Here is a 222,143-nt window from a genome sequence, read left to right as displayed (position 1 = left end):
GATCCTGCTGCGCCAGTTGCTGCATGGCCGCCTTGACGGCCGACGAGCCGTAGACGTTGCCGGCGGCCGCGCTCACGCTGTTGATGCGCACCGCGCCACCCGTGCCGACCTGGTACTGCTGCGCGGTATCGCCCGACAGGAACACGGCGTTGCCCGACACCGAGATGCAGGTGAAGAGCGAGCCCGTCGCCTGGCCCGACAGCACCGTGTCGCCGAGGTTGCCGCCCCAGCCGATGGTCGAGCCTTCGGGCGAGGAAGACTGCCACACCGACTGCTGGTCGTTGTGCGAGAACAGCTTCGGCGGAACCGGAAAGTCCTTGCGGTTGCCCCCGTTGTACTGCGCGCGCGTGAGCGGCTTGACCAGCGGGCCGACGTTGAGCTGCACCGCCATCTTGCCGTCGTCGAACAGGGCGGCCAGCTTGGTCATCTTGGGGTTCAGCGCGTACTTGCGGCCGTCGGGCAGCGCCGCGGTGGGCCGAAGCTCGGTGAGCGCGAGCGCCGCGTCCGAAGGCAGCGCGATGGCGCCGCGGATGGTGCTGTACTTGGCGTAGCTGGCAGTATCGAAGTTGACGAGCGTGTTGGCGTAGTCGTTGCCGCCGAACAGGAACACGCACACCAGCGCCTTGTAGTCGCCGCTGGGCGCACCCAGCGCGGCGGCGTCGCCGATGGCGGCGAGGTTGAGCGCGAACGGCATCGCGGTGCCGGCAATGGCAAGGTGGCCCGCGCGGCGCAGGAAGGCGCGGCGGGTGTGCTCGGCGGGGTTGATGAGGTACATGTGCGTTTTCGCTCCGGCGTCCTGTCGACTTATTTCTGCACGAGGTATTCGGGCGAGCCCATCACCAGCAGCACGCCGGCGCAGACCATGCTGAGCCGGGCCGCGTCGGTGCCCGGGTTCGCCAGCGGCGCCTTCGAGAGCGCATCGGTGATCAACGCCACCGTGGCGCCCGACAGCTGGTTGCCGGCCAGCAGCAGGTTGAGCCGGCGCACCAGCGCGCCCGGGTCGGCGGTGAGCGCCTTCTCGTTCGTGTAGGCGGCGCTCACGTCCTTGGTGTCGAAGCCGATCGGCAGGATGCGCTGCAGGAAGTTGAGGTAGCCGCCCACGCTGGTCTCGTTGACCAGCTGGAACTCGGGCGCCACCAGCTTGTTGGCGGCAATGGCGGTGGCGGGCGGCACGTAGCCCGGCCGGAAGAAGTTGAAGACCGAGGGCGAGCGCAGCGGGCTCTGGCCCAGGGTCTGGCTCGGGTCCGACGTATTGCCGATCTTCCAGGTGTCCCTGACCGAGCTGACGCCGAAGGTGCGGCCCCACTGCACCAGCCGCAGCATCGGCTCGCGCAGGCGGCCGAAGTTGGCATCGGCCAGGCCCGCGGGTCCTCGTGCCTCGTCGTCGAGCAGCACGGCCGCGAACACGCTCTTCATGTCGCCGCGCACGCCCGCGCCGTTGTTGGCGAAGACGTCGGACACGCGCTGCATGTAGGCCGCGCTCGGGTTGCTGGTGACCAGCCGCTGGATCAGCTGCCGGCCGATGAAGGGGCCGACGTTCGGGTGGTTGAAGAGCGTGTCGAGCGCCGTCTTCAGCGCCGCCGGGCCCGGCGTGCCGGCCGCCACGGTGGTGCCGAGGAAGGCGGCTTCGCGCGTGGAGTGGTTGTTCGGCGTGAAGGCCATGGGCCGGGTGGTCCACTGGTTGGTCTCGACGCTGCCGCCGCCCGGAAGCGGGAAGGCATTGCGCTCCGAGGCGCGGATGTCGAGGTCGTAGCCGGTGAACACGCGCGCCAGGTTCGACACGTCGCTCTGCACGTAGGTCTCGATGGGCTGGCCGTCGGCGCCGGTCTTGAGCGTGCCGTCCGCGTTGAGCTGGTACAGGCCGATGCTCATGAGCTGCATGACCTCGCGCGCGTAGTTCTCGTCAGGCTGGCGGCCCGAGACGTCTTCCTTGCGGTTGCCGCGGGTGTTCAGGTAGAAGCCCATCGCGGGGTTGAGCGTGACGTCTTCCAGCAGCTGGCGGAAGTTGCCGGTGGTGCCGGCAACCAGCGTGTCCCAGTACTGCGCCATCATGGCGGTCGGCCAGCTCGAGCCGATCTCGGTGGACGACACCACGAAGATCTCGCTGAGCGCCAGCGCCATGCGCTTGCGCACGGGGTCGGCCGAGGTCATGAGCTGGCGCCAGATCATGGCGTCGGCGTCGACGGCTTCGCGGGCCTTGCCGTTCACCCAATCCCAGGCGGTGCCGTCGCGCGGCGCGCCGAGCTGTTCGACCAGCCAGGGCATGTAGCCCTTAGCGCGCACGTCGGCGATGTCCTTGTCGGAAGAGGAAAGCTGGGCCTGCAGCAGGAAGCGCGCGGCTTCGTCGTCGGTCTTGGCCTGGGGGTAGTGATAGGGGCCGGTGTCGGCCGCGGGGTCGGAGCCCGGCGCGCCGGCGCCGCCGCCGGGCAGGAACATGCCGCCCGAGCCGCCTCCTCCTCCGCCGCCTCCGCCGCAGGCGGCCAGCGCCGCCGCGATGGAAAACACCGCCGCGGCCTTCGCGGGCCTCGAAAGATCCGGTCCCGCCTCATCGGCCAGGCTTGTGGCGCCTGCTTCGAACTGTTCCACCATGTTCCTCGCTCCTGGGCGCTCCAACGCCGGTTGGAGCAGCCAAGGCAAGCTGCATGCCCTGTGCGAAACGGGAGGGAAACAGCAGAGAAAGGATGTAGCCCGGGCGCCAAAATTGGACGCCTGACCACAAAAATGTGAATCAATGTGACTTTTTCGTCACCTCTTGAAACAAAAATGGCATGCCAGCCTGCATGCCATCTTTCAGCAAACCTTCAGCCGCGCAGGCGGCCGGGGTGCTTCAGTCGCGTTCGTCGTCCCACTCGTTCGGCGGACGGTACGGGTAACCGGGGCCGTAGTAGACGCGGCCGGCTGGCGGCACATAGACCGGCGCCGGGCGGTAGTAGACGGGAGGCGGCGGACGGTAATACACCGGCGGCGGCGGTTCGTAATAGATGGGCGCGGGATACGGGTACACGGGCGGCGGTGCGTAGTAAGGCGCCGGGTAGGCGCCGACGGCCAGGCCGGGCGTGCCGATCTGCACCGACCAGCTGCCGCGCGCGCTGGCGGCACCGGCGGCGAGCAGCGCGCCGGCGGCCATGGCACCGATGGCCATCCATTTGAATACCGAAGATTGATTTTTGGGGGTCACAGAGGCTCCAGGGCCGATGACGGACGGTGTCCGGGTGCCCATGCAACGCCGCAGCGAACGTGGCGGTGCACCCGATGGTGTGGAAGGTGGTTGCCAAACGTGAGTGGTTCGGTGAGCGGCCCGGTGCGCGGTCCGTACAGACCCTTCACGCCTCGCGCCCTCACCTCGCAACTTCGCGCCGCGACAGCATCACGTCGCCACCGGTCGTGTTGAACGCGATGGTCGGCGCGCTGAAGTCGCTCAGCGGCGCGCCCAGCCCGATTTCGCCGCGCCCGTGCAGCACGCACTCCTCGCGGCGCAGGGCAATCTCGGTGCTCGTGCCGCCGTTGCCATGAAAGCGCACCCACGTGCCGTAGGTGCTGACGTCTATCAGCACGCAGCTGCCCTGGCGCAGCTCGATGCGCGCATGCAGCCGCGACACGCGCGGGTCGTTCACCACGAACTGCGCCTCGTCGACGCGGCCCAGGTGGATCGGCAGCTCCTCGGTGCGGAACATCGAGCGCACGTCGAGCCATGCCAGCTCGATCTGGCCGAACGACGAATCGGGCATGCGCAACGGCGCGAGCGCGGCCGGCACGGTGAGGAAGGAGGTGACATCCTCCTGCCAGTCGATGCGGTGCACGACCGACATCTCGCTGCGCCCGCGGATGTTGATGAGGCCCAGGTCGCGGTGCTGCACCGAGCTTTCGCGCAGTTGCGAGATGACCGCATCGGTCACCCAGATCTGCCCGGGGCCGGCCAGGTCGCTCAGGCGCGAGGCCAGGTTGACGGCGTCGCCGTAGCAGTCGCCCTCGACCTCGACCACCTCGCCGCTGGCCACGCCGATCTGCAGCGCCATGCGCAGCGGCGCCGGCCATGCGAGCAGGCGCTTCTGGTGGTAACGCTGGAGTTCGATCACCGCGTGCGTGGCGGCGGCGCCGCTCGTGAAGATGGCGAACACGCCATCGCCGAGCGATTTGACGACACGGCCGCCGTGTGCCTGGCACACGCCGCCGATCCATTGCGTCAGTCGCGTCACGGTCTCCGTGGCCCGTGCATTCCCCATGGCCTCGAAGACCCTGGTGCTCCCCGTCAAGTCCGCGAAAACGACTGTGGAATTGACACCCATATTGTTGTGATTCTCGATTTTTCAGACCGCTGAGCCTGAATGTTCAGCGGCCCTGCCGTGACCTGCAAGCAATTTCCGCCGCATGTGTCCCGCGCTGTACAAATGAAACGTATTGCACGCCTTTTTTGTTGACGTTACGTGTATACGCTGCTCTCGACGGCGCCGATGCAACAAGGTCATTTCCCGATATGTAGTACTTTGGAAAACAAAAATCTGCGACAGCGTCATGACACTAAGTAAAGCGTGTTGTTTACAAACAAGAAACACTGTTCCGGATCTTGTGCAATGGTGAACTGGGGCTTAAGGTATGGCTCGTCTTGGCTTTCCCGCAATACGCTTTTCGTCTCATGTTCTTCCGCCGCATTCTTCGTCTGCTGAACGTGCCCGGGTTCGGATCCCGCCGCGCCGCAGAGAGCCAATTGGGGCGCATCCGTACCGCAATGCTGTCGGTGCTTCAGGCCCATGCCGGTCATTCGGTGCAGCGTGTCAGCCAGCGCGTGCGCTTCGCCGCCGATGTCGAAGCCCTCTGGTACCTGCGACAGGATGTGATGATGGCGCTGAGCGCCATCGACGGCGAAACCGCCGCACGCCGCCAGATGAAAGACATCAACAGCATGTTCAAGGGCGGCTTGCCCGGCTCGATGAGCCCGCGGGCCCATCAGCGCTTCACGCACGACGCCTGACACGCCATGTCCCCAGCAGCAGCGGCCTTCAATGGCCGCTTTGCTTTTGTGCTTCTTCTTTTTCGCCGCGCGCAAATCAGTGGTCGTGGCCGTGATGAGGGTCATGACCATGGTGGTCATGATGGCCGTGCGCATGGTCATGGCCGCCTTCGTGCCGGTGGCCCCAGACGAGGAAGACATCGCGCCCCTCGGCCGCCATCGCCACCTTGGCGCCCACCGGAAGCAGCACCTTCGTCGGCACATGGCCGAACGGCAGGCCGGCCAGCACGGGCACCTTGAGCGTCGCGCGCAGCCGGTCGATCACCGTGTTCATGCCGAAGCCGCGGTCGTAACCGGCCACGGCGCGCACGCCCGTGAACTGCCCGAACACGACGGCCCGCTGGCGCGCGAGCACGCCGGCCAGCTTGAGCTGGTCGAGCATGCGCTCGACGCGGTACGGATGCTCGTTGGTGTCCTCGATGAACAGCACGCCCTTGTCGACCGCCGGAAAGTACGGCGTGCCGAGCAGGCTGGTCAGCACGCAGAGGTTGCCGCCCCACAGCACCGCGTCCTGCACGGGCTTGAATTTCAGCTCGGCGTCGCGTGCCGGCATGCGCCAGCCGGTGCCTTCGCCCTGCCCCGTCACGAGGTCGTCGAAGCAGGCTTCCATGATGTCGTCGGGGCCGGCCTCGGCACCGAAGTCTTCGCCGACTGCGGGGCCCGACCAGGTGACCGCGCCGGTCTTGGCGAGCAGCGCGTTCTGCAGCGCGGTGAAGTCGCTGCAGCCGACGAACTCGGTGCCCTTGCCGATCGCCTTGGCGAGCGCCTTGTACGGCAGCGCGTCGAGGATGCGCGTGAGGCCGTAGCCGCCGCGCGCAATGAGCGCCACGTCGGCGCCGCTGGCCGCTGCACGTGAAATCGCGGCGAGCCGCGTGGCGTCGTCGCCCGCAAAACGCTGGTGCACCGACAGGGCTGCGTCGTCGACTTCGACTTCATGGCCCAGTGCCTTGAGCCGCTTCACGCCGCGGCGAAAAGCCGCCTTGTCGCGAATGGCACTGGAGGGAGAGTAGATGTAGATGTGTTTGGTCACGTGGTCGAGTATCCCATTGCATGTCTCGCCTGCTGCGCGAGCACGAGGGCCTGCGCGGGCGCCGGTCCTGAAACGAATTCGGATGCGGATGCGGATGCGCATGCGGCGGGGCCCAGCGCGCGCAGTGCGGCTTCGTAGCCCCGGTCGGGAAACGGCGCGCGCCACGCGTCCTCGACGCGTTCCGTGCCGTTCGGCGCTTCGAGCAGTGCAGCGAAGCGGCCGGGCGCGGCGGCGTGCAGCAGCGCGGCCAGCTCCGCGGCAGCCGCGCTGTGCACGAGCACCATCGGGCCGGGCTGCACCTGCGCGAGCCATTCGAGCAGCACGTCGCGGTGCCATGCAAGCGTGTGCGGGGTTTCGCGCTTGGGCTTGTCGCTCTTGCCGAAGCCGACCAGGTCGGGCACGAGCGTGCGCAGGCCCGGCAAGCCGACGAGGTGACGGAAGAAGTAGCCCCATTCGCCGGGGCCGTGCAGGCAGAGGCAGCAGGCCGCATGGCCGTCGCTGCCCTTGCCTGCATCGCCCTCGCCTGCACCGCCCTCGTCGACGTACTGCATCCGCCAGCCTCGAAGGCTCTGCAGGTCCTGCACGTGATGCGGCGCGAAGTCATAGCCGGCCAGGCCTGCGAAGCGCTCCGCCGGCGTGCGCAGCGCGTCGTCGCGCAAGGGCTCGGCCTGCGCGCGCGCGACGCTGCGGCGTTGCTGGAAGAAGGCCTGCAGCACCGCGGCGCACTCGTGCGCGAGCACGCCGCCCTGCACCTGCGTGCGGTGGTTCAGCCGCGGCTCGGCGAAAAGGTCGAGCACCGAGCCGGCCGCACCGGTCTTCGGGTCGGTCGCGCCGAACACCACGCGCGACAGCCGCGAGTGCAGCATCGCGCCCGAACACATCGCACACGGCTCGAGCGTCACGAACAGTTCGCAGCCGTCGAGCCGGTAGTTGCCGAGCGCGGCGGCACCGGCGCGCAGCGCGTTGATCTCGGCATGCGCACTCGGGTCATGCTGCGCGACGGGCGTGTTGCGGCCGGTGGCGATGAGCTGCCCGTCCTTGACCAGCACCGCGCCGACCGGCACCTCGCCCGCCTCGGAGGCGAGCCGCGCCTCTGCAAGCGCGAGCGCCATCCAGTGCGCGTCGCTCGCGCCCGGCACCGGCAACGGCGATGGCATGGCCTCAGTTGTCATCCGGCATCTGGCGCGTCTTGGCCGCCGCGTCGAGCGCGTCCTTGACCTGTTGTTGTACCTGTTGCGCCTGCTGCACGTGGTCGGGCGAGTTCACGGGCACGTTCGCAGGCGCTTCGCCGCTGGCGGACACCGCCGGCCGCGCCGAAGCACCCGCGCCGGTCATCTGCTTCTTCGCCACCAGCCCCACGATCACCAGCGCCAGCACGAGGCCGATCAGTCCGAGTCCACGCATCTCAGTGGCCCTCCGTCACCGGTGCCGGGGCGGGCATGCCGAGGCGGTCCATCCACGCGGCCAGCGCCTGCTCGTCGGGCGTGCCCGCGCTGTAGACCGCGTGCATGGCCGCATGCGACTCGCGGCGGTGCTGGTTGAGCTTGACCTTGCACTGCAGCGCCGTCACGCGCAGCTCGAAGCCGACGATGCCGGCCAGCATCTTGAGCTGGAACTCCTCGCCCAGGTCGCGCCACTGTTGCGCATACGCGGGCTCGTGGTCGCCGATGAGCTTCTTGAGCAGTTCGTCCTTGGCGGCCGGTTCCTCGACCAGGCGGGCCTCGACCGTGCAGTGCACGGCCAGGTAGTTCCAGGTGGGCACGCGCGCCAGGTCGGGATAGACCGAGGGCGACAGGTAGGAATGCGGGCCGAGGAAAGTGACGACCGCCCTTGGCCGCGCCTGCAGGTAGCGCCAGTGCGGGTTGGGCCTGGCGCAATGGCCCCACAACACCAGTTCGTCGCCGTCCCGCGGTTGCGCGACCAGCGGCAGGTGCGTGACGTACGGCAGGCCGTCATCGTCGTTGGAGACGAGGCTCGCGAATGGGTGCGAGCGCATCAGCTCCAGCGCGATGGCCGGGTCCTTGGCATTGAACTGCGGGGGCATGTACATGGGGCGTGTTCCTCGTGGGGAGCCCCGATTGTCCCCGAGCCGCCCTATCTTGCGCGCGGCGTCTCCAGCAGCTTCACCATGGCCGTGTAGCCGCGCGCCTTCGCGAGCTGCAGCGGCGTGTTGCCCTGCCGGTCGGCCAGCTTCAGGCTGGCGCCCGCGTCGATCAGCGCGGCCAGCGTGCGCTGGTGGCGTGGCCCGCCGTCGCCGAGCACGATCGACTCGATCACCGCGGTCCAGTGCAGGTTGTTGACGTGGTCCAGCGGCGCGCCGGCCGCAATCAGGCGGCGCACCACTTCGTCGTGCCCGAGGTGCGCGGCGGCAATGAGCGCGGTGCCGTCGTAGCGGCTCGTGGTCTGCCCGGCATTGGCGCCGAGCGACAGGAGAACAGAGAGCGTGGCGGCGTCGTCGGCCACCGACGCGATGGTGACGGCGTCGTAGCGGTCGTCTTCCAGCAGGTCGAGGTTGGCGCCGGCCTTGGCCAGCAGCTTGATCGCCTCGCGCTGGCGCGCATGCGTGGCGACCTGCAGCGGCGTGCGGCCGCGCGTGTCGCGCGCATCGAGGTTCGCGCCCGAGGCCACCAGCGCCCTCAGCTTCGGCAGGTCGCCCTGCCACGCGGCCTGGTGCAGCCCTTCGTAGGCCAGCACCTCGGCCGCGAGCGGCGGCACCTGGGCCCACGCACCGGCCGACGCGCCCAACCCGAGCGCCGCCGCCAACACGCCCTGCCAGATACCGCGCGCGAACATCAGAGCAGGCCCTTGACCTTGTCGATGGCCGCGTTGGCGCACTGCTCGTCGAGGTGGCCGCCGGGCGCGCCGCCCACGCCGACCGCGCCGATCACTTCATTGCCCGACTTCACCGGCACGCCGCCGCCCAGCAACAGCATGCCCGGCAGGTACACCAGGTTCGCGCCGGCGGGGTTCTTCTGCGAACCTTCCATCATGGCTTGCGTGGGGCTCTTGGCCGATGCCGAGGTCCAGGCCTTGCGCTCGCTCGAGGCCAGCGTGTGCGGGCCCGCGTTGTCGGCGCGCTGCACGGCACGCACGGTGCCGGCGCGGTCGACCACGGTGGCGGCCACGTTGTAGCCGTTGGCGGCGCAGGCGGCCACGGCTTCGGCGGCGAGCTGGTTGGCCAGCGCGAGCGACATGTTCTTTTCGGTACGGACAGCCGAGGCCGCCGGTGCGGCGGTCTGCGCTTGAGCGACGGATGCGGCGAGCAGGACGGCGAGGCTGCCGAGGCGAAGAGCGGTGTGCATTGTTCGTTTTCTCCAGTGATTCGGGTGGTTGCGCCGGCCGTTGCCGACAGCTACGTCACTGTAGAAAACTCGGCGCGCGGCAGCCATTCGTACGGCTACGCGCGGCACTCCGTAGAACTACGCAGTGCCGTCCACCAGCACCGCGTAGCGCCGGATCAGCTGGGCGAGCGAATCGCACCCGAGCTTGGCGAACAGGTTGGCGCGGTGGGTTTCCACCGTGCGCGGCGACAGCGCCAGCGTGCGCGCAATTTCCTTGTTGGTGAGCCCCTGCACGATGAAGGCCAGCACCTCGCGCTCGCGCTCCGACAGCTGCGCCACCTGCTCTCGCGCGGCGTTGTCGGCCTGCGAGCGCTCGCGCGAACGCACATGCTGGCGCACCGCGTGCTGCAGCGCCTCGAGCAGTTGCTCGTCGTCCACCGGCTTTTCGAGGAACTCGGCCGCGCCGGCCTTGAAGGCGCGGCGGCACATCTCGACCGTGCCGTGCCCGGTCAGCATGATCACGGGCTGGTCGACGCCCTGCGCCACCAGCCGGTCGAGCACCGTCAGGCCACTGATGCCGGGCATGCGCACGTCGAGCACGATGGCGCCCACGCTCGCGCGGTCGAAGCCGTCGATGAAGGCCTGCGGGTCGGCCCAGGCCTGCACGCGCAGGCCGACCGTGCCGATCAGCAGCGAGAGGCTGTCGCGCACGGCCTGGTCGTCGTCGATCAGGTGGACCAGAGGGGACAGCGGCGGATGGGGTGCGGGCGCGTTCATGGCGGACTCAGTTCGTTGCCGCTACCGCAACCAGCGGCAGCAGCAGCGTGAAGCGCGCGCCGCGCGGCTGGGCATTGGCCGCGCTCAAGCTGCCGCCCATGCCGCTGGCGAGCGTTTCGCTCAGGCTCAGGCCGAGGCCCAGCCCGCCTTCGCGCGTGCTGAAGAAGGGTTCGAAGAGGCGGGGCAAGGCCTCGGGCGCGATGCCGCGGCCGTTGTCGGTCACGGTCAGCACGCCCTCCTGGCCGTTGCGCCCGACCGAGACGACCAGGCGGCGCTCGGCGGCGGGCACCAGCTCGAGCGCCTGCACGGCGTTCATCAGCAGGTTGTGAACGATCTGCTCGAGCGCCACCGCCTCGGCCTGCACGCGCACGGGCGCCTGCGCCGTGGCGTCGAACTGGGTGGCGACCGTGTGTTTCGCGAACTCGGGCGCCAGCAGGTGCATGGCGCTGCGCACCACCTCCTGCAGCACCAGCGGCTTCATGTCGCCGCCGGCCTCGGGCCGCTCGATGACGCGGCGCAGCCGGCCCACCACGCCCGCCGCGCGGCGGGCTTGCTCGACGGCCTGCCCCATCGCCTCGCGTGCCGTGGCCAGGTCCGGCGGTTCGTCGTCGAGCAGGCGGCGTGCGGCCTGCGCGTTGGCCAGCACCGCGGTGAGCGGCTGGTTGAGCTCGTGCGCCAGCCCGGCCGACAGCTCGCCCAGCGCGTTGAGCCGCGCGACCTGCCCCAGCCGCAACAGCTCTTCGGCGCGCCGCCGCGCCACGCGCTGGCGCTGCGCGGCCCACAGCCCCGCGAGCAGCGCGGCCATGGCAACCGCCCAGCCCGCGATGCCGCGCCACGGCAGCTCGCCCCAGCCCACCTGCCGCTCGGCCACCAGGTCGAAGGGCTGGCTCGGCGACGCCAGCGCCTTGGTCAGGTCGAAGCGCCAACCTTTGCGCGCCGGCACGCCGGGCTGCAGCACCAGTTGCTGGCCGTCGCGCCGCAGGCTCAGCCGCACCGGGCTGCGCTGCGGGTTCATCGGCCAGTCGCGCCACGGCACGGAACCGGCCAGGTCGATGTCCAGGGCATAGCTGAACGGCGTGGCGCCGATCACCAGCACATAGCGGCCGTGCGCCAGGTCGAGCATGGCGAGGTCGGCGCGCTGCTGGCCGCGCGAGCGCGCCTCCGCGGCGGCCAGCACCGCGGCCTGCGCGCCGTCGGGCCAGGGCTCGTCGCGGTCGCGCCGCTGCACGCGCAGGATCGACGAGTACACGGAAGGCAGCCGCTGCTCCGGATGGTCGGCGCCGGTGCTGGGCTCCAGCAGCGCGAGCGTGGCCAGCACGGCGTCGTACTGCACCATCTGCTGGCTCATGAGGCGGTGCGCAATGCGCACGTCGGTCTCGAAGTCCTGGTGCATCTGCGCGAGCTCGGCGCGCGCGATCCACACCGCGCCCACGGCCGTCAGCGCCAGCCATGCCAGCCACCAACCACCCTGCGTACGCAACCACTGTTTCATGGCGCGGATTGTGCCCGGCGCGGCAAGTGCGTTCGATGTTGGCCGAGAATGCGGCCCCAGACATGGCCGAAGTACAGGACTCTCTTTTTCCCGATCTGCCGCCGCCCGAAGAGGCGTCCGCCGCCGTTGCGCCCGCCAAGGCGCAGGCCGACGAGCTGCCCGCAAGGAAGAAATCGCGCACGGGCACCGTCGAGCCCGCGCCCACCGACCCGGCACTGGCCGAACTCGCCGCCGCCCTGCCGCCCCACCTGCGGCTGGGCACCTCGTCGTGGAGCTATCCGGGCTGGGCCGACCTGGTGTGGGACGGCGAATACGCCGAGAGCGTGCTGTCGAAGAACGGGCTTTCGGCGCTCGCGAAGCACCCGCTGTTTCGCACCGTGAGCCTGGACCGCAACTTCTACCGCGCCCTTACCGCGAGCCAGTACGCGCGCTACGCGGCCATGGTGCCCGGCGACTTCCGCTTCGTGGTGAAGGCCCCGAGCCTCGTGACCGACGCCACCGTGCGCGACGAGAGCGGCCGCGGCATGCAGGCCAACCCCGTGTTCCTGAGCCCCGAGATCGCGCGGCAGGAGTTCGTGTTGCCGGCGCTCGAAGGCCTGGGCGATCGCATCGGCGTGCTGGTGTTCCAGCTGAGCCCGATTCCGGGCCACATCCTGGCCGACCAGCCCGCGCTGCTCGCGCGCATCGCCGACATGATCGAGGCGCTGCCCGACCTGAAGCACGCTGCGCCCGATGCCGTCGTCGCCGTCGAGGTGCGCGACCCGCAGTTGCTCAACCCCGCCTTCGCCGAGATGCTGCGCAGCGTGGGCGCCACTTTCTGCATGGGCCTGCACGCCAAGATGCCGCCCATCGAAGCGCAGTTGCCGATGCTGCGCGCGCTGTGGCCCGGGCCGCTGGTGTGCCGCTGGAACCTGCACCGGCGCCACGGCCGCTTCGGCTACGAGGATGCGGAAAAGCTCTACGGCCCGTTCGACAAGATCGTCGACCCCGATCCTGAAACGCGTGCCGCGCTGGCCAAGGTGATCGCGGGCACCACGCGCGCGGGCCAGAACGCCTTCGTCACCGTGAGCAACAACGCCGAAGGCTGCGCGCCGCTGACGATCGCGCAGCTTGCGCGCGATCTCACCAGCCAGGCCGGCCTGTCCGGCCTGACGGCTGCTTAGGCGATGTTCTGCTTGGCGGCCACGGTCATCTCGACCTCGACTGTCGCGTTCTTCGGCAACTGATACACGCCCACCGCCGTGCGCACGTGCACGCCGGCCTCGCCGAACACGCGGTGCAGCAGGTCGGAGGCCGCGTCGGCCACTTCGCTTTGCTGCGTGAAGTCGGCCGTGCACTGCACGAACACGCCCACACGCAACACCTTCTCGACCGCGTCGAGCGAGCCGAGCGCGCGGCGCAGCAGCGTGAGGCTGCGCAAGGTGCAGATCTGCGCGCCTTCGCGTGCCTTGTCGAGCGAGACCGCATCGCCCACGCGCCCGGTAACGACCACCGTGGTACCCACGCGCGGCACCTGGCCGCTGAGGTAGACCGTGCGGCCGTCGCGCACGAGCGGCACGTAGTGGCCGCCGGCAATGATCTCGCCGTCGAAGCTGTGGCCGAGCTCGGCGGCAATCTGGTCGGCGATCTGGTCTCGGGTCTTTTCTGTCATGGCTGTTCCGTCAAACGAGGGCTGGTGAACACGCATTGTCGCCAGCCCGTCCAAGGCAGAACAGATACAGACCACCCCGATCGGAGCCGGAACAGATCAGCCCTCGAACGCCAGGAACACCCGCCCGCCCTCGATCTTCACCGGGTAGCTGCGCAGGTCTTCCGTGAGCGGCGCGCACATGGCCTTGCCCGTGCGCACGTCGAAGCGGCCCTGGTGCAGCGGGCATTCGATTTCATGGCCCTCGAGAAAACCGTCGCACAGCCGCGCATGGCCGTGCGTGCAGATGTTGTCGGTGGCGTGAATGCCATCGTCGGTGCCGTACAGCGCAATGTCGCGCCCCTGCACCTCGATGCCCACCACGTCGTCGGAGGGAACGTCGTCGACCGCCGCGGCGTCGACCCAGGTCATCGTGCTCATTCTTGTGTCCTTGCTCGTGGGGTTCAGTTGTCGGGCTTGATGCCGGCGCGCTCGATCACGGGTTTCCAGCGGCGCAGTTCCTCGCCCATGAACTTGCTCAGCGCCTCGGGCGTGCTGCCCACGGGGTCGAAGTACGCGGTCTGCAGGCGTTTGAGCGTCTCGGGCTCCTTCAGCGCCGCGGCAATCTCGCGGCTCATGCGCTGCACGATCTCGGGCGGCGTGCCCTTGGGCGCCATGTAGGCGAACCACGGCACGGCCTGGATGTCGGGCAGGCCCGACTCGCGCAGCGTCGGCAGGTCGGGCAGCAGCGCCGAGCGTTCGGCCGAGGTCACGGCCAGCGCCTTCAGCCGGCCCGCCTTGGCCTGCGGCATCACCGTGACCGGCGGCAGGCAGGCGTACTGCACGTCGCCCTGGATGATGGCCGTGACCGCCTGGCCCGACGACGCATACGGAATGTGCACCGCGAAGGAATTGGTCTTGAGCTTGACCAGCTCCACGCCCAGGTGCGAGATCGAGCCATTGCCGGTCGAGGCAAAGTTGAACTTGCCCGGGTTGCGCTTCATGGCGTCGAGCCAGCCCTTCACCGAGTCGACGTTCATCGAATTCGACACCGCACACACGTTGGGCGTGGTGGCCGCGAGCGACACCGGCACGAGGTCCTTGAACGGGTCGTACGGCAGGTTCTTGTAGAGGATGGTGTTGTAGACCAGCGGCGCGTTCACCGACAGCAGGAAGGTGTAACCGTCGGGCTGCGCCTTGGAGACCTGGTCGGTGCCGGTGTTGCCGCCCGCGCCGGGCTTGTTGTCGACGATCAGCGGCTGGCCGATGCGCGCGGCGAGCTTGTCGTTGACGATGCGCGCGAGGATGTCGGGCGACGAGCCGGCCGCGAACGGCACCACGATGCGGATCGGGCGTTGCGGCCATTCCTGCGCCTGGGCGGCAACCGCCATGGCGGTTGCGGTGAGGGCCAATGCGTGGCTTGCGAGGCTTGCGAGGCGAGCGAACGTCATGGCTTCACCTCCACATCGGCCATGCCCTGGTGGTCCTGCTGCTCGCGCGCGATGAAGCCCGCGATGAGCGCGCGGTAGGCGGCCTCGACCACCTCGGGGTAGGCGCCCTCCTTCCGGGCCAGCGCCTTCACCTTGTCGATCACTTCCTGCTGGCGCTGCGGCGCCGACACCTGGAAGGCGTCGCGCTTGAAACGCGCCGCGTCCTTCACGTAGCGGCCGCGCTCGGCCAGCAGCGCGACGATCTGGCGGTCGAGCCTGTCGATGTTCTCGCGCACCCCGGCGAGGTTGGCGCACAGCGGCACGTAGGCCGGGTCGGTGAAGCGGCGCAGCGGCGCGCCGTGTGTCTCTGGTTCTTTTTCTTGCATGGCTCTGGTCGGATGTCAGATGGGGTAAATGATGGAGTTCGGGATCATCTCGCTGTCGAACACGCACAGGCGCGTGGCGAACTTCAGGCCTTCGGGCGTCGGCACCACGGTGTCGATGTAGCGGCCCACGTTGAACACGGTCGAAGGCCCGTCTAGCTTGGTGCGGAACACCGCGTAGTTGGCCTCGCTGTGAACCGCGCCGTCGTCGTCGACCTGGTGCACCAGCGGCAGGCCGACCACGTGGCGCTGGTAGTACGGGTCGTGGAACAGCGTCTCCTTGATGCCGTAGACCCGGTCTTCCAGCATGCCCCGGCTCTCGAACGAGAGCGTGGCCAGCGGCAGGTTGCGCTCGTGGTTCTCGCGCGGCTGCAGCCGGTAGCTGCATTGCTCGATGAAGAACGTGGGCCACAGCTCCCAGTTGCCCGAATCGACCGCGTGCGCATAGGCCGCGTAAAGGCGCGACAGTTCGAGGTAGGCGTTGGCGTCGAGGGTCTTCATGCTTCCATCACCTCGCGCCAGTAGCGGTACATGCCGCGAATGAGCGTCTCGGTCACCATGTGGTCGGTGTTCTCGACCTCGCGCCCGCCCAGCTCAGCCAGCGTGCGGTGGAAGGGCTTCTGCTCGAAGCCCTGTTGCGAGAACTCGATGACCTCGCCGTCGTCGGCCGACACGAAGCCCGCCGGCCCGAACAGGTTGGCCTGGCGCAGGCGGCGCTGGGTCATTTCCTCCGTGTCTTCCTCGAAGCCGAAATGCGTCCACACGAAATCGAAGGCGTCGTGGCCCACCGGCTGGATGTGCCGGGTCGACACGCTGTTGACCTGCTGCTGCAGGATCAGGCTCGGGAACAGCGTCATCAGCACGGCTGTCGGGCCCTTCCACCATTCCTCGGGCACGATGTCGAGGAAGCGCGGGTCCTTCAGCTGCATGCTCTCCTTGAAGCTCGACACTTGCGTGACCTGAGCGACTTGTGCGGCCTTGCCGCCGGTGCCGCGCGTGGAGATCATCGCGGCGTGGCGCCCGTGCGCGTCCATCTTCAGCTCCGACTTGTTGTCGGCGCGCCAGAGCCCGAAGGTGACGAACCAGGTGTGCAGCAGGCCCGGGTGGTACGGGTCCTTGATGTTCTCCTGCATGAGCTTCCAGTTGCCAGGAATGCGCTGGCGGCTGTAGCCCAGGATGGTGAGCTTGCGGCCGTCGAACAGGCGGTCGAAGTAATGCAGGATGTCCGGCCCGAGGAAGTCTTCGAGCGACTCGATCTCATGGTCGAACGACGCGAACACCACGCCGCCGCGCGACGCCACCTTGAGCTTGGTGAGGCCGTGGTCCTCGGTCTTGAAGTCGGCCGGCATGCCGCCGTTGACCTTGCCGTCCTGCTTCACGCCGCGGCGAAACGGCACGCCCTGCAAGTCGCCCTTGAGCGTGTAGTTCCACTGGTGGTAAGGGCACACGAACTCCTTGCGGTTGCCGTGCCGCTCGCGGCAGAACTGCATGCCACGGTGCGCGCAGACGTTCTCGAAGACGTGGATCACGCCGTCCTGGTCGCGCGACATGACGACCGAGCGCTCGCCGATGGCGGTGCGCTTGAAGTCGCCCGGGTTGGGAATCTCGGCTTCCAGGCCGACGTAGCACCAGTGCTTTTCGTAGAAGAAGCGCTGCAGCTCCTTCTTGTGCAGCGTCTCGTCGGTGTAGGCCATGAAGGGAATGCGGCTGCTCTTGTCGCTCTCCCATTTCAGCTCGATGGGGAACACGGCTTGCGTGGTCATCGCGGGTCTCCTTTTTTCTGTCGTTCTGTCGTTCTGTCGTCGAATCTCTTGGCCTCAGGTGCCTTGCAGGTAGAAGGCGTCGGCATGCGTCTGTTCGGGTGCAAGGCCCCTGCCCCGCACCAGCTGCGTGACGGCCTCCACCATCGGCGGCGAGCCGCACAGGTAGGCGCGCCAGCCGTCGAGGTTGCCCGGCCAGTCGGCGCGGATGGCGTCGGTGATGAGGCCCACGCGCTGCTTGTCGCGCGCCGGGCCGGTGACGACCACCACGTGCACGTTCAGGCCCGGGTGCAGCGCCTGCAGTTCGCGCAGTTCGGCCAGGCCGTAGACGTCGGCGTCCGAGCGCACGCCCAGGTAGAGGTGGATGGGTTGCGTGAGCCCGGCCGCGATGGCACCGCGCACGATCGACAGGATCGGGGCGAGCCCCGTGCCACCGGCCGCGCACAGCATCGGCCCGCGGTGCTTCGTGCGCAGGTAGGCGGTGCCCAGCGGGCCGCTCACGCGCACCGAATCGCCGATGCGAAGCTGCTCGAAGATGTGCGCGGTCACGCGCCCGCCAGGCACCCGGCGCACATGGAATTCGAGCTCCGCGTCGCGGCTCAGGCCCGCCATCGAGTAAGGCCGCGCCAGGTCGGGCGCGAACTGCAGCTGCGCGTACTGGCCCGGCGAAAACTCCAGCGGCTTGTTGGGCTTGAGGCGCAGGCGGCGGATGTCGTGGGTCAGCTCGTCGATGCCGGTCACGCTCGCCTTGAGAATGCGCGCCGGATGCACCACGACCTCGTCGGGCTCGGGGATCTCGATGGCGCAACTTTCGGTCAGCGTGGCCTGGCAGGCCAGCACATAGCGCTCGCCCTGCCCGTCGGGGCGGATCGCGTCCTGCCCGGCATCGAGCACCTGGCCCGACACCACCTTGCAACGGCAGGTGCCGCAGCGGCCCGACATGCAGCTGTACGACACGGGCACGTGATGCTCGCGCAGCACCTCGAGCAGGTTCGCGCCGGGGCGGACCTCGAGGGTGCGGGAAAGGGGGTGTATGTGCAGGTCCATCGGGGGGCTCTCTTGCGCCGGTGTCATGACCGGCTTGTCTCTTGGGGGCGATGATGCGCGGCGCGTGCCGATTGACCAATAGAATTTGGTGAATCCTCTTCATCACTGCCGTGAATAAAGGTACAAGGGCAAGCCATGCAACTCAAGGACATCGACCTCAACCTGCTGCTGGTGTTCGACCGCATGCTGGCCGAGAAGCGCGTGTCGGCCGTGGCCGAATCGCTGGGCCTGTCGCAGCCCGCCATCAGCAACGCGCTGGCGCGGCTGCGCAAGCTGCTGGGCGACGAGCTGTTCCTGCGCACCGCGCGCGGCATGGAGCCCACGCCCTTCGCGCTGCAGCTGGCCGAGCCGGTGGCCTATGCCATGGGCGCGCTGCACACCGCCCTCAACCAGCAGGTGGTGTTCGACCCCGCCACGAGCACGCGCAGCTTCACGCTGGCCATGACCGACATCGGCGAGATCTACTTCACGCCGCGGCTCATGGAGGCGCTGTCCGTCGCGGCGCCTGGCGTGACCATCAGCACGCTGCGCAACAACACCGCCACCCACCTGCGCGACGAGCTGGAAGCCGGCCATGTCGACATCGCCATCGGCCTGCTGCCGCAACTGAAGGCGGGCGTGTTCCAGCGCCGGCTGTTCCTGCAGCGCTATGTGTGCCTTTTCTCGAAGGAGCACCCGCTGGCGCGCAAGCGCAGCGTGTCGCTCAAGGACTTCGGCGCGGCCGACCACGTGCAGGTGCAGGCGGCCGGCACGGGCCACGGCAAGGCCGACGACGTGATGGCGGCGCAGGGCATCCAGCGGCGCATCCGGCTCAAGGTGCCGCACTTCGTGGCCATCGGCCACATCCTGCGATCGAGCGGCATGATCGCGACCGTGCCCGAGCGGCTGGCGCAGAGCATCGCCGAGCCCTTCGGGCTGGTGTGGCGCCCTCACCCGGTCGCGCTGCCGCAGATTGCCATCAACCTGTTCTGGCATGCGAAGGCGCACCGAGATCCGGGCAACCAGTGGCTGCGCGGATTGCTGTTCGACAACTTCGCGGATGGGGACTAGATGGCCGGCCTGACCTGATCCGGCATTGCCGCGTGGCGCGCAAGCTGGTCGACCGCGCGCAGCAAGGTCGGCACGCGGTACGTGCCGTGCATGCGCTGCACTTCTTGCGCGGCCAGCGCCACATCGATGCCGATGGCCGTCACGAACAGCGGTGAGCCGCTCTGCCCGCGCCGCACTTCGACGGCGTCGGTCGCGCTGCGGTAGGCCGTCTTGGCGACGCCGACCACGGGCACCTTGCGTTCGAGCGCCTCGTGCAGGTGCGCACCCAGGCCCGGATGGCCCTGCCCCAGCGACACATAGCCGTCGACGATGACGATGTCCGCCTGCGGACCGTCGCGCAGCACGCCGCGCAGGCACGGCAACTCGCGGCGATAGAACTCGCCGGGCTCGTACGCGGCCACGCCGCTGAAGCCGGCGACGGCCTGCGTTTCTTCGATTTCCGCGGTCCAACCGCGAAACCAGATGCCCGCCGCCACGGCCACGTCGGCGCGGTAATCCACGTCGAGGCAGACCAGCAGCGGCGCGTCCATGTCAGGCCCCTGCCGTGCCGAGACGCGCGGGGGACAAGTCTGGCAAGTCGTGCGGCAAGTTGGGCGCATTGGGCCAGCGGCCCAGCACCTCGTGCACGCCCTCGCCGACATGGCTGTCGATGAGCACGAGCGAGCCCGCGGTCCACCGCACCGGCGCTTCGAGCGCATGCTTCTCGAGCTTGCGCCGCGCATAGGCCACGGTCATGTGCGGCGTGAACGAACGCGGGGGCTTCAGGCCGGCGTCGGCCAGCGCCTCGCCCAGTCGTTGCCTGAACGACCTGAGCGCGGAAACATTCTGCTCGTCTTCGGCGCACAGAACCAGCGCACCCTTCGCGAAGCTCATGGCTTTCTCGAAGACGATGTCGAAGGCGGGCACGGGCACCGAGGCGGCGGCGGTCGAAGCCTGCGCCACCAGGCTGGCCGGCACCTGCGCGTGGCCGCCGAGGTCGAACAACGTGACGTGCAGTCGATGGGCCTCGACCAGCGTGCCTTTCAGTGCGTGTTGCGAGTTCATGCGCTCGCCGAGCGCGGCGATCGCGGTGGCGTCCGGGGTGTGAGGAACCAGCGCGAGAAAGAGTGTGTGCGGCGGTGGTTCCTTGCGAAGCACCTTGCTGCGGGAGCGCGGCAGTGGCCGCGGCGGGGGATCGATTCCGGGAAGAAAAAGCTGTTCTGGCATTGCCCCGATCATCGCCCATCGAAGGCGCGCTTCATGCGCTCTTCAGCAAGCGCCAAGTTCTTCTTCAGATTGGATTTCGAGAATCGTCGCACGGCGGTGGCCGGCCAGACAGCCGGTTGCCGGTCGCAACGATCTCAACAGCTCCAACCAGGAAATTCACCTTGACGCATTCGCATGCCCTTTCCGTTTTCGCGGCCCTGCTGCTCGGCACCGCCGCCGTCGGCGCGCACGCCGCCGGCCCCAACGCCGACACCGGCATCTACGTGGGCGGCGCCATCGGCAGCTCGAGCTTCAGTCTCTCGTCGTCCAACAGCGCTCCCGTGCCGTGGGGCGGCGAAAAAAGCAGCAAGGCCGGCACGGCCTACAAGCTGTACGGCGGCTACCGGCTGACGGAAAACTTCGGCGTGGAAGCCGGCTACGCGCGCCTGGGCCGCGTGAGCCAGTGGTCGTCCGTCGGCGGGTACGCGCGGCTGCAAGGCGGCTCGGGCCAGGCCCTCTATGCCGCGGCCACCGCGCGGCTGCCGCTGGGCGACGCGTTCGCGATCAACGGCCGCCTCGGCGTGTCGCGCGGGCGCATTTCGGGCGGCGACAACTGGGTGCCGGGCAACCAGCGCATCTCGGGCAGTTCGACGGGCGTCATGGCGGGCTTTGGCGCGGAGTACCGCGTGACGCAGAACCTGGCGATCACCGCGGACTACGACTACTTCGGCAAGCTGTCGAAGCAGGCCAAGGGCGGGATGCTGACGGTGGGCCTGAAGGCGAGCTTCTAGGCCGCACCGCGCCAGCGCTAGCGCCGGCCTGACGCGCCTATCGCGCGGCTGCCGTTTCCGCGACGTTGTGCGCGGCCGATTCGCCGGTCCACTCGCGCACGAAGGCCGGCGGCGCGTGGCGCTCGGGCGCGCGCGTCGCCTCCTTCGGCGTGCCGGCGTAGAGAAAGCCCAGCAGACGGTCCGCGTCCTGCAGTCCCAGCGCCTTTTGCACATGGCGGTCGTAGCTGTTGAGCCCCGTGGCCCAGAAGCCGCCGTAGCCCAGCAGGTGCAGCGCGTTGAGCATGTTCATGGCGGCGGCGCCGACGGCCAGCACCTGTTCCGACTCGGGCACCTTGTGCGGCGCCTGCACGCGCGCGCAGATGGCGATGAGCACGGGCGCGGCCATCGCCTTGCCGCGAAAGCGCTCGCCGTCGTCCAGCGGATCGCGCAGCTGCGCGGCCTGCGCAAAGACATTGCCCAAGGCCAGGCGCGCGTCGCCGCGGATGACGACGAAGCGCCACGGCTGCAGTTGCCCGTGGTCGGGCGCGCGCAGTGCGGCCTGGAACACGAGGTCGAGTTCTTGCGCGGACGGCGCGGGCTCGGTCAGCGGCCACGGCGAATGGCGCTCCAGCAAGAGGCCCAGGGCCTGGCGCTGTTGGGAACGAAGCGTAGAAATATCCGGGTGCATGTCAGCGTCCTTCGAAATGAGAAGGCCGCCCCACGACAGATGGCAGGCGCTGCGAAGGTTTCAGTGGCGGGCTGGCTCGCTGATGCGAGGTGGCTGGCATCCGGCATATGCGCTGAGCGAGGCCGGTGCACCATCGTTCGACAGGGCGACGAACAGCGGTCATCGTATGCGATGGGGCATTGCCCACGCGCGCGGTGCGTGTAAGTCGGCCGTGTTCAGCCGGCGTTCTACTGGCTTCTGGCGTGCGTTGTGCCTGCGTTGTGCGGCCGCGTTTTCAGCAACGCCCGGTGCGCATCGAAATGATCCTGCGCCCAGGGCACGGCGGCGTGCCGTGCCCGTGCTTCAACTCACTCCCACTCGATGGTTTCCGAGGGCCGGAGACCCCCATGGATGCTTGCTTTGAGGGGTTGGGGCATCGTACTTTACCGTCACTTCTACCGTCAAAAACCGAGCGCTTTTTCTGAACTCCGTTCACGGCCGGGTCCGTGGCCACAGGCGAGCGGTATGCACCAAGGTCAGGATCCAGACGGTATCCGCCTGCACCTCATAGACCAGCCGATAACTCTCGTGCGGGATCAGCTCGCGGGTGCCAGGAATCTGTCCAGGCCGTCCCATCAGCGGGTGATCGGCCAGTCGCCCGACAGCTGCCGAGAAAGTCTCATCCATGCGAATGGCGGCGAGCGGGTTGTCCTGCGCGATGAAGTCGACGATGTCGGCGCGGTCTTGCTCTGCGGACAGGGTCCACAGGATCCTCATGCGTCAGTGCCGACAGCCTTGGCCCGCAGTGCAGTGCGACGGGCAGCAACGCGGGCCTCGACATCGGCGTCACTGGTGTATTGGCCGGACACGATTTGCGCGCGCGCCGTGTCGACCTTGGCGCGTAAGAACGCGTCGTATTCACGGGCCTGCCGTTGACGCTCGACGAACTCGCGCATGAGCTCGCGCACCACCTGCGACGCCGGGCGGTGGCTGGCCTCGGCCTCGGCCATGAACGCGTCGCGTAACTCCGGCTCCAGCTTCATGGTGAACATTGCTTCTTTGGACATGACCGGCTCCGGAAACGCTGATACTGACGAAGTATATACAACGTCTATATTTAGGGCCATGCTGCGCCGCCTATATTGGCCTGCCCGCCCCCTGCAGTTCAAGCGCACCTGAATCTGCATCAGCGCATCAAAGCAGGCTTTCGTTCGGCACGGTGCCGGCCTCAATCCGATATCCCATCGCTCGGTAGCCGCGCTGACGCTTGTCCCACATACGCAGCAACGCCGGGTGGCCGGTGTCCACGAAATCGATGATCTTCACGTCGGTCTTGCTGGCGTGCACCCGGTGCAGGCGCCCGGCGTACTGCTGCAGTGTGCCTTTCCAGGACACGGGCATGGCGAGAACCAGCGTGTCCAACGGAGGGTGATCAAAGCCCTCGCCGACCAACTTGCCGGTCGCTAGGAGGGCGCGCGGCGCGCCGGGCGCCAGGGCTTCAACGCTTGCCACCAGCGCCGCACGCTGCTTTCTGGACATCCGGCCGTGCAGTACGAATAGTGCCGACCCAAGGCCGCCGAGGACTGCCTCGATGGCGTCTAGGTGCTCCGTACGCTCGGTCAGAACCAGCACCTTGCGGCCCTGCGCGAAGGCGTCGCGCACCTCGGCGGCGATGGCCTCGGTCCTGGCCTGATCATTGGCAAGATGCCGAAAGACGTCCTGGATGCCGGCACCTTGCGGCAGATCGATCCGGACATGGCGGGACCGCGGCACTACCTCCAGGTCGTGCGGCGCTCTGGCCGGCGTGGCCGCCGTGTGGCGGATCGGCCCGCACTGCATGAAGATGATCGGCTGCTGGCCGTCACGACGGATCGGGGTCGCCGTCAGGCCAAGCACATATTTGGCCTTGGTCCGCTTGAGGATTGCGTCGAAGGAGACTGCGCCGACATGGTGGCATTCGTCGACGATCACCTGACCGTAGTCCTCGACAAGCGGCATCACCTCCCCCCGGCGGGATAGGGACTGCATCACGGCAATGTCGATCCTGCCGGTCGGCTTGGCCTTGCCGCCGCCGATGGTGCCAACCACGCCCTTACCGACACCCAGAAAGGTCTGCAGCCGCTCTTTCCACTGCTTCGCCAGCTCGGTGCGGTGCACCAGCACCAGGGTGTTGACGCCCCGGCGCGCGATCATCGCGGCGGCAGTGACCGTCTTGCCGAAGGCTGTTGGGGCGCACAGTACGCCAGAATCAAAGGGTAGCATCGTGGCGACAGCAGCCTCCTGATCTGGACGCAGATTGCCGACGAACGACACGTCCAACGACTGGCCGCTGAAGCGCTCGTCTCGCAGGTCGCAGGCGATGCCGTTCCCCCGCAGCAGCGACAGCGCAGCGTCCAGACATCCGCGGGGCAACGCGATGTGCTGCGGGAAGTTCTCGGCGCAGCCGATGACACGCGGCTTGTCCCATACTGACATCCGCATCGCCTGCGCCTTGTAGAACTCGGGGTTTTGGAACGCCGCCAAGCGGATCAGGCGATTGGCCAGGGGCTGAGAAAGCTGCGCCTTTTCGAAGTAGATCAGGTTGGCCAGGGTCAGTGTCAGCGAGTGGGGCATCGACCCCGTCAGCTTCTTCGACGCGGTGCTCTGGCGTATCCACGGCGTAGCCAAGTCCTCGTCATCAATGAAGGTAACGTCCAGCGGATGGGCGCCACCCGTGGCACGCAGGATGGTCGGCTCGATGTCGTGCGCGTCCATGAGCTGGATCGAGGCCAGCAACGCCCACTGGTCCGGGTACGCACGCAGCTCGGCATCGACGAACACGCTGAAGCCTTTGTCCCTCGGGCCTTTCTGCAGCGGCAGCGCGATCAGGTTGCCAAACCCGCCCTTGGGCATCGTGTCCTGGTTCGGGAACAGCCGGTCGTAGGACGCGAGCTGGAGCTGCCGCTTGCGCGCGCAGGTGTGGCTGATGATGGCCGTGCCCAGACGGCGGGCATCACGAGCCGACACGCGGCCGACAAAAAACACCCAGGCATGGGCGCCTTGGCCGGATCGCGAAACCTCCAGCGCTGCCGGTACGCCCAGCTCCGCGCAAGACAACATGAACGCCTGCGCATCGTCCTGCCATTCGGCCTCGTCGAAGTCGACGGCCAGGAAATGGCAGCTATCGTCCTCCAACAGCGGATACACCCCGACCGTGTGCTTGCCGGCCAGGTGGTTGTAGATCACCATGTCCGACAGCGGGACTAGCAGACGATTGCCGCAGTCTCCGCACTTGATGCGCGGCTTCTCGCACACGCCGGCGCGCCACTCGTTCGCGCACGCCGGCGCGTAGCCCGACTTTCCCGTGGTCTTGCTTTCCCATCGGACGGGGAACACATCGGTGCGGCCACGGAAGAGCCGTCGAAAGATGGCGACCTTCTCGTCGGTGGAAAGCCTTGATGGATCAGCGGGTGTTGGCGACGGCTGCGGATTTGCGCGCCATTCGATGCCCTGCGATTCGAGCAGCGCAATCAGTCGGCTGTTCTCCGCGCGCAGCGCGGTGAGCTCATCGCGGTCCGCCATCGAATCCATGTTCGACCAGCAGTTCGTCCATCTCGTCACCGACGCCGTAGCCCAGGTTGTGGCCGAGGTGTCGGACAGCATCCAGGCGCCCTAGCAGTCCGGACCGACGATCCTCGGGCAACGTACCAATGATCTTCAAAGCCTGTGCGAACATCCGCACCAGCGCGTCGAAGTAACCCTCGTCCTGCAAACCGACGTCGCTACTGAAGCCCGCCGCGCGCTCGCAGAAGAACACCATCAATTCGGCTAGGCCCTCTGGCTGGCCGGCGGCCTTCTTGTAATCCGCAATGGCCTTCTTGGCCTTGGCGACCGAGGTGTCCTGATTCTTGAACACGTCTGGCCACAACCAGCGGTCGATGGTCGTCGTGTAAGGCTTTAGCAGATCGCCGCCGAGACCGAACCGGGAATGCAAAAAGGCCTGGTTTTCCTTGTTGGCGGCGTAGAGGTCTTGCACCAGGCCGAGCAATCCCGTGCGGTCGAAGTCGGCGAGCTTGTCCTTGACGTCGCTCCAACTCGGCGCTTTCCTCGTGGCCATGCTCACGTGTTCTCCGGCTTCAGCAGTTCCTTGGGAGCATCCTCCAGCGCCAGTACGGGGTCTCGTTCTGAACGAGCGAATGGCGGTAAAAGATCGGCGTCAATCCAGCAACGCCGGGATGCCGTCAAAAATACCGTCAGAAAGTAGCGCTGCATGCTTCGCTGATTCCTTCAGGAAGGGGCCTTTGCTGCAACAAAAAACCCAAATCATTCAACAGCTTAGAGCTCTCGAGAGGCACCATCGATGTCGTGTTCACGGACATCATAATTTGATCTAAGTTGTTGATTTATATAGATATTATCCGCACCCCTCACTCCCACTCGATCGTCGCCGGTGGCTTGCTCGAGACGTCGTAGGTCACGCGGTTGATGCCGCGCACTTCATTGATGATCCGGCCCGACACCTTCTTGAGCAGCGCGTACGGCAGCTCGGCCCAGTCGGCGGTCATGAAGTCGCTGGTCTGCACGGCGCGCAGTGCCACCACGTAGTCGTAGGTGCGGCCGTCGCCCATCACGCCCACGCTCTTCACGGGCAGGAACACGGTGAAGGCCTGGCTCGTGAGGTCGTACCAGGTCTTGCCGGTCTCGTCCTTGAAGTTGCGCAGCTCCTCGATGAAGATCGCGTCGGCGCGGCGCAGCAGGTCGGCGTATTCCTTCTTCACTTCACCCAGGATGCGCACGCCCAGGCCCGGGCCGGGGAACGGGTGGCGGTACACCATCTCGGGCGGCAGGCCGAGCGCCACGCCGAGTTCGCGCACTTCGTCCTTGAACAGGTCGCGCAGCGGTTCGAGCAGCTTCAGGCCGAGCTGCTCGGGCAGGCCGCCCACGTTGTGGTGGCTCTTGATGGTGACGGCCTTCTTGCTCTTGGCACCGCCGGACTCGATGACGTCGGGGTAGATGGTGCCTTGCGCCAGGAAGGTCGCGCCCTTGTGGCCGCCGTCGCCGGCCTTGAGCTTCGCTGCTTCCTGCTTGAACACGGTGACGAATTCGCCGCCGATGATCTTGCGCTTGGCTTCGGGGTCGCTCACGCCGGCGAGCTTGCCGAGGAACAGGTCGCTGGCGTCGACGCGAATCACCTTCGCATTGAGCTTGCCCTCGAACATCTCCATGACCAGGTCGCCCTCGTTCAGGCGCAGCAGGCCGTGGTCGACGAACACGCAGGTCAGCTGGTCGCCGATGGCGCGGTGGATGAGCGCGGCGGCCACGCTCGAATCGACACCGCCCGACAGGCCGAGGATGACTTCTTCGTCACCCACCTGCTCGCGGATCTTCTGCACGGCTTCGGCGATGTGGTCGCGCATGACCCAGTCGGGCTTCGATTCGCAGATGCCCAGCACGAAGCGCTCGATCAGCGCCTTGCCCTGCACGGTGTGCGTGACTTCGGGGTGAAACTGCACGCCGTAGTAGCGGCGCGCCTCGTCGGCCATGCCGGCGATGGGGCAGCTGTCGGTGCTGGCCATGAGCTTGAAGCCCGGCGGCAGCTCGGTGACCTTGTCGCCGTGGCTCATCCACACGTTGAGCATGCCGTGGCCTTCGGGCGTGGTGAAGTCGGCGATGTCCTTCAGCAGCGCGGTGTGGCCGTGGGCGCGCACGGCCGCAAAGCCGAACTCGCGCTTGTGGCCGCCCTCGACCTTGCCGCCCAACTGGTGCGCCATGGTCTGCATGCCGTAGCAGATGCCCAGCACGGGCACGCCGAGATCGAACACGGCCTGCGGGCACTTGTCGGTGGTTTCCTCGTACACGCTGGCGTGGCTGCCCGAAAGGATCACGCCCTTCAGGTGGCCGTCGGCGGCGTATTCGCGCACCCATTCGTCGGTGACGTCGCAGGGGTGCACTTCGCTCAGCACATGCGCTTCGCGCACGCGGCGTGCGATCAGCTGGGTGACTTGCGAGCCGAAGTCGAGGATGAGGATCTTGTCGTGTTGCATGGCGTTGGGACTCAGAGCGTTGAAATGTCGAGCAGCCTGACGCCCGCTTGCGGCGCAGCCTGGATGAGTCGCTCGTCGAAGGTGGCGAGCGGAAGGTTGAGCGATTTTGCGAGCCAGAGGTAGCCCGCGTCGTACTGGGACACGCCCGCGTCGATGGCCACGGCCAGCACGGCCTTGTGCTGCGCGGGGGCGAGATCGTGCAACTCGACACGGTGGCGGATGGCGTCGAGCACGCTCCACAGGCCTTCGACGGCCGAAGACGGGATGCGGCCGCTGCGCACGCCGTTGGCGAGGATGTTGGTGCATTCCCACTGCCAGGCATTGGGCGCCTGCGGCTCGACCTCGTCGCGGCGGATGGCGGCGTAGAGCTTGCGGGTGTGTTCGCTGGCCATGTCGGGCAGCAGCCAGGCGGCGGTGACCGAGGCGTCCATGACGAAGGCCGTCATGGCTGGCGCCCTTCGTCGCGCAAGGCGCTCAGGGACAAGCCGGGCTGGATGGTGGCGTGCAGCGCGTCGATCTGGCCGAGCTCGCGCTGGATCTGCTCGTCGGTGATGACCGGCTTGCGGCGCACCGGCAGCATGCGAACGACTTCCTTGCCGTGGCGGGTGATGCGAACCTCCTCGCCCTTTTCGACCAGGTCGATCAGGGCCGAGAAGTTGTTCTTGGCTTCAGCGATGCCGATGGATTGCATTTGGGCCAGAAAAATTGAATCTGGCCCAAATTCTAATCCCAGTCTGGCCTGACTTTCAAGGTCTGGCCAATATGGGGCCAGCCTAGCGCCGGCCGCCCCAAGGCGGCTTACGGCCCCCTTGGCCCCTTCTGGTGCAGCGCCCCACACGCAACGGGGGCGCCTGGGGGCCACAACATTACTCCGCGCGGTAGTTTGGCGCTTCCTTCGTGATCTGCACGTCGTGGACGTGGCTCTCACGGATACCGGCCGTGGTGATCTCGACGAACTCGGCCTTGTTCTGCATGTCCGCGATGGTGGCGCAGCCGCAGTAGCCCATGCTGGCGCGCACGCCGCCGGCCATCTGGTAGACGATCGAGACGATCGAGCCCTTGTAGGGCACGCGGCCTTCGATGCCTTCGGGCACGAGCTTGTCGGTGTTCGGGTTGCCGGTGGTCGACTCCTGGAAGTACCGGTCGGCGCTGCCCTGCTGCATCGCGCCGATGGAGCCCATGCCGCGGTAGCTCTTGTAGCTGCGGCCCTGGTACAGCACGATTTCGCCCGGTGCCTCTTCGGTGCCCGCGAACATGCTGCCCATCATCACGGTGCTGGCGCCGGCCGCAATGGCCTTGGCGATGTCGCCCGAGTAGCGCACGCCACCGTCGGAGATCAGCGGAATGCCCGTGCCTTGCAAGGCGGTGGCGACGCTGTCGACCGCCATGATCTGCGGCACGCCCACGCCGGCCACGATGCGCGTGGTGCAGATGGAGCCAGGGCCGATGCCGACCTTGACCGCATCGGCACCGGCGTCGGCCAGTGCGCGCGCGGCGTCGCCGGTGGCGATGTTGCCGCCGATGACGTCGACCTGCGGATAGTTCTTCTTGACCCAGCGCACGCGCTCGATCACGCCGGCGCTGTGGCCGTGCGCGGTGTCGACCACGATGGCGTCGACGCCGGCCTTGACCAGGGCTTCGACGCGCTCTTCGGTACCGTCACCCACGCCCACTGCAGCGCCCACGCGCAGGCGGCCGTTGGCGTCGCGTGCGGCGTTGGGGAAGCTGGTCTGCTTGGTGATGTCCTTGACGGTGATGAGGCCCTTGAGCTCCCAGTCGCCGTTGATGACCAGCAGGCGCTCGAGCTTGTGCTTGTTCAGCAGCGCCTTGGCTTCGGCCAGCGTGGTGCCGTCGGGCACGGTGATGAGCCGGTCGCGCTGCGTCATGATTTCGCTGACGGGCACGTCGTAGCGGTTCTCGAAGCGCAGGTCGCGCCCCGTGACGATACCGACCACCTTGCCGCCGTCGATCACCGGGAAGCCCGAGATGCCGAGCTGGTCCGACAGTGCCATCACCTGGCGCACCGAATGCGTCGGCGTGATCACCACCGGGTCGCGCAGAACGCCCGACTCATAGCGCTTCACCCGGGCCACCTGGGCGGCCTGCTCTTGCGCGGTGAGGTTCTTGTGAACGATCCCGATACCGCCTTCCTGCGCGATGGCGATCGCGAGGCGGGCTTCAGTCACGGTGTCCATGGCCGCCGAGACGAGCGGCAGGTTCAGCGTGATGTTTCGGGAGAATCTGGTGGCGAGGGAAGTGTCCTTGGGCAGGACCTGTGAGAACGCTGGCACCAACAACACGTCGTCGAAGGTGAGCGCTTTGCCAAGAAGGCGCATGGGTGAAGCTCCAAAAGACGGATTGTAACGAGGGCCTTGGGTGCTTTGCTGGCGCGGGCTTTTTCCGAGCGTTGCAAAACCACCCAATGTGGATGTTGCTAAAAGTAAGGCCCGGCTAAACTTCGGGGATGAAAATCGTGCACTGGCTGGTACTGGGATGTGTCGTTGCGCTGCCGCTGTCGGCCAGCGCCCAATGGCAATGGCTCGACAAGAACGGCAAGAAGGTCTTCAGCGACCAGGCGCCGCCGCCCGATGTTCCCGAGAAGAACATCCTGCGCCGTGTCGGCCCGCCGCCCAAGGCGCGCTCGACCGCGAACCCGAACGTCGATGCCCCGCCGCAGGCCGAAGGCACGGAAGATGCCGCAGCGGCACCCAAGCCTGCCGCTGCAGGCCCGAAGCCCACCGGCGTCGACAAGGATCTCGAGGAGAAGACCAAGAAGGCCGAAGCCGAGGAAAAGGCCAAGCAGGCCGCCGAAGCCGCCAAGATCGCCAAGGCCAAGGCCGACAACTGCGCCCTCGCCCGCCAAGGCAAGGCCACCGTCGACAGCGGCATCCGCATTGCAAAGGTCAATGCGCAGGGCGAACGCGAAATCATGGACGATGCCGCCCGCGCCGCGGAGCAGAAGCGCCTTCAAACCGTCATCAGCAGCGACTGCAAGTAAGCCTGGGCCAACCGGACAGCCAGCAAGCCGGGTTCAGTAACCCGCCTTGCCGCCCTTGCGCTGCGTGGCAAAAAGCCCCGTGCCGCGCGCGCCTTGGCGCTGGAAGCGCTCCCGGCGCGCCACCTTCGGATCGACCGTGAGCGGCCGGCACAGCTCGATGCGGTCACCGTCCTTCAGCGACTGCTCCCACTCGACCGCCCTGCCCCAGATGCCCGGCGTCAGCGCGTGACGCCAGTCCAGTTCCGGAAATCTCCGCGAAAGCCCGCTCGCCTTCACGGCATCGACCAGCGTGGCGGCGGGCGCGAGCCGCAACACCTGCTCGAACACCTCGCGTGCCGCGGGCGAGCAGTTCAGCGTGACCTCCATCATCAGGAACTGCCGTAGACCTGCTCGGCGCGCTTGACGAAGGCTTCGACCAGGCTGGAGGCGATGGTGTCGAACACCGGCCCCACGAGCGCCTGCAAGGCGAAGTTGCTGAAGCCGTAGCTCAGGTGCAGCTCGACGCGGCAGGCGCGCTCGCCCGCTTCGCCCACGGGCGTGAACTTCCACTTGCCGTCGAGGTTGGAGAACGGCCCGTCGACGAGCTTGAGGTGCACCTCGCGCCCGGGGACATGGGTGTTGCGGGTGGTGAAGCTCTGGTGCAATCCGGCGAAGGACAGGCCGACTTCGGCGGTCATGCCGGCCTCGTCCTGCTCGATGACGCGCGACTTGTCGCACCAGGGAAGAAACTGCGGATACTTGGCCACATCGGTGACCAGCGCATACATCTCTTCAGCGCTGTACCAGATGAGGACGGACTTGTTGACTGTTTTCATAGAATCGGCACAGCGTGCGCGACGGATTGTATTGAAGCCATGCAGCCCCAACATTCCTGAGTCATGGCCACAAAGAAACAAGATACCTCCTCCCGCATCGCCGACAACAAGAAGGCCGCCTACAACTACTTCTTCGAAGAACGCTTCGAAGCCGGCCTGGTCCTCGAGGGCTGGGAAGTCAAATCGCTGCGCGAAGGCAAGGTCCAGCTCACCGACGGCTACGTGGTGATCCGCAACGGCGAGCTGTTCGTCGTGGGCCTGCAGATCAACCCGCTCAAGAGCGCGTCGACCCACGTCAACCCCGATTCGATCCGCACCAAGAAGCTGCTGCTGCACAAGGAAGAGATCCGCCGGCTGGTCGGCAAGGTCGAGCAAAAGGGCTACACGCTGGTGCCGCTCAACCTGCACTGGAAGGCCGGCAAGGTGAAGTGCGAGATTGCGCTGGCCAAGGGCAAGGCCGAGCACGACAAGCGCGACACCATCAAGGACCGCGAAGGCAAGCGCGAGGTCGAGCGCGCCATGAAGAGCCGCAGCCGCTGATTCTTTTTTTTGCGGGCGATGGAATAAAAGACGGGTTGCAGGCGTTTGTGCGGTTGTCACCGAACGAACCGGTGTCGCCACAACCCAGGAGTCTTTCCATGTCGCCTTCGCGTGCTTCTTCCGTCCTCATTCCGAGCGTCCTGCTGAGCGCCCTGCTCGCACTCCCCGCCTTCGCCCAGCCCAAGCCCGCCGACGGCGCGCTGGTGGGCCCGAACGGCATGACGCTCTACACCTTCGACAAGGACGCGGCCGGCAGCGGCAAGTCGGCCTGCAACGGCGGCTGCGCCACCAACTGGCCGCCGTTCATGGCCGCCGATGCCGACAAGCCGAGCGGTGACTTCACCATCTTCACCCGCGACGACGGCAAGAAGCAATGGGCCGCCAAGGGCTGGCCGCTGTACTACTGGGCCAAGGACACCAAGCCCGGCGACAAGACCGGCGACGGCGTCAACAGCGTCTGGAAGACCGCCAAGCCCTGATCGGCAGTTCCACAGACCGCCCCCACGATCCGAGCCGCCCACACCCACCCATGGACGCCCGCCTGCTGGTCGAGCACATCCCGAGCCTGCGCCGCTACGCGCGGGCGCTCACGGGCAATGCGTGGGCGGCCGACGACCTGGTGCAGGACACGCTCGAGCGCGCCTGCAGCAAGTGGCGCCTGTGGGTGGTGGGCAGCGACCTGCGCGCGTGGCTCTTCACGGTGATGCACAACATCTTCGCGAGCCAGGTGCGCCGCACCCCGCCGCCGCATGCGGTGGTGGCGCTGGACGACGTGCCTCAAGAACTGCATGGCGGCGTCGACCCGGGCCGCGACCAGGGCACGCAGCTCGACCTGCAGCGCTGCCTGATGCAATTGCCCGAGGAGCAGCGCGCCGTGCTGCTCCTCGTGACGCTCGAGGACCTGTCGTATGCCGAGGTGGCGAAGGTGCTCGGCATTCCGGCCGGCACGGTCATGTCGCGCCTGTCGCGCGCCCGCGTCCGGCTGCAGGAACTGATGGATGGGGCCGCCGCCCCCGTTCGCCCCGGCCTGCGCCGCCTCAAATGAAACCCGCCGCACCATGAACCGCCCCGCCCCGCCCCCCACCGACGACGAGCTGCACGCCTGGGTCGACGGCCAGTTGCCCGCCGAGCGTCATGGCGCGGTCGAGCACGCCATCGCTCACGACCCTGCCGTGGCCGCAAAGATCGCCGCGTGGCACGCGCAGCGCGACGCCTTGCGCCGGCTGCACGGCGAACTGCTCGACGAGCCGGTTCCAGACGCCTTGATGGGCGCCCTGGAGCGCCACCAGCCGAGGCAGGCGCAGCGTGTCTCCTGGCTGCGCTGGGGCGGCATGGCGGCCGGCTTGCTGGTTGCATTTGCGGCAGGCTGGCTCGGCAATGCGCAATGGTCCCAGGGGCCGGCCGCGCGTGGCGGCGCCCAGTTGGCCAGGGCGCCGGCGGTGCGCGAGTTCGTGCACGACGCCTCGGTCGCGCACGCCGTCTACGCCCCCGAGAAGCGGCACCCGGTCGAGGTGGCGGCGGCCGAGCAGCAGCACCTGGTGCAATGGCTTTCCAAGCGCCTGGACCGCCCCCTGAAGGTGCCCGACCTTTCCACCCAGGGCTACACCCTGGTCGGCGGCCGCCTGCTGCCCGGCGAGAGCGGCGCGCGCGCCCAGTTCATGTTCGAGGATGCGGCGGGCGAGCGCGTCACGCTCTACATCGGCACGCTGGACGCCGGCGCCGCTGGAGCCACCGGTGCCGCCGGTGCCACGGCCGCGCGCGAAACCGCCTTCCGCTTCGCCTCCGAAGGCCCGGTGCCCAGCTTCTACTGGGTCGACCAGGGCTTCGGCTACGCCCTCGCGGGCAAGCTGCCGCGAGAAGTTCTGCTCAAACTTGCGACGCTGGCCTACCGCGATTTGTCTTGATGAACGCATAAACTGCCGGCTCGCGCATTCACACGGCCCGGCCCGTCACCGGGCTTGTCTTCGCGATTTTTCAACTGAAGGAGAAACTGCATGAAATTGCTCAGCGCCTCGATCCTCGCGGCGGCCCTGCTTGCCGGCTGCGGCGGCATGTCCAACAAGACCGCCAGCACGCCCGACACGCCCACCCGCACCGCCGACGGCGTGCTGGTCGGCCCGAACGGCATGACGCTGTACACCTTCGCCAAGGACACGGCCGGTGCCGGCACCTCCGCCTGCATCGCCCAGTGCGCGGCCAACTGGCCGGCGCTCGGCGTGGCCGACACCGCCAAGCCCATCGGCGGCTACACCATCATCATTCGCGAAGACGGCAAGCGCCAATGGGCCTACAAGGGCTGGCCGCTGTACTTCTGGGCCAAGGATGCCAAGCCCGGTGACAAGACCGGCGACGGCGTGGCCAACGGCGCCTGGAAGGTTGCCCGTCCCTGATCCGTGCGCCTGATCCGGGTCCAACGACCCGGACGCACGAAGACAACGCCGGCATCTGCCGGCGTTTTTTTGTCCGCTTCGGCCGACGCCGCACCACGCGGGCTCACGGCAGAATCCCTGCATGACGACATCCGCCGCCAACCCGGACGCGTTCCTCGCGTTGCTGACCCAGGGCCTGATCACCGATGCACAGCACGACGCCGTGCTGGCCCACCCCGAAACCGCCGCCCTGCCCCCGCTGCCCGGCCCGGCGCACGCCCTGGCGTGGATGCGCGTGCGCGGCCTGATCACCCAAGAGGAACAGGACGCCGCGCTCGACAGGATCGAATCCGCCACGACGGACCACCCCCACGCCGACGATGCGACGGACATCGCCATCGACGCCGACGACCTCGTCGACCTGGCCGGCCAAGGCATCACGCACGAAGCGCTCGGGGCGCTCCACAAGGACGGCCTCATCGACGCAGAGACGCGCGACATCGCGCGGCAGGAAACACCGGTCACCGGCAGCGTGCCCGCTGCGCTGCCCGCCACGCTGGCCTGGCTGGTGACGGAAGAACTGCTGGAGAAAGCCAGCTTCGAGGCCACGCGGGCCCAGGTCGCGGCCGAACCGGCCTTTGCCCTGGCCGCCGAGCGCGCGCGCATCGTGAACGAGGCGCAGGCGCTGATCGACGCCGACGCACAGCTCATGAGCACCTGGAAGTCGAACACGCAACGCACGCGGCGCAACGGCGCGCTGAAGTTCCTGCTGACCGTGCTGGTGCTCGGCGGCGGCCTCGGCTGGTACCTGCTCGCGCCGGCCGGCGTGCCCGGCTGCGACGCCGCTTCCACGCGCAAGACGCTCGACCGCCTGATGTTCCGCGTGGGCATGGACGTGCGCATGCACACCATCGACCCCGAGCAGCGCGCCGACGTGCGCACGCCCACCATCGGCGCGCTGCGCGAGGTCGGCTACCGCAAGGCCGACCGCGTGCGCGGCTGCACGGCCGTCATCACGCAGGGCGACGACAAGGATGAGATGGCCTACACCATCGGCCCCGTGGCGCCGAAGAGCGACGAGATGATCGTGCGCGGCGCCGACCCGACGATCGTGCGGGCGCGCTTCGGCCATCTCGACGCCAGCGGCAAGCCGCGCTACAACGCCGAGCCGATCGGCCGCGAGGCATTGGAGGCCGCTTTCCGCGCAGGCGCCGCGCCGCTGAGCGCGCGCCAGGCCGGCTCGTACCCGCGCCCAAGTGCACACAGCGAATCCAGCATGGTCGACACCGACCCCGCCCGCTCGCGCGAGATTGCGGAGATCGAAGTGACGGGCGCCTGCCGCGCGCTGGAGAACGACGCGGGCCAGGCCTGCCCGCTGGTCGTCGAATACAACGACCGCCTGCTGGGCGCCATCGGCGGCGACGACAGCACCTCGATCGCGCTGAGCGGCGAATTCAGCTTCGTGCAGGACGACGGCAGCTGGCGCGTGAGCGACGATTTCCCGAAGACCTTCACGCGCACGCTGCTCGAGGCTCGCGTCAAGCGCATGGGGGTCACCGACGCGGCCATGCCGCAGTAGCGTGGACCGCCCGGCGCGATCCGCGCCGCCCTCGCCGTTCTTGCCGTTTGCCGCCGTTCCTCGCAAAAACGAAAAAATCACCTGCGGCGCCGGCTTCCTGAAGAAGCCGAGCCGGAGGTGAGTTTCAGACTGCGCCCCCGCCAAGGCGGGGCGTCAGGGCAATCAGCCCATCGACGTGTCGCGGCCGGCGCGCTTGCGATCGCTTTCCTTCAGGAAACGCTTGCGCAGGCGCACGCTCTTGGGCGTGATCTCGACCAGTTCGTCGTCTTCGATGAACTCGACGCCGTATTCCAACGTGAGGTCGATGGGGGGCGTGATCTTGATCGCGTCTTCCTTGCCGCTCACGCGGAAGTTGGTCAGCTGCTTGGTGCGCGTGGCGTTCACCACCAGGTCGTTGTCGCGGCTGTGGATGCCGACGATCATGCCTTCGTATACCGGATCGTTCGCCTTCACGAACATGCGGCCGCGGTCGTCCAGTTTGCCCAGCGCGTAGGTGAAAATTTCACCGTCGTCCATGGAGATCAGCACGCCGTTCTTGCGGCTGCCGATCTCGCCCTTGTGGGCTTCGTAGCTGTCGAAGATGTTGCTGATGAGGCCCGAGCCGCGCGTCAGGTTCAGGAATTCGTTCGTGAAGCCGATCAGGCCGCGCGCCGGAATGCGGTACTCGAGACGCACGCGTCCACGGCCGTCCGGCTCCATGTTGACCAGTTCGCCCTTGCGTTCGCCCAGCGCCTGCATCACGCCGCCCTGGTGGCCTTCTTCGATGTCGGCCGTGACCAATTCGATGGGCTCGTGCTTCTCGCCGTTCACGGTGCGGAACACCACGCGCGGCTTCGACACGGCCATTTCATAGCCTTCGCGGCGCATGTTTTCCAAGAGGATGGTCAGGTGCAGTTCGCCGCGGCCCATGACCTCGAAGATGCCTTCTTCGTCGGTCTCGCTCACGCGCAGGGCCACGTTGTGCTGCAGTTCCTTTTGCAGGCGGTCCCAGATCTGGCGGCTGGTGACGAACTTGCCTTCGCGGCCGGCCAGCGGGCTGGTGTTCACGCAGAAGTTCATGGTCAGCGTCGGTTCGTCGACCTTGAGCATGGGCAGCGGCGCGGGCTTGTCCTTGTCGGTCACGGTGACGCCGATGCCGATGTCGGTGATGCCGTTGATCAGCACGATTTCGCCGGGGCCGGCTTCGGTCGACTGCACGCGGTCCAGGCCCTGGAAGGTCAACACCTGGTTCACGCGTCCCTTGACGGTCTTGCCGTCCGGGCCTTCCATGACCAGCACGTCGGTCATGGGCTTGAGCGTGCCCTGGCTGATGCGGCCCACGCCGATGCGGCCGACGAAGGTCGAGAAGTCGAGGGCCGAGATCTGCAGCTGCAGCGGCGCGGCGGGGTCACCCTTTTGCGACGGCACGTGCTTCAGGATGGTGTTGAACAGGGCCGACATGTCGGGGCCCCACTGCTCACCGGCTGCGCCTTCTTCCAGCGACGACCAGCCGTTGATGCCCGAGGCGTACACCACGGGGAAGTCGAGCTGTTCGTCGGTTGCGCCGAGCTTGTCGAACAGGTCGAAGGCGGCGTTGACCACCTTGTCGGGGTTCGCACCGGGCTTGTCGACCTTGTTCACCACCAGGATCGGCTTCAGGCCCAGGGCCAGCGCCTTCTTGGTCACGAAGCGCGTCTGCGGCATCGGGCCTTCCTGCGCGTCGATCAGCAGCACCACGCCGTCGACCATCGACAGCGCGCGTTCCACTTCACCGCCGAAGTCCGCGTGGCCCGGGGTGTCGACGATGTTGATGTGCGTGCCTTCCCAGGTCACGGCGCAGTTCTTGGCCAGGATCGTGATGCCACGTTCCTTTTCGATGGCGTTGTTGTCCATCACCGTGTCGACGACCTTCTCGTGCTCGGCGAAGGTGCCCGACTGGCGCAGCAGCTGGTCGACCATCGTGGTCTTGCCATGGTCCACGTGGGCAATGATGGCGATATTGCGGATTTGCTTGGTACTCATGGTGTCGCTTCGGTCTGTTGTGCGTTCAAAAGAATTTGCTGAATTTCGATGGGGTTCAGCAAGCGCCCCGGGATCAGTTCGCCGGCCACTACGTGGGCGGTGCCCAGGAAGGCCGCCGGCTCGGTGCCGAACACGGCCACCTCGCCTGCATCGGCCCAGTCGCCGCGGCGGCGCAGGCCCGAGAGAAAACGTGCCGCATCTTCCGCGCCGAGCGTGACGCGGCTGTGGCCGTCCACCAGCACCTCGGCAGGCAAGAGCTGCGCCAGGCGCTCCTCTTCGTCCATCGCCTCCAGCGCTTCGAGCGTGATGCATTGCGCCTCGACGAAACCGCCGGTGGCGGTGCGCCGCAGCGAACTCAGGTGCGCGCCGCATCCCAGCGCTTCACCGATGTCTTCGCCGAGCGTGCGGATGTAGGTGCCCTTGCTGACTTTTGCTTCGATCTTGATAGCAAACTTCTCTTGCGGGGCGCCCGTATCGGACACTTTCAGCTGATAAATCACGACGTCGCGCGGTGCGCGTTCGATTTCGATGCCTTCACGTGCGTACTCGTACAGCGCCTTGCCGTCCTTCTTGAGCGCGCTGTGCATCGGGGGCACCTGGCGGATCGGGCCGGTGAACTGCGCCTCGACGCGCGCCAGGTCTTCCGGCGTCACGTGCACGGGCCGCTCGGCGATCACGTCGCCCTCGGCATCGCCGGTCGCGGTCTTCACGCCCAGGCGGGCCGTGGCCTCGTAGGTCTTGTCGGCGTCCAGGTGCAACTGGCTGAATTTGGTGGCCGCGCCAAAGCACAGCGGCAGGACGCCCGTCGCGAGCGGATCCAGCGTGCCGGTGTGGCCCGCCTTTTCAGCGCGCAGCAACCACTTGGCCTTCTGCAAGGCCTGGTTGCTGGAGAGTCCCAGCGGCTTGTCGAGCAACAACACCCCATGCACAGGGCGCCGCTGCACCCTGGTGCGTGGCGCATTCATGGCTATTCGTCTTTCGAACGCGAGGCGACGGCTTGCGCGATGAGCGCGTTCATGTCGGCCGCACGCTCGGTGGTGCGGTCGAACAGGAAGTGCAGCGTGGGCACCGTGTGGATGTGCAGGCGCTTGAACAGGCCGTTGCGCAGGAAGCCCGCGGCCTGGTTCAACGCTTCGGTGGTCTCGTCCACGTCGCCCGTGAGCAGGCTGAAGAAGATTTTCGCGTGCGCATAGTCGGGCGTGACCTCGACGGCCTGGATCGTGACCATGCCCACGCGCGGGTCCTTCAACTCGCGCGCGATCAGCTCCGTCAGATCGCGCTGGATCTGGTCGGCAACCTTGAACGCGCGGTTGGGGGCGGCGGCTTTTCTTTTCGGCATGGACTCTCTCGCTTCGAACGCCTACAGCGTCCGGGCGATTTCCTTGATCTCGAAGAATTCGAGCTGATCGCCTTCCTTGATGTCGTTGTAGTTCTTGAGCTTGATACCGCACTCAAAACCTTCGCGGACTTCGCGGACATCGTCCTTCATGCGCTTGATCGAGTCGACTTCGCCGGTGTAGATCACCACGTTGTCGCGCAGCAGGCGGAAATGCGCGCTGCGGTTGACCGAGCCCGAAGTGACGTACGAGCCGGCAACGGTGCCGATCTTCGAGGCCACGAACACCGTGCGGATCTCGGCCGAGCCGATGATTTCCTCGCGGCGCTCCGGTGCCAGCATGCCCGACATCGCAACCTTGATCTCGTCCACAGCGTCGTAAATGATGCTGTAGTAGTTCAGTTGCACGCCGTTGTTCTCGGCCAGCTTGCGCGCGCCGGCATCGGCACGCACGTTGAAGCCGATCACCACAGCCTTCGATGCGATGGCCAGGTTGATGTCGCTTTCGCTGATACCACCCACGCCGGCATACACCACCTGCACCTTGACCTCGTCCGTCGCCAGCTTGAGCAGCGATTGCGCGAGCGCTTCCTGCGAGCCCTGCACGTCGGCCTTGATGATGATGCGCAGCGTCTGCACTTCGCCCGCCGACAGGTCGGTGAACATGTTCTGCAGGTTTGCGGCCTGCAGCTTCGCCAGCTTGGTGTTGCGGAACTTGCCGGCACGGTAGGTGGCGATTTCGCGCGCACGGCGCTCGTCGCTCATCACCATGAACTCGTCGCCCGCCTGCGGCACTTCGGTCAGGCCCTGGATTTCCACCGGGATCGACGGACCCGCCGACTTGGTCGACCTGCCGTCTTCGTCCAGCATGGCGCGCACGCGGCCATAGGTCGAACCGGCCAGCACCACGTCGCCGGTCTTGAGCGTGCCGGACTGAACCAGCACGGTAGCGACCGGGCCGCGGCCCTTGTCGAGCTGGGCTTCGATGACCAGGCCCTTGGCGGCGGCTTCCACCGGCGCCTTGAGTTCCAGCACTTCGGCCTGCAACAGCACCTGCTCGAGCAGGTCGTCGACGCCCTGGCCCGTCTTGGCGGACACCGGCACGAACGGCACGTCGCCGCCGTACTCTTCAGGCACGACCTCTTCGGCCACCAGTTCCTGCTTCACGCGGTCCAGGTTGGCGTCGGGCTTGTCCACCTTGTTGATGGCAACCACGATCGGCACACCAGCCGCCTTCGCGTGCTTGATGGCTTCCTTGGTCTGGGGCATGACGCCGTCGTCGGCCGCCACCACCAGGATCACGATGTCGGTGGCCTGCGCACCGCGGGCACGCATGGCCGTGAAGGCCTCGTGACCCGGGGTGTCGAGGAACGACACCATGCCGCGTTCGGTTTCCACGTGGTACGCACCGATGTGCTGCGTGATGCCGCCGGCTTCGCCCGCGGCAACCTTGGCGCGGCGGATGTAGTCCAGCAGCGAGGTCTTGCCGTGGTCGACGTGACCCATGACGGTCACGACCGGTGCGCGCGGCAGGGCCTCGGCGGTTTGCGCCGACACGTCCTCGTCGGTGAAAGCTTCCGGGTCGTCCAGCGCGGCAACCACCGCGGTATGGCCCATTTCTTCCACCAGGATCATGGCGGTGTCCTGGTCCAGCGACTGGTTGATGGTCGCCATCTGGCCGAGCTTCATCAGTTGCTTGATGACCTCTTGCGCCTTGACGGCCATCTTGTGCGCGAGCTCGGCCACCGTGATGGTTTCGGGCACGTGCACTTCGAGAATGCGCGCCTCGACCGGTGCGGCCGGTGCGTGCTGCTCGTCGTGACCGCCGCGGTCGTTGCCACGGCGACCGCGCGGGCCTCCGCGCCAGTTGCCGCGACCGACACCACCGCTGGCATCGCCGCGGGTCTTGATTTCCTTCTTCTTGGCAGGATCGCCAGCCCAGCTCGACGAGAGCTTCGCGGACTTGACTTCCTTGCCCGCACCGGCGGCGCCGGGTGCTGCTGCAGCGCCGGGCGCGGCAGGCGCACCGGGGCGTGCGGCGGGCGTGGCCGGCTTGTGCAGCGTGCCCTTGACCGCGGACTTTTCAGGCTGCGGCTTCTCGGGCGCCTTGTGCGGCACGAGCACGCGGGCCGGCGCGTTCATCATGGCGCGAATGGCTTCGGCTTCGGCGAGGGCCTTGCGGCGACGCTCGTCGAGGTCCTTGGCGCGGGCGGCCTCTTCGTCGGCACGGGCCTTCGATTCGGCGGCGGCCTTGGCCTTGGCGTCTTCCTTGGCTTGCGCGGCAGCGTTCTGCGCGGCGAGCTTGGTGTCGGCGGCCTGTTGTTCAGCGGCGGCGGCGGCCGCAGCGGCAGCGGCGGCGGCGGCGGCCACGGCGGGCGCAGCCGGCTTGCTGTTCGCGTCGCGGTTGGCGGCGTTCACTGCAGCAGTTTCGGCGAAGGCCGCGGCCTTCTTCTCGGCGGCGATGCGCACGGCTTCCTGCTGGGCTTGTTCGGCCTGTTCGGCGCGCTCGGCCTTCTCAGCCTGTTCGCGTTCGCGGGCTTCGGTTTCTTCGCGCAGGCGACGCTTCTCGGCCAGCTCTTCTTCCTGGCGGCGGATCAGCTCGGCCTGGCGACGCGCTTCTTCCTCGCGGCGGGCCAGTTCGGCGGGATCGACCTGAGGCGGTGCGGGCGGCTCAACGGGCGCCTCGGCCACGTGCTGGGCCGATTCCGGCGTGGCCGGATGACCGTCTTCACGCTGGATGAAGGTGCGCTTCTTGCGCACCTCGACCTGGATCGTGCGCGCACGGCCGGTGGCGTCGGCCTGCTTGATCTCGCTGGTCGACTTTTTCGTCAACGTGATCTTCTTGCGCTCGGGCTCAACAGTGCCGTGGCTGGCCTTCAGGTGGCCGAGCAGGCGCTGCTTGTCAGCCTCGGTGAGTGCATCGGTGACGGCCGCTTTGGGCACGCCTGCGCTCTTGAGCTGGTCAAGCAAGGTTTCGGGAGTCTTCTTGAGCTCGTTCGCGAACTCGGCGACAGTGGTACTGGACATATTGGTTTCGTGCCTCCATGACCGTCACTCTTGGCCGGCGAACCAATGTTCGCGGGCTTTCAAGATGAGGGCTTTGGCGTCATCGGCACTCTGGCCGGTGATCTCGGTGAGTTCATCGACCGCGAGGTCGGCAAGGTCGTCACGGGTGTTCACACCCGCTTCGGTCAGCTTGGGAATCAGCTCGGGGTCCAGGCCTTCGAGGTCGTGCAGGTCTTGCGACACTTGCGGCTGGGCCTCGACGCCCTCTTCCTTGGCGATTTCCATGGTCAACAGCGCATCCTTGGCGCGGGCGCGCAGCTCGTTGATGGTGTCTTCGTCGAACGCCTCGATCTCGAGCATTTCGGAGATCGGCACATAGGCGACTTCTTCGAGGCTGTTGAAGCCTTCGGCGATCAGGATGTCGGCGATTTCCTCGTCGACGTCGAGCTTTTCCATGAACAGCTTGCGGCTGGCATCGGTTTCGCTGGCCTGCTTCTGCGCCGACTCGTTCGCATCCATGATGTTGATCTTCCAACCGGTCAGGTCGGAAGCCAGGCGCACGTTCTGGCCGCCGCGGCCGATGGCGATGGCGAGGTTTTCCTCGTCGACCACCACGTCCATGGCGTGCTTTTCTTCGTCCACCACGATCGACGACACGTTGGCCGGGGCCAGCGCGCCGATGACGAACTGGGCCGGGTCTTCGCTCCACAGCACGATGTCCACGCGCTCGCCAGCGAGCTCGTTGGTCACGGCGTTGACACGGGTGCCGCGCACGCCGACGCAGGTGCCGATCGGGTCGACGCGCTTGTCGTGCGAGAGCACGGCGATCTTGGCGCGCGAACCCGGGTCACGGGCGCAGCTCTTGATTTCGAGCAGGCCCTGTTCGATCTCGGGCACTTCCTGGCGGAACAGCTCGATCATGAATTCGGGGGCCGAGCGCGACAGGATGATCGGCGCGCCGCGCAGCGTCAGGTCGACCTCCATGATCATGGCGCGCACGCGGTCGCCATTGCGCAGGTTTTCCTTGGCGATCATCTCGCTGCGGCGCAGGCGGCCTTCGACGCGGCCGGCCTCGACGATGATGTCGCCCTTGTCCAGGCGCTTGACGGTGCCCACGAAGATCTTGTCGCCGCGCGACATGAAGTCGTTGAGCAGCATCTCGCGCTCGGCGTCACGGATCTTCTGCAGGATGACCTGCTTGGCGGCCATGGCGCCGATGCGGCCGATCGGCACAGAGTCCACCGCTTCCTCGATGTACTCGCCGACCTCGATGTCCGACATTTCTTCCTTGGCTTCGAAAAGCAGGATTTCCTGGTCGGGCAATTGCAGGCCGGCTTCGTCCGGAACGACGTGCCAGCGGCGGAAGGTTTCGTAGTCACCGCTGTCGCGATCGACCGAGACGCGGATGTCCACGTCGCCCTGGTGGAGCTTCTTGGTGGCTTGCGCCAGTGCGGATTCGACCGCGCCGAAGACCACGTCACGTTCGACGTTCTTCTCGCGCGAGATCGCATCCACCAACATCAACATTTCGCGATTCATGCCACCACTCCTCTGGTCAGTCCGGAACCTGCGTTCCGTCGTCAATATCCGAAAAACCCGGTTGGGTTTTGGCCTTGCGGCCCTTGAAATCCACAATGGGTGCGAGCCGCGCGTCGCGCAGCTCGTCCAGAACGAAGCCCAGCGCATGCAACGGTGCAGGCGCGCGCTTCTTGCTCACTTTTTGTCCGGGCTTGGGCTCGGGCGCATCGCTCCAGACGATTTGCCAGCCTCGGGCGCCGCCGCCCTCCTCGCCCTGCTGCTCGGCCCGCTCCAGCGTGCCGCGAAATTTCTTGCGATTGGCCGACACCTGGCCCGCCGCCGCCGCGCCCATGGGCGCCTTGAGCGTGATGTCGATCACCGCCCCCACGAAACGCGCGAAATCCTGCTCATTGCGCAGCGGACGGTCGATACCCGGCGAGGACACCTCGAGCCGCTTGTAGTCGACACCATCCACTTCGAGCGCGAATTGCAACTGGCGCGTGACCTTCTCGCAGTCCTCGACCGTCACGAAGGGCTCCGGAACGCCGGCAGCCAAGTCTTCGGAGGTGGGGGCCGTCCAGGGCAAATCAATCGTCACGCGCAGCGTTCCCCCGGCCGAGCGCTCGATCTCGACCAGGTCATAGCCGAGACCGGCCACGGTTTGTTCAACTATTTGCTGCAATGCCACGTGTTCGAAGATGCCTTTTAAGTACGGGACCTGTGCCGTCCGCCCGCCACGGACGCCAGATCGCTGGAATGTTCAGAATGCATAGACCAAAAAAAACGGGCGGTTGGTACCCGCCCGTTTGGTCGTGAGCCTCGAATTATATGCTATTCGTGTAATAAATGAAGGGGCTTCAGCACTCAAATGGTGATTGAGCGGCGAGATTTGAACCAGACCCACGCAAACAATACCGCTCCGAGCGCCAAAGCAGCTGCCGCGACCAGCAGCGGCACCTGAAAAGAACCCGTGCGCTGCGCCAGCGGCGCCGCAAACAGCGGGCCGATGATCTGGCCCACCCCGTACGACGCCGTCGCATAGCCGATCAGCCCCGCCGCGGCATTGCCGCGCAGCCGGCGCGCGTCGCGCATCGCAAAAAGAGTGATGGCCGTGAACGGCATGCCCAGCAGCAGGCTGCCGAGCGCAAAGCCGCCAATGGTGGGCCACGCCACCGAAAACACCACGCCCAGTGCCTGCAGTGCATAGGCCACCGCCAGCAGCAGCCGGTTGTCCCAGTGCGTCGGCGCGCGAGCACCGATCAGCGCCCCCGGAATGATGGCCAGGCCGAACAGCGGCCAGAAGAAATCGGGCCACGACGAGCCCGGCAGCGCCTGCCGCGCGATCACCGGCAGAAAAGTCGCGGTGATGATGTAACCAAACCCTGCGAGGCCGTAGAGCGCCACCAGCCAGAGGGCGTCGCTGCGGTCCGCGGCCGATGCCGCGGTACGCGCCGCCGCCGCGGGCGCCGCTGTACCCGCAGTGCCAGCCGGCGCCCTCTCGCCGTCATCGAACACGCGCCAGATCACAGCGATCAGCACCAGCCCCAGGATGCCCAGCCCGATCCACCCCGCCTCCGAACCCCAGCGCCCCAGCGCGCCGCCCAGCAGCCCGGTCATCGCGATGCCGATGCCCGGCCCCGTGTAGATCACGCCCGCCAGCGCCGGCGCGTTCGTCTCGGCCAGCCGCCGCAGCCCCCAACCCGAAGCGAAGACGAACACCCAGGCGCTCATCACGCCGGCCGCGGTGCGCAGCACGCCCCAGCTCGTGAAGCTGTGCAGCAGCCCCATGCCGACCAGCAGCGCCGCCGTGGCCAGAAGCCCGCCACGCACCATGCTCGACGCCTTGACGCTGATTGCCGCGCAGCTCACCGCCCCCAGGAAATAACCCAGGTAGTTGAGCGACGCCAGCAACCCGCCGGCCGCCAGCTCCAGCTTGCCCTCGTGCAGCATGATAGGCAGCATGGGCGTGAAGGCGAAGCGCCCCAAGCCCATGGCCACCGACAGGGTGACCATGCAGGCCAGCGCAGCGCGCCACGCCCCGCGACGGTCGCGTCCGATTTCCGACATTGCTTGAACACTCCGTTTATTCCGGCAGCGCGGCGGCCACCAGCTTCTTTGTATAGGGATGCTCGGGCGCGTCGAGCACGCGCTCCACCGCCCCGTTTTCGAGGATCGCCCCGTCCTTCATCACGATGACCTGGTGCGCCATGGCGCGGATCACCTCGACGTCGTGCGTGATCAGCAGGTAGCTCAGCCCCCGCTCGCGCTGCAGGCGCTGCAGCAGCGCCAGCACCTGCTTCTGGATCGTCACGTCGAGCGCGCTGGTCGGCTCGTCGAGCACCAGCAGTTGCGGATCGACGATCAGCGCGCGCGCAATCGCCAGGCGCTGGCGCTGGCCGCCGGAAAACTCGTGCGGATAGCGGTCGAGCAGCGACGGAAACTGCGCCTCGGTCAGCCCGACATCGGCCAGCGCCGTGAGCGAACGCGCCCGCCGCGCCTCGGCGTCCAGTTGCGGCGCATGCACGCGCAGCCCTTCGCCCACGATCTGCTCGACCGTCATGCGCGGCGACAGCGAGGAGAACGGGTCCTGGAACACCACCTGCATCACGCGGCGCAGGCCCAGGTCCGACGCACGATCGACCGCCCAGTCCTTCCCGGTGACCTTCAGCGCGCCCTGGTAGCGCAACAACCCCAGCGCCGCCAGCGCGAGCGTCGACTTTCCCGACCCCGATTCGCCGACCACGCCCAGCGTCTCGCCCGGCGCAATGCGGAAATCCGCGCCCTGCACCGCCACGAACTCGCCCTTGCGGAACCAGCCGCCGATGCCGGGCTTGGGCACCGGGTAGATCACGCGCAGCGCCTTGGCCTCGAGCACCGGCGCCGCGCCGCTGGCCGGCACGGCCGCCACGTCGCGCTCGGGGTGGCTGTCGATCAGCTTGCGGGTGTAGGGATGCCGCGGCGCGTCGAACACCGGCGCCACCGCGCCATGTTCGACGATGTGGCCGTTCTCCATGACCGCCACGCGGTCGGCAAAGCGGCGCACCAGGTTCAGGTCGTGCGTGATCAACAGTACGGCCATGCCATGCTTGCGCTGCAGGTCGGCCAGCAGGTCGAGGATCTGCGCGCGCACCGTGACGTCGAGCGCCGTGGTCGGCTCGTCGGCCAGCAGCAGGCGCGGCTTGCAGGCCAGCGCCATGGCGATCATGGCGCGCTGGCGCTGCCCGCCCGAGAGCTGGTGCGGAAACGCCTGCGCGCGCCGCGCCGGCTCCGGAATGCCCGTGTCGGCCAGCAGCTGCACGGCGGCCGCCTGTGCGGCACGCGCCGACAGCCCTTCGTGCAGCTCGAGCACCTCGGCGATCTGGTCGCCCACGGTGTAGAGCGCATTCAGCGCGGTCATCGGCTCCTGGAAGATCATCGCGATCTCCTTGCCGCGGATGCCGCGCAGCTGGCGCTCCGGAATCGATAGCAGGTCGCGCACGTCCTGCGTGCGTTCGCCGCCGAAAAGCCTTGCAACGCCGGTGACGTCGGCGTTCTGCACCAGCCGCAGCAGCGACAGCGCCGTGACCGTCTTGCCCGAGCCCGACTCGCCGACCAGCGCCAGCTTTTCGCCGGCGGCGATCTGGAAGTCGATGCCGTGCACGACCTCCTTGCCTCCGAACGCGACGCGCAGGCCCTTCACGTCGATCAAGGGGAGATTTGCGGGAGAGCCGTTCATCACTTGTCTGCCTTGCGGGGATCGAGTGCATCGCGCAGCGCGTCACCCATGAAGGTCAGCAGCATCAGCGTGACGACCAGCACGCCGAAGGTGGAAATGGAAATCCACCAGGCGTCGATGTTGGCCTTGCCCTGGCTCAGCAGTTCGCCGAGCGACGGCGTGCCCGGCGGCACGCCCAGGCCCAGGAAGTCGAGCGAGGTCAGCGCCAGGATGGCCGCGCTCATGCGAAACGGCAGGAAGGTGACGACCGGCACCATGCTGTTGGGCAGGATGTGGCGCCACATGATCTGCAGGTTGCTCACGCCCAGGGCGCGCGCTGCGCGCACGTAGTCCATCTGGCGGTTGCGCAGGAACTCGGCGCGCACGTAGTCGGCCAGGCCCATCCAGCCGAACAGGCTCAGCAGGATGAGCAGCAGCGCCACGCTGGGCGCGAAGATCGCGCTGAAGATGATCAGCAGGTACAGCTCGGGCATGGAGCCCCAGATTTCGATGAAGCGCTGGAACGCGAGGTCGATCTTCCCTGCGAAGTAGCCTTGCACCGCGCCCGCCGCCACGCCCAGCACCGTGCCGATGGCAGTCAATGCAAGGCCGAAGAGCACGCTCACTCGGAAGCCATAGATCAGTTGCGCCAGGAGGTCGCGGCCGCGGTCGTCGGTGCCGAAGAAGTTGTCACCCGTCGGCGCGGCCGGGCTGGGCGCCTTGGCGAAGTAGTTGAGCGTTTTCGGGCCGTAGGGGTTGGGCGCGTAGACCGCCCAGTTGTCGCCCTGCGTGATGCGCTCGCGAATGAAGGGATCGAGGTAGTCGGCCGGTGTTTCGAAGTCGCCGCCGAAGGTCTTCTCGGAGTAGTCGCGCAGCACCGGGAAATAGGTGTGGCCTTCGTAGCGCAGCACCAGCGGCTTGTCGGTGGAGAGCACCTCGGCGAACAGGCTCAGCACCACCAGGACGGTGAAGATCACCAGGCTCCAGAAACCGAGCCGGTTGCGCTTGAAGCGCAGCCAGGCGCGGCGGCCGGGCGAGATGTGTGCGGTCTTTGCCTGCCCCGCGGCCTTGGCATCCATGCCGCCCGCAACGGCGCTGCCCATGACGCCCTCAGTCGAATTTGACACGCGGGTCCACCCATACGTAGCAGAGATCGGAGATCAGCTTGGTCACCAGGCCGATCAGCGTGAAGAGGTACAGCGTGCCCAGCACCACCGGGTAGTCGCGCCGGATCACGCTCTCGTAGCCCAGCAACCCGAGGCCGTCGAGCGAGAACAGCGTCTCGATGAGCAACGAGCCCGCGAAGAACGCGCCGATGAACGCCGACGGCAAGCCCGTGATGATCGGGATCAGCGCGTTGCGGAACACGTGCTTCCACAAGACCTGCCCCTCGCCCAGCCCCTTGGCCCGCGCCGTCAGCACGTACTGCTTGCGGATTTCCTCGAGAAAGGCGTTCTTGGTGAGCATGGCCGTCACCGCGAAACTGCCGAGCACCATGGCCGTGACGGGCAGCGTGATGTGCCAGAGGTAGTCGACGATGCGCGCGCCCCAGCCCAGGTCGTCCCAGTTGGCCGAGGTCAGTCCTCGCAACGGAAACCACTGCAACTGCCCGCCGAACACCACCAGCAGCGCAACGCCCAGCACGAAGCCCGGAATGGCATAGCCGATGAGCACGATCAGCGTGCTGATCAGGTCGAATCGCGTGCCCGCCCTCACCGCTTTCGCGACGCCCAGGGGCACGGCCACGCCGTAGCTGATGAAGAAGGTCCAGAGGCCCAGGCTGATGGAAACCGGCAGCTTCTCCAGGATCAGCGTCCAGACGTCCTTGTTCTGGAAGAAGCTCTTGCCCAGGTCGAAGCGCGCGAACTGGCCGAGCATCTGGAACAGCCGCTCGTGCGCCGGCTTGTCGAAGCCGTACAGCGCCTTGATCTGCTCGAGCCGCTTGGGGTCGACGCCCTGGTTGCCGCGGTAGCTGCCGCCACCGGACTCGAAGCCGCCGCCACCGCCGCCCCGCCCCGCCGTCTTGGCTTCGGCCAGGTACTGCTCCACCGGGCCGCCGGGCACGAACTGGATCACGAGGAAGGTCACCAGCAGTACGCCAAGCAAGGTCGGAATGAACAGCAAGAGGCGTTTGAGGACATAGGAGAGCACGGCCGGTTTCCTTCTCTTCTATTTCTGGCTTGGCGGCTTGGCCCACCACGTGCCCATGACCCAGTCTTCGCCGTTGGAATACGGCGGCATGGGCGACTTGAAGGCCAGGCGCCAGTCGTCGTAGACGATGCGGTGCGAGGTCAGCGTCCATTGGGGAATCAGGTAGTGGCTGTGCATGATCACGCGGTCGAGCGCGCGGCAGGCCGGCATCAGCTCGGCCTTGGTGTCGGCGTCGACGATGTCCTTGAGCAGCGCATCGACCGCGGGCGTCGAAACACCCATGTAGTTGCCCGAGCTTTCGGTCTTGGCCGCCTTGCTGCCGAAGATCTCCAGCAGTTGCTGGCCCGGGTTGTTGGTGCCCGGAAAGTTGATGGTCGTGATGTCGAATTCGAAGCGGTCGAGCCGCTCCTGGTAGAGCGCGAAGTCGACCGTGGCGAAGTTCAGCGAAATGCCGAGCTTCTCGAGGTTGCGGATCCACGGCGACACCGTGCGCACGCCGCCTTCCTTGCTGTCGAGGTACTCCAGCGTCATGGCCTCGCCCTTGGCGTTGCGCAGCGCGCCGTCCCGATACTCCCAGCCGGCCTGCTTGAGCAGGTCGCGCGCGCGGCGCAGGTTGTTGCGCAGCGACTGGCCCTCGCCCTCGGTGACGGGCGGGGCGTACATCGGGCCGAAGCTCGCTTCGGGGATCTTGCCGCGCCAGGGTTCGAGCAGCGCCTTTTCCTCGGGCGACGGCAGGCCCCGGGCCTCGCAGTCGGTGTTGCCGAACAGGTCCGTCACGCGCGGGTAGCCGTTGTAGAACATCTGCCGGTTCATCCACTCGTAGTCGAGCGCCAGGCCCAGCGCCTCGCGCACGCGCGGGTCGCCGAGCTTGTCGCGCCGGCTGTTGAGCACGAAGCTCTGGAAACCCGAAGGCTTCTTGTGCGCGAACTCGTGCTTGACGAGCTCGCCCGTGGTGAAGCGCTTGCCGTTCACCCGGCGCGCCCAGTCGCCGGCCGAGTAGAAGCTCATCATGTCGAACTCGCCGGCCTTCAGGGCCTCGAGCCGCGCCGTGTTGTCCTTGTAGATCTTGACGGTGATGCGATCGAAGTTGTGCGAACCGCGGTTCACTGGCAGGTCGCGCCCCCAGTAGGCGGGGTCGCGCACGTAGGTGATGTCCTTGCCGAAACGCACCGGGCCGATCTTGTAGGCGCCGCTGCCGATGGGGATGTCCATCACCACCTGGTCGAAGGGCTTGGCCTTGCCGTTCTCCACACCCCAAGCCCGGCTGAAGACCGGCAGGCTGCCCACGATCAGCGGCAGCTCGCGGTTGATGGTCTTGAAGCGGAAGCGGATGGTGCGCGCGTCGAGCACGTCGGCGCCGTCGACCTCCTGCAGCAGCGTCTTGTAGCCCGGCGAGGTGAACGGGCCGATGAGCGTGTCGTAGCTGTGCTTCACGTCGGCCGCCTCGACCGGCATGCCGTTGTGGAACCGGGCCTCGGGCCGCAGGCGGAAGGTGACGCTGCGGCGGTCCGCGGCCACCGTGACGTCCTCGGCCAGCAGGCCGTAGCCGGAGCCGGTCTCGTCCATCGCGCCGGTCAGCAGCGTGTCGAACAGCAGGCTGTCGAGGTAGGCCGGCGCCGAGCCCTTGATGGTGAAGGGGTTGTACTTGTCGAAGGTGGACACCCGCAGGTTGCTCACCAGCCGCAGCTCGCCGCCCTTGGGCGCGTCGACGTTCACGTAGTCGAAGGCCTTGAAGCCCGGGGCGTACTTCAGGTCGTCCCAGAGTGCATATCCATGCGCGGCCCACGCGGGAACCGCACACACCATCAACCACCAGACCCGGAGAAACCGCATGCGAGAATTCTGCCCAAGATTTTCACGAGGCAACTTCATGGGCTTTCTTTCCGGCAAAAAACTGTTGATCACCGGTGTGTTGAGCAATCGCTCCATTGCTTATGGCATTGCCAAGGCCTGTCACGAACAGGGCGCGGAGCTCGCCTTCAGCTATGTCGGCGAGCGGTTCAAGGACCGTATCACCGAATATGCCGCAGACTTCGGCTCGAAGCTGATTTTCGACTGCGACGTGGGCGACGACGCGCAGATCGACAAGCTCTTCGCCGATCTCTCGCAGACCTGGCCCAAGTTCGACGGCTTCGTGCACAGCATCGGCTTCGCGCAGCGCGAGTCGATCTCGGGCGACTTCCTCGACGGGCTCTCGCGCGAAGGCTTCAAGATCGCGCACGACATCAGCGCCTACAGCTTCCCGGCCATGGCCAAGGCGGCCCTGCCCTACCTGAACGACAAGTCGGCGCTGCTCACGCTGACCTACCTGGGCGCCGAGCGCGCGCTGCCCAACTACAACACCATGGGCCTGGCCAAGGCCTCGCTCGAAGCGTCGGTGCGCTACACGGCGGCGTCGCTCGGCCCGAAGGGCATGCGCGTGAACGGCATCAGCGCCGGCCCGATCAAGACGCTGGCCGCCAGCGGCATCAAGGGCTTCGGCAAGATGCTGGCCGCCGTGGCCGACGCCTCGCCGATCCGCCGCAACGTGACGATCGAGGAAGTCGGCAACGTGGCCGCATTCCTGTTGAGCGACCTGGCCAGCGGCGTGACGGCGGAGATCACCTACGTCGACGGCGGCTTCAGCAACGTCGTCGGCGGGATGGCCGAGTAACGCTGCCGAGAACGCCCCAAATGCTTGATACGGTCGTCAGACGGTCGTATCGCGCTACTTATTTCATAGCACCGTGCTGAGCCGACGCTCCCTCCTGCTGACCGCTTTCGGCGTGATCGCGGCGCCCGCCGTGCTCGCGCGCGAGGCCGCGCCGTCGCTCATGCTGGCCGACGTCTACCGCCAGGGCATGTCGCTGAACGACTACTGGGTCAGCGAGAAGTACGACGGCGTGCGCGGCTACTGGGACGGCAAGCAGCTCTGGACGCGCGGCGGCGAGCGCGTGGTGGCGCCCGCATGGTTCACCGCCCCGCTGCCCCGGCAGCCGCTCGACGGCGAACTGTGGGCGGGCCGTGGCAGGTTCGCGCACGCGGTCTCGACCGTGCGCAGCCAGACGCCCAACGACGTCGCGTGGCACGAGATGCGCTTCATGGTGTTCGACCTGCCCGCCCAGGGCGGCGACTTCAGCACCCGGCTGGCCGCGCTGCGCAAGCTGCTGCCCATCACCGACGCGCCGTGGGTGGTACCGGTGCCGCAGCAGCGCGCGACCACGCACGAAGAGCTGCAGGCATTGCTCGACAAGACGGTCAAGATGGGCGGCGAAGGGTTGATGCTCCACCGCGGCAGCTCCCAGTACCGGGGCGAACGCAACAGCGACCTGCTGAAGGTCAAGCCCTATGAAGACGCCGAAGCCCGCGTGATCGAGCACGTGCCCGGCAAGGGCAAGCACAGCGCCCGGCTCGGCGCGCTGGTGGTCGAGACGGCCGACGGCAAGCGCTTCAAGCTCGGCACCGGGCTGACCGACGCCGAGCGGGAGCACCCGCCCGCCATCGGCAGCTGGGTGACCTACCGCTACAACGGCACCACCGCCAAGGGCCTGCCGCGCTTCGCGCGCTTCATGCGGGTGCGCGAAGGCTAGAAAGCCGGGCCGGCCGCGGAAGTCTTCCGGGCCGCCCAACCTCAGGTCTTGTCAGGCCCTTACTTCGCTTCCCGGACGCAGTCCGCGTAGTAGCGCTTCTTGCCCGTCTCGTCGACGCGCGCCACCAGGCCGTGGATGTCGGTCTCGAAGCCCGGGCACTGCGTGTTGAACTCTCGCGAGAACTTGAGGTAGTCGACGATCTTCTTGTTGAACACTTCGCCCGGGATCAGCAGCGGAATGCCCGGCGGGTACGGCGTGATCAGGCTGGTGGTGATGCGGCCTTCGAGCTCGTCGATCTCCACGCGCTCGGTCTTGCGGTGCGCGATATGGGCGAACGCGTCGCTCGGCTTCATGGCCGGCGTCAGGTCGCTCAGGTACATCTCGGTGGTGAGGCGGGCCACGTCGTAGCGCGCGTACAGCTGGTGGATGTGCTGGCACAGGTCGCGCAGGCCCAGGCGTTCGTAGCCCGGATGCTGCTGGCAGAACTCGGGCAGGATGCGCCACATCGGCTGGTTGCGCGCGTAGTCGTCCTTGAACTGCTGCAGCGCCGTGAGCAGCGTGTTCCAGCGGCCCTTGGTGATGCCGATGGTGAACATGATGAAGAAGCTGTACAGGCCGGTCTTCTCCACGATCACGCCGTGCTCGGCGAGGAACTTGGTCACCACGCTGGCCGGGATGCCGGTCTCGGCGAAGTTGCCTTCGAGGTCGAGGCCGGGCGTGACGATGGTCGACTTGATCGGGTCGAGCATGTTGAAGCCGTCGGCCAGGTCGCCGAAGCCGTGCCAGTTGCGCGGCGACTTCTTGGTCTTGCGCTTGGAGGGCTCCTTCTCGCCCGTCATGATCCAGTCCTCGGCGCGGCCGATGCCTTCGTCGACGAGCTTCTCGGGGCCCCAGACCTTGAACCACCACTCGTCCTTGCCGAACTCCTCTTCCACCTTGCGCATGGCGCGGCGGAAGTCGAGTGCTTCCAGGATGCTTTCTTCCACCAGCGCGGTGCCGCCGGGCGGCTCCATCATGGCGGCGGCCACGTCGCAGCTCGCGATGATCGCGTACTGCGGGCTGGTCGACGAGTGCATCAGGTAGGCCTCGTTGAAGAGGTCGCGGTCGAGCTGGCGGTTCTGCGAGTCCTGCACGAGCACGTGGCTGGCCTGGCTGATGCCGGCCAGCAGCTTGTGGGTGGACTGCGTGGCGAACACGAGCGAATCCTTGGGCCGCACACGGCGCTTGCCCATCGCGTGGTACGCGCCGTAGAACGGGTGGAAGGCCGCGTGCGGCAGCCAGGCCTCATCGAAGTGCAGCGTGTCGACGTAGCCGTCGAGCATGTTCTTGATGGTCTCGGTGTTGTAGATCACGCCGTCGTAGGTCGACTGCGTGAGCGTCATCACGCGCGGCTTGACCTTCTCGTGATCGATATCGGCCAGCAACGGGTTGGCCTTGATCTTGGCCTTGATGGCGCTCTGCTCGAACTCGCTCTTCGGAATGGGGCCGATGATGCCGAAGTGGTTGCGCGTGGGCTTCATGAACACCGGAATCGCGCCGGTCATGATGATCGCGTGCAGGATCGACTTGTGGCAGTTTCGGTCGACCACCACCACGTCGCCCGGCGCCACCGTGTGGTGCCACACCATCTTGTTGCTGGTGCTGGTGCCGTTGGTCACGAAGAAGCAATGGTCGGCATTGAAGATGCGCGCCGCATTGCGTTCGCTGGCGGCCACCGGACCGGTGTGGTCGAGCAGCTGGCCGAGTTCTTCCACCGCGTTGCAGACGTCCGCGCGCAGCATGTTCTCGCCGAAGAACTGGTGGAACATCTGGCCCACGGGGCTCTTCAGGAACGCCACGCCGCCGGAGTGGCCCGGGCAGTGCCACGAGTACGAACCGTCTTCCGCGTAGTCGATCAGCGCCTTGAAGAACGGGGGCTGCACGCCTTCCAGATAGCTCTTGGCCTCGCGAATGATGTGGCGCGCCACGAATTCGGGGGTGTCCTCGAACATGTGGATGAAGCCATGCAGTTCGCGCAGGATGTCGTTCGGGATGTGGCGCGAGGTCTTGGTCTCGCCGTAGATGTAGATCGGCACGTCGGCGTTCTTGCGACGCACTTCGCCGATGAAGTTGCGCAGGTTCAGCACGGCCGGGTCGAGGTCGGGGCCGACAGTGAACTCTTCGTCGTCGATCGACAGGATGAACGCGCTGGCGCGGCTTTGCTGCTGCGCGAACTGGCTCAGATCGCCGTAGCTCGTGACGCCCAGCACCTCGAAGCCCTCGCTTTCGAAGGCCTGCGCGAGCGCGCGAATGCCGAGGCCCGAAGTGTTTTCGGAGCGGAAGTCCTCGTCGATGATGACGATGGGAAAGCGAAATTTCATGAGCGGGGCTCCGACGGTCAGGCTGGAAGACAGGGCAAAAGAGCGAGGCGCGAAGTGTACGGAATTCGGATGACGGATTTGGTCAGCTTCGCGCAAGACATTCGGTCCCGTCAGGCAAGGCCGCTTCCCTCGCGCCAGTACCCCTACGCAGGACAAGCGCTTGGGCTTCATGCATCAGAATGGCGCGCATCGAACAAGGAAAAGAGGAGTTGTCATGGCGAATTCCACCGTCTGGTGGCTGATTGCGGGAGTGGCCATCGTCGTCGAGTTGCTCTCGGGCACGGTCTACCTGCTGCTGCTCGCCGCCGGCTTCGCGGCCGCAGCGATCTCCGCGCACCTGGGCTTCGGCACCGTCACGCAGCTGATCGTGGCCGCCCTCATCGGTGTGGGGGCCGTGCTGGTCTGGTACTCGATCCAGCGCAAGCGCCCGCCCGCCCCGCCCACCGAAGCCAACCGCGACGTGAACCTCGACATCGGCGAGAGCGTGCACGTCGACGCCTGGAACGCCGACGGCACGGCCACCGTGCGCTACCGGGGGGCGCAATGGACGGTGATCCAGCGCGCGGGCCACACGCCATCGACCGGTGAACACCGCGTGGTCGAGGTGGTCGGCAGCCGGCTGGTGGTCGACAAGGTCTAGTCAGTCCGCAGAACTCAACGAATCCAGAGAACTTAGAAAAGGAAGCGCACCATGGAATTTTCGGTCCCCCTCATCATCCTGGTCATCGCGATCATCTTCATCAGCCAGTCGGTGAAGTTCGTGCCGCAGCAGAACGCCTGGGTGCGCGAGCGCCTGGGCAAGTACCACGGCACCATGACGCCCGGCCCCAACTTCCTGATCCCGTTCATCGACCGGGTGGCCTACAAGCACAGCCTGAAAGAAATTCCGCTCGACGTGCCGAGCCAGATCTGCATCACGCGCGACAACACGCAGCTGCAGGTCGACGGCATCCTGTACTTCCAGGTGACCGACCCGATGCGCGCGAGCTACGGCTCGTCGAACTACATCGTGGCGGTGACGCAACTCGCGCAGACCTCGCTGCGCAGCGTGATCGGCAAGCTCGAGCTCGACAAGACCTTTGAGGAACGCGACGTGATCAACGCGCAGGTGGTGGCCGCGATCGACGAAGCGGCGCTCAACTGGGGCGTGAAGGTGCTGCGCTACGAAATCAAGGACCTGACACCGCCGAAGGAAATCCTGCTGGCCATGCAGGCGCAGATCACCGCCGAGCGCGGCAAGCGCGCGCTGATTGCGGCCTCGGAAGGCCGCCGCCAGGAGCAGATCAACATAGCCACCGGCGAACGCGAGGCCTTCATTGCCCGCTCCGAAGGCGAGAAGCAGGCGCAGATCAACAACGCGCAGGGTGAAGCCGCCGCCATCACCGCGGTGGCCACCGCGACGGCGGACGCCATCGAACGCGTGGCCGCGGCCATCCGCCTGCCGGGCGGCGAGCAGGCCGTGCAGCTCAAGGTGGCCGAGCGTGCCGTCGACGCCTACGGCAAGGTCGCGGCCGATTCCAAGACCACGCTGATCGTGCCGAGCAACATGAGCGAGACCGCCGCGCTCATCGCATCGGCGATGCGCATGGTCCAGGCCGGCAAACCTTCGAATCCGAGCTGAACTGACTGCTATACTCGCAGGCTCGGAGCGGTGGATGAGCGGTTTAAGTCGCACGCCTGGAAAGCGTGTGAGGGTTAATAGCCCTCCGCGGGTTCGAATCCCGCCTGCTCCGCCAGAGATTGATTGTTCGTAACCGTTCACGAACAAGCATGCAGATAGCAAGAAGCCCAAGTCGCCACAAGCGCTTGGGCTTTTTTGTCATCTGGAGGGCAGCGCGACGCGTTGCTTTCCAACCACTGGACAACGGCCACCGGACGCCCGGCTCTGGCGGTACGATCCAGACGTTTTCGTTTCTAGCCCGCAAAGGAGCCTCGATGGCCGGACAACCCCAAACCTCGCCGCGCGGCACGACATCGCTGGACAGCACCCTGAAGAAGAGCGAACAGGTCGCCGCCGACGTGCAGCGCGCCTCGGACAACCTCGCTGTCGTGAACACCGTGCTCGAGCAGGAACTGCCCGACGAAGTGCAGGTCGGCGAAGTGGCGCAGGCCATCGAGCACACCAGCCAGCTCGAGGAAAAGCTGGCCAAGTCCGCCGAGAAGCTCGCGGAGGTCAATGCCGCCCTGAGCGAAGAGATCGAGAGACGCCTTGAAGTCACCGCCGAGCTCGACGAGAGCAAGGCACTTGCCGAGACGCTCAAGGCCAGGATCCGCGCCGAAGGGAAAGACTGAAGGATTGAGCCAGGCCGAGCCGAGCACGGCAGCGCGCCTTGCTCCCTGCGTCCGTATCCCTTCTCCTACGCTGGGACGGCGTCAGGCACGCTACGCTATTGGTTCTCAAAGCAAAACCACGGCATGGCCCTCATCACGTTCCTCGTCGAGGACAACAAGACCATCAGGGACAACCTGGTCCCGGCACTCGAGGACCTCGTCAACGGCCGCGTGGTCGGCTTCGCTGAAACCGAAACCGAAGCGCTCGCCTGGCTCGCCGACCACCCCAACGACTGGCAACTGCTGATCGTCGACCTCTTCCTCAAGGAAGGCTCCGGCCTTGGCGTGCTTGCCGGCTGCAAGACGCGCACGCCCATGCAGCGCGTGGTAGTGCTCAGCAACTATGTGACCGTCGACATCCGGGCCCGTTGCGCCGCGCTGGGCGCGGACGCGGTGTTCGACAAGTCGCGCGACCTCGACGCCTTCATCGAGTACTGCAACACCAACCGCCCCTCGGGCCTCGCGCCGCTCTGAACCGCACCAGGACGCTTGCCGAGCAGAAATGAAAAAAGGGCCCGAAGGCCCTTTTTGTTTGGCTGATGCGAATCAGCGGATCAGCGCACCACGGCGATCTGTGTACGCGCACCGCCCTTGTAGGTGTACAGCGTCAGGGCACCGTTCTTGATGTCGCCCTTTTCGTCGAAGGCGATCGGGCCGGTCACGCCCTTGTATTGCACCTTGCCGACTTCAGGCAGGTACTTCTCGGGGTCGGACGAACCGGCCTTGACCATGGCTTCGGCCAGCACGTTGACCGCGTCGTACACGTACGGTGCATAGATCTGCACTTCGACGCCGTTCTTGGTCTTGAACCTGGCCTTGAAGTCTTCCAGCGGCTGCTTGAAGTCGCCGTCCACGCCGCCGGCTTCAGCGCACACCACCATGTCTTCGCCGATGGCATCGCCAGCCAGCTTCGGCAGTTCGCCGGTGCACAGGCCGTCGCCGCCCATGAACTTGACGTTCATGCCGAGTTGCTTGACCTGCTTGAGCATCGGGCCGCCAACGGCGTCCATGCCGCCGAAGAACAGCACGTCGGGCTTGGAAGCCTTCAGCTTGGTCAGGATGGCGTTGAAGTCGGTCGACTTGTCGGTGGTGAATTCGTGGCCCACGATGGTGGCACCGGCAGCCTTCGCAGCCTTCTCGAATTCCTCGGCAACGCCTTGGCCGTAGGCGGTACGGTCGTCGATCACGGCAATGTTCTTGCCCTTGAGCGTTTCGACTGCGTACTTGCCCAGCGTGCCGCCGAGTTGCGTGTCGTCAGCCACCACGCGGAACGTGGTCTTGAAGCCTTGACGCGTGTACTTCGGGTTCGTGGCCGAAGGCGAGATCTGCGGAATGCCGGCGTCGCTGTACAGCTTCGAGGCGGGGATGGTGGTGCCCGAGTTCAGGTGACCGACCACGCCGTTGACCTTTTCGTCCACGAGCTTCTGGGCGACTGCGGTGCCTTGCTTCGGATCACCGGCATCGTCTTCGGGAACCAGTTCGAACTTGGCAACCTTGTCGCCGATCTTGAGGCCCTTGGCGTTCAGGTCCTCGATGGCCATCTTGGCGCCGAACTCGTTGTCCTTGCCGAGGTGGGCAATCGGGCCGCTGGTGGGTGCCACATGGCCGATCTTGACGACCAGCGTGTCTCCGGCAGGTGCGGGTGCAGGTGCAGCCGGGGCCGCAGCCGTAGGCGCCGGCGCCGCAGCGGGAGCAGCAGCTTCTTCCTTCTTGCCGCAAGCCACAAGCGTGATTGCAGCCAGTGCGACCGCAGTCCATTTCAATTGCATGGGAACCTCCAGAACTTGGATGAGAACAATAAAAAACCGGTCGTGTGATCCGGGCGCGCAGACCTCGCAAGTTTCGCGCCGCGGACCAGCGGCACCCTCACGCCCTTCCGACCTGCGGCGCAGTTTAGCCGAGGATTTACACGCCGGAAGCTGGCGTAGACCCTGTGTTTTCCGAGAGTTCGGCGGCCATTGCCTCGATCACCAAAGCGCGCAAAACGGCTTCGATTTCATTGCGCAAACGCGGCACCATTGCGTCGAGCTGATGCTGAATCGCAGCTGACACGGTGTCGCTCAAACGCTCTTCCAGCGACAGGTCGACGCGCTGCAAGACGCGGTGCAGAAGCTGCTCTTCGAGGCTGACGATTTCGGCCTGCGACAGCTGCATGGCCGGCGGCAATGCCATCGCGCTCGCGGGGTCCGGCTGGATGGCCGATGCGGCCTCGGGCTCGACGGCCGCGGGCTCCGGCGGAACCTCGAGCACGGTCGTCAGCGTGGGGACGAACCGCGGTGGCGTGCGCAGGTTGCTGGCCATGTCAGGAACTCTTTGCGAAGTCGTGGGGCTGGATGGTGTAGCCGCGGTCGGCATAGTGCCGCCAGCGCGAGCGGCCGACCTGGCGGTCGTTGGCCTCGTCGCTCACGATGTCGATCATGCGCTCGTAGCGCTCGAAGCCCGCGGGCACGTCGAGGCCGAGGTTCACCAGCATTTCGCGGTGCGGCAGCGAGGCCGCGTCGGCGCCCTCGGCCGACAGCACCACGGCCGATCGCGCCACCACATGCGCCGGTGCGTCGGCGCGGCAATGCGCAACGAAGTCCACCGGCGACAGCTGCCAGAGCGCGGCGTCCACCACATCGAGCGTTTGCGCATCGCCCACGACCACCACGCGCAGGCCGCGCGCATTCACGGCCTTGCGAACCAGCCGGCAGGCGTAGTTCAGCTTGTCCGGGGCGTTGTAGTGAAAGCCGATCTCTGTCACTTCGCGGTCCGCGCCTTCGGTGTGGCTGGCACCGTGACGGCCTTGGCTGTCTTTGCTGCCTTGGCTGTCTTGACTGCCTTCAGCCCCTTCTCCTTGACCGATGCCTCGGCGGCGCCCGCGCGGGTCGTCAGGTACGACACCAGCAGGCCCACCGGCCGGCCCGTGGAACCCTTGGCCGCCCCGCTCTTCCAGGCCGTGCCCGCGATGTCGAGGTGCGCCCACGCGAACTCGCTGGTGAAGCGCTGCAGGAACTTGGCCGCGGTGATGGCACCGCCGGCGCGCCCGGCGATGTTGGCCACGTCGGCGAAGTTGGTCTTCAGGCCTTCGGCGTAGTCGTCGTCCAGCGGCAGGCGCCAGCAGCGGTCTTGCGAGACCTCGCCGGCCGACTCCAGCGCGGCGGCCAGCGTTTCGTCGCTCGAGAACAGGCCGCTGCGCACGCCGCCCAGGGCCACCACGCAGGCGCCGGTGAGGGTGGCGATGTCGATCACGGCGGCGGGGTCGAAACGCTTCGCATAGGTCAACGCGTCGCACAGGACGAGCCGGCCCTCGGCGTCGGTGTTGAGCACCTCGATGGTCTGGCCGCTCATGCTGGTGACCACGTCGCCCGGCTTCACCGCGCGGCCGTCGTTCATGTTCTCGCACGAGGGAATCAGGCCGATCACATTGATGGCGGGCTGGATGTCGCCAAGCGCGCGGAAGGTGCCGAGCACGCTGGCCGCGCCACACATGTCGAACTTCATCTCGTCCATTTCGGCCGCCGGCTTGAGCGAGACGCCGCCGGTGTCGAAGGTGATGCCCTTGCCGACCAGCACCACGGGCGCCTGGTCCTTGGCCGCGCCGTGATAGCGCAGCACGATGAAGCGCAGCGGCTCGGCCGAGCCCTGCGCGACGGCTGCGAATGCGCCCATGCCGAGCTTCTCGACTTCCTTCGGCCCCAGCACTTCGCACTTGATGTTCGCCAGCTTGGCCAACCCCTTGGCGGCTTCGGCCAGCAGCGTGGGCGTGGCGTGGTTGGCCGGGCGGTTGCCCCACTCCTTGGCCAGCTCGATGCCCCGCACGGTGGCACGGGCGGTGTCGAAGGCGCCGGTGACGGCCGCGGCATCGGCCACGCCGAGCGTCAGGTTGCGGATGCTGCGCGGCTCGGCCTTCGACTTGGTGGTCGTGTAGACGTAGCTGGCGTCGGCCGAGGCCGTGACGGCGGCCGCCACCGCGGCGGCGTCCGCCGGCTGGGCGAACACCACGACCACCCGCTTGGGTGCCTGGGCCTTGGCGGCGCCAACCGCGGCAATCACGCCGCTGCGCACCGAGGCGGGCTTGCCGTCGCCGATGGCGGCGAGCAGCACGCGCGCGGGGACGACGTCTTCCGGACGGTAGAGCGACAGCAGCTTGCCGGCCTTGTCGGGCAGGTCGCCGGCCTTGCGGGCGCTGGCGGCGAGCACGGAAATCGGGTCTTTTCCAGTGAGGGCAGCGCTGCCGACGAGCACGATCAGGACATCGGATTTCTCGGCTGCAGCCTGGGCGACGGTGAGGGTCTTGAGTTGAAAGTCCATAATCCTTTTTTTCCTCGAACGATGTTATTCCATTCTTCCCTACGCAAGGAGCTGTCCCGCAGCTTCGGAGCAACCCTCGTGGTCCTGGTCACCATCGTGATGACCATGATGCTCATCCGCACCCTGGGGCTTGCCTCCAAGGGCAGTGTGAATCCGCAGGAGGTGTTCCTGGTGATGGCCTACACGGTGCTCGGCTACATGCCGACCATCCTGAGCCTGAGCCTGTTCATCGCCATCGTCGGCACCCTGTCGCGCATGTACCGCGACAGCGAGATGGTGATCTGGTTTTCGAGCGGACGCGGCCTCATGGACTTCGTGAAGCCCATGTTCCGCTTCGCCTGGCCGGTGCTCATCCTCATCGCGGTGATGGCGCTGGTGGGCTGGCCCTGGGCCAACTCGCAGACCATCGGCATGCGCCAGCAGTACGAGCAGCGCAGCGACATCGAGCGCGTGTCGCCGGGCGAGTTCCGCGAATCCGCCGGCCGCGTGCGGGTGTTCTTCATCGACAAGGACACGCCGGACAACTCCAAGGCCACCAACGTCTTCATCTGGTCGATCGAGCGCAACCTGCAGATCACCACCTCGGCGCGCAGCGGCAGCATCGAGAACATCGGCGACTCGCGCTACCTGCTGCTCAACAGCGGCCAGCGGCTGGAGCAGCCGATGGCCAACACCGGCCTGAAGATCAGCGAATTCAAGACCTACGGCACCCGCGCCGGCGGCAACAACGGCCTGGTGAACGACGCAACGCCGCCGCGCGCGCGCACCACCGTGTCGCTGCTGGCCGACGCCAGCACCCCGAGCCGCGGTGAGCTGGCCTGGCGCATCGGCATGCTGTTCACCGCCATCAACTTCGTGCTGCTGGCGCTCAACGTCTCCAGCGCCAACCCGCGCGTCGGGCGCAGCGGCAACCTGCTGCTGGCGCTGTTTGCCTTCGTCGTCTACTACAACATGCTGAACCTGGGGCAGAGCTGGATCAGCTCGGGCCGCTTCAGCATGGGCGGCTTCATGCTGGCGCTGCACGGCGGCGTGCTGCTGATCAACCTCGCATGGCTGAGCGCGCGCCAGAACAACTGGGGCCGCCGCACGCCGCGCGCACGGCGTGACAGCGCCGCCATCGCGCCCACACCCAAGATCGAACCCACGTGAAAACGATAAGACGCCTGATCTACGTGGAGGTGCTGAAGTCGGTGGCGTTCGTCACGCTCGGCTTCCTGAGCCTCTTCTTCTTCTTCGACTTCGTCGACGAACTGCAGTCCATCGGCAAGCCGGACAGCCTCAACTACGGGGCCATGCAGGCGCTCGTCTACGTGATGCTGCTCATTCCGAGCCACCTGTACGAGCTGCTGCCCATCACCGTGCTGATCGGTTCCATCTTCGTGATGGCGCGGCTCGCACAGAGCTCCGAATACACCATCCTGCGCACCAGCGGGCTGGGCCCGTGGCGCGCGCTGCGCACGCTGCTGCTGCTGGGCATCGGCTTCGTGGTGCTGACCTTCGCCATCGGCGACTACGTGGCGCCGGCGTCCGAGCGCACCGGCCAGCTGCTCAAGGCCAAGTACCAGGGCACCTACTCGCTGGCCGGCAACACGGGCGCCTGGCTCAAGGAAAAGCGCGGCGACGTGTCGTACGCGGTGAACGTGCTGGCCATCGACCGCAAGGGCGCGCTGAAGAACCCGCGCATCTTCGAGTTCGACGACAACGGCTACATCAGCACCCAGATCACCGCGGCCTCGGCCACCATCGGCAACGACGGGCACTGGATGCTCACCGACGTCGACGAGCAGAAGTACGACACCCGCAGCACGGCCGACCAGGCACACATCGTCACCACCAAGATCCCGCAGCTGAACTGGCCGACCTCGCTGACCGGCGAGATGGTGTCGGTGGCGCTGCTGCGCCCCGACCGCATGGGCACGATCGACCTGTTCGACTACATCCGCCACCTCGACGCCAACGGCCAGACGGCCCAGCGCTACGAGATCGAGTTCTGGCGCAAGGTGTTCTACCCGCTCTCGTGCCTGGTGATGGTGGTGCTCGCCCTGCCCTTCGCCTACCTGCACTTCCGCCAGGCCGGCATCACGACCTACGTGTTCGGCGGCGTGATGATCGGCATCAGCTTCTTCCTGCTGAACAACGTGTTCGGCTACCTCGGCAACCTGAGCAACTGGTCACCGTGGCTCACGGCGGCGGCGCCGGGAATGATCTATTCGGTGATGTCCCTCACGGCCTTCAGCTGGCTGGTGTTGCGACGATGACGATGAGGACACCCGCAGGCAGGCAGGCGTTGGGCATCGTGCTGCTGGCGCACGGCTCGCGCGACACGCGCTGGCGCGAACCGATCGAGGCCGTGGCCGCGCGCGTGACCTCGCGTGCGCCCGACGCGCTCGTGACCTGCGCGTACATGGAGCTCGCCGCGCCCGACCTGCACACGGCAACGGCCGCCCTCATCACCGCCGGCGCCACCGCCATCCGCGTGGTGCCGCTGTTCCTGGGCATGGGCAAGCACGCGCGCGAAGACCTCCCGCACCAGATCGAGGCACTGCGCCAGGCGTGGCCGAACACCGAGTTCACGCTCGCCCGCATCGTGGGCGAAGAGCCCGAACTGGTCGAACTGCTGGCCAGAATCGCCATCAAAAGCTGAACAATCCCGAACATTCGGGCATTTCGATAGATTCCGAAGGCATAATGAATTCCGTAATAAGACGGAATTTGATATGAATCTGCATCAGTTCAAGTTTGTTCAGGAAGCCGTGCGGCGCAACCTGAACCTCACCGAAGCGGCCAAGGCGCTGCACACCTCGCAGCCTGGCGTCTCCAAGGCCATCATCGAGCTCGAGGAAGAACTGGGCGTCGAGATCTTCGCGCGCCACGGCAAGCGCCTCAAACGCGTCACCGAGCCGGGCCAGCACGTCATCGCCAGCATCGAGCTGATCATGCGAGAGGTGGGCAACCTCAAGCGCATCGGCGAACAGTTCAGCGCGCAGGACAGCGGCACGCTCTCCATCGCCACCACCCACACCCAGGCGCGCTACGTGCTGCCGGTGCCCGTGGCCAACCTGCGCGAGGCCTACCCCAAGGTCAACGTGAGCCTGCACCAGGGCTCGCCCGACCAGGTGGCGCGCATGGTGATCGACGAAATCGCCGAGATCGGCATCGCCACCGAGTCGCTCGACGGCTACGCCGAACTGGTCACGCTGCCCTGCTACGAATGGCAGCACGTGCTGGTGCTGCCCAAGGAGCATCCGCTGGCCGCCAAGGAGCGCATTTCGCTCGAGGACCTGGCGGCCGAACCGATCATCACGTACCACCCCTCGTTCACCGGCCGCACGCGCATCGACCACGCGTTCGCGCAGAAGAAGCTCACGCCGCGCATCGCGCTGGAAGCCATCGACTCCGACGTGATCAAGACCTACGTGCGCCTCGGCCTGGGCGTGGGCATCGTGGCCGAGATGGCGGTGCGCGACGAGTCGAACGCCGACCTCGTGGTGCGTCCCATGGGCCATGTGTTCGGCCAGAATATCGCGCGGGTCGCGTTCAAGCGCAGCGCCTATCTGCGCAACTTCGTCTTCAAGTTCGCCGAACTGCTGAGCGACCGCCTCGACCGCAACCTGATCGCCAAGGCCCTGAGCGGCCACCAACAAGACTACGAGCTATGAGCACGGTTCACACCCCACCCACCCCACCCGTCCCACGCACGCCCGACGTCGGCACCAAGCTGCCCTCCGTGGGCACCACCATCTTCACCGTCATGTCGGCGCTGGCCGCCGAGAAGAACGCCGTCAACCTGGGCCAGGGCTTCCCCGATTTCCACTGCGACCCGAAGCTGCTCGAGGACGTCACGGCCGCCATGGCCGCCGGCCACAACCAGTACCCGCCGATGCCCGGCATCCCGGCGCTGCGCGAAGCCATCGCGGGCAAGCTCTCGGCGATGTACGGCCACGGCTACAGCCCGGCCACGGAAATCACCGTCACGGCCGGCGCCACGCAGGCCATCATCACGGCCATCCTGGCCGTGGTGCGCCCGGGAGACGAAGTGATCGTGCTGGAGCCCTGCTACGACAGCTACGTGCCCAACATCGAGCTGGCCGGCGGCAGCGTGGTGCGCGTGCCGCTGGTGCCCGGCACCTTCCGCCCCGACTTCGACAAGATCGCCGCCGCGCTCACGCCGCGCACGCGCGCGATCATCATCAACACGCCGCACAACCCGAGCGCCACGGTCTGGACCGCCGCCGAGATGCGCCAGCTCGAAGACCTGCTCGCGCCGACCGACGTGTTCGTCATCAGCGACGAGGTCTACGAGCACATGGTGTTCGACAGCGCCCGCCACGAAAGCGTGGCGCGCTTCCCGGGCCTGGCCGCGCGCAGCTTCATCGTGAGCAGCTTCGGCAAGACCTACCACGTCACCGGCTGGAAGGTCGGCTACGTGGCCGCGCCGGCCCCGCTGATGGCCGAGTTCCGCAAGGTGCACCAGTTCAACGTGTTCACCGTGAACACGCCCATGCAGCACGCGCTCGCGCAGTACATGGCCGAGCCCAGGCCGTATCTGGAACTGCCGGCGTTCTACCAGCGCAAGCGCGACCTGTTCGCCGCGGGCCTGGCCGAGAAGACGCGCTTCAGGCTGCTGCGCAGCGAAGGCAGCTACTTCCAGTGCGTCGACATCTCGGCGGTCAGCGACCTGTCGGAGGCCGACTTCTGCCTGTGGCTCACCAGCGAGATCGGCGTGGCCGCCATTCCGCTGTCGGCCTTCTACGGCAACGGTTTCGACCAGCGCGTGGTGCGCTTCTGCTTCGCCAAGAAGGACGAGACCCTGCTCGCGGCGCTGGAGCGGCTGGCACGCCTCTGAGGCGGCCACTGACGGCGCCCCGCCTGGGCGCCGACACCCACGGTAGGACGAAAGATGACCGCCGAAGGGGCGACTCTCCGGCGATCCGCGCGACGTGGCGGGAGGAGCATCAAAGCTCATCACAACAACCGCCCTGGAGAAAACATGTCGCTCTCGTTCATTCTGCTGATCGTCCTGATCCTGATACTGATCGGCGCGCTGCCGAGCTGGGGCTACAGCCGGTCCTGGGGCTACGGGCCCAGCGGCGGCGTCGGCCTCATCGTGGTGATCATCGTGATCCTCGTGCTCATGGGACGCATATAGGCCCTGGTGCCGGCTTGGCCGGCACATAAGGAAAAGCCCGCGCGAGCGGGCTTTTTCACGTCTGCAGCTGCCACGCCGTTCAGGCCTGCAGCTGCGCCCATGCCTTGTCCAGCCGCTTCACGCTCACCGGCTGCGGCGTGCGCAGCTCCTGCGCGAAGAAGCTCACCCGCAACTCTTCAAGCAGCCAGCGGAATTCGAGCATGCGGTCGTCCACCACGCCCTTGCGCTCGGCCACCAGGCGCCAGTAGCGCTGGTCCTGCGGCTTCAGCTCGGCCAGCTTGGCGGCGTCGCGCGCGGGGTCGGCGCGCAGCTTGTCCAGGCGCAGCACGATCGCCTTCAGGTAGCGCGCAAAGTGCTGCAGCTGCGTCCACGGCGCATCGGCGATGAAGCGCTTGCCGACCAGGCGCTGCAGCTGCTGCGCGGCGTCCTGCACGGCCTCGGGCTGGATCTTGGTGTCCTTGATCTTGCGCGCCGCGGCGGCGTACTCCACCAGGATGGTCGAGGCGAGCCGCGCCACCTCGTTGGCGATCAGCGTGAGGCGCCCTCGCCCCTCCTCCAACCGCTTCTTGAACGCGAACTCGTCGGTCGGCAGTGGCTCCTGCAGAAAAGCCCGGTCGATCGCCACGTCGATGATCTGCGTGCGCAGCTCTTCGGAGGTGCCCAGCGGCATGTAGGCCACCGACATCTTCTGCAGGTCGGGGATGTTCTTCTCGAGGTACTTGAGCGCGTCCTTCAGCTGCAGCGCGAACAGGCGGCGCAGGCCCGCGCGGTGCTTGGCGGCGGCCACGGCGGGCTCGTCGAACACCTCGATGGTCACCGCGTCGCCTTCGTCGCGCAGCGCCGGGAAGCCGATGAGCGACTGCGCACCGCGCCGCACTTCCATCAGCTCGGGCAGCTCGCCGAAGGTCCAGGCCGTGTAGCGCTGGCCGGCGGGCAGTGCGGCGGGCGCGGGTGCGGTTGCCACCTTCGACGATGCCTTGGCACCGTCTTCGGGAGCGGCCGCCTTCTTCTCGGGCGACGCCTTCACGTTCAGCCCCGCCAGCGCCTGGAACGCACCGCGTGCCTGCGCGCCCAGCTCGGCCTTCAGCGCGCCCAGGTTGCGCCCCATGCCCAGCTGCCGGCCGTGCTCGTCGATCACGCGCAGGTTCATGAACAGGTGCGGCGGCAGCATGTCGAGCTTGAAGTCGGCGCGCTTCACGTCGATGCTGGTCATGTCGCGCACGCGCTTGAGCAGCACGTCGGTCAGCGAACCCGCGCCGAACGCCTCGGGCGCCGACAGTTCTTCCGCCAGCTTCGACGCCGACTCGGGCAGCGGCACCAGCCGCGAGCGCGGGCGCTGCGGCAGGCTCTTGAGCAGCGCCTGGATCTTGTCCTTGAGCATGCCCGTCACCAGCCATTCGCAGCGCTCCTCGCTCACCTGGTTCAGCACGAACAGCGGCACGCTGACCGTGAGGCCGTCCTTCGCGTCGCCGGGTTCGTGCAGGTAGGTGGCCGCGCAGTCCACGCCGCCCAGGCGCATCGTGGCCGGGAACGACTGCGTCGTGATGCCCGCGGCCTGGTGGCGCATGAGTTCGTCGCGTGTCAGGAACAGCAGGCGCGGCTGGTCCCTGGAGGCTGGGCGGTACCAGCTCTCGAAGCTGATGCCGCTGGCCACGTCGGCGGGCAGTTGCGCGTCGTAGAAGGCGAAGATCAGCTCGTCGTCGACCAGCACGTCCTGCCGGCGCGACTTGTGCTCCAGCCCCTCGACCTCGCGCACCAGCTTGCGGTTGGCCTGCAGGAACGCGAACTTCGTTTCCCACTGGCCGGCAACCAGCGCCTCGCGGATGAAGATCTCGCGCGCAGCGATCGGGTCGACCTTGGTGAAATCGACGCGCCGCCCGCTGTACACCACCAGCCCGTAGAGCGTGGCGCGCTCCAGCGCCGACACCTGCGCGCCCTTCTTCTCCCAGTGCGGGTCGAGCAGCTGCTTCTTCAGCAAGTGCCCCGCCACCTGCTCGAGCCACTGCGGCTCGATGTTGGCCACGCCGCGCCCGAAGAGCCGCGTCGTCTCGACCAGCTCGGCCGCGACGATCCAGCGCCCCGGTTTCTTCTTCAGGTGCGCGCCGGGGTGCTTGTAGAACTTGATGCCACGCGCGCCAAGGTAGGCCTCGTCGTCCTCCAGCTTCCAGCCGATGTTGCCGAGCAGGCCCGAGAGCATCGACAGGTGCAGCGGCTCGTAGCCCGCGGGCTCGCCGTTGATGCGCCACTTGTGCTCGGTGACGACCGTGAGCAGCTGCGAGTGGATGTCGCGCCATTCGCGCACGCGGCGGATGTTGATGAAGTTCTGCCGCAGCAGCTGCTCGTACTGGCGGTTGCTGAGCTTTTGCGTGTCCCCGTGGCCGCCGCGCGCGTCGGCGATCCACTTCCACAGCCGCAGGTAGCCGCTGAACTCGCTCTTCTCGTCGTCGAACTTCGAATGCGCCTGGTCGGCCTGCTGTTGCGCTTCCATCGGGCGGTCGCGCACGTCCTGCACGCTCAGCGCCGACGCGATGATCAGCACCTCTTCGAGCGCGCCGCGGGCGCGGGCTTCGAGGATCATTCGGCCGACGCGCGGGTCGAGCGGCAGCCGCGACAACTCGGCGCCCGTTTGCGTCAGTTCGTTGGCGTCGTCGACGGCACCGAGCTCGTTGAGCAACTGGTAGCCGTCGGCAATCGCACGCGGCGACGGCGCTTCCAGGAACGGAAAGCGCGCCACGTCGCCCAGGCGCAGCGACTTCATCCGCAGGATCACGCCGGCCAGCGACGAACGCAGGATTTCCGGGTCGGTGAAGCGCGGACGGCCGTCGAAATCCTTCTCGTCGTACAGACGGATGCAGATGCCGTTCGCCACGCGGCCGCAACGGCCGGCGCGCTGGTTGGCCGCCGCCTGGCTGATCGGCTCGACCAGCAGCTGCTCGACCTTGCTGCGGAAGCTGTAGCGCTTCACGCGCGCCGTGCCGGTGTCGATCACGTAGCGGATGCCCGGCACCGTGAGCGAGGTCTCGGCCACGTTGGTGGCCAGCACGATGCGCCGGCCGTTGTGGCTTTCGAAGATGCGGTCCTGCTCGGGGCCCGACAGCCGCGCGAACAGCGGCAGCACCTCGGCGCTGCGAAACAGCGGCTGGTGGCTGACGTGGCGGCGCAGGTGGTCGGCGGCTTCGCGGATCTCGCGCTCGCCGGGCAGGAAGATCAGGATGTCGCCCGCGTTGTGCGGGTCGCGCCAGAGCTCGTCGACCGCGTCGGCAATGGCGTCGTTCAGGTCGTGCTCGCGCGACTCCTCGAACGGCCGGTAGCGCTGCTCCACCGGAAAGGTGCGCCCCGACACCATGATGGTCGGCGCCGGCCCCTTGGCCGAGGCGAAGTGCTGCGCGAAGCGGTCGGCGTCGATGGTGGCCGAGGTGACGATCACCTTCAGGTCGGGCCGGCGCGGCAGGATCTCGCGCAGGTAGCCCAGCAGGAAGTCGATGTTCAGCGAGCGCTCGTGCGCCTCGTCGATGATCAGCGTGTCGTAGGCCTTCAGCAGCGGGTCGGTCTGCGTCTCGGCCAGCAGGATGCCGTCGGTCATGAGCTTGACCGAGGCGTCGCGGCTCAGCCGGTCCTGGAAACGCACCTTGAAGCCGACCACGTCGCCCAGCGGCGTCTTCAGCTCTTCGGCGATGCGCTTGGCCACCGAGCTTGCGGCAATGCGCCGCGGCTGCGTGTGGCCGATCAGGCGGCCCTTGCCGGGCTCGGCGTTGAGCTTGCCGCGGCCCAGCGCGAGCGCGATCTTCGGCAGCTGCGTGGTCTTGCCCGAGCCCGTTTCACCGCAGACGATCACCACCTGGTGCGCCGAGATGGCGTCCATGATTTCGTCGCGCCTGGCGGAGACAGGGAGCGATTCGGGAAACTCGATTCGAAGGGGTGCGGAGGGGGTCGTGGTCGTCAAGGGAAGGCAGTCGTCAAGCTGTCGCGGCGGGCGAGCCGTCGATTATCGGTGCGCGGGATGGCTGTTGCACGGCTTCCACAGTGCGTCGGCCAGGCTACGGGCCACGGCGTAAATATTCTTTACTCAAATGTTAACCGCCGCTACGATCGCGTCCATGTCTCATCGCCTTGCTCCCACCCCTTTGCGCCGCCGCCGCGCAAGCCACGCGCTCGCCGCGCGTGGCCGGGTCAAGCTGCCTCGACCAGCCTAGCTGGCCTGGCCGGCCCGCCCGGCCTAACACGCCCGACCCGCCTGCCCCGCCTGTTGCGTGTCCCGCGCGCTTCAAGCACGCAAGCGCCCCGACAACGCCCCCACGCGCCGTTCGCCGGCTCCTTCGCTGGAAGGAGCACGCCGTTGCGTACCCGTTCGATCGAGAAGAAACACCATGGCCAAAGACATCCAATCCCATTCCGATTCCAGTTCCAGTTCCCGCACATGCCTGCACGCCGCGCTGTCCGAGCGCACGCGCCACCTGCAGGCCGCCGCCGAGGCCCTGAAGGCCGAGCTCTTCGGCATCGACGACATCATCGACCGCGTGATCGATTCGCTGCGCGCCTGGTATGTGCTGCCGCAGCTCATCAGCCGCCCCGTCATCGTCTGCCTCTGGGGCTTGACCGGCACCGGCAAGACGCAACTGGTGCGCCGCCTTGCGCAGCACCTGGGCTTCTACGACCGCTTCATCGAGGTGCAGATGGACGGCTTCAGCCACGGCTCGGGCTACAGCAGCCGCGGCGCCATCTCGGCCATGCTGGCCGAATCGGGCATCGCCGAAGGCACGCCCGGCATCCTGGTGCTCGACGAGTTCCAGCGCTTTCGCACCGTCGACGACAAGGGCCACGACGCCAAGGTAGAGCGCTACCAGGACGTGTGGGCGCTGCTGTCCGACGGCCGCCTGCCGCCCGCGCTGTCGCTGCTGGGCGAAATCGAGTCCTCGCTTGCGGAAGCCGCGTACGAGCAGGACCGCGACGGCGCCGCCGGCAAGAAGAAGGCCCACAGGAAGCGCAAGCTGCACCTGTCGCCGTGGGAGGCACAGGAGGTCAAGCGCTGCCTGAAGCTGTCGGAAACGCTGCTGCAGATCATGGCGTGGAAGCCCACCGAGGTGCAGGCGCGCCTGCGTGCCTTTCGCGATGCGCAGCAGAGCTGGGAGACCGACTACAGCAAGCTGCTGGTGTTCGTCTCGGGCAACCTCGACGAGATGTACGCCGAGACGGCGCGCCGCGTCGAAGACTGCGACACCGACGCCGACATCTTCCATGCGCTGACCAGGAAGCTCTCGATCATCGACGTGAAGAAGGCGCTGGCCGAGCGCTTTCGCCCCGAGCAGATCGCGCGGCTGGGCAACAACCACGTGATCTACCCCTCGTTCAACCGCGCGACCTATGTGCGGCTCATCCTGTCGATCTGCGACGGCTACGTGAGCGAGATCCAGGACAGCTCGGGCGTGCGCTTCGTGCTCGACGCGAGCGTGTACGAGCAGATCTATGCCAACGCCGTGTTCCCGGCGCAGGGCACGCGCCCGCTGTTCTCGTCGATCCACGCGATCCTGAGCGCGACGCTGGTCAACGCCGCGTTGTGGGCGCTGGCACAAGCCAGCGATGGCAAGAAGGTCAACAACGACAGCGAACCCGTGTGGCTCACGCTGGAGGCGGACATGTCGTGCATCACCGCGAAGTACCACGAGGCGCGACGACGGTTCCCGGTGGCGCTGGAGCTCAACCGCCTCAAGCAGCGCTCGAACGAGGACTTCCGCGCCCTGCTCGCGGTGCACGAGGCCGGCCACGGCGTGGCCTACGGCCTGCTGTTCGATCGCGCGCCGCAGGAAATCAAGATCAACGTGGCCTCGTTCGAAGGCGGCTACAACAGCTACGAGCAGCGCAAGGCGTGGTCGAAACAGAACCTGCGCGACTGCATCTGCGTGAGCCTCGCGGGCCGCGCGGCCGAGCAACTGGTGTTCGGCGACCAAGCCTGCACCGCCGGCGCCACGCAGGACTTCCTGCAGGCCACGGCGCACGCGGCGCAGTACGTGCGCCACCACGCCTTCGGCACGCGCCTGAGCCGCACCGACATCGCGAACGACCCGCAGGACAACGTCAATACCGACATCGAGGCGACCAACGCCGAGATCGAGGCGCTGCTGGTGCACGAGCATGCGCGCGCCCTGGCGCTGCTGCAGGCGCACGTGCCGGCGCTGATGGCGGTGGTCGACGCGCTGATGCGCGAAGGCTCGATCGCGCCGGCCCGGCTGGCCGCGATGCTCGGGCTGCCGGAACCGTTGGCCAATGCCGTCCCTTCAGGCGGCGCGACGGGTCCGGCAACCGACGCCTACGCGGCGCTGCTGGGCACCTTCCGCGCGCGTCACGCCGAGCCCTCGGCGCCTCCGTTCGCCAAGGGCGACGGGGCCTCTTTTCCCGCCAGCGCAGCGCGCGTGTTGCGCGCAATCGCTTGAATCGCCCGAGTCAGGCAAATGACGTCTCATGAATGCACAATCACGCCCCATGTCCACCGTCTTCAATTTCACCTTCGTGCCGTGGTTCCGCTCGGTCGCGCCCTACATCCACACGCACCGCGGTAAGACTTTCGTGGTCGGGCTCGCGGGCGAGGCGATCGCTGCGGGCAAGCTGCAGAACATCGCGCAGGACCTGGCGCTGATCCAGAGCATGGGCGTGAAGATCGTGCTGGTGCACGGCTTCCGTCCGCAGGTCAACGAGCAGCTCGCGGCCAAGGGCCACGAAGCGAAGTACTCGCACGGCATCCGCATCACCGACGAGGTGGCGCTCGACTCCGCGCAGGAAGCCGCCGGCCAGCTGCGCTACGAGATCGAGGCCGCCTTCAGCCAAGGCCTGCCGAACACGCCCATGGCCGGTTCCACGGTGCGCGTGATCTCGGGCAACTTCATCACCGCGCGCCCCGTGGGCGTGGTCGACGGGGTGGACTTCAAGCATTCGGGCCTGGTGCGCAAGGTCGACTCGTCGGGCATCCGCCGCACGCTCGACTTCGGCGCCATGGTGCTGATGTCGCCCTTCGGTTTTTCGCCCACCGGCGAAGCCTTCAACCTGACGATGGAAGAAGTGGCGACCAGCGTGGCCATTTCCATCCAGGCCGACAAGCTGATCTTCCTGACCGAGATCCCGGGCATCCGCATGGACAGCGAACTGCCCGAGAGCGAGGACAACCCGATCGACACCGAGCTGCCGCTGGACGCCGCCGAGAAGCTGCTCGCCTCGCTGCCGCCCGCGCAGAAGCCGACGGACACGGCCTTCTACCTGCAGCACTGCGTGAAGGCCTGCAAGGCCGGCGTGGAGCGCAACCACATCCTGCCGTTCGCGCTCGACGGCTCGCTGCTGCTGGAGGTGTACGTGCACGACGGCGTGGGCACCATGGTGATCGACGAGAAGCTCGAGAGCCTGCGCGAAGCCTCGGTGGACGACATCGGCGGCATCCTGCAGCTGATCGAGCCCTTCGAGCGCGACGGCACGCTGGTCAAGCGCGACCGCACCGAGATCGAACGCGACGTGGGCCACTACACGGTGATCGAGCACGACGGCGTGATCTTCGGCTGCGCCGCGCTCTACCCCTACCCCGAGGCGCGCACCGCCGAGATGGCCGCGCTCACGGTGTCGCCGCAATCGCAGTCGCAGGGCGACGGCGAACGCATCCTCAAGCGGATCGAGCACCGCGCCAAGGCCATGGGCTTCGACAGCATCTTCGTGCTCACCACGCGCACGATGCACTGGTTCCTCAAGCGCGGCTTCCAGCAGGTCAACCCCGACTGGCTGCCCGAGGCGCGCAAGCGCAAGTACAACTGGGACCGCAAGAGCCAGGTGCTGGTCAAGAAGATCTGACGACGGAGGAGTACCCACGATGACGCTCGCCACCGCCCTGCTCTTCGCCATCGTGGCCTTCGCCGCCATCGCCACGCCCGGCCCCACGGTGCTGCTGGCGTTGAGCAACGGTTCGCGCCACGGCGTGCGCCGCGCGCTGCCGGGCATGCTCGGCGCGGTGCTGTCGGACTTCGTGCTGGTCGGCGCGGTGGCGCTGGGCCTGGGCGCGCTGCTGGCGGCGTCGGAGTTCTGGTTCTCGATGCTGAAATGGGTCGGCGCGGCGTACTTGGCGTGGCTGGGCCTGCGCATGCTGCGCTCCAGGGGCGGCCTGCAGCTGCCGGCGGCCGATGCGGCACCGTCGGTCTCGGCGCATGAGAGCCGGCGCATCTTCTTCAAGTCCTTCCTCGTGGCGGTGACCAACCCCAAGGGCTACATCTTCTGCTCGGCGCTGCTGCCGCAGTTCATCGACCCGTCGGCCGCGCAGGCGCCGCAGTACCTCGTGATCGCGCTGATCTTCGCGGGCCTGGACATGACGGTGATGCTGGCCTACGCCTTCGTCGGCGCCCGCGCGATCCGCCTGCTCACCGTGTCGGCCACGCGCTGGATCGACCGCGCCTGCGGCGGCATGCTGCTGGCGCTGGCCGGCTCGCTGGCGTTCTACCGCCGCAGCGCGGCCTGAGCTGCGCGCCCCTGACGGCCGCAACCGCGCGGCTGTCCACCCTGATGTTTCCCCGGGGCCTCGCGGCCCCGACGATTTCTCGGCAAGCCGGGTACGGCTTGCCTGCGCATTTCTTTAACGGAGGAAAAGTAAGAATGAAGTACTGGACGATCCTGGGAGCCACCTTTGTCACCGCCTCGGCGCTCCTTGCCGGCTGCAGCGACAACAAATCGGGCGACACGCAACAGGCCTCGCAGGGCAAGCCCGCGCAGGCTGCCAACGAGCAGCAGCTGGTCGAGAAATACAACATCTACGTCGACGTGTCGAACAACCTGCGCACCTCGTTCCAGCAGGCGCGCGCGGAGTACATCGCGCAGCAGGTGCCGCTGCTCGAAGCCAAGGCGCCGCTGACCAGCCTGCGCATCCAGAACGACATCTTTGTCGACCGCTCCGCCAGGAAGCTCGACGCCGCCGTGGCCATTGCCGCGCCGCTGCCCGAGATCGACGAGCCGGCCAAGGCGTTTTCCGCCGCGCTCAAGGTGCTGTCGCCGCTGAGCCGCGAGCTGAACAACTACGCGAATTCGAAGGGCTACCTTGCCGACAACGGCGACAAGGCGCGCCAGCTGAACAAGGACTACCTGGCCGCGCTCACCGGCGTCGCCACGGCCGAAGCCGCTTTCGACGACGGCCTGGGCGCGCGCGACCGGGCGCTGACCAAGGAAGCCTTCGAAAAGGCGCCCAAGGACACCGCGGCCTACTACCGCGCCGGGCTCATCTACCACGGCAAGCTCAACCACAACGACGCCAACGCGCTGTTCGAATCGCCCAACGACCCGAAGGCGCTCGCCGCCTTCGAGGCCTCGCTGGCGCTGGTGGCCGAGTCGGCGGCGGGCTGGAGCCAGAAGATGAGCGAGCAATCGGCCAAGAGCGGCAGGAGCTGCGACGGCGGCATGCTGCACATCAACGAGTTCATCGGCCAGTCGCGCTCGATGGTCAAGAACATCAAGGACGGCGTGTTCAAGCGCACCGAAACCGGCGTGATGGCGCGCATGCCCGCGCACATGCGCAGCTCCAGCATCGTCAGCTCGGCCAACCGCTACAACCAGAACTTCGCCAACATGATCGGCCAGTTCAACCATCCGTCGTGCTGAACCGGCGCGGCGCCTGCGCGGTGTTCAGGCCGACACGTCGACCACGACGCGGCCCCGGGCCGTGCCGGCTTCAACGGCCTCGTGGGCCGAAGTGGCCTCCTCCAGGCTGAAGCGGCGCGCGTCCATCAGCGGCACGAGCCGCCCGCCCTCCACCAGGCGGGTGGCCGCCTCCAGGATCTCGCCGTGGTGGGCGCGCCCGCGGCCCGTGATCATCGGCAGCAGCGTGAACACGCCCGAGTAGGTCGCCGCGCGGAACGAGAGCGGCGCCAGCTTGTGCGTGCCCCAGCCCAGGCAGCTGACCACATGGCCGCCGTAGCGGCGCGCGGCCGAGAACGAGGCGTCGAGCACCGCGCCGCCGACCGTGTCGTAGACCACGTCGAAGCCCTCGCCTGCGGTGTGCCGCGCCACGTAGTCGTCGACCGATGTCGCCGTGTAGTCGATGGGCGTCGCACCGAAGCGGCGAATGGTTTCCGCTTGCGCGGGCCCGCCGGTGGCGAACACCTCGGCGCCCAGCGACACCGCCAGCTGCACCGCCATGTGCCCGACGCCGCCCGCGCCGCCGTGCACCAGCACCTTCTGGCCGGCCTGCGTGCGGGCGCGGTCGACCAGGCCTTCCCATGCCGTGATGAACACCAGCGGCAGGCCCGCCGCCTCGCGCATGCCGAGGTTGTGCGGCTTCAGCGCGAGCAGGTCGGCGTCCACCGCCGCGTACTCGGCGAGCGTGCCCTGCAGCCCGCCGATGCCGCCGGCCATGCCGTAGACCTCGTCGCCGCGCTTGAACCGGCTCACGCCGGGGCCGACCGCCTCGACCACGCCCGCCAGGTCCATGCCCAGCACCGAGGGCAGCGGCTGTTGCGCGTGGGCCGCCTGGCCGGCGCGGATCTTGGTGTCCAGCGGGTTCACGCCGCTGGCGTGGATGCGCACCAGCACCTGGCCCCGGGCCGGCACGGGACGGTCGAGCCGGGCGATGCGAAAGGGCTGGGCGGCGGCGTCGAGAACGGCGGCGCGCATGGTCGGAGAAGGCGTTGTCATCGTGGTCATGGCGAAATTCCTTGCTTGGGTTGGATCGATGGGTCGATTGTTCGATCTACACAACTGCAAGTAAATTGACAGAATTGCAGCCGTATCATTCAAAAATGAATGACGAAATCCGAGCACCGGCCGCACCGGCCTCTCCAGCCGCGCCGATGGAATGGAGCGACGTGCGGGTGTTCCTCGCCATCGCCCGCAGCGGCACGCTGATGGGCGCCGCGCGCCAGACCGGCCTGTCGCAGCCGACCATGGGCCGGCGCCTGAAGGCGCTCGAGGTCGCCCTGTCGCTCACGCTGTTCCAGCGCACCAGCGAGGGCTTCGTGCTCACGGCCGAGGGCGAATCGGTGCTCGGCCACGCCGAGCGCATGGAGGAACAGGCGCTCGCCTTCCAGCGCGAACTCGCGGGCAGCGAACAGCAGCTCGAAGGCGCGCTGCGCGTGTCGTCCTCCGACTGGTTCGGCGTGTACGTGCTGTCGCCAGTGCTGGCGGGCTTCCTGCGGGAGCATCCTGGCGTCGGCATCGAGCTGCTGACCGACGCGCGCCTGCTGAACCTGGCGCGCCGCGAGGCCGACCTGGTGTTCCGCATCCAGCCTTTCGACGAGCCGTACATCATCCAGCGCAAGCTGATGCACCTGGACTACGCGCTCTACACCGCGGCAGGCCAGCCGCATCCCGCCGCCGGCGACGGCGAAGGCAGCGCGCTGGTCACGCTCGACAGCGCCTACCGCGACTTTCCCGATGCGGTATGGCTGCGGCGCATGCTGCCGAACGCCCGAACCGCCTTCGGCAGCAACAACCGCGAGGCGCAGGCCCGGCTGTGCGCCGCCGGCATCGGCCTGGCCGTGCTGCCCCTGGCGCTGGGCGAGCAGACGCCCGGCATCGAGCGCGTGGACCTCGGCGAACCGCCCCCGGGACGCGACGTGTGGCTGGGCTATCACCGCGACCTGCGGCGCCTTGCGCGGCTGCGGGCGCTGGTCGACCGGACCATCGACACGCTGGCGCAAGCGTCATGAGTCCCCGGCGTCACGGGGCGGCCACCCCGTCGCCGATAATCCCGGGCATGAATCCCTTGCTTTCCAGGTTGCAGCCCTATCCCTTCGAGCGGCTGAAGCAACTGTTCGCGGGCGTCACGCCCAACCCAGAGTTCCCCGCCATCAGCCTGGGCATCGGCGAACCCAAGCACGCGACGCCCGCGTTCATCAAGGAAGCCCTGAGCGCCAGCCTCGGCGCGCTGGCCGCCTATCCGGCCACCGCCGGCGACCTGAAACTGCGCACTGCCTTCACCGACTGGCTGCAGACCCGCTACAGCCTCGCGCTCGACCCGGCCACGCAGGTGCTGCCGGTCAACGGCTCGCGCGAGGCGCTGTTCTCGCTGGCGCAAACCGTGATCGACCCGACCGTGTCGCCGCCGCCGGTGGTGATCTCGCCCAACCCGTTCTATCAAATCTACGAGGGTGCCGCCCTGCTCTCGGGCGCCGAGCCGTACTACGTGCCCAGCGTGCCCGCGCGCAACTTCGCGGTCGACTGGGACAGCGTGCCCGAGGCCGTGTGGGCCCGCACGCAGCTGGTGTTCGTGTGCTCGCCGGGCAACCCGACGGGCGCCGTCATGTCGCTGGACGAGTGGCGCAAGCTGTTCGCGCTGTCGGACCGCCACGGCTTCGTGATCGCGGCCGACGAGTGCTACAGCGAGATCTACTTCCGCGAAGAGCCCCCGCTCAGCGGCCTGGAGGCCTCGGTGAAGCTCGGCCGGCCCGACTTCAGGAACCTGATCGCGCTGACCTCGCTGTCCAAGCGCAGCAACGTGCCCGGCCTGCGCAGCGGCTTCGTGGCGGGCGACGCGGCCATCATCAAGAAGTTTCTGCTCTACCGCACCTACCACGGCAGCGCCATGAGCGGCACCGTGGGCGCGGCCAGCATCGCGGCCTGGGGCGACGAGGCCCACGTGGTCGAGAACCGCGCCATGTACCGCGCCAAGTTCGCGGCCGTCACGCCGCTGCTCGAACCGGTGCTCGACGTGCGCCTGCCCGACGCCAGTTTCTACCTCTGGGCCGGCGTGCCCGAAGTGTGGGCTGGCGACGACGAAGCCTTCGCCCGCGCGCTCTACGCTCAATACAATGTCACGGTCCTGCCGGGCAGCTATCTGGCGCGCGACACCTCCCACAGCGCCAACCCCGGCCGGGGCCGCATCCGCATGGCGCTGGTGGCCGAGACGGCCGAGTGCGTGGAGGCCGCCGAGCGCATCGTCCGCTTCGTCAAGGACGGCCGGTAACGACCCATTGGACCCCTTGCGGCCGCCGTGCCGTGAACCCGCCGCGCCCGCAGCCGAGCGCACCCATTTTTCACCCGAGACTTTCTCCATGACCCAGCAACTGCAACAAATCATCGACGCCGCGTGGGAAGACCGCGCCAACATCTCGCCCGCCGCCGCGCCCGCCGAAGTGCGCGACGCCGTCGAGCACGTGATCACCGAGCTCAACAACGGCAAGCTGCGCGTGGCCACCCGCGAGAGCGTGGGCCAGTGGACGGTGCACCAGTGGATCAAGAAGGCCGTGCTGCTGTCGTTCCGCCTGAAGGACAACGAGCAGATGCAGGCCGGCTCGCTCGGCTTCTACGACAAGGTGCCGACCAAGTTCTCGCACCTGTCGGCCAACGAGCTGAAGGAATCGGGCGTGCGCATCGTGCCGCCGGCCGTGGCCCGCCGCGGCAGCTTCATCGCCAAGGGCGCGATCCTGATGCCCTCGTACGTGAACATCGGCGCCTACGTGGGCGAAGGCACCATGGTCGACACCTGGGCCACCGTGGGTTCGTGCGCGCAGATCGGCGCCAACGTGCACCTGTCGGGCGGCGTCGGCATCGGCGGCGTGCTCGAGCCGCTGCAGGCCGGCCCCACCATCATCGAGGACAACTGCTTCATCGGCGCGCGCTCGGAAGTGGTCGAAGGCGTGGTGATCGAAGAGAACTCGGTGCTGTCGATGGGCGTCTTCATCGGCCAGAGCACCCCCATCTACGACCGCGCCACCGACACCGTCATGTACGGCCGCGTGCCCGCGGGCTCGGTGGTCGTGGCCGGCACGCTGCCCAAGCCGGGCGGCAAGTACAACACCTACGCAGCCATCATCATGAAGAAGGTCGACGCCAAGACGCGTTCGACCACCTCGCTGAACGACCTGCTGCGCGACTGATCCCGCCGGTCCCTCGCGGGACCGTGCCTGTTCCCTTGAAGAAAACAACAGCACCCGAGGAGAGAGTCAGATGAACATGATGGAGCGAATTCTTCGTTTGATGGCCGAGCGCAAGGCCTCCGACATCTACCTCTCTGCGCACTCCCCGGTGCTGATCCGCATCAACGGCAACTGCGTGCCCATCAACGCGCAGGTGCTGCCCGCCTCGGCGCCGCTGGCGCTGCTGTCCGAAGTGGTGCCCGCCGAGCGCATCCAGGAACTGGAAAGCACGGGCGAACTGAACATGGCCGTCGCCCTCGAAGGCGCCGGCAACTACCGTGTGAGCGCCATGCGCCAGCGCGGCAGCTACGCGGTGGTGGTGCGGCACATCGCCTCCACCATCCCGAGCTTCGCGGAGCTGAACCTGCCCGACATCCTGAAGACGCTCATCATGGAAAAGCGCGGGCTGATCCTGATGGTGGGCGCCACCGGCGCCGGCAAGACCACCACGCTGGCCTCGATGATCGACTACCGCAACGAGCACGCCAGCGGCCACATCCTCACCGTCGAGGAACCGATCGAGTTCACCTACACCAACAAGAAGTCGGTGGTGAACCAGCGCGACGTGGGCAGCGACACCGTCTCGCTGCAGACGGCGCTGAAGAACGCGCTGCGCCAGGCGCCCGACGTGATCCAGATCGGCGAAATCCGCGACCGCGACACCATGTCCGCCGCCATCGCGTACGCGCAGTCGGGCCACCTGTGCGTGGCCACGCTGCACGCCAACAACAGCTACCGCGCGCTGAACCGCATCCTGAGCTTCTACCCCGTCGAGGTGCGTCCCACGCTGTTGGGCGACCTGGGCGGCGCGCTGCGCGCCATCGTGTCGCAGCGCCTGCTGCGCACGCCGGTCGGCTCGCGCGTGCCGGCGCTCGAAGTCATGCTCAACACCGCGCTGGTGGCCGAGCTGATCGAGAAGGGCGACTTCTCCGGCGTCAAGGAGGCCATGGAAAAGTCGATGGCCGAAGGCTCGCAGACCTTCGAGGAAGACATTGCCCGCCTCGTCACCGAGGAGCGCGTGAGCCGCGAGGAAGGCCTGGCGCAAGCCGACTCTCCCACCAACCTGATGTGGCGCCTGCAGAACCGCGCGGCGCCCAAGCAGCAGGTCGACGACCGTCAGCTGACGGACCAGTTCGACGAACCCACCTTCACCGACATCACGCTCGACGTGAAGTTCTGACCCCAGCTCTCATTGCCGGCCCCAGCCGGCCTTTTTTCGATGTCCCGTACGCTCCAGCTCGCCGAACAACTCATCTCGCGCCCTTCCGTCACGCCTGACGACGCGGGCTGCCAGCAGATCCTCGGCGAGCGTCTGGCGCAACTGGGCTTCACGCTGGAAACCATCGAGAGCGGCCCGGCCGACTTTCGCGTGACCAACCTGTGGGCGGTGCGCCGCCCGGTGAATGCCAAGCGCAGCAAGACGCTGGTGTTCGCCGGCCACACCGACGTGGTGCCCACCGGCCCCGTCGAGCAGTGGACCAGCCACCCCTTCACCCCCACGCACCGCGACGGCAAGCTCTACGGCCGCGGCGCCTGCGACATGAAGACCTCGGTGGCGGCGTTCGTCGTGTCGATCGAAGAATTTTTGCAGGCCGAGCCCGACCCGCAGCTCACGCTGGCGCTGCTGCTCACCAGCGACGAGGAAGGCCCCGGCGTCGACGGCACCGTCATCGTGTGCAACGCGCTGGCCGCGCGCGGCGAGGTGGTCGACTACTGCATCGTCGGCGAGCCCACCGCGGTGGAGCGCTGCGGCGACATGATCAAGAACGGCCGCCGCGGCACCATGAGCGGCAAGCTCACGGTCAAGGGCGTGCAGGGCCACATCGCCTACCCGCACCTGGCGAAGAACCCGGTGCATTCGGTGGCGCCCGCGCTGGCCGAACTGGTGGCGCTGAACACCGCCGGCGGCTGGGACGCGGGCAACGCCTACTTCCAGCCGACCAGCTGGCAGATCAGCAATTTCCACTCGGGCACCGGCGCGAGCAACGTGATCCCGGGCAGTGCGGTGATCGACTTCAACTTCCGCTTCTCGACCGAATCGGCGCCCGAGTCGCTGCAGCAGCGCGTGCATGCCGTGCTCGACGCGCACCAGGTCGAGTACACGCTGGCCTGGACCATCGGCGGCCTGCCCTTCCTTACGACGCCGGGCGAGCTGGTCACGGCCGTGCAGGGCGCGATCCGCGAGGAGACCGGCATCGAGACCGAGCTGTCGACCAGCGGCGGCACCAGCGACGCGCGCTTCATCGCCAAGATCTGCAAGCAGGTGGTCGAGCTCGGCCCGGTGAACGCCAGCATCCACAAGATCGACGAGCACATCGACGTGGCCGAGATCGAGACGCTGAAGAACATCTACGTGCGCACCCTCAAGCAGTTGAACGCTGCGCTCGCCGCATGAGCACCGTCATCGAACTCATCGAGGCCGGCGCCAAGCGGCTCGAAGACGCCGGCGTGGCCTTCGGCCATGGCACGGCCAACGCCTTCGACGAAGCCGCCTGGCTGGTGCTGTGGCGCCTGAAGCTGCCGCTGGACGACATCGACGCCGTGGCCGACACGGCCGTGGCGCCCGCCGACGCCGCCAAGGTGGCCGCGCTCGTCGACGAGCGCATCGCCACGCGCAAGCCCGCGGCCTACCTCACCAAGGAGGCCTGGCTGCAGGGCGTTGCGTTCTACGTGGACGAGCGCGCCATCGTGCCGCGCAGCTTCATCGCCGAGCTGATTGCCGACGGCAGCATCGACTACTGGCTGGGCGAACACACGCAGCGCGTGCTGGACCTGTGCACCGGCAACGGCAGCCTCGCGGTGCTGGCGGCGCTCACCTACCCCGACGTGACGGTGGACGCGGCCGACCTGTCGGTCGAAGCGCTCGAGGTGGCGGCCATCAACGTCACGCGCCATGAGCTGGACGCGCGCGTCACGCTGATCGAATCGGACGGCCTGAACAACGTGCCCGGCCCCTACGACCTGGTGCTGTGCAACCCGCCTTACGTGAACAGCGAGAGCATGGCCGCCCTGCCCGCCGAATACCGCGCCGAGCCCGAACTGGCGCTGGCCGGCGGCACCGACGGCATGGACTTCGTGCGCCGGCTGTTCGCCGACGCGCCAGCGCGCATGAGCGAACGCGCCGTGCTGGTGCTGGAAATCGGCAACGAGCGCGACTATTTCGAGGCGGCGTTTCCGCAGCTCGAGGTGGTCTGGCTCGAAACCTCGGCGGGCGAGGACCAGGTCTTGCTTGTGACCCGCAGCGCCCTGGCCGAGTTGGTGGCCGGCGCCAGCGCGCGTTAGCGGCGCCGGTCCAAGCCCCCAAGCCCCCAAGCCCCCAAGCCCCCAAGCCTTCTTCCGCCGCTTTCGCGCAGCCAATGGCTGCGATCCCCGGTTTCCAGGCGATATCCCCGCGCCTTTGCCCCTCTTTGTCCCTTTTTGCCGTACCGAAAGGGCCGGGCGGGATAATCCCTCCTACGGTTCCTCTTTCATGATCACTCTCAAAAACGTCATTCTTCGCCGCAGTGCCAAGAAACTCCTCGACGGCGCCACCGTCAACCTCAACCCCGGCGAAAAGGTCGGCCTCGTGGGGCGCAACGGCGCCGGCAAGTCCTCGCTGTTCGCGCTCTTCAATGGCTCGCTGCACGAAGACGGCGGCGACTTCTATGTGCCCAAGCAGTGGCGCATGGCGCAGGTGGCGCAGGACATGCCCGAAACCGACGACTCGGCCACCGATTTCGTGGTGGGCGGCGACACCCGCCTGACCGAGCTGCGCGCCACGCTGGCGGCCATCGAGACCGCCTACGAAGCCAACCCGGAAGACGCCGACATCGGCATGGAACTGGCCCACGCCTACACCGACCTGGCCGATGCCGGCGAGCACGACGCGGTGCCCCGCGCACAGGCGCTCATCCTGGGCCTGGGCTTCAAGTCGCACGAGCTCGACGAGCCCGTGAACAGCTTCTCCGGCGGCTGGCGCATGCGCCTGCAACTGGCCCGCGCCCTGATGTGCCCGAGCGACCTGCTGCTGCTCGACGAACCCACCAACCACTTGGACCTGGACGCGCTGGTGTGGCTCGAAGCCTGGCTGCAGAAGTACGAAGGCACCATGATCGTCATCAGCCACGACCGCGAGTTTCTCGATGCCGTGACCGACGTGACCCTGCACATCGCCAACGCCCAGCTCACGCGCTACGGCGGCAACTACAGCAAGTTCGAGGACATGCGCGCGCTGCAGATGGAGCAGCAGCAGGTGGCCTTCAGCAAGCAGCAGGACAAGATCGCCCACCTGCAGAAGTTCATCGACCGCTTCAAGGCCAAGGCCAGCAAGGCCAAGCAGGCGCAAAGCCGCGTGAAGGCGCTGGAGCGCATGGAGAAGGTGGCGCCGCTGCTGGCGGAGGCCGACTTCACCTTCGAGTTCAAGGAACCGGGCAACATCCCCAACCCGATGCTGTCGATCAGCAACGCGAGCTTCGGCTACCAGGCGTCGGGCGAGAGCGAAGACGCGGCGCCCAAGACCATCCTGCGCGGCGTGAGCCGCTCGGTGCTGGCGGGCCAGCGCATCGGCATCCTGGGCGCCAACGGCCAGGGCAAGTCGACGCTGGTGAAGACCATTGCGCGCGAAATGGGCGCGCTGGCAGGCGAAGTCACCGAGGGCAAGGGCCTGAACATCGGCTACTTCGCGCAGCAGGAACTCGACGTGCTGCGCCCGCAGGACAACCCGCTCGAACACATGGTGCGCATGGCGCGCGAGCTGGGCAGCAACGCGAAGGAAGCCACCGGCGAGCAGGCGCTGCGCGGCTTCCTGGGCAGCTTCAACTTCAGCGGCGACATGGTCAAGCAGCCCGTGGGCACCATGAGCGGCGGCGAGAAGGCCCGCCTCGTGCTCGCCATGATGGTGTGGCAGCGCCCCAACCTGCTGCTGCTGGACGAGCCCACCAACCACCTGGACCTCGCCACCCGCGAGGCCCTGGCCGTGGCGCTGAACGAGTTCGAAGGCACGCTGATGCTGGTGAGCCACGACCGCGCGCTGTTGCGCTCGGTGTGCGACGAGTTCTGGCTCGTGGGCCGCGGCGTGGTCGCGGACTTCGACGGCGACCTGGACGACTACCAGCGCTACCTGCTGGACGAGGCCAAGCGCCTGCGCGAAGAAGCCAAGGTGGCGGTGCGCGAAGCCGCCACCGCGGCCGCCGCACCGGTCGCGGCCCCGGCCGTTCCGCAGCAACGCAAGCAGGACGCCCAGGAGCGCCAGCAGCGCAGCGAACAGGCCAAGCCGATCAAGCGCGAGATTGCCCAGATCGACGAGCGCATGGCCGCCGCCAGCACCGAGCGCACCGCGCTCGAGGCCCGCATGAGCCAGCCGCTGCCCGCCGCCGAGATTGCCGATGCCGGCAAGCGGCTGAAGGCGCTGAACGACGAAATCGGCCGCCTCGAGGAGCGCTGGCTGGCCCTGTCGGACCAGCTGGAAGCGCTCGCGGCCTGACAACGCGAAACCTGAAAGGGGCACCGGATGCCGTCCGCCATCGACCTGGCCCGGGGTGACGAAAAGCTCGTCGCCGCCGTGCACCGCAGCCGCAAGCTCATCACGCGCAAGGCGCTGATCGCCGCGGCCGCCAGCGCCGTGCCCCTGCCCGGCGTCGACTGGATGGCCGATGCGGCGCTGCTCTCGCGCCTGGTGCCGCAGATCAGCGCGGAGTTCGGCCTCTCGGTCACGCAGGTCGAAAAGCTCGCGCCGCACCAGCGCGAGCGCATCCAGAAGGCGGCCACCACGCTGGGCGCCCTGCTGGTGGGCCGCATCGTCACGCGCGACCTGCTGATCCGCCTGGCCAAGCACGCGGGCGTGCGCCTCACCGCCAAGCAGGCGACCAAGTACGTGCCCATTGCGGGGCAACTGGTGTCGGCCGCGCTCGGCTACGCGGCCTTGCGGGCGCTGGGCGAGCAGCACATCAAGGACTGCGTGCGCGTGAGCACCACGCTGGCCCTAGAACCGCCCTGACCTGCCGGACCGACGCGAACCCTTGCGGATCGCCGCACGGATCGCCGCACGCACCGCCGCCGAGCGCCTGAGCGCCTCGCGGTCGAACAGCACTTGCGCGGCCCACCCGGCGCACACCAGCCCGAAGCAGCCCACCCCGGCCATCGCCGGCGACGACGCCACCAGTCCGAAGGTCAGCGCCGCAACCGACAGCAGCGCCAGCACCGCGCACAGGGCGCGGTCGAGCCACAGGCTGCGCGAGGCGCGGCGCGGCACACGTCAGTCATGGGACGGTGGACTGCCGAGCAGCGGTGCCGGGCGCATCGCGGCCTCCCTCACCTGCTCCTCGTAGGCCGTGAGCAGCGCCACGTAGTGGCGCGACATCACGTCGGCAACCCGCCCGAGGCCGATCTTGCTGACCGTCGGCTGCGGAATGCCCGTTTTTTTCTCGATCTGCTTCTGCGTGAGCCCCATGGCCCTCAGCGCCAGCACCAACTCGCGTGGCTTCATAGATCACTCCCCTTTTTTAATATTATAAAGTCTCTTTATAATATTCATCTGGGCTTAAATGCGACCGATGGAGAGCATAGGGACACGCGCCAAAGCAGCGCGAAAATTCGCGAAGATGACGCAGAAGCAGGCTGAAGCAGCCTCCGGCGTCAAACAATCGAGCATCTCGAAGATCGAACGGGGGGACACCACGCGATCGATGAGCGTGCTGGCACTGGCCCGCGTCTACCGCGTCGATCCGAACTGGCTCGACACCGGGGACGGCCCGGCACCGGGAGAAAGCCACCTGCGGCTGGCGCACGACAGCGCCAAGGAACCGCACGGCAGCTACCGCGTGCTGCACTTTCCGCCCATGGGGCCGTCGTTCAATCCGCGCACGCCCAACACCGTGCCGCTCATCACCTGGGAAGAAGCCGCCGCCTGGCAGGACCGCACGGCCTCGCAGCAGACCCAGCCCGAGCAATGGATTCCGTGCATCGCGCACCACAGCCTGGACACCTACGCGCTGCGCATCCGCGGCGACAGCATGACGGCCGACAGCGGCTTCCTGAAAAGCTACCGCGCAGGCTCGATCGTCTTCGTCGACACGCAACTGAAGACGCCCGACGACGGCGAGCGCGTGATCGCCCGCATCGACGAAACGGGCGAGGTCACGTGCAAGGTGTTCAAGAACGAGGACGGACGGCGCTGGCTGCTGCCGCTCAACCTGAAGCACGAGCCGATACGCCTGGCGTTCACCGTGCTGGGCACCGTCGTGGGCAAATGGGAAGACGAGGACTGAAGGCCGCTCGTCTTTTCAGAAAGACATTCGGCGAGGTCAGGTTGCGTGCAGGTTCGTGAGAGATATTCATGTCTCTCCCTGTGGCCTGCATCCTCTGATCCTCCCTCCTCCAGCAGGTCACCTTCAAGCCCGCCTCGTGCGGGCTTTTTTTTGCCTGCGACCTGGAGGAGATCGGTCACCGGGTCACTTGGGCAGCAGCACCTTGTTGACCACGTGGATCACGCCGTTGGACTGGTACACGTTGGGAATCGTCACCGTCGCGGTGCCGCCCTTCTCGTCGGTGATCATGATCTTGCCGCCCTTCTCCTTGGCCACCAGCGTGCCGCCGGCCACGGTCTTCAGTTCGGCCGAGCCCTTGCCCGCCTTGATCTCCTTCTTGAGCGCGGCCGCGTCGAGCTTGCCGGGCACCACGTGGTAGGTCAGCACGCCGGTCAGTGCGTCCTTGCTCTCGGGCTTGAGCAGCGTGTCGACAGTGCCGGCCGGCAGCGCGGCAAAGGCCGCGTTGGTCGGCGCGAACACGGTGAACGGGCCCGGGCCCTTGAGCGTGTCGACCAGCCCCGCGGCCTTCACGGCGGCGACCAGCGTGGTGTGGTCCTTGGAATTCACGGCGTTGTCGATGATGTCCTTGGTCGGCAGCATCGGCGCGCCGCCCACCATGACGGAAGCCGCGAGGGCCGAGCAGGCCCCGGCGGACAGCGCGAGGGCGAGGGAGACGGCGGCGATGCGATGAAGTTGGCGTTGCATGGAAATGCTCCTGTGGATGAATGAACCGCTGCGAAATGGCGTCGGTTGCGATCAATACGGGAGCCCGCGCGAAACAGATTCGGCGGCGGTCTGAAGGAAAACCCGGCCGCGCTTGGCGGCGTGCCCCTGCATTTCGCGCCATGCGGCACAGATTTCGTCGCATTTCGTTCGCGAAAGCGCGCGAGCGCGACGACATTCAGAAACAACTCAGGCACTCGGGCCCTTCCGGGTGTACAACGCTGCCCCATGCCAAATCGACACCCAACTGCGCTGGCGAACTCCCCCTTTTCACCGCGCGCGGCCCCCGCGCGCCAGCGAAACAGGAGGCCCGCGCAAGCCGCGCTCCACGGCGCCGTGCTCGGCGCAACCCTGCTGCTCGGCGCCTGCGCGGTGGGCCCCGATTTCAAGACACCCGACCAGCCGGCCGCCGCGCAAGGCGCCGACTACACGCCCGCCCCCATGCCCGCGCGCACGGCAAAGTCGGACGTGCCGGGCGGCCAGTCGCAGGAACTGCTGCCGGGCCGCGACATTCCCGCGCAGTGGTGGGACGTGTTCCATTCCGAGCCGCTGGACCGGCTCATTCGCGCCTCGCTCGCGCAAAGCCCCACGCTCGCGTCCGCGCAGGCCGCGCTGCGCCAGGCCGAGGCCACCTACGACGCGAAGTCGGGCAACCTGCTGTGGCCGCAGGTCTCCGCGCAGTTGGGCGCGCAGCGCGAGCGTGCATCGGAGGTCAGCTCGCGGGTGCCGGGCGGGCAGCTGCTCACGCTGTACAACGCGTCGGTCAACGTCAGCTACAACCTCGACGTGTTCGGCGGCTCGCGCCGGCAGATCGAAGGCGCGCAGGCCGCGGTGGAAGCGCAGCGCTACCAGGTCGAGGCGGTGTACCTCACGCTCACCTCCAACCTCGTGACCACGGCCATCCGCGAGGCCTCGCTGCGCGCGCAGCTGCAGGCCGCGCGTGAAGTGCTGCAGGCGCAGAGCGACCAGCTCGGCGTGATCGAAAAGCAGTTCGACACCGGCGCCATTCCCAAGTCGATCGTGCTGCAGCAGCGCACGCAGGTCGCGCAGACCACGGCCACGCTGCCGCCCATCGAGAAGGCGCTGGCGCAGACGCGCCACCAGCTCGCCGTGTTCGCGGGCCGCCTGCCGTCCGAGGCCGGCCTGCCCGAGTTCGACCTGGCGAGCCTCTCGCTGCCCGAGGCGCTGCCGCTGTCGTTGCCTTCGGAGCTCGCCCGCCAGCGGCCCGACGTGCGTGCCAGCGAGGCGCAGCTGCACCAGGCCAGCGCGGCGGTGGGCGTGGCCACGGCCAACCTGTATCCGCAGATCCAGCTGAGCGGCAGCTACGGCAACACCTCGCTGCGTGCGCGCGACCTGTTCACGGGGCCGACGACGCTGTGGAACATCGGCGCCGGCCTCACGCAGCCGCTGTTCAACGGCGGTGCGCTGCGCGCGCAACAGCGCGCGGCGGTCGCGGCCTACGACTCGGCCGCGGCGCAGTACCGCAACACGGTGCTGGGCGCGTTCCAGAACGTGGCCGACGCGCTGCGTGCACTCGAGCTCGACGCCGTCGCGCTGCAAAACCAGGCCACGGCCGAATCGCTGGCCCGGCAGTCGCTCGACCTTTCGACCGCGCAGTTCCGCGCCGGTGCGGTGAGCTACGTCACGCTGCTGACCGCGCAGCAGGCCTGGCTGCAGACGCACACCGCGCTGGTGCAGGCGCAGGCCGCGCGCTATGCCGACACGGCCGCCCTCTTCCAGGCGCTGGGCGGCGGCTGGTGGAACCGCGGCGAGCTGGCCAACGCGGCGATCGCACCGGGCCAACCCGCACAGCCGGTACAGGCCGCACAGCCCGAACAGGCCGCGGCCAAGAACTGAACACCTCCATAACTCCAAGAAAAGCCTACCTATGACCCGGAGAATGATCATCATGATCGGCTGCGTGCTGCTGCTGATCGCCGCGCTCGCGCTCGGCAAGTTCCTGCAGATCCGCGCCCTCATCGCGGCCGTGCCCAAGCCGGGCGCGCAGACCGTGTCGACGGTCGAGGTGCAGAAGATGCAGTGGCAGTCGCAGTTCACGGCCGTCGGCACGCTGAACCCGGTGCGCGGCGCCGACCTCAGCACCGAAGTGGCCGGGCTGGTGCGCGGCGTGCACTTCAAGTCGGGGCAGGACGTGAAGGCCGGCGCGCTGCTGGTCGAGCTCAACGCCGACTCCGACATCGCGCTGCTGCACGCCGCCGAAGCCGCCGCCGCGCAGGCCGCCACCGTGCTCAAGCGCGACCAGGCGCAGCTCGCGGTGCAGGCCGTGAGCCAGGCACAGATCGACGCCGACACCAACGACCTGAAGGCCAAGCGCGCGCAGGTCGAGCAGCAGGCCGCGGTGGTCGCGAAGAAGTCGATCCGCGCGCCCTTCTCGGGCCGCCTGGGCATCTCGGGCCTGAACCCGGGCCAGTACGTGAACGCCGGCGACAAGCTGGTCACGCTGCAGACGCTCGACCCGATCTACGTCGACTTCTCGCTGCCGCAGCAGCAGCTCGCGGGGCTGGAGGTGGGCCAGGTGGTGAACCTGTCGGTCGACACCTTCCCGGGGCAGACCTTCAGCGGCAAGATCAACGCGATCAGCCCGAAGGTGGACGCCGCCACGCGCAACGTGCAGGTCGAGGCCACCGTGGGCAACGCCAAGCAGGTGCTGCTGCCGGGCATGTTCGCCAACGTGAAGATCGACATCGGCGGCTCGCAGGAGCGGCTCACGCTGCCCTCCACCGCCGTGACCTACAACCCGTACGGCTCGACGGTGTACGTGGTGAAGCAGGCCGAGCCGCCGAAGCCGGGGGCACCTGGAACGCCAGCTCCCGCACCCGCCACCGACGCCTCCGGCAAGCCGCAGCTCGTGGCCCAGCAGGTCTTCGTGGAAACCGGCCCCACGCGCGGCGACCAGATCTCCATCGTCAAGGGCCTGGAAGCCGGCCAGGTGGTGGTCAGCAGCGGCCAGAACAAGCTGAAGAACGGCACGCCGGTGGCGGTGGACAACAGCGTCCAGCCCGCCAACGACGCCAACCCGAAGCCGCAGGAAAAGTGAGGCCGAGCGCATGAACTTCACCGACATCTTCATCCGCCGGCCCGTGCTGGCGATGGTGGTGAGCCTGCTGATCGTGGTGCTGGGGTTGCGCGCGTTGTCCGGCCTGCCGGTCAACCAATACCCCAAGACCGAGAACGGCGTGGTCACCATCAGCACCACCTACTTCGGCGCGGACGCGGCCACGGTCGCGGGCTTCATCACCCAGCCGCTGGAAGCCGCCGTGTCGCAGGCGCAGGGCATCGACTACCTGTCTTCTTCCAGCAGCCTGGGCGTGTCGACCATCACCGCCACGCTGCGGCTGAACTACGACTCCAACCGCGCGCTGACCGAGATCAACACGCAGGTGAATTCGGTGCGCAACCAGCTGCCGCCGCAGGCGCAGCAGCCGGTGCTCACGGTGGCCACGGGCCAGACCACCGACGCGATGTACATCGGCTTCTACAGCGACACGCTGCCCAACAACAACGTGACCGACTTCCTGGTGCGCGTGGTGCAGCCCAAGCTCAACGCCATTGCCGGCGTGCAGACCGCCGAGATACTGGGCGCGCGCACCTTCGCGCTGCGCGCCTGGCTCGACGCACAGAAGATGGCCGCCTACGGCGTGACCGCCACCGACGTGAGCACCGCGCTGGCCGCCAACAACTACCTGGCGGCCATCGGCACCAGCAAGGGCCAGATGGTGAGCGTGCCGCTCACGGCCGGCACCTCGCTGCACAGCGTGGACGAGTTCAAGCAGCTGTCGGTGAAGAGCAGCAACGGCGCCATCGTGCGGCTGCAGGACGTGGCCAACGTCACGCTGGGCTCGGAGAACTACAACTTCAACGTGGCCTTCAACGGCGTGCGCTCGGTGTTCATCGGCATCAAGGTGGCGCCCGAGGCCAACATCCTGGACGTGGCCAAGCAGGTGCGCACCGCGTTCCCCGACATCCAGTCGCAGCTGCCCACGGGCCTGACCGGCAAGATCGTCTACGACTCGACCGACTTCATCAACACCTCCATCAGCGAAGTGATCAAGACGCTGGTCGAGGCGCTGGTCATCGTGACGGTCGTGATCTACCTGTTCCTGGGCAGCTTCCGCGCGGTGGTGGTACCGGTGATCGCCATGCCGCTGTCGCTCATCGGCACCTTCTTCGTGATGCTGGTGCTGGGCTACTCCATCAACCTGCTCACGCTGCTGGCGCTGGTGCTGGCGATCGGGCTGGTGGTGGACGACGCCATCATCGTGGTGGAGAACGTCGACCGGCACATGCGCGAGGGCAAGTCGCCGCTGCAGGCGTCATTGCTTGCCGCGCGCGAGCTGGGCGGGCCCATCCTGGCCATGACCGTGGTGCTGGTGGCGGTGTACGTGCCCATCGGCTTCCAGGGCGGGCTCACGGGCTCGCTGTTCACCGAATTCGCCTTCACCCTGGCGGGCTCGGTGGTGGTGTCGGGCGTGGTCGCGCTCACGCTGTCGCCCATGATGTGCTCGCGCTTCTTCAAGCCCGAGCAGGACAGCGGCAAGTTCGCCGCGGCCATCGAGCGCACCTTCGAGCGCGTGCACCACCGCTACCAGCTCATCCTGCGCAGCGTGCTGAAGACCTGGCCGGTGATGATCGTCATGGGCGTCATCCTGGTCGCGCTGCTGTTCGTGATGTTCAAGATGTCGAAGTCGGAGCTCGCGCCCGAGGAAGACCAGGGCATCGTGCTGTCGCAGGTGGTGGGCGCGCCCACGGCCACCATCGACCAGATGCAGACCTATGCGGACCAGATCTTCAAGGTGGCGCACGACACGCCCGAGTACGAGCAGCTGTTCCAGCTCACCGGCGTGCCCAGCACCAACGCGGGCATTGCCGGCGTGCTGCTCAAGCCCTGGGACCAGCGCACGCGCAACGCGCACGACATCCAGACCGACCTGCAAAAGCGCTGGAACGGCATTGCCGGCGCCAAGGTGGTGGCCTTCCAGTTCCCGGCGCTGCCGGGCGCCTCGGGCCTGCCGGTGCAGTTCGTCATCAAGACCACCGAGCCCTTCGAGAACCTGAACACGCTGGCGCAGCAGATCATGGACAAGGCGCGCGCGGACGGCAAGTTCTACTACATCGACGCCGACCTGAAGATCGACCTGCCGCAGGCCACCGTGGTGGTCGACCGCGACAAGATCGCCACGCTGGGCATCACCCAGCAGGACGTGGGCAACGCGATGGGCGCGGCGCTGGGCGGCGGCTACGTCAACTACTTCTCCATCTCGGGGCGCTCGTACAAGGTGATCCCGCAGGTGCAGCAGGTCGACCGGCTCAACCCGTCGGACGTGCTGAACTTCTACATCAAGACGCCCAACGGCGTGGTGCCGGCCAGCACCGTGGCGAGCCTGAAGTACACCGTGCAGCCCGAGACGGTGAACCACTTCCAGCAGCTGAATTCCGTGACGATCCAGGGCGTGCCCAGCGGCACGCAGGGCGAGACGCTGGAGTACCTGCGCGGCGTGGTGCAGCAGCTCGCGCCCACCGGCTACACGGTCGACTACTCGGGCCAGTCGCGCCAGTTCGTGCAGGAGTCGGGCAATTTCGCCATCACCTTCCTGTTCGCGCTGATCATCGTGTTCCTGGCGCTGGCCGCGCAGTTCGAGAGCTTCCGCGACCCGGTGGTGATCCTGGTGTCGGTGCCGCTCGCGCTGTTCGGCGCCATGATCTTCATCTTCTGGGGCTTTGCCTCGATGAACATCTACACGCAGGTGGGTCTGGTGACGCTGATGGGCCTCATCAGCAAGCACGGCATCCTGATCGTCGAGGTGGCCAACCGGCTGCAGAAGCAGGGGCTGAGCAAGCTGGACGCGATCGTCGAGGCGGCGGGCACGCGGCTGCGGCCCATCCTGATGACCACGGCGGCCATGGTGTTCGGCGTGCTGCCCCTGGTGATCGCCTCGGGCGCGGGCGCCGCCGGCCGCAAGGCGATGGGCATCGTGATCTTCAGCGGGCTGTCGATCGGCACGCTGTTCACGCTGTTCGTGGTGCCGGCGATGTACCTGGCCATTGCGGCGCGGCACAAGAAGGAAGGCGCCGATGCGACGCACGAAGCCGATGCTTCCGACGCATCTCGCGCGCACGAGCCGCCGCCCGCACTGCCGGGCAGGGTCGCACCCGAGGCCTGACCGGTGCGCGATACCGGCGCCTCGTGGTCGTACGCGCGCCTGTCGCCGGACTCGCAAATCGAGGTCGCTCACTGGAGCGGCCTCCCCGCGCCCGGGCTGCACGCGCATTTTCATGACGAGCTGCAGCTCACGCTGGTCATCTCGGGCGCGCGTGCATTCGAGGTCGAGGGCCGCGTGCTGCGCGCCGCGGCCGGGCAGCTGGTCGTGATACCCGCCGGGTGCCCGCATGCCAGCGTGACGGTGGGCGAGGCGGACAACCGCTGCGTGAACGTCTACCTGCGGCAGACCGCGTGCCAGCCGCGCCATGCGGCCGTGCTGGCGCTTCCGGAGGGCTGGAATGCCGTGGGCCCGCTGCGAATCGACCGGCTGATGGAGGCGGTGGAGCATGCCGTTCCGATGGCCCGGCCCGATTCGCATGCGCAAGGCAGCGCGCTCGCCGCCGCCGTGGCGCCGGACGCCCGTGTGGCCGACGTCGCGCGCCGCCAAGGCATGACGCGTGAAGCGTTCAGCCGCGCCTTCACCCGCGCCATGGGCCTGCCGCCGCGCGACTACCGCACCCTGCGCCGGCTGAACGAAGCGAGGCGGCAACTGCGCGGCAGCGAACCCATCGCGGAGATCGCCGCGGCGTCGGGCTTTGCGGACCAGAGCCACTTCGGGCGGCTGTTCCGGCGCACCTTCGGCACCACGCCCGCGCGCTACCGCCAGCAGATGCGCTGAAGGCGCGAACGGCGCTGAAGGCGCTGGAGGCACTGGAGACGCTGATCACATTCGTTCCAGACGCCGCCGGGCAAGCACCCTAGAGTCCTGCGCCATCGACACGGACTCTGGAGCGTTCTGCATGGATGGATGGATCGGCGCGTTGCTGGTGGGCGCGGGCTTTCTGGGCGGCATCGTCAACGCGGTGGCGGGCGGCGCGACCCTGATCACCTTTCCCGCGATGCTGGCGGCCGGCCTGCCGCCCGTGATTGCCAACGCGTCCAACGCGGTGGCGATCTTTCCGGGCCACTTCATCGCGGCCTGCGCCGACCGGCAGAAGCTGCCCGCCGCCGACGCGCGGCTGCTGCTGCTTTCGGCGGCGGCACTGGCCGGCGGCGCGATCGGCGCGGCCTTGCTGCTGGTCTTGCCGGCCCGGCTCTTCGTGCTGCCGGTGCCGGCGCTGATCGCCTTCGCCACCCTGCTCTTCGCGTTCGCGCCGCGCATCCAGGCCTGGGCGCAGCGCCGTGCGCCGGCCGGTGCGAAACCGAGGGCCACGCGCGGCGCGCTCGTGCTCGCGGCGGCCTCGGTGTACGGCGGCTTCTTCGGTGCGGGGCTGGGCGTGATCCTCACAGCGGTGCTGGCCATCACCGAACCCAACGACATCCGCGCCGTGAAGGTGCTGAAGAATTTGCTGGCCACCTGCGTCAGCGCCGCGGCCATGGCGATCTTCATTGCCAGGGGCGTCGTCGAATGGCGCGAGACGCTGGTCATGCTCACGGGCGCACTGGCCGGAGGTTATGCGGGCGGCCGGCTGATTCGCGTGCTGTCGCCGGCGTTCGTGCGCGGCTTCGTCATCGTGTCGGGCGTGGTGATGACGGTGGTCTATGCGCAAAGGTACTGGTGGCCGGCCTGAGGCCGGCGCGCGGCGCCCAATTGCTGGTTGCTCAGTTGCTCACGGGCTCGCCGGCCCCGCCGGCTTCATCGGCTTCATCGGCTTCATCGGCTTCATCAGCTTCGCGCTTCGCGCTTCGCGAACCACGCCAGCAGGTCCCCTGCCGGCAGCGGGTGCGAGAACAGAAAGCCCTGCAGTTCGTCGCATCCCATTTCCAGCAGGATGTCGCGCTGCGCCTCGTTCTCCACGCCCTCGGCCACCACGCTCAGCCCCAGCGCATGGGCCAGGCGGATGACCGCGTCCACCACGGCACGCGCATCTTCCTTGGACTCGAGGTCCTGCACGAAGCTGCGATCGATCTTCACCTGCCGCGCCGGCAGCTTGCGCAGATGGCTCAGGCTGGAATAGCCGGTGCCGAAGTCGTCGATCGACAGGAACACGCCGACCCGCGCCAACCCTTCGAAGGTGCGCTGCGTCGCCTTGATGTCTTCCATGGCCACCGATTCGGTGATCTCGCACAGCAGCAAGGACGCCGGCACGTCGTGCCTGGCGAGCGCCTGCTCGACGCGCGCCACGAAGTCGATCTCGCGCAGCTGCATGACCGACAGGTTCACGGCCACGCACATCCACGTGCCTTGCGCGCGCCACTGCGCGATCTGCCGGCAGGCTTCGTCGAGGATCCAGTCGCCCAGGCGCACGATGAGGCCGAAGCGCTCGGCCAGCCCGATGAACTCGGCGGGACCGACCAGGCCGTGCTGCGGGTGGTTCCAGCGCACCAGTGCTTCCACGCCGCTCAGGCCGCCGCCCGCGACGTTGATCTTCGGCTGGTAATAAAGCTCGAACTGCTTGAGCTCCACGGCCCGGCGCAGGTCGCTTTGCAGCTGCAGCTGCTTGGCCGCGTCGGCACCCATGTGCGACTCGAACATCACGTAGTTGCCGCCGCCCGCGCGCTTGGCCTCGTACATGGCGGCATCGGCGTTGGCCACGAGCTTGCCGGGCTCGCCCTCCTCCGGATGCAGCACGATGCCGATGGAGCATGCGATCTGGATCTGCTTGCCCGCCACATTGAAAGGCTCGGTGAGCGTGCGCAGCACGCGGTTGGCGGCCTGCGCGCATTCGGCGCGGTCGCGCACGCCTTCGAGCAGCAGCAGGAATTCGTCGCCGCCGATGCGCGCGACCGTGTCGCTGTTTCGCGTCGTCTGGCTCAGCCGATGCGCGGCGGCACGCAGGATCTGGTCGCCCGCTGCGTGACCGAAGGAATCGTTGATCGGCTTGAAGCCGTCGAGGTCGACGAAGAGCACGGCAATGCGCTCTTCCACCTGGAGCTGGTTGGCCCGCTCCATGCGCAGCAGCGCGTGCCGCAGGCGGTCTTCGAACAGCACGCGGTTGGGCAGCCCGGTCAGCGCATCGGTGAACGCGCGCTTCTGCAGCTCGCGGTTGGCCTGCGTGAGCTCGGCGTTGGCCTCTTCGAGCGAGCTCGACAGCCGCTTGGCCACCAGCTGCAGGCGCGACTCCAGGATCGAGGTGAAGAGCGTGCCCAGCAGCAGCACGCCCGACGCCAGCACGACGATCGCGGTGAGGTCGGCGCCGTAGAGCGCGTTGGCGCTGCGGCACACCGAATCGGCCGGAAAGTTCGCCGCCGCCATGCCCGTGTAGTGCATGCCGCAGATCGCAATGCCCATGACCAGCGCGGCCAGCAGCTGGAAGGCCACGCGGTGGGTGTTGTGGATGTCACCGAGGAACTTGAAGATCAGCAACGCCGCCGCGGAGGCCACCAGGCCGATCAGCAGCGACAGCCCCACCGTCGGCAGGTGCCAGACGATGGGCGGCGACATGTCGAGCGCGGCCATGCCGATGTAGTGCATGCCGCAGATGCCGACCGCCATGGCCACGGAAGCGATGGCGATGCGCCGCAGGCTGTAGTCCGCCTCGCCGGCCACCCACAGCGCGATGCCGGAGGCCGTGACACCGGCCACCCAGGAGGTCAGCGTCGTCGAGCCCGAGAAGCCGAGCGCGATCGGCAGCGAGAAGCCCAGCATGCCCACGAAGTGCATCGACCAGATGCCCGTGCCCATCGCGAACGACCCGATGGCCCACCACAGCAGGTGCGGCCGCCCGCTGGCATGCCGCACGCGGCGCGACAGGTCGAGCGCCACGTAGGAAGCAAGCGTTGCGAGGAGCAGCGAAGCGGCGACCACCCACAGGTTGTAGTGGGACGCAAGGAAGGCAGGAGCGGTATTCACTGTGCAGATGACACTCGAGTTCGTCCAACAGATGGCGTGCCGGGCGGGGATTCATCTTTCCCCAAAAAAAAACCAGCTATCGCATCGACAGCTGGCTTCTGGATTTCCCGCAAGGGAGGTTCTGGTAGGACGTACTGGATTCGAACCAGTGACCAACGGATTAAAAGTCCGCTGCTCTACCAACTGAGCTAACGTCCCGGAACCATTTTTTTTGCTTCTTGCCGATGTTGAATCCGGCAAAGCCAAAGATTATAGCGCGAGGTTGGACGCTATTTTGTCCAAAACCCAACCAGCCGCACATTGACCGAAAGTAGCGGTCACGCTGACCACCGATCCATAGCCGTGGCAGTTGAGCGAACCGTCGCCTTCGATGGCGCACGACGCGTCCGGCGGTGCCACGCTTTCGCGGCTGAACACGCAGGCCACGCCGATCTTGCGGCCCTCGCGCGGCGCACCGTGTTCCTTGCGCAGGCGCTGGCGCAGCTGTGCCAGCAGCGGGTCGTGCGTGACCAGCGACAGGTCGTCGATGTCGACCTTGTGCGCCTGGCGCTTTCCGCCCGCCGCACCCACGGTGATGAACGCCGTGCGCGATGCATGCGACGCACGTGCCCAGGCCGCCATGGCCACCTTGGCCTTGACCTGGTCGCAGGCGTCGATGACGGCCGTTGCCGGCCCGTTCGCGGCCTGCGCCGCGTCGAGCAGCGACGTCCAATTGCCGGGCTCGACGAAATCGTCGATCGCCTGCACCTTGCATTCGGGATTGATCTGCGCAATGCGCTCGCGCATGGCTTCGACCTTGGCCTGGCCCACGGTCGCCTCGAGCGCGTGGATCTGGCGGTTGATGTTCGACTCCGACACGTGGTCGAGATCGATCATGGTCAGCCGCCCCACCCCGCTGCGCGCCAGCGCCTCTACAGCCCACGAGCCCACGCCGCCGATGCCGACGACCAGCACGTGCGCGTGGCGAATGCGCGCGGCACCCGGCACGCCGTACAGCCGCTCGAGCCCGCCGAAGCGGCGCGCAAAATCAGGCGCCGCGGTGTCGGTGAGGACATCCGCGGCGGCAGGAGGAGTGAAAGCGTCGGTGATGATCGCGCTCAAGCGGAAAGCTCCGCCGGCATCAGCGCAGGCGCGAGAGACGCTCGCGGCCGGCCTGTGCGGCTTCCGACTGCGGGTAGGCCTTGGTCAGGTCTTCCAGCGTGCGGCGCGCGGCGCGCGTGTCCTTCAGCTCGATCTGGCAGTTCGCGATCGACAGCACAGCCTCGGGGGCCTTGGCATGGTCGGGCGCGAGCGAGAGCATGGAGCGGAAGTTCGCGATGGCCTCGTTGTAGTTGCGCGTGGCGTACTGCGCATTGCCGAGCCAGAACAACGCCGACGGGTTGTAGCCGCTTTGCGGGTTGCGCTTGACGAATTCGGCGAACGCGGTCTGCGCCTGCGCGAACTGGCCCGAGCGGAACACACCGAGGGCGGCGTCGAAGTCGGCCTTTTCCTTGGGATCGGCATTGAACTCGCGCCCGTCCACCGACACCTTCGAGGGCTCGCTCTGCTTGAGCTTGTCGTCGATGGTGGTCTGGCGCGACTGCATGTCGCTCAGCGTGCGCGTGAGCTGCTCGTTCTGGCCGGTCATGCGCGCCAGGTCGCCCCGCATCTGCTCGATCTGGTTTTGCAGGTCGAGCAGGCTACGGCGCAACTGGCCGTTCTCGTCGGTCAGCCGCTGGTCGGTCTGCTGGCGCATGGCCTCGACGCGCTGGCGCAGGTCGAGGATGGCCTTGCGGGCTTCGTCATCCTCGAACAGCGCAGCCTGCGACCCTACCGAGGCGCAAAGCAAGGCGGCAGCCAGCGCCGCGCCTCGCAACACAGCGCGTGGCATCACCGGCGGTACGTGATTTCGGCGCGGCGGTTTTGCGCCCACACTTCTTCACCCGAGCCCGTGACGGCAGGCTTTTCCTTGCCGAAGCTCACGGCTTCGATCTGGTTGTCGTTCACGCCCAGCAGGGTGAGTGCACGACGCACGGCTTCCGAGCGCTTCTGGCCCAGTGCCAGGTTGTACTCGCGGCCGCCGCGTTCGTCGGTGTGACCTTCGATCGAGATGCGGCGTTGCGGGTTGGCCTTGAGGAAACGCGCATGACCGTCGATGGCCGACTGGAACTCGGGCTTGACCGTGTAGCTGTCGTAGTCGAAGTAGATGATGCGAGCCACATTCACCGGACCTTGTGCGGTACCGGCGGCCTCGTCGGTGATGACAGGCGCCACGGAACTCTGGCCTTGCTGGCCACCGGCGCTGCCGGAACGGTCGGTGACCGGCGTGTCGTTGAGCTTGGTGCCCGACGAGCAACCGGCAATCAGGGCCACGATGGCCAGCGAATAAATCGTGCGTTTCAACATTTTCGAACTCCTCAAATAAACCTTGGTCATTGCTTCTGAAACGGACCCCAGTCCGGTTCTCTTATGTCTCCCGCCTGTCCTGCCAGCCGGGCCTTGATTTTCCCATCGAGCGTGGTGGTCATCAGCGCCTCGCGGCCTTGCAGGTGGGTGGCGTAGACGATCAACTTGCTGTTCGGCGCAAAACTCGGACTTTCGTCGGCGGTCGTGTCGGTGATGGCATTGACGGTTCCGGTCGCCAACTCCATCACGTGGAGTTTGAAGGCACCCCCCACCCGGGAGATGTAGGCCAACCACCGGCCATCGCCGCTGACAGACGGAGAGATGTTGTAGGTGCCGCTGAAGGTCACCCGCGTCGGGTTGCCGCCGCCGGCGCCCATCTTGTAGATCTGCGGCGCGCCGCCGCGATCGCTCACGAAGTAGATGGTGCCGCCGTCGGCCGAGTAGACCGGTTCGGTGTCGATGCTGGAGCTTTGCGTCAGGCGGCGCGGTTCGCCGCCGCTCGACGGAATGGTGAAGAGCTGCGAGCCGCCGTCGCGGCTGAGCGTCACGGCCAGCGAGTTGCCGTCGGGTGCCCAGGCCGGGGCGCTGTTGGAGCCCTTGAAGTTCGCGATCAGGCGGCGCTGGCCGCTGGCCACGTTGTGCACGTACACGACCGGCTTGCGCGACTCGAACGACACGTACGCCAGCTGCTGGCCGTTGGACGACCAGCACGGCGAGATGATGGGTTCGGGGCTGGCGAGCGCGGCCTGCGCGTTCTCGCCGTCGGCGTCGGCCACCCACAGCGAGTAGCGGCTGCCACCCTTGGTGACGTAGGCGATGCGCGTCGAGAAGATGCCCTTTTCACCGGTCAGCTTTTCGTACACGTAGTCGGCGATGCGGTGCGACGCCAGCCGCAGGTCACCCTGCGGCACGGTGTAGCTCTGGCCACCGAGGTCTTGTCCCTTCACTACGTCCCATAGACGGAAACGCACGTCGAAGCGGCCATCGGCCAGCTTGCTGACGCTGCCCACCACGAGCGAGTCGGCTGTGCGTTGGCGCCACAGCGACAGGTCGGGGCGCGAAGCCTCGTCCAGCGCCTGGCCCGAGGCATCGACGCCGCGGAACTGGCCGCTGCGTTCGAGGTCGGCCTGGACGATGTCCGAGATCTTCTGCGGCGAGCTTTCCTGTCCCTTGAAGGGAACGAGCGCGATTGGCAACTGCGTCAGCCCGACGCCCGACACTTCGACCCGGAACTGGGCCAGTGCAGGAATCATGGGAGTTGCAGCGAGGGCCGCAATGAGACTGCGGCGTGCAAATAGCGATGAAGAAGGAGTTGGAATTGGAGTTGGCAACGGCTTGTTCATGCGGTTCGGAGAGGTTTCCGGGCAAAAAGTTCTCCCCGGCTTGACGGGCCACATGTTACACACTGGTTTGGAGGCGCCGTCACAAAAGGTGTTTCCAGCGGTGCGGTCCTACAGAACCGCTGCGAGGCGCCCGCAAAGAGCCTGCGGACGGCCGCAAAAAGGGCCCCCCGTAGAATCCGCCGCCATGCAAGCTTCCCCCGGTGCCGAGACCCCTCGCCCTCCCCTGATGCGCCGTATGGCGCGACTCATGACCTGGTTTGGCGGCTCGCGCCAATGGTGGGCCCTCGGCTTGAGCGGGGCCATGCTCGCGGCCATCACCGAGCCGCTGATGGCCGCCCTGCTGAAACCGCTGCTCGACCGCGGCTTCACGCGCGGCGAAATGCCGCTGTGGTTCGTGCCCGCCGCCGTGCTGCTGCTGTTCGCGGTGCGCGGCATCGCCCAGTTCATTTCTCAATACGCCCTGTCACGCATCGCCAACGAAGGCATGCAGAAACTGCGGCGCGTGCTGTTCGAGCGGCTGCTCGGCGCCGAGCTCGCGCTGTTCGCGCGGCAGTCGGCGAGCACCCTGTCGAACACCGTGGTCTACGAAGTGCAGACCGGCGCGATGCTGCTGGTGCAGGCGCTGCTCGGTCTTTCGCGCGACGGCTTCACGCTGATCGCGCTGCTGGGCTACCTGGTCTACCTGAACTGGAAGCTCACCCTGATCGTCGCCTTCCTGGTGCCCAGCATCTCCTGGATCATGAAGGTGTTCTCCAAGCGGCTGTACCGCCTCACGCAGCAGGGCCAGCAGGCCACCGACGAGCTGGCCTACGTGGTCGAGGAAAACGTGCTCGCGCACCGCGTGGTGCGGCTGCACGGCGCGGAAGAGGCGCAAGGCCGGCGCTTCGAACAGCTGAGCCAGCGCCTCAACCGCCTGGCCGTGAAATCGACCATCGCCCAGGCCGCGACCACGCCCCTCACGCAGATGATGGCCTCGCTCGCGCTGTCGGTGGTGGTGATGATCGCGCTGTGGCAAAGCGGCAAGCAGGGCTTCACGGTGGGCGGCTTCGTTGCCTACATCACGGCCATGCTGATGCTGATCGCCCCGATCCGCCGGCTCGCCGAAGTGGCCGGCCCCATCACGCGCGGCCTTGCCGCACTGGAGCGCGGGCTGATCCTGATCGACGACGTGGCGCCGGAGTCGCAAGGCACGTTCCAGGTCGAACACGCCGAAGGCCGCATCGAGCTGCGCGACGTGCAGGTCAGCTACCGCGGCGAAGACGAACAGCGCGCGCTCGACGGCGTGAACTTGACCATCGAACCCGGCCAGGTGGTGGCCTTCGTCGGCCCCTCGGGCTCGGGCAAGACCACGCTGGTCAACCTGCTGCCGCGCTTCGTGCAGCCCAGTGGCGGCCAGGTGCTGCTCGACGGGCACGACACGCGCGAATGGCAGCTCAAGAACCTGCGCAGCCAGTTCGCCATGGTGAGCCAGGACGTGGTCATGCTCAACGACTCGCTGGCGGCCAATGTGTCGCTGGGCGACGAGATCGATCGCGAGCGCGTGCTGCAATGCATCGCTGCGGCCAACCTGAGCTCGCACGTCGAAAGCCTGCCGCAGGGCATCGACACGGTGCTGGGCCACAACGCCACGCAACTCTCGGGCGGCCAGCGCCAACGCCTGGCGATTGCCCGCGCGCTCTACAAGAACGCGCCCGTGCTGCTGCTCGACGAAGCCACCTCGGCGCTCGACACCGAATCGGAGCGGCTGGTGCAGGACGCCCTGCAGCGCCTGATGCAGAACCGCACCACGCTGATCGTCGCCCACCGCCTGTCGACCATCCAGCACGCCGACCGCATCATCGTGATGGAACGCGGCCGCATCGCGGAGCAAGGCAGCCACGCGCAGCTGATGGCGCTGGACGGGCTGTATGCGCGGCTGCAGACGCTGGCGGTGCGCAGCGCCACGCCGGGGCAGGATCCGACGCTCTGAGCCTTCTGAGGCCCTACAGCAGCACGATGTCGTACTGCCCCTGCCCGATCGCGGGCTCGGACTGCAGCGAAATCGGCTTCCCGATGAAGTCGCTGAGCCCCGCCAGGTGCTGGCTTTCCTCGTCGAGGAACAGCTCGATCACCTGCGGCGACGACACGATGCGGAACTCGCGCGGCGTGAACTGCCGCGCCTCGCGCAGGATCTCGCGCATCACGTCGTAGGCCACGCTGCGCGCGGTCTTCACGATGCCCTGCCCGCCGCAGGCCACGCAGGGCTCGCACAGCATGTGGGCCAGCGATTCGCGCGTGCGCTTGCGCGTCATCTCGACCAGGCCGAGCTGCGAGAAGCCGCCCGCGGTGGTCTTCACCCTGTCGCGCGACAACTGCTTGCGAAACTCCCCCAGCACCTGCTCGCGGTGGTCGTCGCGGCCCATGTCGATGAAGTCGACGATGATGATCCCGCCCAGGTTGCGCAGCCGCAGTTGCCGCGCGATGGCCTGCGCGGCCTCGAGGTTGGTCTTGAAGATGGTGTCGTCGAAGTTGCGCGCGCCGACGAAGCCGCCGGTGTTCACGTCGACCGTGGTCAGCGCCTCGGTCTGGTCGACCACGAGGTAGCCGCCCGACTTGAGTTCGACGCGCCGGCCCAGCGCCTTGGCGATTTCCTCATCGACCGAGTACAGGTCGAAGATCGGCCGCTCGCCCTTGTAGTGCTGCAGCTTGCCGGCCGCCTTGGGCATGAACTCGAGGCCGAACTTCAGCAGCACCTCGAACTGCTCGCGCGAATCGATGCGGATGGTCTGGGTGTCCTCGACGGTCATGTCGCGCAGCACGCGCTGCAGCAGGCTCAGGTCCTGGTGCAGCAGCGACATCGCGGGCATGCGCATGGAGGCTTCGCGGATGCGCGACCAGGTCTTGCGCAGGTAGGCGATGTCTTCGGCCAGCTCGGCGTCGGTGGAGTCTTCGCCGTTGGTGCGCAGGATGAAGCCGCCAGTGTTGGCCGGCACCACGCCGCCGCTGTCGGCCGCCGCGGCCGCCTCGATCAGCGCCAGCATGCGGGTGCGCAGCGACTCGCGCTGATCCGACGGGATCTTCTGCGACACGCCGATGTGGTTGTCCTGCGGCAGGAACACCAGCAGCCGCCCGGCGATGCTGATCTGCGTCGACAGGCGCGCCCCCTTGGTGCCGATGGGGTCCTTGATGACCTGCACCAGCAGCGACTGGCCTTCGAAGACCTGCTTCTCGATCGGCACCATCGGGCCGCCGTTGCGGTGGTCGCGCTCGGGTGCCGGCGCGCTGGGCCGCGAGCCCGGCGTGAACGGCGCGACGATGTCGGCCACGTGCAGGAAAGCGGTGCGCTCCAAGCCGATGTCGATGAAGGCCGACTGCATGCCCGGCAGCACGCGCGACACCTTGCCCAGGTAGATGTTGCCGACCAGCCCGCGCTCGAGCGTGCGTTCGACGTGGAGCTCTTGCACCGCGCCGTGCTCGACCAGCGCCACGCGGGTCTCCTGCGGAGACCAGTTGATCAGGATGTCTTGCATGGAATTCTCAGGTATTGAAACCGGCGCTTCGAAGCAGCTCTGCGGTCTCGAACATCGGAAGTCCCATGATGCCCGAATAGGACCCGCTGATGTGCTCGATGAACGCGGCCGCCGCGCCCTGCACGGCATACGCGCCGGCCTTGCCGAGCGGCTCGCCGCCTTCGGCATAGCGCGCGATCTGCGCATCGGTCATTTCCGCGAAGCGCACGCGCGACACGCTGAGCGCCGCATGGCGCTGCGTGCCGTGCTGCAGCGCCACGGCCGTCAGCACGCGGTGCGTGGCGCCCGACAGCATCCGCAGCATGCGCGCGGCGTCTTTCTCGTCTTCGGGCTTGCCGAGGATGGTGCGGCCGAGCGCGACCGTGGTGTCGGCGCACAGCACCGGCGCCTCGGCGAGGCCGCGGCGCTGCAGCCGGGCCACGGCGGCATCGAGCTTGAGCGCGGTGACGCGCTGCACGTAGGTGGCCGGAGCCTCGTGGGGCAGCACCGCCTCGAGCGCCTCGGCGTCTTCGCTCGCGTCGGCCAGCAGCAGCGCATGGCGAATGCCGAGCTGGCCGAGCAGTTGGGCGCGGCGCGGGCTTTGCGAGGCGAGGTAGATGAAGTCCGGCAAGGTTCAGTTCTCCTGGTGGGCCGGCTGCATGCCGGCCACGGTGCGGTTCCAGACCAGTCCGTGCGGCAGGCGCGCGGGTCCGAAAAGAAAGTGAAGGACGCGTCGCCGCTGCGGCGACCGCGCCCTGGAAGACGCATGCAGCAGCAGCGGGCGCATCAGCAAGGCATCGCCGCGCGCCGCGGTGCAGACCGCTTCGCCGTGTTCGGCGCGCAGGGCTTGTGCAGCGGCTTCGCCGAGGCGGCCTGCGCGATGGCTGCCGGGAACGACGCGCAGCGGGCCCGCGTCGTCGCCGCAGTCGTCCAGGTGCACGCGCACGGCAAGCAGCGACTGCAGCACCTCGTCCGGCGGCTGCAGGTACGGCTCGCCTTCCTTGACGACGACCGGCATGCCGTCGCCCGATGCGGGAATCGAGGTGTCCTGGTGGAGCGCGACCAGCCAGTTGCGCGCGGGCGTCTTGTCGAAGAGCGTGCATTGCACGGCCACGGAAGAGGCGTCGAGCAGCGCCATGGCGGCGAGCTTCGTCTGCAGCAGTTCAGCGATTGCAATGCACTGCGGCTGGGCCAGCAGGTTGCGGCTGCCCGCGGAAGACCCGAGCCGATCGTCGAGCGCCTGCGCCACCTCGTCCAGCAGGCCGGACGGCAGCAGGCCCGGCAGGAGCGCGTAGCCCCTCTGCCCGAGCCGCGCGGCCTGCCCGTCGGCGCTCGTCATTCGCGGTGGTAAGGGTGACCTGCGTTCACCGACCACGCACGGTACAGCTGCTCGACCAGCAGCACGCGCGCCATGGCGTGCGGCAATGTCAGGTCGGACAGGCGGATGCGTTCGTGCGCGGCGGCCTTGAAGGCCGGGTCGAGCCCGTCGGGCCCACCGATGACCAGGGCGACGTCATCGCCCTCGCCTTGCCAGGTTTGCAGCCGTGCGGCCAGCGCCTTGGTGGTCAGCGCGGTGCCACGCTCGTCGAGCGCGACGATGCGCATGCCGCGCGCAATCGCGCCTTCGATGCGCTCGCGCTCGGCGGCATACAGCGTTTCGAGTGTCTTGGAGCCGCGCGGCTCGGTCTTGACCGCGCGCAGCTCGAGCTTGAGCTCGGGCGGAAAGCGCTTGGCGTAGTCGTCCCAGGCGGTCTGTGCCCAATCGGGCATGCGCTGCCCGACGGCGACCACCAGCAGCTTCATGCGCGGCGGGCGGGTGCCTTCTTGGCAGGCGCCTTCTTGGCGGCCACGGTCTTCGCGGCGGTCTTCTTGGCGGCGGGCTTGCCCACAACCTTGACCGGCACGCGCGCCGTGGTTCCCGTCTTGCGGGCCGGTGCCTTCTTGGCGGCGGTCTTTGCAGCCGTCTTGGATGCCGGCTTGCGGGCCGGCGCCTTCGCGGCCTTGGCTTCCTGCTCGGCCGCGCGGATCGCGGTCTTGGCGGCGCTCGAGCGGCGCAGCGTCGGTTCCTTGGCCGCGGGCTTCTTCTTGCCTTCGGGCTCGTCCTTCACCGACGAGCTGGTCGACATCGCGGGCTTGGCGCTGCCGAGCTTGGCGCGCACCGGCTTGTCGCCCCAGATCTCCTCGAGGTGGTAGTACTGGCGGATGGCGGGCTGCATGATGTGCGCCACGGCCGCGCCGCAGTCCACGATGATCCACTCGCCGTTGTCCTCGCCCTCGATGCGCGGCTTGCCGAAACCGGCTTCGCGCACCGCGTCGCGCACGCTGGCGGCCAGCGCCTTGGTCTGGCGGTTGGAGGTGCCCGACGCCACGATCACGCGCTCGAACAGCGGCGACAGATGTTCTGTGTCGAATACCTGGATGTCCTGCGCCTTGACGTCTTCGAGACCATCGATGATGGCTCGCTGGAGTTTCTGGGTGTCTTTCTTGGCGGCGGCTTCAGTGGTCATCAGGCAGAGCGGTAGAGGTGGTGTTGGTCAATATAGCGTGCAACCGCGGGCGGAACCAGCGAGGAAATGTCCACGCCAAGCGCCGCGCGCCGCCGGATTTCGGTGGCGCTGGTGTCCATAGGAGGCAATTCGAGCGCCTCGAAATGAGCGCCAGCCGGGAGGCCGGGCAGCATTTTCGGATCAAAACGAGCAGTGTCGCCCGTCGATAGTGCGCGATACGCTACAGAAACGATAGCAATGGCTAGTATATCCTGCCAGCCGTGCCAGGTCGGCAGCGCGCTGGCCTGGTCGGCGCCCATGATCAGCAACAGCTGTGCGCCGGGCTGTTCCTGCCGCAGTTCGTGCAGGGTGTCCAGCGTGTAGGTGGGGCCGTCGCGCAACACTTCGCGGCTGTCGACGACCACGGTGCCCTGCAGGTTGGCAAAGGCCAGCCGCGTCATCGCGAGGCGGTCTTGCTTCGGCGTGAGCGTGCGGCTCTTGTGCCAGGCCTGCCCGGTGGGAATCACGTGCAGCTCGTCGAGGTGGAGCTGCGCCAGCGCGGCCTCGGCAAGCGCCACATGGGCGATGTGCGGCGGGTCGAATGCGCCGCCGAAAACGCCGATGCGGCGCGTGGCCTTGCCGGGAGGGTTCACAGCCAGTCGCGTCGCACGATGAAGTCGCTGTACAGCGCGGCTTCGGGGCTGCCCGGCTCGGGTTGCTGCTGGTAGGCCCAGCTGGCCAGCGGCGGCATCGAGAGCAGGATCGACTCGGTGCGCCCGCCCGACTGCAGCCCGAAGTGCGTGCCGCGGTCCCACACGAGGTTGAACTCCACGTACCGGCCGCGCCGGTAGAGCTGGAAGCTGCGCTCGCGCTCGGTGTATGGCGTGGCGCGGCGGCGCTCGACGATCGGCAGGTACGCCGGCAGGAAGCCGTCGCCCACCGAGCGGATCATGTCGAAGCCGTTCTCCAGGCCACCTTCGGAAAAGTCATCGAAAAAGATGCCGCCGATGCCGCGCTGCTCATTGCGGTGCTTCAGGAAGAAATACTCGTCGCACCATGTCTTGAAGCGCGGGTACTTGTCGTCGCCGAAGGCCGCGAGCGCGTCGCGGCACGTGGCGTGGAAGTGCACCGCGTCTTCGGCGAAGCCGTAGCAAGGCGTGAGGTCCATGCCGCCGCCGAACCAGCACACGGGCTCGCCGCCTGAGCCACCTGAACCGTCCTTCGGCAACGCCGCGAGCATGCGCACGTTCATGTGCACGATCGGCACGTAGGGGTTGCGCGGATGGAACACCAGTGACACGCCCATCGCCTCGAAGGGCGCGCCCGCCAGCTCGGGCCGGTTCTGCGTGGCAGAAGGCGGCAGGCTGGGGCCGCGCACTTGCGAAAACCCGCAACCCGCGCGCTCGAACAGCTCACCGCCTTCGAGGATGCAGGTCAGGCCGCTGCCTTGCAGCGGCTCGCCGGGCGCCTTCTCCCAGGCATCGCGCACGCAGCAGCCGCCATCGGCCTTCTCGACCGCCGCGATGATCGACTGCTGCAGTCCGCGCAGGTACTCGCCGACCGCCGCCGGATGGGTGGACTGCATCAGGCGTGGGGCGTGTTGCGCGCGTGCAGGGCGCGGAACCCGATGTCCTTGCGGTACTGGGCGCCGTCGAAGTCGACGCGCGCCGCGACCTCATAGGCGCGCTGCTGCGCCTGCTTCACGCTGTCGGCCAGCACGGTCACGCAGAGCACGCGGCCGCCGCTGGTCTTGAGCTCGCCGTTTTCCAGCGTGGTGCCCGCGTGGAACACCACGGCGTCGGCCACCTCGGCCGGAATGCCGGTGATGCGGTCGCCCTTGCGCGGCGACAGCGGGTAGCCGTGCGCGGCCATGACCACGCCCAGCGCCACGCGGCGGTCCCATTGCAGATCGACCTGGTCGAGCGTGCCGTCGGTGGCGTGCCAGAACACTTCGAACAGGTCGGACTTCAGGCGCATCATGATCGGCTGCGTCTCGGGGTCGCCCATGCGGCAGTTGAACTCGAGCGTCTTGGGGTGGCCGGTGGCGTCGATCATCAAGCCGGCGTACAGGAAGCCGGTGAACGGAATGCCGTCCTTTTCCATGCCGCGGATGGTCGGCAGGATGATCTCGCGCATCGCGCGGGCATGCACCTCGGCCGTGACCACCGGCGCGGGCGAATACGCGCCCATGCCGCCGGTGTTGGGGCCTTCGTCGTTGTCGAGCAGGCGCTTGTGGTCCTGGCTGGTGGCCAGCGCGGTGACGTTCTTGCCGTCGCACAGCACGATGAAGCTGGCTTCCTCGCCCTGCAGGAACTCTTCGATGACGACGCGCGCGCCGCCTTCGTTGTGCGACACGCCGAACTTGTTGTCGACCAGCATGAAGTCGACCGCCTCGTGCGCTTCCTGCGCGGTCATGGCCACCACCACGCCCTTGCCGGCGGCCAGGCCGTCGGCCTTGACCACGATGGGCGCGCCCTTGGCGTCGATGTACGCATGCGCGGCGGCCGCGTCGGTGAAGGCTTCGTATTCGGCCGTCGGGATCTTGTGGCGCTTCATGAACGCCTTGGAGAACGCCTTGGAGCTCTCGAGCTGGGCGGCGGCCTGCGTCGGGCCGAAGATGCGCAGGCCGTGCGCGCGGAACTCGTCCACCACGCCGGCGGCCAACGGGCCTTCGGGGCCGACCACGGTCAGCGCGATCTTTTCCTTGATGGCCCACTCGCGCAGCGCAGCGGGCTCGGTGATGTCGATGCAGTCGTAGCGTTCGTCGCTGGCGGTGCCGCCGTTGCCGGGCGCCACGTACACGCGGCTCACCCGGGTGGCCTGCGCCAGACGCCATGCCAGAGCGTGTTCACGGCCCCCTCCCCCAATTACCAGTACCTTCATTCGCGGGCCTTCATTTCTCGCTGTGGTTCAACAAACAAACATTCACTCATTCAGACAGCAAGGCGTTGTGAAAAACGTCCTGCACGTCGTCCAGGTCCTCGAGCACGTCGAGCAACTTCTGCATTCTTGCGGCGTCTTCGCCGGTCACGTCCACGGTGTTTTCCGCGCGCATGGTGACTTCGGCCGCGTCGGGCTTCAGGCCGGCGGCCTCCAGCGCGTTCTTCACGGCTTCGAAATCGGTCACGGCGGTGATCACCTCGATGGCGCCGTCGTCGTCGGTCACGACGTCCTCGGCACCCGCCTCGAGCGCCGCTTCCATCACCTTGTCTTCATCGGCGCCCGGCGCGAAGATGATCTGGCCGCAGTGCTTGAACTGGAAGGCCACCGAGCCTTCGGTGCCCATGTTGCCGCCGTGCTTGGAGAAGGCGTGGCGCACTTCGGCCACGGTGCGCACGCGGTTGTCGGTCATGGTGTCGACGATGATCGCCGCGCCGCCGATGCCGTACCCTTCGTAACGAATTTCCTCGTAGTTCACGCCTTCGAGGTTGCCGGTGGCCTTGTCGATGTTGCGCTTGATCGTGTCGATCGGCAGGTTCACCGCCTTGGCCTTTTCCACCGCCAGCCGCAGCCGGGGGTTGGAGCCCAGGTCAGCGCCGCCGGCACGGGCGGCCACCGTGATTTCGCGAATGGCACGGGTCCAGAGCTTGCCGCGCTTCTCGTCCTGGCGGCCCTTCCGGTGCTGAATATTTGCCCACTTGCTGTGTCCGGCCATGGCTTTCTATCTCGCTGTCTTGTGTTTTCAAAGCAAGCGCCGAGTTTACTGTCCGGCGCACACAACGGCCCGCCGGGGGGTGGGATTTCGGCCCGGGGCTTTTGGTGATAATCGTTCGATGACGCCATCGCCTTCCGTCGGGTCGGGCCATCCTGACACCCTGCCGCCCCACGCGCCCCTGCCGCTGTACTACAAGACCGAAGCCGAGCATCAGGCGTTCCTGCTGCGCATCTTCGACAGCACCGCGGCGGACTACGACCGCATCGAAAGCGTGCTGGCCTTCGGCACCGGCCCCTCGTACCGCCGCGCGGCGCTGCGCCAGGCCGGCCTCATGCCGGGCGTGCAGGTGCTGGACGTGGGCATCGGCACCGGGCTCGTCGCACGGGAAGCGCTCAAGCTCATCGGCTCCACGGGTCAGCTCGTGGGCGTCGACCCCAGCCCCGGCATGATGAGCCAGGTCGACCTGCCCGGCGTCGAGCTGATCCGCGGCGTGGCCGAAGACCTGCCCCGCCCCGACGCCAGCTGCGACTTCGTGAGCATGGGCTACGCCATGCGCCACATCAGCGACGTGGCCGCCGCCTTCGGCGAATTCCACCGCGTGCTGCGCCCTGGCGGGCGCGTGGCGGTGCTCGAGATCACCAAGCCCGAGGGTCGCGTCGCGACGGCGCTGCTCAAGGGCTACATGCGTGCCGTGGTGCCGCTGATCGCCCGCGTGGTGGGCCGCCAGCGCAACACCTCGGAACTCTGGCGCTACTACTGGGACACGATCGAGGCCTGCATCGCACCGGAGCGCGTGATGCAGGCGCTGGCCGACGCGGGCTTGCGCGACGTGCAGCGCCATGCCAGCCTCGGCGTCTTCTCCTGCTACACCGCCGTCAAACCAGAACACATCGCCGAGGCCAGTTGACAGTGCGAGCTCAGGACGAAACCTCCTCCCATCTGCGCGTCGAGCGCCTTTCATTGCCCGACAGCCTCGCGCTGGCCACCCGCGGCAAGGCGCCCTTCGCAGCGCTGGGCTACGGCACGCCGCACGGCGTGGCGTGGATGCCGACCGTCAACGCCCGCGTGCTGTCCCCGCACGGCGCCATGGCCGACGTGTGGCACGTGAGCGCGCCGCACATCGAGTCGGGCACCACCGGCATCGCGCGCTGGCGCACCGACGGCCACTGGCTGCTCGGCGCCATCGACCTCGACGAGGCCACCGAGCAGCAGGGCCTGGCCGAACTCGCCCACCGCGCCTATCGCGACCTGTTCAAGACGCTCGACCAGGCCGGCATTTCGCACCTGCAGCGCATCTGGAACTACTTGCCGCGCATCAACGCCGACGGCGGCGGCCTGGAGCGCTACCGCCAGTTCAACCTGGGCCGCCAGGAAGCCTTCCTCGAAGCCGGCCGCGCCGCCTTCGAGGGCGCGCCCGCGGCCTGCGCACTGGGCATCCACCAGGGCGCGCTGTCGGTGCGTTTCCTGGCCGGCCCGCAGGCGCCGCTGCCGGTGGAGAACCCGCGCCAGGTCTCGGCCTACCGCTATCCGGAAACCTACGGCCCGCGCTCGCCGACCTTCTCGCGCGCCGCGCTGGCCGACATCGGCGACGGCAACATCGCCCTGTTCATCTCGGGCACCGCGAGCATCGTCGGCCACGAAACCGTGCACCACGGCGACGTGCGCGAGCAGACGCGCGAAACGCTGCGCAACCTGCAGGCGGTGATCGACGCGGCCAATGCGCGCGGAAGCGCGAAGTTCTCGCTGGCCGAACTCGACTGCGTGGTCTACGTGCGCAACCCGTCGGACACCGAGGCGGTGCGCGGCATCCTCGAAGGCGCGCTCGGCGCCGACGCGCCGATGACGCGCCACGCCGTGTACCTGGAAGCCGACATCTGCCGCAGCGACCTGCTGGTCGAGATCGAGGCCCACACGGTCGCGGCCGGACAGCTGCGGGCCTGACCGGTCTTCGTCCGACCGCTCCCCGTCCGATTCACTGATTCAATGACTCGCGTGCTGCGAATTCTCACGTCGATTCCGCTCGCGTTGATGCTCTACGCGCTGCTGCTGTTCCTGGGCCTGATCTCGCTGGTCTGGAACCTTGTCGCCATGCTGATCTACCCGGTCATGCCGGCGAGGCCGGCGCGCGCGCTGGGCCGCATGACCATCGCCTTCGCCTACCGCATGTTCTGGTGGCTGGCCTCGGTCACCGGCATGATGCGCATCGACGCCTCCTGCCTCGACCCGATGCGCAAGGAGCCGGGCGTGATCTTCGTGGCCAACCACCCCACCATGCTCGACGCGCTGCTGCTGGTGGCGCGGCTGCCGCGCAGCGCCTGCATCATGAAGGCCGACCTGATGGGCAACATCTTCCTGGGCGCGGGCGCCCGGCTGGCGCGCTACATCAGCAACAAGTCGGCCCGCACCATGGTGCGGCTGGCGGTGAACGACCTGCGCAACGGCGGGCAACTGGTGATCTTCCCCGAGGGCACGCGCACCGTGACGCCACCGCTGAACCCGTTCCGCCCCGGCACCACGCTGATCGCCAAGCTCGCGCAGGCGCCGATCCAGACCGTGTTCATCGACACCGACTCGCCCTACCTCAGCAAGGGCTGGCCGCTGTGGCGCGTGCCGCCGCTGCCGATCGTGTTCACGCTGCGCCTGGGCAAGCGCTTCGCGCCGACGCAGGACAGCGACGTGCTGCAGGCCGACCTCGAACAGTATTTCCGCCACAACATGGAACAGCGCGCCACCGACGCGTCCCCCGAATGCCAGACGCCTCGCGCACCCACCTTGTCCTGATTCCCAGCTACAACACCGGCGAACGGCTGTTCTCCACCGTGGCCGCGGCACGTGCGCAATGGAGCCCGGTGTGGGTGGTGATCGACGGCAGCGACGACGGCACCGCCGAGCGCATGCAGCAGATCGCGGCCGGCGACCCGGGCCTGCGCGTGTGGGTGCTGCCGCAGAACCAGGGCAAGGGCTCGGCCGTGCTGCACGGCCTGCGCGCCGCCAGGGAGGCCGGCTTCACCCATGCGCTGACGATGGACTCCGACGGCCAGCATCCGGCGGACCTGATCCCCGAATTCATGAAGGCCTCGCTGGCCCGGCCCGAGACGATGGTGCTCGGGCGCCCCGTGTTCGACGCCAGCGCGCCGCTGCTGCGCGTGCGCGGACGGCGCGTGTCGAACGGCTGGACCCAGCTCGAGACCCTGTTCGCCGGCGTGGGCGATTCGCTCTACGGGTTTCGCGTGTACCCGGTGACCGACCTGATCGCCGTGATGGCGCGCCAGCCCTGGATGCGCCGCTTCGACTTCGACACCGAAGCCGTCGTGCGGCTGGCGTGGCGCGGCGTCAAGCCGGTGAACATCGATGCGCCGGTGAAGTACCTGACGGCGGAAGAAGGCGGCGTTTCGCACTTCCGCTATGGGCGCGACAACGTGCTGCTGACGTGGATGCATGCGCGGCTGATGGTCGAGTTCGTGCTGCGGCTGCCGGGGCTGGTGTTCCGCAAGCTGGCGAGGAAGGCGCCGTTCCAGGACTGAGGTCTTTGCGGGGAATGCGCGTTCGATGAAACGCAGCCTCGGCTTGGAGGCCGCGGCCGTCACCCCGCCCCGCTCCCGGAGGGAGAGGGGCCGTCACCCCAGCCCGCTCCCAGCGGGAGAGGGAACCGTCACCGCGGCCCCGCCCAGCGCCTTGTACAGCGTCATCGTCGCGTTGAGCTGGTTCAACCGGTTCAGCGCCAGCGACACCTCCGCCGTGCGGCGCCGGTCCTTCGCGTCGAGCACCGGCTGCAGCGCGGTCGCCCCGGCGCGGTAGCGCACCTCCGACAACCGCTCCGCGCGCTGCGCCTCCTGCAGCGCCAGCACCAGCTTCTCACTCTCCGCGCGCAGTTGCGTGCGTGACGACAACGCGTTCTCCACCTCCGACAGCGCCGTGTAGAGCGACTGGCGGAATCCCGCCACGGCCTCTTCGTACTGCGCCTGCGACACCGCTACGCTCAGCCGCGCGGTGTTCCATTGCAGGAACGGCAACGCCAGCCCCGCGCCCAGCGTGCCGACCGGGTTCTTCAGCAGTTCGCCCAGCGCGGTGCTCGACGTGCCGAGCGAGCCGGTCAGGCTCAGCGCCGGATAGAACCCGGTGCGTGTCGCGTCCACGTTCGCCAGCGCGCCACGCAGCCGCTGCTCGGCGGCGCGCAGGTCCGGGCGCCGGCCCAGCAGGCTCGCGGGCACGCCGGCGTCGATTGCCGGCAAGGCGATGTCGGGCAGCTGCGCGGGCTCGGCCGCCAATGGCTGCGGCGGCCGGTCGAACAGGATCGCCAGCGCATTGCGCGCCTCGACGCGCTGCTGCAGCAGCTGCGTGTGCGCGGCTTCCTGCGTTGCGAGGTTCTGCCCGGCCTGCGCCACGTCCAGCCCCGACACCGCGCCCGCCGCGTACTTCACACGCACCAGCGCGAGGATGCGGCGGCCGTCCTCCATTCCTGCTTCGCTCAGTGCGATGCGCTGGTTCAGGTAGCCGACCTGCCAGTAGAGCCCGGCGGTCGTGCCGACCAGCGCGAGAGCGGTGGCCTGGCGGTCGGACTCCGTGGCCTTCAGCTCCCAGTCGGCCGCGCTGCGTTGTGCCGCGAGCCGACCCCAAAGGTCGAGCTCGTAGCTCAGCGTGACCAGCGAGCCCGACGTGGAGCCTACGACGCCGCCGCGCTTCAGGTCGTAGCCGCGGCTCGTGCTGGCCTGCCCAACCACGCCAGGCGTGAGGTTCGTGTTCGCCAGGCCCGCCTGCAGCTGCGCGCGCTGCACGCGGATGCCCGCCGCGGCCAGGTTGTTGTTGGTGCGCAGCGCGTCGCCCACCAGCCGGTCGAGCATCGGATCGTTGAACGCCGCCCACCAGTTTTCGGACAGCACCGCTGCAGCGCCTTCCGGGGCGGCTGGCTGCTGCCAGCCCTGTGGAATCTCCAGCGGCCGCTGCGCCCGCTGCTCCGGCTGGAACAGGGTGCAGCCGCCGAGCGCCAGCACGGCCGCGCCCACCGCGCAAAGACGGCGTGCGCTACTCACGCGCCAGCGCCTCGATCGGGTCCAGGCGCGCCGCGTTGCGCGCCGGCAGGTAGCCGAACAGCACGCCGATCAGCGACGCGCACAGGAAGGCCGACACCACGGCGCCCATCGAAAAGATCATTTGCCATTGCTTGACGAAAAGCGAAAACAGAAAGCTGATGCCGTACGACAGCGTCACGCCGATCAATCCGCCCACCAGGCACACCAGCACCGCCTCGGTCAGGAACTGCTGCAGCACGTCGCTCTGGCGCGCGCCCACGGCCATGCGAATGCCGATCTCGCGCGTGCGCTCGGTCACCGACACCAGCATGATGTTCATCACGCCGATGCCGCCCACCACCAGCGAGATCACCGCAATGAGCGACAGCAGCAGCGTGAGCGACTGGCTCGTGCGCTCGGCCGTCTTCACGATGCTGTCCATGTTGAAGGTGAAAAAGTCCTTGCCGCCGTGGCGCATCGTGAGCAGCTTGACGATGCTGTCCTCGGCCGCCTTGGTCGGCTGGTCGTCGCGGATGCGCACGGTGATGCTGTCGAAGTGCTGCTGCCCGAACAGCCGGCTCGCGCCGGTGCTGTACGGCAGCCAGATGTTGAGCGACTTGTTCTCCCCGAACATGCTCTTCTTTTCCTCCGACACGCCGATCACCGTGCACGGCAGGTTGCCCACCAGGATGATCTTGCCGACCGGGTCGGCTCCGTCGGGGAACAGCTTGCGCTGCGTGTTCTGGTCGATCACCACCACCTGCGACTGGTGGCGCACGTCGGCGGCCGTGAAGGCCGCGCCGCGGGTCATCTGGATGTCGCGCACGCGAAAGAAACTGTCGCTCACGCCGTTCACCGTGCCGTTGATGTCCACGCTGCGGTAGCGCAGCCGCAGGCTGCGCTGGGTCGCGGGCGTCACGCTGTGCACATAGGGCTGCGCGCCGATCGCCTCCAGGTCGGACGGCGTCAGCGTGCGGATGCTCGAGGCCTTGTCGTCGCCGAAGTCATGCCCCGGGTACACGTCGAGCGTGTTGGTGCCGATGGCCCGGATGTCCGACAGCACGAAGCGCTTGGCGCCCTCCCCGATGGCCACGATCGACACCACCGAGGTGATGCCGATCACGATGCCCAGCATGGTGAGCGCGGTGCGCATGCGGTGCGCCATCATCGAGCGCCAGGCCATGCGAAAGGCCTCGGCGAAGCGGGCCCAGCCGGTGCTGAAGCGCGCGATGCCCAGTTTGGGTCGAGACATCTCCACTGGGGCGGCGGCGTTTTCCCGCACGTCTTTCGTCGGCGCGGCCACGCTCGGTACATTGGCCCGGTCGCCCACGATCACGCCGTCGGCGATCTCGATGATGCGTTCGGTGCAGCTCGCCACCTGCATGTCGTGCGTCACGATGATGACGGTGTGCCCCTGCGCATGCAGCTCGCGCAGGATGCCGATCACCTCCTGCCCGCTCTTGCTGTCGAGCGCGCCGGTCGGCTCGTCGGCCAGGATCACCTGCCCGCCGTTCATCAGCGCGCGCGCAATGCTCACGCGCTGCTGCTGCCCGCCCGACAGCTGGCTGGGCAGGTGCTCGGTGCGGTCGCCCAGGCCCAGCCGCTCGAGCAGCTGGCGCGCCCGCGCGTCGCGCGCCTGCCCGTCGGTGCCGGCGTACACGGCGGGCACCTCGACGTTGCCGGTGGCCGACAGGTGCTGCATCAGGTGGTAGCGCTGGAAGATGAAGCCGAAGTGCTCGCGCCGCAGCTCGGCCAGCGCGTCGCTGTCGAGCGTGCCCACGTCGTGGCCCGACACCGTGTAGGTGCCGGTGCTTGGCCGGTCGAGGCAGCCGAGGATGTTCATCAGCGTCGACTTGCCCGAGCCCGACGCGCCGACGATGGCCAGCATCTCGCCGCTGCCGATGTCCAGGTCGACGTCTTTCAGCACCTGCACTTGCTGCTCGCCCGAGGGAAAGCTGCGGCCGATGCCGCGCAGGGCCAGCAGCGGTTGCCTTCCCGGCGCCGGCTGCATCATGAGCGCTTGCCTCGCGGACCGCCTTCGCCGCTGTCACTGCGGTCCGGCGCCGTCGAAGGGTCGCCCGTGATCACGTTGTCGCCCTCGTTCAGCCCCTCGAGCACCTGCGCCTGGAAGTTGTTGCTGATGCCCACGCGCACCTGGCGCTTTTCCACGCTCTGGTCGGCCTTGAGCACGCGCACTTCCTGGCGGCCGTCCTTGCCGCGCGGCCCCAGCGCCGTCAGCGGCACGGTCAGCGCCTGCTTCGCCTCGCCCAGCAGGATGGCGACCTGCGCCGTCATGTCGACGCGCAGCGTGCGCTCGGGGTTGGGCACGTCGAACAGCGCGTTGAAGAACACGGCGTTGTTGATCTTCTCGGGCGACGGCTGCACCGCGCGCAGCGTGCCGTGGTAGCGCGTATCGGGGTCGCCGAGGATGGTGAAGTACACGGGCTGCCCCGGTTTCACGCGCACCACGTCGGCTTCGGACACCTGTGCCTTCACCGTCATGGTCGACAGGTCGGCCAGCTTCATCAGCGTGGGCACCTGGAACGCGGCCACCACGGTCTGGCCTTCGAGCGTGCTGATGGAGACCACGTCGCCGTCGATGGGCGCGACGATGCGCGTGTACGACAGATTGGTCTGCGCCGAGGCCACGGCCAGCTTCTGCTGGCGGATCTGCGCGTCCAGCGACACCCCGTCGGCACGCAGCGCGCGCAGCTCGGCGTCGGCGCTTTCCATGTCCTGCCGGGGCGCGGCGTCCTGCGCGAGCATTTCCTGCTGCCGCGCCCAGGTGAGCTGGGCCTGCCGGATGCGGACCTCTTTCGCGAGCTTCTGCGCCTGCAGGTTCTCCAGCTTGGCCTGCTCCTGCGCGAGCGTGTTCTGCGAGATGACGGGGTCGATCTCGGCGAGCCAGTCGCCCTTCTTCACGGTCTGGCCCAGCACCACCTTCAGCGACTTGAGCTGGCCGCTGACCTGCGCGCCCACCTCGACCTGCCGCAGGGCCTGCAGCACGCCGGTGGCGAGCACCGCGTTCTCGAGGTCGGTGCGCTGCACCCTGGCGGTGAGGTAGTCGGTCTTCTTGGCCGGGCTGAACCAGAAAAGGGACAGCAGGCCCAGGACCACCACGGCAACGATGCCGTAGATGAACTTGCGCGAGCGCCGCTTGGGGGTGTTTGGCATGCAGTGAGGATGAAGTGAAGCGCCACGGCCCGCGAACCGGAGAGACCGGCTGCGCGGGCCAACTGCGTGGCGGCGGCTTTCATCCTAGCCGCGGTTCCTGAAGGTCCCCTAAAGCCGGGGATCGCATCGGGACATTGCGTCCGATGCGGTTGCCGATATCGGCGCTAGCGGCGCTAGCGGCGCTATCAGCCTGTCTGCGTTCTTGGCGCTCTCAGCGCGCCCGGCGCGAGCGCACCAGCAGCGTGAGCAGCACCAGCGACAGCACCGTGAAGGCGATGAACGACCAGTTCGCCAGCGTCAGGCCGAACAGCGTCCAGTCGACCTTGGAACAGTCGCCGCCGCCGCGGAAGATCAGCGGCAGCGCGCGCTTCAGCGGGAAGGTCTCGATCATTCCGTACAGGTCGCGCCCGCAGGACACCACCTCCGGCGGGTACCACTGCAGCCAGCTCTGCGCGGCCGCCGTGTAGGCACCGCCCACCGCCGACACCAGTGCCAGCACGCCGCCGGTCACCTGCAGGCCCCGGTTGCGGAACATGCCGGCCAGGCCGGTGAAAAGTGCCACCAGCACCAGCGCATAGCGCTGCACGATGCACATGGGACAAGGCTCGAGCCCGACCACGTGCTGCAGGTAGAGCCCGAAGGCCAGCATGAGAACGCAGGCCAGGCAGATCAGCCCATGCGCGCGGCGCGGCGCGCCGAAGTACCAATCGATCAAGGAGACACCCAATCTTCTTCTACGAACACCCTGGCCTTGCGTGGGTTGGCGACGACGGTGTCGCCTTCCTTCAAGCCCAGGTCACGGAACTGTTGCGCAGGGAGTTGCGCCTCGATGATGGTTCCGGAGCCCGGATTATCTGGATTCGTTTCGGTGGGCTCAAGTTCCAGCCGCGCGATCGGTCCGACCACGATCGCACGCGCCAGCGTGGCGACGATGCCCGAGGCGCCGGCCACGTAGCGTGTCACATCGATGTCATGCGGGCGCACATAAGCGCGTGCCTTGGCGTCGCGCGCACCGCTGTGCTCGGGCGAGTCCAGGCGCATGCCGTCGAGCTGCACCGCGCCGTTGTCGGCCCGGCCGTGGAACAGGTTCACGTCGCCCAGGAAACCGTAGACGAAAGGACTCGCGGGCTGGTCCCACACCTCCTGCGGCGAGCCGACCTGCTCGATCTGCCCCTTGTTGATGACCACCACGCGGTCGGCCACCTCGAGCGCCTCTTCCTGGTCGTGCGTGACGAAGATCGAGGTCACGTGCAGCTCGTCATGCAGCCGGCGCAGCCAGCGGCGCAGTTCCTTGCGCACCTTGGCGTCGAGCGCGCCGAAGGGTTCGTCCAGCAGCAGCACCTTGGGCTCCACGGCCAGCGCGCGGGCCAGTGCAATGCGCTGGCGCTGGCCGCCCGACAGCTGCGACGGGTAGCGGTCGGCCAGCCAGTCGAGCTGTACCAGCTTCAGCAGGTCGGTGACCTTGGCCTTGATCTGCGCGTCGCTCGGGCGTTCCTTGCGCGGCTTCACGCGCAGGCCGAAGGCGACGTTCTCGAACACGGTCATGTGGCGGAACAGCGCGTAGTGCTGGAACACGAAGCCGACCTGGCGCTCGCGCACGTGCACGTCGGTGGTGTCCTCGCCCGAGAACAGGATGCTGCCGGTGTCGGCCGTTTCCAGCCCCGCGATGATGCGCAGCAGCGTGGTCTTGCCGCAGCCCGAGGGGCCGAGCAGCGCGACGAGCTCGCCCGACTGCACGTCGAGGTTCACGTCGCGCAGCGCGCGGAAGTCGCCGAACTGCTTGCTGATGTTGCGGATTTCGATGCTCATGGTTTCTTCTCTCTCAAGCCGCCGTCGTTTCAGGAGGACGCTCAGGGGGCAACTCGGCAATGGCCTTCATTTCGCGCTCGTGGCGCCATTCGATGACCGACTTGATCACCAGCGTGACCAGCGCGAGGATGGCCAGCAGCGAGGCCACGGCGAACGCGGCCACCGACTGGTATTCGTTGTAGAGCACTTCCACGTGCAGCGGCATGGTGTTGGTCTGCCCGCGGATGTGGCCCGACACCACCGACACCGCGCCGAACTCGCCCATGGCCCGCGCATTGCACAGGATCACGCCGTACAGCAGGCCCCACTTGATGTTGGGCAGCGTGACGCGCCAGAAGGTCTGCCAGCCGGTCGCGCCCAGCACGATGGCGGCCTGCTCCTCGTCGGTGCCCTGCGCCTGCATCAGCGGAATCAGCTCGCGCGCGATGAACGGGAAGGTCACGAACACGGTCGCCAGCACGATGCCGGGCACGGCAAAGATGATCTTGATGTCGTGCTCCGCGAGCCACGGGCCGATCCAGCCCTGCGCGCCGAACACCAGCACGTAGATCAGGCCCGCCACCACCGGCGACACCGCGAACGGCAGGTCGATCAGCGTGGTGAGAAAGGCCTTGCCGCGGAACTCGAACTTGGCCACGGCCCAGGCCGCGGCCACGCCGAACACGAGGTTCATCGGCACCGTGATGGCGGCCGTGATCAGCGTGAGGCGGATGGCGCTCCAGGCATCGGGTTCCTTCAGCGCCTCGAGGTACGCCGAGACGCCCTTGCGCAGCGCCTCGGTGGCCACGGCCGCCAGCGGCAGCACGAGGAACAGGAACATGAACGCCAGCGCAATGCCGATCAGCGTCCAGCGCACCCAGGGCGCTTCGGTGGTGCCGGCCTTGGCGCGGCGAATGATCTTGGAAGGTGCGCTCATGTCATGCTCCCGAGCGGCGGCGCTGCCACGCCTGCAGGCCGTTGATGACCAGCAGCAGCACGAAGGAAATGACCAGCATCACCAGCGCGACCGCGGTGGCGCCGGCGTAGTCGTACTGCTCCAGCTTGCCGATGATGATGAGCGGCGTGATCTCCGAGATCATCGGCATGTTGCCGGCAATGAAGATCACCGAGCCGTACTCGCCGATGGCGCGCGCGAAGGCCATGGCAAAGCCCGTGAGCAATGCCGGCGCGATCGACGGAAAGATCACCTTGGTGAACGTCTGCAGCCGCGTGGCGCCCAGCGAGGTCGCGGCTTCCTCCAGCTCTTTCTCGGTGTCTTCGAGCACCGGCTGCACCGTGCGCACCACGAAGGGCAGCCCGATGAAGATCAGCGCGATCACGATGCCCGCCGGCGTGAACGCCAGCTTGATGCCGTGCGGCTCGAGCAGTTGCCCGATCCAGCCGTTGCCCGCGAGCAGCGCGGTCAGCGAGATGCCGGCCACGGCCGTCGGCAGTGCGAACGGCAGGTCGACCAGCGCATCGACGATGCGCTTGCCCGGGAACTTGTAGCGCACCAGCACCCAGGCCACCAGCAGGCCGAACACCGCGTTCACCAGCGCTGCGATCAGCGAGGCGCCGAAGGTCAGGCGGTACGAGGCCATCACGCGCGGCGCGGTCACGGCCACCCAGAACTGGTCCCAGGTCAGCGTGAAGGTCCGAAAGACCAGCGCCGACAGCGGGATCAGCACGATCAGGCTCAGATACAGGATCGAGAAGCCGAGCGTGATGTGAAAACCGGGCAGCACGCGCTTGGCGCCCCCTGCCCGGTTGGCACGCGAAAAAGGCGCTCCCGCGGACGGGAGCGCCGAAGGGACAGCGCCGCTCATTTACTTCGCGCCGGGGGTGTACAGCTTGTCGAACTGGCCGCCGTCGTTGAAGTGCACCTTCTGCGCTTCGCCCAGGCTGCCGAACAGTTCCTGCACCGTGAAGAGTTGCAGCGGCTTGAAGGTGGCGGCGTACTTCTTGAGCACGGCCTGCGAGCGCGGACGCAGCGCGTGCTTGGCGGCGATTTCCTGCGCTTCTTCGGAGTAGAGCCAGTCGAGGTAGGCCTTGGCCAGTTCGCCGGTGCCCTTCTTGTTGACGGTGCGTTCCACCACGGCCACCGGGTTCTCGGCCACGATGCTGATCGACGGGTACACCGAGTCGACCTTGCCGGTGCCGAATTCACGGTCGATGGAGACCACTTCCGACTCGAAGGTGATCAGCGCGTCGCCGATGTTGCGTTGCAGGAAGGCGGTGGTCGCGTCGCGCCCGCCGCGTGCCAGCACCGGCACGTTCTTGAACAGCTTGCCGACGAACTCGGCGGCCTGGGCGTCGGTGCCGCCCTTCTTCTTGATGTAGCCCCAGGCGGCCAGGTAGGCGTAGCGGCCGTTGCCGCCGGTCTTGGGGTTGACGATCACGACCTGCACGCCGGGCTTGACCAGGTCTTCCCAGTCCTTGATGCCCTTGGGGTTGCCGTTGCGCACCAGGAACAGCATGGTCGAGGTGGTCGGCGATGCGTTCTCGGGGAATTTCTTGGGCCAGTCCTTGGCGACCACGCCGGCGTTGGCCAGGAAGTCGATGTCGGTCGAGGTGTTCATCGTGACCACGTCGGCGTCCAGGCCGTCGGCCACCGAGCGCGCCTGGGCGCTGGAGCCGCCGTGCGACTGGTCGATCTTCACGTCCTTGCCGGTGGCCTTCTTGTAGTGCGCCACGAAGGCCGCGTTGTAGTCCTTGTAGAACTCGCGGGCCACGTCGTAGGACGCGTTCAGCAGCGAGGTGCCTTGCGCGAAGGCGCTGCTGCCGGCGAGTGCGGAGGACGCCAGCGCGAGCACGGCGACGAAGGTCTTGATTCTGGAAGTCATGTGATTGCCAAGTTTTCTGAAAATTCACGGCCCGCCGACCAGGCGGCGGGCTCGTCGGTCAACGATTGCAGCAGGGCCAGGCCGAGCGGCCAGTCTCCGTGCCCCGAATCGATATTGATGTGGCCCGCATTCTGCATGCGCACGAACTCGCTGCCCCAGGCGCGCGAATAAGCACCCGCCAGCCGAATGGGACAAAACGGATCGTTGCTGCTGGCCACCACGATGCTGCGGTACGGCAGCGCGGCGTAGGGCACGGGCGCGAAGTCGGACAGCACCGCGCGGCGCTCCGGGTCGGCCGGCGCCACCAGCAGCGCGCCGCAGATGCGCGCGGCCGCCGCGGCCGGCAGGTGCGACGTGGCGATGCAGCCCAGGCTGTGCGCGGCAATGACCACGGGGCCCTCGCTCTCCAGCACCAGCCTGGCCAGCGCGCTCACCCAGGCGTCGCGCTTGGGCGAGGCCCAGTCGTCCTGCACCACCCGCGCGGCGCCCGGAATGCGCTCTTCCCACAGGCTCTGCCAATGGCCGGGCCCCGAGTCGCGCCAACCGGGCACGATGATCACGCGGGTCTGCATGACGACGCTGCCCTGCCCTTACTTGTTCGGCTGCGGCGTGATGCGCAGGTAGGGCTTCACGGCCTTGAAGCCCTTGGGGAAGCGCTCCGCCAGCTCGGCCGGGTCCTGGATGCTCGGCACGATGACCACGTCGTCGCCGTCCTTCCAGTTCACGGGCGTGGCCACCTTGTGGCTGTCGGTGAGCTGCAGCGAGTCGATCACGCGAATGATCTCGTCGAAGTTGCGCCCGGTCGATGCCGGGTACGTGATGGTCGTGCGGATGACCTTCTTCGGGTCGATGATGAACACGCTGCGAACGGTGGCCGTGGCCGAGGCGTTCGGGTGGATCAGGTCGTACAGGTCGGCCACCTTGCGGTCGGCGTCCGCAATGATGGGGAAGTTGACCGTGGTGTTCTGCGTCTCGTTGATGTCCGAGATCCATTCCTTGTGCTTGGTGGCCGGGTCGACGCTCAGCGCGATGGGCTTCACGCCGCGCTTGGCGAACTCGCCCGACAGCGCCGCCGTCTTGCCGAGTTCGGTGGTGCACACGGGCGTGAAGTCGGCCGGGTGCGAGAAGAACACGACCCACGAGTCGCCGGCCCACTGGTAGAAGTCGATCGGGCCTTCGCTGGAATCCTGGGTGAAATTGGGGGCGGTGTCGCCGAGACGCAGAGTTGCCATGGTCGCTCCTGGATGGATGGGAGCCTCGGATTGTGCGAACCATCGCTTCAATGACAAACGAATATCTGCTTGTTTGGATATGACGTTTTCTGCATAACGAATTCGGAGCGCAGCGGCATATCGCTATCTTTTAGATAGCAAACTTCGTAACACGGGTGCGCGCGAGCGCTTCTTTTCGCCTCAGAACATCCGCATGTCGACGTTCTGCATGTGCTCGGCCAGGAAGTCGATCAGCCGCCGCACCGCCGGCACCAGCGCCCGCCGCGCCGGAAACACCATGTGCGCCACCACCGGCGACGGCCCCCAGCCCGGCAGCACCCGCACCAGGCGGCCCGCCTCCACGTCGGCCCGGCACATGTAGTCGGGCAGCAGGGTCGCGCCCACGCTGCCCAGCGTGCCGTACTGCAGCGTGGCCAGGTCGTCCGCCACGTAGCGCGGCACGTGCGTGTGCACGTGGATCTCGCCGTGCGGCCCTTCGAGCCGCCAGTCGGCGCGCCCGTCGCCGTTGACCGACATCGATGCCGTCGGCAGCTTCGCCAGGTCGGCGGGCGACTCGATGGGCCCGAAGCGCGCCATCAGCTCCGGGCTCGCCACCAGCACGCCGCGGCTGGTGCCGAAGGTCTTGGCCACCAGCAAGGCGCTGTCCTCGATGACGGGGCGCACGCGCAGCGCGATGTCGATGCCCTCCTCGATCAGGTCGACCGGCCGGTTGATCACGCGCATGTCGATGCGCACCGCCGGGTACAGGCCCATGAAGACCGGCATCAGCTGCGCCAGCCCGCTGTGCGAAATGGTCACCGGGCAGCTCAGCCGCACCAGCCCGCTGGGTTCGGTCTGTACCTGCGCCACCGCCTCGGCCGCCGCCTGCGCCGCGTCGCGCATGGCGGAGGCGTGGCGCAGGTAGATCTCGCCGGCCGGCGTGAGCGACAGCCGGCGCGTGCTGCGCTGCATCAACTGCACACCCAGGCGCTCTTCCAGGTCGGCCACGCGGCGCGACAGGCGCGACTTGGGAATGCCCAGCGCCCGGCTGGCGGCGGCAAAACCGCCGCGTTCGGCCACTTCAGCGAAAAAAACCATGTCGTTGAGGTCTTGCATGGGTCAATTGTCCCGCAAACAGAACGATGAGTGCGATTTTTGGCTACTTATCACCCACTCGATCCAAAAATAGAATTCTCACATCCGCCGGCCAATTGAGCGCCGACAGCCAACACAGAAAGCGATTGATTGACATGAAGCTGCTCCACATCGACTCCAGCATCCTCGGCACCAACTCGACCTCGCGCCTGCTCTCGGCCGAAGCCGTGACCGCATGGCGCGCCGCCCACCCCGACACCGACGTCGACTACCTCGACCTGGCCGTGGACACCCCATCGCACTTCAGCGCCGACGCGCTGGGCATCAAGACGGGCGTGCAAGCCCAGCCGACCGAAGCGCAGCTGCGTGAAAACGCCCTGTCGGAAAAGCTGGTGAGCCAGTTCCTGGCCGCGGACGTGATCGTCATCGGCACGCCGTTCTACAACTTCTCGATTCCCACGCAACTGAAGGCCTGGATCGACCGCCTCGCGCAAATCGGCCGCACCTTCAAGTACACCGAAAAGGGCCCGGTCGGCCTGGCCGGCGGCAAGACCGTGATCGTGGCCTCGACCCGCGGCGGCGCCTACTCGACCAGCGAAGGCGGCCAGGCGATGGAACACCAGGAGAGCTACCTGAAGGTGATCTTCGGTTTCTTCGGCATCACCGACGTGCGCTTCGTGCGCGCCGAAGGCCTGGCCATGGGCGACGAAGCCAAGGCCAAGGCCCTGGCGGCCGCCCGCGCCGACATCCTGGTGGCGACGGCCGAAGCCGCCAACCAGCGCGACGCCGCCATCGCAGCCTGAGCACGCTCAGCACCATGCAAAAAGCCGCCCGATGGGCGGCTTTTTGTCGTCCGCAGCCTGCGGGAAGGCTCAGGCCGCGTGGCTCTTGACCCAGCCCACGTACTTGTCCATCCAGCCCTGCAGGAATTTCTTCGAGCCTTCGTTGCCGATGTGGCCCTTGTCGTCGAACAGGTCGTCCTTGGCCTGCAGGAACACTTCGGGCGCGCCCATGGTGGGCACGTCGAGGTAGGCCAGGATGTTGCGCAGGTGCTGCTGCGCCAGCGCGGTGCCGATGGCGCCCACCGAGATGCCGACCACGCCGGCCGGCTTGCCCGCCCAGGCGCTCTGGCCGTAGGGGCGCGAGGCCTGGTCGATCGCGTTCTTCAGCACGCCGGGAATCGAGCGGTTGTACTCGGGCGTGACGAACAGCAGGCCGTCGGCCGCCGCGATCTCGGTCTTCAGGCGCTTCACCGGCGCGGACTGGTTGCCGTCCTCATCCTGGTTGTACAGGGGCAGGTCGTCGATGCGCAGGGTCTCGAAGGTGAAGTCCGAGGGCGCCAGGTGCGCCAGCGCGAGGGCCAGCTTGTGGTTGTACGAATCCTTGCGCAGGCTGCCGACGATGACGGCAATGCGGGTCTGGGCCATGGGTGAAGCTCCTAGGGTGAGAGTGTCGAAAGGGTCGAACTGACGAACGCGATTATGCGAACCGCCCAAGACCTTTTCTTGAAAAGTTGATGCGCCTTTTTGTAGCTGTGTGCGCTCTTTTCAGCCCCGCGTTCGCCAGCCGGTCGAGCCCGGTGCACAGCAGCCAGTAGATGGCGCCCACCAGCATGAAGATTTCCGCCGGGTAGACCATGGTGCGCGCATTCACCTGCGAGGCCACGAACGACAGCTCGCCCACGCCGACGATGTAGGCCAGCGAGCTGTCCTTCACCAGCGTGACCCACTGGTTGACGAACGACGGCAGCATCATGCGCAGCGCCTGCGGCAGCACGATGGCGCGCAGCGTGCCCCAGCGCGTGAGCCCCAGCGACAGCCCCGCCGCCCATTGCCCCTGCCCCACCCCGCGGATGCCGGCATGCACCGCATGCGCCAGGTACGCGCCGCCGACCAGCGACAGCGCGCACATCACCGACAACACGCCCGGCACGCTGATGCCGAGCGCGAACGGCAGCAGAAAGTAGGTCCAGAAGATCAGCATCAGCACCGGAACGGCGCGCAGCAGGCCCAGCACCAGCGTGAGCAAGGCCCTGGCCCCGCCCGTCGCGCTTGCCAGGCCGATGCCCCACGCCAGCCCGAGCACCGCCGAGGCCACGGCCGACCCGGCACTGAGCAGCACCGTGAGCGCGGCCCCGCCCAGCGGCCCCTGCGGGAACGCGCCCCACAGCAGGTACGGCAGGCTGTCCCAGAGCGTCTCGATCACCGCCATGCAGCCCGCCCCGGTCCCCGCGCCTGTCGCCGCGCCGCCCACGCCGCCAGCACCTCGATCGCGCCGATGGTCACCACGTACAGCAACGTCGCGAACCCGAAGGCCTGGAAGGTCTTGAAGGTTTCGGCCTCCACCTGCCGCGACGCATACGACAACTCGACCAGCCCGACCGCCATGGCGAGCGAGGTGTTCTTCACGACGTTCATGTACTGCCCCAGCAAGGGCGGCAGCGCGATGCGCAGCGCCTGCGGCAGCACCACCTGCGCGAGCACCTGCGCGGGGGTGAAACCCAGCGCGCGGGCCGCGAGCGTCTGCCCGGCCGGCACGCCGCGGATGCCCGAACGGATGTCCTCGCCCACATAGGCCGCCGCGTACAGCGTGAGCCCGACCAGCGCCGACAGCAGTTCGAACGACAGCACATGCCCCGCATACAGCCACTCGCGCGCCGCTTCAGGCAGCACCGCCGGCGCGCCGAAGTACCAGAAGAACAGCTGCACCAGCAGCGGCGTGTTGCGAAACAGCGAGACGTACGCGCCCGTCGCGCGCAACAAGCCCGGCCGGCTCGACGAGCGCCCCGCCGCCACGGCCACGCCGAGCGCCGTGGCGCCCGCCGCCACCAGCAGCGAGGCCCACATCGTCGTCAGCCAGCCGTCGAGCAGCCAGCCAAGGTAGCGGGGCGCGAGCAATTGCTCGCGCAACAGATCGATCAAGTGCGCATCGGCCTCAGTTGGCCGCCACGCGCTGGTCGCCGATCTTCAGCAGGCGCGGCAGCGGCGCCTTGCTGTTCGGGCCGAACCAGGTGTCGTAGATGGCCAGCGCGCGGCCGTTCTTCTCGCTGTCCACCAGCCAGGTGTTCAGCGCCTCCAGCAGCCGCGTTTCGCCCTTGGGCACCGCGGCACCCAGGTATTCCCTGGACACGGTGATCGGCGCAATCTCGTACCTGTCCTTGTCGGGCAGCGCGTTCCATTGCGCCGTGAGCTTCACGCCGTCGTTGGTGATGGCCTGCACGTTGCCGTTGCGCAGCGCCGCCAGCGCAAAGGGCGAATCGTCGTACAGCACCACCTTGGCGTCGGGGTAGTTCTTGCGCAGGTTCGACTCCATGGTCGTGCCCTTCTCGGTGCCGATGCGGATCTCCTTGATCTGCGCGGCGTCGGTCAGCAGGCCTTTCTTCGCCAGGAACTGCTGGCCCACCAGAAAGTAAGGCGTGGTGAAGTCCACCGCCTTGGCGCGCTCGTCGGTGATGGTGAAGCTCGCGAACACCACGTCGACCTTGCCCGAGGTCAGCAATGGAATGCGGTTGGCCGGGTTGGTCGGCACCAGTTCGACCTTCACGCCCAGGCTCTTCGCGAACTCGGTGGCCAGGTCGATGTCGTGGCCCACCTGCTTCTTGCTGGCCGGGTCGATGTAGCCGAAGGGCGGGTTGCCGTCGAACGCGGCCACGCGCAGCACGCCGGCCTTCCTGACGTCGTCCAGCTTGTCGGCCCAGGCGGCGCCCGCAAGGGTGAAGGAGCCGATGGCCAGTGCCAGGCTCGAAACGATGAATGTGCTGCGGGTCATGCCTGCTCTTCGGTGTGAAAAGCCGCGACTCTAGGCAGCGCGCCCGCGCTCGCCAACGAAGCAGATTCCGCTTGCATATGCAGCGCCGACTTGCGCATGAGCAAATGACGAAAGCTTCGTGGCGCCGAAGCGCCGCGCCTCCTACAGTCGCGGACTTTTGCCTTCGCCATGCACACCCTTTCGCTCTCCCGCCGCCAGCTCCTTCGTGCCGGCACCGCTGCCGCCGTCACCGCGGCCGCCACCCCGCTCTTCGCCCAGGGCCGCGCCACGACCCTGCGCATCGGCTACCAGAAGTTCAACACGCTCAACATCCTCAAGGGCACGGGCCAGCTCGAGAAGGCGCTCGCGCCGGCCGGCGTGAAGCTCGAGTGGGCCGAGTTCCTCGGCGGCAGCCAGCTGTCGGAGGCACTGGCCGCCGGCGCCATCGACTTCGGCCATGCCTCCGACGGCATCGGCGTGTTCCAGCAGGCCAGCGGCAAGGGCCTCGCATACCTGGCGGCCGAAAGCCCCTACCCCCGCGGCGTCGGCTTCCTGGTGCCGCGCGACTCGCCTATTCGCAGCGTGCGCGACCTGAAGGGCAGGAAGGTCGTCACCGGCCGCGGCTACAACACGCAGTACGTGCTGATCCGCGCGCTCGAGGCCGCGGGCCTGCGCTATGAAGACATCGAGCCGGTCTACATCGTCACCGCCTCCGACACCATCGCGGCCTACCAGTCGGGCAGCGTGGCGGCCATCGGCCTGTGGGACCCGTTCCTGGCCGCGGCGCAACTCGCCACCGACTCGCGCGTGCTGTTCGACGGCACCGGCCTGAGCGGCAACCGCACCTACCACTTCGCGCAGCCCGGCTTCGCGCGCGCCAACGCCGAGCTGCTGCGCACCGTGTTCTCCGAGCTGCGCAAGGCCAACGAATGGGCGCAGGCGCACCCGGCGGACGTGGTCGCCACGCTGGCGCCGCAGCTCAAGGTCGAGCCCAAGGTGCTGGCGCTGGCCACCGAACGGCGGCAATATGGCGTGGTTGCGCTCACGCCCGCCATCGCGAAGGAACAGCAGGGCCTGGCCGATGTGTTCGCGCAGCTCAAGCTCATTCCCAAACCCATCGAGGTGAAGGACGCCTTCCTCGACCTCAACCTCGTCTGACGCCGCCCCTCGCACGTGACACTCCCGACCTCTTCCTCTCATTACGACGTCATCGTCGTCGGCCTGGGCGCCCTCGGTGCCGCCACGCTCTACCAACTCTCGCAACGCGGCGCGCGCGTGCTGGGCATCGACCAGTTCGCGCCGCCGCACGACCTGGGCTCCTCGCACGGCGACTCGCGCATCACCCGGCTGGCCATCGGCGAGGGCAACGAATACGCGCCCTTCGTGCAGCGCTCGCACGCCATCTGGCGCGAGCTCGAGGCGCGCACCGGCAAGCCGCTGATGACCACCACCGGCGGCCTCGTGCTGGGCCCGCGCGACGGCGCCGCGGCGCACCACGGCAAGACCGACTTCGTGCGCGGCACCATCGCCTGCGCCGAGCGCTTCGGCATCGCGCACGAGGTGCTCGACGCGGCCGGCATCCGCCGGCGCTTTCCGCAGTTCCACCTGCAGGGCGACGAGCTCGGCTACCACGAGCGCGACGCCGGCTTCGTGCGGCCCGAGGACGCCATCGGCGCGCAACTGGCCGTGGCCCGCGCCTCGGGCGCGCAGACGCGCACCGGCGAGCGCGTGCGCGCGGTGGAACCCGTGGGCAACGGCGACACCGTGCGCGTGCGCACCGACAGCGCGGGCTTCACGGCCGACCGCGTCGTGGTGGCGGCCGGCGCGTGGCTGCCCGAGTTCCTCGGCCAGCAGGCGCGCAGCGACTGGCAAGCGCACTTCTCGGTGCACCGCCAGGTGATGCACTGGTTCGACACCGGCAGCGCCGCCGCCGACTTCGCGCCCGAGCGCTTTCCCATCTTCATCTGGATGTACGGCGACGGCGAGGAGGACTACATGTACGGCTTTCCGTCGTCCGACCCCGCGCAGCCCGCGCTCAAGGTCGCGACCGAGCAGTACGTGCACGCCACCACGCCCGACACCATCGAGCGCAACGTGAGCCCCGAGGAAACCGCCGCCATGTACCGCGAGCGCGTGGCGGGCCGCTTTCCGCAGATCGACGGCCGCGCCCTGAAGGCGCGTGCCTGCATGTACACCGTGACGCCCGACAACCGCTTCGTGATCGACGCGCTCGACGGCCTGCCCAACGTGCTGATCGCCTCGGCCTGCTCGGGCCACGGCTTCAAGCACTCGGCCGGGCTGGGCGACGCCATCGCCGACCATGTGCTGGGCCGGCACGGCGCGCTCGACCTGTCGCCCTTTGCCCGGCGGCGGCTGCTGGAGAAATCGCCGGCCTGAAGCAGCTTCGCGCGATCGGGCGCATCATCGCGCTCGATCTTTTTTTCCGACTCAGGAGCAGCGAAGGCGATGAAAGCGATGAGATTTCTGGTGGTGGGTGCCGGCGCACTCGGTGGTTATTTCGGCGGCCGCTTGCTGGAGGCCGGGCGCGACGTCACCTTCCTGCTGCGCCCGCGCCGCGCGGCGCAACTGGCCAAGACCGGGCTGCTGGTGCAGAGCCCGTTCGGCAATCTGCAGCTGCCCGCACCCAGGCACGTGCTGGCCGACGGCATCGACGGCCCGTACGACGTGGTGGTGGTCGGCAGCAAGGCCTACGACCTCGACTCGACCATGGACTCGTTCGCGCCGGCGGTCGGCCCCGACACCGTGATCCTGCCGCTGCTCAACGGCATGGGCCACATCGACCGGCTGGTGGCGCGCTTCGGCGCCGAGCGCGTGCTGGGCGGCCTGTGCATGATCTCCGCCACGCTGGACGACGAAGGCCGCGTGCTGCACCTGAACGACATGCACGGCCTGAGCTACGGCGAACGCGCCGGCGGCCGCTCGGCGCGCGTGGACGCCATCGCGGCCCAGTTCGCGGGCTCGAAATTCGACGCCACGGCCAGCGAAAACATCATGCAGGACATGTGGGAGAAGTGGGTCTTCATCGCCTCGGCGGCGGGCCTCACGAGCTTGATGCGCGCGTCCATCGGCGACATCGTGGCCGCGGGCGGGCAGGACGTGGCGCTGTCGATCTTCGACGAGTGCTGCGCCATCGCCACGCACAACGGCTTCGCGCCGCGCGCGCCGGCCGTGCAGCGCGGGCGCACCATCATGACGGCGGCGGGTTCGCCGATGACCGCCTCGATGTACAAGGACATCGTGCGCGGCGCGGCGGTCGAGGCCGACCACATCGTGGGCGACCTGCTGGGCCGCGCGGCGCCCGCCGCGTCACCCGCGCCCACGGTGCTGCGCACCGCGTACGTCCACCTGAAGGCCTACGAGGCGCAACGCGCCCGCACGGCCGCCTGATGAGCGCCCCGCGCGACGCCCTGGCCTTCGTTCACACGGCACAGGTGCATGTGCCGACCTTCGAGCGGCTGGTGCGCGAGATGGCACCCGGGTTGCGCGTGCGGCACGTGGTGCGCGAAGACCTGCTGGCCGATGCGCGCGTGGTCGGCGTCGATGACGCCGCGCTGATCGAACGCGTCCACCAGGCGATGCACGATGCGGCCGCCAGCGGTGCGAAGGTGGTGGTGTGCACCTGCTCGACCATCGGCGCCATCGCCGAGCGCACGCCCACCGGCGATGCATTCGAGGCCCAGCGCATCGACCGCGCCATGGCCGACCGCGCGGTACGGCATGGAAGGCGCGTGCTGATCGTGGCGGCAGTGGAAAGCACGCTGGCGCCGACGATGGCGCTGGTTCTTTCAGCGGCAGAGGATGCCGGGGTGGCAGTGCGGCCGGGCCAGTTGCTTGTCGCGGAGGCATGGCCTCATTTCGAAGCCGGCGATATGGTTCGCTATGCCGAGACACTGGCGCAAGCGATTCGCGCGAAAGCTGCGGCGGCCGATGTGGTCGTGCTCGCGCAAGCCTCCATGGCCCCCGTTCAAGCAGTGCTGACTGACCTCGGCATCGAGGTGCTCAGCAGCCCCGCCCTGGGCGTTCGACTGGCGGTTCGGGCAGCCGAACGATAGCTCGAAGTATCTATTCACAAATTCATTCATATTCCATCTTTTACCAATGAAGAATAGAATAATTTATCTATTCACTTTGGTATTCAATGCCCCCCTCCTCCGCGACCTTGGCAGAAACAGCGCTTGCGTTCGTCCGCTCGCAGGGGGCTGCCTCCAGCGCCGAGATCCGGGCGCGGCTGGACATCAGCCAGCCGACCGTGTCGCGCACGCTGGCACCGCTGCTGCGCAGCGCAGATATCCTGAAGGTCGGCGCGGCGCGCTCGCAGATGTATGTCGCGCCCAGGCACGTCGAACGCGTGGGTGCGGAAGTGCCGGTCATCGAGGTGGATGCAAGCGGTGACGCGTCGGCCTTTGGCCGCATCGTGCCGCTGCAAGGGGGCCGCTGCTGGATGGACGAACAGGACGGCCCCAGCGCGCTGCACGACGGGCTGCCCTGGTTCCTCTCCGACATGCGCCCCCAGGGGTTCATCGGCCGCGCCTTTGCGCATGGCCATCCCGAACTCGGCCTGCCCGCCAACCCCGAACACTGGAGCGACGACAACGTGCTTCAAGCGCTGTCGCTCTGTGGAGAGGACCTGCCGGGCAGCCTGTTGGTCGGTGGAGAGTCGTTTCGCCGCTTTCAATCGATCGCCGCGCGGCCAGCATCGCCAGTGACCGCCAACGACTACCCCGCAATGGCGGACAGCGCCATGCAGGGCATCTTGCCGGGCTCATCGGCCGGCGGTGAACAGCCGAAGTTCTGCACCGTGCGCGACGAACGGCAGGTGATCGTCAAATTCTCTTCGGCCGGCAGTTCGCCTGCCGACAAGCGCTCGCGCGACCTGCTCGTCAGCGAGCATCTGGCACTTCGCACACTGCAAGCGGCCGGCATCGCCGCGGCCACCACGCGCGTGTTCATCGAAGCGGGCCGCGTGTTCCTGGAAGTCGAACGCTTCGACCGCACCGCCAGCGGCCGCGTCGGCATGGTGTCGCTGATGGCCTACGACGCTCAGCACATCGGCAAGATGGACAACTGGGCCGCCACCGCCAACCGCATGGCGTCGCGCGGGCTCCTGCGCGCGGACGACGCACGACGGCTGCGCTTCCTCGAAGCCTTTGGCCGGCTCATCGGCAATACCGATCGGCACTACGGCAACATCTCGCTGCTCATCGAGAACGGCACCTGGCGGCTGTCGCCTGCGTACGACGTGCTGCCCACGCTCTACGCCGCCACCAATGGGGAATTGCCGCCGCGCGAACTGGCAGCCGGCGGGTTGGTCTCGACCATCGAGACACTGGAGGAATGGCCCGCCGCGCGCCAACTGGCCACCGTGTACTGGCAGGCGGTTGCGACGGACACGCGCATCACCGCGCCGTTCCGCGCCATTGCCCGGAAGAACGCGCAGTTCACTGGCGAGGCAGCGGCGGGCTGAACCGCCCCGCTCAATCCGACTTGAGCACCGTCTCTCCCTTCAACACCCCCATGTCGCGGACGTTGAAGCGGTGGCGCTTCCAGCCTTCCCAGCTGCGGCGCACGTGCGTGACCGAGATCACGTAGTACAGGAACTTGAACATGCCCAGCGCGCGCCACATCGGCTTGCCGCGGTAGATGTCGCCGGCCAGCAGCGACATCAGGCCTTCCTTCACGCGGAACGGGTTGCCCGGGTGCATGAACATGTCGCGGATGGTCGGGTTGGTCGCGCGGTAGATGAACCACGAGTACTCGCGCGGGCCCTTGCGCGTCATCAGCTCGAACCCCTTGCGCGCCGCGGGCAGCGAGGCCGGCTTGTCGAGCGCCGTGGCCACCAGGCTTGCGCCGTCGAAGGCGCTGGTCATGGCCAGGTACACGCCCGAGGAGAACATCGGGTCGATGAAGGTGAAGGCGTCGCCCAGCATCAGGTAGCGATCGCCCGTGGCGTGCGTGCTGGTGTACGAGAAGTTGCCGGTGGCATGCACCGCGTCGTCGACCAGCGTCGCGTTCTTCAGCCGCTCCACCAGCACCGGGCACAGCGCGATGGTGTCGTAGAAGAATTCCTTCAGCGGCTTGTCGCGCGTCTTCAGGTAGTACGGCCAGCAGACCGCGCCGATGCTGGTGGTGCCGTCGGCCAGCGGAATGAACCAGAACCAGCCGTGCGGGAACCAGCAGATGCTGATGTTGCCTTCCTTCTTGCCCTCGAGACGCTCGGCGTTGGTGAAGTGGCCGAACAGCGCGGTGCTGTTGTGGTCGGGGTTCTTTTCCTTGCAGCGGAATTTGTTGGCCAGCAGCGTGTCGCGGCCGGTGGCGTCGACCACGAAGCGGGCGCGCCAGCTGCGGCGCGCGCCGTCGTCCATCTCGGCCTGCACGACGGCGCCGTCGGCGTCGAAGGCCACGTCGCGCACCTTGCAGCCTTCGATGGTCTGCGCGCCGCGCGTGGCGGCGTTGCGAAACAGGATCTCGTCGAGGTCGGAGCGGCGCACCTGCCAGGCGGAGTCGAGCGACTTGTCCAGGCCTTCGGCAAATTCGACGTAGCTGCGGTACTCGTGCTCGGGCGAGACGAACTCGATGCCGAACTTCGGCATGCCGATCTTCTCGACCTGGTCGCGCACGCCGAGCTTCTCGAACAGCTCGACATTCCCCGGCAGCAGCGATTCGCCGATGTGAAAGCGCGGGTGGTGCGCCTTTTCGAGCAGCACCACCTTGCGGCCCTGCTGGGCCAGCAGCGCGGCGATGGTCGAGCCGGCGGGACCGCCGCCGACGACCATCACGTCGCAGGATTCGTCGGCCACGCCGGGCGCCGCGGCCGTCGGGGCCACGGGGGAAGAAGCTTGAGGCAGGGACATGCGGAGGCAAGCGTCATTGTTAACAATTGATAAGCATAGCCTGCCGGCCGCCCTGAATGCAAAACCGCAATCCCGGCTAAGTACGGCGGGCCGGCCGCGGGCAAACTCCGGCCATGCCCTCGACCCCACGCCGCGCAGAACAAAGCTACCGGGAACGCGTGGCCCGCGTCGTCGCGGCCATCGTGGCCGACCCGATGGCCGAGCACCGGCTGGAAGACCTGGCGCGCCTGGCGCATTTCTCGCCGTTCCACTTTCACCGGGTCTACAGCAGCATCGCGGGCGAAACCGTGGCGGCCACGGTGCGGCGCGTGCGGCTGGCCCTGGCCACGCGGCTGCTGGAAGCCGGCGGCCAGAGCGTCACGCAGGTCGCGATGGCCGCGGGCTACGACAGCCCGCAGGCCTTCACGCGCGCCTTCGGCCAGTTCACGGGCCAGTCGCCGCGCGAGTTCCAGCAGCAGATGCACGCCGCGATGCTCGCCGGCCCGGGGGCCTCGGATGCGCCGGCCGTGCGGATCGTCGAGCGCCCGGCGCAGCGCGTGCAGGCGCTGCGCCACCACGGCCCGCCGTCGACCATTCCCCATACGCAGCGCCGGCTGCACCTGCATCCGCACCTGCACCCGGACCTTCACGACGGCACCGCCGGCGTGACGGCCTGGCTCGGCGCCTCCTTCGGCGACCCCGACGATGCCGAGGGCTTCAGGTACTACGCCGCGGCCGCCTCGCGCGAACCGTGGCCGGCGGGCGGCGACCTCGAGACGCTGGAGCTTCCGGCCGGCCGCTATGCCCTGCACTGCCTGGTGGGCCCCTACAGCCGCATCGACGCGGCCATCAACACGCTGCACGCCCGCTGGCTGCCGGCCAGCGGCTACGAGCCGGACGACCGGCCCACGCTGGAGCACTACCTGAACTCGCCGCGCACGGCCACGCAGGCCGAACTGCGCACCGACCTGCTGATTCCCATCCGCCGCGCAACCATGCCATGACCCTTGCCACGACCCTTGCCATGACCCTTGCCCTTCCCCTTGCCCGCCTTCTTTTCCTTGCCACCTTCTGGCTCTCGGTGGCCGCGCACGCGGCGGGCTTCAGCTTCATCGAGGTGCCCGCCGACGGCAACGGCCCCGCGCTGCGCGGGGCGGTATGGACGCCCTGCGCGTCCGCGCCCGGCAGGATCGCGCTCGACCCGCTGGTCATCGCCGGCACGCGCGACTGCCCCGTGGCCGGCAGCGCGCTGCCGCTGGTGGTGGTCTCGCACGGCACGGGCGGCTCCTTTCTCGGGCACCACGACACCGCCGCCGCGCTGGCGGACGCGGGCTTCGTGGTGGCCGCCATCAGCCACCCGGGCGACAACTTCCAGGACCTGAGCCGCCAGGGCCACCTGTCGGCGTTCGCGACGCGGCCGGTGGACATGAAACGGCTGGTCGACCACATGCTGGGCGCGTGGCCCGGGCGGTCGGCGCTCGATGCGGACCGCATCGGCCTGTTCGGCTTTTCGCGCGGCGGCTACACCGGGCTGGTGGCGGTCGGTGCGCTGCCCGACCTCACGCTGCGCAAGGACCTGTGCCCGGCGGACTCACGGGTGCCGCTGTGCGGCGAGATCCGCCGCGGCGACCTGCCAGCGCTGCTGGTGTCACCCGCTCGGGACCCGCGCATCAAGGCCGCCGTCATCGTCGATCCACTGAGCGTGTTCGACGCGGCGGGCCTGAAGCAGGTGACGGTGCCGCTGCAGCTCTGGGCGTCCGAGTTCGGCGGCGACGGCGTGACGCCGGACAGCGTGGCGGCCGTTCGCCGCGACCTGCCCGCGCCCCCGGACTGGCACGTGGCCGCTGGCGCCGCGCATTTCGCCTTCCTGGCGCCGTGCGCGCCGGCCATGGCCAATGCCCTGCCCGAGATCTGCCGCGACGGGCCCGGCTTCGATCGCACGGCCTTTCACACCGCCTTCAACGCCGAGGTGGTGGCCTTCTTCAGGCGGCGCCTGGCAAGCCCGGGGCACGCGCTTCAGGCGCTTCAGGCGCTTCAGACGCCTCACGCGCCTCAGGCACCGCGCGCACCTCAGTAGGCGATCGCGTTCAGGTCGATGCGCCGCACCAGCCGCGACTGCTCCAGCTGCTCGCAGCGCATGAGCAGGTTGACCATGTTGATGCCCACGGCGTCGGCCAGCTTGCGCGCGGTGACGATCGACGGAATCACCCGCCCGCGCTCCACCTCGCCCACGTAGGAGCGATTGAGGTCCGCGCACCGGGCCAGCTCGTCCTGCGACCAGCCCTTGCCTTCGCGCAACTGGCGCACGACCGTGCCGAAGTCTTCGACGAATTCCTTCATGCGCCACCTGCCTTCGGTGCGGCCTGCAGGCTGGCCTGCGTGACGCTCGCGCCGGCCGGCACGTCGTCGGTGATCCACACGTTGCCGCCGATCACCGCGCCCTTGCCCAGCGTCACGCGCCCCAGGATGGTGGCGCCGGCGTAGACGACCACGTCGTCTTCCACCACCGGGTGACGCGGCAGGCCCTTCTGCAGGTTGCCTTCGGCGTCGGTCGGGAAGCGCTTGGCGCCCAGCGTCACGGCCTGGTACAGCCGCACGCGCTTGCCGATGACGGCCGTCTCGCCGATCACCACGCCCGTGCCGTGGTCGATGAAGAAGCCCGCGTCGATGCGCGCGCCGGGGTGGATGTCGATGCCGGTCTGCGCATGCGCCAGCTCGGCCACGATGCGCGCCAGCAGCGGCAGGCCGAGCTTGTAGAGCTCGTGCGCCAGCCGGTGGTGGATCATGGCCAGCACGCCGGGGTAGCACAGCAGCACCTCGTCCACGCTGCGCGCGGCCGGGTCGCCCTGGTAGGCGGCCAGCACGTCGGTGTCGAGCAGCCGGCGCAGCTGCGGCAGCGTGTTGCCGAACTGGCGGATGGCCTCGGCCGCCACGCCGTCGATCTCGCTCGACGGGCGCGGCTCGTGGCGGGCGTTGTAGTTCAGTTCGAGCCGTGCCTGCACCAGCAGCGACTGCAGCGCGGAATCGAGCGTGTGGCCGACGTAGAAGTCCTCGCTCTCGTGGCGCAGGTCGGGCGGGCCGAGCCGCATCGGGAACAGCGCGCCCTTGAGCGACTCGATGGTCTGCGCGAGCGCGTCGCGCGACGGAAACTCGCGCGTGCCGGGCTCGCGCGACCGGCGCTGCGAATCGCGCCACTCGTCGCGCACGCCGTGCAACGCGCGGACGATGTCGCTCACTTCGAATTGGGCCATGTAGGGGTACCCCCGGTAGGTAAATGGACGGGTCAACGCAACAGATGCTGCCTCAGGGCAACGGCGGCGGCTGTCGTCGATCTTCCCGCAAAATGGACGGCCGCACCTGAGCGCACCCGCACGAACCTGCAACATCGAGGACATCACGTGAGCGAGCCCACCCCCGACCCCGACATGGTCCTGTGCATTCCCGGCCCCTGGACGGACAGCACCGAACTCATCGGCCGCCTCGCGAAGGACAGCGACGGCTACCTCTTCGCGGGGCGCATCCTGATGTGCATGGCCACGCGCTTCAGCTGCGAGCTGGTCTTCGAAGGCGCCGACGAGCGCATGCCCAGGGCTTTCGAGGTGTCCGGCCCGCACTGGCGCGACACGCCGGAGATGGCGGCCATTGCCGCGCACCGGTCGGTCGTGTACCTGGTCGGCTCGGGCGGCAGCCGCGAGAACGCCGAAGCGCTCATGCGCGCCGGCGCCGCGCTGCTTCGCGCGGGCGGCCTGGGCGTCAAGGTCGAGAGCACGGGCCTGTCGTACAAGCCCTCGGACTGGTTGGATCACTGCGAGAACCTCCATCTCTTTCTTGCGCACCGCGCGCTGGTCGTGTACCTCACGGGCGAAGACGTGTGCTCCTGCGGCATGCACAACCTCGGCCTGAAGGACGCGGTCACGCACGGCGCGGGCGACCTGCCGGAAACGATCGAGCTGCTGCGCGTGTTCACGCGCTACCTGTTCACGGAGTCGCCCACCGTCCGCGCGGGCCAGACTTTCTCGGTCGCGCAGGACGCGCCGGCCTACCGCATCGAAGAGGAAAGCGCGCAGACCTACGAAGAAGACTCGCTCTTCCACAACCCGTACGGCATCTGGCGGCTGGTGCCGCTGGTGCCACCGGTGCCACCGGTGCCGCTCGAACGCTGACAAGAAAAAACCCGGCGCCAATGCGGCGCCGGGTGTTCGCAAGCCCGAGGGTCCGTCAGAGCTTGGCGATCGAAACCTCGGTGGACTTCACGAGCGCGACCACGTCGGAGCCCACCTTCAGCTGCAGCTCGTCGACCGAGCGCGTGGTGATGACCGAGGTGACGATGCCCCAGGCGGTCTCGACATCGACTTCGGAGACGACGTCGCCGCGGATGATCTCGCGGACCTTGCCCTTGAACTGGTTGCGCACGTTGATGGCTTGAATGGACATGATGGGTTCTCTTTCAGGGTGATGGGGGAAGGAATTCAGGAAAAGCATTCGGGAATGAAAGCGGGGCCTCAGGCGATCTCGGCCACGTCGTCGAACGCCAGCCGCGGCCCGCGCTCGAAGGTGCCGGCGTGGTCGGCCACGCCGAGGTTGACCAGGAAGTTGGCCCGGTAGCGCCCGTCGGCAAAGAAGGCCTTGTCGACCAGGTCGGCGTTGAAGCCCGACTGCGGCCCCGCGTCGAGCCCGAGCGCGCGCGCCGCCAGGATCAGGTAGGCGCCCTGCAGGCTGCTGTTGCGGAATGCCGTGGCCTGCGCGGCCTCGGCGCTCTTCTCGAAGATGGGCTTGGCGTCGTAGGCCGGGAACTGCGTGGGCAGGTGCTCGTAGAAGCGCGTGTCGTGCGCCACGATCACCGTGACGCCGGCCGCCTGCGTCTGCGCGGTGTTGCCCGCGGACACGGCCGGCTTCAGCCGGGCCTTGGCCTCTTCGCTGCGCACGAACACGTAGCGCGCCGGCTGCGCGTTGAACGCGGTCGGGCCCCACTTCACGAGGTCGTAGAGCCTGTGGATCAGCTCGTCGCTCACGGGCACGGGCTTGAACGCGTGCACGGTGCGGGCCTTGCGAAACAGCTGGTCCAGCGCGGCGTCGGGAATGGCTTGCAGTGTGGTCATGGCTTTGGGAAAGTGCTTCAGTTCGACGCCGCGGCCAGGGCCTGGTCGAGGTCGGCGATCAGGTCGTCGATGTGCTCGATGCCGACCGACAGGCGCACCGTGTCCTCGGTCACGCCGGCCCGGGCCAGCTCTTCGGGCGACAGCTGGCGGTGCGTGGTCGAGGCCGGGTGCGTGGCCAGCGAGCGCACGTCGCCGATGTTCACCAGGCGCGTGAAGAGCTTCAGCGCATCGAGGAACTTTGCCCCGCCCTCGCGTCCTGCGCCAATGCCGAAGGTCAGCACGCCGCTGGAACGCCCGCCGAAATACTTCTTCGCCAGCGCGTAGTCCGGGTGGTCTTCCAGCGCGGCGTAGTTCACCCAGTTCACGGCCTTGCTCTTCTTCAGGTGCTGCGCCACCGCCAGCGCGTTGCTGCTGATGCGGTCCATGCGCAGCGCCAGCGTCTCGATGCCCTGCAGGATCAGGAAGGCGTTGAACGGCGAAATGGCCGCGCCCGTGTTGCGCAGCGGCACCACGCGCGCGCGGCCGATGTAGGCGGCCGCACCGAGCGCCTCGGTGTAGACCACGCCGTGGTAGCTCACATCGGGCTCGTTCAGGCGCTTGAAGCGCTGCTTGTGTTCGGCCCACGGGAACTTGCCCGAGTCGACGATGGCGCCGCCAATGCTCGTGCCATGCCCGCCCAGGTACTTGGTGAGCGAGTGCACCACGATGTCGGCGCCATGTTCGATGGGCCGGCTCAGGTAGGGCGAAGGCACGGTGTTGTCGACGATCAGCGGCACGCCGTGGCGGTGCGCGATCTCGGCAATGGCCGCGATGTCGGTCACGTTGCCCGCTGGGTTGCCCAGCGACTCGACGAACACCGCCTTGGTCTTCTCGTCGAACAGCTTCTCGAAGCTGGCCGGGTCGCGGTGGTCCGCGAAGCGCGTGGTGATGCCGAACTGCGGCAGCGTGTGGGCGAACAGGTTGTAGGTGCCGCCATACAGCGCGGTGCTGCTGACGATGTTGTCGCCGGCCTCCGCGATGGTCTGGATGGCATAGGTCACGGCCGCCTGGCCCGAGGCCAGCGCCAGCGCCGCGATGCCGCCTTCCAGCGCGGCCACGCGCTGCTCGAGCACGTCCTGCGTCGGGTTGTTGATGCGGGTGTAGATGTTGCCCGGCACCTTCAGGTCGAACAGGTCGGCGCCGTGCTGCGCGCTGTCGAACGCGTAGGCCACCGTCTGGTAGATGGGCGGCGCCACGGCGCGCGTGGTGGGCTCGGGGGAATAGCCGGCGTGCACCGACAGGGTTTCGAATTTCCAGTTCTGCGACATGCGATTGCCTTTCAGGTTGGCGAAGGAATGAAGGCGCTCAAATCGCCCAGCGCAGCGCGTGCGCGGGGGGGCTGAGCCAGTTGGCGTCGGTGCTCTGCGGGCCGGTGTCGTCCGGCTTCTGCAGCACCCTGTCGAGGATGCGTTTCTCGATGGCCGCGAACGCCGGGTCGCCCTGCGAACGCGGGCGGGCCAGCGCAATGTTCTCGTCGAGCGCGATGCGCCCGTCTTCGATCAGGATCACGCGGTCGGCCAGCGCCACGGCCTCCTGCACGTCGTGCGTCACCAGCAGCGCGGTGAAGCGGTGGCGCTGCCACAGGTTCTCGATGAGCCGGTGCATCTCGATGCGCGTCAACGCGTCCAGCGCGCCCAGCGGCTCGTCGAGCAGCAGCAGCCGCGGGTGGTGCACCAGCGCGCGCGCCAGGGCCACGCGCTGGCGCTGCCCGCCCGACAGACGCGCCGGCCATTCGTTCTCGCGGTCGGCCAGGCCGACCTGCGCGAGCACCTCCTTGCCGCGCGCCTTGGCGTCGCTGGGCAGGCCCAGCGTCACGTTGTCGAGCACGCGGCGCCAGGGCAGCAGGCGCGCCTCCTGGAACATGATGCGGGTGTCGTCGTGCAGGCCGTGCACGGCGCGCCCGTCGGTGTACAGGCCACCGTCGCTCGGCTCCTCGAGCCCCGCGATGAGCCGCAGCAGCGTGCTCTTGCCGCAGCCGCTGCGCCCGACGATGGCGATGAACTGGCCCGGCTCGATGGTCAGGCGAGTGTTGCGCAGCACCTCGCGCGCGCCGTAGCGCTTGTGCAGGCCGCGCGCCTCGAGGCGCACGCCACCGGCGATGGCGGGGGGTTGGATGTCTTTCAGAACGGCACTCATGGTTTCAGGCTCCAGGCTTGAACAGCGCCACATTCAGCGCATCGATTTTTCGGGGCAGCAGCTTCTCGGCGAAGAAGGCGTCGGCGATGCGCTGCTGCTCGCCCAGCACCTCGGGCACCACCGGGCGCACCGCATAGCTGCGGCGGCCGTTGGCCTGCTCGATGGTCGCGGCGTCCAGGCCCCACACGGGCGACAGCAACGCGGCTGCGTCCTTCGGGTTCTGCTTGACCCACTTGCCGGTCTTCTCGAGCTCGGCGTAGACCACGCGCAGCACGTCGGGCCGCGCCTTCGCGAACCTGGTGCTCGCCAGGTAGTAGCGCTGGTACGACGCGATGCCCGCGCCGTCGGCCAGCACGCGCACCTTCGACTGGCCCGGTTGACGTTGGGCGGCGGCCAGGAACGGGTCCCACACCACCCACGCGTCGATCGCGCCCTTCTCGAAGGCGGCGCGGCCATCGGCGGGCGTAAGGTAGGCGGGCACTATGTCCTTGAACGACAGGCCGGCCTTGTCGAGCGCGGCAATCAGCAGGTAGTGCACACCGGCCGCCTTGGCGAAACCGACCTTCTTGCCCTTGAGGTCGGCCACGGTCTTCAGCGGCGAGTCTTCGCGCACCACGATGGCCTGCGCGGCGGGCGACGGTGCTTCCTGTGCAATGAAGGTCAGGTCGGCACCGGCCGCCTGTGCGAACACCGGCACGGTGTCGGCCACGTCGGCGCTGATGTCGAGGTTGTCGAGGTTCAGCGCCTCGAGCAGCGGCAGGCCGCTGGTGAACTCGTGCCAGCTCACGCTCACGTCGAGCGGCGCGAGCTGCTTCTCGAGCGTGCCCTGCACCTTCAGCAAGGCGATCAGCGTGGATGACTTCTGGTAGCCGAGCCGCACGGTCGCCGGCCGCGAGGTGGTGCCTTGTGCGAAGGCGGCCGTGGCACCGGCCGCGCCCAGCGCGCCCAGCATGGCGATGGCCTCGCGTCGGGAAATTCTGGAATGCGTCATGTCCCCTGCCCTCACTTCGTCTTCTTCTGGTAGCCCGGATGCCACCGCAGCCACCATTGCTCCAGGCCGCGCGCGAACAGGTCGGCCAGCTTGCCGAGCAGCGCGTACAGCAGGATGCCCACCAGCACGATGTCGGTCTGCAGGAATTCGCGGGCGTTCATCGTGAGGTAGCCGATGCCGGCCTGCGCCGAAATGGTCTCGGCCACGATCAGGATCACCCACATCAGCCCGAGCGAGAAACGCAGGCCCACCAGGATCGACGACAGCGCGCCCGGCAGGATGACTTCACGGTACAGCTGCCAGCGCGACAGGCCGTAGGTGCGGCCCATCTCGATGAGCTGCGGGTCGACGTTGCGGATGCCGTGGAAGGTGTTCAGGTAGATCGGGAAGAACACCGACACCGAGATCAAGAACAGCTTGGCCGACTCGTCGATGCCGAACCACAGGATGACCAGCGGGATCAGCGCGAGCGCGGGAATGTTGCGCACCATCTGGATGGTGGAGTCGAGCAGCGTCTCGGCGAACTTCACCGAGCCCGTGAGCAGGCCCAGCAAGAGCCCCGCCCCGCCGCCGATGGCCAGGCCCGCGAGCGCACGGCCCGCGCTGACCTTCACGTGCGTCCACAGTTCGCCGGAGGCCGTGAGCGTCCACGCGGCCTTGACCACGTCGACCGGCGCCGGCAGCACGCGCGTGCTGAGCCAGCCCAGCGACGACGCGATCTGCCAGAACACGATGAGCCCGACGGGCACGAGCCACGGCACCAGCCGTCCCAGCACGTTGAGCGCGAAATTCTTCAGCGCATGCCCTTCACTCACGGCGGGCACACCGGCTGGCAAGTCTTGAACTTGTTCGGTCATGACGATCCTTCAGCTTTGGGAAACGAGGCGCGAAGGCGCATCGAGATTTGCCACGACCTCGCCGAACGGCCCGCTCAGCGAGCCACCGGCCAGTTGCGTTTTCGCCTTGCACGAAAGCAGCGGGAACACCAGCTCGGCGAAGCGGTAGGCCTCTTCGAGGTGCGGGTAGCCCGACAGGATGAACTTGTCGAGACCCAGCGCCGCGTATTCCTCGATGCGCGCCGCCACGGTCTTCGCATCGCCCACCAGCGCGGTGCCGGCGCCGCCGCGCACCAGGCCCACGCCGGCCCAGAGGTTGGGCGCGATCTCGAGTTCGGCGCGCGAGCGCCTGGCGCCGCCCGCATGCAGCGCGGCCATGCGGCGCTGGCCTTCGGAGTCCATGCGCGCGAAGGCAGCCTGGGCGCGGATGACGGTGTCGTCGTCGACCCGGCTGATGAGTTCTTCGGCGGCCTTCCACGCGGCGTCTTCGGTCTCGCGCACGATCACGTGCAGCCGGATGCCGAACGCCACCTTGCGGCCCTTGCGCTCGGCGCGGGCGCGCACGTCGGCGATCTTCTTGGCCACTTCGGCGGGCGGCTCGCCCCAGGTGAGGTACGCGTCGACCTGCCCGGCGGCCAGCTCGTGCGCCGGGGCCGAGGAGCCGCCGAACCACACGGGCGGGTACGGCTTCTGCACCGGCGGGTACAGCAGCTTGGCGCCCTTCACGCTCAGGTGCTTGCCGTCGTAGTCGAAGGCCTGGCCGTCATGGCTGCGCGCGAGGATCTCGCGCCAGATGCGGATGAACTCGTCCGATTGCTCGTAGCGCGAGGCATGGTCCAGGTACACGCCGTCGCCTTCGAGCTCGGTCTGGTCGCCGCCGGTCACCAGGTTCACCAGCAGGCGCCCGCCCGAAAGGCGGTCGAAGGTCGCGGCCATGCGCGCGGCCAAGCTGGGCTGGTGCAGGCCGGGGCGCACCGCAACCAGGAACTTGAGCTTCCGGGTGGAGCCGATCAGGCTGGACGCGATGACCCACGGGTCTTCGCACGAGCGGCCCGTGGGAATGAGCACGCCTTCGTAGCCGAGGTTGTCGGCCGCGCCGGCAATCTGCTGCAGGTAGGCCAGGTCGACGGGGCGCGAGCCTTCGCTCGTGCCGAGGTAGCGGCTGTCGCCGTGCGTGGGAAGGAACCAGAAGATCTGCATCACGCGACTCCCGCGCCGGCGGCGTCGAGCACGTTGATCCTCTTCGGGATCAGCTTGAGTTCGAAGAAGGTGTCGGCGATCTTCTGCTGCTCGGCCAGGATGGCCTTGGTGATCGGCGTGGTGCCGTAGGCGGAGCGGTTCACCGACAGCTCGGCCACCGGCTTCGGCAGGCCCCAGAGCGTGGCGAGCTCGCCGGCCAGTTCACCCTTGTTGGCGGCGCCCCAGACGTCGATCCTGTTGATTTCCTCGATCGCGATGGCCAGCACGTCGGCGTTCTTGGCCACGTAGTCGAGCGAAGAGAAGTAGTACGCGCGATTGCCGACCACGCCGGTGGCGTCGGCCAGCACGCGCGCGTCGAGCGTCTTTTCGGCCGCGGCCAGGAACGGGTCCCAGATGACCCAGGCGTCGACCGAGCCCTTTTCGAAGGCGGCGCGCGCATCGGCCGGCGGCAGGTAGACCAGGTTCAGGTCGGCATACGAGAGGCCGTGCTTCTCGAACAGCTTGACGATGAAGTAATGGACGTTCGAGCCCTTGTTGAGCGCGATCTTCCTGCCCTTGAGTTCCGCCACGGTCTTGATGGCCGAGGCCTTGGGCACCAGCACGGCCTCCGACTGCGGGCGCGCCACGGTCGCCCCCACGTAGGCCAGCGGCGCACCGGCGGCCTGCGCGAAGATGGGCGGCGCTTCGCCCACGTCGCCGAAGTCGATGGAGCCCACGTTCAGTGCCTCGAGCTGCACCGGGCCGGCCGTGAACTCGGTCCATTTCACCGTGACGCCGAGCGGCGCCAGGCGCTTCTCCAGCGTGCCGCGGCCCTTGAGCAGCGTGAGGTAGCCCTTCTGGTTGCCGATGCGCAACTGGCGCGCCGGCGCCTGCGCCAATGCGGCGAACGACGGCAGCGCAACGGCGGCGGCCACGCCCTGGATCAGGCGGCGGCGCGGGGTGGAAATCTGGTGTGTCATGGCAAGGCTCGCTGGGTGTGCGCCGCGCTCAGGCGGCGGCGATGAAGCTGACGATCAGCGCGATGGCGCTGACCACGATGGCGCTCACGGCGAGATCGCCGAGCGCGTGCCAGAGGGAACGCGGCGCGGTGCCGATGTCGAGCACGGCGTCTTCGGTGGCAACGGGATTCATGCGGGGATTCCTGGGTGCAGAACTTCGGGCAAAACTGTCCCCCGGCCGCGCACGGGCGGCTTCAAGAAACGGGGGAAGGGAATGGGTCTGGCGTGGCTGGGTTCGGCGACGAACCCCGCGTTCAGACGCTACATCGCACGCGAGAGAACGGCACCGGCTCGAAGCCGTGGGTGGCGGGCAGCTTCAGGCCTTCGGTGGCCAGCACCTCGACCGCTTCGTTGAGCCGCTCGGCCAGGTCGGGGTGCACCTGGTAGGCGTTCTCGGGCGTGAGCGTGATCTGCGAATCGCTGGCGTACACGCCCGGCAGGATGTGGCGCGCCGCCAGCGACTGCAGCACGGGCCGCAGCGCGTAGTCGAGCGCCAGCATGTGGTGCGGGCTGCCGCCGGTGGCCAGCGGCAGCACCGTCTTGCCCTTGAGCGCGTTCTGCGCCAGCAGATCGAGAAAGACCTTGAGCACGCCGCTGTAGGCCGCCTTGTAGACCGGCGTGGCCACCACGATCACGCGGGCCTCGGTCACCCTGGCAATCGCGTTCACGATGGCCGGATGGTTCCAGTCGGCCAGCAGCAGCGCCTGCGCGGGCAGGTCGCGGATGGCGAGGCGCTCGATGCGCGCCTTGCGCTGGGCCAGCCGCTCGCCCACCGCTTCGAGCAATGCGGTGGAACGGGAGGGGGCCGAAGGGCTGCCGGCAATCAGGAGAACGGACACGGGAGACTTTCTGTTTGCTTCGGAAATTCAGGCCGAGCCGGGCCACGGCACCCGCGCAACGGGTGCCCTGCACTGCCGGCCTGCTGGCGGTTGGCTTACTTTTGCTTGGGCGCGTAGATCTGGTCGAAGGAGCCGCCGTCGGCGAAGTGCTCCTTGTCGGCCTTGGCCCAGCCGCCGAAGGCCTGGTCGATGGTGACCAGCGTCAGCTTGGGGAACTGCTTGTCGTACTTGGCCTTGGCCTTGTCCGAGGTCGGGCGGTAGAAGTTGCGACCGGCGATGTCCTGGCCTTCGTCGGAGTACAGGTACTGCAGGTACTCCTCGGCCACGGCGCGCGTGCCCTTCTTGTCGACCACCTTGTCGACCACCGCCACGCTGGGCTCGGCCAGGATGGAGATCGACGGCACCACGATCTCGAACTTCTCGGGGCCGAATTCCTTCAGCGCCAGGAAGGCTTCGTTCTCCCAGGCCAGCAGCACGTCGCCCACGCCGCGCTGCACGAAGGTGATGGTCGCGCCGCGCGCGCCGGTGTCGAGCACCGGCACGTTCTTGAACAGGTTGCCGATGTATTCCTTGGCCTTGGCGTCGCCACCGTACTTGCGCTTGGCGAACTCCCACGCGGCCAGGTAGTTCCAGCGCGCGCCGCCCGAGGTCTTGGGGTTGGGCGTGATCACCTGCACGCCGGGCTTGACCAGGTCGTCCCAGTCCTTCAGGCCCTTGGGGTTGCCCTTCTTCACCAGGAACACGATGGTCGAGGTGTAGGGGGCGGAGTTGTGCGGCAGGCGCTTCTGCCAGTCGGGCTTGACCAGGCCGCCGTGCGTGACCAGCGCGTCGATGTCGCCGCCCAGGGCCAGGGTGGCCACGTCGGAGTCGATGCCGTCGATGATCGAGCGGGCCTGCTTGCCCGAGCCGCCGTGCGACTGCTTCACCGACACGTCCTGGCCGGTCTTGGCCTTCCAGTGCTTGGCGAAGGCCTGGTTGTAGTCCACGTACAGCTCGCGGGTCGGGTCATAGGACACGTTCAGCAGCGTCACCGGGCCCTTGGCCGCCGCCGCGGCCTGGGCAAACGCCGGCAATGCCGACAGGGCAAATGCACCGGCCACGCCGGCACCCAGGGAAAGCTTGATAAAGTCGCGGCGAATGCTCATGGTGTCTTGCTCTAAAAAGGCATATCAATGAAGCTGCGTATTCTCAATACGACATATAGAAACTGGAACGACCAAGTTCTCAGTTCTAAATAGCTAAATCAACTAAGCAACCGCTTTCCCCACTTTTCCCGTTCAAAGGCAATCGAAATGGCACGCATGGTTCAGTGCATCAAGCTCGGCAAAGAGGCCGAAGGGCTCGACTTCCCGCCCTACCCAGGCGAGCTGGGCAAACGCCTCTGGGAAAACGTCAGCAAGGAAGCCTGGGCCGCCTGGCTCAAGCAACAGACCATGCTGGTCAATGAAAACCGCCTCAACCTGGCCGACCTGCGCGCCCGCCAGTACCTGGCGCGCCAGATGGAAAAGCACTTCTTCGGCGAAGGCGCCGACGTCGCCCAGGGCTACGTGCCGCCCCCGGCCGCCTGAGCACCCTCCCCGCCGTGGCCGCCGAGCTGGCGCAAGCTCGCCATGTGTTCCTGAGCGGCCGCGGGTTGCCCCAGGCGTGGGCCGGACAGCCGCAATGGCTGATTCTCGAAACCGGCTTCGGCCTGGGTCTTCATTTCCTGACAGCGTGGCACGCGTGGCGCTCGGACCCCGAGCGGCCGCGCATGCTGCATTACGTCTCGACCGAAGCGCGCCCGGTCTCGGCTGAGGAGCTGCTGCGCGCGGCACAGGCCCACCCCGGCCCACCCGGCCAACCCGGCCTGGCGTCCCTCGCCGGAAAGCTGGCCGCGCAATGGCACGGGCTGCTGCCCGGCTTTCACCGGCTCGCGTTCGACGACGGGCGCGTGCTGCTCACCCTGTGCATCGGCGATGCGCAGGCGATGCTGCGCGCGCAGCGCTTCGAGGCGGACAGCCTCTTTCTGGACGACTTCGGCCCGCGGGAAGACCCGGCCCTGTGGTCGCCTGACGCACTCAAGGCCGTGTCCCGTTTTGCGCGGCAAGGCACGGCCATTGCCAGCTGGAACACGGCGCAGCCGGTGCGCGACGCGCTCCGGCAGTGCGGTTTCATGCTCGAGGAACGCGACGACGGCCTGCGCGGCGTGTTCGCGCCCGCCTGGACGGTGCGGCGCCGCGGGCCCGCCCCCGAGCGCATCGACACGCCGGGCCGCTGCGCGGTCATCGGTGCCGGGCTGGCGGGCGCGGCCGTGGCGGCCAGCCTCGCGCGGCGCGGCTGGCAAGTGACGGTGCTCGACGCGGCCGACCGGCCAGCCGCTGGCGCCTCCGGGCTGCCCGTGGGCATGCTCGCGCCGCACGTGTCGCCCGACGATGCATTGCTGTCGCGGCTCACGCGCGCCGGCATCCGCGCGACGTGGAGCGAGCTGGTGCGGCTGCTGGAAGAAGGCCGCGACTGGCGCGCCAGCGGCGTGCTCGAGCGCCGGCCCGACGGCGACACGCGCGTGCCTGCCGGCTGGAGCGTCGACGGGCCGAATGAGTCGTGGCCTGCGAATGCCGAGCAGTTGGCGGCCGTCGGCCTGCCCGGCGACACGCCCGCGCTCTGGCATGCGCGCGCGGCCTGGGTGAAGCCGCACCAGCTGATCGCCGCGTGGCTGCGGCAACCCGGCGTCGAGTTTCGCGGCGGCTGCCATGTGGCGCGCCTCGAGCCTCATGCGGGCGGCTGGCAGCTGTTCGACGCAGAGGGTGAATGGCTGGCCGATGCCGACCGCGTGGTCGTCTGCGCCGGATTCGAATCGGGCCGCTTCGCACCCGCGCTGCCCTTGCAGCCCGTGCGCGGCCAGGTCGCCTGGGGGCCTGTGCCTGACCACACGGCCTTGCCCACCCTGACCACCCTTCCCACCACGCCGATCAACGGCGACGGCCACCTCGTCGCGCAGGTGCCCGTGCCGCACGGCCCGCCGATCTGGCTGGCAGGCGCCACCTTCGACCGCGACAGCACCACGCTCGAGCCCACCGAAGCGGACAGCCTGGCGAACCGCGATCGGCTCGCCCGCCTGCACCCGGCCGCAGCCGCCGCGCTGGCCGGCACGTTCGAACGCGGCGAGGTCCACGCATGGGTCGGCGTGCGCTGCGCGTCCGGCGACCGGCGCCCGCTGGTCGGGCCGATCGGCCCCCTCGGCCCCCTCGGCCCCATCGGCGCGATCGGCGCGCCAGCCGCCGGCCTCTGGGCCTGCACCGCGCTGGGCTCGCGCGGCCTGAGCTTCGCCGCGCTGTGCGCCGAACTGCTGGCCGCGCAATGGCATGCGGAGCCGCTGCCGCTGCCAGCCACGCTGGCCAAGGCGCTCGGTACGCAGCGCATCTAGCCAGGGCAGCGTCCTGCTCGCCTGGCCTGCCCGAAGGCGCCGAGCAGCTGGTCGAGCCGGCTGTCGCCTTAGACGCGCAAAATGCGGCGCATGGCCACCCAGTACGACATCAAGCACACCACCGTCTATCGCTACAACAAGCCGGTCACCTTCGGCTTGCACCGCGTGATGTTCCGTCCGCGCGACAGCCACGACCTGCGCGTGCTCGCCACCGACCTGCAGGTGAGCCCGCAGGCCTTCACCCGCCTGATCCAAGACCCGCACTCCAACTCCGTGGCGCTGGTGCAGCCCATGGGCGAGGCGACCGAGCTGCGCATCGTCTGCTCGTTCACCATCGAGCACGTGCCGGCGCAGCAGGACCAGCTCGCGCTCGACCCGGCCGCCGAGTTCCTGCCCTTCGCCTACACGCTGCAAGAGCGCCTGGACCTGGAGCACTACCTGCGCCCGCACCACGACGACGACAGCCAGGGCACGCTGATCCGCTGGGCCCACCAGTTCCTGCACGCCGACAAGCCCAACAGCACGCGCGAGGTGCTCACGCGCATGAACGCGCACATCGGCCAGAGCCTGGAGTACAAGGCGCGTGACGAGGAAGGCACGCAGACGCCGCTGCAGACGCTCACGCTCGGCAGCGGCAGCTGCCGCGACTACGCGCTGCTGATGATGGAAGCCACGCGCCGCCTGGGCATCGCGACGCGCTTCGTCTCGGGCTACATCTACGACGCGGCGCTCGACATCGCCGCGCCGGCGCAGGGCGAGTCGATGACCGGCGCCGGCACCACGCACGCCTGGCTGCAGGCCTACCTGCCTGGCGTGGGCTGGCTCGCCTTCGACCCGACCAACAACCTGATGGGCAGCGGCCAGCTCATCCGCGTGGGCGTCACGCGCGACCCGGCGCAGGCAGCGCCCATCTCGGGCAGCTGGTACGGCGACGCGGAGGCCTACGAAGGCCTGGAGGCGTCGGTGGTGGTCACGCGCCGCAAGGACTGACCCGCTGGCGCCTGCTGCGGCGCGCTGGCGGCAGCGATGCCGCGTGCCGGTGCCTGCTGTCGCGCAGGCGATAGCCGCTGCGGGTAACCCCGCAGCTACACATTTCGCAACACCCCTACGCTGCGCCGCCGGCTCGGTGAAATAGCACGGTCGTTCTGTATGACCGGGGGTGCAGTGCTGCGCCGGTTTTTCTTCCCAAGACCCACAAGAACGGAGAGAGACACATGCATTCAGCGCGCCTGACACTCATTGCCCTGGCAGCCAGCCTCGTCGTCGCATCCTGCGGCGGCGGCGGCGGTGGCGGCAACAGCGGCTTCTCGTTCACGCCGGTGGCCGAGGTGCCACCCGCACCCCCCGCCCCGCCGCCGGCCGTCGCCCCGCCGCCCGGCCCCGTCGCGGAAGAAACCCGCCTGCAGGACAGCCGCAACTCGTTCGCGCCGGCCGACCCCACGGCCACCACCTTCGCCGCGCTGGCCGCCGACGCGAGCGACACCGTCGACAACAGCACCACCAGCCGCTGGGCCGGCATGCTGGGCGGCGCGCAGTACCACATCGAGGTGCCGCAGAACTGGAACGGCAAGCTGGTGATGTACGCCCACGGCTATGCGGGCGAAGGCAACAAGCTGGAGGTGAGCGACCCGTCGATCCGCCGCCACTTCATCCAGCTGGGCTATGCCTGGGCCGCTTCGAGCTACAGCAAGAACTTCTACGACGTGCGCGCGGGCGTGGAAGACACCAACGCGCTGGCCCTGCAGTTCAACGCCATCGCCAAGGCCAACGGCCGCGATGTGGCCGTGCCTTCGAAGATCTTCATCACCGGCCATTCGATGGGCGGCCACATCACGGCGGCGGCCATCGAGGACGAGACCTACGCCACCGCCAACCACAAGGTCAAGTACAACGGCGCGGTGCCGATGTGCGGCGTGGTGGGCGACACCGAGCTGTTCGACTACTTCGCTGGCGCGCAGGTGGCCGCGCAGGCCCTGGCCGGGCAGGCCAGCTACCCGACGCCGAAGTGGGTGGACATCGCCGCGCAGGTGGGCGGCGTGCTCTTCAACGACTTCACGACCTCGCCGGTTCCGAACATCGACACCACGGTCATCGGCGCCCGGTACGCCTCGGTGATCGAGAACCTCACCGGCGGCGAGCGCCCGATGTTCCCGCTGGGCTTCAAGAGCGGCGGTTCCTTTGCCGCCGTGTGGGGCGTGTTCGGCAGCGACGGCACGGTCAACGGCATCCTCAACAAGAGCACGCTGGACACCAACCGCTTCGCCTACAAGATCAGCGGCGACATCCCGCGCTCCGACACGCTCAACGCCGATGCGCAGAAGCTCACGGCCGCGGTCGACGCGAACCGCCTGCGCACCGACGGCCTGCGCTGGATTCCCAAGGTCAACGGCGAATTCAAGATTCCGGTGGTCACGCTGCACACGCTCGGCGACCTGTACGTGCCGTTCAGCATGGAACAGATCTACAACAAGCGCGCGGCGGCCAAGGGCAACGGCGGCTGGCTGGTGCAGCGCGCCATTCGTGGCATCACGCACTGCGACTTCACCATCAAGGAGCAGGAAGAGGCCTTCGACGACATGGTCGCGTGGGAGCACGACAGCGCCGCGAAACCGGCGGGCGACGACGTGATCACGCCGGCCACGGTGAAGGACCCCGACTACGGCTGCACGTTCACACGCCCGCTCGGCACGCTGGATGAAAGCAACACCAGCAAGGCCACGCGGCCGGTCGGGGCGGCATTGAGCCCTTGCGCGCCCATCTGACGCCCATCTGAGCCAGGCGATCAGCCCGCGGGCGGCACCGCCGCCCGCGCCGCCGCCAGCCTGGCCTCCAGTTCCGCGACGAGCGCCCTCGCCTCGTCGCCCTGCGGAATGTTGCGGCCGCTGTCGCGCCATGCGACAGCGCTCTTGAAGCCTTCGACCTCCGCCTGCCGGCGGAACCACATCCCCTCGGGGTTGTGGCGCGTCACGCCGTCGAACACGGTGGCGAACATCTGGCTCTGCTCCAGCCCCATCGAATGCCACACCTGGTTGACCACCAGCTTGTGCATCATCAGGTGCGAGCGCGGCACGCCCGCGATGCGTTGCGCGAGCTTCAGCGTGGCGTCGTCGAGCTGCTCGGCGGGCACCGAGAAATTCGCCAGCCCCCATTCGGCGGCCTGCGTGCCGTCGATGGTGTCGCCCGTGAACATGAGCTGCTTGGCGCGCAGCGCGCCCAGCCGGTAGGTCCACATGGCGGTGGTCGGGCAGCCCCACACGCGCGTGGGCATGTAGCCGATGCGCGCGTCGTCGGCCATGGCCAGCAGGTCGCAGCACAGCGCGATGTCGCTGCCGCCGGCCACCGCGTAGCCGTGCACCTTGGCGATGGTGGGCTTGTGGCAGCGCCACAGGGCCATGAAGTCGTCGGTGTTGCGCTTCATGGCGGCGTAGTCGAGCATCGGGTCCCAGGGCGTCTTCTCTTGCCGGCAGGGGTGGTCGCCCTTGCCTTCACGGCCATGGCCCTCGGCGTAGTCGCCCAGGTCGTAGCCGGCGCAGAAGGCGCGCCCTGCGCCCTCGACCACGATCACGTGCACCTCGTCGTCGGCTTCGGCCCACTCCACCGCCTTGCGGATCTCGGCCGGCGTGGTCTCGCCGATGGCGTTGAGCTTGTCGGGCCGGTTGAGCACGAGGCGCGCAATGCGCGGGTGCCGCGGGTCCTTGTCGATCAGGACGGTATCGAAGGCGGGCATGTGGCTTGTCTCCTTGCGGCGATGTGCTGGACGGTGATGGGCGATGCTGTCGCGCCGCTCTTGTAGCATCGACCGCCGCACGCACGCAAACCATGGAAGCCCCGATGACCGCGACGTTCCGCATCTCCGAAGACGACTACCTGGCCGCCATGAAGCTCCATGCCAGGCTCACCCCCGCGCGGCTCGCGCTGACGGTCGGGATCGGCCTGCTGCTGGTGCTGGGCGCGGCATTCGGCCCGTCGCTGGTGGAGGCCGCATCCGTCGGCGGGCTGGTCGGCGGCGGCGGCGTGCTGCTGGCCACGCGCTTCATCGTGCTGCCGCTCATGGCGCGGCGCCACTACCGCAAGTACAAGGCGATCCATGAAGAGTTCAACGCCGAGCTGCTGGACCACGGCCTGCGCCTCACGGTGCCCCACTCCGACCACACGATCGTCTGGCAGAACGTGCTCAAGTGGCGCCACGACGACCGCTTCGTGCTGCTCTACCCGATGCCGCGGCTCTTCCACGTCGTGCCGAAGTCGGTGGCAGCCCGGGGCTTCGACCTGAAGGGGCTGCTCGAGCGGTTGAACCGGCACGTCGGGCCACCGGCCTGACTCACCGGATCGGGGCCGCCAGTCTGACTCGCTGGACCGGGGCCACCGGCCCGGCGCCCTCGCCGCTTCAGGCCGTCACGCCGCCCAGCTGGAAGCGGAACACCGCCCCCTTGTCCGGCTGCTGCACCAGCCGGATGTCGCTGCCGTGCAGCTGCAGGATGCGCTTCACGATCACCAGCCCCAACCCGCCGCTGCTCGCGCTGTCGGTGCGCGAGCCGCTCATGAACACCGGCCGCATGAACAGCGCCGGCTGCAGCTCGCCCGGAATGCCGGGGCCGGTGTCGCTCACCTGCACCGTCACGCCCGCGTTCTCGGCGCGCAGCTGCACCACGATCTCGCCGCCCTGGGGCGTGTGGCGGATCGCGTTGTCCAGCAGGTTGGTCAGCACGCGCTCGATCATGCCGAGGTCGGCCGACACCACCGGCAGGCCCGGTGCGATGTCGGGCCTCAGGCGCTGGTGGCGCGCCTCGGCCGCCAGCTCGAACTTCTGGAACACGTCCTGCACGAGGTCGGCCAGCGCGAAGTTCTCCTTCTCGGGCTTGACCACGCCGTATTCGAGCCGCGCCAGCTCGAACACCTCCTGCGCGAGCCGGCCGACCTTGCGGCTCTGGCCCAGCGCAATTTCCAGGTAGCGCCGGCGCTCGGCCTCGTCGAGCGTGCCGGCCTTGAGCAGCAGCGTCTCCAGGTAGCCGTGCAGCGAGGTGAGCGGCGTGCGCAGGTCGTGCGAGATGTTGGCGAACAGCTCGCGGCGCTGCTGGTCCTGCAGCGTGAGCTCGCGCCATTGCTCGGCGATGCGCCGCGTCATCTGCGTGAAGGCCTGGCCGAGCTGCGCGATCTCGTCGCCGCCCTGCGAGAGCCGCGCCAGCGTGGGCGCTTCGCTTTCGAGCGAGGCGATGCCGTCGGTCTCGAAGCGCTTCACCGCCGCGGTGAGCTCGCGCAGCGGCCGCGTGATGAGGCGAAAGGCCGCCAGCCCCGCCAGCAGCCCCAGCAGCGCCACCAGCCCCATCGACCACAGCGTGGTGCGCAGCACGTTGTCGGCCGCCACGTTGGCGACCAGCGCGTCGTGGTCTTCGCCCTGCAGCACCACGTACACGTAGCCCGCATCGCGACCGCCCATGCGCAACGGCGCGGCGCTGAACACCTTGGAGCCGCCCGCGCTGCGCGGGTCGTCGCCCGCGATGGGCAGCGCGCCGCCCGACAACAGCCGGCGAATCGGCTCCAGCGCGACCCTGTCGCGCTTCAGGTGCCCCGGCGGCGCGGCCTGCGCCTCGATGCGGCCGTCCAGCCCCAGCAGGTAGACCTCCACGCTGGGGTTGACGGCCATGAGCTTGTCGAACAGGTCCTTCACGGCGTCCTGGTTCAGGCCGCCCGGCTTCATGAGTTCGGCGTTCTCGGCGATGTGCGCCGCCAGCCCGCCCGACAGCCGCTGGATCACCTCCTGCTCGTGCATGCCGTTGGAGCGCACCTGCAGCCACACCGAGGCGCCGCAGCACACCAGCAGCAGCACTGCGAACACGGCCGACAGCCGCCGCGACAGCGTGGCCCAGGCCATCACGATGCGTCCTCCCCCGTGGCGGTGGCCGACAGCTTGTACCCGCGCCCCCACACAGTGAGGATGCGCCGCGGCTCGGCCGGGTCGGCCTCGACCTTGGTGCGCAGCCGGTTGATGTGCGTGTTCACCGTGTGCTCGTAGCCGTCGTGCTGGTAGCCCCAGACCTGGTTGAGCAGGTCGAGCCGCGAGAACACCTTGCCGGGGTTGCGCGCAAAGAAGTACAGCAGGTCGAACTCGCGCGGCGTGAGCTCGATGAGCTTGCCGTCCACGCGCACCTCGCGCGCCAGCGGCTCGATGTCCAGGTTGCCCAGCGTCAGGCTGCCCGACTCCATGCGCGCATTGCGCGCCAGCGCGTCGGTGCGCCGCAGCAGCGCCTTCACGCGCGCCACCAGCTCCAGCACCGAGAAGGGCTTGGCCAGGTAGTCGTCGGCGCCCAGCTCCAGGCCCAGGATGCGGTGCACCTCGCTCGAGCGGGCGCTGATGATGATGATCGGCGTGTAGCGCGTCATGGCGCGGGCGCGCCGGCAGATCTCCAGGCCGTCGATGCCGGGCAGCATCAGGTCGAGCACCAGCGCGTCCCAGTTGCCGCGCTCCAGCTCGCGCAGGCCGGCGTGGCCGTCGGCGGCGTGCTCGACCGCGTAGCCCTCGTCGCGCAGGTGCATGCGCAGAAGTTCGGCAATGTGGGCGTCGTCCTCGACGATCAGCACGCGCTTGGCAATGTCCATGGGGCGCCATTCTCCCGCGATCCGGCCCGGGGAGTTATCACGATTAATTGAACTTTGCGTGATGAATCGGCCATGGGGTACGCCCAACAATCCGGCCCATGAACAGCACCGCCATCGCCCCGCTGGAAGCGCCCGAAGCCTCGGAAGCCCCGGCCTCGGCACCCGACCCCCGGCCCATCCACCCGCTGTGGATGCGCATCACGCATTGGCTCAATGCGCTGGCCGTGCTGGTGCTGGTCACGAGCGGCTGGCGCATCTACGACGCCTCGCCGTTCTTCCCGTTCACCATTCCGACGGTCATCACGCTCGGCGGCTGGCTCGGCGGCGCGCTGCAGTGGCACTTTGCGGCCATGTGGCTGCTGGTGTTCAACGGCTTCGTGTACCTGGCCATGAACATTGCCAGCGGCCGGCTGGCGCACAAGTTCTTCCCGGTGACGCCGGCGGGCATCTGGCACGACCTGCTGGCCGCGCTCAAGGGCAAGCTCTCGCATGCCGACCCGCGCCACTACAACAGCGTGCAGAAGCTGGCCTACCTGTTCGTGATGCTCGACCTGATCGTCATCGTGCTGTCGGGCCTGGTGCTGTGGAAGTCGGTGCAGTTCGCCGTGCTGCGCGACCTGCTGGGCGGCTACGAGTTCGCGCGCCGCATCCACTTCTTCGCGATGGCGGCCATCGTCGCCTTCGTCGCCGTGCACCTCGTGATGGTGGCGCTGGTGCCCCGCACGCTCCTCACCATGCTCCGCGGCCGTGCATCAGGCAAGCCAGCGAACCCAGGCAAGTGACCCAGCAATCATGAAGATCTTCAAAGCCCCCACCCTCGCCCGCGTCACCGGCATCGACGGCGACGCCGTGCTGCACGAAGCCCGCACGCTGATCGCGAAGAAGCTCGACCAGCCTTCGCGCCGCGCCTTCATGCAGCGCTCGCTCACGCTCGGCGGCCTGTCGCTGCTCACGGGCTGCAGCATCAGCGACAACACGCAGGTGGAAGCCGCGCTCACCAAAATCTCGCGCTTCAACGACAAGGTGCAGGGCCTGATCTTCAGCCCCACGCAGCTGGCGCCGACCTACACCGAGGCCGAGATCACCCGCCCCTTCCCCTTCAACGCCTACTACGGCGAGAACGAGGTGCGCGAGGTCGACGAGGCCAGCTACAAGCTCGAAGTGACCGGCATGGTCGCCGACAGGCACGCCTGGACGCTGGCCGAGCTGCGCGCCATGCCGCAGCACGACCAGATCACGCGGCACATCTGCGTGGAAGGCTGGAGCGCCATCGGCAAGTGGGGCGGCGTGCGCTTTGCCGACTTCCTGCGCCACATCGGCGCGGACACCACGGCCAAGTACGTCGGCTTCAAGTGCGCGGACGACTACTACACCAGCATCGACATGCCCACCGCGCTGCACCCGCAGACGCTGCTCACCCTCAGCTACGACGGCCAGCCGCTGCCGCCCAAGTACGGCTTCCCGATGAAGCTGCGCATGCCGACCAAGCTTGGCTACAAGAACCCGAAGCACATCAAGGCGATGTTCGTCACCAACACCTATTCCGGTGGCTACTGGGAAGACCAGGGCTACAACTGGTTCGGAGGGAGCTGAGGGGCCGGTGAAGCCACTCGACTGCCGAAGAAAGCGCGAGGCCGAGTTCAGGTTCACTGTAACCAGGCCGATCTTTGAAACGAAATCCAAACACACCCAAGGAATTCAAATGAACAAGCTCACCGCCACCCTGCTCGCTACCTGCATGGCCTTTGCCGGCGCCTCGGCCTTCGCCGCGGACGAAATGGCCAAGGACTCGATGTCCAAGGACAGCATGGCCAAGGACTCCATGTCCAAGGACGGCATGAAGAAAGACTCCATGGCCAAGGATTCGATGGCCAAGGACTCCATGTCCAAGGACGGCATGAAGAAGGACTCCATGGCCAAGGACTCGATGGCGAAGGACTCCATGTCCAAGGACGCCATGAAGAAGGACAGCATGGGCAAGGACGAAATGAAGAAGTAAGCCAGGCAACAAGCACCACGGCAATTGCCATTGACGCCCGGCGGATTCGGCGTCAATGTCTTGCCACCCTTCCGAGCTCCGCCACCTGCCGAACCGTCTGCCTCAAGGAAACCCCATGAAATCCCTCGCACTCACTGCCAGCACGCTGGCTGCCGCCGCCCTGGTGTGGCATGCGGTGCCGTCGTTTGCCGAAACCGCCCGCCGCGTGCCTGCGCCCACGGCCGACCTGGTGGCGCCCACCGCCAAGACCGAAACCGCCGTGTTCGCCGGCGGCTGCTTCTGGGGCGTGCAGGGCGTGTTCCAGCGCGTCAAGGGCGTGAGCAATGCCGTGTCGGGCTATGCCGGCGGCGACGCCAGGACGGCGCGCTACGACGAGGTGGGTTCGGGCCGCACCGGCCATGCCGAGTCGGTGCGTATCACCTACGACCCGCAGCAGGTCAGCTACGGCAAGCTGCTGCAGATCTATTTCTCGGTCGCGCATGACCCAACCGAACTGAACCGCCAGGGCCCCGACAGCGGCACGCAGTACCGCTCCACCGTGTTCGCCGAGAACGCCGAGCAGGCGCGCATCGCCACCGCCTACATCGCACAACTGAACCAGGCCAAGACCTTCGGCAAGCCGCTGGCCACCACGGTCGAGATGTCCAAGCCCTTCTTCGCGGCCGAGGACTACCACCAGGACTACCTGACGCTGCATCCGAGCCAGCCCTACATCGCGATCAACGACATGCCGAAGATCGACGACCTGAAGAAGCTGTTCCCTGAGGCCTACAAGGCGACGCCCTCGCTGGTGAAGGCGGCCAAGGCGGGTTGATCCACCGGTTGACGCAGCAGGCCTACAGCAACTTCGCCCGCTTCGCCTGCTCCGCCAGCTCCGCCCGGAAATCCGGGTGCGCGATGCCGATCAGCTCGCGCGCGCGCTGCTTGGCCGACTTGCCGCGCAACTGCGCGACGCCGTACTCGGTCACCACGTAGTTGATGTCGTTCTTGCTCGTGCTCAGGTGCGTGCCGGGCGACAGCGAGGGCACGATGCGCGAGATGGTGTCGCCCTTGGCCGTGGAAGGCAGCACGATGAAGGCCTTGCCGCCGCGCGAACGGTTGGCCGCGCGCACGAAGTCCGATTGCCCGCCCGTGCCCGAATACGGCGCATGGCCCAGGCTCTCCGAGCCGCACTGGCCCAGCAGGTCGATCTGCATCGTCGCGTTGATGGCCACGAGGTTGTCGTTCAGCCCCGCCAGCGCCGGGTCGTTGGTGAAGTTGACCGGGTGCATCTCCAGCGCCGGGTTGCGGTCCATGAAGCGGTAGAGCTTGTTCGACCCCAGCGCGAAGGTGGCGACCGACTTGCCCGGCAGGTAGTTCTTGCGCCGGTTGGTGACCGCGCCGCTCTCCACCAGCGTGAGGATGCCGTCGCCGATCATCTCGGTGTGGATGCCCAGGTCCTGCTTGCCCGTGAGCTGCATGACCACCGCGTCGGGAATGCCGCCATAGCCGATCTGCAGCGTCGAGCCGTCGTCGATCAGCTCGGCCACATGCTTGCCGATGGCTTGCTGCACGGGGCCGATCTTCGGCAGGCCGACCTCCATGACTGGCGCGTCGCTCTCGACCAGCGCGGCCACCTGCGAGATGTGCACATGGCAGGCGCCGTAGGCGAAGGGCACGTTCGGGTTCACCTCGAGCACCACGGCGCGCGCCTTGGCGATGGCGGCCATGGTGTAGTCGGCGCCCAGGCTCACGGCGAAGTAGCCGTGCGCGTCCATCGGCGAGGCCATGCTGAACACCACCTCGGCCGGGATCTGCCCGCGCTCGATCTGCGCCGGGATCTCGGAAAAGTAGTTGGGCAAAAAGTCGATCCAGCCCTCCTGCCCGCCCGCGCGCGTGGCACCGCCGAAGAACAACGCGACGTGGCGCACATGCTCGAGCGTCTCAGGGTCGATGTAGGCGTACTTGCGCATCGCCAGGATCTGCGCGACCTTCACGTCGCGGAAATCGCGGCGCTGCTCCGACAGCGCGGTGAGCAGCGTGGGCGGCTCGCCGACGCCGGTAGGCACGACGATCATGTCGCCGTTGTGCACCTGGCGCACGGCATCGGCGGGAGATGCCAGCTTCTGGCGGTACAGGTCCTGGGGGGTCGTCATGCGCGTGTCTATGCCTCTTCCTTGTAGTTGCCGCGGCGCGCGGCCTGGTTGGAGCGGGTGCGAAGCACCAGCGCCTGCTGGGCGACCGCCACGTTGGCACCGTCGCCCTTCCATGCATCGAGCGCGGGCTGCTGCACCGCGCGGGAGAACGAGAAGGTCAAGGCCCACGGCATGCGCGACTTGAACCGGACGTTCATTTCGTTCAGGCGGGCCGACGCCAGGTGCGCCGCCTGGCCGCCGGAGAGAAACGCCACGCCGGGCACGGCGGCAGGCACGGTGCGCAGCAGGCAGCCGACCGTGGCCTCGGCCACCGCCTCGACCGAATCCTGCGTGGCGGCCTTCTGCCCCGGCAGCACCATGTTCGGCTTCAGCAGCATGCCTTCGAGCAGCACGCCCTGCGCGCGCAGCTCGGCGAAGGTCCGGTGCAGCACTTCTTCGGTGACTTCGGCGCAGCGCGCGAGCGAATGGTCGCCGTCCATCAGCACCTCGGGCTCGACGATGGGCACGATGCCGGCCTCCTGGCACAGCGCGGCGTAGCGTGCGAGCGCATGCGCGTTGACGCGGATGCAGGCGCGGGTCGGCAGGCCCTTGTCGATGGCGATCACGCCGCGCCACTTGGCAAAGCGCGCGCCCATGCCGGCGTATTCGGCGAGGCGCTCGCGCAGGCCGTCGAGGCCTTCGGTGACGGTCTCGCCCGGGTGGCCGGCCAGCGGCTTCGCACCGGTGTCGACCTTGATGCCCGGAATGATCCCCACGCCGGCCAGCGCCTTGGCAAACGGCGCGCCCGCGTTGGTCTTCTGGCGGATCGTTTCGTCGAACAGGATCGCGCCGCTGATGCTGTCGGCCAGGCCCGGTGCCGTGACGATCAGCTCGCGCCAGTCGCGCCGCGCCGCCTCGGTCTGCGGGATGCCCAGCACCGCGAAGCGCTTGTTGCAGGTGGCGTTGCTCTCGTCCATGGCGAGCAGGCCCTTGTCCCCGGCGACCAGCGCGCGGGCGGTATCGATGAGTGTCTGTGCGGTCATGGTTGGGTGCGCCTCTCTGGCGAAGATCGTACGCCCTCTCCCACGCACCGCCTAGCCAATGCCCCGGGGGCGAACCGGCGTGCCGTATCGTCGGCGCATGTGGTCGATCCTTCTCGTTCCGGCTTGCGTCGTGCTCGGCATCGGCGCGTGCATCTACGCCTTGGCGCGCCGCGCGGGCGGGCAGCGCGTGCTCTCGGCGATCGCGGCGCTCGTGCTCTCGCCGCTCGTCACTTATGCAGGCGGATCGGCCGCCATCGAATGCGACAGCTCCCTGTACCTCAAGCGCGAACTGCGCAAGCGGCTGAGCCCGGCGGAGTTCGCGGCGCGCAAGCCGGACCGGTGGCTTTGCCCTACCGGCTACACCTTTGCGCGCAACGGCAAGCCGGAATCGGCGTTCGCCGTGTTCGGGCTGTTCCGGACCAAGATCTTCCATGGAGACGAGAACTCGCCTTAGCCACCGGGCGCGTCGCCGGCGCTGTCAGATCACGTTCTTCTCGAGCAGCGGCCGGTTCTCCAGGATGCGCGTGAAAGACACCGGCGACAGGTCGAGGCTGCGGTAGGCGCCGTAGCGGATCAGCTCCGCAATGCCGCGCCCCGCCGCCGGGCACTGCTGCAGGCCATGGCCCGAGAAGCCGTTCGCAAAGTAGAGGTTGTCGCAGTTTGGGTGCAGGCCGAGGATGGCGTTGTGGTCGAACACGTTCATCTCGTAGTAGCCGGCCCACGCCCCCGTCATGCGGACGGCCTCGAAGGCCGGCACGCGCTCGGCCAACGACGGCCAGATCAGGCGCTCGAAGGCTTCGTATTCCACGTCGAGCGGCATGTCGTCCGGGTCCTGGTCTGCGGGCGGCGCGAAGCCGCAGATGAACTGGCGGCCCTCGGGCCGCAGCCAGATGCCGGAGGTGTCGATCACCAGCGGGCAGCCGGGCAGCGTGTCGGGGCACGAGAAGCTGAACACGCTGCGGCGGCGGCCGCGCACCGGCAGGTCGATGGCGGCCCATTCCGCCACCTTCGCGGCCCAGGCGCCCGCGGCGTTGACGACAACGTCTGCATCCAGGACCTGACCATCGTCGAGCTGAACACCCGTCACGTTGCGAGTATTGCGGCGCAAGCCGGTCGCATGCGCCTGCACGTAGTGCGCGCCCTGCGACGCCGCTTTCTTGCGAAAGGCCTGCAGCAGCCTGTAGCCGTCGTACCAGCCCTCGCCCGACAGCCCCAGCGAGGCAAGCGCCACGCCTTCGGTGGATATCCATGGAAAGCGCGCCTTCAGTTCATCGGGTGCCATCAGCGCCACGTCGACCGCGTGCGCCTTCTGCATCGCATGGTTCTCGCGCAGCACCTGCTCGCCCGCCGGCGAGGCCAGGTAGAGATAGCCGGGCTCGACCAGCCCGATGTCGGGCACGTCGCTTCCCACGCGCAGCGTCTCGCCCAGCGTGCGGAAAAAGCCGATGCCGTAGAGCGACATCTCGATGTTGATGGCGGTGGAAAACTGCTGGCGGATCGAGCTGGCCGACAGTGCCGACGACGCCTGCCGGTAAGAGAAGTCGCGCTCGACCACCGTGACCTCGAAGGGCTCTTCCTCCGGGTCGCGGGTCAGGAAATACGCGATGGCCGAACCGATGGCCCCGCCCCCGATGATCACCACACGACGCATGAATTGCCTTTCTTGTCGTGCATCCGCCCGCACGCAGCTTGCAGAATAGCGCCGATGAGAAAAGACATTCCCAACCTCGGCGCGCTGCAGGCCTTCGAGGCCTCGGCGCGGCTGGGGAGCTTCACTCGCGCGGCGAGCGAGCTGGCGCTGACGCAGAGCGCCGTCGGCCGGCAGGTGGCCGCGCTCGAGCAGCGGCTGGGCGTGCCGCTGTTCTCGCGCGTGCGCAAGCGCCTCACGCTCACCGACGTGGGCCGCGAGTACGCGGCGCGCATTCGCCACCACCTCGACCAGATCCGCCGCGACACGCTGGAGATCAGCGCCGGGCATGAGATGGGCTTTGTGCTCGAACTGGCCGTGGTGCCGACCTTTGCCACGCAATGGCTGATACCGCGGCTGCCGGAGTTCAGCCGGCTGCATCCGAACATCACCGTCAACCTGTCGGCGCGCTCGCAGCCCTTCTCGTTCCAGGAGAACGCCTACGACGCGGCCATCTACTTCGGCGACCAGTTCTGGCCCAACACGCGCGGCGGCTTGATCTTTTCCGAAGGCGAGATGGTGCCCATCTGCAGCCCGGCGTTTCGCGACGCGCACGGCCCGTGGGACGAAGCGAGCTTCGCGCGCTGCCGCCACGTGCACCTGAGCACGCGCGCGCATGCGTGGCGCGACTGGTATGCGCAGCAGGGCTGGGAGTACACGGTGCACGCCTCGCGCGGACCGCGCTACGAGCTCTTCACCATGGTGGTGGCGGCCACGGCGGCCGGCATGGGCGTGGGCCTGGCCCCGCGCATCCTGATCGCGCAGGAACTGCGCACCGGCGAGCTCGTGATTCCGGTCGACCGGCACCTCGACGTGCGCCAGGGCTACTACTTCGCCTACCCCGAAGGCCGGCCGGCCTCCGGGGCGCTGGAAGACTTCAAGCGCTGGGTGCTGGGGCTCACGCCGGCTTAGACCGGATTCGGGTTGCGCTCCAGAAAGCCCTGCTGGTGCCAGTAGGGGTAGGCGCGCGTCGTGGCGCTGGCCGCGTCGAGCTCGGCGACCTGCGCGGGCGTGAGGTTCCAGCCCACCGCGCCCAGGTTCTGCCGCAGCTGCGCCTCGTCGCGCGCGCCCACCACCACGCTCGACACCGTCGGGCGTTGCAGCAGCCAGTTCAGCGCGACCTGCGGCACCGTCTTGCCGACTTCGGCGCCCACTTTTTCCAACGCCTCGACCACGCGGTACAGCAGCTCGTCGGGCACCGGCGGGCCCATGTCGGCCGTCACGTGCAGGCGGCTGTTGGCCGGCAGCGGCTGGCCGCGGCGGATCTTGCCCGTGAGGCGGCCCCAGCCCAGCGGGCTCCACACCACGGCGCCCACGCCCTGGTCCTGCGCGAGCGGCATCAGCTCCCATTCGTAGTCGCGCCCCACCAGCGAGTAATAGGCCTGGTGCGCCACGTAGCGCGCATAGCCGTAGCGCTGCGACACCGCCAGCGACTTCATCAGGTGCCAGCCCGAGAAGTTCGACACGCCGATGTAGCGCAGCTTGCCCGCGCGCACGAGGTCGTCGAGCGTGGACAGCGTTTCTTCCACCGGCGTGCTCGCATCGAAGCCGTGCAGCTGGAACAGGTCGATGTAGTCCGTGCCCAGGCGCTTGAGCGCCGCATCGACCGCCGCCACCAGGTGATGGCGCGACGACCCCACTTCGTTCTCGCCCTTGCCGCTGCGAAAGGTGGCCTTGGTGGAGATCAGCAACTGGTCGCGCGCCCGGCCCTTGATGGCTTCGCCCAGTACCGACTCGGCCGCGCCGGCCGAATAGATGTCGGCGCTGTCGAACATGTTGACGCCCGCGTCGAGGCAGATGTCGATGAGCTTGCGAGCCTCGGCCACGTCGGTGCTGCCCCATGCGCTGAAGAACTCGCCCTTGCCGCCGAAGGTGCCCGTGCCGAAGCTCAGCACGGGGACCTTGAGGCCCGATTTGCCCAGATGACGGTATTCCAAAGTGCTACTCCTTCGCGCGTGCGGATTCAAGAAATCGGCAGGCCGACCGGCCTGCCGTTGAAGGGCATTGTTGGGCGAAGGAGGGAACCTTGTGCGCGGGTGGGCTTTGCGCGAGAGCACCGAGCACTTCGGGCTTGGCTCCGAATTCCCTGCGATAGCATGCGCCGGGAGGTCGTGCCGAGGCAGCCAAGCCACTGCCACAACGCAAGAGCTGAACAGACGAACAACCACGCGAGGAGATCCGATGAAAGCACGGAGCGAATCTGGAATCTTCCCGTCCATGCCATGAGCAGAGCCGGCATCCTTCGGGTAGCGCTGGCTGCCGCAGCGGTCATCGTCCCCGCTCATGCGGCCGACAAGCGATACCCGGTCGATTCCATCAAGCAGATCGACATCGTCGACCCCTCCAGCGGGTCTGCCTGGGAGAACAAGAACTTCCTGGATTGCGCCGATGTCGTGCTGACCGAGGACGACGTGCGCTATGCCCTGCGGCACATGCGCAAGGTCTCGAAGAAATCCTATTTCAGCGAGGACGCGCAGAGAACGGGTTGCTCAGGTGGTGCGTCCGTCACGTTCAAGAATGGCAAGACCATCGTTGTCGGGATCGAACCTACGGGGCGAATCAATGTCTTCGAGTCGACTGCAAAACTCGATCCCATCGCTGGCACAGAGAGCTTCTACGACTGTGAACCTTGCAATACCCGCAAGATGGCACTCTTGAAGGACGCACTGGAGCGTGCGACCGACCGACGGCTCAGGTCCGCCCGACCCGTCGATTGATCGACGGCCCGGATAGCATCGACCGATGCAGATTTCCCTCGAAAGCCCCGACCAACCCGACGTCGTCCAACTCATCGACGACCTCGACGCGTACCAGAAGCCGCTGTACCCGCCAGAGAGCCACCACGGCATCGACATCGCGGCGCTGTCGGCCGCGAACGTGCTGTTCGCGGTAGCGCGCGACCTTGAAGGCAAGGCCGTTGGCTGCGGCGCCATCGTCGTCGGCCCCGAGTTCGGCGAACTCAAACGCATGTTCGTGCGGCCCGAGAACCGCGGACAAGGCATTGCGGCGAAGGTGCTGGGTTTTCTCGAGCACGAAGCGAAGGCGAAGGGCTGCATGACGTTCATGCTGGAGACAGGACCTAGCCAGCCCGAGGCCATCTCGCTCTATGCACGCGCGGGCTACGAACGCCGCGGGCCGTTCGGCGGGTACGGGCCCGACCCGTTCAGCGTCTTCATGCAGAAGACGCCGGTGTGAACTGCGCTTGATGCGCAACGCTGTGCGGACTTGGTTCCGGACGCGTGCACAGAACACCGGGTGCTCGCCGATCAACGACCGCACCTGACAACGAGCACGTCGATGGCGGGTCCTGTTTCGCGAAATAAAGGAGGAGGCCGCAGGCCGGGGGACATTCGCGAAACAGGGCCCGCCGTCGGCGGGATCGCACCCCGGGCGCAACCCGCCACCCTGGCCAGCCGTCATTCCGTCAGCCTTTTGGCGGCTTCGGTGGCTTCGGCACCCTCGGCGCTTTCTTCTCCGACTTCACCTTCGCCCCAGCCTCCGCGGCCCGCAGGATGCGCCTGAACTTCGGGCACTCCATATGGCTGGGCGCGGAACACACGGCGGCATGCCGCAGCCCGTCGCGCATCACGCTCAGGTTGCGGATGGTCCGGTCGAGCTCGTCGGCCTTGGCCGTGAGCATCAGCCGGTCGATGCGCGGCTGGCCGTCGGTGCCGAACATGCGCGCGATCTCGTCCAGCGAGAACCCCGCGGTGCGGCCCAGCGCGATCAGCGCCAGCCGCTCGAGCACGCCGATGTCGAACAGGCGGCGCAGGCCGCGCCGCCCGGTCGAGGCGATCAGCCCCTTTTCTTCGTAATACCGCAGCGCCGAAGCCGGCACGCCGGAACGCTGCGCCACCTCGCTGATGTCCAGATGCATCACTCTTTGGCCCCTCCCCTCTTGACCTCAAGTCGGCTTGAGCTCGCATAGTGCGGTTTCCGCCTCGCGAAGGCAAGCCAAAGGAAACGAAATCATGGAAACCACCCAGTCCACGGGCAACGAGCAGGCACGGCTGTGGAACGGCTCATCGGGCCACGCATGGGTCGATGCGCAGGCCTCGCTCGACCGCCTCTTCAAACCCTTCGAAGACCTGCTGGTCGACGCAGCCCGTGCCGCGGGCGCGCGCCGCGTGCTCGACGTGGGTTGCGGCACCGGCGGCACCACGCTCGCCGTGGCGCAGCAGCTCGGTACCGCAAGCCACTGCAGCGGCATCGACATCTCGCAGCCCATGATCGCCACCGCGCGCACGCGCGCCGAGCGGCAAGGCATGCCCACCACCTTCGTCTGCGCCGACGCGCAGACCCACACGTTTGCGCCCGGCAGCTTCGACCTGCTCGTCTCGCGCTTCGGCGTGATGTTCTTCGACGACCCAGTGAGCGCGTTCACCAACCTGCACCGCGCCGCGGCGCGTGACGCGTCGCTGCGGTTCATCGCCTGGCGCAGCGCCGCGGAGAACCCTTTCATGACTACCGCCGAGCGCGCCGCGGCACCGCTGCTGCCGAACCTTCCCGCGCGCAAGCCGGGGGCGCCGGGGCAGTTCGCCTTTGCCGACCGCGCACACGTCCAGGCCGTGCTGCAACAAAGCGGCTGGCACGGCATCGCCATCGAGCCGATCGATGTGCCCTGCACGCTGCCCGAGAAAGACCTGCTCGGCTACCTGAGCCGGATGGGGCCCGTCGGTTCGGCGCTGTCGCAGGCCGACGAACGAACCCGCGCGCAAGTCATCGACACCGTGCGCGCCGCGTTCGAACCCTTCGTACACGGCGATGAAGTCCGCCTGGTGGCCGCGTGCTGGTCGATCGGTGCCCGCGCCGAAGGGGTTGCCGCATGACCGCTGCAACCGACTGGCTCGCCCACGCGCTCGCCATCGGCGCGGGCGCAACGGTGGTGATGGACATATGGGCCGTGGTGCGAAAGCGCCTGCTCGGCATTCCCGCGCTGGACTACGCGTTGGTCGGCCGCTGGCTCGTCCACCTCACGCGCGGACGCTTGCGCCACAACCCCATCGCCGCGACGCCGCCCGTGCGCAACGAGCGGCTCATCGGATGGACGGCCCACTACGCCATCGGCATCGCATTCGCCGCCGTGCTGCTCGCCGTCTGGGGCATGGCGTGGGCAAGCAACCCCACGCTCGGCCCCGCGCTGATCGTCGGCATCGCCGGCGTGGCCGCGCCCTTCTTCGTGCTGCAGCCGGGCATGGGTGCAGGCATCGCGGCCAGCCGCACGCCGCGGCCGGCCATGGCGCGCATGCACAGCCTGGTCACGCATGCCGTGTTCGGGGTGGGCCTTTATGCGACCGGCCGGGCCGTCAGTTGGCTGGGGATGCTTCTGTAGTTCGCGCGTTGAGTTCGGCGCGCATCGATTGAAGCGTCGCGTCGATCACGGCGAGCCGGCGGCTCATTTCCAAGTTCACCATGCCGACCAATGCAGCGAGCTCGGTGCGGGTCGGATGGACTTGTTCGGTGTCGCCCAACTCGGCCGGCTCGATGAGCTTTTCGAGGCATGCGTAGGCGGACAACACTTCGCGCAAGCTGTCGGCCTCGTCGCAGGCCTGGATGGCGAGAGATTCGGCAAGGCCGGTATCGAAGGGAGCGGGCGAGCAGGCAGAAGCAGCCATGAATGGCCTCCGTTGAGTCATCCAGAGGTGCTTCGAGACGCCAATCCCGAGCACGCCGAGCTTCGGCGTGCGGGTGGCAGTGTAGCGCTCGGCAAGAGCCAAGAGACCGACACCAGCGCTGGCAGGCCGCGCGCCGCGCACAACACTCAGAGCCGCATCCCCAACCAGATCACCGACTCCGTCGACGCCGCAACCACAGGCCCGAGCAGCTTCGACCACACATGGTCCGTGCGCACATGCGACGCGGACTGGTCGTGGTGCAGCTGCTCCTCTTCGACGATCTGCGAGATCACCCGGACCGCCGCCTCGTCCTGCCCGGCGAGCGTGTGCAGCTGTTCCTTCAAGTGTCCAAGCACCACGCGCTCGACCGCGACGGTCGTTGCGGAAATGGCGTGCCGGCCCAGCAAACCGGTCACGCACCCGAGCACCCATCCACCGATCCCGCACAGCCAATAGCTGCGGCATCGGCGAACGCCGCGACGCTGCAACTCGGCCGCGAACAGCGCCCTGTGCTTCTCCTCGTGCGACTTGAACTCGCGCAATTCAGCCACCAGCGACGGCGCGGTCCAACGCGCCATGAAGATCTGTGCCCGGTAGATGTTCACGGCGCCCTGCTCGCCCGCGTGGTCGACTTTCAGGATGCGTCCGCCCAGGACCGACGCTGCGTCCAGCTTCTTTTTCTCGCCCATCTCACACCCTCCTGTTTGCGGTGGATTTTGACGAAGCAGCCACATCAGGGAAATCCCTAGAGGCCAGGCCCCGACGACGCCGGAAGGCCCGCCCCACAAGGGAAAACGCCGCGCGGCCCTGCGTTCAATGCCCCTTCACCGCTGGCCCGTTCCTTGCAAACACGATCAAAAATGACAGAAAATTTTCTTGTTTGACTTATATTTGTAAACTGGTTTTCAAAAAACGCACACTTTCGGACACGCCGCACCTTTCATGAGCACGACCGTCGACACCCCCGGCACCACCGTGGCCCAGCGCATTGCGCAGGCGCTGCCGCGGCTGACGCGTTCGCACCGCCAGGTGGCCGACTACGTGCTGGAGCACCCGCTGCAAGTGGCCACGCTGCCCATCGACGAGCTCGCCGCCGCGGTGGGCGTGTCGGTCGCCACGGCCAACCGCTTTGCCCGCGCGCTGGACTTCGACGGCTACGCCACCTTCCGCGCCGAGCTCGTGCGCGGCTTCGAGTCTTTGGTGGCGCCCGTGGAGCGGCTGCGCGGCAACCTGGAGCGCCCGTCGACCGTGGCCGAGGTGTTCGCCACCGCGCTCGACGAGAGCCGCCGCAACATCGACGCCACGCGCCAGACGCTGGACTACGCCGCCTGCGAAGCCGCGGTGGAGCGCATCGGCAAGGCGCGCTCGATCTACATCGCCGGTTTCGGCGCCAGCGCCTGGCTGGCCGGCCTGCTGCAGCACGGCCTGGACGGCTCGTGCAACGACGTGCGCCTGCTCTCGGGCGTGAGCGGCGTGACGCACGCCGCGCGCACGCTGATGCACGCGGGTTCGCAGGACCTGTTCATCGGCCTGACCTTTCCGCGCTACCTGACCGACACGGTGGCGCTCTCGCAGATCGCGCGCGGCCAGGGCTGCGCCGTGCTCGCCCTCACCGACCGCCCCAGCTCGCCGCTCGCGCCGCTGGCCGACGTGGCGCTGTATTGCCAGACCGAAACCAGCTACCGCCCGAACTGCGAGACCAGCGTGCTCGCGCTGATCGAGGCCCTCACCAGCGCCGTGGCGCTGCGCGCGCCCGACCCGGTGCAGTCCGCCGGCCGCATCCTGCAGGCGGTGCGCCCGTGGCTGCACGGCGCCAACGGCTTGCCGCGCGGCACCGGCATGAACACCGTCGCGCGTTTCGACGACACAACCGAAGCCGCCGCCCTGAACGGCGCCGGCAAGAACAAGAAGAAAGCTTCCCGATGACACAGACCCACGTGCCCGTGATCGCCATCCACGGCGGCGCCGGCACCATCAGCGCCGCCACCACCAGCCCCGAACAGGCGCAGGCCTATCACGACGCGCTGAACCAGATCGTGGCCGCCGCGCAGGCCGTGCTGCTGAAAGGCGCCTCGGCGCTCGACGCCGCCTGCCTCGCGGTCGAGATGCTCGAGGAGTGCCCGCTGTTCAACGCCGGCCACGGCGCGGTGTTCACGCACGACGAGACCCATGAGCTCGACGCCGCCGTGATGAACGGCGCCACGCTGGCCGCCGGCGCCATTGCCGGCGTGTGCCACGTACGCCGCCCGGTGCGCGCCGCGCGCGCCGTGCTCGAGGACGGCGCCCATGTGCTGCTGGCCGGCGCGGGCGCCGAGGCCTTTGCGCGCGAACACGGGCTGGAGATGGTCGAGCCCTCGTTCTTCTCGACCGAGGCGCGCCGCCAGCAGCTGTACCGCGTGCGCGACACCGGCCGCGTGGTGACCGACCATGACGGCGCTTCGATGACCGCAACGGCGGCAACATCGGCCGCAGCCGCCGCACCGCTCGACGAAGACAGGAAGATGGGCACCGTCGGCGCCGTCGCGCTCGACATGCACGGCCACCTGGCGGCCGCCACCTCCACCGGCGGCATGACCAACAAGCGCGTCGGCCGCATCGGCGACTCGCCGCTCATCGGCGCGGGCACCTATGCCGACGACCGCACGGCCGCGGTGTCGTGCACCGGCAGCGGCGAGATGTTCATCCGCGTGGCCGCCGCCTACGACGTGTGCGCGCGCATGGCCTACGGCGGCGCCACGCTCGAAGCCGCCACGCACGCTGTGGTGCAGCAGTCGCTGCCCGCCATCGGCGGAACCGGCGGGCTGATTGCCGTCGACCGCCACGGCAACCTGAGCCTGGCCTTCAACACCGAAGGCATGTACCGCGGCCACGCGCGCGGCAACGAAGCGCCGCAAACGGCCATCTTCGCCTGACACCGCGCGTTCCCCTTTTCTCTCGCATTCCCATGTCCACCCCTTCCCTTGCCCTGCCGGACGGCCGCGTTCTCGCCGTCGACGACCTCACCGTTCGCTTCTCGACCTCCGAGCGCACCGTCGATGCCGTGAAGAAACTGTCGTTCCACATCGACCACGGCGAAACGCTCGCGGTGGTGGGCGAGTCGGGTTCGGGCAAGTCGGTGACTTCGCTGGCGCTGATGCGCCTGGTGGAGCACGGCGGCGGCCGCATCCTCGGCGGGCGCATGGCATTCCGCCGCCGCAACGGCGAGGTGCTCGACCTGGCCCAGGCGCGCGACCAGACGATGCGCGGCATCCGCGGCGCGGACATTGCCATGATCTTCCAGGAGCCGATGACCTCGCTGAACCCTGTGTTCACGGCCGGCGACCAGATTGCGGAAGCCATCCGCATCCACCAGGGCAAGAGCAATTCGGCCGCGCGCGCTGAAGCGCTTCGCATGCTGGAGCTGGTGCGCATTCCCGAGGCGCGCAACGTGCTCGACCGCTTCCCGCACCAGCTGTCGGGCGGCATGCGCCAGCGCGTGATGATCGCGATGGCGCTGTCGTGCAAGCCGCAGCTGCTGATTGCCGACGAGCCCACCACGGCGCTCGACGTGACCATCCAGGCGCAGATCCTCCAGCTCATTCGCGAGCTGCAGAAGGAGATGCGCATGGGCGTGCTGTTCATCACGCACGACATGGGCGTGGTGGCCGAGATTGCCGACCGCGTGCTGGTGATGTACCGCGGCGACAAGGTGGAGGCCGGCACGTCGGACGACGTGTTCGCCGCGCCGCAGCACCCCTACACCCGCGCCCTGCTGTCCGCCGTGCCCAAGCTGGGCGCCATGCAGGGCACCGACCTGCCGGCCAAGTTCGAGCTGCTGCGCACCGAATTCACGGTCGACGCCACGGCCGATGCCGCGCCGGTGCAAGCGGCCACGCCGCAGAACACGGTGCGCGACGATGCGGGCCCGATCCTGCGCGTGCGCGACCTGGTCACGCGCTTCGACGTGCGCAGCGGCCTGCTCGGGCGCGTGAAGCGCCGCGTGCATGCGGTGGAGAAGATCAGCTTCGACCTGTACCCCGGCGAAACGCTGGCGCTGGTGGGCGAGTCGGGTTGCGGCAAGTCGACCACGGGCCGCTCGCTGCTGCGCCTGGTCGAAAGCCAGAGCGGCGCCATCGAGTTCGGCGGCCAGAACATCCGCGAGCTGCCCACGCGCGAGCTGCAGGCGCTGCGCCGCAACATCCAGTTCATCTTCCAGGACCCGTTCGCCTCGCTCGACCCGCGCGTGACGGTGGGCTTCTCGATCATGGAGCCGCTGCTCATCCACAACATCGCCAAGGGCGCCGAGGCGCAGCAGCGCGTCGACTGGCTGCTGCAGAAGGTCGGCCTGCCGCCCGAGGTGGCGCAGCGCTACCCGCACGAGTTCTCGGGCGGCCAGCGCCAGCGCATTGCCATTGCGCGCGCACTGGCGCTCAACCCCAAGGTGGTGGTGGCCGACGAGTCGGTGTCGGCGCTGGACGTGTCCATTCAGGCGCAGATCGTCAACCTGATGCTCGACCTGCAGCGCGAGCTGGGCGTGGCCTTCTTGTTCATCTCGCACGACATGGCGGTGGTGGAGCGCATCAGCCACCGCGTGGCCGTGATGTACCTGGGCCAGATCGTGGAGATCGGCCCGCGCCGCGCGGTGTTCGAGGCACCGCAGCACGCCTACACCCGCAAGCTGATGGCGGCCGTGCCGGTGGCCGACCCGTCGCGCCGCCACAAGCCGCGCGCGCTGCTCGAAGGCGAGATTCCCAGCCCCATCCGCGCGGTGGGCGACGAGCCCGTGGTGCCGCCGCTGGTGCAGGTGGCACCGGGGCATTTCGTTGCACGCCACGCCATCGGCGGCGCGTTTTGAGCTGATCCTTTCAGACCCTATTTTTCAACCGGCAGGCCCCCCTGCTTTTTTCCACGAACCGACTGGAGTTCTTCCATGACGCAATCTTCTTCCTCCCTGCGATGGGCATCCGCACTGCTGGGCCTGGCCGCGTTGGCCGCTTCGGGCACGGCACTGGCCGCCAAAGACGTGGTGCTGTCGATCGGCTACCAGCCGGAAACGCTGGACCCGTACAACACCAACACCACCATCACCACGGCCGTGACGAAGACCTTCTATGAAGGCCTGTTCCAGTTCGACAAGGACCTGAAGGTGCAGAACGTGCTCGCCGAGAGCTACGACGTGTCCAAGGACGGCCTGGTCTACACCATCAAGCTGCGCACCGGCGTGAAGTTCCACGACGGCACCGACTTCAACGCGGAAGCCGTGAAGTTCACGCTCGACCGCGTGCTGAACCAGGACAACAAGCTGCTGCGCTACAACCAGTTCAACCGCGTGAGCAAGGTCGAGGCGGTGAACGCCACCACCGTGCGCATCACGCTGAAGGAGCCCTTCGGCCCCTTCATCAACTCGCTGGCCCACGCCTCGGCCGCCATGATCTCGCCCACCGCGCTGAAGAAGTGGGGCAACAAGGACATCGCCTTCCACCCCGTGGGCACGGGCCCGTTCGAATTCGTCGAGTGGAAGCAGACCGACTCCGTCAAGGCCAAGAAATTCGACGGCTACTGGAAGAAGGGCTTCCCCAAGGTCGACACCGTGCAATGGAAGCCGGTGCTGGAGAACAACACGCGCGCGGCCATGCTGCAGACCGGCGAAGCCGATTTCGCGTTCCCCATTCCCTACGAGCAGGCCGACCTGCTGAAGAAGAGCGACAAGCTCGAAGTGGTGGCCACGCCGTCGATCATCACGCGCTTCCTGGCATTCAACATGCTGCAGAAGCCCTATGACAACCCGAAGGTGCGCGAAGCCATCGGCTACGCCATCAACAAGGAAGCGCTGGCCAAGGTCGCGTTCGGCGGCTATGCCTTCCCGGCGCAGGGCGTGCTGCCCCAGGGCGTGAAGTACGCCGAGAAGATGGCCCCCATTCCCTACGACGTGAAGAAGGCCAAGGAACTGCTGGCCGAAGCCGGCTACCCCAACGGCTTCGAGTCGGTGCTGTGGAGCGCCTACAACAACACGACCAGCCAGAAGACCATCCAGTTCGTGCAGCAGCAGCTCGCGCAAGTGGGCATCAAGCTGCAGGTGCAGGCGCTCGAAGTGGGCCAGCGCACGGAGCAGGTGGATGCATGGCCGGACGCCAAGACCGCCAAGGTCCGCATGTACTACACGGGCTGGTCGTCGTCGACCGGTGAAGCCGACTGGGGCCTGCGCCCGCTGTTCGCCTCGGAAGCCTGGGCACCCAAGCTGAACAACATGTCGTTCTACAAGAGCGACGTGGTCGACAACGCACTGGCCAAGGCGCTGGTGACGATCGACGAAGGCGAGAAGGCCGCGCTGTACAAGACCGCGCAAGAGCAGATCCGCAAGGACCTGCCGCGCGTGCCGATGGTCACCGAGCAGAACCTGTCGGCCCACGCCAAGCGCCTGTCGGGTGTGTTCGTGATGCCCGACGGCAACATCAACATCGACGCCGTCGCGGTGTCGAACTGATCCCCGGTTCCTCGTTTTCCTGACTGACTGTCCGACGGGCGGCGGCATGCCGCCGACGCCCGATCGCGACAAACGCCTCCCATGCTGAATTACTTCCTCAAACGACTGTTGGGCCTGATCCCCACGCTGCTCATCGTGGCGGTGCTGGTGTTCCTGTTCGTCCACATGCTTCCCGGCGACCCCGCGCGCCTTGCCGCGGGCCAGGACGCCGACGAGCAGACCGTGGCCATGGTGCGCCAGGAGCTCGGGCTCGACAAGCCGCTGCCGCAGCAGTTCGTGAGCTTCTTCACCCACATGGTGCAGGGCGACTTCGGCACCTCGATCCGCACGCGGCGGCCGGTGTCGGTGGAAATCGGCGAGCGCTTCTTCCCCACGGTGATGCTGACCATCACCAGCATGGTGTGGGCGGTGATCTTCGGCATGGGCATCGGCATCGTCTCGGCGGTGTACCGCAACAAATGGCCGGACCGGCTGGGCATGACGCTCGCGGTCTCGGGCATCTCCTTTCCCGCATTTGCACTCGGCATGCTGCTGATGCAGATCTTCTCGGTCCAGCTCGGCTGGCTGCCCACGGTGGGCGCCAGCACCTGGAAGCACTACATCCTGCCCTCGATCACGCTGGGCGCGGCCGTGGCGGCCGTGATGGCGCGCTTCACGCGCGCCTCGTTCGTCGAGGTGATCCAGGAAGACTTCGTGCGCACCGCGCGCGCCAAGGGCGTGCACGAGTCGCGCGTGGTGTTCAAGCACACGCTGCGCAACGCGCTGATTCCGGTGGTCACCATGATGGGCCTGCAGTTCGGCTTCCTGCTGGGCGGCTCGATCCTGGTGGAGGCGGTGTTCAACTGGCCCGGCCTTGGCCGCCTGCTGGTGGACGCGGTGCAGATGCGCGACTACCCCGTCATCCAGACGCTGGTGCTGCTGTTCTCGCTCGAGTTCATCCTGATCAACCTGGTGGTCGATGTGCTGTACGGCTACATCAACCCGACCATCCGATACAAGTGAGGCAGCCGACATGACGCAAGCTTCCGGCGCGCCTGCCGAAATCATTCTTCCGACCTCCCCGGTCGCCACCCTGCAGAGCGCGGGCAAGATCCGCACGCCCTGGGGCGAGTGCTGGCGCCGCTTCAAGAAACAGCCCGTGGGCCTCGTGGCCGCGGCGTTCGTGGCGCTGCTGGTGTTCATCGCGGTGTTCTCGCCGTGGATCGTGCCCTTCGACCCCGAGAACTTCTTCGACTACGACATGCTCAACAGCGGTCCGTCGGCCACCCACTGGATGGGCGTGGACCCGCTGGGCCGCGACATCTTCAGCCGCATCCTGTCGGGTGCGCGCATTTCGCTGATGGCCGGCTTCCTGTCGGTGCTGGTGGGCGGCTTCATCGGCACGGCCTTCGGCCTGCTGGCGGGCTACTACGAAGGCTGGTGGGACCGCATCGTGATGCGGGTGTCGGACGTGCTGTTCGCCTTCCCCGGCATCCTGCTGGCGCTGGGCGTGGTGGCCATCCTGGGCAGCAGCATGACCAACGTGGTGGTGGCGGTGTCGGTGTTCAGCGTGCCGGCCTTCGCGCGCCTGGTGCGCGGCAACACGCTGGTGCTCAAGCAGCAGACCTACATCGAGGCTGAGCGCAGCATCGGCGCGTCCGACTGGACCATCATCGTGCGGCACATCCTGCCGGGCACCATCTCGTCGATCGTGGTGTATTTCTCGATGCGCGTGGGCACCTCGATCATCACGGCGGCCAGCCTGTCGTTCCTGGGCATGGGGGCGCAGGCGCCCACGCCCGAATGGGGCGCGATGCTCAGCGAAGCGCGCGCCGACATGGTGACCTCGCCGCACGTGGCGCTGTTCCCCAGCCTGGCCATCTTCTTCACCGTGCTCGCCTTCAACCTGCTGGGCGACGCACTGCGCGACGCGCTCGATCCTAAGATCGACCGCCAGTAAGCTCCCAAGCTCCGTCCCCATGTCTTCCAGCCAGCAGCAAGCCACCCTTCCCTTCATCGGCAACCTGCTCCAGGGCGAGCGCAACGCCATCACCGACGTGGCCGGCGTCACCGTCGGCCACCGCACGCTGAACGACGGCGGCGTGCAGACGGGCGTGACGGTGATCCGCCCGCACGCGCTCGACCCGTTCCGCGACAAGGTGCCCGCCGCGGCCGTGGTGCTCAACGGCTTCGGCAAGAGCGTGGGGCTGGTGCAGCTCGAAGAGCTCGGCGTGCTGGAAACGCCGATCGCGCTGACCAACACCTTCTCGGTCGGCACGGTGGCCACCGCGCAGATCCGCCATTGCGTGGCGAACAACCCCGAGACCGGCCGCGCGCTGCCCACGGTGAACCCGCTGGTGTTCGAGTGCAACGACGGCTACCTGAACGACATCCAGCGGCTGGCCGTGAGCGAGGCCGACTACCTGCAGGCGCTGCAAGGCGCCGGCGCCGATTTTGCGCAGGGCTCGGTCGGCGCGGGGCGCGGCATGTCGAGCTTCCAGCTGAAGGGCGGGATCGGCAGCGCATCGAGGCGTGTGTCCGCACGCAGCAGCTGTCAAGCTGGCCAAGGTGGCAAAGGCGGTTGCCACACCGTGGGCACGCTGGTGCTCGCGAACTACGGGCGCCAGCCACAGCTGCTGCTGGCCGGCCACGCGGTGGGCGAGCGGCTGGCCGCGCTGCAGGCCGCGCGCAGCCTGCCGCCAACGGAAGACGCCGACAAGACCGAGAAGGGCTCGATCATCATCGTGGTGGCCACCGACGCCCCGCTGGACGCGCGCCAGCTGCGCCGCCTGGCGCTGCGCGCGGGCGCCGGGCTGGCCCGCACGGGCTCGGTCTTCGGGCACGGCAGCGGCGACATCGTGCTGGCCTTTTCCACCGCCTACACCGTGCCCGACAGCCCCGAACGGCCGATGCCGGCCGTGGCGATGCTGCACGACAGCCTGCTCGACGGCCTGTTCCAGGCCGCGGCCGACAGCACCGAGCAGGCGATCATTCATGCGCTGTGGCGCGCCGAGGCCGTGACCGGCCGCGACGGCAACCACCGCGCGGCGCTCTCCGAGCTGCTGCCCCCCTCTTCCCTCTGACCCGATTTCCGATCGCACCGCCCATGAAAGTCCTGATCTCCACCGACATCGAAGGCGTCGCCGGCGTCTACCACCCCGAGCAGGTGCGCCCCGGCAACCCCGAGTTCGAACGCGCGCGCCTGCTGATGACGCAGGAAGCCAACGCGGCCGTTGCCGGCGCCTTCGACGCGGGCGCCACCGAGGTGCTGGTGAACGACTCGCACGGCGGCTTTCGCAACATGCCACCCGACGTGCTCGACCCGCGCGCGCGCGTGGTGCAAGGCAAGCCGCGCTACCTGAGCATGGTGGCCGGCGTGGAAGAAGGCGTGGACGCGGTGTGCATGGTGGGCTACCACTCGCGCGGCCAGGGCCGCGGCATCCTGGCGCACACCATCAACAGCTTTGCTTTCGCGAGCATCTCGCTGAACGGGCAGGAGCTGGGCGAAGCCGGGCTCTACGGCGCACTGGCCGGCGAGTACGGCGCGCCCGTGGTCATGGGCAGCGGCGACGACGTGTTCATCGCCGAGAACCGCCCGCTGTTCCCGCACGCGACCTTCGTGGAAACCAAGAAGGCCACGGGCTTCGGCAGCGGCATCTCGCTGTCGCCCGAGCAATCGCGCCGCGCCATCCGCGCCGGCGTGGAAGAAGCGCTGGCCCAGCGTGCCAACGCCAGGCCGCTGGTCTTCACGGGCCCGCAGACCGTGACGCTGCGCGCCCAGTCGCCCTCGCTGGCCGATCTGTTCTGCCAGTGGCCGGCCTTCGAGCGCCTCGACGGCGTCACCTTGCGCTTCACCGCCGAGACGGTGGAAGCGGCGGTGCGCATGCTGAACTGCTGTTCGGCGATGTCTTCGATGCTGCGCTGAGGCAGCAGCACCGGCCGACGCCCTTCGGCGTCGGTCTTTCGTCGCTTCTTACTGGAACGCGACGTCGCGCATGCCGATGCCGCGCGGTGCATTCGCCGCGAGAGCACGCGGCGAGCGGCCGCCGGCGCCTGCGCTGGCGCCTGGCTCCAGCTTGAACTGGCTCACGATCTCCGACAGGCTGCCCGCCTGCTCCTGAAGCGATTGCGCGGCGGCCGAGGCCTCTTCGACCAGCGCGGCGTTCTGCTGCGTGACCTGGTCCATCTGCGTGATGGCCTGGTTGATCTGCTCGATGCCCGAGGTCTGTTCCTGGCTCGCGGCGCTGATCTCGCCCATGATGTCGGTCACGCGCTTCACGCTGCCCACGATCTCGTCCATGGTGCGGCCGGCGTCGGCCACCTGGCGGCTGCCCTCCTCGACCTTCTCGACCGAATCGCCGATGAGCGTCTTGATTTCCTTGGCCGCGGCGGCCGAGCGTTGCGCCAGGCTGCGCACTTCAGACGCCACCACCGCGAAGCCGCGGCCCTGGTCGCCCGCACGGGCCGCTTCCACGGCCGCGTTCAGCGCCAGGATGTTGGTCTGGAACGCAATGCCGTCGATCACGCTGATGATGTCCACGATCTTCTTGGACGACGCATTGATGGAACCCATGGTCTCCACCACCTGGAACACCACGCTGCCGCCGCGCACGGCCACTTCCGAGGCGGAGGTGGCGAGCTGGTTGGCCTGGCGCGCGTTGTCGGCGTTCTGCTTGACGGTGGAAGTCAGTTCCTCGATGGAGGCGGCGGTCTGCTCCAGCGAGCTGGCCTGCTCTTCGGTGCGCGAAGACAGGTCCTGGTTGCCGGAGGCGATCTGCGTGCTGGCGGTCGACACGTTCATCACCACGCCGTGCACCTGCGAGAGCGAACCCTTCAGGGCGTCGCGCATCTGGTCGAGCGCGCGCAGCAGGTGGCCGGTCTCGTCCTTGGCGTAGGTGAGCTGGGGGGCGCCGGTCAGGTCCATTTCGGCGATCGATTGCGCCATGCTCTCGGCGCTGCGCAGCGGCGCGGTGATGCTGCGCGCCAGCAGCCAGGCCAGCAGCGCACCCGCCACCAGGCTCACGGCCGAGCACACGATCAGCAGCATGCGGGTCTGCGATTGCAGGTCGTTGGCGCGGCCCGCGGCGGCGTCGAGCTGCTCGCGCTGGGTGTCCACGACCTGCTGCACGCCGGCCAGGTAGGCCACCGACGTGGGCTGGAACTGGCTGTCGAAGGCGCGGTTGGCGCCTGCCAGGTCGCCCGTCAGCTTGAGCTTGCTCACTTCTTCACGCGAGGCCAGGTAGGCCTTGCGCAGGTTGCCGACCTTCTCCAGCAGCGCCTTCTCCTCGGGCTTGACCAGCTTGCCCTCGATGAATTTCTGCAGCTCGTTGGTGTCCTTGATCGACTTGGCCGTGGCCGGCGCGAAGTAGTCGATCAGGCTGGCGTCGCTGCTCTTGGCAATGGCGGCGGCGCGCTGCACGCCGGAAGTGGTGTGGCGCAGCCAGTCGGAGCCGGCGCGCTCGGTCTTCACGTTGTCCTGGATCATCGTGTCGATCTCCTGGCTCAGTTGCTGCAGCTTCAGCACCGCGGCGACGCTGGTGGCAAGGAAAAGCGCCAGGATGGCGCCCAGCACGATGGCAAGGCGCTTGCCGATTGAGACATTGCTCAAGAACATGGTCGGGACTCCAGGGGATGTGAAGGAACTGCCGCCCGCGCACGGTCAGCAGCGTCGAATCTGAAAAAAAAGCGACCGGTCGGCCGCTCTCCTAGGCTGGATATCGGCAGCGCCAATGAAAACTTTAGGCAACTTCCGCACGCCAGCCCGGACTTTCTTCACTTCCTAGAATTCCCGGGTCCGACAACCCGTTCGCGGCTCGCTCGCCTTATCCGGAATAAGCAACCAACCGTCCCGAAACCCGCATGGATACTGGTGAATAAGCTTATCCGCATAAGACGCGAACCAAAAAATAGTTTGTTTCCATAAGGCGCGCTTTCAGAATCTCGGCTTCTTGCTGGGGCGCCCCGTTGAACGTGCGGCACCGCACTTCCTCAAGACACACGCACGATGTACCAATACACAGAATTCGATCGCCAGTTCGTTCACCAACGGGCCGCCCAATTCCGAGACCAGCTCGAACGCTGGCAAAAGGGCCGCCTCCACGAGGACGAGTTCCGGCCGCTTCGGCTGCAAAACGGCTGGTACGTCCAGCGCTACGCGCCCATGCTGCGCGTGGCCGTGCCGTACGGCGAGCTTTCCAGCCGCCAGTTGCGCGTGCTGGCCCGCATCGCCCGCGAGTACGACGAGCCCGAAGCCGAGGTCTACAAGAAGGCCATCGAGACCCAGGGCCAGCTCGGCAGCCACAAGCTGCCCACCCACTACGCCCACTTCTCGACGCGCCAGAACGTCCAGTACAACTGGATTCCGCTGTCGAAGTCGGCCGACGTGATGGACCTGCTGGCTTCGGTCGACATGCACGGCATCCAGACCAGCGGCAACTGCATCCGCAACATCACGAGCGACGAGCGCGCCGGCGTCGCCATCGACGAGATCGCCGATCCGCGCCCGTACGCGGAAATCATGCGGCAGTGGAGCACGCTGCACCCCGAGTTCGCGTTCCTGCCGCGCAAGTTCAAGATTGCCATCACCGGCGCCACCGAAGACCGCGCCGCCACCGGCTGGCATGACGTGGGCCTGCACATCGTGAAGAACGAGGCCGGCGAGATCGGTTTCCGCGTGCAGGTGGGCGGCGGCATGGGCCGCACGCCCATCATCGGCACCGTGCTGCGCGAGTTCCTGCCCTGGCAGCACATCATGAATTACCTCGAAGCGGTGATTCGTGTGTACAACCGCTACGGCCGCCGCGACAACATCTACAAGGCACGCATCAAGATCCTGGTGAAGGCCGAGGGCCAACGCTACATCGACGACGTGGACGCCGAGTACAAGCAGATCCTGGAGCACGACGGCGCGCCGCACACCATCACGCAGGAAGAGTTCGACCGCGTGGCCGCCTCCTTCGTGCCGCCGACGCTGGCCACCCGCGTGCTGCAGAGCGCCGAGAAGACCGACGCCGAGCTGCGCACCCACGCCGCCGACGACGTGCAGTTCGCCCGCTGGCTCGCCCGCAACGTGGCGCCGCACAAGAACCCCGCGCTGCGCGCCGTCACGCTGTCGTTCAAGCGCCTGAAGCAAGCGCCCGGCGACGCCTCGGCCGACCAGCTCGACACGCTCGCCCAGTTGGCCGACCGCTTCTCCGCCGGCGAAGCCCGCGTGACGCACGACCAGAACGTGGTGCTGCCCTGGGTGCACGCCGAAGACCTGCACGCGCTGTGGCTCGCCGCCCGCGCCGCCGGTTTCGCGAGCGCCAACGTGCACCTGCTGACCGACATGATCGCCTGCCCCGGCGGCGACTTCTGCGCGCTGGCCAATGCGCGCTCCATTCCCATCGCCGAAGCCATCACCGAGCGTTATCAAGACCTCGACGAGCTCGACGACCTGGGCGAGATCGACCTGCACATCAGCGGCTGCATCAACTCGTGCGGCCACCACCACAGCGGCCACATCGGCATCCTGGGCGTCGACAAGGACGGCAAGGAGTGGTACCAGGTCACGCTCGGCGGCTCCGACGGCTCCGCGCTCAGCGGCACGCCGCAGGCCGGCAAGGCCGTGGGCCCCTCGTTCTCGGCGGCCGAAGTGCCGGGCGTGATCGAGGCCGTGCTCACCACCTACCGCGACACCCGTGAAAACGGCGAGAACTTCATCGACACGCTGCGCCGCGTGGGCGCCGACCCGTTCAAGGCCGCGGCCAACGGTGCGCGTTTCAAGGTGGAGGAAGCAGCATGAACAAGACGTTGAACATCCTGGCGGCCGAAGACCACATCGACGACGGCGACCCGAAGGTGCTGCAACTGGCCAACGACGCCGACCCGCTCGCCATCGAGGTGTGCCTGGCCGACATCGAGCGCATCGACCTGAACTTTCCCAAGTTCACGGACGGCCGCGCCTACAGCCAGGCCTTCCTGCTGCGCCGCCGCCTGGGCTTCAAGGGCGACATCCGCGCCACCGGCGACGTGCTGATCGACCAGCTGGTGCAGATGGAGCGCACCGGCTTCTCCAGCGCCGTGCTGAAAGAAGGCGTGGACGCCTCCGACGCGCAGCGCCAGTTCGACCGCTTCGCCACCTTCTACCAAGGCGACGCGGTGCAGACCGCGCCGCACTTCGTGGCCGGCAGCTGAGCACGCACGGAACCCTCGACATGAGCATCGCCACCGACATCGACTTCGCACGCATCAACACCGAACTCGGCCGCAACGCCGAGGGTTTGGTGGACTGGGCCACCGGCCTGGGCCAGCCGTCGATCATCACGACCAACTTCCGCCCTTTCGAGGCCGTGATCCTGCACATGGTCACGCGCGCAAGGCCCGACGTTCCGGTGGTCTGGATGGACAACGGCTACAACACCGAGGCCACCTACCGCTTTGCGGACGAGGTGACCCGGCTGCTGGGCCTGGACCTGCACATCTACCTGCCGCGCCGCTCGCGCGCGCATCGCGAAGCGGTGGAAGGCGCGACGCCGGCGCTCGACGATCCGCGCCACGCCGCCTTCACCGAAGAAGTGAAGCTGGAGCCCTTTGCCCGCGCGCTGCGCGAGACGGCGCCCAAGGTGTGGTTCACCGCGCTGCGGGCCACCGACACCGCGGTGCGCGCGCAGATGGACCCGGTCAGCGTCAACCCCGACGGGCTGATCAAGGTCGCGCCGCTGCTGCACTGGTCGTCCAAGGACCTGTACGAATACTGCGAGAAGCACGGCCTGCCGAACAACTTCGACTACGTGGACCCGACCAAAGGCGAAGACAACCGCGAGTGCGGCCTGCATCTCTCGCACTGAACCCACCGAGCGCACAGAGAGCCATCCCCTGACCGATTCTTCGCATTCAGCACCTCACCAGATGAACGCCCGTACCGAAACCGAACTGCTGCTGCCGCCGGCGCACCTCTCCAACACGCACCTCGACGCGCTGGAAGAAGAAACCATCTTCATCCTGCGTGAAGTGGCCGCGGCCTTCGAGCGCCCCACCCTGCTGTTCTCGGGTGGCAAGGACTCGCTGGTGCTGCTGAAGTGCGCGGAAAAGGCCTTCGGCGCGGGCCGCATTCCCTACCCGCTGCTGATGATCGACACGGGCCATAACTTCCCTGAAGTGACGGCCTACCGCGACCAGCGCGCCAAGGAACTCGGCGCCGAGCTGATCGTGCGCAGCGTGGAAGACTCGATGAAGCGCGGCACCGTGCGCCTGGCCCACCCGGGCGAGTCGCGCAACGCGCACCAGTCGGTGACGCTGCTGGAAGCCATCGAGGAGTTCCGCTTCGACGCGCTGATCGGCGGCGCCCGCCGCGACGAGGAAAAGGCGCGCGCCAAGGAGCGCATCTTTTCGCACCGCGACAGCTTCGGCCAATGGCAGCCCAAGGACCAGCGCCCCGAGCTGTGGACGCTGTTCAACACGCGCCTGGCCCCGGGCGAGCACTTTCGCGTGTTCCCGATTTCGAACTGGACCGAACTCGACGTGTGGCAGTACATCGCCCGCGAGGAAGTGGGCCTGCCCTCGATCTACTACACGCACAAGCGCGAAGTGGTGGAGCGCCGCGGCCTGCTGGTGCCGGTGACCGAGCTGACCCCGCCGCGCGACGGCGAGACGGTGGAAGTGCGCGACGTGCGCTTCCGTACCGTGGGCGACATCACCACCACCTGCCCGGTGGAAAGCCTGGCGGCCGATGCCGCCGACGTGGTGCTGGAGACGCTGTCGGTCGACGTCAGCGAGCGCGGCGCCACGCGCATGGACGACATGACCTCCGAAGCTTCGATGGAGAAGCGCAAGAAAGACGGGTATTTCTGATGAGCACGACGACAGCCACCTCCGACGAACTCGCCGTCCACGGCGACACCGGCACCGCCCTGCGCTTCATCACCTGCGGCTCGGTCGACGACGGCAAGAGCACGCTCATCGGCCGCCTGCTGGTCGACAGCAAGACCGTGCTGCAGGACCAGCTGGCCGGCGTGCAGCGCGGCGGCGAGACCGACCTGGCCCTGCTGACGGACGGCCTCTCGGCCGAGCGCGAACAGGGCATCACGATCGACGTGGCCTACCGCTACTTCTCGACCGCCAAGCGCAAGTTCATCATCGGCGACGCGCCGGGCCATGAGCAGTACACGCGCAACATGGTCACGGCCGCCTCGGCCGCCGACGCCGCCGTGGTGCTGGTCGACGCGACCAAGCTGGCCTGGGCCGCCGAAGTGGAAGACGGCACCGTGGTCAAGCGCGAGCTGCTGCCGCAAACCCGCCGCCACACGCTGCTGTGCCACCTGCTGCGCGTGCAGTCGGTCGTGTTCGCGGTGAACAAGCTCGACGCCATCGCCGATGCCGGCCTGGCCTTCGAACGCATCTCGACCGCGCTGAACGCCTTTGCCGAAGCGGCCGGCGTGCAGGTGGCGGCCATCGTGCCGATCTCGGCCCTCAAGGGCTGGAACGTGGCCACGCGCCACGCCGACTGGGTCGGCTACGAAGGCCCGAGCCTGCTCGAGCTGCTCGAGGAACTGCCGGTCACCGCGCAGGACGAGGCCGTGCCCTTCGCCTTCCCGGTGCAGTGGGTCGAGAAGTTCTCGGCCTCGGCCGACACCTCGCAGGGCCGCCGCGTGTTCTGGGGCCGCGTGGCCTCGGGCCATGTGGAGCCGGGCCAGCGCGTGACCGTGCTGCCGAGCAACCAGACCGCCACCGTCGCCCAGGTGCTGAACCACACGCGCCAGCCGCAGGCGGTGCATGCCGGCCACAGCGCGGGCATCGTGCTCGACCGCGAGGTCGACGTGTCGCGCGGCGACTGGCTGCTGGCGCCCGGCGCCTTCGAGCCGGTGCGCGAGATCACGGCCACCGTGGCCTGGCTGGACGACGAGCCGCTGGTGGCGGGCCGCGTTTATTGGGCGCTGCAGGGCCACCGCTGGGTCAAGGCCAAGGTGGCGCGCATCGTCGACCGGGTGAACATCACCACGCTCGATTCGGAGCCCGCCACGCAGCTCGAAGCCAATTCCATCGGCGACGTGGTGCTCGCGCTGCAGCAGCCGCTGGCGGTGCTGCCGTTCACGCAGTCGCGGGCGCTGGGCTCGCTGGTGCTGGTCGACACGGCCTCGCACAAGACCGCTGCCGCGGTACTTGTGCAACCTTCCGCCGCAAAGGCCTAAAATCTAGGGTTTTTCCCGACCACTTCTGACGCAAAAAGACAAATGACCCACGTCGTCTCCGAAGCCTGCATCCGTTGCAAATACACCGACTGCGTGGACGTTTGCCCCGTCGACTGCTTCCGCGAAGGTCCCAACATGCTGGTGATCGACCCGGACGAATGCATCGATTGCGCCGTGTGCATTCCCGAATGCCCGGTCAACGCGATCTACGCAGAAGAAGACCTGCCGGCCAACCAGATCGCCTTCATCAAGATCAATGCCGAGCTGGCCCTGGCCGACGGCTGGAAAAGCATCACCAAGCGCAAGCCCGCGCTGCCTGATGCCGAAGAATGGAAAGACAAGACCGACAAGGTCGGGGAGCTGATTCGCTGAGCACCGCAACGGCGCCTGGGGCTCCTGTGGCCCCTGTCGAAACCGACGCCCTGATCGTCGGTGCCGGCCCCGTGGGGCTGTTCCAGGCCTTCCAGCTGGGCCTGCTCGAAATCTCCTGCCACATCGTCGAGGCACTGCCCGCCGCGGGCGGCCAGTGCGTGGCGCTGTACGGCGACAAGCCGATCTACGACATTCCCGGTACGCCCGTGACCAGCGGGCGCGACCTGGCGCAGTCGCTGCTGCAGCAGGTGGCGCCGTTCAAGCCGCAGTTCCACTTCGGCGAGCAGGTCGCCACGCTCGAGCGCCAGGCTGACGACCGGCTGCTGCTGACCACGTCGGCCGGCAAGGCCTTCCTGGCCAGGACCGTGTTCATCGCCGCCGGCGTCGGGGCCTTCGTGCCCAAGCGCATCGTGCTGGAAGGCATCGCGCGCTTCGAGGGCACCTCGCTCTTCTATCACCCCGAATCGCTGGACCGCTTCGCGGGACAGGCGGTGGTGGTCAACGGGGGCGACGACATCGCCCTGGAAACCGCCATCGCGCTCACGGCCGTCGCAAAGCGGGTCACGCTGGTGCACCGCCGCGACGGCTTCCAGGCCGCCGAAGCCACCGTCGCCGCCATGCGCGCGCTGGTGGCCGAAGGCAAGCTGGCCTTCCAGGTCGGCCAGCCCAGCGCCTTCGACGGCAAGCAACTGCAGATCGCCACGCCCGACGCGGCCACGGTCGAGTTGCCGCTGGACGCACTCGTCGCCTGCCTGGGCATCTCGCCGCGCCTCGGCCCGATCGCCGACTGGGGCCTGGCGCTGGAGCGCAAGCAGGTGCCGGTGGACACCGAAAAGTACGAAACGCGCGAACGCGGCGTGTTCGCGGTGGGCGACATCAACACCTACCCGGGCAAGAAGAAGCTCATCGTCTGCGGCTTCCACGAGGCCACGCTGGCCGCCTGGGGCGCCACGGCCATCGTGTTCCCGGGCAAGGCCGTGCACCTGCAGTACACGACCACCAGCACGCGGCTGCACGAGTTGCTGGGCGTGGCCGGCACGCGCTGACGCAGCGCTAACCGGCGCGGGGCAGCAACGCCTTGTGCTCGCCGATGAAGCCGCCGATGGCGGCGACGAAACGGTCGATGTCCGCGTCGGCCACCGGCAACGACAGCACCACGAAACCCCGCGGCGACGCGTAGATGCCCTGCGCCAGCAGTTGGAAGAACAGCAGCTGGCGCAGCCGCCCGTCGACGCCGGCCAGGTCTTCGCAGCGCACCACCTCGCCGTTCACGAAATGCGCGTTCATCAGCGAGCCCAGCCCGGTGAACTGCAGCCCGACGCCCTCCTTCACGCACAGCGCATTGAGCCGGTCGCGCATGGCCTCGCCGCGCGCCGCCAGCGCACCGGCCGCCTCGGGCGGGAACAGCCGGGTGAGGCCCGCGTAGCCGGCCGCCATCGTCATCACGTTGTTGTTGAAGGTGCCGGAGTGTGAGAGCGAACCGGTGCGCGGGTCGAACTGCGCCATCACGTCGGCACGCCCGCCGAAGGCGCCGAAGGACATGCCGCCGCCGATGTACTTGCCCAGCGTGGTGAGGTCCGCGCGGATGCCGAGCTGGTTCGCGAGCCCATGCGGCGCCAGCCTCGAAGTCATCACCTCGTCGAACACCAGCAAGGCGCCCACGCGCGTGGCCGATTCGCGCAGGGCCTGCAGGAAATCCGGCCGGCCCGGAATGCAGCCGCTCGCGCCCTGCATCGGCTCGACCAGCACCGCGGCAACATCGGCGCCGTGCTTTTCGATCTGCTCGCGCGCCAGCTGCGCGTCGTTGTACGGCAGCACCAGGAAATCGAACGGCACGGTCGTCGGCAGCGGCCTGGCGCCGAAGCCCAGCACGCCGCCGTGGTAGCCGCCCGAGAACACCACGATCTTGCGGCGGCCCGTGAAGTGCAGCGCCGCGGTGAGCGCCATCAGGTTGGCCTCGGTGCCGGAGTTGGTGAAGCGCAGCTGCTCGATCTGCGGAAATCGCTCGCAGATGAGCTTGGCAAGCCGGCCTTCGAGCAGGTTGTGGCCCGTGAGGTTGATGCCGCTGCGCATGGCCTCGATGACGGCGTCGCGGATCTCCGGCGCCGAATGGCCGTAGACGCCGGCCGTGTACTCGGCGATGAAGTCGGCGTAGCGGTGGCCGTCGGCGTCCCACAGCGCGGCGCCCTCGCCCCTGGCGATGGTCAGCGGGAACGGCGCATGGAACAGCACCGAGCGGCTGTTGGCGCCCGGCATGTAGCGCGCCTGCTCGTCGAACTGGCGGCGGCTGGCCGGGTTGGCGTCGGTGAAGCGCCGGTGTGCGTCGGCAAGGGCCTGGTCGATGGGGTCGCTCATGGGAATCGTCCTTTGCATGGTTGCGTGCCGAGCGTTGATCGCCACTTTTATTGATCAGTGCTCAATTAATATTGTTTATACCGCCAATTCAACTGCCGCACAATCGCAGCCAATGTCCCCGCCCACTCCCACCCCCACCCCGAAAAAAGCCCCGCCCAGGACCGCCGGCCGCCCCTCAGGCGGCACAGCGCTGACCAAGCAGCGCATCGCCGAAGTCGCGCTCGAGCAGATCGACGAGTTCGGCCTGGGCGCCTTCAGCATGCGCGAGGTGGCAGCGCGCCTGGGCGTGTACCCGGCCACGGTGCACTGGCACGTGAGCACGCGCGAGGCGCTGCTGGCCGAGGTGGCATCCGCTGTCATGGCCCAGGTGACGCCGCCGCCGGGCAAGCTGGCCTGGCAGCCGTGGATGGCCGAGCTGTTCCGCCGCTGCCGCGCCGCCGTGCGCCGCCACCCCAACATGGCCCAACTGCTGGGCGCGCAGCTGGTGTCCAACGGCAGCCTGCCGATCGAGCTGGTCGAAGGCGTGCTGGCCGCGCTGACCGAGGCCGGCTTCGAAGGCGAGCCGCTGCTGGAGGCCTACAACTGCACCATCGCGGCGATGCTGGGTTTTCTCACGATGGAGTTCTCGCCGCTGCCTGCCGACAACACGCAGGCCTGGGCCGAGGAGCTGCGCGAGCGCGTGCACACCATTCGCCCGCTCGACCACCCGGTGCTCACGCGCAACCTGCCGCTGCTGGCCAACAAGGCCTTCATCCTGCGATGGGACAACGGCACGGCGGTGCCGCTGGACAGCAGCTTCGAGCGCCACGTGCAGATGACCATCGACGGGCTCGAGGCCTTCGCGCGCAGGGTCAACCCGCGGTAGCCGCGCTTTCGCTGCGCCCGATGCGCCCGATGCGCAACAGCGCGTCCTTCAGCCACAGCACCCCCGCATCGGAATTCGAGCGCCGGTTCCAGCACACGACCGAGCGGTAGCCCTGCAGCTCGAACGGCAGCGGGTGCACCGCGAGCAGGTCGCGAAACCGGTCGGCCACGCGCAGCGGCATCACGGCCACGTGGTCGGTCTGCGCCAGCAGGTCGACGATCTGGCCGAAGCTGGTCATGGCAACGCTCATGTTGCGCGTGTGCCCCAGCCGCGCCAGCACCTGGTCGATGAGGTCGTCCAGCGCGGAGCTGCCATAGCCCAGGAACACATGCGGCGACGCGCAGAAGGCCTCGAGCGTGACGCCCGGCGTGGCGCCGTAGCCCATCGTCGGATGCCCGCGCCGCACCGCGACCACGTAGCGGTCTTCGTACAGCAGCGCCGATTCGCAGTCGCTCGGCGGCTGCAGGCGCGGCAGTACGGCAATGTCGAAGTCGCCCTTGCGCAGGCGCTCGGTCAGCGTGAGGAACGAACTGGTCTCCCAGTAGATGCGCACGCGCGAGCCGCACGCCACCAGCTCGTTGGCCAGCGTGGGCAGCAGCAGGTGGCTGGCGTAGTCGCCGCCCGAGATGCGAAAGATGCGCTGCGAGGCCGCCGGGTCGAAGCCCTCTCCCGGCTCCAGCATGGCCGACAGGTCGGCCAGCACGCGCTCCACCTGCCCGGCCAGCGCCTGCGCGCGCGCCGTGGGTTCCACGCCGTGCGCGGTGCGCGTGAACAGCGGGTCGCCGAAGGTGTCGCGCAGGCGGTTGAGCGAGGCACTCACCGCGGGCTGGCTCAGGAACAGCCGGGTTGCCGCGCGCGACACGCTGCGTTCGCGCATCAGCGCATCGAAGGTCCGCAGCATGCCGACGTCGAGGCTGCGGATATCACGTTGGGCCATATCTCATATCCAAAGCTTCGAATTGCCCGTGGGGCGGGCGGTCCGTATCGTCGAGCGCACAAGTACAACACGACTGGAGACACGATGAATCGGTTCAGACCCTCGCCGCACGGAGGCGCCACGCGCCGCCGCACGCTCGGCATTCTTGGCGCGGGCCTCGCGGCACTCGCTGCCGGCCCCGCCTTCGCGCAGGCCCCGCGCTTTCCCGGCCGCGTGGTGCGCATCGTTCCCTTCGGCTCGCCGGGCGGGCCGATGGACGTCATCGCGCGCATCTACGCCGAGAAGCTCAAGACGCGCTGGAACCAGCCCGTGATCGTCGAGGCCAAGCCCGGTGCGAGCGGCACCATTGCCGCCGACACGGTGGCCAAGGCCGCGCCCGACGGCTATACCGTGCTGCTCACGCTGCCGCTCACGCACATCAACAACGTGGTGCTGCAGCCCAGGCTGCCCTACGACCCGGTGAAGGACTTCGAGCCGCTGTCGCAGCTGGCCACCGGCGGCCCGATGCTGATCGCGCGCGCCTCGGCGCCGTTCTCGAACGTGCGCGAGTTCGTGGCCTACGCCAAGGCGCACCCGGGCGTGTCTTACGGCACCTGGGGCAACGGCTCCAACGCGCACCTGTTCGGCGAGCTGCTGGCGCGCCAGACCGGCATCGACCTGGTGCACGTGCCCTACAAGGCCGAGGCGGCGGCACACAACGACATGTTCGGCGAGGCGCTGGGCGTGGCCTGGGCCAACCCGGCCACGGCGCGTGCGCTGGCGCAGTCGGGCCGCATCAAGGTGCTGGGCATCACCGGGCGGCAGCGCGTGCGCTCGATGCCCAACGTGCCGACCTTCACCGAGCAGGGCTTCGCGGGCTTCGACCTCGACAGCTGGATCGGCGTGTACGCGCCCGCGAAGACACCGCAGCCGGTGCTCGACGAATGGTCGGCCGCGCTGCGCGAGATCACGAAGATGCCCGACGTCCAGGAGCGGCTGGCCGGCTTCGGCTTCGAGCCCCTGGGCAGCACGCCCGCCGAATTCCGGGCCAATTACAAGGCCGACTTTCCCCGTGTCGCGGACCTGATCAAGGCCGCAGGAGTCACCCCCGAATGAGCGCCGTCGCACCTCCCTCCTCCTCCTCCTCCACGGCCACGGCTACCGCGACGACCAGTGGCGATTGGCAGCCCATCGCGTTCGACACCGGCACCGCCTACGGCCGCAAGCCGCCGAGCCACAAGCCCGAGCTGACCGAGGTCGGCGCCGGCACGCCCATGGGCGAGCTGCTGCGCCGCTACTGGCACCCGATCGGCCTGGCCGCCGATGCCGGCGACACGCCGCGCCAGGTGCGCGTGCTCGGCGAAGACCTGATCCTGTTCCGCGACAGGAAGGGCCGCGCGGGCCTGGTGCACTGGCGCTGCGCGCACCGTGGCGCCTCGCTGTACTACGGCCGCGTGGAAGAAGAAGGCATCCGCTGCTGCTACCACGGCTGGATGTTCGACGTGCAGGGCCATTGCGTCGACCAGCCCTGCGAGCCCGACGGCGGCGAGCGCGGCCGCGCCCGCGTGCGCCAGCCCTGGTATCCGGTGCAGGAGCAGTACGGCCTGGTCTGGGCCTACCTCGGCCCGGCCGAGAAGAAGCCCGTGCTGCCGCGCTACGACTGCCTGGAAACGATGGACGAAGGCGAGACGCTGGAGGCCGACGGCAACAGCATCGGCGGCGGCGGCCCGCAGGTCATTCCGTGCAACTGGCTGCAGCACTACGAGAACGTGGCCGACCCGTTCCACGTGCCCGTGCTGCACGGCAGCTTCAGCGGCACGCAGTTCGTGGCGCTGATGGGCCAGATGCCCGACGTGAGCTTCGAGAGCACCGAGACCGGCGTGACGATCACCTCCATCCGCAAGCTGGAAGACGGCGCCACCTTCCGCCGCGTGGCCGGCCCGGTGCTGCCCACGCTGCGCGTGGTGCCGAACCCGCGCGTGGCGGCCTACGGGCGGGTGGAGTCCATCGGCTGGGTGCTGCCCATGGACGACCACAGCTTTCGCATCTACACCGTGGGCCGCGTGAAGACGCCCGGCGACCTGGCGCGCGTGCGCTCGCGGCTGAACGGCAAGCTGTGGGAGGAACTGAGCGAGGCCGAGCACCGCGCCTTTCCGGGCGACTACGAGGCGCAGGTGAGCCAGGGCGCGATCACGGCGCATTCCGAGGAGCACCTGGCCTCGTCGGACCGCGGCATCGTCATGCTGCGCCGGCTGCTGCAGCGCCAGCTCGACGCGGTGCGCGAAGGCGGCGACCCGGCCGGCGTGAGCTTCGACCCCGCCGCACCGCCCGTGCATTTCGAGGCCGGCAACTTCCTCGTGCGCGAATGAGCGCTGTGCTCGCGGTCCGGGTGGCGCGCAAGACGGTGGAGGCCGAGGGCGTGGCGGGTTTCCGCCTGGTCGCGGCCGACGGCGCGCGGCTGCCGCCCTTCGCGCCCGGCGCGCACATCGACGTGGCATTGCCCGGAGGCCTGGTGCGCCAGTATTCGCTGTGCAACCTGCCGTCGCAGGACGAGCACTACGAGATCGGCGTGCTGCGCGACACGGCCTCGCGCGGCGGCTCGCTCGCCATGCACGACGCGGTGCACGAAGGCGCGGTGCTGAACATCAGCCCGCCGCGCAACCACTTTCCGCTCGACGAAGGCGCCACGCACAGCCTGCTGCTGGCCGGTGGCATCGGCGTGACGCCCTTGCTGTCGATGGCGCAGCGGCTGGCCGCGCTGGGTGCGGATTTTTCGCTGCACTGCTGCAGCCGCACCGCCTCGCGTGCGCCCTACCGGCGCCGGCTGCAAGGCAGCGCGTTCGCCGCCAAGGTGTTCTTCCACCACGACGACGGCCCGCCGGCGCAGCGGCTGGACCTGGCGGCGACGCTCGGCCAGCCCGCGCCGGGCAAGCACCTGTACGTGTGCGGTCCGCAGGGCTTCCTGGAGGCCGTGCGTGCCACCGCGCGCGACCTGCAGTGGGCGGAAGCGCAGGTGCATTTCGAGTACTTCGCGGGCGCCGCGATACCGGCGGCGGAGCCAGGCGACTTCGAGGTCGAGCTGCGCAGCTCGGGCCGCGTGGTGCGCGTGCCCGCATCGCTCAGCGTGGTGGATGCGCTGGCGGCCGAAGGCGTCGCGATTCCCGTGTCGTGCGCGCAGGGCGTGTGCGGCACCTGCCTCACGCGCGTGCTCCATGGCGACATCGACCACCGCGACCTCTACCTCACGCCCGCGGAGCAGGCCGTCAACGACCAGTTCCTGCCCTGCTGTTCGCGGGCCCGCTCAGCCCGGCTGGTGCTCGATCTGTAGCAGCTCGTAGAGCACCATGCGCGTCTGCCGGCCGCGCAGCTCGGCCATCTCCTCGATGCGCCGCGCGGCCAGCCGGCCACCGAGCCCCGCGAAGGTGATTTCGGAGATCAGCGTGCGCGTGCCCAGCTCCTTGTTCGCTCCTTCGATGCGGCTCGCCACGTTGATGACGTCGCCCACGGCGGTGTAGGACAGCCGGTCGCTCGAGCCCAGCACGCCCGCGATCACGTGGCCGGTGTGGATGCCGATGCGCGTGCGGAACTCGCGCAGGCCTTCGGCGTGCCACTTGGCGTTGAGCTCGGCCATCTCGGCATGCAGCTCGAGCGCGGCCAGGCAGGCGTGGTACTCCGCGTCTTCCAGGTCGGCCGGCGCGCCCCACAGCACCATGATCCCGTCGCCCATGAACTTGTCGACCACGCCGCCATGCCGCGCGAAGATGCGCGCCGCGAGGTTGAAGTACTCCGTGAGCTGCCTGACCAGCACGTCGGCCTCCAGCGATTCCGAGATGGAGGTGAAGCCTTCCACGTCGGTGAACATGGCGGTGATGCGCCGCGGCGAGCCGCCCGGCGCCAGCGCCTGCCCTTCGGCCACGAGCTGCTTCACGATGTCCACCGGCACGAACTTGCTGAACGCCTTCAGGCTGCGCGCCGACTCTTCCAGCGCCTGGTTGAGGTGCTGGATCTCCAGCACCCGGCTCGACGCGAGCGGCAGGTTGTCGAGCTCGAGCCGGCCGATGCGGCGCGCCACGCGCGACAGGTTCTCGATGGGTTGGGTCACCAGCTTGGACAGCCGCAGCGAGATGTACAGCGCCACGCCCAGGAAGCCGAACGTGAGCAGCAGCGCCCAGATCACCGTGCGCTGCAGGTCGCCGAGCAGCAGGTCTTCGGGCTCCCAGCTGACCAGTTGCCAGCGCGTGGACGGCAGGTGCGAGGTCTGCACCAGGTAGCGCCGGCCGTCGTGCGTGACGGCGAAGGCCATGTCCTCGGTCTCGCCCGCGGTGCCCGCGGCCAGCATGTGCGCGTGCACCGTGCCGAGCACGCCGCTGTCGGGCGACTCCAGCACGCGCACCGGGTCGGGGTGGTCGCTGCGCGCGAGCACGTGGTGGTCGGCGCTCAGCAAGGCGCTGTCGCCGTGGCCGAGCTCGCCGAAGATGCGCACCAGCTTCGACAGGTGACTCAGCGACACGTTGGCGGCCACCACCATGTGCTGCGTGCGGCCCTCGTCGTCGAGCCGGCCGGCGGGCTCCGAAAGGCTGATGGCGAGTTCCTGCGACGCCGCCGACAGAAAAGGCGCGGTCCAGACCGGGCGCCGGGCCTTCACGGCGTCGGTGAACCAGCTGCGGTGCGTCGGGTCGTAGTCGCTGCGAAAGGCGCTGATGCCGTGCGTGGCAAAGCGCTGCTTCGCGTCGCCGCCTTCGGCGTCGGGCGAGCGCTTGTACTGCCAGGTCTCGGTGCTGAATTCGGCGCTGCGCTGCACCTGGCGGATGGCCGGCGACGGGTAGCGCAGCGCCGCGGCCAGGTGGCCGTCGCCGGTGGCCACGTTGAGGCTGTCGAGCTCGGGGTTCTGCTCGAGCAGCGTCCAGAGCATCTCGGCGGTCTGTTCGCCGTCTTCGCCCGCGGCATGCAGGCTGGGCGAATCGCCTATGGCGCGAACCACCGCCGCCGTCCGGGCGAGGAAGGCCAGCGCGTTGTCCTCGACGCGGTCGTGGTTGATCTTGTGCGCGGCCGTGCCCACCTCGGACACCAGCCGCTCGACCGCCCAATAGCCCAGCCCGACCAACAGCAGCGACTGCACCAGCGCCACGGCGCAGATGATGGTGCCGACGTCGACCCTGAAGCGCCGCATGCGCATGCTTGCGAAATCGTCCGCCATACGGTTCATCCTCACGCGTGCGTGCACGCGCGCCCTCGTTCTTTCTGGTTTTTCTCCCTCGGGCGATTCTGAACCGCCACCGCGCAATGGCACGCCCGGCGTTGCGGCTTCCCGACACCGGATAGACTCCGCCCTGCGCCGTGGTCCGCCATGGCGCATTTGCTAGGGGTGCTGGGCGGCTTGCCGCCCGGCTGAGAAAGTCCCTTTGAACCTGATTGCGCCTGCCATTCATCTGGCGGGCCCGAGGTAATCCTCGCGCAGGGAAGCTGGTCCGGTGGTCTCTCACGTTCTCTCGCGTGACGGCCGCGCCGCTCGGGCCCCGCCCACCTGCCAAACCTTTTGCACTGGAGCAAACGGATGGCACACGACGACAACGACACCGCCCCCGGCGCCAACGAGGCGCTGACCCCGCTGCACGCATCCAAGCGCGTGTTCGGCTGGCACGACCATGCCTCGCTCTGGTTCAGCCTGGGCGTGGGCCTGCTGGTGATGCAGATCGGCGCCTATCTGGTGCCGGCCGTGGGCACGCGCGACGCGGCGCTGGCGATCCTGCTGGGCTCGTGCCTGGGCGCCGGCCTGCTGGCATGGACCGCCCGGCTGGGCTGCGAAAGCGGCCTGGCCAGCGCCGGCCTGATGCACGCCACCTACGGCAGCGCCTTCGCGCGGCTGCCGGTGCTGCTCAACATCGTGCAGCTGGTGGGCTGGACCACCTTCGAACTGGTCGTGATGCGCGAAGGCACGCAGGCCATCGGCCAGTCGGCGTTCGGCCCCTCGCTGGGCACCGCCTGGGGCGGCGTGCTGACCACGCTGCTGTGGGGCGCGGTGCTGCTGGCGCTGCTCGCGGGCTCGATGGTCAGGCTGGTGCGCCGCTTCGTGAGCCGCTTCGGGCTGCCGCTGGTGGTGCTGTCGCTGCTGTGGCTCAGCTGGCAGTTCGCCACGCAGCTGCAGGCCAAGGGGCTGGACGCCTTCTGGGCGCGCCCGGGAGACGGTTCGATGGGCATGTTCGGCGCGCTCGACCTGGTGATCGCCATGCCGGTCTCGTGGCTGCCGCTGGTGGCCGACTATGCGCGGCACGGCAAGCGCAGCGCGGGCGGGCTGGGCAGTGCCTTCAGCGGCACCTGGATCGGCTACGCGCTGGCCAACATCTGGTGCTATGCGCTGGGCGTGATGGTGGTGAGCGTGGCCGAACCCGGCACCGGGCTGGTCACCGCGCTGCTGCTGGCGCAAGGCGGCCTGGTGGCGCTGGGCCTGATCCTGATCGACGAGCTCGACAACGCCTATGGCGACGTGTATTCAGGCGCCGTGTCCACGCACAGCCTGCTGCCGCGCTGGAGCGTGAAACGCTGGGGCCTGCTGCTGGCCGCACTGTGCATCGCGCTGGCGCTGGTGCTGCCGATGCACACGCTGGAGCCCTTCCTGCTGATGCTGAGCTCGGTGTTCGTGCCGCTGTACGGCGTGATCATCGGGCGGCTGGGCAGCGGCCGGGCGGTGTCGCTGGCCGGTGCGCGCAAGGTCGACGTGGCCGCGGCGCTGATCTGGATCGCGGGCATCGCGGCCTACCACGCGCTGGCCAGGTGGGCGCCGCAGTTCGGCTCGGCCCTGCCGACGCTGGCGGCGACCTTCGTGCTCGCCTGGCTCAGCCGCCCCAAGCCGACCGCTACAACGGCAGGCGGCGCGTCGGCACTGGCGCAAAGCCGTGGTTGAGGGGGCCATGACCCGCGCCGACCTTCACGTCCGCCCCGGCCGCCATGGCGCCGAGGATGTAGGCACGCGCCTGCTCGACCGCCTCGGGCAGCGCCGCGCCCAGCGCCAGGTGCGCGGCAATGGCGGACGACAGCGTGCAGCCGGTGCCGTGCAGGTTGCGGCTGGCAATGCGCCGCGAAGCCAGGCGTTTTCTTTCGCCACCGGATTGCAGCAGCACATCGACCACCTCGTCGCCGGGCAGGTGGCCACCCTTCAGCAGCACACCCTTCGCGCCGAGCGCGAGCAGCTCGTCGGCCGCGCCGTCGAGCGCGTCGATGCCGCCGATGGCATGGCCGATCAGCAAGGCGGCCTCGTCCAGGTTGGGCGTGACCACCAGCGCGCGCGGGAACAGTTCGCGCACCAGCACCTGCACCGTGTCGGCGGCAATGAGCCGGTCGCCGCTGGTGGCGACCATCACGGGGTCGAGCACCACGTTCTTCAGCTGGTAGCGGTCGATGGCCCAGGCCACCACCTCGACCACCTCGGGCGCGTGCAGCATGCCGAGCTTGACGGCGTCGACGCCGATGTCTTCCACCACGGCCTGGATCTGCGCCTTGAGGAACCCGGCCGGCACGCCGTGGATGCCCGACACGCCGAGCGTGTTCTGCGCGGTGAGCGCGGTGATGGCCGTCATGCCGTAGCAGCCGAGCGCCGCGAAGGTCTTGAGGTCGGCCTGGATGCCGGCGCCGCCGCCACTGTCGGAACCGGCGATGGAAAGCACGCGTGCGTAGCGCTGGGTGGGTCCTTGGGTCATGCGGAAAATTATCGGCGACGCGAAGGAGCCTGGCGATGAGCCGCTCTTCGATGAACCTCCCTTTCGAATCGGCCGCGATCCTCGGTGCGGGCCTCATGGGCCGGCTGCTGGCGGTGACGCTGGCGCGGCGGGGCTGCACGGTCGATCTCTTCGAAGCAGGAAGCCCCGACGCCGAGGGTGCCGCTGCGCGCGTGGCCGCGGCCATGCTGGCGCCGCTGGCCGAGTCGGCGGTGGCGCCGGTGTCGGTCGTGCGCATGGGCCAGCATGCGCTGTCGCGCTGGCCCGAGCTGCTCGCGCCGCTGGCGCAGCCGGTGTTCTTCCAGCGCGAAGGCACGCTGGTGCTGTGGCACCGGCAGGACGCCGCCGAGGCCACGCGGCTGGCGCGCGTGCTTGCGAACACCGGCGCGCAGGTGCCCGAACTCGCGCCGATGCAGACGCTCGACGCGCGGGCCATCGCCACGCTGGAGCCGTCGCTGGGCCAACGCTTCGCACAAGGGCTGTTCCTGCCGGGCGAAGGCCAGCTCGACAACCGCGCGCTGTTGGCCTCGCTGCGCGCAACGCTCGAGAACGACCCGCGCGTGACGCTGCACTGGCAATCGCCGCGCGCCCCCGCCGACTTTTCGCCCGGCACGGCCGGCCAGCCCGACTGGGTCATCGACTGCCGCGGCCTCGGCGCCAAGCCCCAGTGGAGCGCGCTGCGCGGCGTGCGCGGCGAGGTGATCCGCGTGCATGCGCCCGAAGTGAGCCTGCAGCGCCCCACCCGTCTGGTGCACCCGCGCTACCCGCTCTACATCGCGCCCAAGCCCGGCAACCTGTTCGTGATCGGCGCAACCGAGATCGAGTCGGACGACATGTCGCCCGCCAGCGTGCGCTCCACGCTCGAACTGCTGAGCGCGGCCTACGCCGTGCACAGCGGCTTTGCCGAAGCGCGCATCGTGGAGATCGCGACGCAGTGCCGCCCCACGCTGCCCGACAACCTGCCCGCCATCCGCCGGCCGCAGCCGCGCGTGCTGCAGGTCAACGGCCTGTACCGCCACGGTTTCATGATCGCGCCGGCCATGCTCGACGTGGCGATGGAGCTGCTCACGCATGGCCGCTCCGACCTCGCGCAGGCCTTCGGCATGCAGGCACCCGACACATGACGATGAACATCCTGATCAACGACAAGCCCTTCGCGCTGGCCGACGGTGCCACGCTGACCGACGCGCTGGCCGCACTGGCCGCCACGCCGCCTTTCGCGGTGGCGGTGAACCGCGAGTTCGTGCCGCGCTCGGCCTATGCCGCGCGCGCGCTGCAGCCCGGCGACCGCATCGAAGTGATCCGCCCCGTGACGGGCGGCTGAATGATGGAGACAGACAACATGACCGCCACACCCACTGCAGCCACTGCAGCCACCGCAGCCACCGCAGCCGCCGCACCCACCGCAGCCGACCCGCTGGTTCTCTACGGCGAGACCTTCCAGAGCCGCCTGCTGCTCGGCACCGCGCGCTACCCCTCGCCCGACCTGCTCGAGGCCGCGGTGAAACGCGCCAGGCCCGCCATGCTCACCGCCTCGCTGCGCCGCCAGACCGCCAGCCAGGGCTCGGGCAACAGCGACCTCGGCAATGGCTTCTGGGAGCTGCTGCGCAAGCTGGCCGTGCCGGTGCTGCCCAACACCGCCGGCTGCCACAGCGTGCAGGAAGTGATCGCCACCGCGCAGATGGCGCGCGAGCTGTTCGACACGCCGTGGATCAAGCTCGAGCTGATCGGCGACGACTACACGCTGCAGCCCGACACGCTGAACCTGGTCGATGCGGCAACGCAGCTGATCCGCGACGGCTTCAAGGTGCTGCCCTACTGCACCGAAGACCTCGTGCTGTGCCAGCGGCTGGTCGACGTCGGCTGCCAGGCGGTGATGCCATGGGCCGCGCCCATCGGCACCGGCCGCGGCCCGGTCAACCCGTATGCGCTGCAGGTGCTGCGCGATCGGCTCAAGGTGCCGATGCTGGTCGATGCGGGGCTGGGCCTGCCCTCGCATGCCTGCCAGGTGATGGAGTGGGGCTACGACGGCGTGCTGCTCAACACCGCCGTGGCGCTCGCGCAAGACCCCGTCGCCATGGCCGGCGCCTTTGCCGACGCCGTGCAGGCCGGCCGCACCGCGCACCGCGCCGGCGCCATGGCCGCGCAAGACGCCGCGCACCCCAGCACGCCCGTGCTCGGCACGCCCTTCTGGCACCACGCGCCATGAGCACCGCACTCGAAGCAGGCGCCGTTGCGCAAGCCATCGTCGCGGCGCACGGGTTGCGCTTTGGCGCCATTGCTTCAGCGCCCGTGAGCGCGCCGAATTTCTCGTCGGACGACCCCGTGTACCGCGGCGCCAAGCGGGCCTGCTCCGCGCTCGGCTTCATCGAGATCGATGCCGAATGCCTGGCGCTCGCGTGGCGCGCGCAGACGCAGCGGCTGAGCAGCTTCGACGCCGCGCTGTGGCCCGATGCACCCGAAGATTTCGGCATGCGGGCGTTTCCGCCAACCGCGCGCGGCGATGCGTTTCCGCCCTGCCCCGAGCGGCTCGGCCTCTATGCCGTGCTGCCCGACGCGCAATGGGTCGGCCGCATGGCGCGCGCCGGCGTGCCGACGGTGCAGTTGCGCTTCAAGTCCGAAGACGCCGCGGCCGTCGAGCGCGAAGTGCAGGCGGCCGTCGACACGGTGCAAGGCACCGGCGCCCTGCTGTTCATCAACGACCACTGGCAGGTCGCCATTGCGGCGGGGGCTTACGGCATCCACCTCGGCCAGGAAGACCTGGACGCGCTCTCGCCCGAATCGCTCGCGCGGTTGCGCGCCTCCGGCCTGCGCCTGGGCGTGAGCACGCACGGCTATGCGGAGATGGTGCGCGCCGACAGGGTGAGCCCGAGCTACATCGCGATGGGCGCGGTCTACCCGACCACGCTCAAGAAGATGGCGACCGCACCGCAGGGCGTGGCCCGGCTTGGCGCCTATGCACGGCTGCTGCGCGGCTACCCGCAGGTGGGCATCGGCGGCATCGACACCGTGCGGCTGCCCGAGGTGCTGGCCACCGGCGTCGGCTCGGTCGCCGTGGTGCGCGCACTGGTCGCCGCCGAAGACCCCGAACTCACGGCCGCGCAATGGATGGCGGCCATGCAGGCCGCTGCGGCCAGCCTTTGAACAGAATGAAGCAACACACTCTCTCGCCCCTTTCCCCTTTGTCGTGTGCCATTGCCGCGGCGCTGCTTGCTGCCGCGTGGGGCGCGCAGGCGCAACCAGCCCAACAGGCGCAACAGGCGCAACAGGCACAACCGGCCCAGCCAGCCCAGTCGGCCGCGCTGCGTGAAGTCACCGTCACCGACGCGGTCGCCGCGCCGCAGGCCGACGTGAGCGGCTTCGGCGACGTGCCGCTGCGCGAGCTGCCGCTTTCCGCCACGATCGTCGACAGCCAGCAACTGCGCGCGAGCGGCGCGCGCCGGTTGGCCGACCTCACGCAGTTCGACGCCTCGGTCACCGACGCCTACAACTCGGCCGGCTACTGGGACTACCTGACGGTGCGCGGCTTCGTGCTAGACAACCGCTTCAACTACCGCCGCGAAGGCCTGCCGATCAGCGCCGAGACCTCGATCCCGCTGGACAACAAGGAGCGCGTGGAGATCCTGCGCGGCACCAGCGGCATCCAGGCCGGCACCAGTGCGCCGGGCGGACTGGTCAACTACGTCGTGAAGCGGCCGACCGAGCAGGACCTGCGCACCGTGCGCATCGAGACCACGAGCCGCGGCAGCGTGCTCGGCGCGCTCGACCTTGGCGGGCGCTTCGGCGAGAACCGCGAGTTCGGCTACCGGCTCAACGTGGCGAGCGAGAACCTGAAGCCGCTCACGCACAACCTCGACGGCAACCGCAACCTGTTCTCGCTGGCGGCCGACTGGCGCATCACGCGCGATTCGGTGCTGGAATTCGAGATCGAGCAAAGCCGCAAGACGCAGCCCAGCCAGAACGGCTACAGCCTGCTGGGCAGCGTGCTGCCCCGGCCGGTGGACCCGCGCATCAACCTCAACAACCAGCCGTGGTCGCAGCCGTCGGTGTTCAATGCGCTGACGGGCACCGTGCGCTTCAGCCAGGCGCTGAACGCCGACTGGCGCTGGTCCGCGCAGATCGGCCAGCAGCGCCTGAAGAGCGACGACCGGCTGGCCTATGCCTTCGGCTGCAGTGCCGAGGGCAACTACGACCGCTACTGCTCCGACGGCACCTTCGACGTCTACGACTTCCGCAGCGAGAACGAGCGCCGCACGCAGACCGCGGGCAGCCTCAATCTCAAGGGCAACGTGATGACGGGCAGCGTGAAGCACGAGCTGGGCTTCGGGTTGCTGCAAAGCCGTGTGCGCAACCGCTTCGACAACCAGGCCTACAACTTCGCGGGCATCGGCAACATCTGGGGCACGGCCATCGTGCCGCCGAGCCCCGATGCGACCACGCCGCAGACCAACCGCGACGAGCGCTCGACCGAGCTGTCGGTGCAGGACGCGATCCGCTGGACCGAGCGCTTCAGCACCTGGGTGGGCGTGCGCCACACGCGGCTCGATCGCCGCAGCATCGGCAACGACGGCTCGGAACCGACGGGCTACAAGCAAGGCGTGACCACGCCATGGCTGGCGGCCAGCTATGCCCTCCAGCCGGGGCTGCTGGGGTATGCGAGCTGGGGCCAGGGTGTGGAGTCGCAGGTCGTGCCGAACCGCGCGACGTACGGCAATGCCGGGCAGGCGCTGCCCGCGCTGCGTTCGCGCCAGTGGGAGCTGGGCGTCAAGGGCGGCAACGACGGCTTCAACTGGCAGGTGGCGTACTTCGACATCTCGCGGCCGGTCACCAACATCGACCAGTGCAGCGGGTTCTGCGACGTGCGTAACGACGGCCGCGCGGTGCATCGCGGCCTGGAGGGCGGCGCGCAATGGAACCAGGGGCCATGGCGCCTGGGCGGCAGCGTGACGCTGATCGACGCGAAGCGCCGCGACAGCACGGCGAACCCGGCGCTCAACGGCCAGTCGCCCACCAACGTGCCCAAGCAGGTGCTGCGCGCGCAGGCCGCGTACCGCGTGCCGGCAGTGCCGGGACTCGAGGTGGCGGGACAGCTGTCGTACGAAGGCCGGCGCAACGTGCTGCCCGACGGCTCGGTCACCTTGCCCTCGTGGACGCGCGTGGATGCGGTGCTGCGCTACGACACCAGGATGCGCGGCGTGACCACGACTTGGACGCTCGCGGTCGACAACCTGTTCGATCGCCGCTACTGGAAGGAGTCGCCTTACCAGTTCAGCCATGTCTATCTGTTCCCCGGCGCGCCGCGCACGTTGCGGCTCGGGCTGACCGTGGCGCTCTGATCACGGTTGTGTCTTCGAAATCTGTGCGCGCTTGAGAACGAGCAAAAAAGCACGCTATAATCTAAGGCTTGTTCCTCGATAGCTCAGTTGGTAGAGCGCCGGACTGTTAATCCGTAGGTCCCTGGTTCGAGCCCAGGTCGAGGAGCCACAAAAAGCCGCAAGGCCACTGGATGCTCCGCTACTCACAAGGTAGCGGGGCATTTTCATTTGTGCAGCGGCATCGACGGTGTTGCACACCGTTCAAAAAAATGAAGCGTCGATCCAAAATCGGCAAATCAATTGCATATAATTTAAGGCTTGTTCCTCGATAGCTCAGTTGGTAGAGCGCCGGACTGTTAATCCGTAGGTCCCTGGTTCGAGCCCAGGTCGAGGAGCCAAAACAAACCACTCCGGTGGTTCCTGAATGCCTCGCTACTCACAAGGTAGCGAGGCATTTCCTTTTGCGGCGCAGCTTGCGCGAAGCGCCCTATCGCGGCTGGAACGCGATGAGCCCCATGCCGACGAAGCACACGGCCACGCCGGCCAGGTCCCACGCCGTGGGCTTGATGCCGTCGACCGCCCAGAGCCACGCGATCGCCACGCCGATGTACACGCCGCCATACGCCGCGTACACCCGCCCCGCCGCCGTCTCGTGCAATGTCAGCAACCACGCGAACACCGCGAGGCTGATCGCAGCCGGCAACAGCAGCCATGCCGAGCGCTCCTGCTTGAGCCACAGATAAGGCAGATAGCAGCCGACGATTTCCGCGAGCGCCGTCGCAACATAGAGAAGAAAGGTCCGCATGTCTTTGATTGTGCGTGGCCGCATGCCGCTTATCGGCAAGGCACATGAGGCCTTTGCTTGATGCCCTCGGCTCACACACCTAAACTCGCGCGAATGTCCCCGTGGTCCACCTCCCGCAAACACCCTGCCGCATGCGCAGCCCTGCCCAAGGCAGCGGCTGGCCGTCGCGCGGGTGCAGCCGTTGCGGCGACCGCGGCGGTCTTGCGACGCACCTCCGCACTTTCCTGAGCCCGGCGGTCCGCTACCCTTCTTCTTGATGCGCGAACCATTGACCGCCGGGCACCCGCCGCGCGGCAGCGACGCCGTTCGTTCCTTCATTCAGAACGGCGACGCATTCAACTGGAGTGCTTCATGCTTGCAACCATTCACGGGGAGCGCACGCTCACCGAACTCGACTTCGTCCGTCTCGGCAAACTGACGGGCCAGCAACCTCCCGCGCTCGCCGAGCTGCTCGACCTGGCCGACGTGCTGCCCTCGCGCGACATGCCCGCGGACATCGTCACGATGAACTCGCAGGTGGAGGTCGAGGACCCGTCCACGCAGCAGCGCCAGAAGATCACCTTGTGCTACCCCGGCGACTCGCAGCCGGGCGCGGGCTTCGTCTCGGTGCTGTCGCCGGTGGGCATCGGCCTGCTGGGCGTGAAGACGGGCACGCTCGCGCGCTGGGACATGCCCAATGGCACCGAGGGCGCGGCGCGCGTGCTGGCGGTGCTCTACCAGCCGGAGGCCAGCGGCGACTACGCAACCTGAAGGCACACGCCGCGGCCTCGTCGAAGGCCGACATGTAACCGTGGCGACGCCGCAGCAGCCTCGCGTTTCCCTCGAGAAACAGCGCCGGGCGCCCGCCGCCGTTACGCCAATGTTAAAAAAAGTTTCCTGAGTAATAATGCCCCCGCTCCATGCGTCGTCCCCTCGAACAGCACGCCTGTTCGACGTTGCGGCCGGAGCAATCGAGGACCCGGGTTGCCCCCACCCACACGTCCCCGATTTCGGACTCCGGTCGCGCTGCTTCCCCATGCGGTGCAAGGCGAGCGACCGGGCCGTGCGCACAGGCACATGACTTTCGGCACTGGTGTGCCGATTTCTCGGGTCGTATCGTCGCGCGGTCGCCGGCGGCGCGTCGAATCGGGAGGTCGTACAGGCCATGGCAATTCCATCTTCGGTTTTGACAAGTGACGTCCCGCCACGGGCGCCGCATTCTTCTCACTTGACAGATCAGGACATGGCTTTTTCCAAACTTTCTCTCGCAAGCGCACTCGCCGGCCTTCTGGCCCTTTCGGGCTGCCAGACCATGGACATGCAGATGGGCAGCCAGTCGGCCAAGACCGTGGCCACCGGCAGCGCCGCAGGCGGCGCCACCTCCGGCGAAAGCAGCCAGCTCGAGCGCTGCGAATCGCCGCTGGGCACGGTCTCGCTGATCGAGAACCAGAGCGCAGGCTGGTACACGGTGCTCACCGGCGAATACAAGCTGCCGCCCACGGCCAACCTGCTGCGCCTGCTGGTGCAGCAATCGAACTGCTTCGTGGTGGTCGAGCGCGGCGCGGCCGGCATGAACGCCATGACGCGCGAACGCGCGCTGATGCAGTCGGGCGAAATGCGCGGCGGCAGCAACTTCGGCCGCGGCCAGATGGTGGCCTCCGACTACGGCCTGTCGCCCGAGATCGTGTTCAGCAACAGCGACGCCGGCGGCCTCGGTGGCGCGCTGGGCGGCCTGGTGGGTGGCGGCCGCGGCCGTGCCATCGCACAGCTCGGCGCCAGCATGCAGACCAAGGAAGCCAGCGCCCTGCTGACCCTCATCGACAACCGCTCGGGCGTGCAGGTGGCTGCCGCCGAAGGCAGCGCTTCCAAGACCGACTTCGCGGGCTTTGCCGGCCTGGGCGGCCTTTCCGGCGCGGGCGGCATCGGCGGCTACACGCGCACGCCGCAAGGCAAGGTGATTGCGGCCGCCTTCATGGACGCCTTCAACCAGATGGTCCGCTCGCTGCGCAACTACAAGGCGCAGACGGTGCGCGGCCAGGGCCTCGGCGGCGGTGGCCGCCTGGGCGTGGACGGCGGCGCTGCGCCGTCGCAAACCTCGGCACCTGCCGCTTCCACGAACCGCCGCCGCAAGTAAGCGGTGCGCACGATCGCCGGTCGGCGCCGCTTCGCTCAGAGGTAGCGCGTCTCGGCCGGCGGCTCGAACCAGTTGTCGTGACGCCCGTCCATGTAGCGGACGGGCGCCGTCGACAGCTCCTCGGTCGTCACGTCGTCCAGGCAGCTCAGGTTCACGCTGACATACGCCCCGCCGATCTGCGGCACGTTGCCGCGCCCGAACGGCCGCATGCCGCAGTGCCTGCAGAACAGGTGCTCGGTGCTGTGCGTGTTGAACTGGTACAGCGACAGGTCTTCCTCCCCCGACAGCAGCGTGAACGCCTCCGGCTTCACGATGGCACCCCATGCGCGCGCCTTGGTGCAGATGGAGCAATTGCATTTGCCCGTGCCCTGCGCAAGGTCGATCAGGGCCTGAAAGCGAACCTTGCCGCAGTGGCAGCTGCCGTTGTATGTCTTCGTCGTCATGGGTCTTCGTCCGGTGGTTGAAATGACGTCCAAGGCTACGACCCATTGCGGACAGTTTCTGTCCTCGATGGCAGGCATGATGCGCCCATGCTGTCCGCCACCGCCCGCCTGATCCGGCTGCTCTCGCTGTTCCAGGCGCAACGCTTCTGGAGCGGCACGGAGCTTGCCGCCCGCCTCGAGATCACCGAACGCACGCTGCGCCGCGACGTCGACCGGCTGCGCAGCCTCGGCTACACCGTCGACTCCACCTCGGGCGTGGCCGGCGGCTACCGGCTGGGCGCGGGCACGGCGCTGCCGCCGTTGCTGCTGGAAGACGAAGAGGCCATTGCCGTCGCGCTCAGCCTGGGCAACCCCGCCAACGCCGCCGGCGACATCGAGACCGCTTCGATGCGCGCGCTGGCCAAGCTCGAGCAGCTGATGCCGCCGCGCCTGCGCCGCCGGCTCGACAGCGTGCGCGCGTCGGTGGTGCCGGTCATGCGCGGCAAGTCGCCGGTGCGGCTGAAGGCCGTGTCCTTTCTGGCCGACGCCTGCACCGAGCGGCTCGTGCTGCGTTTCGGCTACCGCGACCACCACGACGCCACCACCGAGCGCACGGTCGAGCCGCACCGCGTGGTGCAGACCGGGCAGCGCTGGTACCTGCTCGCATGGGACATGGCGCGCGAAGACTGGCGCACCTTCCGCCTCGACCGCATCGACGGCGCCGAGCCCACGGGCGCACGCTTCACGCCGCGCCGCTTGCCGCACGGCGACGTGGCCTCGTACATGGAACATGCGCTGCAGGTCTCGCCGTACCTGCACCATGCGCAGGTCGTGGTGCACGCGACGCCCGAGACGCTGGAGGCTTACCTCGGCTGGGTGAGCGGCGTGCCGGAGGCCCTCGGCAATGGTGCGACGCGCATCGCAACCGGCGCCAATTCGCTCGATGCACTGGCCGTTTGGCTGGGTTGCCTGCCGTACGACTTCGAGCTCGAATCACCGAACGAGCTGGCAGATCACCTCGCACTGGTCGCGGCCCGGCTCGGCAAGGCAACACGCCGGGCGCCGACCCTGCCATCACGCCGTTCAAAGTCGAGCCACCGAAAGCCGTAAGCCGCCTCCCCCGTATATAGGATGGGCAGCGCAAGGACCGCCCCCTACCCTGCGAGGCGTCTTTCCCTGCATCTCGCCCCGCAACCGCCCGAGGAATCCCGTCGCCATGCGCCCTGCCTTCATGTCCTGCATGCCCGCATGCAGCCCTTCAGAAACCGCGCGCACATGACCGTGGAGACACAGGTTGCCCTCGTCGAAGACGACACCGGCATGCGCGAGCGCATCGCGCGGGTCGTCGACGCCGACCCCTCGCTGAGCCTGGCCTACAGCGCCTCGAACGCCGCCGACATCCTCGGCTGGCTGGCCGACAACCCGGTCGACGTGCTGCTGGTCGACCTCGGCCTGCCCGACCGCCCCGGCCTGCAGGTGATCAGCCAGTGCCGCAACATGCAGCCGGCCTGCGCGGTGATGGTGCTGTCGATCTTCGGCGACGAGGCCAACATGGTCCAGGCCTTCGAAGCCGGCGCCAGTGGCTACCTGCTGAAGGACGGCACCGAGGCCGACCTGGCCACCCACATCCGCCACCTGCGCGCGGGCGGCTCGCCGATGTCGCCGGTGATCGCGCGCAAGCTGCTGCGCCGCTGGCAGGCGCATTCGGGCGCCGCGCCGGCACAGCCTGCTGCGGCGACGGCAGCGGCGGCGGTCGTCACCGCCGTCAAGCCCAGCAGCGCGGCGGCGCCCGAGCGGCTCTCGCCGCGCGAGTTCGAGGTGCTCGACCTTGTCTCTCGTGGTTTCACCTATGTGGAAGTCGGGGTGCAGATGGGAGTCTCTGCGTCCACCGTTCAAACCCATATCCGCAATATCTACGGCAAGCTGGATGTGCACAACAAATCGGAAGCCGTGTTCGAAGCACGCAACCTCGGCTGGCTTCCCTAGGGTGAACGCCAGCGGCGCCCGGCGCCTGCGGTGTCTGCTGTTCGCGGCGCTGTGCGCGTGCCTGTGGTTGTCGCTGCTGATGGCAGGCAGCGCGGCGCAAGCCGCCGAACGCACCGGTGCGAGCAGCGGCGCAAGCAGCAGTGCACGCGCCATCGACATCGCATCGGCCGATGCCACGCTCGAACCCGACGGCCTGCCCGCGCAGCAACGCCGGGTGCAACTGCCGTTCCGCTGGGACCACGAGTTTCCGGGCCGCGGCGGCAGGGCCACGTACCGCATCGCGCTGCCGGCAATGGCCGTGCCGCCCGACGAGCCCGCCGCCCTGCTGATGTCGGGCGTGGGCAACCAGGTGGCCGTGTCGTTCAACGGCGCGCTGGTCGCCAGCTACGGCGTGCAGGGCAACCCGGACCACGACGCGTCCAAGAGCAACCTGCTGATGCCCGTGGCGGCCGCGCTGCACCGCGAGGGGCAGGCGCAGTCATTGGTCGTGCGCACCACCATCCAGCGGCAGCGCGGCGCGGGCCTGGCCAGCGTGCAGTACGGCACCGAGGCGTCGCTCGCGGTGCAGTACCGCTCGCAGCAGAACTGGCGCAACACCTCGGCCATCGTCTACGCGGTGAGCCTGCTGCTCATGGGCGGGCTGGCCGGCGGGCTCTGGCTGCGCCAGCGCGATGCGCTGTACGGCTGCTTCGCGCTGGCCGCGCTGTCGGGCGTGGGTCGCAACCTCGACCGCGTGTGGCCCGACGTGCCGGTGCCCTGGCCGCTGTGGGGCGCGGTGGTGGCGGTCTGCTATGCCTGCCACATCGGGCTCATCGCGCGCTTCGTGCTGCTGGTGCTCGAGCGCAATCCGCCGTGGCTGGTGCGCTCCATTCATGGCGCGCTGGCGCTGTCGGTCACGCTGGCCTGCGCCTCCTTCGCCTTCGCGAAGCCGCTGCTGTGGACCGGCGGGCTGGTCATCCTGCAGCTGACCAGCATCGTCTGCCTGCCCTACGTGGTGCACGGCGCGCTGGTGGCGAAGCGGCGCATCGCGGCGGTGCTGATGGCGGCGGGCACCATGGCCATATTGGCCGGCGCGCACGACCTGTTGCTGGTGCGCATGGGCCTGTTCGGCGGCGCCGAGTACACGCTCACGCCGCATGCGATGTTCTTCTTCGTGATGATCCTGGCGGGCCTGGTGGTCGAGCGCTACAGCCGCACGGTGGACGACTACAGCGCGCTCAATGCCAACCTCGCGGCCCGCGTGGCGGAGCGCGAAGACCAGCTGCGCGCGGCCTTCGAGACCATGCGCCAGCAGCAGCAGACGCAGGCCGTGCTGCTGGAGCGCCAGCGCATCATGCGGGAGATCCACGACGGCGTGGGCTCGCAGCTGGTGGGCCTGCTCAACGTGGTGACGCAGGCCGCGCCCGACCGCGGCGTGGTCGAGGAGCACGTGAAGCTCGCGCTCGACGAGATGCGCATGGCCGTCGATTCGCTGCAGCCCACGCACGACGACCTGCCCACCGTGCTCGCCACGCTGCGCTACCGCCTGCAGCCGCGGCTGGACGCCGCGGGCATCGAGCTGGTGTGGGACGTGGCGGTGATGCCCGCGCTCGCGCCGTTCGCCGCGCAGGCCGCGCTGCAGCTGCAACGCATCCTGCTCGAAGCCTTCACCAATGTGCTGAAGCACGCGCGCGCCACGCGCATCGTGATGCATGCCAGCTGGCACGGCGGCAGCACGCCGCCGCTGGTGCGCATCGTGCTCACCGACAACGGGCGCGGCCTGCCCGCGGCGCCCGACGACGGGCGGCCCGCGGGGCACGGCATCTCGAACATGCGCTCGCGCGCGCAGTCGATCGGCGCGCGGCTGCACATCGAGACGGCGAACGATTCTGCTGGAGGAACGCGTGTGCGGCTGGACTGGCCGTGCGCCCTGCCCTGACGCGGACCGAAAACGGGGCGAAAAACGGATCAGCGCAGCGCGAACGCCAGCGTGACCGCGCCGAGCGCCAGCAGGCCGAGGCCGGCGATGAAGACCATCTCGCCCCAGCTCTCGAGCCGCGCGCCCGAACGGCGCGCCCGCATCGAGATGAAAGACAGCAACGCGCTGGCCAGGAAGACCAGCGCGTCGACCGCCAGCAGGCGATCGATCAGCAATCGCATGTCGTCGCGCGGGCCGAGGTGGCCGATCGACATCACGGTCATGCACACGCCGATCATGGTGGCCGACGTGGGCAGGATGTGCGCCGAGAGGCCGGCGCCGGTCCGCTCGCTCACCGCGTTCGCTCGGCCGGTGTGCGGATCAGCCGATGCGCACCGGCACGAAGATCTTGTCTTCGCCGCGCTGGATCAGCAGCGCCACCGACTTGTTGGCCGCCTTCGCGACCACCTCGCGCACCTGCTCCACGCTTTGCGCCGGCGTGCCGTTGATGGCCAGCAGCACGTCGCCCGCCTGCACGCCCGCCTGCGCCGAGGGGCCGGCGGCATCCTCGATCAGCAGGCCGGTGTCGATCGAGGCTTCGCGCTTTTCCTGCGGCTGCAGCGGGCGCAATGCCAGGCCCAGCTTGCCCTGGCCCACGTCGGCATCGGCCTTCGCGACCTTGGCCGGCTTGTCGCTCGCGTCGCCGAGCTTGGCCTGCAGCTCCTTGCGCTCGCCCTGGCGCCACACCTCGAGCGTGACGTTCTTGCCCGGCGCCTGCTGGCCGATCACCGCGGGCAGGTCGCCCGAGGACACGATGGCCTGGCCGTCGACCTTGCGGATCACGTCGCCGGCCTTCAGGCCCGCCTTGTCGCCGGGGCCGCCCTTCTCGATGTTCGAGACCAGCGCGCCTTCGGGCTTGTCGAGCTTGAACGAATCGGCAAAGGCCTGGTTCACCTCCTGCACCGCCACGCCAAGGCGTCCGTGCGTGGCCTTGCCGGTCGCGACGATCTGGTCCTTCACCTGGATCGCCACGTCGATCGGGATCGCGAACGACAGGCCCTGGTAGCCGCCGCTGCGGCTGTAGATCTGCGAGTTGATGCCCACCACCTCGCCGCGCGTGTTGAGCAGCGGGCCGCCGGAGTTGCCGGGGTTCACCGCCACGTCGGTCTGGATGAAGGGCACGTAGCTGTCGTCGGGCAGCGAGCGGCCCTTGGCGCTCACCACGCCGGCCGTCACGGTGCTCTCGAAGCCGAAGGGCGAGCCGATGGCCAGCACCCATTCGCCGACCTTCAGGTCCTTGGTGTTGCCCAGCGCGAGCACGGGCAGGTTCCTGGCGTCGATCTTCAGCACCGCGATGTCGGTCTTGGCGTCGGCGCCCAGCACCTTGGCGCGGAACTCGCGGCGGTCGGTCAGCTTGACGGTGACTTCCTTCGCGTCCTTCACGACGTGGGCGTTGGTGATGATGATGCCGTTCGCATCGACGATGAAGCCCGAGCCCTGCGCGCGCACCGGCACGTCGCGTTGCTGCTGCTGCTGGCCGCGCGGGTTCATCTGGCCCTGGAAGCGGCGGAAGAACTGGAACATCGGGTCTTCGGGGTCGATGCCCTGGACCTCGGCGGCGGCCTCGTCGTCCGACGCCTTCATGGTGCCGGTCACGCTGATGTTGACCACGGCCGGGCCGTCGCGCGAGGTGATGGTCGAGAAGTCGGGCAGCGTGACCATGGCCGCCGGCGCGGTGGCGGTGGCGTTGGTGGTCGGGGCGCCCACGGCACGGGCGCTGGTGTACGCACCGGCACCGACGGCACCGATCACACCCGCGGTCGCCAGGGCAATCACCAGGGCGCGGGGCGAAGTCAGACGGGAGTTCATTTGTCGGTTCCTTTCAAGGCATATGGACGCAAACACGATGAAAGGAATGTCGCTGCGCTGGCTTAAGCACCGCTTAAACGGCGCGCCATCGCTGAAAGGCTCAAGGACTCAGGCGCGCACCGCAAAGCGCACCAGCACGCGCAGCCCGCCCAGGCTCGGCGACGTGTCGAGCGCCACCGTGGCGCCGTGCAGGTCGGCGATCGACTTCACGATGGCCAGGCCCAGGCCGCTGCCGGGCGCCTGCGTCTCGCCGGAGCGGTAGAAGCGGTCGAGCACGCGCTCGCGCTCCATGGGCGGCAGGCCGGGGCCGCTGTCGTCCACGCTGAGCACGACCGCGTCGCCCTGCTGCGCGATGCCGATGTCGACGCGGCCCTCGACGGGCGTGTACTTCACCGCGTTCTCCAGCAGATTGCGCAGCAGCATGCGCAGCGCCTCGGGCTGGCCGCTGACCACCGCGGCATCGGCATGCGTGATGCCGATGTCGATGCCGCGCGCCTGCGCCGCGGCCACCGCGTCGGACACCGCGAGCCGCGCCACCTCGCACAGGTCGACCGCCTCGGGCTTCGAACCGGCCGCCATGCTGGCCTCGTGGCGCGCCAGCGCCAACATCTGCTCGACCAGCCGTGTCGCGCGGTCGATGCCCGCCACGAGCCGGCTCACGGCCAGCTCGCGCGATGCGTCGTCGGGGGCGCGCTGCAGGCCCTGCACCTGCAGCTTCAATGCCGCCAGCGGCGAGCGCAGCTCGTGCGCCGCGTCGGCCACGAAGTGCTTCTGCGCGTCGAAGGCATGGCGCACGCGGTCGAACAGCAAATTGAGTTCCTGCACCAGCGGGCGCACCTCTTCAGGCAGGTCTTCTTCGCTGACCGGCGACAGGTCGTCGGCCTGGCGCGAGGCCACCTGCTTGCGCACGCGCGCCACCGGCGCCAACGACCGGCTCACCACCCACCACACGACCAGCATCAGCAGCGGCGCCATCAGCGCCACCGGCGCAATGGTGCGCAGCGCCAGCGTGCCGGCCATGTGGCGGCGCGCCGCCATGTCCTGGGCCACCTGGATCACCAGGCCGCGCGTCTGCATCGAGAACACGCGGTAGGTGGTGCCGCGCGCATGCACGTCGGCAAAGCCCAGCACCGCGAGCTGCGGCAGCGCGGCCTCTTCCGCCGACTCGAAGATGCGCACGCCCTCGGCCGTCCACACCTGCACCACGAAGTCGAAGTTCTGCTCGCCACTTCCGATACCGCCCACCGCCGCGCTCGGCGGCAGGCCGGCGCGCAGCGACAGCGCCATCTGCTGCATGTGGTAGTCGAAGATGTCGTCGGCCTCGGCCAGCACCGTGCGGTAGGCCACCAGCGCCTGCGCGCCCGCCGCCAGCACGATGGCCGCCAGCAGGAACCACAGCAGCCGCGCGCGCAGCGACCCGGTCAGCCTGCGCCTCATGCCTTGGGCACCATGTAGCCGACGCCGCGCACGTTGCGGATGAGCTCGGCGCCGAGCTTCTTGCGCAGCCCGTGCACGTACACCTCGACCGCGTTGCTGCTGATCTCGTCCTTCCAGCTGTAGAGCTTTTCCTCGAGCTGGGCGCGCGACAGCACCATGCCGGGCCGCGCCAGCAGCGGCTCCAGCACGGCCCACTCGCGTGCCGACAGCACCACCGGCTGGCCGGCCACCGTGACCTCGCGCGTGGCCGGGTTGATGCTCACGCCCATGTGCTCGTACACCGGTTCCGCGCGCCCCGCCGCGCGGCGCAGCAAGGCGCGGATGCGCGCCAGCAGCTCGTCGAGGTCGTAGGGCTTGAGCACGTAGTCGTCGGCGCCGGCGTCCAGCCCTTCGATGCGCTGCTGCACCGAGTCGCGCGCGGTGGCGATGAGCACGGGCATGCGCTGCTTGCGCGCGCGCAGGTTGCGCAGCACCTCGAGGCCGTCGCGCCGCGGCACGCCCAGGTCGAGCATGACCAGGTCGTATTGCTGGGTGCGCAGGGCCGACTCGGCGGCCTCGCCGTCTTTCACCCAATCGACGGCGTATTGCTCGGCGCGCAGCAGGTCGAGCACGGCCTCGCCGATCATCACGTCGTCTTCCAGAAGCAGGAGTCGCATGGTTGTGTCCGTTTCGGGGATTCGAGGCGTGCGGTGCGGCGAAAGTTCAGATCAGGGCGGGTCAGAGCAGGGAACGCACTTCGCGCGCGGCTTCGAACAGCAGCGGCAGCATGTCGCGCTGCAGCGCCTCCTCCTGGTAGCGCGTGCCCGACAGCACCACGTTGAGCGCGGCCACCGTGTGCCCCTGCATGTCGCGCAGCGGCACCGCCAGCGCCTGCACGCCGAGCTCGTGCTCCTCGCTGGCAAAACAATAGTCGTCCTTGCGCGCGCGGGCAACCTGCTGGCGCAGGCCGCGCGCCAGCGTGACCGTCTGCGGCGTGAGGCGGGCCAGGTGCCGGCCCTTGAGCCACTGCGTGAACTGGGTGGGCGCCATCGCGGCCAGCAGCACGCGGCCCGTGGAGGTGGCATGCGCCGGCAGCCGCGCGCCCAGGTGCAGGCCGTAGGCCAGCACGCGCGTGGGCGTGCCGTAGCTGCCGCTGCGCGCGACGATGACCACCTCTTCGCCGTCGAGCACCACGGCCGAGTACGACTCGCCCGTCTGCGCCGCCAGCCGGTTCAGCGTGGGCTGCAGCGCGCGCGGCAGCCGGGACGACGCCAGGTAGCTGCCCGAGAAGCGCAGCACCTTGGGCGCCATCCAGAAATAGCTGCCGTCGGTTTCCAGGTAGCCCAGGTGCGCCAGCGTCAGCAGGTGGCGCCGCGCGGCCGCCCGCGTGAGGCCGGCACGCTCGGCGGCCAGCGTGGCGTTCAGGCGCTGGCGCTCGGTGTCGAAGCTTTCGAGCACCGCCATTCCCTTGGCGATGCCCTCGATGAAATCGGCTCTGGCGATGGTCATTCGGCGGGGGTCGGGTCGATCAAACGAAGTGTTGCGCGATGATCGCGCACGCGTTCGCATGATCGCACAGAGCCTCCGGTCCCGCCCCCACAGGGGCCCGAGTGCGCCCTACGCTGTGCAAAACCCTCCCGGAGACAACGAACATGACGAACATGCGCACCCAGGTCGCGATCATCGGCGGCGGCCCCGCCGGCCTTCTGCTCGGGCAGCTTCTGCACAAGGCCGGTATCGACAACGTCATCGTCGAACGCCAGAGCGGCGACTACGTGCTGGGGCGCATCCGCGCCGGCGTGCTCGAACAGGTCACGATGGACCTGCTGGCGCGTGCCGGCGTCGACGCCCGCGCCAAGGCCGAAGGCCTGCCGCACGAGGGCATCGAGCTGCTGTTCAAGGGCGCGCGCCACCGCATCGACATGCACGGCCTGACGGGCGGCAAGCAGGTGACGGTGTACGGCCAGACCGAGGTGACGCGCGACCTGATGGAAGCGCGCACGGCCGAAGGGCTCACCACCATCTACAGCGCGGCCAACGTGAGCCTGCACGACTTCGACTCGGCCAAGCCGCGCGTGCGCTACGAGAAGGACGGCCAGACGCACGAGCTCGAATGCGACTTCATCGCCGGCTGCGACGGCTACCACGGCGTGAGCCGCGCGAGCGTGCCGGCCGACGCGATCCAGACCTACGAGAAGGTCTACCCCTTCGGTTGGCTCGGCGTGCTGGCCGACGTGCCGCCGGTGTCGCACGAGCTGATCTACGCCAACACCGAGCGCGGCTTTGCGCTGTGCAGCATGCGCAGCGCCACGCGCAGCCGCTACTACGTGCAGGTGCCGACCGAAGAGCGCGTGGAAAACTGGAGCGACGAAGCCTTCTGGAACGAGCTGCGCGCGCGGCTCGACCCCGAGGCGCGCGAGCGGCTGGTGACCGGGCCGTCGCTGGAGAAGAGCATTGCGCCGCTGCGCAGCTTCGTGGCCGAGCCGATGCGCTTCGGCGCGCTGTTCCTGGCCGGCGACGCGGCGCACATCGTGCCGCCGACCGGCGCCAAGGGGCTGAATCTGGCCACGGCCGACGTGGGTTACCTGTCGCGCGCACTCGAGATCTTCTACGCGGAAAAGTCGGCCTCGGCGCTGGACCGCTATTCCGACCTGTGCCTGCGCCGCGTGTGGAAGGCCGAGCGCTTCTCGTGGTGGTTCACCTCGCTGATGCACCGCTTCCCCGAGACGGGCGCCTTCGGCCAGAAGATCCAGGAAGCCGAGCTCGACTACCTGGTGCACTCGCACGCAGCCTCCACCTCGCTGGCGGAGAACTACGTCGGGTTGCCGCTGGAAGACTTCTAGCCTTCCAGGCAGCTAGGCAGCTAGACGGCGCCTGCCGGTGCCGCCGCGGGGGCCGCTCGCCCCTCGCGCCCCTCGAGCGCGGCCTTCATCGCCACGCCGCCCTGCGCCATCATCGGCTCGATGTAGGCCGCCATGGCGTCGGGCAGCACGTCGGTGATCCAGACGAAGCGCGAGCGGCCCGCGCCCTCTTCGAACACCTGCGCCGTGGCGTGGTGGTGCGCGGCCTTGCCGCCGGTGACGGTGTAGGCCAGGCGGCGATGCGCGTCGTCGAGGCCGACCAGCATCTCGCGCGCGACGAGCCCGTTGGCGAAGGTCAGAACGCGCCCGCCTTCGGCGTCGATGGTGCAGGCGGTCAGGAAGCCCGGCGCGAGCCGGGTGTGCACCGCGTTGAAGTCGCGCAGCGCGTCCCACACGTGGGCCGCATCCGCTTCGACGATGAATTCCTTGTAGATCGTGGCCATGGTGAACCTCGTGTCAAAGCGTGGCGCGCATCAAAGGCAGACCGCCTCGACGTTGTTGCCGTCGGGGTCGATCAGGAAGGCGGCGTAGTAGGTCGGGCTGTAGTCCGGCCGCGGGCCCGCGCCGCCGTTGTCGGTGCCGCCGGCCTTCAGGCCCGCCTGGTGGAACGCGGCCACGGCCTCGTGGTTCGGTGCGCGAAAGGCGACGTGGGTGCCCGGGCCGTTCGCATCTTTTGCATCTTTCGCCGCGTAGAGCCACAGCGCGGGCGCGTCGGCCGGCCCGATGCCGGCGTAGCTGTCGTCGTGGGAGCCCGGCACGTGGCCCAGCGGTGCGAGCGCGGCTTCGTAGAAGCGGCGGCTCGCGCAGAGGTCTTTGACTTTCAGTCCGATGTGGT

The 222,143-nt window shown here is 68.1% G+C and carries 223 protein-coding genes and 4 tRNA genes (3 of these 227 running past the window's edge); 103 read left to right on the top strand and 124 right to left on the bottom strand.

The annotated features are described in order from the left end of the window. The 13 genes from BM004_RS12075 to BM004_RS12015 all read right to left on the bottom strand — a co-directional run. Positions 1 to 775 carry the 5' portion of a DUF1501 domain-containing protein gene (locus BM004_RS12075; protein ID WP_093213502.1) on the bottom strand. Its footprint begins 686 nt before the window's first position, so 775 of the gene's 1,461 nt are visible here — the first part of the coding sequence; the start codon lies at positions 773 to 775; its stop codon lies beyond the left edge, outside the window. Between the two features lie 29 nt (positions 776 to 804). Further along, positions 805 to 2,589: a DUF1800 domain-containing protein gene (locus BM004_RS12070; protein ID WP_093122141.1), complete on the bottom strand. Its 1,785-nt coding sequence runs from the start codon at positions 2,587 to 2,589 to the stop codon at positions 805 to 807. A 238-nt stretch (positions 2,590 to 2,827) separates the two neighbouring features. Next, complete coding sequence (locus tag BM004_RS12065) at positions 2,828 to 3,142, bottom strand: hypothetical protein (protein ID WP_256219869.1); 315 nt, start codon at positions 3,140 to 3,142, stop codon at positions 2,828 to 2,830. 196 nt (positions 3,143 to 3,338) lie between these two features. Continuing rightward, positions 3,339 to 4,286 carry an adenylate/guanylate cyclase domain-containing protein gene (locus tag BM004_RS12060; protein ID WP_093122146.1) on the bottom strand — a complete coding sequence of 316 codons (948 nt, stop codon included), beginning with the start codon at positions 4,284 to 4,286 and terminating at the stop codon, positions 3,339 to 3,341. Between the two features lie 224 nt (positions 4,287 to 4,510). Then, a complete protein-coding gene (locus BM004_RS41405; protein WP_177238189.1) occupies positions 4,511 to 5,110 on the bottom strand; it encodes a hypothetical protein in 600 nt (199 codons plus the stop codon). Next, on the bottom strand, positions 5,046 to 6,038 hold the full coding sequence (locus BM004_RS12050) for an LD-carboxypeptidase (protein ID WP_093122151.1): 993 nt from the start codon (positions 6,036 to 6,038) through the stop codon (positions 5,046 to 5,048). The genes BM004_RS41405 and BM004_RS12050 overlap by 65 nt, the downstream gene beginning before the upstream one ends. Beyond that, on the bottom strand, positions 6,035 to 7,210 hold the full coding sequence (tadA, locus tag BM004_RS12045) for a tRNA adenosine(34) deaminase TadA (RefSeq protein ID WP_093213500.1): 1,176 nt from the start codon (positions 7,208 to 7,210) through the stop codon (positions 6,035 to 6,037). Before tadA ends, BM004_RS12050 begins: the two co-directional genes overlap by 4 nt. Next, positions 7,200 to 7,442: a hypothetical protein gene (locus BM004_RS12040; RefSeq protein ID WP_093213498.1), complete on the bottom strand. Its 243-nt coding sequence runs from the start codon at positions 7,440 to 7,442 to the stop codon at positions 7,200 to 7,202. The genes tadA and BM004_RS12040 overlap by 11 nt, the downstream gene beginning before the upstream one ends. Before the next feature lies 1 nt (position 7,443). Further along, the gene (locus tag BM004_RS12035; protein WP_093213496.1) at positions 7,444 to 8,088 is read right to left on the bottom strand and encodes an FMN-binding negative transcriptional regulator; all 645 of its coding nucleotides are present in this window, start codon (positions 8,086 to 8,088) and stop codon (positions 7,444 to 7,446) included. Between the two features lie 44 nt (positions 8,089 to 8,132). Next, positions 8,133 to 8,831: an ankyrin repeat domain-containing protein gene (locus tag BM004_RS12030; RefSeq protein ID WP_093213494.1), complete on the bottom strand. Its 699-nt coding sequence runs from the start codon at positions 8,829 to 8,831 to the stop codon at positions 8,133 to 8,135. Continuing rightward, entirely contained in the window at positions 8,831 to 9,340 is a 510-nt protein-coding gene (locus tag BM004_RS12025) for a GlcG/HbpS family heme-binding protein (protein ID WP_093122164.1), read from the bottom strand. Before BM004_RS12025 ends, BM004_RS12030 begins: the two co-directional genes overlap by 1 nt. Before the next feature lie 117 nt (positions 9,341 to 9,457). Beyond that, a complete protein-coding gene (locus BM004_RS12020) occupies positions 9,458 to 10,096 on the bottom strand; it encodes a response regulator transcription factor (RefSeq protein WP_093213492.1) in 639 nt (212 codons plus the stop codon). A 7-nt stretch (positions 10,097 to 10,103) separates the two neighbouring features. After that, entirely contained in the window at positions 10,104 to 11,588 is a 1,485-nt protein-coding gene (locus BM004_RS12015; protein WP_093213490.1) for a sensor histidine kinase, read from the bottom strand. Between the two features lie 62 nt (positions 11,589 to 11,650). Here BM004_RS12015 and BM004_RS12010 point away from each other — a divergent pair, with 62 nt between their 5' ends. Next, positions 11,651 to 12,751 carry a DUF72 domain-containing protein gene (locus tag BM004_RS12010; RefSeq protein ID WP_093213488.1) on the top strand — a complete coding sequence of 367 codons (1,101 nt, stop codon included), beginning with the start codon at positions 11,651 to 11,653 and terminating at the stop codon, positions 12,749 to 12,751. On the opposite strand, the gene BM004_RS12005 is transcribed toward BM004_RS12010, so the two are convergent. The 7 genes from BM004_RS12005 to BM004_RS11975 form a co-directional block, all read right to left on the bottom strand. Continuing rightward, positions 12,748 to 13,239, bottom strand: coding sequence for a RidA family protein (locus tag BM004_RS12005; protein WP_093213486.1), 492 nt, complete (start codon positions 13,237 to 13,239; stop codon positions 12,748 to 12,750). The two genes, BM004_RS12010 and BM004_RS12005, sit on opposite strands and share 4 nt — an antisense overlap. Before the next feature lie 96 nt (positions 13,240 to 13,335). Continuing rightward, complete coding sequence (locus tag BM004_RS12000; RefSeq protein WP_093122176.1) at positions 13,336 to 13,656, bottom strand: non-heme iron oxygenase ferredoxin subunit; 321 nt, start codon at positions 13,654 to 13,656, stop codon at positions 13,336 to 13,338. A gap of 23 nt (positions 13,657 to 13,679) precedes the next feature. Further along, positions 13,680 to 14,666 (bottom strand): Bug family tripartite tricarboxylate transporter substrate binding protein, encoded by a 987-nt coding sequence (locus BM004_RS11995; RefSeq protein WP_093122179.1) that lies wholly within the window; start codon positions 14,664 to 14,666, stop codon positions 13,680 to 13,682. Beyond that, positions 14,663 to 15,031, bottom strand: a complete 369-nt coding sequence (locus BM004_RS11990; RefSeq protein ID WP_093213484.1) for a chorismate mutase — start codon at positions 15,029 to 15,031, stop codon at positions 14,663 to 14,665. The genes BM004_RS11995 and BM004_RS11990 overlap by 4 nt, the downstream gene beginning before the upstream one ends. A 15-nt stretch (positions 15,032 to 15,046) precedes the next feature. After that, positions 15,047 to 15,529: an aromatic-ring-hydroxylating dioxygenase subunit beta gene (locus BM004_RS11985; protein ID WP_093213482.1), complete on the bottom strand. Its 483-nt coding sequence runs from the start codon at positions 15,527 to 15,529 to the stop codon at positions 15,047 to 15,049. Then, positions 15,526 to 16,791, bottom strand: coding sequence for an aromatic ring-hydroxylating dioxygenase subunit alpha (locus tag BM004_RS11980; RefSeq protein ID WP_093213480.1), 1,266 nt, complete (start codon positions 16,789 to 16,791; stop codon positions 15,526 to 15,528). The genes BM004_RS11985 and BM004_RS11980 overlap by 4 nt, the downstream gene beginning before the upstream one ends. 54 nt (positions 16,792 to 16,845) lie before the next feature. Next, positions 16,846 to 17,835: a 2Fe-2S iron-sulfur cluster-binding protein gene (locus BM004_RS11975; protein WP_093122187.1), complete on the bottom strand. Its 990-nt coding sequence runs from the start codon at positions 17,833 to 17,835 to the stop codon at positions 16,846 to 16,848. 135 nt (positions 17,836 to 17,970) lie between these two features. Here BM004_RS11975 and BM004_RS11970 point away from each other — a divergent pair, with 135 nt between their 5' ends. Next, positions 17,971 to 18,885, top strand: coding sequence for a LysR family transcriptional regulator (locus tag BM004_RS11970; RefSeq protein WP_093213478.1), 915 nt, complete (start codon positions 17,971 to 17,973; stop codon positions 18,883 to 18,885). On the opposite strand, the gene BM004_RS11965 is transcribed toward BM004_RS11970, so the two are convergent. Beyond that, positions 18,882 to 19,415 (bottom strand): endonuclease V, encoded by a 534-nt coding sequence (locus BM004_RS11965; protein ID WP_218152686.1) that lies wholly within the window; start codon positions 19,413 to 19,415, stop codon positions 18,882 to 18,884. The genes BM004_RS11970 and BM004_RS11965 overlap by 4 nt on opposite strands. A 1-nt stretch (position 19,416) precedes the next feature. Beyond that, a complete protein-coding gene (locus tag BM004_RS11960; RefSeq protein ID WP_256219867.1) occupies positions 19,417 to 20,103 on the bottom strand; it encodes a 2'-5' RNA ligase family protein in 687 nt (228 codons plus the stop codon). 149 nt (positions 20,104 to 20,252) lie between these two features. Here BM004_RS11960 and BM004_RS11955 point away from each other — a divergent pair, with 149 nt between their 5' ends. After that, a complete protein-coding gene (locus BM004_RS11955) occupies positions 20,253 to 20,861 on the top strand; it encodes a porin family protein (RefSeq protein WP_177206488.1) in 609 nt (202 codons plus the stop codon). Between the two features lie 37 nt (positions 20,862 to 20,898). Here BM004_RS11955 and BM004_RS11950 read toward each other — a convergent pair whose 3' ends face one another. The 10 genes from BM004_RS11950 to guaB form a co-directional block, all read right to left on the bottom strand. Then, a complete protein-coding gene (locus BM004_RS11950) occupies positions 20,899 to 21,546 on the bottom strand; it encodes a nitroreductase family protein (RefSeq protein ID WP_371269459.1) in 648 nt (215 codons plus the stop codon). Between the two features lie 453 nt (positions 21,547 to 21,999). Beyond that, the gene (locus BM004_RS11945) at positions 22,000 to 22,284 is read right to left on the bottom strand and encodes a type II toxin-antitoxin system RelE/ParE family toxin (RefSeq protein WP_093213472.1); all 285 of its coding nucleotides are present in this window, start codon (positions 22,282 to 22,284) and stop codon (positions 22,000 to 22,002) included. Further along, on the bottom strand, positions 22,281 to 22,574 hold the full coding sequence (locus BM004_RS11940) for an antitoxin of toxin-antitoxin stability system (RefSeq protein WP_093213470.1): 294 nt from the start codon (positions 22,572 to 22,574) through the stop codon (positions 22,281 to 22,283). Before BM004_RS11940 ends, BM004_RS11945 begins: the two co-directional genes overlap by 4 nt. Before the next feature lie 127 nt (positions 22,575 to 22,701). Then, on the bottom strand, positions 22,702 to 25,077 hold the full coding sequence (locus tag BM004_RS11935) for a TOTE conflict system archaeo-eukaryotic primase domain-containing protein (RefSeq protein ID WP_256219866.1): 2,376 nt from the start codon (positions 25,075 to 25,077) through the stop codon (positions 22,702 to 22,704). Continuing rightward, positions 25,052 to 25,603, bottom strand: a complete 552-nt coding sequence (locus BM004_RS11930) for a hypothetical protein (protein WP_093213466.1) — start codon at positions 25,601 to 25,603, stop codon at positions 25,052 to 25,054. Before BM004_RS11930 ends, BM004_RS11935 begins: the two co-directional genes overlap by 26 nt. A gap of 2 nt (positions 25,604 to 25,605) precedes the next feature. After that, positions 25,606 to 25,758 carry a hypothetical protein gene (locus BM004_RS41400; protein WP_177206487.1) on the bottom strand — a complete coding sequence of 51 codons (153 nt, stop codon included), beginning with the start codon at positions 25,756 to 25,758 and terminating at the stop codon, positions 25,606 to 25,608. A 155-nt stretch (positions 25,759 to 25,913) separates the two neighbouring features. Further along, positions 25,914 to 27,530 (bottom strand): glutamine-hydrolyzing GMP synthase, encoded by a 1,617-nt coding sequence (gene guaA / locus BM004_RS11925; protein ID WP_093213464.1) that lies wholly within the window; start codon positions 27,528 to 27,530, stop codon positions 25,914 to 25,916. Positions 27,531 to 27,541: 11 nt separating this feature from the next. Beyond that, positions 27,542 to 27,976, bottom strand: a complete 435-nt coding sequence (locus tag BM004_RS11920) for a type II toxin-antitoxin system VapC family toxin (protein WP_177206486.1) — start codon at positions 27,974 to 27,976, stop codon at positions 27,542 to 27,544. Further along, positions 27,973 to 28,221: a type II toxin-antitoxin system Phd/YefM family antitoxin gene (locus BM004_RS11915; RefSeq protein ID WP_093122201.1), complete on the bottom strand. Its 249-nt coding sequence runs from the start codon at positions 28,219 to 28,221 to the stop codon at positions 27,973 to 27,975. Before BM004_RS11915 ends, BM004_RS11920 begins: the two co-directional genes overlap by 4 nt. Before the next feature lie 175 nt (positions 28,222 to 28,396). Further along, positions 28,397 to 29,866 (bottom strand): IMP dehydrogenase, encoded by a 1,470-nt coding sequence (gene guaB / locus BM004_RS11910; RefSeq protein WP_093213462.1) that lies wholly within the window; start codon positions 29,864 to 29,866, stop codon positions 28,397 to 28,399. Between the two features lie 128 nt (positions 29,867 to 29,994). On the opposite strand from guaB, the gene BM004_RS11905 reads away from it, so the two are divergent. Beyond that, positions 29,995 to 30,528 carry a DUF4124 domain-containing protein gene (locus BM004_RS11905; RefSeq protein WP_093213460.1) on the top strand — a complete coding sequence of 178 codons (534 nt, stop codon included), beginning with the start codon at positions 29,995 to 29,997 and terminating at the stop codon, positions 30,526 to 30,528. Positions 30,529 to 30,561: 33 nt separating this feature from the next. Here BM004_RS11905 and BM004_RS11900 read toward each other — a convergent pair whose 3' ends face one another. Beyond that, on the bottom strand, positions 30,562 to 30,897 hold the full coding sequence (locus tag BM004_RS11900; protein WP_093213458.1) for an RnfH family protein: 336 nt from the start codon (positions 30,895 to 30,897) through the stop codon (positions 30,562 to 30,564). Then, positions 30,897 to 31,343, bottom strand: coding sequence for a type II toxin-antitoxin system RatA family toxin (locus tag BM004_RS11895; RefSeq protein ID WP_093122213.1), 447 nt, complete (start codon positions 31,341 to 31,343; stop codon positions 30,897 to 30,899). The genes BM004_RS11900 and BM004_RS11895 overlap by 1 nt, the downstream gene beginning before the upstream one ends. A 63-nt stretch (positions 31,344 to 31,406) precedes the next feature. Between BM004_RS11895 and smpB the strand changes: the two genes are divergently transcribed. The 6 genes from smpB (at position 31,407) to BM004_RS11865 (ending at position 35,831) form a co-directional block, all read left to right on the top strand. Next, positions 31,407 to 31,883 carry an SsrA-binding protein SmpB gene (gene smpB, locus BM004_RS11890; protein WP_093122216.1) on the top strand — a complete coding sequence of 159 codons (477 nt, stop codon included), beginning with the start codon at positions 31,407 to 31,409 and terminating at the stop codon, positions 31,881 to 31,883. 98 nt (positions 31,884 to 31,981) lie between these two features. After that, entirely contained in the window at positions 31,982 to 32,362 is a 381-nt protein-coding gene (locus BM004_RS11885) for a COG4315 family predicted lipoprotein (RefSeq protein WP_093122218.1), read from the top strand. Positions 32,363 to 32,412: 50 nt separating this feature from the next. Further along, a complete protein-coding gene (locus tag BM004_RS11880) occupies positions 32,413 to 32,928 on the top strand; it encodes an RNA polymerase sigma factor (RefSeq protein ID WP_093213456.1) in 516 nt (171 codons plus the stop codon). Between the two features lie 13 nt (positions 32,929 to 32,941). Continuing rightward, on the top strand, positions 32,942 to 33,787 hold the full coding sequence (locus BM004_RS11875; protein ID WP_093213454.1) for an anti-sigma factor family protein: 846 nt from the start codon (positions 32,942 to 32,944) through the stop codon (positions 33,785 to 33,787). Positions 33,788 to 33,877: 90 nt separating this feature from the next. Then, positions 33,878 to 34,273, top strand: a complete 396-nt coding sequence (locus BM004_RS11870; RefSeq protein WP_093213452.1) for a COG4315 family predicted lipoprotein — start codon at positions 33,878 to 33,880, stop codon at positions 34,271 to 34,273. A 121-nt stretch (positions 34,274 to 34,394) separates the two neighbouring features. After that, positions 34,395 to 35,831, top strand: coding sequence for a hypothetical protein (locus tag BM004_RS11865; RefSeq protein WP_093213450.1), 1,437 nt, complete (start codon positions 34,395 to 34,397; stop codon positions 35,829 to 35,831). Positions 35,832 to 35,993: 162 nt separating this feature from the next. Here BM004_RS11865 and typA read toward each other — a convergent pair whose 3' ends face one another. The 11 genes from typA to BM004_RS11810 form a co-directional block, all read right to left on the bottom strand. After that, on the bottom strand, positions 35,994 to 37,832 hold the full coding sequence (typA, locus tag BM004_RS11860; RefSeq protein ID WP_093122230.1) for a translational GTPase TypA: 1,839 nt from the start codon (positions 37,830 to 37,832) through the stop codon (positions 35,994 to 35,996). Next, a complete protein-coding gene (gene truB, locus BM004_RS11855) occupies positions 37,829 to 38,797 on the bottom strand; it encodes a tRNA pseudouridine(55) synthase TruB (protein WP_093213448.1) in 969 nt (322 codons plus the stop codon). Before truB ends, typA begins: the two co-directional genes overlap by 4 nt. A gap of 2 nt (positions 38,798 to 38,799) precedes the next feature. Continuing rightward, positions 38,800 to 39,171 (bottom strand): 30S ribosome-binding factor RbfA, encoded by a 372-nt coding sequence (gene rbfA / locus BM004_RS11850; RefSeq protein WP_093122236.1) that lies wholly within the window; start codon positions 39,169 to 39,171, stop codon positions 38,800 to 38,802. Between the two features lie 21 nt (positions 39,172 to 39,192). Beyond that, the gene (infB, locus tag BM004_RS11845) at positions 39,193 to 42,195 is read right to left on the bottom strand and encodes a translation initiation factor IF-2 (protein ID WP_093122238.1); all 3,003 of its coding nucleotides are present in this window, start codon (positions 42,193 to 42,195) and stop codon (positions 39,193 to 39,195) included. A gap of 24 nt (positions 42,196 to 42,219) precedes the next feature. Beyond that, entirely contained in the window at positions 42,220 to 43,713 is a 1,494-nt protein-coding gene (nusA, locus tag BM004_RS11840) for a transcription termination factor NusA (protein WP_093122241.1), read from the bottom strand. A 16-nt stretch (positions 43,714 to 43,729) separates the two neighbouring features. Next, a complete protein-coding gene (rimP, locus tag BM004_RS11835) occupies positions 43,730 to 44,380 on the bottom strand; it encodes a ribosome maturation factor RimP (protein WP_093122243.1) in 651 nt (216 codons plus the stop codon). Positions 44,381 to 44,556: 176 nt separating this feature from the next. Beyond that, positions 44,557 to 45,759, bottom strand: coding sequence for a YbfB/YjiJ family MFS transporter (locus BM004_RS11830; RefSeq protein ID WP_093213446.1), 1,203 nt, complete (start codon positions 45,757 to 45,759; stop codon positions 44,557 to 44,559). A gap of 16 nt (positions 45,760 to 45,775) precedes the next feature. Then, positions 45,776 to 47,407, bottom strand: coding sequence for an ABC transporter ATP-binding protein (locus tag BM004_RS11825; protein ID WP_093213444.1), 1,632 nt, complete (start codon positions 47,405 to 47,407; stop codon positions 45,776 to 45,778). Beyond that, complete coding sequence (locus BM004_RS11820) at positions 47,407 to 48,465, bottom strand: ABC transporter permease (RefSeq protein ID WP_093214067.1); 1,059 nt, start codon at positions 48,463 to 48,465, stop codon at positions 47,407 to 47,409. Before BM004_RS11820 ends, BM004_RS11825 begins: the two co-directional genes overlap by 1 nt. 31 nt (positions 48,466 to 48,496) lie before the next feature. After that, on the bottom strand, positions 48,497 to 49,537 hold the full coding sequence (locus BM004_RS11815; protein WP_093122250.1) for a microcin C ABC transporter permease YejB: 1,041 nt from the start codon (positions 49,535 to 49,537) through the stop codon (positions 48,497 to 48,499). Positions 49,538 to 49,555: 18 nt separating this feature from the next. Next, the gene (locus BM004_RS11810) at positions 49,556 to 51,370 is read right to left on the bottom strand and encodes an extracellular solute-binding protein (protein WP_093122253.1); all 1,815 of its coding nucleotides are present in this window, start codon (positions 51,368 to 51,370) and stop codon (positions 49,556 to 49,558) included. Between the two features lie 37 nt (positions 51,371 to 51,407). On the opposite strand from BM004_RS11810, the gene fabI reads away from it, so the two are divergent. Both fabI and BM004_RS11800 read left to right on the top strand, forming a co-directional pair. Then, positions 51,408 to 52,190 (top strand): enoyl-ACP reductase FabI, encoded by a 783-nt coding sequence (gene fabI, locus BM004_RS11805; protein ID WP_093122256.1) that lies wholly within the window; start codon positions 51,408 to 51,410, stop codon positions 52,188 to 52,190. 73 nt (positions 52,191 to 52,263) lie between these two features. Continuing rightward, positions 52,264 to 53,106 (top strand): DNA ligase, encoded by an 843-nt coding sequence (locus BM004_RS11800; protein WP_093213442.1) that lies wholly within the window; start codon positions 52,264 to 52,266, stop codon positions 53,104 to 53,106. A 59-nt stretch (positions 53,107 to 53,165) separates the two neighbouring features. Here the strand turns inward: BM004_RS11800 and BM004_RS11795 are convergent, their stop codons facing one another. Then, positions 53,166 to 55,466 carry an arginine/lysine/ornithine decarboxylase gene (locus tag BM004_RS11795; protein WP_093122260.1) on the bottom strand — a complete coding sequence of 767 codons (2,301 nt, stop codon included), beginning with the start codon at positions 55,464 to 55,466 and terminating at the stop codon, positions 53,166 to 53,168. Positions 55,467 to 55,680: 214 nt separating this feature from the next. Between BM004_RS11795 and BM004_RS11790 the strand changes: the two genes are divergently transcribed. The 5 genes from BM004_RS11790 (at position 55,681) to BM004_RS11770 (ending at position 58,271) form a co-directional block, all read left to right on the top strand. Continuing rightward, positions 55,681 to 56,106 (top strand): NfeD family protein, encoded by a 426-nt coding sequence (locus tag BM004_RS11790; RefSeq protein ID WP_093213440.1) that lies wholly within the window; start codon positions 55,681 to 55,683, stop codon positions 56,104 to 56,106. Positions 56,107 to 56,157: 51 nt separating this feature from the next. Beyond that, positions 56,158 to 57,087 carry an SPFH domain-containing protein gene (locus BM004_RS11785; RefSeq protein WP_093122265.1) on the top strand — a complete coding sequence of 310 codons (930 nt, stop codon included), beginning with the start codon at positions 56,158 to 56,160 and terminating at the stop codon, positions 57,085 to 57,087. A 24-nt stretch (positions 57,088 to 57,111) separates the two neighbouring features. Beyond that, positions 57,112 to 57,202: transfer RNA gene (locus BM004_RS11780), tRNA-Ser, on the top strand. 199 nt (positions 57,203 to 57,401) lie between these two features. After that, positions 57,402 to 57,758 carry a hypothetical protein gene (locus BM004_RS11775; protein ID WP_093213438.1) on the top strand — a complete coding sequence of 119 codons (357 nt, stop codon included), beginning with the start codon at positions 57,402 to 57,404 and terminating at the stop codon, positions 57,756 to 57,758. Between the two features lie 123 nt (positions 57,759 to 57,881). Next, entirely contained in the window at positions 57,882 to 58,271 is a 390-nt protein-coding gene (locus tag BM004_RS11770; RefSeq protein WP_093122270.1) for a response regulator, read from the top strand. 80 nt (positions 58,272 to 58,351) lie between these two features. Here BM004_RS11770 and BM004_RS11765 read toward each other — a convergent pair whose 3' ends face one another. The 4 genes from BM004_RS11765 to BM004_RS11750 form a co-directional block, all read right to left on the bottom strand. Next, on the bottom strand, positions 58,352 to 59,566 hold the full coding sequence (locus BM004_RS11765; protein WP_093122272.1) for a branched-chain amino acid ABC transporter substrate-binding protein: 1,215 nt from the start codon (positions 59,564 to 59,566) through the stop codon (positions 58,352 to 58,354). A 136-nt stretch (positions 59,567 to 59,702) separates the two neighbouring features. Continuing rightward, positions 59,703 to 60,098: a hypothetical protein gene (locus BM004_RS11760; RefSeq protein ID WP_093213436.1), complete on the bottom strand. Its 396-nt coding sequence runs from the start codon at positions 60,096 to 60,098 to the stop codon at positions 59,703 to 59,705. Position 60,099: 1 nt separating this feature from the next. Further along, complete coding sequence (locus tag BM004_RS11755; RefSeq protein WP_093122278.1) at positions 60,100 to 60,540, bottom strand: DNA polymerase III subunit chi; 441 nt, start codon at positions 60,538 to 60,540, stop codon at positions 60,100 to 60,102. Next, complete coding sequence (locus BM004_RS11750; RefSeq protein ID WP_093213434.1) at positions 60,537 to 62,090, bottom strand: leucyl aminopeptidase; 1,554 nt, start codon at positions 62,088 to 62,090, stop codon at positions 60,537 to 60,539. Before BM004_RS11750 ends, BM004_RS11755 begins: the two co-directional genes overlap by 4 nt. Before the next feature lie 21 nt (positions 62,091 to 62,111). Between BM004_RS11750 and lptF the strand changes: the two genes are divergently transcribed. The 6 genes from lptF to BM004_RS11720 all read left to right on the top strand — a co-directional run bounded on the left by lptF (position 62,112) and on the right by BM004_RS11720 (position 67,239). Further along, positions 62,112 to 63,239 carry an LPS export ABC transporter permease LptF gene (lptF, locus tag BM004_RS11745; protein ID WP_093122283.1) on the top strand — a complete coding sequence of 376 codons (1,128 nt, stop codon included), beginning with the start codon at positions 62,112 to 62,114 and terminating at the stop codon, positions 63,237 to 63,239. Beyond that, positions 63,236 to 64,348, top strand: coding sequence for an LPS export ABC transporter permease LptG (lptG, locus tag BM004_RS11740; RefSeq protein ID WP_093122285.1), 1,113 nt, complete (start codon positions 63,236 to 63,238; stop codon positions 64,346 to 64,348). Before lptF ends, lptG begins: the two co-directional genes overlap by 4 nt. Positions 64,349 to 64,350: 2 nt before the next feature. Continuing rightward, positions 64,351 to 64,734, top strand: coding sequence for a sirohydrochlorin chelatase (locus BM004_RS11735; RefSeq protein WP_093213382.1), 384 nt, complete (start codon positions 64,351 to 64,353; stop codon positions 64,732 to 64,734). A gap of 73 nt (positions 64,735 to 64,807) precedes the next feature. Then, positions 64,808 to 65,749, top strand: coding sequence for a CysB family HTH-type transcriptional regulator (locus tag BM004_RS11730; protein ID WP_093122290.1), 942 nt, complete (start codon positions 64,808 to 64,810; stop codon positions 65,747 to 65,749). Next, the gene (locus tag BM004_RS11725) at positions 65,746 to 66,936 is read left to right on the top strand and encodes a pyridoxal phosphate-dependent aminotransferase (RefSeq protein WP_093213380.1); all 1,191 of its coding nucleotides are present in this window, start codon (positions 65,746 to 65,748) and stop codon (positions 66,934 to 66,936) included. Before BM004_RS11730 ends, BM004_RS11725 begins: the two co-directional genes overlap by 4 nt. Positions 66,937 to 67,080: 144 nt before the next feature. Next, positions 67,081 to 67,239 (top strand): DUF3309 family protein, encoded by a 159-nt coding sequence (locus BM004_RS11720; protein ID WP_093122295.1) that lies wholly within the window; start codon positions 67,081 to 67,083, stop codon positions 67,237 to 67,239. 79 nt (positions 67,240 to 67,318) lie between these two features. On the opposite strand, the gene hrpA is transcribed toward BM004_RS11720, so the two are convergent. Next, a complete protein-coding gene (gene hrpA, locus BM004_RS11715; RefSeq protein ID WP_256219865.1) occupies positions 67,319 to 71,101 on the bottom strand; it encodes an ATP-dependent RNA helicase HrpA in 3,783 nt (1,260 codons plus the stop codon). 505 nt (positions 71,102 to 71,606) lie between these two features. On the opposite strand from hrpA, the gene BM004_RS11710 reads away from it, so the two are divergent. The 4 genes from BM004_RS11710 (at position 71,607) to BM004_RS11695 (ending at position 76,851) form a co-directional block, all read left to right on the top strand. Beyond that, positions 71,607 to 73,667 carry an AAA family ATPase gene (locus BM004_RS11710; RefSeq protein ID WP_093213376.1) on the top strand — a complete coding sequence of 687 codons (2,061 nt, stop codon included), beginning with the start codon at positions 71,607 to 71,609 and terminating at the stop codon, positions 73,665 to 73,667. Positions 73,668 to 73,716: 49 nt separating this feature from the next. Further along, positions 73,717 to 75,063 carry an amino-acid N-acetyltransferase gene (gene argA, locus BM004_RS11705; protein ID WP_093122303.1) on the top strand — a complete coding sequence of 449 codons (1,347 nt, stop codon included), beginning with the start codon at positions 73,717 to 73,719 and terminating at the stop codon, positions 75,061 to 75,063. A gap of 19 nt (positions 75,064 to 75,082) precedes the next feature. After that, positions 75,083 to 75,721, top strand: a complete 639-nt coding sequence (locus BM004_RS11700; RefSeq protein WP_093122306.1) for a LysE family translocator — start codon at positions 75,083 to 75,085, stop codon at positions 75,719 to 75,721. Between the two features lie 134 nt (positions 75,722 to 75,855). After that, complete coding sequence (locus tag BM004_RS11695; RefSeq protein WP_093213374.1) at positions 75,856 to 76,851, top strand: DUF3829 domain-containing protein; 996 nt, start codon at positions 75,856 to 75,858, stop codon at positions 76,849 to 76,851. Between the two features lie 24 nt (positions 76,852 to 76,875). On the opposite strand, the gene BM004_RS11690 is transcribed toward BM004_RS11695, so the two are convergent. After that, positions 76,876 to 77,892: a zinc-dependent alcohol dehydrogenase family protein gene (locus BM004_RS11690; RefSeq protein WP_371269255.1), complete on the bottom strand. Its 1,017-nt coding sequence runs from the start codon at positions 77,890 to 77,892 to the stop codon at positions 76,876 to 76,878. A gap of 95 nt (positions 77,893 to 77,987) precedes the next feature. Here BM004_RS11690 and BM004_RS11685 point away from each other — a divergent pair, with 95 nt between their 5' ends. The 8 genes from BM004_RS11685 (at position 77,988) to BM004_RS11650 (ending at position 87,078) form a co-directional block, all read left to right on the top strand. Further along, entirely contained in the window at positions 77,988 to 78,896 is a 909-nt protein-coding gene (locus tag BM004_RS11685) for a LysR family transcriptional regulator (RefSeq protein WP_256219864.1), read from the top strand. Between the two features lie 47 nt (positions 78,897 to 78,943). Next, on the top strand, positions 78,944 to 80,152 hold the full coding sequence (dapC, locus tag BM004_RS11680) for a succinyldiaminopimelate transaminase (protein WP_093213370.1): 1,209 nt from the start codon (positions 78,944 to 78,946) through the stop codon (positions 80,150 to 80,152). A gap of 88 nt (positions 80,153 to 80,240) precedes the next feature. Continuing rightward, entirely contained in the window at positions 80,241 to 81,065 is an 825-nt protein-coding gene (gene dapD / locus BM004_RS11675) for a 2,3,4,5-tetrahydropyridine-2,6-dicarboxylate N-succinyltransferase (protein ID WP_093122315.1), read from the top strand. Positions 81,066 to 81,135: 70 nt separating this feature from the next. Further along, positions 81,136 to 82,284: a PilT/PilU family type 4a pilus ATPase gene (locus BM004_RS11670; RefSeq protein WP_093122318.1), complete on the top strand. Its 1,149-nt coding sequence runs from the start codon at positions 81,136 to 81,138 to the stop codon at positions 82,282 to 82,284. A 39-nt stretch (positions 82,285 to 82,323) separates the two neighbouring features. Further along, positions 82,324 to 83,499, top strand: a complete 1,176-nt coding sequence (gene dapE / locus BM004_RS11665) for a succinyl-diaminopimelate desuccinylase (RefSeq protein ID WP_093213368.1) — start codon at positions 82,324 to 82,326, stop codon at positions 83,497 to 83,499. After that, positions 83,496 to 84,386, top strand: coding sequence for a 50S ribosomal protein L3 N(5)-glutamine methyltransferase (gene prmB, locus BM004_RS11660; RefSeq protein ID WP_093213365.1), 891 nt, complete (start codon positions 83,496 to 83,498; stop codon positions 84,384 to 84,386). Before dapE ends, prmB begins: the two co-directional genes overlap by 4 nt. Positions 84,387 to 84,573: 187 nt before the next feature. Then, the gene (locus BM004_RS11655; RefSeq protein WP_093122324.1) at positions 84,574 to 86,565 is read left to right on the top strand and encodes an ABC-F family ATP-binding cassette domain-containing protein; all 1,992 of its coding nucleotides are present in this window, start codon (positions 84,574 to 84,576) and stop codon (positions 86,563 to 86,565) included. A gap of 27 nt (positions 86,566 to 86,592) precedes the next feature. Continuing rightward, a complete protein-coding gene (locus BM004_RS11650) occupies positions 86,593 to 87,078 on the top strand; it encodes a hypothetical protein (RefSeq protein WP_093122326.1) in 486 nt (161 codons plus the stop codon). Here BM004_RS11650 and BM004_RS11645 read toward each other — a convergent pair. Both BM004_RS11645 and BM004_RS11640 read right to left on the bottom strand, forming a co-directional pair. Next, positions 87,064 to 87,333 (bottom strand): hypothetical protein, encoded by a 270-nt coding sequence (locus tag BM004_RS11645; protein WP_093122329.1) that lies wholly within the window; start codon positions 87,331 to 87,333, stop codon positions 87,064 to 87,066. The two genes, BM004_RS11650 and BM004_RS11645, sit on opposite strands and share 15 nt — an antisense overlap. Positions 87,334 to 87,336: 3 nt before the next feature. After that, a complete protein-coding gene (locus BM004_RS11640) occupies positions 87,337 to 87,567 on the bottom strand; it encodes a helix-turn-helix domain-containing protein (RefSeq protein WP_093122331.1) in 231 nt (76 codons plus the stop codon). 58 nt (positions 87,568 to 87,625) lie between these two features. Here BM004_RS11640 and BM004_RS11635 point away from each other — a divergent pair, with 58 nt between their 5' ends. Further along, entirely contained in the window at positions 87,626 to 88,348 is a 723-nt protein-coding gene (locus BM004_RS11635) for a helix-turn-helix domain-containing protein (RefSeq protein ID WP_371269247.1), read from the top strand. 183 nt (positions 88,349 to 88,531) lie between these two features. Here the strand turns inward: BM004_RS11635 and BM004_RS11630 are convergent, their stop codons facing one another. Next, a complete protein-coding gene (locus tag BM004_RS11630; RefSeq protein WP_093122336.1) occupies positions 88,532 to 89,092 on the bottom strand; it encodes a fasciclin domain-containing protein in 561 nt (186 codons plus the stop codon). A 354-nt stretch (positions 89,093 to 89,446) separates the two neighbouring features. Between BM004_RS11630 and BM004_RS11625 the strand changes: the two genes are divergently transcribed. From BM004_RS11625 to BM004_RS11605, 5 genes are all read left to right on the top strand, one after another. After that, entirely contained in the window at positions 89,447 to 90,967 is a 1,521-nt protein-coding gene (locus BM004_RS11625; protein ID WP_093122339.1) for an efflux transporter outer membrane subunit, read from the top strand. A 43-nt stretch (positions 90,968 to 91,010) separates the two neighbouring features. Beyond that, positions 91,011 to 92,168, top strand: coding sequence for an efflux RND transporter periplasmic adaptor subunit (locus tag BM004_RS11620; RefSeq protein ID WP_256219863.1), 1,158 nt, complete (start codon positions 91,011 to 91,013; stop codon positions 92,166 to 92,168). 10 nt (positions 92,169 to 92,178) lie between these two features. Next, a complete protein-coding gene (locus tag BM004_RS11615) occupies positions 92,179 to 95,292 on the top strand; it encodes an efflux RND transporter permease subunit (RefSeq protein ID WP_093213361.1) in 3,114 nt (1,037 codons plus the stop codon). Positions 95,293 to 95,295: 3 nt separating this feature from the next. Continuing rightward, the gene (locus BM004_RS42415) at positions 95,296 to 96,009 is read left to right on the top strand and encodes a helix-turn-helix domain-containing protein (protein ID WP_093213359.1); all 714 of its coding nucleotides are present in this window, start codon (positions 95,296 to 95,298) and stop codon (positions 96,007 to 96,009) included. Between the two features lie 121 nt (positions 96,010 to 96,130). After that, positions 96,131 to 96,901 (top strand): sulfite exporter TauE/SafE family protein, encoded by a 771-nt coding sequence (locus tag BM004_RS11605; protein WP_093213357.1) that lies wholly within the window; start codon positions 96,131 to 96,133, stop codon positions 96,899 to 96,901. 95 nt (positions 96,902 to 96,996) lie between these two features. On the opposite strand, the gene BM004_RS11600 is transcribed toward BM004_RS11605, so the two are convergent. From BM004_RS11600 to tolB, 6 genes are all read right to left on the bottom strand, one after another. Then, a complete protein-coding gene (locus BM004_RS11600) occupies positions 96,997 to 99,123 on the bottom strand; it encodes a putative bifunctional diguanylate cyclase/phosphodiesterase (RefSeq protein ID WP_093213355.1) in 2,127 nt (708 codons plus the stop codon). A gap of 122 nt (positions 99,124 to 99,245) precedes the next feature. After that, positions 99,246 to 99,321: transfer RNA gene (locus BM004_RS11595), tRNA-Lys, on the bottom strand. Positions 99,322 to 99,372: 51 nt separating this feature from the next. Further along, positions 99,373 to 100,212 (bottom strand): tRNA threonylcarbamoyladenosine dehydratase, encoded by an 840-nt coding sequence (locus BM004_RS11590; protein ID WP_371269456.1) that lies wholly within the window; start codon positions 100,210 to 100,212, stop codon positions 99,373 to 99,375. 31 nt (positions 100,213 to 100,243) lie between these two features. Further along, positions 100,244 to 100,993 carry a tol-pal system protein YbgF gene (gene ybgF, locus BM004_RS11585; RefSeq protein ID WP_093122354.1) on the bottom strand — a complete coding sequence of 250 codons (750 nt, stop codon included), beginning with the start codon at positions 100,991 to 100,993 and terminating at the stop codon, positions 100,244 to 100,246. Continuing rightward, positions 100,993 to 101,508 carry a peptidoglycan-associated lipoprotein Pal gene (gene pal / locus BM004_RS11580; RefSeq protein ID WP_093122357.1) on the bottom strand — a complete coding sequence of 172 codons (516 nt, stop codon included), beginning with the start codon at positions 101,506 to 101,508 and terminating at the stop codon, positions 100,993 to 100,995. Before pal ends, ybgF begins: the two co-directional genes overlap by 1 nt. 26 nt (positions 101,509 to 101,534) lie before the next feature. Continuing rightward, a complete protein-coding gene (tolB, locus tag BM004_RS11575; RefSeq protein ID WP_218152685.1) occupies positions 101,535 to 102,761 on the bottom strand; it encodes a Tol-Pal system beta propeller repeat protein TolB in 1,227 nt (408 codons plus the stop codon). Positions 102,762 to 103,035: 274 nt separating this feature from the next. Here tolB and msbA point away from each other — a divergent pair, with 274 nt between their 5' ends. Further along, complete coding sequence (gene msbA, locus BM004_RS11570; protein ID WP_093122362.1) at positions 103,036 to 104,820, top strand: lipid A export permease/ATP-binding protein MsbA; 1,785 nt, start codon at positions 103,036 to 103,038, stop codon at positions 104,818 to 104,820. Between the two features lie 13 nt (positions 104,821 to 104,833). Here the strand turns inward: msbA and rng are convergent, their stop codons facing one another. Genes rng through BM004_RS11525 form a run of 9 tightly spaced genes read right to left on the bottom strand, consistent with a single transcriptional unit; the run spans position 104,834 to position 112,480 of the window. Further along, a complete protein-coding gene (gene rng / locus BM004_RS11565) occupies positions 104,834 to 106,360 on the bottom strand; it encodes a ribonuclease G (RefSeq protein ID WP_093122364.1) in 1,527 nt (508 codons plus the stop codon). Positions 106,361 to 106,367: 7 nt separating this feature from the next. Beyond that, positions 106,368 to 106,970: a Maf family protein gene (locus BM004_RS11560; RefSeq protein ID WP_093213353.1), complete on the bottom strand. Its 603-nt coding sequence runs from the start codon at positions 106,968 to 106,970 to the stop codon at positions 106,368 to 106,370. Positions 106,971 to 106,973: 3 nt separating this feature from the next. Next, complete coding sequence (locus tag BM004_RS11555; RefSeq protein WP_093213351.1) at positions 106,974 to 107,678, bottom strand: phytanoyl-CoA dioxygenase family protein; 705 nt, start codon at positions 107,676 to 107,678, stop codon at positions 106,974 to 106,976. Next, a complete protein-coding gene (gene rlmH / locus BM004_RS11550) occupies positions 107,675 to 108,142 on the bottom strand; it encodes a 23S rRNA (pseudouridine(1915)-N(3))-methyltransferase RlmH (protein ID WP_093122373.1) in 468 nt (155 codons plus the stop codon). The genes BM004_RS11555 and rlmH overlap by 4 nt, the downstream gene beginning before the upstream one ends. Beyond that, complete coding sequence (gene rsfS, locus BM004_RS11545; RefSeq protein ID WP_093213349.1) at positions 108,139 to 108,846, bottom strand: ribosome silencing factor; 708 nt, start codon at positions 108,844 to 108,846, stop codon at positions 108,139 to 108,141. Before rsfS ends, rlmH begins: the two co-directional genes overlap by 4 nt. Continuing rightward, on the bottom strand, positions 108,846 to 109,478 hold the full coding sequence (gene nadD / locus BM004_RS11540) for a nicotinate (nicotinamide) nucleotide adenylyltransferase (protein ID WP_093213347.1): 633 nt from the start codon (positions 109,476 to 109,478) through the stop codon (positions 108,846 to 108,848). Before nadD ends, rsfS begins: the two co-directional genes overlap by 1 nt. After that, positions 109,475 to 110,410 carry an oxygen-dependent coproporphyrinogen oxidase gene (gene hemF, locus BM004_RS11535; RefSeq protein WP_093213345.1) on the bottom strand — a complete coding sequence of 312 codons (936 nt, stop codon included), beginning with the start codon at positions 110,408 to 110,410 and terminating at the stop codon, positions 109,475 to 109,477. Before hemF ends, nadD begins: the two co-directional genes overlap by 4 nt. After that, on the bottom strand, positions 110,410 to 111,708 hold the full coding sequence (gene purD, locus BM004_RS11530) for a phosphoribosylamine--glycine ligase (RefSeq protein WP_093122384.1): 1,299 nt from the start codon (positions 111,706 to 111,708) through the stop codon (positions 110,410 to 110,412). The genes hemF and purD overlap by 1 nt, the downstream gene beginning before the upstream one ends. Positions 111,709 to 111,754: 46 nt before the next feature. Then, entirely contained in the window at positions 111,755 to 112,480 is a 726-nt protein-coding gene (locus BM004_RS11525) for a YebC/PmpR family DNA-binding transcriptional regulator (RefSeq protein ID WP_093122386.1), read from the bottom strand. 118 nt (positions 112,481 to 112,598) lie between these two features. Here BM004_RS11525 and BM004_RS11520 point away from each other — a divergent pair, with 118 nt between their 5' ends. From BM004_RS11520 to BM004_RS11505, 4 genes are read left to right on the top strand one after another with little or no spacing between them, the layout of a single operon-like run. Next, positions 112,599 to 113,387 (top strand): class I SAM-dependent methyltransferase, encoded by a 789-nt coding sequence (locus BM004_RS11520; RefSeq protein ID WP_093122388.1) that lies wholly within the window; start codon positions 112,599 to 112,601, stop codon positions 113,385 to 113,387. A gap of 2 nt (positions 113,388 to 113,389) precedes the next feature. Then, a complete protein-coding gene (locus BM004_RS11515; RefSeq protein ID WP_093213343.1) occupies positions 113,390 to 114,421 on the top strand; it encodes a chorismate transformation FkbO/Hyg5 family protein in 1,032 nt (343 codons plus the stop codon). Positions 114,422 to 114,463: 42 nt separating this feature from the next. Further along, positions 114,464 to 115,261 (top strand): lysophospholipid acyltransferase family protein, encoded by a 798-nt coding sequence (locus BM004_RS11510; protein WP_093122393.1) that lies wholly within the window; start codon positions 114,464 to 114,466, stop codon positions 115,259 to 115,261. Next, positions 115,228 to 116,004 carry a glycosyltransferase family 2 protein gene (locus tag BM004_RS11505; RefSeq protein WP_093213341.1) on the top strand — a complete coding sequence of 259 codons (777 nt, stop codon included), beginning with the start codon at positions 115,228 to 115,230 and terminating at the stop codon, positions 116,002 to 116,004. Before BM004_RS11510 ends, BM004_RS11505 begins: the two co-directional genes overlap by 34 nt. A gap of 93 nt (positions 116,005 to 116,097) precedes the next feature. Here BM004_RS11505 and BM004_RS11500 read toward each other — a convergent pair whose 3' ends face one another. From BM004_RS11500 to BM004_RS11450, 11 genes are all read right to left on the bottom strand, one after another. After that, entirely contained in the window at positions 116,098 to 117,510 is a 1,413-nt protein-coding gene (locus BM004_RS11500; protein ID WP_093213339.1) for an efflux transporter outer membrane subunit, read from the bottom strand. Further along, complete coding sequence (macB, locus tag BM004_RS11495; RefSeq protein WP_093214065.1) at positions 117,503 to 119,500, bottom strand: macrolide ABC transporter ATP-binding protein/permease MacB; 1,998 nt, start codon at positions 119,498 to 119,500, stop codon at positions 117,503 to 117,505. The genes BM004_RS11500 and macB overlap by 8 nt, the downstream gene beginning before the upstream one ends. Beyond that, positions 119,500 to 120,663: a macrolide transporter subunit MacA gene (macA, locus tag BM004_RS11490; protein WP_093213337.1), complete on the bottom strand. Its 1,164-nt coding sequence runs from the start codon at positions 120,661 to 120,663 to the stop codon at positions 119,500 to 119,502. The genes macB and macA overlap by 1 nt, the downstream gene beginning before the upstream one ends. A 211-nt stretch (positions 120,664 to 120,874) precedes the next feature. Then, the gene (locus BM004_RS11485) at positions 120,875 to 121,378 is read right to left on the bottom strand and encodes a disulfide bond formation protein B (RefSeq protein WP_093122406.1); all 504 of its coding nucleotides are present in this window, start codon (positions 121,376 to 121,378) and stop codon (positions 120,875 to 120,877) included. Next, complete coding sequence (locus tag BM004_RS11480; protein ID WP_093122408.1) at positions 121,375 to 122,472, bottom strand: sulfate/molybdate ABC transporter ATP-binding protein; 1,098 nt, start codon at positions 122,470 to 122,472, stop codon at positions 121,375 to 121,377. Before BM004_RS11480 ends, BM004_RS11485 begins: the two co-directional genes overlap by 4 nt. A 13-nt stretch (positions 122,473 to 122,485) precedes the next feature. Beyond that, positions 122,486 to 123,388 (bottom strand): sulfate ABC transporter permease subunit CysW, encoded by a 903-nt coding sequence (cysW, locus tag BM004_RS11475; protein ID WP_093213335.1) that lies wholly within the window; start codon positions 123,386 to 123,388, stop codon positions 122,486 to 122,488. A gap of 1 nt (position 123,389) precedes the next feature. Beyond that, positions 123,390 to 124,277 (bottom strand): sulfate ABC transporter permease subunit CysT, encoded by an 888-nt coding sequence (gene cysT / locus BM004_RS11470; RefSeq protein ID WP_093122413.1) that lies wholly within the window; start codon positions 124,275 to 124,277, stop codon positions 123,390 to 123,392. Continuing rightward, the gene (locus BM004_RS11465) at positions 124,278 to 125,294 is read right to left on the bottom strand and encodes a sulfate ABC transporter substrate-binding protein (protein WP_093213333.1); all 1,017 of its coding nucleotides are present in this window, start codon (positions 125,292 to 125,294) and stop codon (positions 124,278 to 124,280) included. Continuing rightward, positions 125,291 to 125,866: an RBBP9/YdeN family alpha/beta hydrolase gene (locus tag BM004_RS11460; protein WP_093213331.1), complete on the bottom strand. Its 576-nt coding sequence runs from the start codon at positions 125,864 to 125,866 to the stop codon at positions 125,291 to 125,293. Before BM004_RS11460 ends, BM004_RS11465 begins: the two co-directional genes overlap by 4 nt. A gap of 18 nt (positions 125,867 to 125,884) precedes the next feature. Further along, positions 125,885 to 126,526, bottom strand: coding sequence for a peroxiredoxin (locus tag BM004_RS11455; protein WP_093122420.1), 642 nt, complete (start codon positions 126,524 to 126,526; stop codon positions 125,885 to 125,887). Positions 126,527 to 126,706: 180 nt separating this feature from the next. Next, positions 126,707 to 127,621: a LysR family transcriptional regulator gene (locus BM004_RS11450; protein WP_093122423.1), complete on the bottom strand. Its 915-nt coding sequence runs from the start codon at positions 127,619 to 127,621 to the stop codon at positions 126,707 to 126,709. A gap of 134 nt (positions 127,622 to 127,755) precedes the next feature. Between BM004_RS11450 and BM004_RS11445 the strand changes: the two genes are divergently transcribed. Next, a complete protein-coding gene (locus BM004_RS11445) occupies positions 127,756 to 128,403 on the top strand; it encodes an FMN-dependent NADH-azoreductase (RefSeq protein WP_093122426.1) in 648 nt (215 codons plus the stop codon). A gap of 69 nt (positions 128,404 to 128,472) precedes the next feature. Here BM004_RS11445 and BM004_RS11440 read toward each other — a convergent pair whose 3' ends face one another. The 4 genes from BM004_RS11440 to BM004_RS11425 are packed head-to-tail and all read right to left on the bottom strand — an operon-like array spanning position 128,473 to position 131,368. Beyond that, on the bottom strand, positions 128,473 to 129,027 hold the full coding sequence (locus tag BM004_RS11440; protein WP_093122429.1) for an NADPH-dependent FMN reductase: 555 nt from the start codon (positions 129,025 to 129,027) through the stop codon (positions 128,473 to 128,475). A 52-nt stretch (positions 129,028 to 129,079) separates the two neighbouring features. After that, positions 129,080 to 129,811 (bottom strand): amino acid ABC transporter permease, encoded by a 732-nt coding sequence (locus BM004_RS11435; protein ID WP_093214063.1) that lies wholly within the window; start codon positions 129,809 to 129,811, stop codon positions 129,080 to 129,082. Then, positions 129,802 to 130,512 carry an amino acid ABC transporter permease gene (locus tag BM004_RS11430; protein ID WP_093214061.1) on the bottom strand — a complete coding sequence of 237 codons (711 nt, stop codon included), beginning with the start codon at positions 130,510 to 130,512 and terminating at the stop codon, positions 129,802 to 129,804. Before BM004_RS11430 ends, BM004_RS11435 begins: the two co-directional genes overlap by 10 nt. Before the next feature lie 22 nt (positions 130,513 to 130,534). Then, positions 130,535 to 131,368, bottom strand: coding sequence for an ABC transporter substrate-binding protein (locus tag BM004_RS11425; RefSeq protein ID WP_093213329.1), 834 nt, complete (start codon positions 131,366 to 131,368; stop codon positions 130,535 to 130,537). 168 nt (positions 131,369 to 131,536) lie between these two features. Between BM004_RS11425 and BM004_RS11420 the strand changes: the two genes are divergently transcribed. The 5 genes from BM004_RS11420 to yjjJ all read left to right on the top strand — a co-directional run bounded on the left by BM004_RS11420 (position 131,537) and on the right by yjjJ (position 136,832). Then, complete coding sequence (locus BM004_RS11420; RefSeq protein WP_093213327.1) at positions 131,537 to 132,505, top strand: aliphatic sulfonate ABC transporter substrate-binding protein; 969 nt, start codon at positions 131,537 to 131,539, stop codon at positions 132,503 to 132,505. Between the two features lie 15 nt (positions 132,506 to 132,520). After that, positions 132,521 to 133,744 (top strand): N-methyl-L-tryptophan oxidase, encoded by a 1,224-nt coding sequence (gene solA, locus BM004_RS11415; RefSeq protein ID WP_093213325.1) that lies wholly within the window; start codon positions 132,521 to 132,523, stop codon positions 133,742 to 133,744. Between the two features lie 78 nt (positions 133,745 to 133,822). Further along, on the top strand, positions 133,823 to 134,755 hold the full coding sequence (panE, locus tag BM004_RS11410; RefSeq protein ID WP_093213323.1) for a 2-dehydropantoate 2-reductase: 933 nt from the start codon (positions 133,823 to 133,825) through the stop codon (positions 134,753 to 134,755). After that, entirely contained in the window at positions 134,755 to 135,420 is a 666-nt protein-coding gene (locus BM004_RS11405; protein WP_093213321.1) for an Asp/Glu/hydantoin racemase, read from the top strand. The genes panE and BM004_RS11405 overlap by 1 nt, the downstream gene beginning before the upstream one ends. A 107-nt stretch (positions 135,421 to 135,527) precedes the next feature. Beyond that, positions 135,528 to 136,832, top strand: coding sequence for a type II toxin-antitoxin system HipA family toxin YjjJ (gene yjjJ / locus BM004_RS11400; RefSeq protein WP_256219862.1), 1,305 nt, complete (start codon positions 135,528 to 135,530; stop codon positions 136,830 to 136,832). Positions 136,833 to 136,842: 10 nt separating this feature from the next. Here yjjJ and BM004_RS11395 read toward each other — a convergent pair whose 3' ends face one another. Continuing rightward, on the bottom strand, positions 136,843 to 138,219 hold the full coding sequence (locus BM004_RS11395; RefSeq protein ID WP_093213317.1) for an NAD(P)/FAD-dependent oxidoreductase: 1,377 nt from the start codon (positions 138,217 to 138,219) through the stop codon (positions 136,843 to 136,845). A gap of 113 nt (positions 138,220 to 138,332) precedes the next feature. Between BM004_RS11395 and BM004_RS11390 the strand changes: the two genes are divergently transcribed. Together BM004_RS11390 and BM004_RS11385 are read left to right on the top strand one after the other, a co-directional pair. Further along, on the top strand, positions 138,333 to 139,202 hold the full coding sequence (locus BM004_RS11390; RefSeq protein WP_093213315.1) for an AraC family transcriptional regulator: 870 nt from the start codon (positions 138,333 to 138,335) through the stop codon (positions 139,200 to 139,202). Between the two features lie 20 nt (positions 139,203 to 139,222). Next, entirely contained in the window at positions 139,223 to 140,275 is a 1,053-nt protein-coding gene (locus tag BM004_RS11385) for an alpha/beta hydrolase family protein (RefSeq protein ID WP_256219861.1), read from the top strand. On the opposite strand, the gene BM004_RS11380 is transcribed toward BM004_RS11385, so the two are convergent. Both BM004_RS11380 and epsC read right to left on the bottom strand, forming a co-directional pair. Next, positions 140,269 to 140,538 carry a helix-turn-helix domain-containing protein gene (locus BM004_RS11380; RefSeq protein ID WP_093213313.1) on the bottom strand — a complete coding sequence of 90 codons (270 nt, stop codon included), beginning with the start codon at positions 140,536 to 140,538 and terminating at the stop codon, positions 140,269 to 140,271. The two genes, BM004_RS11385 and BM004_RS11380, sit on opposite strands and share 7 nt — an antisense overlap. Then, the gene (gene epsC / locus BM004_RS11375; RefSeq protein WP_093122454.1) at positions 140,535 to 141,449 is read right to left on the bottom strand and encodes a serine O-acetyltransferase EpsC; all 915 of its coding nucleotides are present in this window, start codon (positions 141,447 to 141,449) and stop codon (positions 140,535 to 140,537) included. Before epsC ends, BM004_RS11380 begins: the two co-directional genes overlap by 4 nt. Before the next feature lie 147 nt (positions 141,450 to 141,596). On the opposite strand from epsC, the gene BM004_RS11370 reads away from it, so the two are divergent. Further along, on the top strand, positions 141,597 to 142,361 hold the full coding sequence (locus BM004_RS11370; RefSeq protein ID WP_218152684.1) for a DUF4261 domain-containing protein: 765 nt from the start codon (positions 141,597 to 141,599) through the stop codon (positions 142,359 to 142,361). 55 nt (positions 142,362 to 142,416) lie between these two features. On the opposite strand, the gene BM004_RS11365 is transcribed toward BM004_RS11370, so the two are convergent. The 11 genes from BM004_RS11365 to BM004_RS11320 all read right to left on the bottom strand — a co-directional run bounded on the left by BM004_RS11365 (position 142,417) and on the right by BM004_RS11320 (position 151,481). Beyond that, positions 142,417 to 142,632 carry a TOBE domain-containing protein gene (locus BM004_RS11365; protein WP_007829250.1) on the bottom strand — a complete coding sequence of 72 codons (216 nt, stop codon included), beginning with the start codon at positions 142,630 to 142,632 and terminating at the stop codon, positions 142,417 to 142,419. A 68-nt stretch (positions 142,633 to 142,700) separates the two neighbouring features. After that, entirely contained in the window at positions 142,701 to 143,297 is a 597-nt protein-coding gene (locus BM004_RS11360) for a malonic semialdehyde reductase (RefSeq protein WP_093213309.1), read from the bottom strand. Positions 143,298 to 143,314: 17 nt separating this feature from the next. Next, positions 143,315 to 144,604: an O-acetylhomoserine aminocarboxypropyltransferase/cysteine synthase family protein gene (locus BM004_RS11355; RefSeq protein WP_093122459.1), complete on the bottom strand. Its 1,290-nt coding sequence runs from the start codon at positions 144,602 to 144,604 to the stop codon at positions 143,315 to 143,317. A gap of 37 nt (positions 144,605 to 144,641) precedes the next feature. Beyond that, entirely contained in the window at positions 144,642 to 145,472 is an 831-nt protein-coding gene (locus tag BM004_RS11350) for an ATP-binding cassette domain-containing protein (protein WP_093213307.1), read from the bottom strand. Between the two features lie 4 nt (positions 145,473 to 145,476). Next, positions 145,477 to 146,463, bottom strand: a complete 987-nt coding sequence (locus tag BM004_RS11345; protein WP_093213305.1) for an aliphatic sulfonate ABC transporter substrate-binding protein — start codon at positions 146,461 to 146,463, stop codon at positions 145,477 to 145,479. A gap of 11 nt (positions 146,464 to 146,474) precedes the next feature. Continuing rightward, positions 146,475 to 147,320 (bottom strand): aliphatic sulfonate ABC transporter permease SsuC, encoded by an 846-nt coding sequence (gene ssuC, locus BM004_RS11340; protein ID WP_093213303.1) that lies wholly within the window; start codon positions 147,318 to 147,320, stop codon positions 146,475 to 146,477. A gap of 9 nt (positions 147,321 to 147,329) precedes the next feature. Further along, complete coding sequence (gene ssuD, locus BM004_RS11335) at positions 147,330 to 148,499, bottom strand: FMNH2-dependent alkanesulfonate monooxygenase (protein WP_093213301.1); 1,170 nt, start codon at positions 148,497 to 148,499, stop codon at positions 147,330 to 147,332. After that, on the bottom strand, positions 148,499 to 149,458 hold the full coding sequence (locus tag BM004_RS11330) for a sulfonate ABC transporter substrate-binding protein (protein ID WP_093213299.1): 960 nt from the start codon (positions 149,456 to 149,458) through the stop codon (positions 148,499 to 148,501). The genes ssuD and BM004_RS11330 overlap by 1 nt, the downstream gene beginning before the upstream one ends. Before the next feature lie 28 nt (positions 149,459 to 149,486). Next, positions 149,487 to 149,630: a hypothetical protein gene (locus BM004_RS41395; RefSeq protein WP_177206484.1), complete on the bottom strand. Its 144-nt coding sequence runs from the start codon at positions 149,628 to 149,630 to the stop codon at positions 149,487 to 149,489. 121 nt (positions 149,631 to 149,751) lie between these two features. Continuing rightward, complete coding sequence (gene ssuE, locus BM004_RS11325) at positions 149,752 to 150,336, bottom strand: NADPH-dependent FMN reductase (RefSeq protein ID WP_093122468.1); 585 nt, start codon at positions 150,334 to 150,336, stop codon at positions 149,752 to 149,754. Positions 150,337 to 150,431: 95 nt separating this feature from the next. Further along, positions 150,432 to 151,481, bottom strand: a complete 1,050-nt coding sequence (locus BM004_RS11320) for a sulfate ABC transporter substrate-binding protein (protein WP_093122470.1) — start codon at positions 151,479 to 151,481, stop codon at positions 150,432 to 150,434. Between the two features lie 147 nt (positions 151,482 to 151,628). On the opposite strand from BM004_RS11320, the gene BM004_RS11315 reads away from it, so the two are divergent. The 4 genes from BM004_RS11315 to BM004_RS11300 all read left to right on the top strand — a co-directional run bounded on the left by BM004_RS11315 (position 151,629) and on the right by BM004_RS11300 (position 156,501). Further along, positions 151,629 to 151,904 (top strand): oxidative damage protection protein, encoded by a 276-nt coding sequence (locus tag BM004_RS11315; protein WP_093122472.1) that lies wholly within the window; start codon positions 151,629 to 151,631, stop codon positions 151,902 to 151,904. Positions 151,905 to 151,918: 14 nt separating this feature from the next. Then, positions 151,919 to 153,739, top strand: a complete 1,821-nt coding sequence (gene mnmC / locus BM004_RS11310) for an FAD-dependent 5-carboxymethylaminomethyl-2-thiouridine(34) oxidoreductase MnmC1 (RefSeq protein ID WP_256219860.1) — start codon at positions 151,919 to 151,921, stop codon at positions 153,737 to 153,739. Between the two features lie 90 nt (positions 153,740 to 153,829). Next, complete coding sequence (locus BM004_RS11305; protein WP_256219859.1) at positions 153,830 to 154,729, top strand: transglutaminase family protein; 900 nt, start codon at positions 153,830 to 153,832, stop codon at positions 154,727 to 154,729. Positions 154,730 to 154,953: 224 nt separating this feature from the next. Next, complete coding sequence (locus BM004_RS11300; RefSeq protein ID WP_093213295.1) at positions 154,954 to 156,501, top strand: alpha/beta hydrolase family protein; 1,548 nt, start codon at positions 154,954 to 154,956, stop codon at positions 156,499 to 156,501. A gap of 20 nt (positions 156,502 to 156,521) precedes the next feature. Here BM004_RS11300 and BM004_RS11295 read toward each other — a convergent pair whose 3' ends face one another. Beyond that, positions 156,522 to 157,466: a crotonase/enoyl-CoA hydratase family protein gene (locus BM004_RS11295; protein WP_093213293.1), complete on the bottom strand. Its 945-nt coding sequence runs from the start codon at positions 157,464 to 157,466 to the stop codon at positions 156,522 to 156,524. Between the two features lie 104 nt (positions 157,467 to 157,570). On the opposite strand from BM004_RS11295, the gene BM004_RS11290 reads away from it, so the two are divergent. Then, positions 157,571 to 158,059 (top strand): YcxB family protein, encoded by a 489-nt coding sequence (locus BM004_RS11290; RefSeq protein ID WP_093213291.1) that lies wholly within the window; start codon positions 157,571 to 157,573, stop codon positions 158,057 to 158,059. Between the two features lie 67 nt (positions 158,060 to 158,126). On the opposite strand, the gene BM004_RS11285 is transcribed toward BM004_RS11290, so the two are convergent. Beyond that, complete coding sequence (locus tag BM004_RS11285; protein ID WP_093213289.1) at positions 158,127 to 159,611, bottom strand: sensor histidine kinase; 1,485 nt, start codon at positions 159,609 to 159,611, stop codon at positions 158,127 to 158,129. Further along, on the bottom strand, positions 159,611 to 160,336 hold the full coding sequence (locus BM004_RS11280; RefSeq protein ID WP_093213287.1) for a response regulator transcription factor: 726 nt from the start codon (positions 160,334 to 160,336) through the stop codon (positions 159,611 to 159,613). Before BM004_RS11280 ends, BM004_RS11285 begins: the two co-directional genes overlap by 1 nt. 98 nt (positions 160,337 to 160,434) lie before the next feature. On the opposite strand from BM004_RS11280, the gene BM004_RS11275 reads away from it, so the two are divergent. The 4 genes from BM004_RS11275 to msrA all read left to right on the top strand — a co-directional run bounded on the left by BM004_RS11275 (position 160,435) and on the right by msrA (position 163,149). Beyond that, positions 160,435 to 161,118 carry a cytochrome b/b6 domain-containing protein gene (locus tag BM004_RS11275; RefSeq protein WP_093213285.1) on the top strand — a complete coding sequence of 228 codons (684 nt, stop codon included), beginning with the start codon at positions 160,435 to 160,437 and terminating at the stop codon, positions 161,116 to 161,118. 10 nt (positions 161,119 to 161,128) lie between these two features. Beyond that, entirely contained in the window at positions 161,129 to 161,929 is an 801-nt protein-coding gene (locus BM004_RS11270; RefSeq protein ID WP_093213283.1) for a molybdopterin-dependent oxidoreductase, read from the top strand. A gap of 109 nt (positions 161,930 to 162,038) precedes the next feature. Next, positions 162,039 to 162,335, top strand: coding sequence for a pentapeptide MXKDX repeat protein (locus tag BM004_RS11265; protein WP_093122496.1), 297 nt, complete (start codon positions 162,039 to 162,041; stop codon positions 162,333 to 162,335). A 115-nt stretch (positions 162,336 to 162,450) separates the two neighbouring features. After that, complete coding sequence (gene msrA, locus BM004_RS11260; RefSeq protein WP_093213281.1) at positions 162,451 to 163,149, top strand: peptide-methionine (S)-S-oxide reductase MsrA; 699 nt, start codon at positions 162,451 to 162,453, stop codon at positions 163,147 to 163,149. A 22-nt stretch (positions 163,150 to 163,171) separates the two neighbouring features. Here msrA and BM004_RS11255 read toward each other — a convergent pair whose 3' ends face one another. After that, positions 163,172 to 164,470: an acetyl-CoA hydrolase/transferase family protein gene (locus BM004_RS11255; protein ID WP_093213279.1), complete on the bottom strand. Its 1,299-nt coding sequence runs from the start codon at positions 164,468 to 164,470 to the stop codon at positions 163,172 to 163,174. An 8-nt stretch (positions 164,471 to 164,478) separates the two neighbouring features. Continuing rightward, positions 164,479 to 165,492, bottom strand: coding sequence for a class I fructose-bisphosphate aldolase (locus BM004_RS11250; protein ID WP_093213277.1), 1,014 nt, complete (start codon positions 165,490 to 165,492; stop codon positions 164,479 to 164,481). A 97-nt stretch (positions 165,493 to 165,589) separates the two neighbouring features. Here BM004_RS11250 and BM004_RS11245 point away from each other — a divergent pair, with 97 nt between their 5' ends. Then, positions 165,590 to 165,946 (top strand): hypothetical protein, encoded by a 357-nt coding sequence (locus tag BM004_RS11245; RefSeq protein ID WP_143072426.1) that lies wholly within the window; start codon positions 165,590 to 165,592, stop codon positions 165,944 to 165,946. Positions 165,947 to 165,970: 24 nt separating this feature from the next. Here the strand turns inward: BM004_RS11245 and BM004_RS11240 are convergent, their stop codons facing one another. Continuing rightward, the gene (locus BM004_RS11240) at positions 165,971 to 167,143 is read right to left on the bottom strand and encodes an NAD(P)/FAD-dependent oxidoreductase (protein WP_093213273.1); all 1,173 of its coding nucleotides are present in this window, start codon (positions 167,141 to 167,143) and stop codon (positions 165,971 to 165,973) included. 54 nt (positions 167,144 to 167,197) lie between these two features. Here BM004_RS11240 and BM004_RS11235 point away from each other — a divergent pair, with 54 nt between their 5' ends. Next, a complete protein-coding gene (locus tag BM004_RS11235) occupies positions 167,198 to 168,091 on the top strand; it encodes a LysR substrate-binding domain-containing protein (RefSeq protein WP_093213271.1) in 894 nt (297 codons plus the stop codon). Here the strand turns inward: BM004_RS11235 and BM004_RS11230 are convergent. Then, positions 168,088 to 169,116 (bottom strand): aldo/keto reductase, encoded by a 1,029-nt coding sequence (locus BM004_RS11230; RefSeq protein ID WP_093122511.1) that lies wholly within the window; start codon positions 169,114 to 169,116, stop codon positions 168,088 to 168,090. The two genes, BM004_RS11235 and BM004_RS11230, sit on opposite strands and share 4 nt — an antisense overlap. 285 nt (positions 169,117 to 169,401) lie before the next feature. Between BM004_RS11230 and BM004_RS11225 the strand changes: the two genes are divergently transcribed. Both BM004_RS11225 and BM004_RS11220 read left to right on the top strand, forming a co-directional pair. Continuing rightward, entirely contained in the window at positions 169,402 to 169,896 is a 495-nt protein-coding gene (locus tag BM004_RS11225) for a hypothetical protein (RefSeq protein ID WP_093213269.1), read from the top strand. A gap of 25 nt (positions 169,897 to 169,921) precedes the next feature. Continuing rightward, on the top strand, positions 169,922 to 170,374 hold the full coding sequence (locus BM004_RS11220; RefSeq protein ID WP_093122516.1) for a GNAT family N-acetyltransferase: 453 nt from the start codon (positions 169,922 to 169,924) through the stop codon (positions 170,372 to 170,374). A gap of 229 nt (positions 170,375 to 170,603) precedes the next feature. On the opposite strand, the gene BM004_RS11215 is transcribed toward BM004_RS11220, so the two are convergent. Continuing rightward, positions 170,604 to 171,059, bottom strand: coding sequence for a helix-turn-helix domain-containing protein (locus tag BM004_RS11215; protein WP_093213267.1), 456 nt, complete (start codon positions 171,057 to 171,059; stop codon positions 170,604 to 170,606). A gap of 91 nt (positions 171,060 to 171,150) precedes the next feature. Here BM004_RS11215 and BM004_RS11210 point away from each other — a divergent pair, with 91 nt between their 5' ends. Beyond that, complete coding sequence (locus BM004_RS11210; RefSeq protein ID WP_093213265.1) at positions 171,151 to 172,008, top strand: class I SAM-dependent methyltransferase; 858 nt, start codon at positions 171,151 to 171,153, stop codon at positions 172,006 to 172,008. Next, positions 172,005 to 172,511, top strand: a complete 507-nt coding sequence (locus BM004_RS11205) for a DUF2938 domain-containing protein (protein ID WP_093213263.1) — start codon at positions 172,005 to 172,007, stop codon at positions 172,509 to 172,511. The genes BM004_RS11210 and BM004_RS11205 overlap by 4 nt, the downstream gene beginning before the upstream one ends. On the opposite strand, the gene BM004_RS11200 is transcribed toward BM004_RS11205, so the two are convergent. Next, complete coding sequence (locus BM004_RS11200; protein ID WP_093214058.1) at positions 172,486 to 172,794, bottom strand: hypothetical protein; 309 nt, start codon at positions 172,792 to 172,794, stop codon at positions 172,486 to 172,488. The two genes, BM004_RS11205 and BM004_RS11200, sit on opposite strands and share 26 nt — an antisense overlap. A gap of 146 nt (positions 172,795 to 172,940) precedes the next feature. Continuing rightward, complete coding sequence (locus BM004_RS11195) at positions 172,941 to 173,483, bottom strand: demethoxyubiquinone hydroxylase family protein (protein ID WP_093213261.1); 543 nt, start codon at positions 173,481 to 173,483, stop codon at positions 172,941 to 172,943. A 253-nt stretch (positions 173,484 to 173,736) separates the two neighbouring features. Here BM004_RS11195 and BM004_RS11190 point away from each other — a divergent pair, with 253 nt between their 5' ends. The 8 genes from BM004_RS11190 to BM004_RS11155 all read left to right on the top strand — a co-directional run bounded on the left by BM004_RS11190 (position 173,737) and on the right by BM004_RS11155 (position 183,161). After that, complete coding sequence (locus BM004_RS11190) at positions 173,737 to 174,720, top strand: MurR/RpiR family transcriptional regulator (RefSeq protein ID WP_093213259.1); 984 nt, start codon at positions 173,737 to 173,739, stop codon at positions 174,718 to 174,720. Then, complete coding sequence (locus BM004_RS11185) at positions 174,717 to 175,706, top strand: isoaspartyl peptidase/L-asparaginase family protein (protein WP_093213258.1); 990 nt, start codon at positions 174,717 to 174,719, stop codon at positions 175,704 to 175,706. Before BM004_RS11190 ends, BM004_RS11185 begins: the two co-directional genes overlap by 4 nt. 32 nt (positions 175,707 to 175,738) lie before the next feature. After that, entirely contained in the window at positions 175,739 to 177,628 is a 1,890-nt protein-coding gene (locus BM004_RS11180) for a dipeptide ABC transporter ATP-binding protein (protein WP_093213256.1), read from the top strand. 75 nt (positions 177,629 to 177,703) lie between these two features. Continuing rightward, complete coding sequence (gsiB, locus tag BM004_RS11175) at positions 177,704 to 179,257, top strand: glutathione ABC transporter substrate-binding protein GsiB (protein ID WP_093122532.1); 1,554 nt, start codon at positions 177,704 to 177,706, stop codon at positions 179,255 to 179,257. A gap of 81 nt (positions 179,258 to 179,338) precedes the next feature. After that, positions 179,339 to 180,259 (top strand): glutathione ABC transporter permease GsiC, encoded by a 921-nt coding sequence (gene gsiC / locus BM004_RS11170; RefSeq protein ID WP_093122534.1) that lies wholly within the window; start codon positions 179,339 to 179,341, stop codon positions 180,257 to 180,259. Positions 180,260 to 180,269: 10 nt separating this feature from the next. Continuing rightward, positions 180,270 to 181,196: a glutathione ABC transporter permease GsiD gene (gene gsiD, locus BM004_RS11165; protein ID WP_093213254.1), complete on the top strand. Its 927-nt coding sequence runs from the start codon at positions 180,270 to 180,272 to the stop codon at positions 181,194 to 181,196. Positions 181,197 to 181,215: 19 nt separating this feature from the next. Beyond that, positions 181,216 to 182,319 carry a P1 family peptidase gene (locus BM004_RS11160; RefSeq protein WP_093213252.1) on the top strand — a complete coding sequence of 368 codons (1,104 nt, stop codon included), beginning with the start codon at positions 181,216 to 181,218 and terminating at the stop codon, positions 182,317 to 182,319. Between the two features lie 23 nt (positions 182,320 to 182,342). Beyond that, positions 182,343 to 183,161 carry a M55 family metallopeptidase gene (locus BM004_RS11155; RefSeq protein WP_093122542.1) on the top strand — a complete coding sequence of 273 codons (819 nt, stop codon included), beginning with the start codon at positions 182,343 to 182,345 and terminating at the stop codon, positions 183,159 to 183,161. A gap of 48 nt (positions 183,162 to 183,209) precedes the next feature. Here BM004_RS11155 and BM004_RS11150 read toward each other — a convergent pair whose 3' ends face one another. Next, a complete protein-coding gene (locus tag BM004_RS11150) occupies positions 183,210 to 184,850 on the bottom strand; it encodes a methyl-accepting chemotaxis protein (RefSeq protein ID WP_093213250.1) in 1,641 nt (546 codons plus the stop codon). Positions 184,851 to 185,240: 390 nt separating this feature from the next. Between BM004_RS11150 and BM004_RS11145 the strand changes: the two genes are divergently transcribed. The 7 genes from BM004_RS11145 to BM004_RS11115 all read left to right on the top strand — a co-directional run bounded on the left by BM004_RS11145 (position 185,241) and on the right by BM004_RS11115 (position 191,822). Beyond that, entirely contained in the window at positions 185,241 to 187,019 is a 1,779-nt protein-coding gene (locus BM004_RS11145; protein WP_093213248.1) for a nitrite/sulfite reductase, read from the top strand. After that, the gene (locus BM004_RS11140; protein WP_093122549.1) at positions 187,016 to 187,411 is read left to right on the top strand and encodes a DUF934 domain-containing protein; all 396 of its coding nucleotides are present in this window, start codon (positions 187,016 to 187,018) and stop codon (positions 187,409 to 187,411) included. Before BM004_RS11145 ends, BM004_RS11140 begins: the two co-directional genes overlap by 4 nt. 20 nt (positions 187,412 to 187,431) lie before the next feature. Next, entirely contained in the window at positions 187,432 to 188,064 is a 633-nt protein-coding gene (locus tag BM004_RS11135; RefSeq protein ID WP_093122551.1) for a phosphoadenosine phosphosulfate reductase domain-containing protein, read from the top strand. A 61-nt stretch (positions 188,065 to 188,125) separates the two neighbouring features. After that, positions 188,126 to 189,067 carry a sulfate adenylyltransferase subunit CysD gene (gene cysD / locus BM004_RS11130; protein ID WP_093122554.1) on the top strand — a complete coding sequence of 314 codons (942 nt, stop codon included), beginning with the start codon at positions 188,126 to 188,128 and terminating at the stop codon, positions 189,065 to 189,067. Beyond that, positions 189,067 to 190,404, top strand: coding sequence for a sulfate adenylyltransferase subunit 1 (locus BM004_RS11125; RefSeq protein ID WP_093213246.1), 1,338 nt, complete (start codon positions 189,067 to 189,069; stop codon positions 190,402 to 190,404). The genes cysD and BM004_RS11125 overlap by 1 nt, the downstream gene beginning before the upstream one ends. 42 nt (positions 190,405 to 190,446) lie before the next feature. Continuing rightward, the gene (fdxA, locus tag BM004_RS11120; RefSeq protein ID WP_093123335.1) at positions 190,447 to 190,776 is read left to right on the top strand and encodes a ferredoxin FdxA; all 330 of its coding nucleotides are present in this window, start codon (positions 190,447 to 190,449) and stop codon (positions 190,774 to 190,776) included. Then, positions 190,734 to 191,822, top strand: a complete 1,089-nt coding sequence (locus BM004_RS11115) for an NAD(P)/FAD-dependent oxidoreductase (RefSeq protein ID WP_093213244.1) — start codon at positions 190,734 to 190,736, stop codon at positions 191,820 to 191,822. The genes fdxA and BM004_RS11115 overlap by 43 nt, the downstream gene beginning before the upstream one ends. Before the next feature lie 7 nt (positions 191,823 to 191,829). Here the strand turns inward: BM004_RS11115 and BM004_RS11110 are convergent, their stop codons facing one another. Beyond that, positions 191,830 to 193,131, bottom strand: a complete 1,302-nt coding sequence (locus BM004_RS11110; RefSeq protein WP_093213242.1) for an aspartate aminotransferase family protein — start codon at positions 193,129 to 193,131, stop codon at positions 191,830 to 191,832. 112 nt (positions 193,132 to 193,243) lie between these two features. Here BM004_RS11110 and BM004_RS11105 point away from each other — a divergent pair, with 112 nt between their 5' ends. Then, a complete protein-coding gene (locus BM004_RS11105; protein ID WP_093213240.1) occupies positions 193,244 to 193,996 on the top strand; it encodes a TetR/AcrR family transcriptional regulator in 753 nt (250 codons plus the stop codon). Here the strand turns inward: BM004_RS11105 and BM004_RS11100 are convergent. Beyond that, a complete protein-coding gene (locus BM004_RS11100; protein ID WP_093213238.1) occupies positions 193,983 to 194,933 on the bottom strand; it encodes a LysR family transcriptional regulator in 951 nt (316 codons plus the stop codon). The two genes, BM004_RS11105 and BM004_RS11100, sit on opposite strands and share 14 nt — an antisense overlap. An 84-nt stretch (positions 194,934 to 195,017) precedes the next feature. Here BM004_RS11100 and BM004_RS11095 point away from each other — a divergent pair, with 84 nt between their 5' ends. From BM004_RS11095 to BM004_RS11085, 3 genes are read left to right on the top strand one after another with little or no spacing between them, the layout of a single operon-like run. Next, entirely contained in the window at positions 195,018 to 196,028 is a 1,011-nt protein-coding gene (locus BM004_RS11095) for a Bug family tripartite tricarboxylate transporter substrate binding protein (protein ID WP_093122569.1), read from the top strand. Then, positions 196,025 to 197,281, top strand: a complete 1,257-nt coding sequence (locus tag BM004_RS11090) for an aromatic ring-hydroxylating dioxygenase subunit alpha (protein WP_093213236.1) — start codon at positions 196,025 to 196,027, stop codon at positions 197,279 to 197,281. Before BM004_RS11095 ends, BM004_RS11090 begins: the two co-directional genes overlap by 4 nt. Continuing rightward, on the top strand, positions 197,278 to 198,240 hold the full coding sequence (locus tag BM004_RS11085; protein WP_093213234.1) for a PDR/VanB family oxidoreductase: 963 nt from the start codon (positions 197,278 to 197,280) through the stop codon (positions 198,238 to 198,240). Before BM004_RS11090 ends, BM004_RS11085 begins: the two co-directional genes overlap by 4 nt. Here BM004_RS11085 and BM004_RS11080 read toward each other — a convergent pair. Next, complete coding sequence (locus BM004_RS11080; protein ID WP_093213232.1) at positions 198,214 to 200,109, bottom strand: adenylate/guanylate cyclase domain-containing protein; 1,896 nt, start codon at positions 200,107 to 200,109, stop codon at positions 198,214 to 198,216. The two genes, BM004_RS11085 and BM004_RS11080, sit on opposite strands and share 27 nt — an antisense overlap. A gap of 357 nt (positions 200,110 to 200,466) precedes the next feature. Between BM004_RS11080 and BM004_RS11075 the strand changes: the two genes are divergently transcribed. Further along, a complete protein-coding gene (locus BM004_RS11075) occupies positions 200,467 to 201,813 on the top strand; it encodes a purine-cytosine permease family protein (RefSeq protein ID WP_093122578.1) in 1,347 nt (448 codons plus the stop codon). On the opposite strand, the gene thiD is transcribed toward BM004_RS11075, so the two are convergent. Next, positions 201,767 to 202,606, bottom strand: a complete 840-nt coding sequence (thiD, locus tag BM004_RS11070; RefSeq protein ID WP_093213230.1) for a bifunctional hydroxymethylpyrimidine kinase/phosphomethylpyrimidine kinase — start codon at positions 202,604 to 202,606, stop codon at positions 201,767 to 201,769. The genes BM004_RS11075 and thiD overlap by 47 nt on opposite strands. Positions 202,607 to 202,656: 50 nt before the next feature. Between thiD and BM004_RS11065 the strand changes: the two genes are divergently transcribed. From BM004_RS11065 to BM004_RS11030, 7 genes are all read left to right on the top strand, one after another. After that, positions 202,657 to 203,748, top strand: coding sequence for an FAD-dependent oxidoreductase (locus tag BM004_RS11065; protein ID WP_093213228.1), 1,092 nt, complete (start codon positions 202,657 to 202,659; stop codon positions 203,746 to 203,748). Then, positions 203,745 to 203,948 carry a sulfur carrier protein ThiS gene (gene thiS / locus BM004_RS11060; protein ID WP_093122582.1) on the top strand — a complete coding sequence of 68 codons (204 nt, stop codon included), beginning with the start codon at positions 203,745 to 203,747 and terminating at the stop codon, positions 203,946 to 203,948. Before BM004_RS11065 ends, thiS begins: the two co-directional genes overlap by 4 nt. 18 nt (positions 203,949 to 203,966) lie before the next feature. After that, positions 203,967 to 204,833, top strand: a complete 867-nt coding sequence (locus BM004_RS11050; RefSeq protein ID WP_256219858.1) for a thiazole synthase — start codon at positions 203,967 to 203,969, stop codon at positions 204,831 to 204,833. After that, entirely contained in the window at positions 204,830 to 205,768 is a 939-nt protein-coding gene (locus BM004_RS11045; RefSeq protein WP_093213226.1) for a thiamine phosphate synthase, read from the top strand. The genes BM004_RS11050 and BM004_RS11045 overlap by 4 nt, the downstream gene beginning before the upstream one ends. 5 nt (positions 205,769 to 205,773) lie before the next feature. Next, positions 205,774 to 207,960 (top strand): TonB-dependent siderophore receptor, encoded by a 2,187-nt coding sequence (locus BM004_RS11040; protein ID WP_093213224.1) that lies wholly within the window; start codon positions 205,774 to 205,776, stop codon positions 207,958 to 207,960. A gap of 72 nt (positions 207,961 to 208,032) precedes the next feature. Continuing rightward, a tRNA-Asn gene (locus BM004_RS11035) sits at positions 208,033 to 208,108 on the top strand. Positions 208,109 to 208,261: 153 nt separating this feature from the next. Continuing rightward, positions 208,262 to 208,337, top strand: a tRNA-Asn gene (locus tag BM004_RS11030). Positions 208,338 to 208,426: 89 nt separating this feature from the next. Here BM004_RS11030 and BM004_RS11025 read toward each other — a convergent pair. After that, positions 208,427 to 208,744, bottom strand: a complete 318-nt coding sequence (locus tag BM004_RS11025) for a YnfA family protein (protein ID WP_093213222.1) — start codon at positions 208,742 to 208,744, stop codon at positions 208,427 to 208,429. A 351-nt stretch (positions 208,745 to 209,095) separates the two neighbouring features. Here BM004_RS11025 and BM004_RS11020 point away from each other — a divergent pair, with 351 nt between their 5' ends. Both BM004_RS11020 and BM004_RS11015 read left to right on the top strand, forming a co-directional pair. Continuing rightward, entirely contained in the window at positions 209,096 to 209,494 is a 399-nt protein-coding gene (locus BM004_RS11020; protein ID WP_093213220.1) for a GreA/GreB family elongation factor, read from the top strand. A 472-nt stretch (positions 209,495 to 209,966) separates the two neighbouring features. Continuing rightward, on the top strand, positions 209,967 to 210,857 hold the full coding sequence (locus BM004_RS11015) for a CsgG/HfaB family protein (protein WP_093122594.1): 891 nt from the start codon (positions 209,967 to 209,969) through the stop codon (positions 210,855 to 210,857). 35 nt (positions 210,858 to 210,892) lie between these two features. Here the strand turns inward: BM004_RS11015 and BM004_RS11010 are convergent, their stop codons facing one another. Further along, on the bottom strand, positions 210,893 to 211,300 hold the full coding sequence (locus BM004_RS11010; RefSeq protein WP_093213218.1) for a GFA family protein: 408 nt from the start codon (positions 211,298 to 211,300) through the stop codon (positions 210,893 to 210,895). A gap of 87 nt (positions 211,301 to 211,387) precedes the next feature. Between BM004_RS11010 and BM004_RS11005 the strand changes: the two genes are divergently transcribed. The 3 genes from BM004_RS11005 (at position 211,388) to BM004_RS10995 (ending at position 215,183) form a co-directional block, all read left to right on the top strand. After that, complete coding sequence (locus BM004_RS11005; RefSeq protein WP_093213216.1) at positions 211,388 to 212,389, top strand: helix-turn-helix transcriptional regulator; 1,002 nt, start codon at positions 211,388 to 211,390, stop codon at positions 212,387 to 212,389. A gap of 165 nt (positions 212,390 to 212,554) precedes the next feature. Then, a complete protein-coding gene (locus BM004_RS11000) occupies positions 212,555 to 213,265 on the top strand; it encodes a response regulator transcription factor (protein WP_093214053.1) in 711 nt (236 codons plus the stop codon). A gap of 1 nt (position 213,266) precedes the next feature. Then, positions 213,267 to 215,183 carry a sensor histidine kinase gene (locus BM004_RS10995; protein ID WP_256219857.1) on the top strand — a complete coding sequence of 639 codons (1,917 nt, stop codon included), beginning with the start codon at positions 213,267 to 213,269 and terminating at the stop codon, positions 215,181 to 215,183. A gap of 29 nt (positions 215,184 to 215,212) precedes the next feature. Here the strand turns inward: BM004_RS10995 and BM004_RS10990 are convergent, their stop codons facing one another. From BM004_RS10990 to BM004_RS10970, 5 genes are all read right to left on the bottom strand, one after another. Then, on the bottom strand, positions 215,213 to 215,518 hold the full coding sequence (locus tag BM004_RS10990; RefSeq protein WP_256219856.1) for a hypothetical protein: 306 nt from the start codon (positions 215,516 to 215,518) through the stop codon (positions 215,213 to 215,215). 25 nt (positions 215,519 to 215,543) lie between these two features. Beyond that, positions 215,544 to 217,031, bottom strand: a complete 1,488-nt coding sequence (locus tag BM004_RS10985; RefSeq protein ID WP_093213212.1) for a DegQ family serine endoprotease — start codon at positions 217,029 to 217,031, stop codon at positions 215,544 to 215,546. 108 nt (positions 217,032 to 217,139) lie between these two features. Continuing rightward, on the bottom strand, positions 217,140 to 218,468 hold the full coding sequence (locus tag BM004_RS10980) for an ATP-binding protein (RefSeq protein WP_093213210.1): 1,329 nt from the start codon (positions 218,466 to 218,468) through the stop codon (positions 217,140 to 217,142). Continuing rightward, positions 218,465 to 219,124, bottom strand: coding sequence for a response regulator (locus BM004_RS10975; protein WP_093122612.1), 660 nt, complete (start codon positions 219,122 to 219,124; stop codon positions 218,465 to 218,467). Before BM004_RS10975 ends, BM004_RS10980 begins: the two co-directional genes overlap by 4 nt. Positions 219,125 to 219,185: 61 nt before the next feature. Then, a complete protein-coding gene (locus BM004_RS10970) occupies positions 219,186 to 219,956 on the bottom strand; it encodes an IclR family transcriptional regulator domain-containing protein (protein WP_093122614.1) in 771 nt (256 codons plus the stop codon). 152 nt (positions 219,957 to 220,108) lie between these two features. On the opposite strand from BM004_RS10970, the gene pobA reads away from it, so the two are divergent. Then, a complete protein-coding gene (gene pobA / locus BM004_RS10965) occupies positions 220,109 to 221,290 on the top strand; it encodes a 4-hydroxybenzoate 3-monooxygenase (RefSeq protein ID WP_093123347.1) in 1,182 nt (393 codons plus the stop codon). A gap of 20 nt (positions 221,291 to 221,310) precedes the next feature. Here the strand turns inward: pobA and BM004_RS10960 are convergent, their stop codons facing one another. Then, positions 221,311 to 221,751 (bottom strand): SRPBCC family protein, encoded by a 441-nt coding sequence (locus BM004_RS10960; RefSeq protein WP_093213208.1) that lies wholly within the window; start codon positions 221,749 to 221,751, stop codon positions 221,311 to 221,313. A gap of 30 nt (positions 221,752 to 221,781) precedes the next feature. Then, positions 221,782 to 222,143 carry the 3' portion of a VOC family protein gene (locus BM004_RS10955; protein ID WP_093122620.1) on the bottom strand. The gene runs 7 nt beyond the window's last position, so only the last 362 of its 369 coding nucleotides appear in the window; the start codon falls outside the window, past its right edge; its stop codon occupies positions 221,782 to 221,784. Beyond that, positions 222,129 to 222,143, bottom strand: the final stretch of a protein-coding gene (locus BM004_RS10950) for a helix-turn-helix domain-containing protein (protein WP_093213206.1). Its footprint extends 900 nt past the window's final position; 15 of the gene's 915 nt are visible here — the last part of the coding sequence; the start codon falls outside the window, past its right edge — the gene reads right to left on this strand; the stop codon is at positions 222,129 to 222,131. Before BM004_RS10950 ends, BM004_RS10955 begins: the two co-directional genes overlap by 22 nt.

It is taken from the genome of Variovorax sp. OK212 (genome assembly GCF_900112425.1).
Lineage (GTDB): Bacteria > Pseudomonadota > Gammaproteobacteria > Burkholderiales > Burkholderiaceae_C > Variovorax.
Note: the sequence above shows the minus strand (reverse complement) of the source record. Positions and strands in the feature narration are given on the sequence as shown.

Coding starts and splice junctions, on each gene's coding strand:
- gsiC (WP_093122534.1), top strand. CDS start 179,339: ATGCTGAATTACTTCCTCAAACGACTGTTGGGCCTGATCCCCACGCTG.
- BM004_RS11220 (WP_093122516.1), top strand. CDS start 169,922: ATGCAGATTTCCCTCGAAAGCCCCGACCAACCCGACGTCGTCCAACTC.
- BM004_RS11105 (WP_093213240.1), top strand. CDS start 193,244: ATGTCCCCGCCCACTCCCACCCCCACCCCGAAAAAAGCCCCGCCCAGG.
- rlmH (WP_093122373.1), bottom strand. CDS start 108,142: ATGAAGCTGCTGGTGGTCGCCGTCGGGCAGCGCATGCCCGATTGGGCA.
- BM004_RS11280 (WP_093213287.1), bottom strand. CDS start 160,336: ATGGACATTGCCAAGCGCGTGCTGATCGTCGAGGACGACGCCCACATT.
- typA (WP_093122230.1), bottom strand. CDS start 37,832: ATGAGTACCAAGCAAATCCGCAATATCGCCATCATTGCCCACGTGGAC.
- BM004_RS11435 (WP_093214063.1), bottom strand. CDS start 129,811: ATGGCGGTGATCGAGACGCTCTGGGACAGCCTGCCGTACCTGCTGTGG.
- guaB (WP_093213462.1), bottom strand. CDS start 29,866: ATGCGCCTTCTTGGCAAAGCGCTCACCTTCGACGACGTGTTGTTGGTG.
- epsC (WP_093122454.1), bottom strand. CDS start 141,449: ATGGCCCAATTCGAAGTGAGCGACATCGTCCGCGCGTTGCACGGCGTG.
- BM004_RS11480 (WP_093122408.1), bottom strand. CDS start 122,472: ATGAGCATCGAAATCCGCAACATCAGCAAGCAGTTCGGCGACTTCCGC.
- BM004_RS11985 (WP_093213482.1), bottom strand. CDS start 15,529: ATGAAGACCCTCGACGCCAACGCCTACCTCGAACTGTCGCGCCTTTAC.
- prmB (WP_093213365.1), top strand. CDS start 83,496: ATGAGCACCGTCATCGAACTCATCGAGGCCGGCGCCAAGCGGCTCGAA.
- BM004_RS11930 (WP_093213466.1), bottom strand. CDS start 25,603: ATGGCCACGAGGAAAGCGCCGAGTTGGAGCGACGTCAAGGACAAGCTC.
- smpB (WP_093122216.1), top strand. CDS start 31,407: ATGGCCACAAAGAAACAAGATACCTCCTCCCGCATCGCCGACAACAAG.
- BM004_RS11305 (WP_256219859.1), top strand. CDS start 153,830: ATGGCCACCCAGTACGACATCAAGCACACCACCGTCTATCGCTACAAC.
- BM004_RS11670 (WP_093122318.1), top strand. CDS start 81,136: ATGAACATGATGGAGCGAATTCTTCGTTTGATGGCCGAGCGCAAGGCC.
- cysD (WP_093122554.1), top strand. CDS start 188,126: ATGAACGCCCGTACCGAAACCGAACTGCTGCTGCCGCCGGCGCACCTC.
- BM004_RS11100 (WP_093213238.1), bottom strand. CDS start 194,933: ATGGCCCAACGTGATATCCGCAGCCTCGACGTCGGCATGCTGCGGACC.
- BM004_RS11820 (WP_093214067.1), bottom strand. CDS start 48,465: ATGGATGCCAAGGCCGCGGGGCAGGCAAAGACCGCACACATCTCGCCC.
- dapC (WP_093213370.1), top strand. CDS start 78,944: ATGAATCCCTTGCTTTCCAGGTTGCAGCCCTATCCCTTCGAGCGGCTG.
- BM004_RS11095 (WP_093122569.1), top strand. CDS start 195,018: ATGAATCGGTTCAGACCCTCGCCGCACGGAGGCGCCACGCGCCGCCGC.
- BM004_RS11050 (WP_256219858.1), top strand. CDS start 203,967: ATGACCGCCACACCCACTGCAGCCACTGCAGCCACCGCAGCCACCGCA.
- BM004_RS11380 (WP_093213313.1), bottom strand. CDS start 140,538: ATGAAGGAATTCGTCGAAGACTTCGGCACGGTCGTGCGCCAGTTGCGC.
- BM004_RS11185 (WP_093213258.1), top strand. CDS start 174,717: ATGACACAGACCCACGTGCCCGTGATCGCCATCCACGGCGGCGCCGGC.
- dapE (WP_093213368.1), top strand. CDS start 82,324: ATGTCCCGTACGCTCCAGCTCGCCGAACAACTCATCTCGCGCCCTTCC.
- BM004_RS11355 (WP_093122459.1), bottom strand. CDS start 144,604: ATGTCGCAGAACTGGAAATTCGAAACCCTGTCGGTGCACGCCGGCTAT.
- nusA (WP_093122241.1), bottom strand. CDS start 43,713: ATGAATCGCGAAATGTTGATGTTGGTGGATGCGATCTCGCGCGAGAAG.
- BM004_RS12015 (WP_093213490.1), bottom strand. CDS start 11,588: ATGAAACAGTGGTTGCGTACGCAGGGTGGTTGGTGGCTGGCATGGCTG.
- BM004_RS11990 (WP_093213484.1), bottom strand. CDS start 15,031: ATGCAAGAAAAAGAACCAGAGACACACGGCGCGCCGCTGCGCCGCTTC.
- BM004_RS11885 (WP_093122218.1), top strand. CDS start 31,982: ATGTCGCCTTCGCGTGCTTCTTCCGTCCTCATTCCGAGCGTCCTGCTG.
- BM004_RS11525 (WP_093122386.1), bottom strand. CDS start 112,480: ATGGCCGGACACAGCAAGTGGGCAAATATTCAGCACCGGAAGGGCCGC.
- BM004_RS11460 (WP_093213331.1), bottom strand. CDS start 125,866: ATGCAGACCCGCGTGATCATCGTGCCCGGTTGGCGCGACTCGGGGCCC.
- BM004_RS11915 (WP_093122201.1), bottom strand. CDS start 28,221: ATGCAATCCATCGGCATCGCTGAAGCCAAGAACAACTTCTCGGCCCTG.
- BM004_RS11790 (WP_093213440.1), top strand. CDS start 55,681: ATGGCGAATTCCACCGTCTGGTGGCTGATTGCGGGAGTGGCCATCGTC.
- BM004_RS11450 (WP_093122423.1), bottom strand. CDS start 127,621: ATGCAAGACCTCAACGACATGGTTTTTTTCGCTGAAGTGGCCGAACGC.
- BM004_RS11720 (WP_093122295.1), top strand. CDS start 67,081: ATGTCGCTCTCGTTCATTCTGCTGATCGTCCTGATCCTGATACTGATC.
- BM004_RS11685 (WP_256219864.1), top strand. CDS start 77,988: ATGAATGACGAAATCCGAGCACCGGCCGCACCGGCCTCTCCAGCCGCG.
- BM004_RS11795 (WP_093122260.1), bottom strand. CDS start 55,466: ATGAAATTTCGCTTTCCCATCGTCATCATCGACGAGGACTTCCGCTCC.
- BM004_RS11940 (WP_093213470.1), bottom strand. CDS start 22,574: ATGTCCAAAGAAGCAATGTTCACCATGAAGCTGGAGCCGGAGTTACGC.
- BM004_RS11015 (WP_093122594.1), top strand. CDS start 209,967: ATGGCTTTTTCCAAACTTTCTCTCGCAAGCGCACTCGCCGGCCTTCTG.
- BM004_RS11005 (WP_093213216.1), top strand. CDS start 211,388: ATGCTGTCCGCCACCGCCCGCCTGATCCGGCTGCTCTCGCTGTTCCAG.
- BM004_RS11425 (WP_093213329.1), bottom strand. CDS start 131,368: ATGACCCGCAGCACATTCATCGTTTCGAGCCTGGCACTGGCCATCGGC.
- BM004_RS11320 (WP_093122470.1), bottom strand. CDS start 151,481: ATGAGCATTCGCCGCGACTTTATCAAGCTTTCCCTGGGTGCCGGCGTG.
- BM004_RS12010 (WP_093213488.1), top strand. CDS start 11,651: ATGGCCGAAGTACAGGACTCTCTTTTTCCCGATCTGCCGCCGCCCGAA.
- BM004_RS11125 (WP_093213246.1), top strand. CDS start 189,067: ATGAGCACGACGACAGCCACCTCCGACGAACTCGCCGTCCACGGCGAC.
- BM004_RS11555 (WP_093213351.1), bottom strand. CDS start 107,678: ATGACGAGCGCCGACGGGCAGGCCGCGCGGCTCGGGCAGAGGGGCTAC.
- BM004_RS11090 (WP_093213236.1), top strand. CDS start 196,025: ATGAGCGCCGTCGCACCTCCCTCCTCCTCCTCCTCCACGGCCACGGCT.
- pal (WP_093122357.1), bottom strand. CDS start 101,508: ATGTTGAAACGCACGATTTATTCGCTGGCCATCGTGGCCCTGATTGCC.
- BM004_RS11350 (WP_093213307.1), bottom strand. CDS start 145,472: ATGAGTGCCGTTCTGAAAGACATCCAACCCCCCGCCATCGCCGGTGGC.
- BM004_RS12065 (WP_256219869.1), bottom strand. CDS start 3,142: ATGGCCATCGGTGCCATGGCCGCCGGCGCGCTGCTCGCCGCCGGTGCC.
- BM004_RS11200 (WP_093214058.1), bottom strand. CDS start 172,794: ATGGCTGCTTCTGCCTGCTCGCCCGCTCCCTTCGATACCGGCCTTGCC.
- BM004_RS11900 (WP_093213458.1), bottom strand. CDS start 30,897: ATGATGGAGGTCACGCTGAACTGCTCGCCCGCGGCACGCGAGGTGTTC.
- BM004_RS11025 (WP_093213222.1), bottom strand. CDS start 208,744: ATGCGGACCTTTCTTCTCTATGTTGCGACGGCGCTCGCGGAAATCGTC.
- fabI (WP_093122256.1), top strand. CDS start 51,408: ATGGGCTTTCTTTCCGGCAAAAAACTGTTGATCACCGGTGTGTTGAGC.
- panE (WP_093213323.1), top strand. CDS start 133,823: ATGAGATTTCTGGTGGTGGGTGCCGGCGCACTCGGTGGTTATTTCGGC.
- BM004_RS11875 (WP_093213454.1), top strand. CDS start 32,942: ATGAACCGCCCCGCCCCGCCCCCCACCGACGACGAGCTGCACGCCTGG.
- BM004_RS11405 (WP_093213321.1), top strand. CDS start 134,755: ATGAGCGCCCCGCGCGACGCCCTGGCCTTCGTTCACACGGCACAGGTG.
- BM004_RS11865 (WP_093213450.1), top strand. CDS start 34,395: ATGACGACATCCGCCGCCAACCCGGACGCGTTCCTCGCGTTGCTGACC.
- macA (WP_093213337.1), bottom strand. CDS start 120,663: ATGCCAAACACCCCCAAGCGGCGCTCGCGCAAGTTCATCTACGGCATC.
- rsfS (WP_093213349.1), bottom strand. CDS start 108,846: ATGACCACTGAAGCCGCCGCCAAGAAAGACACCCAGAAACTCCAGCGA.
- BM004_RS11735 (WP_093213382.1), top strand. CDS start 64,351: ATGAGGACACCCGCAGGCAGGCAGGCGTTGGGCATCGTGCTGCTGGCG.
- rng (WP_093122364.1), bottom strand. CDS start 106,360: ATGCAAGACATCCTGATCAACTGGTCTCCGCAGGAGACCCGCGTGGCG.
- BM004_RS11195 (WP_093213261.1), bottom strand. CDS start 173,483: ATGGGCGAGAAAAAGAAGCTGGACGCAGCGTCGGTCCTGGGCGGACGC.
- BM004_RS11760 (WP_093213436.1), bottom strand. CDS start 60,098: ATGGCCAGCAACCTGCGCACGCCACCGCGGTTCGTCCCCACGCTGACG.
- BM004_RS11440 (WP_093122429.1), bottom strand. CDS start 129,027: ATGGCCCAGACCCGCATTGCCGTCATCGTCGGCAGCCTGCGCAAGGAT.
- BM004_RS11075 (WP_093122578.1), top strand. CDS start 200,467: ATGGCACACGACGACAACGACACCGCCCCCGGCGCCAACGAGGCGCTG.
- gsiD (WP_093213254.1), top strand. CDS start 180,270: ATGACGCAAGCTTCCGGCGCGCCTGCCGAAATCATTCTTCCGACCTCC.
- BM004_RS11140 (WP_093122549.1), top strand. CDS start 187,016: ATGAACAAGACGTTGAACATCCTGGCGGCCGAAGACCACATCGACGAC.
- ybgF (WP_093122354.1), bottom strand. CDS start 100,993: ATGCCACGCGCTGTGTTGCGAGGCGCGGCGCTGGCTGCCGCCTTGCTT.
- BM004_RS11385 (WP_256219861.1), top strand. CDS start 139,223: ATGACCCTTGCCCTTCCCCTTGCCCGCCTTCTTTTCCTTGCCACCTTC.
- gsiB (WP_093122532.1), top strand. CDS start 177,704: ATGACGCAATCTTCTTCCTCCCTGCGATGGGCATCCGCACTGCTGGGC.
- thiD (WP_093213230.1), bottom strand. CDS start 202,606: ATGACCCAAGGACCCACCCAGCGCTACGCACGCGTGCTTTCCATCGCC.
- BM004_RS12070 (WP_093122141.1), bottom strand. CDS start 2,589: ATGGTGGAACAGTTCGAAGCAGGCGCCACAAGCCTGGCCGATGAGGCG.
- BM004_RS41395 (WP_177206484.1), bottom strand. CDS start 149,630: ATGAATCCCGTTGCCACCGAAGACGCCGTGCTCGACATCGGCACCGCG.
- BM004_RS11445 (WP_093122426.1), top strand. CDS start 127,756: ATGAAGCTGCTCCACATCGACTCCAGCATCCTCGGCACCAACTCGACC.
- BM004_RS11360 (WP_093213309.1), bottom strand. CDS start 143,297: ATGACCACACTGCAAGCCATTCCCGACGCCGCGCTGGACCAGCTGTTT.
- BM004_RS11830 (WP_093213446.1), bottom strand. CDS start 45,759: ATGTCGGAAATCGGACGCGACCGTCGCGGGGCGTGGCGCGCTGCGCTG.
- BM004_RS11785 (WP_093122265.1), top strand. CDS start 56,158: ATGGAATTTTCGGTCCCCCTCATCATCCTGGTCATCGCGATCATCTTC.
- BM004_RS11085 (WP_093213234.1), top strand. CDS start 197,278: ATGAGCGCTGTGCTCGCGGTCCGGGTGGCGCGCAAGACGGTGGAGGCC.
- BM004_RS12005 (WP_093213486.1), bottom strand. CDS start 13,239: ATGACAGAAAAGACCCGAGACCAGATCGCCGACCAGATTGCCGCCGAG.
- BM004_RS11615 (WP_093213361.1), top strand. CDS start 92,179: ATGAACTTCACCGACATCTTCATCCGCCGGCCCGTGCTGGCGATGGTG.
- BM004_RS12040 (WP_093213498.1), bottom strand. CDS start 7,442: ATGCGTGGACTCGGACTGATCGGCCTCGTGCTGGCGCTGGTGATCGTG.
- BM004_RS11945 (WP_093213472.1), bottom strand. CDS start 22,284: ATGAGGATCCTGTGGACCCTGTCCGCAGAGCAAGACCGCGCCGACATC.
- BM004_RS11345 (WP_093213305.1), bottom strand. CDS start 146,463: ATGACGCATTCCAGAATTTCCCGACGCGAGGCCATCGCCATGCTGGGC.
- BM004_RS11110 (WP_093213242.1), bottom strand. CDS start 193,131: ATGAGCGACCCCATCGACCAGGCCCTTGCCGACGCACACCGGCGCTTC.
- BM004_RS11275 (WP_093213285.1), top strand. CDS start 160,435: ATGAACAGCACCGCCATCGCCCCGCTGGAAGCGCCCGAAGCCTCGGAA.
- BM004_RS11770 (WP_093122270.1), top strand. CDS start 57,882: ATGGCCCTCATCACGTTCCTCGTCGAGGACAACAAGACCATCAGGGAC.
- BM004_RS10975 (WP_093122612.1), bottom strand. CDS start 219,124: ATGCGACTCCTGCTTCTGGAAGACGACGTGATGATCGGCGAGGCCGTG.
- BM004_RS11650 (WP_093122326.1), top strand. CDS start 86,593: ATGCCGTCCGCCATCGACCTGGCCCGGGGTGACGAAAAGCTCGTCGCC.
- BM004_RS11205 (WP_093213263.1), top strand. CDS start 172,005: ATGACCGCTGCAACCGACTGGCTCGCCCACGCGCTCGCCATCGGCGCG.
- BM004_RS41400 (WP_177206487.1), bottom strand. CDS start 25,758: ATGCAGCGCTACTTTCTGACGGTATTTTTGACGGCATCCCGGCGTTGC.
- BM004_RS11630 (WP_093122336.1), bottom strand. CDS start 89,092: ATGCAACGCCAACTTCATCGCATCGCCGCCGTCTCCCTCGCCCTCGCG.
- BM004_RS41405 (WP_177238189.1), bottom strand. CDS start 5,110: ATGACCATGCGCACGGCCATCATGACCACCATGGTCATGACCCTCATC.
- lptF (WP_093122283.1), top strand. CDS start 62,112: ATGTTATTCCATTCTTCCCTACGCAAGGAGCTGTCCCGCAGCTTCGGA.
- ssuC (WP_093213303.1), bottom strand. CDS start 147,320: ATGACCGAACAAGTTCAAGACTTGCCAGCCGGTGTGCCCGCCGTGAGT.
- BM004_RS11255 (WP_093213279.1), bottom strand. CDS start 164,470: ATGACGACCCCCCAGGACCTGTACCGCCAGAAGCTGGCATCTCCCGCC.
- BM004_RS10970 (WP_093122614.1), bottom strand. CDS start 219,956: ATGACCATCGCCAGAGCCGATTTCATCGAGGGCATCGCCAAGGGAATG.
- BM004_RS10980 (WP_093213210.1), bottom strand. CDS start 218,468: ATGAGGCGCAGGCTGACCGGGTCGCTGCGCGCGCGGCTGCTGTGGTTC.
- BM004_RS11240 (WP_093213273.1), bottom strand. CDS start 167,143: ATGCGTCGTGTGGTGATCATCGGGGGCGGGGCCATCGGTTCGGCCATC.
- tadA (WP_093213500.1), bottom strand. CDS start 7,210: ATGACAACTGAGGCCATGCCATCGCCGTTGCCGGTGCCGGGCGCGAGC.
- BM004_RS11315 (WP_093122472.1), top strand. CDS start 151,629: ATGGCACGCATGGTTCAGTGCATCAAGCTCGGCAAAGAGGCCGAAGGG.
- argA (WP_093122303.1), top strand. CDS start 73,717: ATGTCCACCGTCTTCAATTTCACCTTCGTGCCGTGGTTCCGCTCGGTC.
- BM004_RS11870 (WP_093213452.1), top strand. CDS start 33,878: ATGAAATTGCTCAGCGCCTCGATCCTCGCGGCGGCCCTGCTTGCCGGC.
- BM004_RS11935 (WP_256219866.1), bottom strand. CDS start 25,077: ATGGATTCGATGGCGGACCGCGATGAGCTCACCGCGCTGCGCGCGGAG.
- rbfA (WP_093122236.1), bottom strand. CDS start 39,171: ATGCCGAAAAGAAAAGCCGCCGCCCCCAACCGCGCGTTCAAGGTTGCC.
- BM004_RS11020 (WP_093213220.1), top strand. CDS start 209,096: ATGCTTGCAACCATTCACGGGGAGCGCACGCTCACCGAACTCGACTTC.
- BM004_RS11390 (WP_093213315.1), top strand. CDS start 138,333: ATGCCCTCGACCCCACGCCGCGCAGAACAAAGCTACCGGGAACGCGTG.
- BM004_RS12000 (WP_093122176.1), bottom strand. CDS start 13,656: ATGAGCACGATGACCTGGGTCGACGCCGCGGCGGTCGACGACGTTCCC.
- BM004_RS11000 (WP_093214053.1), top strand. CDS start 212,555: ATGACCGTGGAGACACAGGTTGCCCTCGTCGAAGACGACACCGGCATG.
- BM004_RS11145 (WP_093213248.1), top strand. CDS start 185,241: ATGTACCAATACACAGAATTCGATCGCCAGTTCGTTCACCAACGGGCC.
- tolB (WP_218152685.1), bottom strand. CDS start 102,761: ATGATTCCTGCACTGGCCCAGTTCCGGGTCGAAGTGTCGGGCGTCGGG.
- BM004_RS11210 (WP_093213265.1), top strand. CDS start 171,151: ATGGAAACCACCCAGTCCACGGGCAACGAGCAGGCACGGCTGTGGAAC.
- BM004_RS11730 (WP_093122290.1), top strand. CDS start 64,808: ATGAATCTGCATCAGTTCAAGTTTGTTCAGGAAGCCGTGCGGCGCAAC.
- BM004_RS11505 (WP_093213341.1), top strand. CDS start 115,228: ATGCCAGACGCCTCGCGCACCCACCTTGTCCTGATTCCCAGCTACAAC.
- BM004_RS11395 (WP_093213317.1), bottom strand. CDS start 138,219: ATGTCCCTGCCTCAAGCTTCTTCCCCCGTGGCCCCGACGGCCGCGGCG.
- msrA (WP_093213281.1), top strand. CDS start 162,451: ATGAAATCCCTCGCACTCACTGCCAGCACGCTGGCTGCCGCCGCCCTG.
- truB (WP_093213448.1), bottom strand. CDS start 38,797: ATGAATGCGCCACGCACCAGGGTGCAGCGGCGCCCTGTGCATGGGGTG.
- BM004_RS11695 (WP_093213374.1), top strand. CDS start 75,856: ATGAAGTACTGGACGATCCTGGGAGCCACCTTTGTCACCGCCTCGGCG.
- BM004_RS11150 (WP_093213250.1), bottom strand. CDS start 184,850: ATGTTCTTGAGCAATGTCTCAATCGGCAAGCGCCTTGCCATCGTGCTG.
- hemF (WP_093213345.1), bottom strand. CDS start 110,410: ATGCAGTCCACCCATCCGGCGGCGGTCGGCGAGTACCTGCGCGGACTG.
- BM004_RS11810 (WP_093122253.1), bottom strand. CDS start 51,370: ATGCGGTTTCTCCGGGTCTGGTGGTTGATGGTGTGTGCGGTTCCCGCG.
- BM004_RS11510 (WP_093122393.1), top strand. CDS start 114,464: ATGACTCGCGTGCTGCGAATTCTCACGTCGATTCCGCTCGCGTTGATG.
- BM004_RS11520 (WP_093122388.1), top strand. CDS start 112,599: ATGACGCCATCGCCTTCCGTCGGGTCGGGCCATCCTGACACCCTGCCG.
- BM004_RS11700 (WP_093122306.1), top strand. CDS start 75,083: ATGACGCTCGCCACCGCCCTGCTCTTCGCCATCGTGGCCTTCGCCGCC.
- BM004_RS11245 (WP_143072426.1), top strand. CDS start 165,590: ATGTGGTCGATCCTTCTCGTTCCGGCTTGCGTCGTGCTCGGCATCGGC.
- BM004_RS11750 (WP_093213434.1), bottom strand. CDS start 62,090: ATGGACTTTCAACTCAAGACCCTCACCGTCGCCCAGGCTGCAGCCGAG.
- guaA (WP_093213464.1), bottom strand. CDS start 27,530: ATGCAACACGACAAGATCCTCATCCTCGACTTCGGCTCGCAAGTCACC.
- BM004_RS12030 (WP_093213494.1), bottom strand. CDS start 8,831: ATGTTCGCGCGCGGTATCTGGCAGGGCGTGTTGGCGGCGGCGCTCGGG.
- BM004_RS11655 (WP_093122324.1), top strand. CDS start 84,574: ATGATCACTCTCAAAAACGTCATTCTTCGCCGCAGTGCCAAGAAACTC.
- BM004_RS11040 (WP_093213224.1), top strand. CDS start 205,774: ATGAAGCAACACACTCTCTCGCCCCTTTCCCCTTTGTCGTGTGCCATT.
- BM004_RS11980 (WP_093213480.1), bottom strand. CDS start 16,791: ATGACCACGCAAGCCGTGTTCCCCATCGAGCTGAAATGGGAGAGCGAC.
- pobA (WP_093123347.1), top strand. CDS start 220,109: ATGCGCACCCAGGTCGCGATCATCGGCGGCGGCCCCGCCGGCCTTCTG.
- msbA (WP_093122362.1), top strand. CDS start 103,036: ATGCAAGCTTCCCCCGGTGCCGAGACCCCTCGCCCTCCCCTGATGCGC.
- BM004_RS11960 (WP_256219867.1), bottom strand. CDS start 20,103: ATGATCGGGGCAATGCCAGAACAGCTTTTTCTTCCCGGAATCGATCCC.
- BM004_RS11710 (WP_093213376.1), top strand. CDS start 71,607: ATGGCCAAAGACATCCAATCCCATTCCGATTCCAGTTCCAGTTCCCGC.
- BM004_RS11080 (WP_093213232.1), bottom strand. CDS start 200,109: ATGGCGGACGATTTCGCAAGCATGCGCATGCGGCGCTTCAGGGTCGAC.
- BM004_RS11825 (WP_093213444.1), bottom strand. CDS start 47,407: ATGAACGGCTCTCCCGCAAATCTCCCCTTGATCGACGTGAAGGGCCTG.
- ssuD (WP_093213301.1), bottom strand. CDS start 148,499: ATGCAGATCTTCTGGTTCCTTCCCACGCACGGCGACAGCCGCTACCTC.
- BM004_RS11290 (WP_093213291.1), top strand. CDS start 157,571: ATGACCGCGACGTTCCGCATCTCCGAAGACGACTACCTGGCCGCCATG.
- dapD (WP_093122315.1), top strand. CDS start 80,241: ATGACCCAGCAACTGCAACAAATCATCGACGCCGCGTGGGAAGACCGC.
- BM004_RS11465 (WP_093213333.1), bottom strand. CDS start 125,294: ATGACTTCCAGAATCAAGACCTTCGTCGCCGTGCTCGCGCTGGCGTCC.
- BM004_RS12035 (WP_093213496.1), bottom strand. CDS start 8,088: ATGTACATGCCCCCGCAGTTCAATGCCAAGGACCCGGCCATCGCGCTG.
- BM004_RS12020 (WP_093213492.1), bottom strand. CDS start 10,096: ATGAACGCGCCCGCACCCCATCCGCCGCTGTCCCCTCTGGTCCACCTG.
- BM004_RS11300 (WP_093213295.1), top strand. CDS start 154,954: ATGCATTCAGCGCGCCTGACACTCATTGCCCTGGCAGCCAGCCTCGTC.
- BM004_RS12025 (WP_093122164.1), bottom strand. CDS start 9,340: ATGCACACCGCTCTTCGCCTCGGCAGCCTCGCCGTCCTGCTCGCCGCA.
- hrpA (WP_256219865.1), bottom strand. CDS start 71,101: ATGGACGCCATCTCGGCGCACCAGGTGGTGATCGTCTGCGGTGAAACG.
- BM004_RS11635 (WP_371269247.1), top strand. CDS start 87,626: ATGCGACCGATGGAGAGCATAGGGACACGCGCCAAAGCAGCGCGAAAA.
- BM004_RS11235 (WP_093213271.1), top strand. CDS start 167,198: ATGAGAAAAGACATTCCCAACCTCGGCGCGCTGCAGGCCTTCGAGGCC.
- thiS (WP_093122582.1), top strand. CDS start 203,745: ATGACGATGAACATCCTGATCAACGACAAGCCCTTCGCGCTGGCCGAC.
- BM004_RS10985 (WP_093213212.1), bottom strand. CDS start 217,031: ATGAACTCCCGTCTGACTTCGCCCCGCGCCCTGGTGATTGCCCTGGCG.
- BM004_RS11905 (WP_093213460.1), top strand. CDS start 29,995: ATGAAAATCGTGCACTGGCTGGTACTGGGATGTGTCGTTGCGCTGCCG.
- BM004_RS11620 (WP_256219863.1), top strand. CDS start 91,011: ATGATCATCATGATCGGCTGCGTGCTGCTGCTGATCGCCGCGCTCGCG.
- macB (WP_093214065.1), bottom strand. CDS start 119,500: ATGCAGCCGGCGCCGGGAAGGCAACCGCTGCTGGCCCTGCGCGGCATC.
- BM004_RS11920 (WP_177206486.1), bottom strand. CDS start 27,976: ATGACGGCCTTCGTCATGGACGCCTCGGTCACCGCCGCCTGGCTGCTG.
- BM004_RS11975 (WP_093122187.1), bottom strand. CDS start 17,835: ATGGACCTGCACATACACCCCCTTTCCCGCACCCTCGAGGTCCGCCCC.
- BM004_RS11135 (WP_093122551.1), top strand. CDS start 187,432: ATGAGCATCGCCACCGACATCGACTTCGCACGCATCAACACCGAACTC.
- BM004_RS11420 (WP_093213327.1), top strand. CDS start 131,537: ATGCACACCCTTTCGCTCTCCCGCCGCCAGCTCCTTCGTGCCGGCACC.
- BM004_RS11880 (WP_093213456.1), top strand. CDS start 32,413: ATGGACGCCCGCCTGCTGGTCGAGCACATCCCGAGCCTGCGCCGCTAC.
- BM004_RS11895 (WP_093122213.1), bottom strand. CDS start 31,343: ATGAAAACAGTCAACAAGTCCGTCCTCATCTGGTACAGCGCTGAAGAG.
- BM004_RS11640 (WP_093122331.1), bottom strand. CDS start 87,567: ATGAAGCCACGCGAGTTGGTGCTGGCGCTGAGGGCCATGGGGCTCACG.
- BM004_RS12060 (WP_093122146.1), bottom strand. CDS start 4,286: ATGGGTGTCAATTCCACAGTCGTTTTCGCGGACTTGACGGGGAGCACC.
- BM004_RS11455 (WP_093122420.1), bottom strand. CDS start 126,526: ATGGCAACTCTGCGTCTCGGCGACACCGCCCCCAATTTCACCCAGGAT.
- BM004_RS11285 (WP_093213289.1), bottom strand. CDS start 159,611: ATGGCCTGGGCCACGCTGTCGCGGCGGCTGTCGGCCGTGTTCGCAGTG.
- BM004_RS11765 (WP_093122272.1), bottom strand. CDS start 59,566: ATGCAATTGAAATGGACTGCGGTCGCACTGGCTGCAATCACGCTTGTG.
- BM004_RS11225 (WP_093213269.1), top strand. CDS start 169,402: ATGAGCAGAGCCGGCATCCTTCGGGTAGCGCTGGCTGCCGCAGCGGTC.
- cysT (WP_093122413.1), bottom strand. CDS start 124,277: ATGAGCGGCGCTGTCCCTTCGGCGCTCCCGTCCGCGGGAGCGCCTTTT.
- BM004_RS10960 (WP_093213208.1), bottom strand. CDS start 221,751: ATGGCCACGATCTACAAGGAATTCATCGTCGAAGCGGATGCGGCCCAC.
- BM004_RS11250 (WP_093213277.1), bottom strand. CDS start 165,492: ATGACCGCACAGACACTCATCGATACCGCCCGCGCGCTGGTCGCCGGG.
- fdxA (WP_093123335.1), top strand. CDS start 190,447: ATGACCCACGTCGTCTCCGAAGCCTGCATCCGTTGCAAATACACCGAC.
- BM004_RS11270 (WP_093213283.1), top strand. CDS start 161,129: ATGAAGATCTTCAAAGCCCCCACCCTCGCCCGCGTCACCGGCATCGAC.
- purD (WP_093122384.1), bottom strand. CDS start 111,708: ATGAAGGTACTGGTAATTGGGGGAGGGGGCCGTGAACACGCTCTGGCA.
- BM004_RS11010 (WP_093213218.1), bottom strand. CDS start 211,300: ATGACGACGAAGACATACAACGGCAGCTGCCACTGCGGCAAGGTTCGC.
- BM004_RS11725 (WP_093213380.1), top strand. CDS start 65,746: ATGAGCACGGTTCACACCCCACCCACCCCACCCGTCCCACGCACGCCC.
- BM004_RS11065 (WP_093213228.1), top strand. CDS start 202,657: ATGAACCTCCCTTTCGAATCGGCCGCGATCCTCGGTGCGGGCCTCATG.
- BM004_RS11605 (WP_093213357.1), top strand. CDS start 96,131: ATGGATGGATGGATCGGCGCGTTGCTGGTGGGCGCGGGCTTTCTGGGC.
- BM004_RS11330 (WP_093213299.1), bottom strand. CDS start 149,458: ATGACACACCAGATTTCCACCCCGCGCCGCCGCCTGATCCAGGGCGTG.
- BM004_RS11690 (WP_371269255.1), bottom strand. CDS start 77,892: ATGACCACGATGACAACGCCTTCTCCGACCATGCGCGCCGCCGTTCTC.
- BM004_RS11045 (WP_093213226.1), top strand. CDS start 204,830: ATGAGCACCGCACTCGAAGCAGGCGCCGTTGCGCAAGCCATCGTCGCG.
- BM004_RS11115 (WP_093213244.1), top strand. CDS start 190,734: ATGGAAAGACAAGACCGACAAGGTCGGGGAGCTGATTCGCTGAGCACC.
- infB (WP_093122238.1), bottom strand. CDS start 42,195: ATGTCCAGTACCACTGTCGCCGAGTTCGCGAACGAGCTCAAGAAGACT.
- BM004_RS11265 (WP_093122496.1), top strand. CDS start 162,039: ATGAACAAGCTCACCGCCACCCTGCTCGCTACCTGCATGGCCTTTGCC.
- BM004_RS11160 (WP_093213252.1), top strand. CDS start 181,216: ATGTCTTCCAGCCAGCAGCAAGCCACCCTTCCCTTCATCGGCAACCTG.
- BM004_RS11995 (WP_093122179.1), bottom strand. CDS start 14,666: ATGACGTTCGCTCGCCTCGCAAGCCTCGCAAGCCACGCATTGGCCCTC.
- BM004_RS11965 (WP_218152686.1), bottom strand. CDS start 19,415: ATGGACGCGCCGCTGCTGGTCTGCCTCGACGTGGATTACCGCGCCGAC.
- BM004_RS11180 (WP_093213256.1), top strand. CDS start 175,739: ATGTCCACCCCTTCCCTTGCCCTGCCGGACGGCCGCGTTCTCGCCGTC.
- BM004_RS11970 (WP_093213478.1), top strand. CDS start 17,971: ATGCAACTCAAGGACATCGACCTCAACCTGCTGCTGGTGTTCGACCGC.
- BM004_RS11295 (WP_093213293.1), bottom strand. CDS start 157,466: ATGCCCGCCTTCGATACCGTCCTGATCGACAAGGACCCGCGGCACCCG.
- BM004_RS11365 (WP_007829250.1), bottom strand. CDS start 142,632: ATGTCCATTCAAGCCATCAACGTGCGCAACCAGTTCAAGGGCAAGGTC.
- cysW (WP_093213335.1), bottom strand. CDS start 123,388: ATGAGCGCACCTTCCAAGATCATTCGCCGCGCCAAGGCCGGCACCACC.
- BM004_RS11190 (WP_093213259.1), top strand. CDS start 173,737: ATGAGCACGACCGTCGACACCCCCGGCACCACCGTGGCCCAGCGCATT.
- BM004_RS11155 (WP_093122542.1), top strand. CDS start 182,343: ATGAAAGTCCTGATCTCCACCGACATCGAAGGCGTCGCCGGCGTCTAC.
- BM004_RS11775 (WP_093213438.1), top strand. CDS start 57,402: ATGGCCGGACAACCCCAAACCTCGCCGCGCGGCACGACATCGCTGGAC.